Genomic DNA, 230,686 nt, shown 5'->3' on the forward strand with positions numbered 1-230,686 from the left:
CCTATAAGGGCGATATTTACAGTGTACCCACGCAGGGAGGGATTGCTACGCAACTTACCTTCCATACCGCACACGATTATGGAGTAGTTTGGAACAACGATGGTACGGCTTTGGCTTTTGCCTCTAATCGCTTTGGTAATTTTGATGTGTTTACGATGGATGCCAAGGGCGGTTCGGAGAAACGGCTCACTTTTCATAGCACGGATGAGATGCCCTATACCTTTTCCGCGGATGATACATCGGTTCTGTTCAAAGCGGCCCGGCAAGATGCCGTTACGCACCGGCAATATCCAATAAGCAGGCAAGCGGAACTGTACAGTGTTCCGGTATCGGGCGGTAGGGTAGATCAGGTGCTCACCGTTCCTGCCGAGGAAGTGGATATAAATGCGGATGGCACACAGATGGTGTATCAGGATATGAAGGGGTTTGAAGATCCTTTTAGAAAACATCACGTGTCGGCCATCACTAGGGATATTTGGAAGTATGACATGGTTTCGGGAAAACATACCATGCTCACCTCGTTTAAAGGGGAGGATAGAGATCCGGTATTCGCGCCCGATCAACAAAGTATCTATTATTTAAGCGAGGCCAGTGGCTCGTTCAACGTGCATAAACTACGTTTGGGTAATCCATCCGAAACCGAGCAATTGACCTCGTTCAAAACACATCCCATTCGTTTTTTAAGTATTGGCGGGGATACCATGGTATTCAGTTATGATGGGGAAATATACCGATTTAAAGAAGGGTCGCAGCCTGAAAAAGTAGACATCCTCATTCGTACCCAAAATGCCAAGAATATGGTGGAATACGTTAGCGTCAATGGCGGTGTTCGGGAAATGGATATTGCTCCCAACGGCAAGGAAATTGCATTTATAAGCAGGGGCGAGGTATTCGTGACTTCGGTGGACGGTACCCTTACAAAAAGGTTGACCAACACGCCGGAACAAGAACGGTTCGTGAAGTTTACACCCGATGGTACCTCTGTGGCCTATGCCAGCGAAAGAGGTGGTAAGTGGGCAATTTACAAGTCTTCAAAAACACGATCGGAAGAGCCCTATTTCTTTGCGGCTACGCTGATACAGGAAGATACCTTATTGGCAAAACCAACCGATGTCTATCTACCTGAATTTTCCCCGGATGGCGAATCTATGGCGTATATAGAAGGGCGTAGGACATTAAAAGTCAGAAACTTAAAAACAAAGGCTGAAGTTACCTTATTAACGCCAAAGGAATTATATCACTTTTCGGACGGAGATAAAAATTTTAAATGGAGTCCGGACAGCAAATGGTTGTTGGTAGATTGGGGCGTTACCTTAAGCAACAATGAAATTTTGTTAATTTCCGCCGATGGCAAAACACGCATGAACCTGACCGAAAGCGGTTATGCGGATACTTCCCCAAAATGGGTGAACGACGGAAAGCAATTGATTTGGTTCGCCAACCGCGAGGGACTTAAAAGTTATGCCACCAGCGGCAGAACGGAATATGATGTGTACAGCATGTTCTTGACCCAAGATGGCTGGGATAAATTCAACATGTCCAAAGAGGAATATGATTTGATGAAACTGATCCAAGAGGGCGATACTACGGAAGATGACGAATCCGATGACAAAGCGGACAAGAAGAAAAAGAAAAATGCCGATGCTACAGCTAAAGAAAAGGTGAAGCCGCTACGATTTGATATGGAAAACCTACGCGAGCGCAAGGCCAGACTCACCATTCACTCTTCTAAACTTAGTGATGCCGTCTTGTCCAAAGATGGGGAAAAACTGTATTATTTAACGCGATTTGAAAAGGGCCTAAATCTATGGGAAACCGAAATCCGGACCAAAAGCACCAAGATGCTAATTGGGCTAGATGCGAAATCTGGTAGTTTGTCCTGGGACAAGAAGCAGGAGAACCTCTTTTTATTGGCTGATGGAAAAATATCCAAAATTGATACCAAGGCAGCAAAAAACGAACCTGTAAAGATCAAAGCGGAAATGATTTTGGATGCCGATGCCGAACGCCAGCACATGTTCGATCATGTTTGGTTACGGACCAATGGCATTTTTTACACCTCCGATTTTCATGGTGTGGATTGGGAGGCAATGCGAACGGAATACCAAAAATACATTCCGCATATTGGTAATTCCTATGAGTTTGCGGAGCTCTTATCGGAGATGTTGGGGGAATTAAATGTATCCCACGCCGGCGGAAGGTTCAATGATGATATTAAAAATGGGGATAAAACCGCATCCTTAGGCATTTTTAGGGATTATGCGCACCAAGGGAACGGTATAAAAATCGCCGAGGTGATAAAAGGAGGACCGTTGGACAAAGCTGGTTTTGACTTAAAACCAGGGATGGTCATCGAGAAAATCAATGGAGAAACGGTATTGCCTTCGCGCGATATCGCTAGTTATCTGAACCGGATGGAGGGTACCTTTATGTTGTTGGATATTTTGGATGCCGATGCTAAAAGAAAGCAGGTTACCGTAAAACCGATTAGCCTGCAAGAAGAAGGAAGGCTGTTGTACAAACGTTGGGTAAAACGGAACGAAGCAGAGGTAGCCAAAGCTAGCGATGGTAAATTGGGCTATGTACATATTCCGGGTATGAGCGATGGTCCTTACCGTACAATTTACGACCGTATGATGGGTAAATTCTCCGATACCAAAGCCGTAATCGTAGACACCCGTTTTAACGGTGGAGGCGATTTGGTGGCCGATCTGGCCATGTTCTTCACGGGTATTCCTTTTTTAAGTTATGAGACGGAGGATAGAAAAGTAGGTGGGGAACCCACCTCACGATGGACCAAACCTACCTTGGCCATGTTCAACGAGTCCATGTACAGCGATGGTTCTTGTTTTGCCAGTGGCTATGTGGATTTAAAAATTGGAAAAACAGTGGGTATGCCGGTTCCTGGAACCTGTAGTTTTGCGGGTTGGGAGCGCCTGCCCAATGGAGGTAGGTGGGGCGTAGTTCCCGTTAGCGCCAAGAACAAAGCGGGGGAGTGGCTGGAAAACAACGAGACCGATCCTGAGATTTTGGTCAAAAATCAACCGGAACTCATTGCAAAAGGTCGGGATGAGCAACTGGAACGCTCCATTGAGGTGTTGTTGAAGGAGGTGGAGTAGCTTTTAAAGGTCGATCTGATGATCTGGTTTTTTGACGCACTTGAAATTTTTGATTTGTCGGTCTAAGGTGGATATCTATGTCCGTGCATCCTTTAATGACAAGGAACTGTATTCCAAAAAAATAGCATTTACCTTCATAACAATACCCTTTAAATTGCGTTGTACGCACATCGTTTATGTTGAATAAGGGCCATTTTCCCTGTTTTCGGGGATAGGCTCCTTTAACCAAGGCAATATCTTTGAACGCAAATGATGTATTGGAATTACGTCATAAAGCACCGTAATACCATTCAGATGGCTTTTTGTCTATTTGGACACCGCATCACAATGGTAAATTCGAAAAAAGTTGCACAACGATACTAATTATAACAACGCGGAGCTGTAGACGTATTTCTGATGGGTAATTTGGATTGTATACTATTTAGTTTGTGAATCGAAGTGTACGGGCAATAAACAATTTTTAAAATAAATAATATGTCAAGTTTTAACGAAATGGATACCATAGTACTTACCGCATTGGGAGCAACTACGGAACAAGTAAGTCGATTGGCGGCTATGGGCATTAACACAAAACAGGCCGTTGCCGCTTTAGGGAATGGAGCGACCTTAACGGCCATGGCGGGTATCGATACTACCGCGGCCACTAATATCCTAGCTTGGGCGTCCATCGATTTAGAAGGTGACGATGATGGTGGGGCGCAACAAACCGCTGACGCATACACACCACAACAAATAGCGTTTGAAATTGCACCTTTGGAAGATTATACAAGCTTGATCAACGGGGCAAGAAGCGAGAACGAAATTAATTCCGCACACGAAGCGGCTGTTTCCGAAATTTATGGCAGACTAAGTGTAACGCCATCGGACACCAACGAAATCTATAATTTTGGAAGAAGTTTGTCCATAATGCTAGAACCTGCATTGGACAAAATCAATACTGGGGAAGCCGTCAGTGCAGAAGCGGCACAGTTACTGTCCATAACCGAATCCTATTTTAAGAAAGCGATCGAGATGTTCAACGGTTTTGGTAGGGCACGGATCATGTATGCCTATCTGCTGTGTATGCAAAAACGATTTCAAGAGACCATAGACATTGTGGAGCCTGCCTTAACCTTGCAGGAAGGTGGCCAGGATTGGATGACCGCGGCATATTGGTATTTATTTGCCAAAGCCTCCGTGGGCGATACCTATGCGAATGCCTCGGAAGTATATCTGAAATTTAAAGCGTATGCCGCTCCGGGAAGTCGTGAAGAGCGCTTTGTGGAAAATACCTTGGTCCATTACTTTGAGTAGGGCGTAAACCACAGGTTTTTACTTTCAAAAATCCAGCTTTTGGCTTGTATTCCAAACAATTAAACACGGGGTTCTGTTTATATAATAAGAATCTTTTTTCCAATTATTTCGAAATTGGAAAAACAGCCCCGTTCAGAAAGTGTATTGTTAAAAGGGGTTAGTTTTTATTGAACGGCTTATAAATCACCCCATCCTTCATCACAAAACTGACATCCTTCATGGCCGAAATATCCTGTAGGGGATTGCCTTGTACGGCAATAATATCGGCCAGAAAACCTTTTTCCAATTTTCCTAGGGAATCCAAATGAAACATATCGGCGTTGCCCGAAGTGGCGGAGATAAGGACGTCCAAAGGCTTCATGCCGTATTCCACCATTAATTCCATTTCCCGGTAGTTCTCTCCATGGGTAAAAACACCAACATCACCTCCAAAAACAATGGGAACACCCGATGCTAAGGCCAATTTAAAAGAAGCTTTCTTTTTTGAAATACGTTCCGGATCTGGTTCTTTTCCTTTTTTCCAGCCACGGTATTGCGTAATGGCATCTCCTGCTGCCAAGGTAGGGCAGTAGCCTATGCCTTTTTCCTTCATCAATTCAAATAGTTCCAAGCTGCCGCCATCCCCGTGTTCAATGGTTTCCACACCGGCATTTATGGCTCGTTTCATACCTTCAGGGGTACTTGCATGTGCTACTGCGTATTTTCCTGCACTGGTTGCGGTCGCTACCATGGCGTCCAGTTCTTCCTGTAAAAAGGTAGGCTGGGAGGCCGCTCCGGGCGTCCATCGATAATCGGCATATATTTTGATAAGATCGGCACCGTTGCCCATTTGCCGCCGAACAGCCTCGATGACATTGGAAACCCCACTAACGGGCTCCGCGCCCAAAGGAACGCTTACCCCGTCATGAAAACCTTTTGGTCCGTAGGCGCCGGTGGCCACAATTGCAGGTCCGGCTACCAATAATCTTGGGCCGGGAATAATACCTTGGTCAATCGTTTTTTTCAGGTATACGTCGGTATAGCCCGCTCCTTCGGCTCCTAAGTCGCGCATGGTGGTCACTCCTGCAAGAAGGGAGTTTCGTGCATGTACGGTTCCCCGTATGGCACGCTCTGCTGGCGATTCTTTTAACACTTGATCGTTCCAAGACGTTTCGTTGTAGGGATGTAACAATACGTGGGAGTGGCCTTCAATAATTCCGGGCATTAAAGTGTTTCCCTCCAATAGTATGGTTTTTGCATTTTTGGGTATTTTAAAACCTGCTGATGGCCCTGCATAACGAATACTGTTCTGTTCTACCAGAACAATCCAATCTGTATGCATTTCCATACCATCAAATACGCGCGAAGGTTGTAAAATAGTCTGTCCATGCGATAGTTGCAAGACCAATAGTGTGGATAGTAGCAGTAGTTTGTTCATTTGTTTACTTGGTATTGTTCCGTAACGCTTCTAACTTGTCGTTAAGTACTTTTTGCTCCCAGGCCTTCCCTTGTTTAATGACCATACTTATGTTTTGTGTTTGGGAGATATCCTGTAGCGGATTTCCTTTTAGTATAACGATATCCGCAATTTTACCTGCAGCGATATTTCCGTAATCACTGTCTTTTTTAAGAAACCGGGCACCATTATAGGCCGATGTTTTTAAGGCTTCCAAAGGTGATATTCCAAGCCTTACCATTTGGGCCAATTCTTCATGTAGCGAAATACCCGGATAGGTGTAGGAATTAAAGGCCCCACTGTCCGAACCTGCCAAGAGACCCACGCCGGAATCGTGAAGGGATTTGGCCAGTTCACCAAAAAAGCGCTGCAATGCCTTACGGTCTTTTGTTTGCTGTTCGCTGGCGTTCAAGGCACGTTGTACGCGTCCGTTATAGGTTGCTACGATGCCGTCGTCCATAAAGCTTAAATAAGGGTCGTTTTCATGATTCACTTCGTCCAAATAACTCAATATTTCACCAATATGAAGTGTGGGAACGACGTAAATAGCATTTGTTTTCAACTTGGTAAAAGTCTTTTGGGCCGTGGTATCGGCATAGCTTTCCATGAGCAAAGGCATGGCATCCCAAAACCCGATTTCCTTTTTGGCCAAGCGTTCGGTAATTTCTTTTTCGTTGGCGGAACAGCCTTTCATGATATAGTACAAATGCTCCACGGCATCTACCCCGGCATCAATGGTTTCATCTAAAGTGACGGTAAAGGGCATGTGACCGGAGCTTATCAGGTTTCGTTTTTCGGCCGCCTTTAAGGTGTTCAAGTAATGCTCACCCGTAATTCGGCTATCGTATAGTTTTATGAAGTCTACCGGTATGCTTTCAAGGGAATCCAAGGCGATTTCAATGTCAGTTATATCGGACACTTCCAAAGATCCGGCCCAAGTACTGTTTGGCCCGTCTATTTTAGGTCCGGAAGTGTATATGGTAGGCCCTAGGAGTGCACCGGAAGCAATACTGGCTTTCCATTCCATGACCGAGGTGGTAAGGTCTCCACCGGCATCTCGAACCGTAGTAATGCCATTGGCCATAAATAGGGTTAAAAAATCTTTATTGGCTTCGATCACGGAATCACCGCCTCTAAAATGCACGTGATTGTCCCAAAAACCGGGAAGTATAAATTGGTCGGTCGCATCTATCGTTTGCATAGCGGACACCGTAGTTAGATCTTCCGGTGGTAGTAATTTTAAAATCTTACCATCGGTAATCAGCACGTTCTGGACTGCAATCGTACCCGTTTCCAAGTCGATCACATTCCCGTTTTTTAGAAGGATGTCGTAGCTTACTTTTTCATCGACCTTACAACCAACAACAACTAAGGATGCAAATACGAAACACATAGGTAAAAAGAAACAACCCCTCATAAACATGAATTTAGAATGGAGGGAAGGTAAAAAATAATTAGCGATTTATAACTCTTCTTATCCCGATAAAGATTAAGATAAAAGCTGAATATCCTATAAAGAAAGGGATAATATACTGGTCTAAACCAAGTACCAACATGCAACCAATAAGTAACAATTGAAACCCGAGTCCAAAGGTAGAAACCGCTGTCATGAACCACCTGGGCAGGTGTTCGCTATGTGCCGCTTTACGATCCAGTTGGTAAATGATGCGGTCAAAAATACCGTATAGTAAGGTATAAAGGGAAAAAAGAATGTTTACGTTACGTTGGCTTTCGTTGCCTATAGCCCTTGGCGTATCCGTTTCAAAGACCCTACTGGTGGTATCCCCGTTATGTTTGTTTCGCAGGATTACGTAGTAGTAGTTGTAGAGCGTGCCTTGCAGTTGAATACCGAAAAAAGCAGTGAGGGTAAGCAACAAAGAACCGTTGGTGACATACCAAATGGTGATTAGAATGAGTAGGTTTAGGATGATATCCGAAACCGAATCCAAGTATCTTCCGGTGTGGGACGGTGTGTTTTTTTCCCGTGCCAATTCCCCGTCGGCAGCATCTAAAACCGACTTTAAGACAAGAAAGAACAAGGTGGCCCAGTAGTATTGGTTCAAGAGACAGGCAATAGCGATAAGGCCTGCCACTACGAACATAATGGTTACATGTACGGGCGTAAACGATGTGTGTTTTAAGGACTTTGCAATAACTTTTGCAACAGGTCTACCGTAATCCGATAAATCCAAGAATTGATGTTCCTTGGGCAATTTTGACATATACCTTGGACGAAAAAGGAAAACCAATAACGGAAACACGCTGGCTTGGTACACCTTTAAACATCCAAAAACAAAAGTAAACTTAATTCTAATATCTGCTAGCTTCCTTTCTTAGGAATTTGATTTTTTCAAACCAGGATTTTTTTAAGTCAACAGGTTTCCATACGTTAAAATTACAGGAATACCATTGAAATACTATTGTGAGATCTGTTTCCAATGGCTAACTTTAAAACTTTAATAGTTATATCCACATCCATTTTACATGAAAAAAACCACTTTTTTACTCGTTACGATCCTAGCTTTTGCTTTTTTCTCCTGCAGCACCAAAAGAGAGGGGCCGCCTAAAGTGCTGGTTTTTTCAAAGACCATGGGATTCAAACACAGTTCCATACCTGCCGGAATGGATGCCATGCTAAAGCTTGGTGCAACACATGGCTTTGCCGTAGACACCACAAAGAACGCAGCCCTTTTTACCGAAGATAATTTAAAGCAGTATTCCGCGGTCGTTTTTCTAAGTACGACCGGGAATGTGTTAAACCATTATCAAGAGGCCGCTTTTGAACGCTATATCCAAGCGGGAGGTGGTTTTGTAGGCGTGCATGCGGCCGCGGATACGGAGTATGATTGGGGCTGGTACACCAAATTGGTAGGCGCACAGTTTTTGAGTCACCCTGCAGGAACGCCGGAGGCCGATTTCCATATCAAGGACAACAGCTTTCTGGCGACCGAACATTTTACGGATACAGTTTGGCACAGAGCGGATGAAATTTACAATTACAAAAAGATAAATCCGGATGTAAGGGTTGTCATGACCGTTGATGAAACCAGTTACGAGGGCGGTGAAAACGGGGAGAACCATCCCTTTGCTTGGTATCACGAGTTTGATGGTGGAAGGGCTTTTTACACAGGAGCGGGCCATACGGAGGCCAGTTATTCGGAAGAACTTTTTCTACAGCATCTCTTAGGCGGAATACAATATGCCATAGGCGATAACGAGCAGTTGGATTACGCAAAGGCATCTTCGCAAATTCCGCCAGAGGTAGACCGATTTTCAAAAATAACCTTGACCGAGGGAGAATTTTTTGAACCTACGGAAATGACCATTTTACCCAATAACAATGTCCTTATTGCGCAACGCAGGGGAGAAGTGTTGCTTTACAATGCGGAGACCAAAGAGGTTACTGAGGTAGCCAAACTGGATGTGTATCACAAAACTTTGAATACCCCCGGAGTAAATGCAGAGGAAGGACTTATGGGCATACAAAAAGACCCTAACTATGCCACAAACCACTGGATATATCTGTTTTATGCCCCTACGGGTGATGAAGAGGTAAATCGCTTATCCCGATTTAAATTTACCGAGGGTGTTTTTGACATGGCTTCGGAACAAGTGATCTTGGATGTAGCGAGCGATCGTGAAATCTGCTGCCATACCGGGGGCTCTATTGCCTTTGGGCCGGACGACCTTTTGTATTTGTCCACCGGAGATAATTCCACACCATTCAATCAAAAGGGCGTAAAATACATCAACAGTGGTTATGCACCTTTGAACGACTTGCCCGGTAGCGAGCAATATGATGCCCGCAGATCGTCTGCAAACACCAATGATCTTAGGGGTAAAATCCTAAGAATAAAAGTGAACGAAGATGGCAGTTACGATATTCCGGAAGGGAACCTATTTCCGGTAGGAACGGACAAAACACGACCTGAGATATATACCATGGGACACCGTAACCCCTACCGTATATCCGTGGATAAGAAACGGGGTTATGTGTATTGGGGAGATGTAGGTCCGGATGCCAGAGCGGATAGTTTGGAAACAAGAGGCCCTCGGGGTTATGATGAAATGAACCAAGCGCGGGAGGCCGGAAATTTTGGTTGGCCTTTGTTTATCGGAGATAATAAACCCTATCGGGAATACGATTATAGTACGGGGGAATCCGGCGGGCTCTTTGATCCGGAAAATCCAGTTAATAATTCGAGAAACAATACAGGGTTGACCAACTTGCCTAAAGCAATGCCCGCTTATGCCTTTTATCCGTACGCCGAATCCCAGGATTTTCCTCAATTGGGCACGGGCGGCAGAAACGCGATGGCGGGTCCTACGTACTATTCGGACCTATATGAAGGCACGGAAAAGCTTCCAAGCTATTATGATGGCAAGGTCATTATTTACGACTGGATGCGCGGTTGGATGAAGGCCATCCATCTGAACGAGGACGGCAGTTACTCCAAAATGGAGCCCTTTGCCTCGGATATAGTCGTAAACAATCTCATAGATATTGAGGTGGGACCCGACGGAAAAGTCTATCTCTTGGAATATGGCAGTGGTTGGTTTTCAAAAAATGCAAATGCCGGGCTAGGCTATATCGAATATAACGGCGGAAATAGACCACCCTTAATAGATGCTTTGATTGTTGACAAAACCTCGGGTCAGTTGCCCTTGTCCATTACGGCTACCGTAAGCGCAAGAGATCGCGAGAACGATAGCATGACCTATGTTTGGGATTTAGGGAATGGGGAGACAAAGGAAACGACAACGCCTGAAATCTCACACTCCTATGCCGTTGCCGGAGATTACAGGGTTTCGGTAGAAGTAAAGGATACCGCTGGTGAGTCGGCAAAAAGTAGCCCCGTTACGGTGGTGGCCGGTAATTCGAGACCGGAACTAAAGATTAATATCACAGGAGGAAACGCTTCGTTTTTTATCCCTGGCCAAGATGTACAGTACGCCGTAAGTGTAACGGATGCCGACGGTGCCATCAACGAGGATAATATCTTTGTAAGTGTAGATTATATCGAAGGTATGGATAAAGTAGCAATGTCCCTTGGGCATCAGCAAGTTTCTGCGGCGGTAACCGGTAAGGCACTTACGCAAGCTATGGACTGTAAGACCTGTCATAAGGAGTTAAAGGCTTCCATTGGCCCAAATTATATGGAAATTGCCCAAAAATATAAAGACCAAAAAGATGCCATAACCTATTTGCAAAAGAAAATAGTTGAAGGAGGTACGGGTGTATGGGGCGAAGTTATGATGCCTGCACACCCCGACGTTACCTCGGACGAATCTAGGCAAATAGCCCTTTATATTCAATCCTTAGCTTCCGACGGTGTTAAAGTACCATCGTTACCGGTAAAAGGAAAGGTACGCCCGGAGACCAAAAATCCCAGTGAATTAATGGTCATTACCGCAAGTTACACCGACGAAGGCGCAGAAGGAGCCATACCCTTGACTGGTTCTACTTCCGTTGCATTATCAAGTAACACTATTGGCTTTTCAGAGTCCACAAAAACCAATAATATGACAGCAATGACTTTTGGTGGAATAGATTTATTGGTGCTTACAGGCGAAAAAGGATGGTTTGAAATTGAGGATATTGACCTCTCCGGAGTGCAGATGGTGGTACTTGGAGCCGGATGGCAGGAAGCCCCAAAAGTTGTTTATCATTTTGATGTACGTGTAGACGCACCGGACGGTAAGATCATTGGTAAGGGTTCTTTACCGGTTCAACCGGAGGGTACGCAGGGCGGTGCCATAGTTCTTCCTTTCACGGAAAAACCAAATGGAAAACATAAGCTTTACATTACGGGAGCCGTAGCAGAAGGTGAAACCCCGGCCATGCTCGCCGTGGTGAACGCTACCTTCAAGTAATAATTTTTTTTTCAATAGAAAAGTCCGTTCAACGCGGGCTTTTTTTGTTTTTTCCCTTGTAGGATGCAATTTATGGGTTATGCCTCCTGTGTTATTTAAACTTTGTGTGCTTAACCGCATAGCTTTAATGACTTACAAAAGGTCATTGGTCGAATTTTAAGGGTTTTTAGTTGATTTTGTTTTTAATTTTAAGAGGTACTAAAAGATTGTCTATGGCTATGAAAATCAATACGTTTATCAAAACATACGTACGTGTAGGGATCATTCTTTGTTTGGTTCTGGTGTTAGGTAGCGCGTACCATTCCTGCAAAGAAAATCCCTCGGTTTCCGAAAAAGGCATTGCAGCGGCCGACATGGGTGCCATACCGGATAAAATAGATTTTACTTTTGATGTGAAGCCGATCTTATCGGACCGTTGTTTTATTTGCCATGGACCGGATAAAAATGCTATTGAAGGAAACCTTTCTTTACATAAGGCGGAAGATGCCTACGCCGCGTTGGGGGAGTTAAAGGATAGGTTTGCCATTGTTCCCAATAAACCGGAGAAAAGTGAATTGGTGAAACGTTTGCATACCGAAGATCCCAACTTGGTAATGCCTCCACCGGAGTCCAATCTCATCTTAACGGAAAGGGAGAAGGCGATTCTTGAAAAGTGGATCGAGCAAGGTGCGGAGTATAAGGACCACTGGGCCTTTATACCACCCGTAAAACCTGAAGTGCCAGAAGTAAAGGAGGCCGATTGGGGCGTTAATGAAATAGACATTTTTGTGTTGGATAAAATACAGAAAAACGGCTTAATGCCTTCGCCCGTGGCATCGAAGGAAAAATTGTTGAGAAGGGTTAGTTTTGACCTGACCGGACTGCCGCCTACACCAGAACAGATAGAAGCCTTTGTTAGCGATACATCCGAAGAAGCTTATGAGCGCATGATAGATACCCTGCTTGCATCTAAGGACTATGCGGAACACATGGCCTCGGAATGGATGGATATTTCCCGCTATGCGGATACCCACGGCTATCAAGACGATTTTGAACGCACCATGTGGCCTTGGCGCGATTGGGTCATCCATGCATTCGATAAAAACATGCCCTACGATAAATTTGTGACCTACCAATTAGCAGGTGATCTTATGCCGGATACGGACTTGGAAAAATTGTTGGCCACAGGGTTTAACCGTAATCATAAAATCACATTTGAAGGTGGTATAATTCCCCAAGAATATTACATAGAGTATGTAGAAGATCGTTTAACGACCTTTGGAACCACATTCCTAGGCTTGACCATGGAATGTGCTCGCTGTCACGACCATAAGTACGATCCCCTTAGCCAAAAAGAACATTTTGAACTTTTTAGTTTTTTCAACAACAATAAAGAGAAGTTGGAAGTCCCGGCTATAGGTACCACCCCTGAACCTTTTATGACCATCTCCGAGAAGGATACCGAGGGCGTGCTGAGTTTTGTGAACATGCAAAATTCTCCGAAAAAAGAGTTGGAAGTAATGGTCATGTACGAACGGGAAGAAACAAGGCCGGCCTTTATTTTAAATAGGGGAGCTTACGATCAACCTACAGATGAGGTAAATCCCAATACGCCTAGCTCCGTACTGGAATTCCCAGAAAGTTACCCGAGGAATAGACTGGGGCTTTCCAAATGGTTGTTCAATGAAGAAAATCCCCTTACGGCAAGGGTTACCGTGAACAGAATGTGGCAGCGCATGTTCGGTACCGGCTTAGTGAGCTCTTCCTACGATTTTGGAAATCAGGGAGCCTTACCTACACATCCGGAGCTATTGGATTTCTTAGCGATTAAATTTAGGGACGAAGGGTGGAATACAAAGGAAATGTTGAAGTATATGGCCATGTCCGACACGTATAAACAGCGTGCGGTCACTACTCCGGAACTATTGGAACTGGATCCAGAGAATAAGTTATTGGCTCGGGCTTCCAGGCTTAGGCTTACGGCTGAAATGATACGGGACCAAGCCTTGGCCATAAGTGGCCTATTGGTGAAAGAAGTCGGGGGCCCAAGTGTGAAACCTTATCAACCGGACGGTTTATGGGAGGAAACCACCGGTGGAGGTGGCGGTAGTACAGCGAATTATATACAGGGTACTGGTGCGGATTTATACCGTAAAAGCCTTTACACGTTTTGGAAAAGAACCGTTCCGCCACCAAGTATGATGACCTTTGATAGCGCTTCAAGGGACTTATGCTCGGTAAAACGGCAGGAAACGAATACACCATTACAAGCTTTGGTGCTGTTGAACGACCCACAAATGGTAGAGGCTGCTAGGGCCTTGGCCGTAAATACCGTTAAAAAATATCCGCAGAATATCGAAAAGCAATTAGACCATGTTTTTCAAAGAGCTACCTCTAGGTCTCCGGATACCGAGGAGGCTATAATGCTCATGGAACACTACAAGGATATGCGCGCCAAGATGGATACCGGCGTATTCACGGCATCGGAGTATTTAGCTATCGGCGAGTTTAATGCGGAGGTGGAGAGCGGGGAAAAAGACTTGGCTTCCTTGGCGTTGGTGGTGCATACCGTTCTTAATTTGGATGAAACAATTACAAGGGGATAATTATGAGTGAAAAAAAAATATTAGAAGACCGTTCACTTTTTTTAAACAGAAGATCTTTTCTGGGCAAGGCTGCCTTAGGTGCAGGTTCGGTCGCATTGGCTTCTCTTTTGGGGAGTCAGTTTTTTAGAAAGGACAAAAACGGTATTATTACCAAAGCAGATGATTTTGGAGGCAACAATGGAATGTTGAACGCGCTCCATCACGCATCAAAAGCCAAAAGGGTTATTTATCTTTTTCAAAGTGGTGGTCCCTCGCAATTGGAATTGTTCGACTATAAGCCTACGTTGATCAAACGTAGGGGGCAAGAACTACCCGATTCCATTAGGCAGGGACAACGGTTAACGGGAATGACCTCCGGTCAGTCTAGCTTTCCCTTGGCGGGCTCCGTTTTCGATTTTAAACAATATGGCCAAAATGGCACTTATATTAGCGACTTATTGCCCTACACGGCAAAAATGGTAGACGAGCTGTGTATAATTAAATCCATGTACACGGAGGCCATTAACCATGATCCCGCGGTCACTTTTTTCCAAACTGGCTCCCAGCAGCCGGGCAGGCCTAGTATAGGGTCCTGGTTGAGTTATGGCTTGGGTAGCGAAAACAAAAATTTACCGGCTTTTAGTGTGTTGCTGTCCAGAGGTTCCGGTAGGCCAAGTGGTCAACCCTTATATACACGATTGTGGGGTAACGGGTTCTTGCACTCGCTTCACCAAGGCGTGCAGTTCAGGGCCGCTAAAGACCCTGTACTTTATCTTAACGACCCTAAAGGAATGACTAAGGAAGGGAAGCGTGCAATACTGGATAAGTTGGCCGAAATGAATGAAAAGCAATTCGATGATTTTGGAAATCCAGAAATACAAAGTAGGATTGCGCAGTATGAGATGGCCTATAAAATGCAAACCTCCGTGCCCGATGTAATGAAGACCGATGATGAACCGGACTATATTTATAAGATGTACGGGGCAGATGCCAAAATCCCTGGAACCTATGCGGCTAATTGCCTTTTAGCGAGAAGGCTGGCAGAGCAGGATGTACGCTTTATACAATTGTACCACATGGGATGGGATCAACACGATAACTTGCCAGGTGCCATTGAAAAGCAGGCCAAGGATGTGGACCAGGCTTCGGCGGCCCTTGTGGCGGATCTTAAACAACGCGGTCTTTTGGAGGATACACTGGTGATTTGGGGCGGGGAGTTTGGAAGAACAAACTATTCCCAGGGATTGCTTACCGATACAAATTATGGTAGGGACCACCATCCCAGATGCTTTACCATGTGGATGGCCGGTGGCGGTATTAAACCAGGTGTTGTCTACGGCGAGACCGATGAATTTGGGTATAATATTGTTAAGAATCCTGTTCATGTGCACGATTTCCAAGCGACCATGTTGCACTTATTGGGTATAGACCATGAAAAGCTAACCTATAAGTACCAAGGTAGACGATTCCGGCTAACCGATGTAGAAGGCCACGTTTTAAAAGATGTACTCGTATAATGGAGCGACGTAAATTTATTAGAAACAGCAGTCTGTTCGTTGGCGGAATGGTTTGTGGCGTTGCACAGGCAGGTATTTTCGAGACCTACAAGGATACCATAATCGGTCACAATTCGCATCGGTATAAAATCGACTTGCAGTGGGGCGCATTAAATTCCAATTTTTATCCCGTAAACGATTGTCACGAGATGGTGCAGGATTCCAAAGGGAGAATTATACTGCTTACCAATCACACCAAAAACAATGTTATCGTTTATGATCGTTCCGGTAAATTGATCGAGGTATGGGGAACGGAATATCCGGGTGCCCACGGTCTTACCTTGAACGTGGAGAATGGGGAAGACATGCTCTATATCGCTGATAATAACCGCCACGAAGTCATAAAAACGAATCTAAAAGGACAAGTAATTCAGGTGTTTACGTATCCAAAGGAATCCGGTAAATACAAAACAAAGGAAAGTTATGTCCCCACGGAAACCGCTATTGCTCCTAATGGAGACGTTTACATAGCCGATGGTTATGGAGAGCAGTACATTATGCATTACAATGCCAAAGGAGCGCTTTTGAACGTATTTGGTGGTAGGGGAGAAGAAGATCATCTTTTTAACAATGCCCATGGAATATGTTTGGATACAAGGGATGCTGCGAATCCTACCTTACTCATCACGGCAAGACAACAGAACAAATTAAAACGGTTTTCGCTTGCGGGAGAATACCTGAGTACCATAGATTTACCGGGTGCTTATATCTGTAGACCGGTAATTCACGGTAAAGATATTTACCTAGCAACGATCTGGTCCGGTGATGGGTCCGAAGGAACAGGTTTTGTAAGTATACTTAACGAAAAGAACGAACTCATATCTGCTCCGGGCGGTTCTACCCCAATATATGAAGATGGTAAATTACATCCAATGAGCCAAACCCTAAAGGTATTTCACCATCCACATGATGTATGTGTGGACGATGACGAAAATATATATGTTGCACAATGGAATTCGGGAAAAACCTATCCCATTAAACTATACCGGGTATAATGCGCAGTACTCTCTATGCTATTGTATGCTTTTGTGTCGTTCTTTCATCTTGTAAGGAAAAGGAAGTGGTCGTTTATGCCGATTCCAATATCTTTGAGCTGGCACCACCTAAAATTTCGGTAGACTCGCTATTGTTTAAAAGTAACGCTCGGTTAAATGCCATTTTTAATATGGAGGGTTCCGAAATTAGGTATACTACAGATGGTAGTGAGGTAACTCGTAAATCCCCGTTATATCAACAACCTATAGCCGTAACAGAACCGTCCGAGTTTAAGTTTCGCTCCTTTCATCCCCATTATTTGCCGAGCAAATCGGTGGGTACGCGTTTATTAAAGGTGCAAAAAGATGTGTCCACGGCCAAAGTGACCCTTACGCCCCAACCAGATGTAAACTATAAAGGTTCCGGTGCCAAAGGCTTGGTAGATTTGCGGAAAGGAACAACACAATTTAGGGCGGGCGATTATTGGATGGGTTTTCAAGGGAAACAGATTCGGGTTTTGCTAGACTTCGAAAAGGAAACATTCCTTACCAAACTTATTGTAAGCTCCTTAAAGGATCATGGTTCTTGGATTTTTCTGCCAAGATCGATTCGTGTATTCGCGAACAAAAAAGAGGAAATAGGAATGGTATCCGTTTCTGTACCAACAACTACCGAACCAAAAGGTATTTCCCTACTTGATGTTCCTGTAACGGCTGGAAACTATAAAAGTATAGAAGTACATTTTGATTTAATGGAAACGATTCCCGAATGGCACCAAGGAAAAGGTACCGCACCTTTCTTTTTTATAGATGAAATCCTAGTAGAGTAATATGACCTATTTATTTATCAATCTTGGTAATTTCCATCCCGTTTTGGTGCACATGCCCATTGGGATTTTAATGTTTGCGTTTATCCTTGAAATATATCAACGTATAAAACCTAAGGAGAATTTGACTACAAGTATTAAACTCGCCCTTGGTGTTGGTGTCTTAAGCGCCCTGTTTTCTATTGGAACCGGACTGTTGTTGGAGGAGAACGGTGCCTATGATGAAGACCTGTTGTTCCGTCATAAGTGGATGGCCATTGCCCTTACCGTGTTTTCCATTATCATATTCTTTGCCAAGGATGCCAAACAACAACTTTTGCAAAAGTTATATTTTCCTTTGTTTGTAGCGGTAAATATAATGTTAGTGCTAGCCGGCCACTGGGGAGGAAGCATGACCCATGGTACGGATTTTTTAACCAAAGAGAACACCGCCAAAAAGAAAGGAATCGATAATATAGAAGAAGCCATTGTATACCACGACATTGTACAGCCCATTTTGGATACCAAATGCGTAAGCTGCCACAATCCCGAAAAGGCGGAAGGGAATCTATTGTTGACCTCCCAAAACGAGATTATGGCCGGTGGCGATACCGGCAACCCTCTGGATTCCGTTGCTGGTTTTGGAAAGTCTTTATTGGTGCATCGTATCGAACTTCCCGCGGAGGATGAAGCGCACATGCCACCAACGGGAAAAGTACAATTAACGCCCAACGAAATTGCCTTGTTGAATTGGTGGATGGAGAATAAAAATTGTTTTGAATGTAAAACGGCCGACTTGGATCGTTCAAAAACCATTGAGGGCTATTTGAAGGATTTGGAAGAGGATACGTCTACACGGGGCGTACTTGCCAAAACCCTGGAGCCAGCCCCGGAAGATTGGTTGAACAACCTACGCAATGCGGGAATTTCCATAGCACCTTTAGCGGAGGGTAGTCCACTTTACAGTGTTTATCTTGGCAATAACAAGAAGCTAGAGCAAGGTTTGTTCCGCGCTTTGAAAGCCTATGGCGAAAACATAGTGGAACTAAACCTGGCCAACTCCAATTTCAGCGATACCTTGGTTTCAGTGCTTTCCTCTTTTGAGAACCTTACCAAATTGCAATTGCAGAATACCGCGATTACCGATGCCGGAATTGAAGATGTAATAGAGCTTGAAAAGTTGGAGACCTTAAACCTTTACGGTACTGCAATTACCGACACGGCGCTAGAAGGATTAAAGAACTTACCAAATCTAAGCGACCTATATCTTTGGCAAACTGATATTACCGAGGAAGGAATGAATGCATATCTTGTGTCCAATCCCAATACCACCATTCATACGATTGATATGGATATGTTCGGCGCTACGGAGTTATTGCCCCCCACCATTTTAGCGGACAACTTTTTTATAAAAGACGAGATGCAGGTACAGATCACGTACCCCTTTGACGATACAGCAATTTATTATACCTTGGATGGTAGTGAACCGGATACAACCTCGATCCGGTACACGGAACCTATTACCATTTCTAAAACAATGAATTTAAAAGCGGTAACGGCAAAGGAAGGATGGGGTATTAGTGAGACGGCTTTGGCCTCTTTTAAGAAAAGTACTGTTGATTATGCCAGTGTACGACTTAATAAGCCCCCTTCAGAAAAATATACCGGTGCCGGAGGAGCAACACTGGGCGATTTACAAAGGGGTTCTGCTAATTTTGTAGATGGAAAATGGTTGGGCTATGAAGGCACCCATTTTAATGCGACGTTTGAACTGGATCAAGTACAGGAAATAAGTTCGGTATCGGTTGGTGCTTTATCCGCACCTCCAAGTTGGATATTTTTCCCGACCGGTTTTACTATATCGGTATCACAGGACGGAAAGCACTTTACCCAATTGCATAAGGAAAATATGGGAGAGCCCGCACCAGATTCCAGTATTCAGCTTAAATTTTTCGATGCCCAATTTGCTAAAACAACCGCAAAATATGTAAGGGTAGAGGTGAAGAGCGTCCTCAAAAACCCCGATTGGCACCAGAACCCCGGTGGTAATAGTTGGTTGTTCGTAGACGAGGTCGTTATCAACTAGTAGTTGTATTTTCATTAATTACTATAGGCTTTTTGTTTCATTTTCATTTGGCAATTGTTTATTATATTTAAATGGCGCATGCTTTCACTAAAGGGAAATATGGCAAACGGTAAACAAAGACCAAAAAAGCCCTGGCCTACCAAAGATGCTATGGAACAGGTCTATGCCATGAAGCTGTGGGGCAGCGATTCATCTCCCTTTTATTCTGGGGAGGGTTCGCACGCGCCTAATATCATAAATCCTTATATAGGGGCTATAACTTCATTTTTAGGTTCTTTTGATTCTCCACTAGTTGTTTGTGATTTGGGTTGTGGGGATTTTAATGTAGGAAAGGAACTGGTGCAGCACACTAAAAAGTATATTGCAGTCGATATTGTGAGTGAACTAATTTCCTATAATAAATCGGTATTCAAAATAGAGAATTTAGAATTCGTTTGTTCGGATATTGCCGTAGATGCCTTACCCAAAGCCGATTGTGTTTTCGTGAGACAAGTGCTGCAACACCTATCCAATGCCGAAATACAACGGATACTGCCAAAATTGAACGCTTTTAAATACGTAATCCTAACGGAGCATCTACCGCTAGGAAATTTTGAGCCCAATGTGGATATTATCTCCGGACAAGGAACTCGACTCAAAAAAAATAGCGGGGTAGACCTGCTTGCTCCGCCATTTCATTTGAAGGTAATGGAGGAAAAACAGTTGATTTCTATAAGGTTGGTAACTACTAAAAGTGTTATTGTAACGAAGTTGTTTACTCTTTTTTGAGTGCTTGTAATTTATCTATTGATTAGGCACTTAGCTACTAAATGTTAAGCCCTACGTTTATTGGATTTCAGTAGTTTATTAAGCTTGCTTTACCGTCATACCTGTTAAATGTCGGTTTACGGTTACACCATGTATGCATATTTTTTTTGCTCCCCTCTTTAGAAAAGAGGGGCGGCAGCTTTGCTGACGGGGAGATATGACCGCAAAATTGCCCATGTATGGGGCGTTACCGCATAATCCGGGGAGGTTTGGTGTCTTCTTTCAGCTTGGCGCCGGTAACGGCATGTGTGTCAAGAACCAAGCTGGCGTGAGCAAGTTTGCGGGTCAAACCCTCCGTCTACCTTTGGCGGACACCTGTGCCTTCCTCTCACTCATACTTCGTTCGTCGGAGGCAGGAATCTCAAGAGAGGAGCCTTTAACGGTCCTTTCCATGAAAACATGGAACGGACCTGAACTTGGAAATCGGGCAACTAAATGACATTGGGCTTAGCCCATGCTTAACAAAGAGTATTGATTAAGTGCCTAAGTCAATTTATCTAAAGGGAACGATAGAGGGCCAAGTAAAGAGATAGGCACCTACATTACCAGAACCTTGAACTAAAAATTAAGGAAGAATTTAGGTGTTTTTTACCGCCGTTCTTTTTCGCCAGATGCTCAATGCCCTATACTGAGACCTACTAGTACTGAAAAACGCATAAGCAAAAGAAGTTATCAAAGTATGCTAGCGTACTATTTTTTGCGTAAAGTTCCGATACAACCAACTGCCGTTTAGGATAGGCGTGCGCACGATGGTTTGAGAGGCGCTGTCAGTTCCTTACTACGGGCGGATCCGTCTACTCGATTAGAAATAGTTATTTTTCGAAAACAATTTTTCCTTCCTTGATAGTTTTTAAAACTTGGATGCCTTTTATTTCGCTAGAATTTACCTTTAAAGGGTTTTTATCTAAAATCACTAGGTCGGCCAACTTCCCTTTTTCTAAACTTCCTTTTTTATCTTCCTCGAAGTGTTGATATGCAGACCAAATTGTGATTGCTTGTAATGCTTCATATGGTGTTAAGCGTTCATCTTCACCAATGATTTTCCCAGAACGTGAAGAGCGCTCTACAGCAGTCCACAATACACGCATTAGATTAGGTAAAGCAACAGGTGCATCTGTATGAATGGTAATATCCATACCTTTATTTAATGCTGTTTTTACAGGACTGATATTTTGAACTAGAGAATCACCTATCAACTGTGTATGCCAGTCTCCCCAATAAAATGTATGAAGTGGAAATAGGGAAGCAATCATTTTCATTTCTTTTGCATCATCCAGTTGGTCTTCTCTAATGTATTGTCCGTGTATTATGACATCACGTCTGTTTTCCTTTCCGTATTTTTCTTGTAGTGGTTTCATTGTTCTAATAAACTGGTCAATTGCAGCATCACCGTTTGTATGAGCTAAAATCTGCCAATTGTTTTTAAAACCTTTTTCAAATATTGAAATAACAACGCTATCATTGGGTATGGCTGGATAACCGCTATAATCGTGTGGCATTCCTGTAGGTGGAATAAGGTAGGGTTCTGTTCTCCAAGCAGTTCTGCCTTGTGGCGAACCATCCAAAGTCACTTTCATACCACCAATGCGGTAACCATTAGTGTATTCTTTACTGTTCCATTTACTATCCATATATTGGTCTACAAAAGCGTAGTCTATGTAGCTTACAACATCAATTTTGTTTTTATTCTTTTCTGCCATTGCAACTAGCATTTCGTGATTCTGCATAGCTCTACCTTCTTGTGCTGTCGTATAACCATAAGATAAAGCCATTTCTTGTCCAGCTTCAAAGAACTTGATTATTGCCTCCTCTGATTTGGGCGCTATAGCTCTGAGCATGTAAGGGATTGCTGCAAGTTCTTCCAAAACACCGTTTGGTTCTGTAGAGTTGTCCTCACGTCGTATAATGCCGCCTTCGGGATCAATACTTTTTTCATCTATACCCAACTCTTCTAATCCCTTTGAGTTTACTACTGCAAAATGACCAGAAATATGTGTTATCATTAATGGAAATTCGGTACTAACTCTATCCAAATCGTGCTTTGTAGGAAATCTTTTTTCTTTTAAGATGGAATCATCAAAACCAGTCCCAAAAATCCATCCTGTTAATGCTCGGTTCTCTGGTGTATTCCAGTCTTTCAATACTGATATCAGAGTTTCCATATCATCAACATTGGCATCTGGTGAAGCCAATAATTGAGCACCTATAGCCTGTGCTCCAAAGTTTGCAAAATGAGCGTGACCATCAATTAACCCAGGAACAAGTGTTTTTCCTTCCAAATCAATCATTTTGTGGCCTTTTCCAGCAATTTCCATAGCCTCATTACTTGCTCCAGTAAAAACAATAACTCCATTTTTTTCTACTAAAGCTTCAACATAATTTGGGGATTCACCAACCATAGTGATTATTTCGCCATTGAAATAAACAGTAGAGGTATTTGGATCTTGAGTTTTTTCGCAGGAAAACAAAAGAGTTATTCCGAATAATAAAAGAAAGATTTTTTTTGTCATTATTTTGGTTTTAATGTTTGGTAACTAGAGTCTGTACAGCCACTCAGTTTAGATCAAAACTAATGAATCGTTTGGGATATAAGGCGTATCTAAAGCAGTTTTCTCTATTCTAGCTGAATGTAGGTGTTGAATCCGAGACAGAAAAAAGTCTGCCCTGATACCGGATATTTCCTCTAACAGGGCAAAGAATATGGTTACATGCCTTTTTAGCCTGTCTTTCAACACTTTTAGGCCAACAATTGAGACAAGTCTTTTTAGGTTGTAACAAATCATTATCAGATTGACCTCCGCGAGCACGTGGTTTTTTCCCTCATCAATGTATGGGTCAAACCCTCCCGAAGCTTCGGAACCTTTTAGGGGTTCCAAATTGGTGTTCGGTGAATTGTTGCCCGAGCCTTTAATACTCTGGATTTTGTTCTACTGTCTTTTGGTTTTCTTCCAATGCCTCTTGGTAAATGAAACGTTCTATGAAGCTTCCGTTCTTGTTCTTGGTACACAGGTGCTTTACAGGTCATATTTAGCACTTCCTGTTCTTATAATGCTTGACCCTGTGGATGGCCTTGTAGTAAACGGTCCCAAGGGTGACCAATATTTGGCCGTCGGGGCAGATATAGTAGTCCCGCTCCGGGTCGTATTGGAAATCTACCATGGGGTAAAGCAGGTGAATAAGGTAATGCACCTCTCGGCCATGCCTTCAACCTTAAGACCTGCCTGCCGGCAGGCAGGAGTACCCGAAATTCGAACAAAAACTGGTGCAAAGTGAGATGGGAACACTTGCTTTTGCAACATGGGTCAAAAGTATCCTTGAATTATCGTCAAGTGCTTCTGAAAATACCAAAAATTAGCTTTCCATTTCTAAAGCGACAAGAAAAAAGCCCCTAGAGCCCCTTACATGCATCCGTTTTTTTTTTTTTGCGATTAATGATTTGTGCAACGGTTACCAATGTTAGCCACCGGTTTTATTCCGTTTTGCAAGTAAATTTAATGTTCAAACCCCTGATAAATTCGAAATCGTCAATCCACTTAACATTCATATTATCGCAAACGTGTGGGATTTTAATCTTGGTTTGTTTCTTAAAATAGTCTTTCGTTTCCTTTGTAACTACAATTGCATTTTCTTTAATTGCGTGGGCAATTACCCAAGGGTCAGCTTTTGAGTGAATTCCGTTACTTGAAACTAAATATTTATGACTTGGATTAGATGTATATATTTCTTTTAAACAGTTTGTTACTGCTCCGTCAATTTTTCTAATCGGAATATCGCTGTTTTTTAGCCACTCAAATAAATTGTCCTCGCCTTTCTCTATTTCTTCATAAACTAATTCTGGAATAAAAATCACGCCTTTTTTACCTAAATCGTTTAAAACCTCCCAATAAGAAGGACAAATTTCTGGGGAATAATATTTTTGCCAAGCTTGAATAAGAATATTGGCATCAATACAGTAAACTACTTTTTCATCTTCGAACATTAGGCAAGCAGTTTTTCAAATTTTTGGAATTTATTAATCTGCGTGTTAAGAAGATTACTTGCAATTGATGGTGACAACGAACCGTTATTAAAAGAATCCATCACAATTCTCGTGAATAGTTTACTGTTTTTATTTAGGCGAAGAAGGTAAGCGTCTGGTCCGCCTTTTCTTTCTCTTTGTTTTTCCTTTTTCATCTTTTCTCTTTCCAAAAACTTCTCAAATTCATCTTGAGCGTCTTGTTTTAGAGTTTTATATTTTGAATGCGAAATTAAATTTAAGTTTAAAGCGCGAACTAATAACGCGAAAGAACTTATGCCTAGTTCTTTTGCTTGTTTGAAAATTAAATCATTTGAATCGAATGTATCCGCTCCCAATTGGTTAATTAATTCCGTTGGCATTAGTGCATTGGCGGCAACTTGGTTACAAAACAATTCTACTGGATGAAATTTTGATTTAGGATTATCTGTAAAATCAATATCTATTTCATTTGAGATACCCGATTTAGCTATCCAAATATGTGCTAATTCGTGGACTAATGTAAAGAGTTGTGGTGCATTCCAATTTTTGGAATTTACAAACACAAAAGGGGCGAATTTGTCTGCAATCGCAAAACCTTGAATCAATTCTCTATCTAGTACTAAATGTGAATGCAAGTTGCTGGCACGAGATATAAATATTCCCGCAGTTTCTGCTTTATCAATCCATTCGTTTATTGGTGTTTTCTGATAATTACTTGGACTAATTTTTAAGGTGTCCAATATATCTCTAGCAACAATTTCTGGATTATCATTGATAGAATATTTGCCAACAAAAGGAAGCTTGTCTTCTCCAATTTCTTCGTATAATTCACTTATCCAATTCTGTTTCTCCTGAACATCACGAATTATAAATAATGATGCTGTATCTAACTTCTGCGCATCATCTCTTCGATAATCTTGTAGTGGTTGAAAATCTTTTGGTATTTCCGGTAAAAAGAAAAGTGAAAATGGTCTTCTAAAGCTTTTTGCCAATATTTGCGCTTGTCGAATTGTCGGAAAATCATTGCCATCCTCCCAAATCTGGTATCTTTCAGGCGAGACAGAAACTTTTTTGGCAGCATCTTCCACAGAGATATTAGCAGACTCTCTTGCCCACTTTAAAATCTCGGATGTTATAAATGCTTTATCCGCCATTAGTTTTTTTCAAAGGTAAAATTTTAATTCAGAACTTGATTTTTATTAGCTTGCTCACAACAATTCGCTAAACGTAACGTCATTGGTACGTTTACTCCATTTTCACTGAGTCTAATACCAATGATTTTTGCAATCGTTCTAATTAGTATCGGTTAACTTTTAGTGTTTAGTATCCACATAAAAATTAGCATCCACTTTAACACGGGCATCGGTTTTAAAGTCGGTTAAGGTTTGCCATTCCGCCGTAGGGGATAACCATACGGGTTCGGCATCTACGAAAACCCGCAACGGCATGCTAAAACCAGCTACCACATTCGTGTATCGGTAGCTTAGTACGTCATTTTCCGTTTTATATTCGAAGGCGGGTATATTGGACGTTCTTAAATATTGGTCAAAAACCTTGGAAAGGTCCATTCCCGATTTTTCGGAAATGTAGTCCTCTACTTGTGCCGTAGTAACGGTTTGGTGGTAGAAATCCTTATTGAGTCCGCGGAGAATTTGGCGCCATTTTTCGTCATCGTTTATCAATTGCCGTATGGTGTGCAGCATATTGGAACCCTTGTAGTACATGTCCTTACTACCTTCTTGGTTTACGTTATAGGGGCCAATGATGGGGATATCATTAACAATGTTCTGGCGCAGGCCTATGACGTATTCCTCCGAGGCTTTGGTACCGTAGTGATAATCCAAGTACAGATTTTCGGAGTAGGAGGTAAAGCCTTCGTGTACCCACATATCGGCAATGTCCTTATTGGTTATGTTATTGGCAAACCATTCGTGTCCTGCCTCATGTATAATGATAAAGTCGAACTTTAGTCCCCAACCGGTTCCGGAAAGGTCGCGCCCCAGGTAGCCTTGCTGAAATTGATTGCCGTAGGTAACCGAGCTTTGGTGTTCCATACCCAGATAGGGTACCTGCACCAGTTTAAAGCTGTCTTCGTAAAAAGGGTAGGGGCCAAACCAATGCTCAAAGGCTTCAATAGTTTTGGGAGCGTCCTTGAACTGTTTTTTGGCTTTTTCCAGATCATCGCGCAGCACCCAATAATCCATATCCAAGGTCCCATTTTCCCCTTCGTACTTTTCTCCAAAGTGGACATAATCGCCAATATTTACGTTTACACCATAGTTGTTAATGGGGTTGGAAACGAACCAATGGGAAGTGTTGGTCAGGGTATCCAACTTTCGTAGTCTGCCGTTCGCTACGTTGGTGAGTCCCTTAGGAACTTTTACGCTGATGAGCATACTGTCTACTTCGTCATACATGTGGTCTTTGTTGGGCCACCAAACGCTAGCGCCCAAGCCTTGGCAAGATGTAGCTATGAAATGTTTGCCGTTGTCATCCTTTTTCCACGAAAACCCACCGTCCCAAGGGGCACGAACGGCCTCTTTTGGGTTTCCGGAATAGTGAACTATTACCTCGTTAAAATCACCGGTACGCTGTTTTTTGGTCAAGTTTACAAAATGGGCATTTCCGTTGGATGTAACGCTTAGGTCTTCTCCATCTTGTGTAACCTTTTCGATTTTTAAGGGCGGTTGCAAATCGACCTGTAGCACTTGGTGGCTTTCTAATACTTTATAGCGAATGGTGTTTTTACCCGCAATGTACTTTTTGTCCGGTTGTACTTCTATATCAAGGTGGTAATAATTTAAGTCCCACCAAGCACGTTCTGGTGTTATGCTCCCTCTTAAGGTGTCTTGCTCCGTAAACACTTCCTTGATCTGTTGTAGTTGCGCTTGTGCCGAAAAGCTTAGGCAACATAGCAGGGCTGCAAGGATGACTGTTTTATTCATGTTGTATGTATTTGTACGTTGGTTTATATTTATATTATTCTCGGGACTCTTGTGTCCTGCTAAATGCTTACTTACTTGGTCGTGCTCACCACTGTTGGTCTTAGGTCATCTGTCCCAAAATGGTTAATTTAATTATCAACCTTTCCTACTATCTGAAAATCCCGTTAGGAAAAACTACTTGACTTTCGAATCCATCTTTTCCTACAGCAGAAACACCGAAAAAATAGTTGTCGATTACAATTCCTTTTAAGGTAAACTCGTTTATATCGCCTACAAATCGACTATGGTCCCAAGTTGGGGAGGTGGTATCCCTCCAGTAGATTTTATAGCCTATGGCACCGTTTACCTTACTCCATTTGAATTTGGCGGATGGTTCTACGATTCCCCCAATTTCAACTGTTTTTGGAGCTGGCGGTGCCCAGGCCAATGAGGCCATAGTGATCGCATTTACCGCAGTAAGTTTGGCGGCATAGTCAAAATCTACATGCTCCAGTACATCGCCATAGGCAACCCCATCTTCTACCCGAATATCTTGATGCTGTTGCGTGTAATTTTCGTGGGCCTCCATAATTCTGATGCCTGCAAAACCAGCGTCGTTAAAAGGCCTATGGTGCCCGCCACGTCCAAAACGGTCCAAACGGTAAATGAGCATGGGGTTCATTTCTGGCATGTAGGTTTTGGTGGTCTTGTGCACATAGCGCGCCAATTGTCTGGAAATACCGTCGACCTCGCCGCCGTAGAAGCGTCTTGCGTTGCGTTCCTTTTCGGTTTCCGTTGGGGGCACGGGCTCGGAAAAAATTCTAAAATCCGTGCTGCTGGTAATGCCGTCTACACCGGTTATGTTTCCGATCATGTCATTGTTCAATACCCCAATAATTTCCCACCCCTGTTTCTTGGCATAAGCGGCCACTCCGGCACCACCGAACAGGCCTTGTTCCTCGCCGGAAAGCCCCATGTAAATGATGCTGTTCTCAAACTTGTATTTGGAAAGTACACGTGCCGCCTCTATGGCACCGGCCATGCCACTGGCATTGTCGTTCGCTCCAGGGGAATCGTCCATGAAATTGGTGGGGTCGCTTACGCGGGAATCGATATCGCCGCTCATGATGATAAATCGATTGGGGTATTTGGTACCGCGCTGAATGGCCAGGACATTTACGATTTCCACGTCTTTAGTGATGCGTTGGTTCGTGCCTTTTTTGACCAAATCTTTTTGGTAAAATACTTCTAGGCACTCGTTGCACGCGGTGGAGGTCTTTTCGAACTCCGATTTTATCCAGCGTCGTGCGGCGCCAATACCCCGTGTTTGCGATACCGTATCGCTTAGGGTGTGCCGCGTGCCGAAATTGGCCAGGGTGGTAATGTCCTTTTCAATGCGTTCTGCGGAAACTGCTTCTATGATATCATAAATGCGTTGGTCTGTTTGGGCGGAAATTGTACAAAAGGAAAGCACTATGCCTAAGCGTAGTATTTTTTTCATATTTAACTGGTTTTATATTTTTTATAAAAGAAATAACTGTGTAGCGCACAAAATGGACCTAAAAGACTGTAAAGAATACCCGGTAGTCCAAAATTTATGCCAATTTGGGTGTAGGCCGTTAGAATTGAAATGATACCAACTCCAGTGAAAATTGCAAAGTGTCTGGCATAAAAAAGTAAATTCCATCTGTCATCCAATTCTATTTCTTTTTTATACGCTCTAAGATAGATTAACGAAAAACAAAGAAAGATTAAGGCGAATCCTAATCCATATAGTTCAAATAGTCCTGCTAATTTATCAGGGGTCATTCCCTGGGTAACAAACCAAGAATTTATCAATGATTTCAGTGGAAATACATAGTATAGGACTACGAAGAGTAAGACTCCGTTCAAGGCAATAATCCAATTGTCCATGTGAGTAGTTCTTCGGAAAAAATTGTAATGCAGAAACCAGAAGGTCAACAGCACAAAAAAACTAATTGCAAAACCAGCAAACACTTTTACATCAATATCAATGACAGAATCTGAGGCATCTGTTCCCATACTTACCACTAGTAAAGTGGCAGCAAAAGCAAAAACAGCATCGCTTAAAGCTTCTATTCTCCCAATATTGTGAGGTCGTATCATGGTTCTCAAATGTATTAAAAATTAATCGTTTTTATGTCCGGATAGCTGCCATAATCCTACCAAAGGGCCTAGTGCTAAAATTAAAAAGCAAAGAGGTGCTGGAAGAACTGTGGTTAGGCTTGCCAACAATTGAATGCTGGCAATGGTAATCGCAAATCCGATACAGTTTACCAAGGTAAGTGCCGTACCTTTTACCTGTGCATCTACTGCCGAGGCCACAAGATTGGAAAATTGTGGGGAGTCTGCCGTAACGGCCATGCCCCAAATACACCAACCGCCTAAAAATAGGACTGAATTACATTGAAATAACAGGGGAGAGGCTAAACAGCAAATACCGGATAATAACAAGGATGTGAAAGCTACTTTTTTGCTACCATAGCGCTGCGATAGTAATCCACCAAGGGCACAGGAGATAGCACCTAATGTAATCACGATACCTGTCCACAAGGGTACGGAAACCTGATTACTTGTAAGCTGATTAAAACTTTGTATGGCAAATGGCGTAAAGGCCCAAAAAGCATAGAGTTCCCACATGTGGCCAAAATAACCGAATGCGGCCCGTCTAAAACCAGGGATTTTAAACAATTGGAATCCAGCTGATAATTGTAGCTCAGAACTTTTTTTCCGAAAAGGACCGTTTGGAACGAATAGAAACAGCAGTAATCCTCCAAATACCGTAAGTACGGATGTAGTGGCAATTATTAACCTAGGGTCGTTACCAAATTCCGTACCATTGAGTAAAAATGGAAAAGCCGTTCCCAAAACCAATGCACCTACCAAAAACCCCAAAGCTTTTCCCAATCCTTTTTCGTAGTAATCCGCAGCAATTTTCATCCCCACGGGGTAGATACCTGCCAGAAAAAAACCGGTTCCGAAACGTGCCAACAACAAGCCCCATCCTGTGATGGACTCCGCTAGCAAGTACATGTTGCATGCAGCTGCCAATAGCGCACAGACCAAAAATACCCTGGAAGGCGAATAGCGATCGGCTAACATAAACAATGCAAAAACCAACGTGCCCGTTATAAAACCGAATTGCACGGACGAAATTACATAGCCCAAAAGTTCTGTACCCAGACCCGTTTTAGAAATGAGTTCGTTTATGATGGAATTTCCCGCGAACCAAGGTGAAGTGCAAGCGAACTGCGAAAGGATGATTACCGGAAGTATGTAGGATTTTTGTTTCAAACGCTGTTATTCTCTCACAAAGGTAACTTTGGAAATTTTTCCGTTGACCACTTCATAAATGGCAACTGCGCTAAATTTGGTTCCATTAGCGGTTACTTCTTCATGGTCTATCACTATATTTCCAATTACTATCCTATTTTTTATTTCGGCATGTAAGTCTGGGGTAGATTCAAAATATTCGCCGTAACCTTTTCGCATTGCCAGTTGGCCTTGTGTACGGAGTTGCGCCGGAAAATTATACAAAGCGATGTTTTCTGAATAGGTGTCCATAAATCCGTCAATATCTCTTGCGTTGTAGGCATCCAATTGTTTTTGTACGATGGTTTCCGAACTTTCATCTACCTTTTTATCCCGAATAAAACGCATGGATTTTATGCGTCCGTCTATCTCATAAACTGCCACTTGTAGATTTTGTTTGTCATTGATGGTAACTACTTCGTGGTCTATCACCGTGGTGCCTAGTACCATCCTGTTCGCCACCTTCACTTCTACCTTCGGTGTTTTTTCGTAAAATTTCCGGTAGCCTTCTTTCATTGGTTGCCTGCCCACGGAAATTGTATCCGTTGGGAAATTGGTGACCAGCACATCATTGGTGTAGCAGTTCACAAAACCATCCAAATCCCTGGCATTAAAACGTTCTAGTTGTTTTTGTACGATTTTATTAGGACTAGGTTCTGCTACTACGGCCAATTTTTTACCATCTGGACTTATGGCCATCCGCGACATTTTGTATAGTTCCGATGCATCAGGTTGATGAAAAACATGCCAAATGCCAGTGGTATCCGCCGGAACTTGTACAATCGCTTTATCATTAGTCGCCAGTATGGTATGTGGGGATAACCAAGCGATATCGTCCCTACCGTTCCAGATAGCATTGAGTTTTTTGATAGTTCCTTTGATAGGGTCAAGTGATTTTATCTTAAAAGTTTTATCGGCCTTACTGATATAACTGACCAAATTGGTATTCGGGATTTTGTGCAAGGATCTGCCTACATATTGGGCCACGGTAGTATTGGCTCCTTTTTTTAAATCCACTACAACCAAATCCATCCGGTTGGCTACTAGCACGGTACACACGATAATATGGTCATTGTACCATACATGATAACCGACTTTCAAATCCTTGATGAGTTCATTGAATTCCCCAGTTTGCAAATCATACTCATATAGTCTTTGGAGTCCATCCGAGTCCAATCGAATCGCTGACACGGCAGCCTTTCCCGGGATTTTTAAGGGAGAATATTCACTACCTCCGGGCGTATCCGAAATCCAAGTTTTCTTACCTGTACTTATATTGTACACCGCGATATCCGTCTGATTGTTTCTGGTGGAAGCATATAGAATGTTGTCATTGTCCAAAAATGAAGGCTGATTATCGTAGCCCTCATTGTTCGAAATATTCAATGGTGGACCCAATCTCTTGGCGATTTCATGGGGTGATTCTAAACTTTTGAAAACCTCTTCTGGAGTTAAGGTCATTTCTTTTTCAGTGGATCGTACATCCATCAAAAACACTTCTGTATTTTGCTGCGCCAACAGCACTGCCGGCGTTAAACTGAGAGTCAACGCGCTTAGTATATATTTTTTCATACAAGAGTCCTTGGTTTAAAGTTCCAGTAAATTAGCGTTTCTTCGCAAAGCGTGCTAAAATATCCCGTACGTTTTTGGTGTTGTCCACAAAATACTTTGCCGTTGTCTTTTGACGGCCCACCTTTACCGTAACGGAATCGTCCGGTAATTCCTGGAACATAAATTCATCTGTCCAGTCGTCTCCTATGGCAAATACGAAATCATAGTCTTGTTCTGCATACACCCGCATAGCGGCCCTGCCCTTGTTTACGTTACTACTTTTTATTTCCATGACTTTGTTACCGTTTAGGACACTTAAATCGTCATTTGCGATGAGGCTGGTTAACACGGTATTGAGCTCTACCGAGCGTTTCTGACCAAAATCCGGGTCGGTATTACGATAGTGCCAAGCGAGGGAATAGTTTTTTTCTTCTATAAAACTACCCGGTGTCCGATCCACGAACGACTCTAGTACGGGCAGTATTTTCGCCATCCAATCTTTCTTCACGTTCTCTAACATGTGAAAATCTTTTCCATTTTGAGAAAGCCAAACCCCATGTTCCACGATCATATTGTATTTTTTAGGAAGGAACCATTTGGTAAAGGTTTCCTTATCGCGACCGCTTATGAGATACATATCCGTATTGGGTTGTGCCGATATTTCATCGAGCAGTTTATACAATGCTTCATCCGGACTCGCTTTTTGCGGGTCGTTGTGAAAACCGGCCAAGGTGCCGTCATAGTCCAAGAACACCAATCGCTTTTTCGCATCTATGTAACTGTTCATGACCGTATTCATCAAATCAACCGATAGTCTTCGCGACACGTATACATCCTCTTTTTCTTTTTGGTTGACCAAGGAGGTCATAAAATCATTGGCCCATTTTTCTACGTTATAGCGTTCCAGTCGTTTTTGTAAGATGCCGTTGCGTTCCTGTTGCTCTTTTTTTGGCATGTTGATGGCTTGGTACAAGGTATCCGCAATTTGCTCAAAATTGTTCGGGTTTATAAGCAGGGATTCGTTCATTTCGTTGGCAGAGCCTGCCATTTCACTTAAAATAAGCACCCCGGTCTTATCGGTTCGGGTGGCGATGTATTCTTTGGCGACTAAATTCATTCCGTCTCGTATGGGTGTCAACCAGGCGATATCGCAAGAGGTGTAAAGATCAATTAGGTTTTCAAAGGGCATCGACCTATAAAAATACCATATCGGCGTCCAGCTTACAGTAGATAGTTCTCCATTGATACGGCCTACCAGTTCATCAATTTCTTTCTTCAGCAGTTTATATTGCGGTACATTGGAGCGGGAGGGAACGGCTAGAATGATCAACCGTACCTTTTCTTTATATTCCGGATACTTGTTTAAAAAGTACTCAAAGGCTTTTAATCGATTTGCGATTCCTTTGGAGTAATCCAAGCGATCTATGGACAAAAAGAACTTGGCATCCGGGGCCGATTTTTTATGGGTGTCCAGTCGTTTTTGCAGCTCCGATTTTTGGGATTCGTTCCGTTGTGCATGTTCATGCGCTGCCTCATGGAATTTTTTGTAATCGATGCCCATAGGAAAAGAATCCACTTTGATCACCCTATCGTCTAGGTAAATGTCGTTAAAACTAACTTCTAAGCCCAATAGTCTTCTAACGGAACTTAAGAAATGCCTTTCGTAATCATAGGTGTGAAAACCAATAAGGTCCGATCCCAGTAAGCCTTGTAATATTTCTCGCCGCCAAGGGAGGGTTCTAAAGATTTCATAGGAAGGGAAGGGGATGTGTAAAAAGAAACCAATGGAAATATTGGGACGTTTTTCCCGTACCATTTGTGGCACTAACATCAGCTGATAGTCATGAACCCAAATGGTATCGTCTTCACCTGCTTTCTCCAAAATGGCGTCTGCAAATTTTTGATTTACTGTCTTGTAGGTTTCCCAATAGGAAAGTTCAAACTCCGAATACTCCAAAAAATAATGAAATAAAGGCCATATAGTTCTATTGCTGAATCCAAAGTAAAATCCATTTACCTCCTCTTTGGTCAATCGTACTTTAGAGGAACCGTGTTCTGCCAAGGCTTTATCGATTTTAGGTGCCAAAACATCCGGTATTTCTTCATCTGTTAGTCCGCTCCAACCGATCCATAAACTGTCTCCACCCGAGTGAACAGATTTCATTCCCGTTGCCAATCCCCCTACACTTGGTATGGCGGTGATGTCTCCATTGCTAATTTGCAATTGTACAGGTAGTCTATTTGAGATTATGATAGTTTTGGACATAAATAGCCGATTTTGTTTTGTTTTGAACTTAATTTCTCTCAATTTCGGGAAAAACATGGGCAATACCAATTGAAAGACGATTTGAATTAAAATTTTTAGCGAAACCGCATTTTAAGCCCTTGTTTAAAATGATATTGGTTGATAGCGATGAGCAATCGCGTATATGCGCAAAGCGTTGAATTCCGAATAAACAGAAAAGTATACATGGATAATTTAGATTACGGAATAATAGGAAATTGTAGAAGTGCGGCCTTGGTGTCCAAAACAGGATCTATCGACTGGTGTTGTTTGCCGGAGTTTGATTCTTCTTCTGTGTTTGCAAAATTGCTGGATGATACCATAGGCGGTAGCTTTGAGATCCAGGTAGATGATTCTTATGTGATTACACAGCGCTATAAAAAGCATACCGCTATCTTGATTACCCGTTTTACTTCTGGTGACGCTAGTTTTGAAATACGGGATTTTATGCCACGTTACCGTAAGGAAGAGGGGTATAACTCCCCTCCGGAATTGGTTCGGTTTTTTAAACATATTTCGGGGAAACCGGTGTTTAAAGTACACTATGACCCTAAGTTGGAATACGCCATGGGCAAAACCGAAACCTACGTTAAGAAGAATTTTATAGTAAGCCTTACCCATGGAGAAAAGTTCGATACCTGTTTTCTATACACGTCCTTTAACAAAAACGCCGTTTTGGAAGGAAGGGAAATTACCTTGAAAAAGGACGGGTACTTCCTAATGGGCTATAACGAGAAACTGTTTCTCCCTACCGTTAGAAAAATGTATATGGAGTTGGAGCGTACAAAGGTGTATTGGTTAAATTGGAGCGATAAGACCCCGAACTATAAAAAATACAACGCACAAATTAGTAGAAGTGCCATTACACTTAAGTTATTAAGTTACGATAAAACGGGGGCCGTATTGGCTGCGGCGACTACCTCATTGCCCGAGACCATTGGAGAAGTTCGCAACTGGGATTATCGTTTTTGTTGGATACGGGATGCCTCTATGGCCATAAAGGTTATCGGTGATCTAGGGCATAGAAACGTAGCGAAACGCTACTTACAGTTTATTGTGGATTTGATTCCGGATAAAGATGAGAAACTACAAATTATGTACGGTATCAACAAAGAAAAGAAACTCACCGAACTTACCTTGGAGCATCTCGATGGTTATAAGGGTTCGGCCCCTGTTCGCATAGGAAATGCTGCCTACAAACAAAAGCAGAACGATATTTATGGTATTCTCATGGATGTAATTTACCAACAGTTGTCCAAATATCATAACGATACGGAAAACGGCGAAGAGCTTTGGGGGATTACCAAAGGCATTGTTTGGATCGTTTCCAACCACTGGAAAGAGGCGGATAAAGGAATTTGGGAGTTTAGAGCGGAAGACCGTCACTTTACCTTTTCCAAAGTACTGTGCTGGGTGGCAATTGATAGGGCCATAAAAGTGGCCAGACTCTTTAAAAAGACCGCCAAAATTGAAAAATGGACGGCTTTGGAGCAAGAAATTAAACGTGATATTCATGAAAATGCATGGAACCCGGAGGTAAATGCATTTACACAATCGTATGGTAGTCCAGATATGGACGCATCGGTTTTGTTAATGGAGTCCTACGGATTTATCCACGCCAAGGACCCAAAATTTGTAAGTACCGTAAAAGCAATTGAGAAGGAGCTAAGTAATGACGGTCTGCTCTATAGATATAAAAATGAAGACGATTTTGGACTACCATCTTCCTCGTTTACGATTTGCACGTTCTGGTTTATCAATAGCTTGTTCAAAATAGGGGAACAGGAGAAAGCCATGAAACAATTTGACAAACTTTTATCCTATAGTAATCATTTAGGTCTTTTTAGTGAAGATATTGATTTTAAAACCAAGCGCTTGTTAGGAAACTTTCCTCAGGCCTACTCACATTTGGCGTTGATCGAATGTGCCATCTTGTTTTCCAACAAAGAAACCGAGGAGCAGGTTTTGGAGTCGATCAGTTAAACATTTTATGCCAATTTAACTTCTAGATGTCGCATAAAACAAGTTTCTTTTTTAGTCAGTTGTCGTCATAAAATAGGACCATAGCTAATGCTATGCTTAGATTTCATTCCTAAACTGAGAAAAAAATAATTTAAATTTTCAATACGACATTCAAAACTTAAATTGGAATTAGCCGCTTTAGTTATTGGGTTATTGATAAATAGGTTGCGCTGTAATTCGAAGTAAATAACGCAATAACATCGCTGCAAACGACGTAAAAAACATCGGTCTCAGCGCCCGCCTGAATTGCAAGCAAGGCAGGCAGTCGACGACCTAGACACCCAGAATTTTATTGGCACCGCCAAACGGTATAATACCCCGAGGCTTGCCTCGAAATTAAAGGTTCGTTTCCTTCGAATGCCTCGCGGGCTTGCCCCGAGGTAGTTTACTAGTATTTCGACTGCGCTCAAAATAAGACAATTCGCTCTAAATTAATGTTTGTCACGTACCGAGGAATAACATAGTAACACAATAACCATTTACAATTTCAGTGCTTGATTAAAACCTATGGCTTTCCAAACCCTAGTGGTTTCATCTTTTTATCAAAATAAAAATATACCATATTCTTAAACCCAAATTATGTATTGGAACTTCGTTATAAAGCTTGTAGAAACAATGAATACTGGGGTTGCATCGATTTTAGCATAGCACCGTTATGGTTACAACGTAAAAAAGTAGCGAGCGGTAGTATTCGCAGCAGCACGGGGCGGTAATAGTTTGTCTAATGCATATTTTGGGTTTAAAGAAGTGCATACAAGCTTCGTAATTTAAGAGTTCCACTACCGGTACCCTTTGTAGTATACCGTACGATTGGTAGATGGTTTTCCGTTTAATATAGCGTGTCTCGTGGTTTCTACCACTAAAGTAGGTTCCCAAGGAGAACGTGTAGCAGGTTGTAGCCAAAGTGTTTGCGTTATACTACTGTTGCCCAATTCTTTCGTTTTTGGACGTATAAAAGAGTACACGGTGGTAATTACCAATCGATCTCCGTCCCATTTGGTTGTAGATTTTGGTGCTGGCCAGGAACGACCGATGTGGACCGGGTTTTCAGTGGTTTTCCCATTTAGGTCAAATCGATAACGAACCGGGGACTGTTTCTCCCTTGGCACAAAGACTACCCGTTCAACCTCAAGGGTATCCGGTTCATGTACGATGGCAATTTCATCTCCCCAACCACTACCAAGCGTCGGCATAGGTTCTGGTTTAATTCCTCTCCTTGGAGGAGTCGAAACAATTTCCTTTGTGGACCATGCTCCCGAAAAGTTTGGATTTTCCAATGCCTTGGACCTTGGTCCCAGTGTTTCCCTATCGGACCGTTCGTACACCTGAACCGGTTCACCGGAACCTAGGGCGGGAGGAATGTAAGGGTCGGGAGCCGTACCCGAAATTCGAGGATGTTTTATGAGAGAGGCTTCATAATCACCCATAATACTGTCCATAACAGGAATTACCCAAGGATAAAAATCCTTCATATCAAATTCCTCCCTTGGATCCACGTTTAAATCAAAGAGCCGAACTAAATTATCCGGATCAGGATCATATTCTTCGGTACTGTAATAATACCAAAGTTTCCAATTTTCCCATTTAACCGCCATGGCATAGCCTTGTCTTGCCAAGAAGATGGCACTTTCCCTATTGGACCGTGTTTGTTTTCCCTTTAGAAAATCCAATTGGTTTACACCGTCAAAAGCACGGTCTGTTGGTATGGGGTCGGACAGTCCCGCGGCAGCCGTTATGGTAGGAAAAATATCTATCTCATGCATCATTTCGTTGGAAACCTGTCCCGGTTTTATTTTTCCGGGCCACATGGCTACAAAGGGCGTACGAACGCCTCCTTCCATAGCAGAGTTATAATAGCCTCGCCATGGTCCTGCCGCACCACGCCACGGTCTTCTCATTTCGGCACCGTTATCCGTACACCAAATCACTAAGGTATTTTTTTCAATTCCCAATTTTTTGATTTCCGCCAAAATAAGTCCCACATTATGGTCTACATCGGCCATGGCATCCGCTATGTCACCGGCTCCGGTAGCACCTATTTTATCAGGATGGGTAAGCGTAGGGAAATGAATTTGAGTCATTGGGTAGTAAAGGAAGAAGGGTTTCTTTTTCTTTACATTCCGTTTCATGAACATAATCCCTTTTTGGGCAGCCTCCCGATCAATGGTTCGCCGGGTATCTATATCATAGGGTTTTACTTTTTTTGAAGGTGACCCTTTTTCACCTTCCCAGATATAGGATGTTTCATATAGTTTTGGGTCAAACCCATCGAACATGGTATTTTGAGCAGTGGTACTGGTGCCAGGTATACCCCACCATTCATCAAATCCCTGGTGTGTAGGTTCTCGTTTACCTTCCCAGGCTGGTCCACCTACATGCCACTTGCCAAATAAGGCGGTAGCATAACCGGCCGTTTTTAAACGCTCGGCCATGGTCTCTTCATATAAGGTCATTCCATTACCGGCAGCACCCTCTCCTGCACGTACGGCATATCTTCCGGTAAGAATCGCAATTCTGGATACGACACAAGAATATTCCACATTAAAATTATTGAGCCGAATACCCTCCTCTCCAATACGGTCGATATTGGGTGTTGTTATCCCTCGGGGGCTTCCATAAGCACTCACCTCTCCAACACCTAGGTTATCAGGAAATATAAGCACAATGTTCGGCCGTTCCTGAGCTATCCCATATAATGAGTGCAAAAGTAGCAGCATGCCGATAATGGCTTGCGCCGAATGTTTTGATGTAGAAGCCTTCATGGGGTTAATGGAATTTGATTTGATTTCGAAAATACAAAACTATAAGCATATCAAAGTAAATGACCGCCCTAAGGTAAACTGGTTATCGGAAAACACAATTTGATGTAAGTTTATCCTATACATGAACAAGATTTCGATTAACAATCGATTCAAATGGGCAAGCAAACAAAAATTATCAGTATCTTTTTACATCTAATTGTTAGGTACAATCTTATGCCAAAAAAATTAATTCTATTCATATTTCTAAATTTTGGTCTTTTAATGTTCGGACAAAAAGAGAAAACGGATTTGACCAATTTTTTTACAAAATCTGAGATTGAGGACTTAAATCTGATTGCAGACTTTTTTCAAACGGAACTTTGCGGAAATGCGGACTGGACAAAATTTGGTTCTTGTATTGCCGAGTCCAAAGAGGACTTAGCGGACTGGAAACAAAATTACCTTGAAAAGAAAATTAGTTGGAGAAAACATAAAAAACTGTATTCTGAAATTTCAGATTCGACTTTTAATAAAATTTGGAGCCTTTGCAAGACGTGGAGGACAATTGAACCTAAATACGAGTACAATAGCCTATGCTTTGGACAGAACAAAAAATTCATCGGATTTGTCAACTTTTTAGCAGAATCAAACCCCTCTCTAAAAGGTTATGGAGATAAATTAGAAACCGTAGGTCGCTTCACACGCACGGATGAAATATTATATAACTTGCACAATTTCCCAGATGAAACGGATTTGGACGACAGAGGAGTTCAGATTTTGTTGGCAATTCATTTTCTGACCGAAAATGACCAGGCGAAAAGGGACAAAAAAGTAATTCGTCTTGAAAAACGGGACTTAAAAAAGAGGGAGCGGGACTACAAACGGAAAAGAAAAAAGACTCTACCTAACAAAACCTAAACGTAATGCGGACTTTAGGGCAAAACCGAAAGATCTCTGTATATTTATAAAGCCGCTAAATCTTTGGGATTTAGTTTTGGACAAAAAAAGAAAGAGCGAAACCCAAAGGTTTAGCTTAGCGCGAGAGAGGAAATTCGGTGGATTTCCGCCCCGCACTAAGCGAGCCGAACCGTTATGTGCAAGACGACCAACCAACATCACTAAATGGAATTTCTACAAATACATTACTTCCTTAAAGATGATTTCCATTCAATGGACGCTTATCTGAAAAATAAAGCAGAATTTGAAGTACTTCGCATCTTTAAAGAAGTTACTGAAATTCTTGAACTGGATGGAGATTTACTATTTGAATCAATTGCAATTGGAGAAGGCGGAATAAAAGCCTACTACAAATTACTAAAGAAAAAGAAGGTAAAAAGGAGTGTAAAAAATGCGCTCATATTTTTAGGTGGTATTCTGTCTGCTATTATTACCGAGGTTGTAGTTAACGAAATAACAACAGATGGAGAATATGAAAAAATGAAAAAGGAAGAGGTTAGACTTCATATTGAAAAGTTAAAAAAAGACTTAGAATCCGATGATAAAACAACAGAAGAACAAACCTTAATAATTGAAAACTTATCAATTTATATTGGAGAAACAAATAAGGTAAAATTGTTCAAATCTAATTTTTATTCTAACCTTCTGAAAGAAGAAAAAATTGAAAAAGTTTCAACTCAACGGCTAGACGAAAATTTAGAACCTATTACCAAAGAAAACATAATTCCTAGAGAACATTTTGAAAAATTTATTATACATACGATTGAGATTGAGTCTGAATATAAAGAAAGTGAAATAATAGAAATTGTTGCGCCAGTTCTTAAAAAAGGAAATATGAAATGGAAAGGCATTTTCAATGGCAAACCTATCAATTTTTATATGCGAGATGCTGAATTTAGAACGTCTGTAATTAATAAAGAAATAAGTTTCTCGAACGGGACAAATATCATTGCTGACATTGAGATGGAGCAAACGATGGATGATGATGGAGAAATTCAAATCGGAACAATAAGCGTTTTTAATGTAACTGACGTATTTGAAGATTCTAAGCGTATCGAAACGAAACGAAAACAAAGAAATCGAGAATTAGAGAATCAAACGAAAATGGATTTTAATCTGGAATAAAGTCCTGCACATAACGTATATAGCTCATAGCTAGTTAGTTTCTTAATCGAAAGTTCAGGTATATCTGCAAGTCCGCCAAATTTTTTAATTTGACTTATTGAGAAAAAAAGATAATAAGAAAATCAAAAAATTCGGCTCGTGCTTAACCGAAAAATAATCGCTAATTTGCACGCTACGAGCCATATAGGACCGATAACCAAATATTCCAACCAATGAGAACAACACTTGGCATTTTTCTTTTAACATTTGTTATTACGTCTTGCCTACATGCGCAACGTACAAAAAACACTGGCACTTCAACGATTACGGAAAACCTGTACGAATCGATGGAGTATCGAATGATAGGTCCCTTTAGAGGTGGGCGCTCAACCACTGTTTCAGGAGTTCCAAATGATATTTTCACCTATTACATGGGGGCTACCGGTGGCGGTGTTTGGAAGACTATGGATGGCGGAAATACTTGGAACAATATTTCAGATGGCTTTTTTAATACCACAGGTATCGGCGATATTACTCCGGCACCTTCAAATCCCAATATTATTTACGTGGGTACTGGCGAGTCTCCCGTGCGCGGTGTAAAGACGTCACATGGCGATGGTATGTATAAATCTACCGATGCCGGCAAAACTTGGAAACATATTGGGCTAGAAAAAACCAGACACATCAGTGACGTTTATGTGCACCCGGACAATCCCGATAAAGTATACGTGGCCGCACAAGGAAATCCTTGGGGTCCAAATGAGGAAAGGGGCATTTATCTTTCCGAAGACGGTGGTGTTACATGGGATAAAATTCTTTATGTCAACGAGGATTCGGGATTTGTTGATATGACCGTAGATCCAAATAATCCGGATTTTATGATGGTTGCCTCTTGGGAGTTTTGGCGCAAGCCATGGGTGGTTCATAGTGGTGGCCCGGGAAGTAAAATATTCAAAACTACCGATGGTGGTGCAACTTGGAAAGAGATCAACAAAGGCTTGCCCCAATTAAAAGGCAAAATGGGTGTTGCTATTTCACCGGCAAATCCAAAGGTAGTCTATATTGCTATTGATGCATTAGGAGCAAAAGCAGGTGTGTATCGCTCCGATGATGCAGGGGAAAGCTTTAAACAGATGACAAATGATGCGACGACTTACGCACGTTCTTGGTATTACATGCATATTATTGCCGACCCGAACGATGAAGATGAAGTATGGGTGATGAACAGTTTTGCCATGAAATCTATAGACGGAGGGAAAACCTTTACAGGAATGAAAGGAAGCCATGTAGACCATCATGACCTTTGGATAAACCCCGATAATAGCGACATCATGGTAAATGCTAATGATGGCGGTGGTTCTGTTACTTTTAATGGAGGGGAAACATGGTCTACGATGTATAACCAACCCACCGGACAATTCTACAGACTCATTACGGATAACGGATATCCGTACAGAATATATTCCGGCCAGCAAGATAACAGCACCATCGCTATTGATAGCCGTGTAGCGGATAATGGTATAGGCGAAATGCATTGGGACGTAATGCGTGCCGGCGAATCTTCAACAGTAGCTTTAGACCCCGATAATCCAAGATTTGTCTATTCTACGTATTTTGCCAGTAATTTTGTGGAATGGGATCGGGATATCGATAATACGCGTATGGTGATGCCTTATCCTACCCGCGTTACCGGGGAACAACCAAAGAACTTAAAATATAGGGCCAATTGGAACGGACCTGTAATTGTGTCTCCCCATAATCCCAACGTTATTTATTACGGGTCACAATACGTTATGAAATCCACGGACAGGGGCACCACTTGGGAGGAAATTAGTAAAGATTTGACGCGAAATGACAAAAGCCGCCAAGGAAAAGGAGGAGAACCAATAAGCAACGAGCAAATAACCGCCGAGAGTTACAACAATTTATTTAATATCGAGGAATCCCCTCTAAAACAGGGTGTAATTTGGGTAGGATCGGATGATGGCTTGGTTCACGTAACCCAAGATGGTGGAAATACATGGTCCAACGTTACTCCAAATGGACTTAAAGAAAGTATCATTAACGTAGTAGAACCGTCTCCTCATGATCCTGCAACCGCTTACATCGCAGTTACTGGATATAAATTCAATGATTTCACCCCATATATTTTTAAAACAAATGATTACGGAGTTTCGTGGACGAAAATAGTAAACGGCATACCCGTGGATACCTTTGCAAGAACGGTTCGGGAAGACCCCGATCGAAAAGGGCTGTTATACGCGGGCACCGAAACAGGGGTATTTGTTTCTTTTAACGACGGTTTGCAGTGGCTCTCCCTACAGAACAACTTACCGGAGGTGCCAATCACCGATTTAAGGGTAAAGCGGAAAGATTTGGTCGTGGCAACCCAGGGCAGGGCTTTATGGATATTAGATGATCTTACACCTTTGCACCAAATGACGGACGCTATCGCTAAAGCGGACTACCATTTATTTGAACCTAATGATGTACACACGGAACTTTCCGTTGCCTACAGTATCGATGGCGGACTTGGTAAAAATCCTCCACAGGGCGTACAGATACATTATGTAGTGAACAAAGAGGTTCCGGTAAGTACACCAATGTCCTTGGAAATACTAGATAGTTCCGGAACAGTTGTTCATTCGGAATTTACCGGTGTTTCCAAAGTGGAATGTGATACGCTGATAAAATCGCAATTAAAAAAATCAAAAGGAGCCCATAGGTATTCTTGGAATATGAAAGTTGGACGTTTTGATTGTTTGACCGAACTGTATACCACAAATCGAGATTTAACTGCCTATAACGCCGCACCTGGAAACTACAAAGCACGTTTAACAATTGGTGATTTTATTCAGGTTCAAGAGTTCGAAATTAAAATTGACCCCCGAATAGCGAGTAGTGTAGAAAACGCAGCTGCAGCATATAAGGAAAGGGATAAGTTGTCCAAATCGATTTATCAAGGGGCGACGGAAATGGCCAAAGGAGTACGGGATTTAAGAAAGATAAAACAACAGTTGGATTTTGTTTTAGGGGTTACGGAAGATGATAACTTAAGAACCAAGGGACTTGAACTGAATAAAAGTATAGATGCTTGGATTGCGCAGATCTTGCAAAAAGAAATGAGGACTTTTCAAAGTAACTATATGTTCGAAGCACGTCTTTTGATCAAGTTTAAAGATTTTTTAAATTCCATTGGAAAGGGAAATTTACCGGTTACACAAGGAACTAGGGAAGTAACAAAAGATTATTTGTCGCAATGGTCTAAGCTAAAATCAACTTTAATGGATTTGAAAACCAAAGAGGTCAGGGCTTATAATCAGATGTTAGATGATTCGGGCCTACCTATTTTGTATTGGCCAAAATAGCTGAGGTTGTTTTCCCTTCACTTTAATTTGTTTAATCTTTTGTTAAATATATTAAACAAATATTATTACTGCGTACCTTTGATTTAAATAAACTAAAGAATTGATATGAAAACTTTAAAAACGTTAAGTCTTTGCGCATTATCGGCCTTATTATTTGTGTCTTGCGGAGAGAAAAAGAAAGAGATGCAAGAAGAAGCTACAGAAGCTGTAACAGCGGTAGAGGAAGCTGTTGTTGAAGCTGTAACGCCCAACATAGTTGGAGTTGCGGCAGGGAATGATAATTTTACAACATTAGTAGCCGCGGTACAGGCAGCGGGACTGGTAGAAACTTTGAGCGGTGAAGGTCCGTTTACCGTATTCGCCCCAACAAATGATGCGTTTGCCAAGTTACCGGAAGGAACTGTAGAAAGTTTATTGAAGCCGGAAAGCAAAGATGCCTTAACCGGTATCTTGACTTATCATGTAGTGGCAGGAAAATTTGAAGCTGCCGCTGTAATCGAGGCAATCAATACGAACAATGGTTCGTTTACTGTAGAAACAGTTCAAGGTGGAAGCATTGACTTGAGTCTAAAAGATGGTAATGTAATGCTAACCGATGCTAAAGGAGCAATGTCCACAGTAGTAATTGCAGATGTTGCAGCTTCCAATGGTGTAATTCATGCGATAGATACGGTAGTGATGCCGGAGTAACAATATTATGATTGAGAAAAGTAAAGCCATCACATTTTTTTGTGATGGCTTTTATTTTTGATTTTCTTAAGCGTTTTATTGAACAAAATCTAAGGGAATTACAGATAGCTTTGCAACACCTGGTTGTGTGATTTGTTTCTAAGTCTTCTAATTGCCTTTTCCCTTATTTGCCGTACACGTTCTCTGGTCAGGTCAAAAAGCTCTCCAATTTCGCCAAGGCTTTTTGCTGCTCCTTCACCAAGCCCGTAATATAAACGGATTACTTCACGCTCCCTTTCCGGAAGCGATTTTAAAGCCTGGTTCATATCAGTATTGAGCGAATCCCGCATTAAATTAGCATCCGGTCTTGGTGCATCTTTCGATTGGATTACTTGATAGAGGTTGGAAGTCTCTCCTGTTTCAAAAGGCGCATCCATGGATACATGTTTACCTGAATTTTTCATGGCCAATTTTACTTGAGCAGTATTCATATCAAGCTCTCCAGCAATTTCCAATGCATTTGGGGCTCTTTGGTAGAATTGTTCCAAGGCGGTGGAAGCTTTCTTAATTTTACTTATTTCCCCAATTTTATTCAAAGGTAAGCGAACCATTCGCGACTGTTCGGAAATGGCTTGTAAGATAGCTTGACGAATCCACCAAACCGCGTAGGATATAAATTTGAAACCTCTGGTTTCATCAAAACGCTTGGCAGCTTTAACCAAACCAATATTTCCTTCATTGATTAAATCGGAAAGTCTGATTCCGCTACCTTGGTATTGCTTCGCAGTAGATACCACAAAACGTAGATTGGCGTTTACTAGGGTGTTGAGGGCAATTTGGTCTCCATCACGTATTTTTTTTGCTAACTCTACTTCTTCATCTGCCGTAATCAAATCGAGTTTCGATATTTCTTGAAAGTATTTTTCTAATGACTTGGTGTCTCTATTGGTAATTTGCTTCGTGATTTTAAGTTGCCTCATATATGTATTTAAGTTAAAATTTCTCTTTATAAGATAGCATTTTTTACTAGAATTCCTAACGAATCCACTATTATTAAAGGGGTTTGGCCGCATTGAGCTATTCTTGCTATTTCATTTTTGTTTGAACAGTGTAGCAACCCGGTATAACCTAACCATTAACTATTCTCTCTACAAAACCATAAAATATCGTGAGGCTTGGTCCAAACTATGGGGTCAACAGTGTCCTATTTGTTATAAGGGAATCCAAAATAGTGGCTTAAAATAATGAGAGCAGTTCCTATGGAAAACAGCATTAGGTATAGTTTATGAAACTGAAAGCGTCCAAATCAGTAAGGTTTAAAAAGGTATAATTTCTGTATTCCGTTATACCATTTTCATTATCTTTAAGTGATATAAGTTGTTAATGACACACCAATGCGATTAATCTCATACCTTATTTTGGTTCTCTTGGTTTGCAACTGCAAAGGGAACGGTAAAGCGGAACAAGAGGTGGATAAGTCGGTTCCTGAACGCGCTGCCTTAAGCAAAGATTCCCAGATTTTTTTAGGAAATAGATTGTTTTCAGAAAAAACCTGTGTTACGTGCCATGACATAAATAAGGAAAAAGTTGGGCCTTCCATAAAGAAAATAATGCAAGTATATACAGAACAAAACGGTGATATTGTAGCCTTTTTAAAGGGAGAAACAAAACCTATAGTAGATACCAAACCTCGCCAGGTCGCGATAATGCAAGCCAATATCGATGGTTTTTTAAAAAACATCTCCGATGAAGAATTAGGTGCTATTGCAACCTACATGATGCACGTGGACCAATTAAATCCGAATTAAAAGCCCCGTAAATTATTTCACTAGTTGTTTAAAGCGATCTATGTTTTGAAACGAGGTTAAACATCTTCAATCCTTTTAGAATAGTGGAAGGAATAAAAAAACCAAATAGCTGCATTGCTTCTTCGCTCATAACAGCACAATTGGATATCCAAGTGGTTTCCACATCAAAAAAAAATAATCTTAATTGTATTGTTTTTATAATCGATAATAAGGGGAATTAAATCCAAATTATGCATTGGAGCTTCGTTAAGAAGCTTCGAGATGCAATAAATACTGGGGTTGCATCGATTTCAGCATAGCACCGCTACATTGAAATTGAAAAAAGTAGCGCAGCCGTAGTATTTGCAGTAGCTCGGAGCTACAATAGCATGCCCATTGCATATTTTGGGTCAAAATGGTTTCGCATCCCTTTTTTTATAACAAAAAATAATACTTGAAACCCAAAATAATCGTTGTCAGCCTTAATAAAAACCAGTCTTCAGCTATTTTTAAGTGTTTTTTTGCCTTAGAACAGGTTTGTTTATCGGACGCTAGCTGCTTTTTGTCTTAATCATTAGTAAAAAGCTACTTAAGATCGTATCTTTGGCCACCTCCGAAAAAGATATGATGCAAGAGACTACTTTTGAATTACAAGAGCGCAAGACCGATAAGGAACTTTATAGTTATCAACAAGGCGCCCTTCAGAATATTTTTGAAAAATTTGATAACGAACGGGAAGACTTTCATCTACTATACCAGCTGCCTACCGGTGGTGGTAAAACCGTTATTTTCTCCGAAATTGTAAGGCAATACCTTAAGAACCATAACAAAAAGGTTTTGGTGATGACGCATAGGGTAGAGCTCTGCAACCAGACCTCTGCCATGCTTACCAGTTTTGGAGTTGTCAATAAAATAGTAAACAGTAAGGCCAATTTGGACGACCAAGAACGCTACAGTTGTTATGTGGCTATGGTAGAAACCTTGAACAATAGGCTAAACGATGATAAATTGGATATTTCCGATGTTGGGCTGGTGATTATCGATGAGGCACATTACAATTCTTTTACTAAACTGTTCAAGTTTTTTGAAAATGCTTTTATATTGGGTGTAACGGCAACACCACTAAGCTCAAATAAGGATTTGCCAATGAACGGTAACTATGACGAACTCATTACGGGCGAATCCATAGAGAATCTTATAGAGAACGAATTTTTGGCAAGGGCAGAGACCTTTCAGTACGATATGGGCCTTACTTCTTTGGAAGTTGGTTCTAACGGAGATTACACCGTTAAATCATCGGCCGATCTGTACACGAGTCCGTCTATGTTGAACAAGCTTTTGGAAGCCTATTTGAAACATTCAAAGGATAAGAAAACCTTGATTTTCAACAATGGTATAGAAACATCCATCCAAGTGTATTATACATTTCAGAATGCCGGTCTGCCCATTATGCATTTGGACAATACGGCAACAAAAAAGCAACGGAAACAAATATTGAAATGGTTTCGGGAAACGCCCAATGCCATTTTATCCTCTGTTAGTATTTTAACAACCGGTTTTGATGAACCTACGATAGACACCATTATTCTAAATAGGGCAACAAAATCCCTGACACTGTACTACCAGATGATAGGAAGGGGGTCTAGGGTACTCAACAATAAATCCAAGTTTACCGTTATCGATTTAGGGAACAATATGTATCGATTTGGTCCTTGGGGCGCGGATTTGGACTGGCAGGCCATTTTTAAATCGCCCAATTTTTATATTGATCGTATTAAGGACGATGAGGAGATAGAAGGGGTGTTTAAACACGATCTTTCCGATGAAATCAAAGCCGAGTTCTCAAAGTCGGACAATACTTATTTTGATATAAAATCCACCTACAAGGACGCCACCTTTGCGGGAGAATCTTCCAAGGTTGTGTTGGAAAAATCCATTGCCCATCACGCCTATATATGTATAGAGAATAGCGAAGATGTTTATGATGCACTCGCCTTGGCAAAGTTGTTGAAAGAGGATATTGATAATCGTATTCAGGTGTATGCCAAATGTATCAGTAAAAGTACCTATAACTTTTTAAGCTGGTTAAAGGACGATTACCAGAAGAAATTGAACGCATATCTCAGAGAAAATTTTGACACCGTTTTTGAGGATATTCATGGGCATCCACCGGAGGATTGAGATTTCAGGAGATAAGTTCAAGTGCAAGCAGCAAGCTTGCCCGCCGCCGCAGGGTTCAAATACAAACTAAAGTTCAATAACACTGCCCTTAAAGAACTACTAGCTACCAACAAAAAGGGCTTACTTCGTACCGGTTGCTGCTCAAGCACCTTTGTAAATAAGTATCGCTCCTGGTAAAAACGTTATACTGGTTATTTACTTTGACCGTGAACTCGTTACTATCAACTGCAACTGCCTAATTTGTCATTACCCACTACCTACCTCCCAATAACCACCTCCCACCAGTATTTATACCAATTTAAATTCTAGATGTCGCATAAAATAAGTTTCTTTTTTACTCATTTGTCGTCATAAAATAGAACCATAGCTAATGCTATGCTTAGATTTCATTCCTAAACTGAGAAAAAAATAATTCAAATTTTCAATACGACATTCAAAACTTAAATTGGTATTACTTTCTTTTCTACATCAAAAACAATACTTTCCTTATTTTTACAGCTATGAACAAGGAATTAAAAATTGCTATTGTTGGAGCAGGGGTAAGCGGACTGATTGCCGCAAAAGTATTGGAGGCCCAAGGCTACCAACCAACTATTTATGAAGCCTCCGATAGCGTAGGAGGCCGCGTTAAAACCGACGTAAAAAATGGCTATCAGTTGGATCACGGTTTTCAGGTCTTGTTGGATGCCTATCCTATGGCGCAGCGGTATTTGGATTATGCCAACTTAGAATTGGGCACGTTTCTGCCAGGTGCTACCCTGTTTAAGAACGGAAAACAGGTAATCCTAGGCGATCCGTTACGCAATCTTTCCCTGTTGGTTCCAACACTTACTAGCGGAATAGGGACGTTTGGCGATAAGTGGAAGATTTTTAAACTGAACAAGGAACTAAAGGCTAAATCACTGGACACCATCTTCAATGAGCCTGAAACCACAACTCGTGACTATTTAAAATCGAAAGGTTTTAGCAATGAAATTATAGCCGACTTTTTCGCTCCTTTTTTTAGCGGGATTTTTTTGGAGCCGGATTTGAATATCTCATCCAGAATGTTTCAATTTGTGTACAAAATGTTCGGTACAGGAAATGCGGTATTGCCCAAAGCGGGTATAGCAGCCATTCCAAGACAATTAGCCGCTGGATTAACAAAGACAAACTTTGTATTTCATAGTCCGGTTGCGAGCGTTACTGACGGAACCTTGGTATTTTCCGATGGAAAAGAAGAAACCGTAGACTACACCATCATCGCCACCGAAGCCTCACAATTGGTGCCGAACCTAAGAAATCAGGAAACTAGGTGGAAATCTTGTGACACCCTATATTTTACAACGAAGGAAAAAACCATTCAAAAACCTTTGATAGGACTTGTAACCGATTCGGAAGCCTTAGTCAACAATGTATTTTACCATTCGGCATTACCTATGGAACATAGTGGTACCGATAATCTCCTTTCGGTAACCGTAGTAAAAAAACATAATTTGTCCGAAACGGAATTGATAAACACCGTACAAGAAGAATTGAATGCCTTATGCGGTATTACCGGAACTACGTTTTTAAAACGATATTATATAAAAAAGGCCTTACCAAATTTGTCTAATATTCAGTATGACATGGTGCCTACAGAAACCCGCTTAACGGCCAAAACATTTTTAGCGGGAGATCAGATGTTAAATGGCTCTTTGAACGCAGCCATGCTTAGTGGTGAACTCGCGGCAAATGCTGTATTACAGTCTATCAACGATTCTATTGTTTCCTGATAGTATACTAGAAACCTTATATTTCAATCTATGAAAAGAAGAACTTTTGTTAAAAATTCAGGTTTGGCGTTTACTGCTGGATTCCTACCTATACCAATGTTTAGTATTAAACAAAAAAAACAGTATAAAATGGGACTTCAGGCATTCACCATTCGCGATGCTATGGCCAAAGATCTGCTAGGAAGTCTTAAAACAGTAAAATCCTTGGGTTATGAGGATTTGGAGCTCTATGGGTTCGATTCGGGCAAAATAGCCTATTATGGTCATACGGCAACGGATTTTAAAGCGATTTTAGACGATTTTGGGCTGTCATCCTCTAGCTGTCACTATGGTTTTTCGGATTATTTAAATGCTCCAAAGGATACCCTAAGGAAATTCGTTGACACTTGTATCAAGGGTGCCCATGCTTTAAAACATAGTTATATCACATGGCCTTGGATGGCTCCGGAGCAAAGGACCTTGGAGACTTTTGAACGTTTACCGGATTTGCTTAATACCATTGGTGAACAAGTGAACCAAGCAGGTTTGGGATTTGCGTATCACAATCATGATTTTGAATTTCATACCTATGGAGAAAACACTGGGTTTGACATGATTCTTAAGGGTACGGACCCTTCGCTTGTGAAAATTCAGTTAGACTTATATTGGGCAGTACACTCGGCCAGCAAAACACCTAAGGAATTAATTGCTACGGCACCGGAACGTTTTGTGATGTGGCATATTAAGGATATGGACAAAATTACCCGTGATTATACCGAACTAGGCAATGGGTCCATAGACTATAGCGAAATGATTCCCGCCTTGGATACCTCTGCTTTGGAATTTTACTATTTGGAACAAGGGGGTAATTTTGCCGAAAATTCGATACAGAGTATTACGGATAGTGCTGATTTTTTTAAGAGGAACCTTAAACAACTATTTTAACGGAATCATGCATTAAAATCGTAGTTTCGTGCAATAACTAAATGGTGTTTGTTGCCCTTTAACACTAGGTGTAATTGTATTGGAATGGATGAGAATTTAAAGGAAGAAATAAAGGGGATAAGCGTTAAGGAGGTCGGTCGTTCCCTTGCCCTCTTGGAAGACTTGGTAGCCAATACCGATAAAATATTCGAAATACCTAAAGAGTTACGAATAGCACTCATTAAAGCAGCTGGACAACTATCAAGGCCAAGCCGTGAAGAATTTTCCAGACGTACCAAGGATGCTAAAAAGGCTGCCAAACGAAAGCAAGCAGCAAAAGATAAAAGTGCGCGAAACCAGACAGGAATTAGATATGCGCGAGAGAATCCCATTTTTGAAGCTCCAAAATTGTTGAGTGCTGCCCAACTAAAGGAAAAAGAAACCTTAAAACTAGAGTCGGAACGGGATTGTTATGTTTGTAAGGTAAAGTTTGACACCTTACATCACTTTTATGATACCATGTGCACCGAATGCGGAGATCTTAATTATTTAAAACGATTTCAAACGGCCAATGTAAAAGGCCAAGTAGCCGTTATTACGGGCTCTCGATTAAAAATAGGCTATCATATAACTCTAATGCTATTACGGGGTGGTGCAACCGTTATAGCTACCACACGTTTCCCTGTGGATTCCGCTTTACGCTTTTCAAAAGAGGCCGATTTTATGGAATGGGGGCACCGTTTGCATATACATGGCTTAGATTTAAGACACATTCCAAGTGTAGAGATTTTCTGTAATTATGTGGAGCAGCATTATGATAAGCTGGACATCCTCATTAACAATGCGGCCCAGACTGTGCGCAGACCTTCCGGATTCTATGCGCACATGATGGCAAACGAGGAACTACCCTTTGAAAAATTACCTGAATTCGCCAAAATTGTTTTAGCTAATCATGATAGTTGCCTTCAAGAGTTAAAAGGGGCAACGGCAGCAGTATCATCTCAAAAAAATATGCCTGTTTCCTGGCATGGCCCCGAACCTGGTATAGGTTTGAGTGCTTCTGCTAAACTATCCCAGATTCCATATAGTTTTGATGCTAGTTTGGTGCCACAAGAAGTTTTCCCGGAAGGGGAACTGGATGCCGACCTACAACAGGTCGACCTAAGAAAAACCAACAGCTGGCGCTTAAAACTGGGTGCCATAGAAACTACTGAAATGGTAGAGGTGCAGTTGGTAAATGCTGTTGCACCATTTGTCCTCTGTAACCGACTTTCCGAATTGATGAAAAAAGAAAATACGGGTCAAAAACATATCATTAACGTATCTGCCATGGAAGGGAAATTTCACCGATTTTTCAAAGAAGCACGGCATCCTCATACGAATATGGCAAAAGCGGCCTTGAACATGTTAACCCATACGTCGGCCGGGGAATTGGCAAAATTCGGAATCTATATGAATGCCGTAGATACCGGTTGGGTTACGGATGAAGACCCTGCAGCATTGGCCAAAATGAAACAAGAAGTTCACGATTTTCAACCTCCGTTGGATATTGTAGATGGTGCCGCTCGGGTTATGGACCCCTTATTCGATGGAATAAATACCGGTAAACACTGGTGTGGCAAATTCCTAAAGGATTATTTTCCAATCTCTTGGTAAACTTTCGTTTTAAAGTATATGACAGGCAATTTCTAAAATTTGTTTTTATAGACTATTTCGAGAGTATATTTCATTCCGCAACAATGATTTTTTTGTAAACTTTAACAGCACAACAGCATTGATTTAGGATGGTTAACATTTATTTTTGTTTTAGATTTATTTTAAACAATTAAACAAAAATATGTTCGGAAGCCTTAAATCGATTATTCTTGCTGTATTTCTTACGGTGACTATAGGTACCAGCGCTCAAGTAACTGTAAGTATTTACGGTAATGTAACCGATAACTTAGGAGTGCCCATTGGCGGTGCCTCCGTCTTTTTGGAGGGAACGGAACTAGGTGCCCAGACCGATTTTGATGGCTATTATGAAATTCGGGGCGTGGCACCGGGATCTTACAATTTAATAGCCAGTTATTTGGGGTATGGCTCACAAACACAATTTAACATCATCGTACGTTCCAAAGGAACACCCAATTATGATTTTTTACTGGAGGAATCCGCTGAGCAATTGGACGAGGTAGTACTTTCCAACGCAAATGTAATCAGCAGACCTAAAGAAACACCCTTGTCTACACAGACCCTATCTGCGGTAGAAATTGCGACCTACCCGGGTAGTAATAACGATGTGGTTCAGGTTGCCCAAACCCTCCCGGGCGTATCTCCGTCCATAGGGGGTTTTCGAAACGATCTGATCATACGTGGTGGTGCACCAAACGAGACCGTTTACTACTTGGACGGTATGGAAATTCCCAACATCAACCACTTTGCGACACAGGGTAGTGCCGGTGGGCCGGTAGGACTTATCAACGTATCCTTTATTGACAATGTAACCCTTTCAACGTCGGCATTTAACGCGCGGTATGATAATCCTTTGTCCGGTGTGCTGCAGTTTCAGCAACGGAATGGAAACAATCGGAATTTTGCAGGGAATTTTAGATTAAGTGCTAGTGAAGCTGCGCTCACCTTGGAAGGTCCCTTGTTCAAAAAAGAAGGGGAGGTGTCCAAAACCACTTTTTTGGCGTCCGTTCGCAGAAGTTACTTGCAGTTTTTGTTTCAGGCTATCGGACTGCCCATACGACCAGACTATTGGGATTATCAATTTAAACTGAACCATGAGTTGGATGATTACAACACCCTAACATTTTTGGGACTGGGCTCCATTGATGATTTTTCCGTAAATCCGCCCGATGAATTTGACGAGGAACAGCAAGCCCAAGTGGATCAAGTTCCTTTTATTCAGCAGCGCACCAACACAATGGGCGTAACTTGGCGTAACCGTTTTAAGAACAGTAACGGTTTTATGCTAAGTACGTTAAGTAATAACACGCTCTCAAACGACTTTACCCGGTATTCCGACCCTATAAATGAAACCGGTGTTATTTTTGGGAACGATGCCCGTGAATCGGAAACAAAACTACGCTACGAGCTCACCCAGTTTTTTGATGGATGGAAGTTGAGTGCAGGATTGAACCTGCAACACTCCGATTATAGCAACACGACTAGCGATGTTAGGAACAACCTTGTTTTTAATACGGAAATAGATTTCATCAAGTATGGGCTCTTTGCCAACGTAACACAGTCGTTCTTGGAGGACAAGTTGGACGTATCCGTAGGATTCCGAATGGATGATGATACCTTTACAGCGAACGACAACCTCCTAAGTACCTTTTCTCCAAGGATGTCCGCCTCATACGAATTTGCCCCGGACTGGCGATTGAACGGTTCTGTAGGACGTTATTTTAAGATTCCACCGTACACGATCCTAGGTTTTAGAAATAATGCCAACGAGCTGATCAATCAAGATGTAGATTATACCCTAAGTGATCATGTCGTTTTAGGCCTACAACACTATTTTACGCCATCTTCGAGTATTTCCTTGGAAGGTTTTTACAAACGTTATGAGGATTACCCGGTATCCGTCCGTGATGGAGTTTCCTTGGCAAATAAAGGAGGCGGATTTGAAGTTTTGGGTAGTGAACCTATAGAGACTGTTGGAAAGGGGAGGAGTTATGGTGCCGAGTTGCAGTTTCAGCAAAAACTGTCCAATAATTTCTATGGTATCTTTGCCTACACTTGGTTTTACAGCGAGTTTACAGGATTTGACACGAGCAACTACATTCCATCGGTTTGGGACAGTAGGCATTTGGTCTCTTTTGTGGGAGGTTACAAGTTTAACAGGAACTGGGAATTGAGCTCCAGATATCGGTTTGCTGGAAGAACCCCCTTCGTCCCAGCGAATTTAGACGCTACTTTAGCCAATTACCCTGAAGTAATTTTGGATTATCAGCGTTTGGGGGAGGAAAAGTTGGATATTTTTAGCGCCTTGGATGTACGCTTGGACAAAAAATGGAACTTTGAGAAGTTTGCCTTGAACCTCTTTGTCGAGGCACAGAACATTCTGGGACAGAACAATCCTAGTCCCCCGGAATACGGCTTAAACAGGGATGCAAGCGGAACGATTGCACAGCCTAGAAGTTTGGTGACCATAGCGCAGGGAGAGGGTTCGGTTATTCCAGGTATTGGTGTCGTAATAGATTTTTAGTCTAAATAAGCGATTTTTGATGGTATTGGTTCTTAGAATTAAGCTTTTTTATCATCAAATAAATTAGCGTATCCTCCCAAATTGTAATGAATACGGGCTTTTTGGGACATGGGTTGTTCCATCGTAGTTTTGCGATGCTAGAATCGTTTCGTTTCTTTTTAGTGCTAATTTTCTTAAGCTACAAGTGGTTGGCGTTACCTTTTGGTCCGTAGTTATTTAAGTTCATCTATTTTTTCTAACTTTGGGTAGATGAACAGGTTGTTTTCCATACTATTATCTTCCGTAATCCTGCTGCAAAGCTTTGGATTGCATATAGATGATTTGGTGCAAATAGACGAGTTCATTGAACATGCGCAATTTCACAGCGAGCAATATGGCGACAATGTATTCGTGTTTATTTCCAAGCATTACGGGGAGCTTAAAGCGGCTCATGATGAAGAGCATCAGGAGGAAAGGGAAGAGCACGAGCAATTGCCCTTTCAACATAATTCCCAAACCCTAACGATTACGGATTTTACATTTAACAACACTGTTCTGGCCATGGAAACCATGCTTTTTCCAGCACCACGGACCTTTAATTTTTACTATAAGGCACCCTCGTCCTCCCTTCACACGGATGGGATTCTTCAGCCGCCTCGCAAAGCATAATAGCATTACGAACTTTATTTTTTGGTACTAATCGTTCACAAACGTTACGTGCTGTTCACACTTATTATTCTATGCTGCTATGCTTTCCTATATTATCAATTTCAGTCTAAAGAACAAGTTTCTTATTTTCTTGTTTACGAGTGCCATTACTGGGTTTGGATTATATGCCCTATCGCAAATCCCCATTGGTGCGGTACCCGATGTTACCAACAATCAGGTGCAGGTCATCACCACCTCCAAAAATCTCGCTACCGAGGATATGGAGCAGTTCATTACCTATCCGGTAGAGCTGGAAATGGCCAATTTGCCCGGTGTTCTCGAAATCAGGTCCATTTCTAAATTTGGCCTATCCGTAGTGACCATAGTTTTTGAGGACGATATGGGCACCTACCTGCCCAGACAATTGATTGCCGAAAAAATAAAGTCCGCCAGCGAGAAAATACCCGAAGGTTTTGGAACTCCGGAAATGGGACCTATCACTACCGGATTAGGCGAAATATACCAATACATTTTGGATGTTGAGCCAGCATATAAGGATACCTATAGTGCCGAAGATTTAAGAACCATACAGGACTGGATCGTAAAAAGACAATTGTCCGGAATTCCAGGGGTAGTAGAGGTCAATACCTGGGGCGGGTTCCTTAAACAGTATGAAGTCGCTATCAACACCAACAAGCTTAACGCCATGGATATTACGGCTTCTGCGGTTTTCCAGGCCTTGGAGCAAAATAATAGCGTCGCCGGTGGCGGGTATATAGAGAAGGTGAACCAAGCATATTTTATACGTGGTGAAGGCCTGATTTCCTCCCTTAAAGATATCGAGGACATAGTGGTGGTGAACAGAAACGGGATTCCCGTGTACATAAAGGATGTAGCGCTAGTAGGTTATGGCAATGCGATTCGTTTCGGAGCCATAACCGGCAACGGGGAAGGTGAAAAGGTATTGGGACAGGTAATGATGCTCAAGGATGCCAACTCAATAAAGGTTATAGATGCTGTAAAGGAACGCGTAGCCGAAATATCTAAATCTCTGCCTAATGGCGTATATATTAATGCCTTTTTAGACCGTAGCGAACTCATTGGAAAAACCACCTTTACGGTCTCGGAAAACTTGATTTTAGGATGTTTGATCGTCATTTTTGTGGTCGTATTGCTTTTAGGGAACTGGCGTTCCGGGTTATTGGTAGCCTCGGTTATTCCCCTAAGTTTTCTTTTTGCCATTTCCCTCATGTATATCTTTGGTGTGGATGCCAATTTAATGAGTCTTGGTGCTATCGATTTTGGTATTATTATAGACGGTGCGGTAATCGTGGTGGAATTCATCGCTTTTAAGATTGCACGAAAACATGACGAAATATTGGCACTGGGGAAGGCCGAACAACAGAAATTTAAAGATTCCATAGTGTTCTCCGGAGCATCCAAAATGATGAATTCTGCCATATTTGGTCAGCTTATCATCCTCATCGTATTTATACCCATACTAACCCTTAGCGGCGTGGAGGGTAAAATGTTCCGGCCAATGGCACTCACCTTTTGTTTTACACTGTTAGGTGCCATGGTCTTGGGATTTACCTTTGTACCGGTAGCGGCATCCTTGTTTTTAAAGCCATCGAAAACCACGGATAAAAATATAGCGGTACGCATAATGAAAGGTATAGAACGGGGTTACGAACCCATAATCGATTGGGCATTGCGGAGCAAAAAATTGGTCATGACCATTGCAGTAGTTCTACTAGGTGTATCGATTTATGTCTACACTACTATAGGAGCGGAATTTGTACCTACTTTGGATGAGGGCGACTTTGTAATCCAGCCCGTATTAAAAACGGGGACTTCTTTGACAAAGACGGTAGAAATAACAACGAAAATAGAAGAAATCCTTCTAAAACAATTTCCTGAGGTAAAACAGGTGGTCACCCGAATTGGTGCGGCGGAAGTACCTACGGACCCCATGTCCATGGAAGAAAGCGATGTTATTATTACCTTAAAACCTAAGGGGGAATGGACATCGGCAAGCTCAAAAGATGAATTGGCGGAAAAATTCAAGACGGCCTTGGCCGTGATTCCAGGAATGGAAGTAGAGTTTACCCAACCCATTGAAATGCGTTTTAACGAACTGATTACAGGTGTGCGTGCCGATATCGCCATAAAGATTTTTGGTGAAGACTTGGAGGTTCTCGCCAAAAAAGGGAACGAAATCGGAAATTTGATTGCAGATGTGCCAGGTGCGGCAGACATTACGGTGGAGAAAATAGACGGACTACCGGAAATGAACGTACGCTATGACCGTTCTAAAATTGCGCGATACGGACTCAATATCCAAGAACTCAATGATATGGTTTCGATGGGTTTTGCTGGAAAAAAGGCCGGTAGTGTTTTTGAGGGCGAAAAACGATTTGATCTCGTGGTTCGTTTGGATAAGGACAAACGAAAGAATATCGACAACCTTAAAAATCTGTTCATAGATCTACCGAACGGCGGAAAAGTGCCTCTCTCGGAATTGGCGGTGATCGATCTTAAGACCGGAGCGGCGAAGATTTCTAGGGATGATACCAGGCGTAGGATCGTGGTTGGTGTGAACGTTCGGGGGCGCGACCTGCAATCTGTCGTAACCGATGTTCAAGGACTAATAGACCAAAACATACAGTTACCTGTAGGCTATACCATTGCCTATGGCGGACAGTTCGAGAATTTGGAAAGTGCCAAATCGCGTCTACTGGTAGCCGTTCCCATTGCCTTGGTACTGATATTCGTACTCTTGTATTTTGCTTTAGCTTCTATCCGGGAAGCCTTAATGATTTACTCGGCCATTCCTTTGGCGGCGGTAGGCGGTGTTTTTTTATTATGGCTACGGGATATGCCGTTCAGTATTTCTGCAGGGGTAGGGTTTATTGCCCTCTTCGGGGTGGTCGTCCTTAATGGTATCATCTTGATCGAACATTTTAAGGAACTAAAAGGGAAGGCCCATGAAAACATCGAGGCCTTGGTAAAACAAGGAACGCTAGATCGTTTACGTGCGGTGATGTTAACGGCCTCCTCAACCGCCTTAGGTTTTTTGCCCATGGCAATTTCTACCAGTGCCGGTGCAGAAGTACAGCGCCCTTTGGCTACGGTCGTTATTGGTGGTCTCCTCAGTGCAACCGTCCTTACCCTGGTGGTACTGCCCGTGCTATTTGCCTACCTGAACCGAAAAAGACCGGAACAACCAAAACTATGGGCAAAAGTTCCAAGTATTATGTTAACGGTACTTTTCTTGATTTGCTCGATCCCGATTATGGGGCAGCAGGCACCTAAAAATTTACAGGAACTGCTCCCGATAGCATTACAGAACAACGCCGGACTGAAAGCTAGCAGTTTACAGGTAGATAGGTCCGATGCTTTGATGCAAACGGCCTATAGTTTTGACAAGACCCAAGTCTATTATCATTTTGATGAAAACAACCTTACGCTACTGGATGCCCCTTTACGCGTATTCGGGATACAGCAGGACTTCCGTTTTCCGACCGTTTATTTTTCTGAACGAAAGCTGAACAGGGCAAAGTATGCCCTCTCCGAAAACAGCTATAAAATTGAGGAAAAGGGGCTGGAAAGAAGACTTACGGCAACGTATTACAGCTTTCAGGTAGCACGGGAAAAAGAACGGGTCTATAAAAGGTTGGACAGTATGTATGCAAATTTCGCCAGTATTGCCGCCAGGCGTTTTGAATTGGGCGAAACCAATTACTTGGAGAAAATTACCGCAGCCTCTAAACAACAGCAGGTACATCTCAATTACAAAGGCGCGCAAAAAGAGGTTCAAATGGCTTATGCAGAGGTGCTAAAGAGCTTACAGATGAATGATAGCATAACTATAGCCAACGAGCCTACCTTAAAGGTAATGGTAACGAACAACACTATAGAAACAAGTCCGGAAATCGATTTTTACCGGAACCGAATAGCGGTTACCGAGGCGGAGAGACGTTTTGAAAGGCAGCAACTACTACCGGATATCGGTTTGGAATATTTTAGCGGTACCACGGCGGCCACCAACGAACGCTTGTCCGGGTATCAAATAGGATTAAAGATTCCCTTGCTTTTTGGAGGTACTTCCTCACGGATAAAAGCGGCCGGCTTCGCCGCCCATATCGCCCAGGCCGAAGCCAAGGAATATACCGTTCAGCTGAGTACCAAGCTCCATAGGTTGAAAACGGAACTTTCCCAGCTTCAGGAAACACTGGATTATTATGAAAACGAAGGCAGTAGCTTGTCCGAGGAAATCCTAAAAACGGCACGTAGTAGTTTTAGGAACGGGGAAATCGATTTTTATCAATACATCCAAAGCTTGGAAAGTGCCTACGGAATAACCTTGGATTATCTGGACAAGCTCCAAATGTACAATCAGACCGCCATTGCCATTAATTTCTTAACCTTATAAACATCCTATCATGAATCGTTCTATATTAAAAGTTATATATGTTGTTCTAATCATTGTCATCTCGTCTTGTGGCGATAAAGCACAATCCTTACATCCGGAAACGACAGTAACCGATGACGGACTTATTCAAATTACCGAAACACAGTTTAAGACAAACGACATGCAGTTAGGTAAATTAGAGGAAAAACCATTTCCCGTAACCGTAACCGTAAACGGGATGATAGACGTACCGCCGGAAAATAAGGCTGTTGTAAGTGCCATTATGGGCGGTTACATAAAAACAGCGCCATTATTGCAAGGTGATGTGGTGAAAAAAGGTCAGGCTTTGGTCACGATCGAAAACCCGGAATTTGTAACCCTACAGCAAGAGTATATGGAGGTACATCAACAATTGACCTTTTTAAAGTCCGAGTTCGATAGGCAGCAAACCATGAAGGCTGAAAACATAACCTCACAAAAGCGTTTTTTACAAGCGGAAAGTGCGTATAAGTCGGCCGTAGCCAAACATACGGGCCTGTCCAGACAATTGCAGTTGCTCCATATTTCACCTTCAAAAGTAGAAAATGGAACGATCAGTTCTGTTGTTACCATTCATGCGCCCATCTCCGGTACCATTAGCAAAGTCAATATAACTAGGGGAACGTACGTATCTCCTGCAGCTTCCATCTTAGAAATTATAGATAACGACCACATACATTTAGAACTTTCTGTTTTTGAAAAGGATATTATGAAGATCAAAAAAGGACACCATATCAACTTTAAGATTCCCGAAGCTTCAACGGAAACTTTTAAAGCCGAAGTGTATTTGGTAGGTGCCGCCATGGAGGAAAACCGGACCATAAAGGTACATGGGCATTTGATGGATGAATCCGAGAACAACTTTCTTACGGGCATGTTCGTGGAGGCCGCAATTACTACCAGCACAAAAAGTGGAATGGCCTTGCCCAACGACGCCGTGGTAATGGTAGATGGAACACCGTATGTTTTGGTATTGGATAAATACGAGGGGGATTACTATTATTTTCGAGCTCAGGAGGTGAAAATTAGTGCCAATGACAAGGAATATACCGCTATTGAACCGACGGACAACTTTAGTCCGAAGACACAATTTCTGACAAAAGGGGCCTTTGGGTTGTTGGGTATTTAATCGTTGCTGTATAGAATAAGCGCTACGCCGATCATTATTCCCGCTAACGGGACAAGTTTTCGGCGTTTGTTCTGTTCTTTAAAAATGATACCTCCAAGAACAACGGCAATAAGTATCTGACTGCTTATCACGAGATATAATAGACAACACCAATACTATAAAAACCAGTTTCTGAATATGCCTGTAAAAGCACATAACATCTACATTGTTTCGTACAACTAACCTATTAAGAAATGGGAATCGTAATAGATTCGATCCCATAACAGGGAAAGGTGGATTGTATTCAGACTTTTCTGCAGGGTTACAAGACGGAAGGGGTGGAGCGCAAACATTTAGACGGATACCAACCTGGAAACTAAGAACTTGCTATACATGATCAATTGGAATGCTCAACTGGAACACATAATTGATGAAAACTTCACTTATTTATTTAAGCTAGTTCAGTCTACTTTCCTAAAATAAAGGTAACTTGTAGGTTAAAGGTGCGCTATTGTTTATTAAATGATCAGTTAAACGAACCACCTTATACCAATTTAAATTCTAGATGTCGCATAAAACAAGTTTCTTTTTTACTCATTTGTCGTCATAAAATAGAACTATAGCTAATGCTATGCTTAGATTTCATTCCTAAACTGAGAAAAAAATAATTCAAACTTTCAATACGACATTCAAAACTGAAATTGGTATTACATACTTCATAAATCAAAGTCTATTGTATGCGTAACTTTCTATCCATTTTAAGTCTTCTTTTTTTTGCAACCTTAAATGCACAAGAATCTAATTTAAAATTAGAATCATACGAATTGGAAAACGGTCTTAAAGTTTATCTAAACCAAGATACCGAGGCAAGTACCATTTATGGTTCTGTATGGGTGAATGCAGGAGGTAAGGACGACCCTGCCGATGCTACGGGAATTGCCCATTATTTGGAACACATGCTTTTTAAGGGTACCCAAATGCTGGGAACCCAAGATTTTGAAGCAGAGAAACCCCATTTGGATAAAATTAGAGAGCTATATGATGAATTGGCGGAAGAAAGTGAGGAAAACAAAAAAACTGCCATTCAGCAAGAAATTAACGCCGAGGAGCGCAAAGCTTCTGAATTTGCCATTCCTAACGAATTTGATCGCTTAATAAAATCAATTGGTAGTACGGCCGTTAACGCCACTACCAGTAATGATTATACAAACTACTATAATATCTTCCCGCCCAATCAGCTCGCTAAATGGTTGGATATTTATGCTCACCGTTTTAAGAAACCCGTTTTTAGACTTTTTCAGAGCGAACTAGAGGCGGTCTATGAAGAAAAGAATAGGGCGGGCGATGATCTTCAAAGAAGAATTTATGAGAAATTCAATTCCTACATTTATGGTAATCATCCATATAATACACAAACCGTGTTGGGCAGTGTGGAACATTTGAAAAATCCATCATTAAAAAAGATGTATGCGTTTTTCCAAACCTACTATGTACCCAACAACATGGCCTTGGTGCTGAGCGGTAATTTTGACAGTAATGAGGTTAAGCCACTTATTGCAGCTGCCTTTGGGCAACTGGTAAGAGGTCCAGAACCAGACTTTAATACCCGTAAATTGAACAGTTTTAAGGGTAGGGAGGTTCAAAAGGTACGCATGACTCCCATTAAAGTTGGGTTTATGGGGTATAAATTGGTTCCGTTTGGCCATAAGGACCGTGCAGCTTTAGAGGTAGTGGGTCAAATGATGTCTAATAGTAACGAGACTGGATTTTTGGATATATGGAATTCAGAGAACAAGGCACTATATGCCGGCGGCGAGCAAGAGTTCTTAGAGGAAGACGGGAGTGCTTTTATCTTTTTTGTGCCAAAAATTTTTGGTAAATCCTTGAAACACTATGAAGAGGAGATACAAGCTTCCTTTCGTTCTATTGCAAATGGTGAGTTTGAGGATACCTACTTTGAGGCCATTAAAAATGGTATGTACCGAGAGTATAGCCGTTCTCTTGAAGATTTGGAAATCCGTAGTGACTATATTGGGCTCAGTTTTATCTATGATATGAATCCCGATGAGCTACTTTCCTACTCTAAAAACATAAAAGAACTTACCAAGGAAGATATTCAGAAAGCTGCCGATACGTATTTTGGTGAGGACTATTTTACTTTACAATCAAGAACCGGTTTTCCCAAAAAAACAAAATTAAAAAAGCCGGCATATAAGCCCATTACGGCACGTACCGAGGAAACATCGCTATATGCGAAGGCTTTTGAGCAGCTCCCTGAACAGGTCCTTTCTCCAAGTTTTATAGATGTTGATAAAGATGTTAAGGTAATTGATGAGTATCTGTACTATACCAAGAATCCTCAAAACGATATTTTTACGTTCAGGGCAACAATTGCCAAGGGAATTTTGGAAGATCTGTTGTATCCAGAACTGGCGTTAGCAATGAACAATAGCGGAACCTCTACATATACTGCCAACGAACTTAAAAACAAGTTTGCAAGACTTGGTGCTAATTTCAGTTTTACGGCTAACTATAATTCTTTTGATGTTAACTTAACGGGAATCGATAAGAATTTTAAGGAATCGGTGTTATTATTAGAACACTTGTTAACCCATTTTAAACCTGATGACAAAACAATAGATTATTTGGCCAACCAGCGAAAAACTTCAAATAAACTAGCAAAAAACGACCCAAGTACTGCAGGTCGTATGTTATATGTATATGGTCTTTTTGGTGAAAATTCGGGTTATTTAAATAGAATGTCGGCCAAACAGCTTAAAAAGTTAGATCCTGAAAGACTGCTTTCAGCTTCCAAAAACCTCCTTAAAAATGGGTTCAATAGTATACATTATGTAGGTGGCCAAACACCAAAGGAAAGCATAGGGCTTATTGCATCCAAAAATATGTTCAAAAAAAATCAAACGGACAGCTACACCTTCCAAGAAGCTAACCGTGTCAATGAAACTACTTTTTACGTAGTACATGACAAAAAAGCAATACAGAGCTATGTGTATTATGTAGTTAATGGTGAAGCTTTGAATAAAGAACACGATTTTAAGAAAGAAGCCTTTAATGCTTATTACACCAATGGGCTGTCCGGTCTTCTTTTTCAAGAAGTACGCGAGTTTCGATCTTTGGCCTATGCCGTAGGCGGTAACTATATCAACCCGTTATACGAACCAACTAAAAAAGGGCGACTAGTATTGTTTACGGGTTCTCAGGCCGATAAGACTGCAGATGCCGTAAACGTAGTAATGGACCTCTTAAATGATATGCCTACGTATGAAGAGCGATTACCTTCCTTAAAAAATGGATTGTTATTGGAAGCCAGTTCCAACAGACCTAATTTTAGACAGCTCTCGACCACAGTAGAAAATTTTTTGAACACCGAATACGAAAGTGACCCAAACGAACTAAATTATGCTAAATTTCCCGATCTGACTTTTGAAGATATTCAGTCGTTCTATGAAACCAATGTGAAAGGAAAACCAGCGGTAATTACCATTTATGGAGATACCTCCGAGTTTGAATTGGAACAACTTCGTAAATATGGTAATGTAATAGAGTTAAAGATAACGGATATTTGGACGAAATAACGGGTTACCGTTATATTCTATAAGACACTCTATTTGTAATTTTTTAATCAAGCTACACCTACGAAAGTGGCTATTTACCTAACCGTTGCTATATAGAATAAGCGCTACGCCGATCATTATTCCCGCTAACGGGATAAGTTTTCGGCGTTTGTTCTGTTCTTTAAAAATGATACCTCCAAGGACAACGGCAATAAGTATCTGACTCCTTTTGATGGCCGATAAAAGCATAATAAGAGCGTCAGGGTCTTGGAGTGCCTTAAAATAGAAGTAGTCGGCAAACACTAACAGTATGCCCACTGCAGGTATAGACCAACGCCAAATAAAGGCTTTTCGCTTATCCGCATAGGGAAACCAATTAATGGATAGGATTACGAGAAGTATCAGCACCGTATACCAAGAAAACCAAAACTGAAGTGTTTGAGGGTTTAATTGAAGGTTCTGAATTAAGAATTTATCATACAAACCGCTTGAAGCACCCAAAAACGTAGCAGCGATAATGGCAAATATCCATTTGTTGTTCTTAAAGTTGATCCCTTCCTTTTTACCGATGCGCGAATACAGAAACACGGAAAAAATAATCAAGAAAAACCCGACCCATTGCCAACCTGTTGGCGACTCCCTGTAGATAAAAATAGCACCGATAAACGTAAAGAATGGACCAGCGGAGCGTATGGGCGTTACAATGGTTATGGGCAAATGCTTTAGAGCCTGATAGGCCAACACCCAAGAACCGGCCATCAGCATGGACTTAATAACGATAAAACCATGATTGGACCATGGGATTCGTGTAATTGTGAGTCCCAAATTATCCATATACTCCGGCGCGTACAACGAAGCGAAATACAGCGGCAAAAGCAAAAGAAAACCGGTAGTAATAGTTCCTAGAAGTACTGGAAATACTTCGTTCCCCCGTACGGCATGCTTTTTACACAGATTGTGTAACCCTAAAAATAGCGCGGCCAAAAGGCCCGAATACATCCACATGGGCGCGAAGATAGTTTTTCGATAAATTCTCTTTGGTTAAAACCAGTAAAAATTACTTGATAATAGCGATTTAAATGTTGTCGTAATCTTTTAGGCAGAATCTTTACGAATGCCGCGCAAATTTGCCCCTTGGTAGTTTACTGAACGGGCGGTGTTGCTAGGAATTAACAACACTTAGCCAATACAGCTTCTGTAATATTAGCCCTTTACGCTTTTGGCCCGCTCCATAAAATAGGATTCAAAACGCTGTAGTTTTGGATGTGTTTGTTCCGAGTATAGCACATATTGACATTTTTGAATACTCTGGGTTACCGAAAGTATGGCACTGGATTCCGTTTTCTGAATAAGAAAATCGGCATCGTCTACGCTAAAAATCTTTAATTGTGATGTACTTACCCCGTTCAATAAAAATAACTTGTTCATGGTCTTAGGGGTAGAGATCAAAATATCCACGCCTTCGAATATTTCCGACTTTTGAATATCGATATGCAATTCCTCATAACCTACGTATACCCTTATGTCACTATGCTTGGTGAATTTTAAAAAGGTATCGTAAAGTTCTAACGCTTTTGTTTTATTCTCCACGAGTACCACTGCCCTAGGGGCGTTTCCTTCTGCTTTAAACCCTATTTTTTGTAAGGTGGTAAGAACTAAACTTGTTGTTTTTCCGCTATCCTTTGCTGCAACACCATACGTATTGGCACCGCTTTTTACCACCGGGATTAGCTTTTTTTGGAATGCTGTTGGTTCTGCAATGGCCAATCTTTCCATCGCTTCACGTAGTTCTGGGTGTAATTTTTTAAAGGGCATAGGCTTAATTACTATATAATTTGATGCTGTAATAGCGCATTGATTACTGCTTGCAAAGATACTAAGTTGGTACGGTTGTGAACATGGCGTAGGGTATTTTAAGCATGTAAACATTTTTTAGCCATGATGCTAAGCATAGTCTTGCTATCTCTAATGGATGATACCCTCATTGGTTCCATAGCTTGGACACTTGTTAGCACATGATTTAGAAGGTTTAAAATCAATTTAATCAGCTTAAAATTCTTGGAATTTAGTTACTTTTAAAGACAACTTAAAACCGGAACACCTTATGAAAAATCTCTATGTATGCATTTGTCTTTTGATGTGCAGTGTTTTGTTAATCGCTCAAGAAGACAATGACATTCTTAAACGAATGGAGGAAATAGCCATCATTGACCAAAAAGTGATGATGCCCATGCGGGACGGTATCCGATTGGCAACGGATATTTATCGTCCCAAAACCGATGAAAAAGTGCCCATTATTTTCTCAAGAACACCCTATAATTTTAATTCGTGGGGCGATGGGGAACAAAAAACACGAACGGTACAAAGAGCTTATGAAGCGGTAAAACGCGGATATGCCTACGTTGTACAGAACGAAAGGGGTCGTTATTTTTCCGAAGGGGAATGGGATATTTTAGGGGTTCCACTGACCGACGGTTACGATGCCTTTAGTTGGATGAAAGACCAAGAATGGTCCAACGGTAAAATAGGAACTTATGGCTGTTCTAGCACAGCGGAATGGCAAATGGCCGTAGCTGCCTTGGACCATCCGTCACATGCCGCAATGGTGCCCCAAGGTTTTGGCGCCGGTGTAGGCAGTGTTGGTGATATTGTAGAGCAGGGCAACTGGTATCGCGGAGGCGCGGAACAGTTATTGTTCTTTTCATGGTTGTACGGTGTAGAACACGATAAATTCAAACCAAGGATACCGGCAGGCGCTACACAGGAGGATTTGATCCGTATCTCTAGATTTTATGATTTGGCACCTGAAAATCCGCCCATAGATATGGCGGAAGCGCTAAAACACTTGCCCTTGCAGGATATATTAAAGAACATCAATGGAAAAAAGGAAATCTTTGATAAAATGGTACGTCGCAAGCCCAATGATCCGGATTGGTATACCGGGGGACTTTACCATGACACTATGGAAATCCCAATGCCGAGTTTCTGGTTTGCTTCTTGGTATGATGTGAGCATTACGCCCAACATCAGTCTCTTTAACCATGTACACCACAATGCCGAAGATCCCGAGGTGCGGGACAATCAGTATTTAGTAATTTCCCCTACCTTACATTGTGCATTTACTAGAGCTACGGAAAATACGATTGTTGGAGAGCGCAGCGTTGGGGATGCCCGTTTAAATTACGACGAGCAAATTTATGCATGGTGGGATCTCTGGCTAAAAGGGGCAACGAACGATTTTAAGGAAAAAACACCGCGAGTACAATATTATACCATGGGTAGTAACAAGTGGCAGGCGGCAGAACAATGGCCACCCAAGGACAGTAAAATGACCACCTACTATTTGAACAGTGATGGAAAGGCCAACACGCTGAACGGAACCGGCACCTTATCGACCAAGAGGCCATCTAAGGATAATCCAGATACTATTGTGTACGACCCTATGAACCCTGTTACCTCCTACGGCGGTAATGTATGCTGTACAGGCAATGCGGTAAAAGGTGGTGCCTTTGACCAGCAAGTAATGGAAGAACGTGATGATATTCTGGTCTACACTACCGATGTTTTAAAAGAAGGGGTAGAAGTAACCGGATTTATTGAGTCGACCTTGTTTCTTTCTTCGGATGCAAATGATACCGATGTAACCATTAAGCTCATCGATGTGTATCCTGATGGCCGTGCCTACAACTTGGACGAAACCATACAACGCGTGCGCTACCGTGAAGGCTACGATAAAGAGGTGTTTATGGAAGATGGAAAAGTGTATAAGGTGGACCTAACACCCATGGCTACGAGTAATTACTTTAAAAAGGGACATCGCATCCGAATAGAAGTATCCAGTAGTAATTTTCCAAGATTTGCTCGAAACCTGAATACAGGTGGTAACAATTACGATGAAACCGAGGGTGTTGTGGCTACGAACAAGATTCATCATTCAAAAGCCTATCCGTCGCAGATTAGGCTGCCTATAATGAGATAGTACTTGTAGAATAGACAATAAAAAGCCCTGTTTTCTCTGGAAAACAGGGCTTTTTTATTTTTTAGTCAATGTTTAAAATCCTGCGATTTTATAGCAGCTGCCTTAGTTTTTATAAACATTTTAGCCCCTTTAGTTATTGGGTTATTGATGAAAAGGTTGTGCTGTAATCCGAAGTAAATAACGCAATAACAGCTCTGCATACGACGCAAAAAATATCAATCTCAGCACCGCCTGAATTGCAAGCAAGGCAGGCAGTCGACGACTTAGAAACCAAGAATTTTATTGGCACCGCCAAAGGGTATAATACCCCGAGGCTTGCCTCGAAATTAAAGGTTCGTTTCCTTCGAATGCCTCGCGGGCTTGCCCCCTAAAGAGGTAGTTTACTAGTATTTCGACTGCGCTCAAAATAGGACAATTCGCTCTAAATTAACGTTTGTCACGTACCGAGGAATAACATAGTAACACAATAACCATTTACAATTTTAGTGCTTGATTAAAACCTATGGCTTTCCAATCCGTAATGATTTAGTTCAAGCTCATGTTAAGCGTGGGGTTGCCTGCAATAAAGCGCAGTATCCAATGAAGAAAGCTAATTGAATAAGTCGGAAGACAGATACCGATCTCCACGATCACAAATAATGGAAACGATGACCCCTTTCTCCAAATGTTCGGCCAGGCGAAGTGCTACGGTGGTGGCCCCACCGCTGCTCATCCCGGAGAAAATACCTTCTTCTTTCGCCAACCTTCTTGCCATTATCCGCGCATCGTTTTCGCTCACTTCCATCACGGTGTCCACTTTTTTTGCATCGAATATTTTGGGTAAATATTTCTTGGGCCATTTACGGATACCTGGAATTCTGGACTCATCCGTAGGTTGCACCCCTACAATCTGTACCTTGGGGTTCTGCTCCTTTAAAAAAGTAGACGTTCCCATGATTGTTCCTGTTGTTCCCATAGAACTTACAAAATGGGTAACGCTGCCATTGGTATCCCTCCATATTTCCGGTCCCGTTGTTTTGTAGTGCGCTTTCCAATTGTCGGGATTGGCGAACTGGTTCAGTAAAATAAAGCCGTCATTTACCACTTTTGCCTCTGCATAGTCCCGAGCACCTTCAATTCCTATATCAGCTGGGGTAAGGGTAACTTTGGCACCATAGGCACGCATGGTTTGTACACGCTCTATAGTAGCGTTTTCCGGCATTACCAGTTCTATATCCAAACCATAAACACCGGCGATCATAGCCAGTGCTATTCCCGTGTTTCCGCTGGTTGCCTCAATTAACCTATCGGTTGTTTTAATACGTCCGCTTTCTATACCACTTTTGATCATATTCAATGCCGCACGATCTTTTACGCTACCTCCGGGGTTGTGCCCTTCCATTTTAAAGAACAAGGTAACGTTTGGATTTGTATTGAGAACACGGGAAGCCACTAAGGGTGTATTTCCAATTAAATCAATTAGGGTATTAGGCATTTGAAAGCGTTTTAATTTTTATTTCAGGCGTATGAAAAACCGTGGAATCCGACGGCACGGAAGCCGTCAACCATGCATTACCACCAATAATGCTATTCGCCCCAATAACGGTATTTCCGCCCAAAATGGTCGCGTTAGCGTATATGGTTACGTTGTCTTCGATAGTAGGGTGGCGTTTGGTCTTTTGCAAGTGCTTTGCTACGTAAAGGCCGCCCAAGGTTACCCCTTGATAAATTTTTACATGATCTTTTATGATAGCCGTTTCGCCGATAACCACGCCGGTACCATGGTCTATATGAAAGGAATTGCCAATTTGCGCTCCCGGATTTATGTCTACGCCGGTTTGCCTGTGCGCGTACTCGGTCATTAACCTAGGGACCAAAGGAAATCCGATTGTGTAAAGTTCATGGGCCAGCCTGTATATGGCAATGGCATAAAAACCGGGATAGGCCATGTATACCTCTTCAATGGACAAGGAAGCGGGGTCGCAGTTAACGGTGGCCTCTGCATCCTTATTCAGTTTTTCTAAGATTCCGGGTAGTTTTTCCACATAGTTTTTCCACACCTTTTTACAAGGTTTTTCGCTTTCCCAGCAGGCAAGATCCACCAGTTCCTCGAACATGGCTTCCAGTACGTGCAAGTTATCTTCCACTGGTGTCTCTATATCAAAAAGGGTGTAAAAGAGGGTGTCCGTAAATGTTTCCGTTCTGTTTTTTAGTCGAAACCTTAGATTAGGCTGTTTTTTATGCTTATTTATTTTAGCTATGATAGCTTTATGGTCCATGGTACTGGTTTAAGGTTTAAAATTAACCAATAATTCAAAATTGCTTTAGTACAAATGGTTAACTTTAGCTTAAAATAATACTATTTAAGTCGTATGCCACAACCCGTAATTACAAAAAGCACCCTACAATTTTTAAACAAGCTAAAGCAGAATAACAATAGGGATTGGTTTACAGAGAACAAAGCAAGTTTCAAGGTGCATGAAACCGAAGTGAAAATATTTTTAAATGCACTCACCGAGCTTGTGCGCACGCACGATGAGATTGAAAAGTTGAAGGTTTTTCGAATTTACAGGGATATTCGATTTTCGAAGGACAAGACGCCGTACAAATACAATTTTTCGGGGTCTATGACCCGTGCGGGCAAGGAACGTAGAGGTGGATATTACGTCCATATACAACCGCAGGGAAGTTTCATTGCAACGGGGTTCTGGAATCCGGAGAAAGAAGATCTGCTCAGAATACGAAAAGAGTGGGAGGTAGACGCTTCTGAATTACGGTCCATACTGAACGATACAACCTTTAAAAGCGTATGGGGAGAAATGGCAGGCGAAGAGTTAAAAACCGCTCCCAAAGGCTTTGACAAAGAGGACCCGAACATAGATCTGATACGCAAGAAGCAGTTCATTTTCGTTAAGAACTTTACAGATGCGCAAGTGACCTCAACCGATTTTGCACATACCGTGAACAATTGTTTTAGTGCTATCCGACCTTATTTTGACCTCATGAGCAACGTGCTTACCACCAATCTTAACGGAGAGTCCCTACTGGATTAGACCGGCATCCTCAAAAACCTGTAATTGATCTTGCAAGCGTTTTATGGCCATACTCGTTATACGTTTGTTAAAGGCCGAAGCATCTGCACTATACGCGGAATATTCCTCTAAGGTAAATTGTCCCAAAATCATACCTTTTACCGTGTTTCTGTATTTAAGGTCCTTTTTTAAGGCATTGCTTATATAATCCAATCGCGCTTCTTTTTTTAGTTCATGGAACTTGTTTTTACCTTTTACAATATAATTTTGAAAGGATGCTATCAGCAAATCGTTCTGTAACTTTAAAATTGGGCGCAGGGTTTGGTTTTGAAAACGTTCTTCTGTACCGATATCCGGCAGTATTCTAGCGGCACCGACTAAAGGTCTTATTTCTAACAGCTTAAGGGATCGTTGATTCATAGTTGTATTTTTTATAAAGATACCTATTCGGGTTAGCCTTTTTTCTGTATCCGTTCAAAGTTTTAAAAGGATTGTACACATCCCATTCTTAACGTTGATATGTTCTAAACCATCAATTCTAAGGAAGTGTTAGTTTAAATGCTCTAAAACATACTAGTATAGCAATTTGTTAGGTTCAAATCTCTAAAAATTAGGTCTGTAGATTGGCAAATCAATACTAATTATATACGTTGTTTTTGTTTTTGGTAAATATGTAAATAAAGAAGACAAAGGATGGCTCGTACTTTTCTTTTAGGTTTAATTTTACTTTTTTAAATAAGATGATTATGAAGTTTCACACAAGAAAACTGGTAAAACCTGAAGACCTGAATTCCAACGGAACACTTTTTGGTGGCAAAGTGTTGGCTTGGATAGACGAAGAAGCAGCCTTGTATGCCATAGTTCAATTGGAGAATGCGAAAATTGTTACCAAATATATTTCGGAAATAAATTTTATGAGTGCCGCAAAGCAAGGCGATGTGGTTGAAATAGGTATTGAAGTGGTTAAATTTGGTAAAACATCCCTTACTGTAAACTGCGAAGTCCGCAATAAAATGAACCATGAGACCATTGTTACGGTAGACAATATTATCATGGTAAACCTAGGAATCGATGGCAAACCACACCCTCATGGCAAAACAAAGATCGAATTTGTAAAGGACCGCTTGGCTGCAGCAAACGAGGCTTAGCCTTGTGCCATGGTTTTAGCTACTGCCTGCACTTCATCCAATACCCTTAGTAAATTTCCAGACCACAGTTTTTCGATTTCTTCTTCCGTATAACCGCGCTTTACAAGCTCTAGGGTTACATTGAAAGTTTCGGAAGCATCAGACCATCCTTCAATACCTCCGCCGCCATCAAAATCCGAGCTGATGCCGACATGATCAATACCGATTAAATCAACCATATAATCAATATGATTTACTAAGTCTACTACGGAAACTCCTTCTGGTGCCTTTGGATCTTTTGCAGCGATATCTTTTGCAATTTTTGTAACCTTTGGATAGTTTTCCATAAAAGCCTCCTTTTGTATATCCGTTAGGCTAGCAAATTGCGATCTTTCAAACCATTCTATACTTAGGGAATCTGCCACTGTTTGATAAATATTTTTCATGTAGTCCGCTTTGGCCTCATGTTTTTCGGTATTTAAATACGAAGTAAAGGCCACTGTTTGCACTACGCCACCATTTTCTTTCATGAGCATCAGCTGCTCGTCATCTAAGTTTCTGCTATGGTCACATAAGGCGCGTGCCGAGGAGTGTGATGCTATTATGGGGGCCTTAGACAGTGCGATCATTTGTTTCATGGCCTCTTTGGATGGATGGGAAACATCGATCATGATACCTAATCGGTTCATTTCTTCCACCGCTTTTTTTCCCAGGTCACTGAGTCCGTTATGCAGCCAAACAGAATCTTTCTCTCCGGTGTTGGAATCACAGAACTGACTATGACCATTGTGGGAAAGTGAAATATAGCGTGCACCTAAATCGTGGTATTGCTTAAAACCGGCTAAATCTTCCCCTATCGGATAGGCGTTTTCTACCCCTATCATGGCTACTTTTTTCCCGGCGGCAACAATACGTCTTACGTCATCTGAAGAATAGGCAAGTTCTATTTTATCCGGTGCATACTCCTCGCACAGCCTACGAATGGCCGCAAACTTATCCATTGCATTTTCTTTTGCTTTTGCATAGCCTTCGGCATTTAAGGAATCTTGTCCCGTATACACAATTAACCATGCCACATCCAGTCCGCCTTCTTCCATTTTTGGAAGGTTTATTTGTGTTTCCAAGCGTTGGGTATAGTTGATGGAATCCGTGAAATTTTTTGTATTGATATCATCATGTGTATCCAACGTGATGGTGTTTTCATGGATTCTTTGTGCTCGTTCCTCTGTGGTTTCAGTTACTTTGGTTTTCTTCTCATTACAGGAAAATAGGGTGAATGCGATAAATATGTAGCCAATTACTTTCATTTGTGATTTTTTTAGACCTACAAATATGGTGGTTTCACAACAAAAAATGAAGCCTTGCAAACATTTAATTGTCTACCGCAGCCTAAAAAGGGAATTTTAGGTTCAATAAAAGTGTAAAAACCCCGAAAACCAAGGAACATTAACCTATGTCCAAACTAAAAACTAAAGATCTGTTAGGCCAGCTTTCCGATCTGGAAGCTTCCTTAAATGGTTTTTCATTTGAAGAACTCAAAATGGAAGAAGCCAAGAACTTAAAAGAATCTTTCAATAGGTTCAAATCCCAGCTAAATGATCAACTATTTGGAGCGGAAGAAACCCAGGAAAAAACTCATGCTCCAATTAAAAAAATAGCTTCAAAACAAATAGGACAAGACAAAAAGCTTATTGCCCATGTAAGCCATGAAATACGCACGCCCTTGAACGGTATCATTGGCTTTGCTAATTTGTTAAGAGAAGAGAACCTTACCGAAAGCCAGTCGCAAAAAGTACAAGCCATACAATCTGCTTCTTACAACCTAATGGAGATAATAAACGAGGTTTTGGAATACTCTAAACTATCTACCGGTATAGCCAATTTTGATGCAGTAGACTTTAATGTACACGGTTTGATAAAGGATGTTATGTTCCTGTGCCAAACACTTATTGTAGATAAATCGGTTGCCTTGAAAATTAACATTACTCCTAATGTTCCCAAGGTACTTGTAGGGGATCCATCCAAACTATCTCAGGTATTACTCAACTTACTAGGGAATGCGATCAAATTTGTAGAAAAAGGACATATAAAACTTTCAGTTGACTTAAAGGAACAAAAAAATGAAACCTATATGTTGCAGTTCACCGTAGAGGATACCGGTATTGGTATATCCCAAGAGCAACTAGGACATATATTCGAAAGTTACAAACAAGCAGCGCAGGATACGTTTAGGAAGTATGGTGGCTCTGGATTGGGCCTGAGTATCGTGAAGGAAATTATTGAAAAACAAGGTGGTTCTATTTCTGTTAGCAGTAAACTGGGAGAAGGTACTACGTTTAAATTTGAGATTCCTTTTGGTAAAGGCAACATACATAATATTCCCAAAACCAAACCTAAATCTGTTAGCACCGCTAAGGGAAAGAAGCTTTTAGGAGGAACAAAAATCTTGATTTTTGAAGATAACGAGCTCAATCAACACCTCATTAGCGAACAATTGAACAAATGGGATTGTATCACTTATGTTACCGAAGATCCAAAAGAAGGTCTTTCCATTTTAAGAACAGAGCAAATAGATATTGTGTTAATGGATCTTAAAATGCCCCGAATGAGCGGCTTTGAGATTACTAAAAATATCCGTGCCTTAGCGGAAAATAAAATAAGTAATGTTCCCATAATTGCATTTAGCGCAGATTTTACGGCAAAAGATGAGGAACGTTGTTATGAGTCCGGAATAAACGATTTTTTATTAAAACCATATACGCTGAACGAGCTGATGATCAAATTATTAAAAAGAAAGAAAGAACGGAGCCTTACACAAGAAAGTCTTAAGCTACTAAAAACGGAGACCATTATATACACAGATCAAAAAAAGGAAACCGTTGATCTTACCGCCTTGTTAAAAGAGTGCTATGGAGAATTGGACATGCTTCAAGAGCTTATCAGGCTTTTTAAGCAAAACATATACGAATTCATAGGATCGGTAAAAATTGGCATATCCAACCATGCCTTTGAGGAAATTCAGATGGCCGCACATAAAATTAAGGCAGGGTTGGCACTTATGAACACCACTGATCTAAAACAGCTAGTTGTGGGTATTGAGGGTTATGCGAAAAAATCGGAAATGATGAATTTGGAACCGCTTTTTAATCAATTCTTAAGAGAATATCCCTTAATAGAGACGCTTATAGATTTGGAATTGGCCAAATTGAAAAAGAGCTAAGCATGAAGGAAAAGATTGTTCTTTTGGCCGATGACGATGAGCTTTTGGCCTCCTTACTAAACTTTAGGCTAAAGAAAGCCGGGTATAAAGTAGACCACGTAATAGACGGGAAAGAGGTGAAGGAATACCTGTCCCATTCCATACCGGACATTATCGTGAGCGACATCATGATGCCCTATTTTTCTGGAATAGAGCTTATTAACCACGTTAGAAAAGAATTAAAATCCAATACGCCAATTATCATTATTTCTTCTGCAGGTAATGAAGAAAATGTACTTAGCGCCTTTGAACTCGGCGCCAACGATTTTATTTCCAAACCGGTAAGTCCATCGGAACTACTGGTGAGAATCGCAAGAGAAGTAAACAAAACCAATATTTGAATTTTTATTTAAATACATACACCAACAACGTTTTGATTAGCGCCCCAAAAATCCCAACAGAATTTTTATGGGCGCTTTCCCTATTCTTTGTAGTTGTTGCACTTATATATTTTGGTTCGGTATTCTTTTTTAGAAATAGACTTTCTAGACTTGGGAAACAAGTTATAGCAAAACGAAAGGTGTTTTCTCCAATGATTTGTGAATTCCTGTTTTTTGAGGAAGATGGGGAAAAGAAAGAAAAGATCAACTATATCGATTTAAAAATCCAAATACGTGAACTTATTAAGAATAGCTTTGATAGAGCGGTGCTTATAGAAGTATTAATGGATCTAAAAAAGGATGTCACTGGTAAAACAAGAACCGACTTGCTTCATATTTATCAGGATTTAGAACTTCATAAAGACGCTTACAAAAAGTTGAACAGCTGGCGATGGGAGTTAATATCCAAAGGTATTCATGAACTTACCCAAATGGAGGTAAAGGATTCATACGGTTTAATTACCCGTTTCATCAACGACAAGAGAACAACAATTCGAAAACAGGCAGAAATTGCAACGGTTAGTCTCAAAGAAGAGGGAATTAACTATTTCCTCGATCACACTAAATACAAAATATCCGAGTGGCAGCAGTTGAAACTTTTAGACGTAGTTCGAAACAAAACAGACTATGAACCACCTGCATTCAGGCTTTGGCTTACTTCTAAAAACAACGATGTTGTACTCTTTTCGTTAAGGCTAATTAAATATTACAACCAAAACGATGCAAGCGCTTCGCTGATTCAACTCCTCAGGCACAAAAGTGACGCGATCAAAAAAGAGGCGATTTTTTGTATCAGGGATTTTAATGTTACCGATGCGGTACCCGTGTTAAAAACCATATTCTGGAAATGTACTACCGATGTTAAAATGTATCTGCTTGAAGCCTTATCTCAGCTTGGCACCGAAGAGGATATTGGTTTTCTAGAAGATTTAATAACAAAAGAAGTGGCTTTTACCGTTAAGGGAAAAGCCATTAGTGCGTTAAATACGATACGGCCAGAAGGGGTGCTTCCAACACAGGATATTGTTCCGAAGGAGGATTTTGAACCTTTGGAGCCAACAGCATCTTCTTTGGCTATTTCAAGTGATGAAAACGTAGTTTTAAGCGACAAAAAGGGAGAAGAAATGAACGAAAAAGATATTTCCGTATCTAAGGATAGCTTGAATTTTGATGCTGAAGGACTTAGCAAGCCTTCATTGGAAATATTACCCGCCGAAATCAGTTTTTTGCCCATTGTAACGGCAGATGCTCCTAATGAGGTATTAGAACCACTTGAAGATATCGTGAAAAACGAAAAAGTGGAAACGAACGTAAAGGACCTAAAAGTATATGTCGAAACCGTGCTACCTCCTAGTCCTATAGATCAGCTACATTATGAATTCCTTCCCATAGTCACTGCCGAAACTGTCCATGACGAAAAACAAACATGTAACGACTTACCCGTTTGTTTTGAAGAAGTGAAGTCAGCGTATACATCGAAAACTGAGCAGGATAAATCAGCAGAACCTATAACCAATGAAATTTGGGTGTGGTATGAGGAATTAACGGTGTCCAAAAAATCTGAGGCAAAAACCGAGGAGATTGAGAACGATTCGAAAACTGAGCTAAGCAAAAGTAACCAAGAACCAAAAATTGGATTTTCAGACAACATAGCAAGGGCAGAGGTATCACAAATAACCGTGATATACGATGTTTTGGAACATGCAAAAGCTTCAACTTCAAAAGACGAAATACCGGAAATTGATTGGTGCCGTGCTTTTGACATGCAAAAACCAACAGATCAACAAGAGGATAGTATAGAAATCAATATAGAAAACGATATGGAGAAAGAGCTGGGCAATATTCCCAAACCTTTGTTTTATGATGATGCGGCACTTAATACCGCAGCCCTACTGGAAGATATTGCCGAGCTTGGTGACCATAGGGAAATACCACACTTAAAAATGTTGCTGGATAAAGAAAGTAATGCAGCGTTGCGAGGAAGAATAAAAGAGTTAATAGCTTCATTTTCGATTAGCGATGAAATACAGATAACTTTTGAACCAACACTGGTGCAAGAACGTCAAAGCGTTTTTCAAAGTCTGTTTGAAGTAAGCGATACGGAGGCAAAAATAATTCTCCTTGATGAAATTGCCGATATAGGCGATGAACAGGAAATACCGTTATTGGAAAGCTTGATTTTGAACGAAGACAAGCAATTGCAAAAAGCTGCTAAACGTGCTTTGGATGCCATTTCGGTAAGGCTTACCAGTATTGCCGTACCGGATAATTTTGAAGAGCGGAAGAAAGCCAAGGAAAAAACAGTAACGGATGAATCAGATATGGATTCACTGTTTATTGTAGATTTTGATTTCATAAGTCCTGCAAAGACCGGTGTTAAAGAAAAAGATGCACCAACAAATCAAATGGACGGCAATACCATGTTCGATCATTTATGCGCTATGTCCACTAAATTATATCAGAAAAAATAGTGAGCAGTGGGGCCTTTAATATCATCCTAGAGTATATAAACATTGTTTTTTTCATGTTTACCCTAATTCTATTCCTGTTGTTTATAGGAATGGGGTATTTTTCTACAAGAAATTCTATTCATTACAAGAACAAAAATAGTTTTGGAGACATGTCAAAATTAATGGCATCCCCGTTGGCTCCAAGTATCACCATAGTAGCCCCAGCATACAACGAAGGACTCACCATAGTTGAAAATATCCGTTCCTTGATGTCTCTTAGATATGTAAATTACGAAGTAATGGTGGTCAATGATGGCAGCAAGGACGATACGCTCCAAAAAATGATCGATGCTTATGATCTAATAAAAATAGAGCAGGAGATAGACCCTAATTGGCAGTCCAAGACCATACGGGGAATTTACAAATCGCCACATAAGGCATTTTCAAAACTTACCGTGATAGATAAGGATAATGGAGGAAAATCAGATGCCTTGAATACGGGAATGGCCTTGTCTACCAATCAGTATGTAGGTTGCATAGATGTAGATTGTCTTTTATTGCCCGATGCACTTTTACACGTGGTCAAATCTTTTTTTCAGCGCTCGGAGAAACGGGTGATCGCTGTTGGGGGTGTTATACGTGTTGCCAATTCCTGTATCATTCAAGGGGGGCAATTGGAAGAGATTAAACTACCTTCCAATTGGTTGGCCCGTTTCCAGCTACTGGAATACACGCGTTCTTTTATTCTTGGTCGTATGGCATGGGGAAGAATAGATAGTCTGCTAATTATTTCAGGAGCATTTGGTTTTTTTGATAGGGAAATTGCCTTGGCGGTAGGAGGTTATGACACTAATACCGTAGGCGAGGACATGGAAATTGTTTTTAAAATGAGGCGGTATATGCACGAAAGAAAACTGCCGTATACCATTGAATATATTCCGGATCCCCTTTGTTGGACAGAGGTACCCGAAGACCCCAAAATATTAATAAATCAACGAGATCGCTGGGCCCGGGGCAACCTTGAGACCCTGTTCAAGCACAAGGATATGTTTTTTAACCCAAAGTTCGGTAGGTTGGGTATGCTCAGCTACCCCTATTGGTTTTTTTATGAATGGCTAGCGCCCATTTTGGAGTTTTTTGGTTTTTTTACCATTATACTATTTTATTGGTTGGGCATATTAAATTGGGATTTCTTTTTGGCGATTACGGCAACGGTCTATATTTTTTCCGTCATGTTCTCTTTTTACGCTATTCTGTGGGACGTTTATTCCTATAACGAATATAATAAAACCAAGGATATTTTAATTCTGATGCTTTGCGCCCTTATAGAACCTTTTGTATACCATCCATTTATGGTTTGGGCCGCGATAAGGGGCAATTACAAAAAATTGTTCAAGATAAAGTCGGGTTGGGGCACCCAGGTCCGTAAGGGGTTTGCAAAAGCCACATAGTTATGCAGGTAGAAACAAATAGTATAGTAAAAAAAGAGAGAACACTTAAGGATTATATTCCTTTGGTGATCACTTTTTTTGTAGGCTTATTACTCTTATCGATCTATCAAAACACGGTGCTTTATATTACCGGCGTACTGGACAGTGTTGTAAATAAAAGTCTATTTCTCCACATCCTGCACCATCTTGGTTTTGCGGCGGTTTGTTCCGTAGTATTTGCATTTTTATTTAATTTATTAGAGAATAAAAAACCGAGTCTTGGGTTCAATACCGTACGTTTGATTTTTGCATTGCTCCTGTTTATCGAGGGGCTGTTAATTACTTATTTCATTGATAATTATGAACTATTGGATGTTTACGGACTGTTTGGTGAAACTGAAGGCTACGTTAGATTTGGGTTACTAAAAGCACTTATGGCAATAGCTATCATTTTGCTTGCTTGTCATTTTTTATATCGATATACCGCACCGTTCTACAAGGTGATCAGCAGAATGTACCCGTTTACGATTATTCTGTTCAGTATGTTTTTGGCAATCTTGTACTCTGATCGCAAGCCTATTAATGAAAACAAGACCCAGCATCTTTTGGAAAGTGTTTATGCAGCTATTTTTGAAGAAGACACCTATAATGGTAGCGAAGAATATCCATTGGCAAGGGCGTATGTCCCTACAACGGACTTACAAGCTTATTTTGACCTAGCCGAAAAAAAGCCCAATATTAAAATCCTGATAATAGACGGACTAGGAACCGATTTTGTCGATGCCCAAGGGATATATAGCGGAATCATGCCCTATTTACAAAAAATGGCTCTGTCATCTTTATATTTGCCAAATTTTATTAGTAATACGGGAGATGGGTCCGGTGCCGTTGCAACCGTAGTCGGTTCTTTACCCTATGGTAAACATGGATTTACAAATCTAGATGGTTTTACACATAGGCATACCTTATATAGTATTTTAAAGGAGAATGGTTATCAAACGGCGTTTAATTATGGCGGAAACAGTGCACTAAATAGTTATGACCGATTTTTGGTACAGGAAGGAGTAGACCGTATTCTGGATAAAACCGTATTTGGTAAAGAATACACTTTGCAAAACCAAGATGCTGCGGGAATAACCTTGGGCTATCCGGATCACGAACTGTTCCAGCGCTATTTCGAAACCTATGAGTTCTCGAATGAAATACCAAGTTTAGAAGTCTTTAAGACGCTAAGCACCAAAGCACCTTATGCTATTCCTTACTTTGAAAAATACGAAGGTGAAATTGAAAAACTCCTCAAACGTTCCTCGTTTAACGAAAAAACCGCAAGGTTTATAAATCATAATAGAAAACTTTTTGCCAGTTACAGTTACACAGATGAGGCTATAGCTCAATTTTTTAAAGCAGAAAGAAGATATAAAGGATACGATAATACGATTTACATTATAACAGGAAGTCATTTGAATAGTAATATCCCATCTGAAAATCAATTGAAACGCTATCAGGTTCCGTTGTTAATCTATAGTCCTTTGTTAAAGAGTCCAACAGAAATTTCGAAGCTCGCGTCACACGCGGATATTGCTCCGGCAATACTTTCCTTGCTGGACAATAGGTATGGTTTTAAAGCGCCACATACGGTAGCCTGGTTAGCCAATGGGCAATTAACAAAAAACGCAGCCGATTTAGACAAGGAGATACCCTTGTTCAGGGGGCCGAACAAGATTCAGGATTATGTTTATAACTCCTTTTTTTTATCAGATGGGAATATTAGTGAATTAAACAATGATCTCAGTTTTTCGGATAACCATATCGCGGACGAGCAAGTTGCCGCGATAAAAAGTAGTTTTAGCTACAATAAATCCGTTAACAACTATGTGACCCAAAACGATAAGTTATTGCCCAAGGAAGTATCAACCGTGCTTAGTGATGAACGAAAATTTTCCAAGTCCGAAACGCTTTGGCTTCAAAGTGTTTTTAATGGTAAGGACTTTGATGACGCCTACACAACCGCTAGGAAATTAGCTTTTAATAAGGATTGGGACAGGGCATTGTTATTATCGGATTACATTCTAACCGAAATACCAAGACATGCGGATACGGAAATATTAAAAGGACGTATTTATTCATGGAAAAAAGAATATGGGAAATCTATTGCTACCTTAAAAGAAGTAATACGTAAATATCCCGAATATATAGACGGCTATTGTGCACTTTTGGATACCTATTATTGGGCGAACCCCGAACAGGATATACGTCAGGTTTTGTATCAAATAACGGCACATGGATTAAATGACGATATACTGAACAAAAAGATACAGCGCGCAAACGAACAAAAACCGATGTTGGAGAATTCAACAGCTAAATTGGATATGCCATGAAGCTGAATCAAATTGCTATTTTCATTCTATTTTTACTGTTCTTAAGCGCTGTTAAGGGGCAGGAGTATACCTATAATGGCGACCCGGACACTTCTTACTTTACAGCTCGGGAGCTGGCTTTTGCTGGTAATAGAAGTGATGCCAGGGATACGCTTAAACTTGTCCTTTCCCGTTATCCCGAGTACGTAGATGTACGCAGTCTTTTGGCCAAGACCTACAGTTGGGACCAAGAATTTGATAAAGCCAGGGCAGAGTTCAATGCAATAACGAGCAAGGAAAGAAAAAACAAGGAAGTTTGGATAGGTGCTATAAAAAACGAGCAGTATGCCAATAATTTACATATTGCATTGGGCATGGCCAATAAAGCGTTGGTTTTTCTGGAAGATGACATGGATATCCTTCAAATTAAAACAGAAATAGTAAAGCAAATAGCCGACACCCAGCTTTTACAGAACAAACTTAAAGCAACAAAGATCGCCGAAGAAAAAAAACAAGCATTTACGGTGTATACAGAAGGTGAAGTCTTTGACCAGGTTTTGGATCCAATGTATTACGGTGCCATAGAATACCGAAAAGAAACAAAATGGGGTGTGTTGTTGCCACGTATCAACTTTAATAGGCGGTTTAACCTTAATGGACTTCAGGCAGAAATAGATGCGTATCCTAAAATCTCAAAATCACTGAGCGGGTATTTTAATTATGGTTTTTCAAATTCAGAAATTTTCCCAAGACATAGAGTAGGGGCAGAAATAGTAAAAGAACTACCGAACGCACTGGAGGCTTCCTTAGGATTGAGACACTTGTCCTTTGCCACGGACGAAGCCACGATATTAACAGGTAGTTTTGGATTGTACAGAGGTAATTATTACGCATCCTTAAGACCTTTTGTGGTTCCAGATGCGGTAAAAGGCCTTGGTGTATCCGGAAGCTTGTTGGTACGCCGTTATTTTAAGGATGGAAACAATTGGCTGGGTATGAACCTCGGCTATGGGTTCGATACCGAAATGAACCAGTTTATCGTTGACGGAGAATTGCTGGCACAGACCTTACTGTATTTAGAGGCGCAGCGGGTGCGGTTGGAGTATCAATTTACAAGGGCGAACAATAGTAATCAGTATAAGGTAAATGTTGGTGTAAACCGCCAGGAACTAGCTTTTAGTTCCGGGAACTTCTTTTTATCGGTTACTGCTGGGTTATCTTATCAGGTTAAATTTAAATAGTTCTATGGTTTTCCGACCAACGGATATTCATTGGGGACCAGGAACATAAACTAATAGGGTGCCCAGTAAATTCCTTTACCGACGCCAATCACTGTTTTTACAACAAAAATTAGCAGCTACACCACAATTAATTGTGCAAAATATACGTTTATTTTATGTTTACTATGTAATTCAGCAGCGCCCAAATCTAATTACTAATCAATAAAAAAACCTATGCTTTACGACACCTACGGAGAGGAATATTTAGTGTTCCTTCAAGATTTAAACGAAATTTTAAGCCTTAACGAATTAGTGGAATTGGATTATATGTAATCCCTTTCAAATTAACCCAAAATCTTTATGTATGGCCTATCAAAATCAAGACAACAATTCGTATCAAAATTTTATACAAGACTTAAACGACATTCTTGTAGATTTCAATATCAGCAAGCTATCGTATTCTTAGTTTAGTGTTCAGTGTTTATCAAAGAAAAAGCACCTTCCAAAAGAAGGTGCTTTTTTTATCCTGAAAAAATGTTTGGGTTACCCTAAATACGTTTTCAACAATTTGCTTCTAGAGTTATGCCTTAATTTACGAATGGCCTTTTCCCTTATCTGTCTTACGCGTTCTCTTGTAAGGTCAAAAGTTTGTCCTATCTCGGCCAAGGTCATGGATTGTTGGTCGCCAATACCATAGTACAGTTTTACCACATCCGCCTCCCTTGGCGATAAAGTGTCCAACGCCCTATTGATTTCCGTGTTCAAGGATTGTTGCAATAACTGATTATCCGGTTTTGGAGACTCTCCCGAACGTAATACGTCGTAAAGGTTGGAGTCTTCCCCTTCGCGCAAAGGTGCATCCATGGACACATGTCTACCCGAGTTTTTTAACGATTGTTTTACTTCCGTAACCGTCATTTCCAATTCACTTGCTATCTCCTCTGCAGAGGGCGGCCGCTCATGTGCTTGTTCCAAGTAAGAAAATGTTTTCTTTATCTTATTTATGGAGCCAATTTTATTCAAGGGCAAACGTACCACACGTGACTGTTCGGCCAATGCTTGCAGAATAGATTGGCGTATCCACCACACGGCATAGGAAATAAACTTAAAGCCTCTGGTTTCGTCAAAACGTTTGGCCGCCTTAACGAGTCCAAGATTTCCCTCATTTATTAAATCGGGTAATTTTAACCCTTGGTTTTGATATTGTTTTGCCACGGATACTACGAACCGTAAGTTGGCGGTGGTTAACTTTTCAAGTGCAATCTGATCTCCTTTACGAATGCGTTGCGCTAATTCTACTTCCTCGTTAGCCGTTATTAAATCTATCTTACTAATATCTTGCAGGTATTTGTCCAATGACTTGGATTCTCTATTCGTTACCTGCTTGATGATTTTAAGTTGCCTCATATATATGGATGTCTCTGTGTTAGTAATTCTACCAAGGAACATAATACATTTTTATTGGCTCTTTTCCAAAGAGATGGGTACTTAATTATACATATTTTATGAGCCTTACAGTTTATTTTACGAGAATCTATTGTTTTTTCGATGCAAACCTTATTTTTGGGAGTAACTTACAACATGAGTAAAAGATCCTTTAAAAAATACCTGAACGAGTTGCCCCAAGAGGAGCTACGTATGCAGCTATTGGATTTATACGAAAGGTTTCCAGAGGTAAAGACCTACTACGACTTCATCTTTAATCCTAAAGAGGATAGGCTGGTGCAAGAGGCTAAGACCAAAATCTCGAATGAATATTTTCCATTAAAACGTAAACGCCCTAAAGCAAGGCGCTCCGTGGCTCAAAAATTAATTAAACAATTTATTACATTAGGAATGGAACCTAGCCTAATAGCGGATGTCATGTGTTTTAATCTTGAAATAGGGCAAACCTTTACCATGAATAGAAACGCCCCTGACTCCTTTTATAAGAGTATGGGCAACTCATTTGCCCAAATGACGCAATTTGTATCGCAAAATGGACTTTTTGGAGAATTTAAGGAACGTATAGTGACGTTTTACCAACAAACACAAAACGAAAACTGGCCCTATGGAGAAGAATTTTCCAAGGCCCTGGATATATTGGATTAAATGGCAATAGTAGTAATTAGACAGGATAATAAGATCGATGCTTGGAAGCATGCTTTGCTAAAAGCGAATTCACAACTCAAGGTATACAACTACCTAGAAGAGCATCCAAAGGAAGAAATAACCATGGCGCTCATCTGGAAGCATCCGAAAGGCAGCTTAAAGGATTACCCGAATTTAAAATGCATTGCATCCGCAGGAGCAGGGGTAGACTATATTTTTGATGATGCCTCTGTACCGGAACATATTCCCATTACCAGGGTAGTAGACCCTTATTTGGCAAGCGATATGTCCGAACACGTATTGGCCGCCATTGTTGCAGAGCTTAAAAATTTTAACACCTACAAGGTGCAACAAACACAAGCAGTTTGGAAGACGACAGCGTACCGCAGAATTGCTGATGTTACCGTGGGCATTATGGGCCTGGGAGAATTGGGTGCACTTACGGGCAAAGACTTGGTCAAAGCCGGTTTTAAGGTTCAAGGCTGGTCCAAAAATAAAAAATCGATTGAAGGCATTACTACTTTTGTCGGAGATTCGGGTCTAGGTACGTTTTTATCCGGAACCAATTTCTTGGTATGTCTCCTACCATTAACACCCGAAACCACTGGTATTCTAAATACGCCACTTTTTGAGCAACTGCCCAAAGGTGCTTATATTATCAATGTGGCAAGAGGTGGTCATTTGGTAGATGCCGACCTTATTGCCCAATTGGATAGCAACCACCTGTCCGGAGCCTGTTTGGATGTATACCACGAGGAGCCTTTGCCAAGTGCTCACCCGTTCTGGAAGCATCCTAAAATCTTTATGACACCTCATTATGCAAGTGTGTCGGACACTAATTCCGTTGTTCCCCAAATTTTGGAAAATTATGAAAACCTTCAAAAAGGGAAAAAATTGAACAATGTAGTGCATCGAGAAAAGGGGTATTGATTTCAGCAATTTTAGATGTTTAACCCTGGCTTTCAGGTTCAGATCTCGCTTAAGCCTTGAACATACCACTTTAAAACCTTTTTGCAGGTTTGGTCTTGAAACCTTAAACCTTACAATATTGCATCTTTTTTGCACCTTAATATTTCATTTACCCATAAAAATCTTCTAATTTCGTAAGGTTTTTGTTTATTTATTCAACTCTAAACTTGTGCCTACTTTTTGAAATCATCAAAAGATACTACCGAAAAGACCTTGTACGATTACCAGGAAGAAGACCTCAATACTATTTTCAAGTATTTGGACAATAATCCTGCTGGTTCAAATTTGTTGTATCAATTGCCAACCGGAGGTGGAAAAACCGTTGTCTTTTCTGAAATCGCTAGGAGGTATATCGAAAAAACCAATAAAAAGGTCGTAGTGCTTACGCACAGGGTAGAATTAAGTGCGCAGACTTCCAAGATGTTGCATGGATTTGGCGTTAATAATAAAATTATAAATAGTGATGTAAAAGAGCTTATAGATCAAGACGAGTTCATGTGTTTTGTTGCCATGGTCGAAACCTTGAACAATAGGCTACAGGAAGAAAAAGTAGAAATTAATAATATTGGTCTGGTAATTATAGATGAAGCGCACTATAATTCTTTTCGAAAACTGTTCAAATATTTTGAGGAAGCCGCGATAATAGGGGTAACCGCCACACCCTTAAGCTCCAATATTAAACTTCCCATGAAGGACAACTACAAGAAGTTGATCGTTGGGGAAAGTATAGGGTCACTTATAGAAAAAAAGTTTTTGGCAAAGGCCAACATGTACAATTACGATGTTAGCCTGCAGAGCTTAAAACTGGGAATAAACGGTGATTATACGGTTAAATCATCAGATGAGCTCTACGGCAACCATAGTATGTTGGGCAAGTTGCTAACAGCATATTCAGAAATTGCCTTAGGAACTAAAACCCTGATTTTTAATAATGGTATAAATACCTCTCGCTATGTATATGAGACCTTTAAAAAAGCGGGGTATAATATTCAACATCTAGACAATAAGAATACCGCAGCGGAACGAAAAGAAATCTTAAAATGGTTTTCTGAAACACCGGATGCTATTTTAACCTCGGTAAGCATTCTTACGACCGGGTTTGATGAACCCTCGGTTGAAACGATAATCCTTAACCGTGCCACAAGATCACTTACCCTGTATTTTCAAATGATTGGTCGTGGCTCGCGCTATTTGCCGCATAAAGAAGAATTTACCGTGGTTGATATGGGCAATAATATTGCGCGCTTTGGTATGTGGGACGCAGCCGTAGATTGGCAGGAAATTTTTCATTTCCCGGATTTTTACTTGGAGAATATTAAAAACGATGAGGAAATAGAGCGGGAATTCGTTTATGAAATGCCACAAGAACTTAGAAATGAGTTTGCGAAATCAAAAAATATTGAGTTTGATATAAAGGCAGAGTATAAAAAAAGCTTTGCCAACGGTGAAAAGTCTAAATTGGTTTTGGAACGCAGTATTGAGCAACATGCCCAAATCTGTTTGGAAAATGCCGAGGATGTATTCGATGCCCGTATCCTGGCCAAAAAATTAAAAGAAGAAATTTCGTATCGGGTGCGTCAATATTCCTATTGTATAATGAACAATACCAAAAACTACAAAGAGTGGCTGGAAGAAGATTACGAACGAAAGTTACGCAGCAAGATTTCCAAGAAGTTTGCAGCTAGAATGTAGGCGGACAGTTCTGCTTGGCCATTATTAGAAATCTAAATAAAAATTCATAATCGAAGCACTTCAGAAACCGTACGGTCAAAAGATTCTGTTTATTGGCTGGGGATGGCCGGAGGCCAATGCCACTGCCGCCGGTGTACGTATTTTACAACTGCTACAGTTCTTTTTAGATGCGCATCATGAAGTTATATTTGTTGCAACTACGGCTAGCAACGAGCATAGCCTGCATCTTGAATCATTGGGCGTACATACAGAAAGAGTTGTTTTGAATTGTGATTCCTTCAATGACTTTATACTAGAAGTACAGCCCAATATCGTACTTTTTGACAGGTTTCTGACCGAAGAACAATTCGGATGGAGAATTGCGGAACATGCCCCAAATGCCCTACGGATTTTAGATACCGAAGATTTACATTCCTTACGACATTTAAGGGAGCAATGTCATAAAAAGCAGATTCCGTTCGCTACGGACATCTGGATACGGGATACTAAAACAAAACGTGAAATAGCAAGTATCTATCGTTGTGATCTTTCCCTTATTATTTCCGATTTTGAAATGGAATTGCTCATCAAAACCCTGAGAATAGATGAAAACCTATTGTTGCACCTTCCTTTTATGGTAGATGCGTCGGATATACCCAAGCAAACAAAACTATTTGAGGAGCGGAAGGATTTTATATTTATCGGAGGAGGAAAACATCTACCTAATTTAGCAGCAATAAAACGGCTAAAAAAAGCGATATGGCCTAAGTTAAGAAAGCAATTGCCTAATGTAAATCTTACTGTTTATGGTGCCTATCTACCAGAAGAGATTTTAGATCTGAATCAGGACCTAAACGGTTTTAAGGTCTTTGGAAGGGCCAAGGATGTATCCGAGGTAATGCAAGATGCTAGGGTTTGTCTTGCACCCTTATCCTTTGGTGCGGGTATCAAGGGCAAATTGCTTCATGCCATGCAATTTGGAACACCTAGCATAACAACCACTATCGGGGCGGAAGGTATGCATGGCGACTTGGAGTGGAATGGAGCAATTACCGACAAGGAATCGGATTTTGTAAAAGCGGCAATTGAATTATACCAAAATAGAATTCAGTGGCTAGAAGCACAAAACAATGGCTACAAAATCTTGAGAAATCGTTATCAAAAGAATATACTGGTTAAAAAGTTCAGCTCCAAAATTAATAGTATACGTAAGAATCTAACAGCGCATAGAAATGAAAATTTCATAGGAAGTATGCTGTTGCATCAAACAATGGCAAGTACCAAGTATATGAGCAAATGGATTCAGGAAAAAAATAAAAACAAGTAGGATGCTTAGCGGGTAAAGCTTTTTACTGTAACTGGTTTTTTATTTTTTGAGTTCTCGCTTCATCAAAATTTCCAAATATGCCACCGTATTCAATAGGTATTTTCGATCATGGGTAACCGTGGCCATTGCTATAGCCCCTTGAATCATGGTAAACATCTGTTTTGCAAATTGAAGCGGTGTTACCGGAATTTTTAGTTCCCCGTTATTAAGTCCAGTTTCCAACACTAAGGCTATTTTACCTTCGATCTCTTTAATGGTTTCCTTTGATGCCGCAGCCAGTAGTTTGTTATTATGCTGTGCATCTACACCTACATTAAGTACGGGACAACCTCCCATGCTTGAACTAAAAGCGTCGTATTTCTTATAAAAATCCATTAAGTTGGACAATTTCTCCAGCGCGGAACCGGGGCTATTTAACCTATCATCGATAGCAGCCAACAATAGATCTCTATTATGTTTGAAGGCGGAAAGTGCCAAAGCTTCTTTGTTTTCAAAATTACCATAGAGTGCCCCCTTGGTAAGACCGGTAGCCTCTGTTAAATCGCTCATGCTGGTTCCAACATAACCGTGTTTGTTAAATATTGGGGCAACGGTCTCAATAATAAAGTTGGTGGTTCTTTCGGCTTTCTTGGACATTGATACGGTTTTATACGAAGATAAAAAAATCTATACTGTACGGTATAAATTATTACAAAAAAATAACAAATTTCCTATCATAAATAAAAATGGAGTCGAGCCATATTACACCTTTTGAGGTTACTATATCTCGACTCCATTACTTTAGTCACGCAAGGCTACTACGAACAATTATTTTCTAATTAAAGCTTAGCACCCTGTTACTTTATTGTAGCTACTTTAGTTTCTTTAAATAGTTTAGCCAATTTGGTTATGGGGTTATGTGGTTATGTGGTTATTGGGTTATTGGGTCATTGGGTTATTGGGTTATTGGGTTATTGATTTATGGGTTGTTCCATAATTCGAAGTAACTAACTGAATTGACTTAGGCACTTAATCAATACTCATTATTAAGATTGGGCTAAGCCCAATGTCATTTAGCTGCCCGATTTCTAAGCCTAGGTCCGTTCCATGTTTTCATGGGAAGGACCGTTAAAGGCTCCTCTCTTGAGATCAAGGGAGGTGTCCGCCAAAGGTGGACGGAGGGTTTGACCCGCAAACTTGCTCACGCCAGCTTGGTTCTTGACACGAATGCCGTTACCCACGCCAAGCTGAAAGAAGACACCAAACTTCCCCGGATTATGCGGTGGCGCCCCATACGTGAGCAATTTTGCGGTCATATCTCCCCGTCAGCAAAGCTGCCGCCCCTCTTTTCTAAAGAGGGGAGCAAAAAAAATATGCGTACACGATATAACCGTAAGACGAAATTTAACAGATATGATGGTAAAGCAAGCTTAATAAATTACTGAAATCCAATAAACGTAGGGCTTAACATTTAGTAGCTAAGTGCCTAAGTAAATAACTGAATAACCAAGTAACATAACCTATTGACACAATATCCATTTGCAATTTCATTGCTAATCCAAATCTATGGATTTTAAATCCACAGCGGTTTACTCACTAACCAGATTATTCTGGTTTCTAAATACCAATTGGTTGTCAAAAGCATCCAACAATATAATGCTGTCGGCTTTTATTTCGCCACTTAATAGCGATTTTGACATGTTGTTCAGTACTTCCTTTTGTATCGTTCGTTTTACCGGCCTAGCTCCAAATTGAGGCTCGTATCCCTTTTCTGCCAAGAAACTGATGGCCTCCTCCGTAGCGTCCAGAGTTATGTTCTGTTTGTCCAGCATCTTTTTCAATCCATCTAATTGCAACTTTACAATTTCATTAATATTTTCCTTATTCAAAGGCGTAAACATAATGATATCATCTATCCTGTTCAAGAATTCGGGTCGTATGGTTTTGTTCAATAGACCCAAGACTTCAACCCTGGCAGCTTCCGCAGCACTATACGTATCATTGGAATTCTCAAATTTCTCTAAAATTATCTGACTTCCCATATTACTGGTCATGATAATGATGGTGTTCTTAAAATCCGCCACACGGCCTTTGTTATCCGTCAACCTTCCTTCATCCAATACTTGCAACAAAATATTAAACGTATCCGGATGTGCTTTTTCTATCTCATCCAAAAGCACAACGGAGTAGGGACGTCTGCGCACGGCTTCGGTTAACTGTCCGCCTTCATCATATCCTACATATCCTGGAGGTGCTCCCACCAACCTACTTACAGAGTGTCTTTCTTGATACTCGCTCATGTCTATTCTGGTCATGGCGTTTTCATCGTCAAAAAGATAGGAAGCCAAGGTCTTGGCCAATTCTGTCTTACCAACACCTGTAGTACCCAGGAAAAGAAAGGAACCAATAGGCTTTTTCATATCCTGCAACCCGGCCCTACTTCTTCTAATGGCATCGGAAACCGCTTGAATAGCTTCGTCCTGTCCTACGACACGTTTATGCAATACATTTTCCAGACGCAATAACTTTTCGCGCTCGCTCTGTAGCATTTTGGTGACGGGAATCCCGGTCCATTTTGCTACTACTTCTGCTATATCCTCACTAGTGACTTCTTCTTTAATGAGCGTTCCTGCGTCTTGCTGTTGCTCCAACTCTTCCTCAAGTACCGTAAGGGTTTCTTGAGCATCCTTTATTTTACCATAGCGTAATTCCGCTACTTTGCCATAATCTCCGTTACGTTCGGCACGCTCGGCTTCGGCCTTGAAGTTTTCAATATCCAATTTGGTTTTTTGGATGTTATCCACTACCGATTTTTCACTCTCCCATTTTGCGAATAGTTCGTTTCTATCTTCCTTTACGTTTGCAAGGTCTAGATTAAGAACTTTAAGCTTAGAGGTATCGTTTTCACGCTTTATGGCCTCTATCTCAATCTCCAATTGCATAATTTTCCGATCCAGCACATCCAATTCTTCCGGTTTGGAATTAATTTCCATACGCAACTTGGAAGCCGCTTCGTCCATTAGGTCAATAGCCTTATCTGGTAAAAATCTGTTGGTAATGTAACGTTGAGACAGTTCTACCGCCGCAATCACCGCTTCATCCTTAATCCGAACCTTATGGTGTGCTTCATATTTTTCTTTAATACCCCTTAGAATAGAAATAGCGCTTTCTGTATCCGGTTGGTCCACCACAATTTTTTGAAAACGTCTTTCCAATGCCTTGTCCTTTTCAAAATACTTCTGGTATTCATCTAAAGTAGTGGCCCCTATAGCTCTAAGTTCTCCTCTTGCCAAGGCAGGTTTAAGTATGTTTGCCGCATCCATAGCGCCCTCACCACCGCCTGCACCTACAAGCGTGTGGATTTCATCAATAAACAAAATGATGTCGCCATCCGCACTGGTCACTTCTTTAATTACCGCTTTTAAACGCTCCTCAAACTCCCCTTTGTACTTGGCACCAGCTATGAGCGCACCCATATCCAGAGAATAAATGGTCTTGTCCTTTAAATTTTCAGGAATATCCCCTTGCACGATCCTATGTGCCAAACCCTCTGCAATAGCAGTTTTACCTACCCCCGGTTCTCCAACCAACATAGGGTTGTTCTTTGTTCGCCTGGAAAGAATCTGGAGTACCCTTCTTATTTCTTCGTCCCTTCCAATAACCGGATCTAATTTTCCGTTATCGGCCATTTCGTTAAGGTTCTTTGCGTATTTATTCAGGGAATTATAGGTTTCCTCTGCACTTTGCGAGGTTACTTTTGCACCGTTTCGCAGTTCTGTAATTGCCGCTAGAATGTTTTTTTCCGTTACTCCTTGGTCCTTTAAGATCTGTGCAATCTTACTTTTGGATTTAAAGATGGATAAAAAGAGATGTTCTATGGAAACATACTCATCGCCCATATTTTTGGCTACAATACTGGCATCGTTCAAGGTTTTGCCGGCTTCTCTAGAAAATTGTAGATCACCTCCTTCAACCTTGGGGAAGGTGTTCATTTCCTTTTCAAGAATTTGCGCAATTAGATTGGAGTTTAGGCCTAACTTTTTGATTAAAAAAGGAATTGCATTTTCATCTACTTCTGTAATTGCCTTAAAAAGATGCTCGTTCTCTATTTGCTGATGTCCCAAACCTTGGGCGATCAACTGGGCCTTTTGTATGGCCTCCTGTGATTTTATGGTGAAATTATTAATATTCATGTCCGTATAAGTTTAAATTCTAGTGTTATTTTTGTAACATAAGTCAATAACCCTACCAAGACCGGTTGGGTGACAAAATGTCTACAAATCACCTAATCATCAAGACATTACGTCAGTTTTGTAAGGAGTAAATAAGTTGGTTGACAAACACAAAAAAAGTATGGGATTATTCAATAAAATGTTCAGTGGTAAAAATGAGGAAAATCAGCCTAAGAGAGCTAAAATACAGTGGATTCCGCTTGCTTCAATAGGACAACTAGATGAAATAGCAGCTGCCTCTACGGGGAAAACACAGGTCATTTTCAAACATTCCACTACATGTGGGATAAGCCGCATGGTGCTTAACATGTTCACCAGCTCCTATGCTTTAGAAGTAGGTAAGGTAGATATGTATTTTTTAGATTTGCTGGCCAATAGGGATGTATCCAATGCCGTTGCGGAAAAGTTTCAAGTAATGCACCAATCTCCACAGATGCTCATCATTAAAAATGGGGTAGTGGTAGCCCATGACTCACATGGTGCAATAAATGAGTTACTATTAGACAACTATGTTTAAGTTGAGCTAGCGCCTATACAGGCAAAAAAAGTAAGGCAGATGTACTTTTTTAATCGTACATCTGCCTTACAACATTAGAATAAAATGTAGTGAAATTAATTAAACCGTTGTCTTCCTAAAATATTCTTCAGGTTGTTTTTTAAATCTTCCCCGGCATCATATACCATTTGTTCGTTACTAGGAAACGGTACGCGAGCCAATTGCAACAAGGAAAGTAGTTCATTGTCCAATGCACGTTTATCACCGTCATAATTGGCATAAATGTGCTCGAAGACAAAATTACTTGCCAACGGATATTGATTTAACTGCTGCTGTTTTCTTAAATCGGTAAAGACAACAACACCGGTTACCTGTGCACTTTTAAATTGTGTGAATTGATAAAAATCTGCCCGGACGGTTTTAAAATTATCGGTTTTGATTTTGTTTCCAAGGCTATCTTTTACAATATTGCCCCGCACATCTTTTACATAGGTAAAACCGTCTTTGACCTGTCTTTCCTTTATAATCTGTTTCTCACTGATTTGTTCTGGAGAAATACTGATATCCTGAAAAGAAACCTCCATTTGATAGTCATAGTCTAAATTGCCCAACTTATTGGTATGATACTCGGTCCAAAGATTATTTAATCCGTATGTATTAAAGTTCAATAGTTCCTCTTCCAATCGCGCTGGGATAACCTTGTCGGTATTATTAAAAATTTCTACGATAACATAATCCAAACCTTTCTGGTAGGCCTCATCCATTTTTTGTCTTGCATCCTTATAATTTGGTGTAATCTCTTGTAAATATTTCAAATCATCGTAAGCTTGTCTAAAGTCTGGTTTGGTTATGCCCGATTCCAACAATCCCACAGCATTTGTATACAAATAATTAGACAGCATTTCCTTGGATGCTATAATCTGCGCATCATAATTTTTGAAATTAAACTGTGCCTTTCTGTTTTCATCCGTTATCCGTAGTGGTAACAACGGCCGAATTTGTTGTTGTACAGCCTTTAATCGCTCATACGTCTTAAAGATTGTTTCGTAATTCGCAGGATTACCTTCTTTTTTAAGAAAATTGATATGTTGTAGTTCGCGCTCCGTATTTTTTTTGAAGGCATCTTCAAGCATAACAATGAACGGCTGGTTGCTTTTTTTAGCTTTATTATCCGCAATGTTACTTACGGCTTTGTTGATGGCGGTCCAGTAATTTCCGGAATTTAAAGCTTCCTGTGTCCTTTTAACTCCACTACAGGAAAATAGAAAAGCTAAGGTGCTGTAAAGTAGAATTTTCTTCATGACTATAATTTTTATTGTTGGTGTTATTATTTCAAACGCTATGCCATAAAGACACAAGACGATAACGCAAAAGAATCCGAATTAGTGTAAACGCTGTATTTATATAGACTCTCGCGGTATTTAAATAATTATATTTTTAGTATTATTTGGCTTGAGTTGTTAACTATTTAGTGATAAATACCAAAATTTATAACCTTTATATTCCATAAAAAATCCCTCGCTATTCGTATTTTTACATCCTTAATCTAATTATTGAAAAATATGCAAAGGGATAACCGCATTTTTGAGTTGATCGAAGAGGAAAAACAACGCCAGATAAACGGTATAGAGCTTATAGCTTCGGAGAATTTTACGAGTCCACAGGTAATGGAGGCGTCCGGTTCCGTTTTAACGAACAAATATGCGGAGGGATATCCAGGCAAACGGTATTATGGTGGTTGCGAGGTGGTAGACAAAGTAGAGCAGCTTGCCATAGATAGGGCCAAGGAACTTTTTGGTGCCGCGTATGCCAATGTACAGCCGCATTCTGGATCACAAGCAAATGCATCTGTTTTTCATGCATGTTTAAAACCTGGGGATACCATTCTTGGTTTTGACCTTTCCCATGGTGGACATCTTACCCATGGATCTCCGGTTAACTTTTCCGGACGCCTGTATAATCCTGTATTTTACGGGGTTGAGAAGGAAACAGGACTGTTGAACTATGATAAAATCCAGGAAATAGCTCTGGAAGCGCGTCCAAAGCTGATCATAGCCGGTGCATCCGCTTATAGTAGGGACATGGACTTTAAACGTTTCCGCGAAATTGCAGATAGTGTAGATGCCCTATTGTTAGCCGATATTTCTCACCCTTCCGGTTTGATCGCAAAAGGGATATTGAACGATCCAGTTCCACATTGCCATATTATTACTACCACTACTCATAAAACACTTAGAGGACCTCGCGGTGGGCTTATTTTGATGGGAGAGGATTTTGACAACCCATTTGGTATTACCCTAAAGAACGGTAAATTACGTAAAATGTCGGCCTTATTGGATTTGGCGGTCTTTCCCGGAAACCAAGGTGGACCGTTGGAGCATATTATCGCGGCCAAAGCAATTGCCTTTGGGGAAGCACTTAGCGATGAGTTTGCTGATTATATGTGGCAGGTAAAGAAAAATGCGGATGCGATGGCAAATGCATTTGTTGCTCTTGATTATCATATTATTTCCGGTGGAACGGACAATCACATGATGCTTATAGATTTAAGAAACAAGAATATTTCTGGTAAAGACGCTGAAAAAGCCTTGGTATTGGCGGATATTACAGCAAATAAGAATATGGTGCCTTTTGATGATAAATCACCATTTGTAACTTCCGGAATACGATTTGGTACAGCTGCGATAACCACGAGAGGGCTCGTGGAAGAAGATATGAAAACCATTGTTGGCTTAATTGACAGGGTCGTCAACAATCCGGATAATCATGTTATCATTGAAGCGGTTAAAAAAGAAGTCAACGCCATGATGAATACTCGACCTATTTTTACTGGTGCTCCCGTAAAATCATAAAAGTGATGTATTTTTTAGATATAAAAATCTAAATCCGCAGGGATATACATGTTTCTGGCTACATCATAAATAAATGCATCATCCTGAGACTCCAAATAAACACCCCAGAATTCGTAATAACTCTTGGGTGTTTTTTTATTTATATCTGATAAGCTAGTGCTATCCGTGATATTTTTTGGAATGGTGTCTTCGAATACCGGAATAAAAATCTCATACGGTTTTTCGGTTAGCCCCTTTGTAAAATAGACATAGTGACTAGCAATTTCAGAAAGTACTTCATCTAATAACTCAGGAATACTACGGTCATGAATCCTTTTAATTATAATACTTGTATCGGTAAGGAACAATGTAAGCTCTTCAATATCCAATTGTAAGGTGCTGTTCTTTTTTGCAAGAACATCCAGGCTTTTCTTCAAAGGAGAACTATCTCCATTAATTACTCCCCATCTACTTTGATTATGAAAACCTAACACCTCGAGCAGTTTCATATTACAACGCATGTCAATGGTCATGTCAAGAGTGCCATTAGCTGCGGTATAACTGCGTAAGGATACTTCTGAGAAGTAGTGTCTTTCTAAGGATTTTAAATATGTATCTAGTCCTAACACTCCAGAATTCTCGTCCAATTTAGTTGGGGGCGTCAATTTAAAATTCTTCATGTAGTTTAACTTTTTATGGAAACAATTTCTTTTAGAATATAAAGATATTCTTAATCGTTACATTAAGACACTAGGAAAACCTTAGAATTTTGGAGGACATTGTGTTTAATTTAGTTGATAGCTATTAATTACATCAAATATCAACAATTAAGATAGATTTGTTAGATTCTTTTTGTTACTCTGGTAACCTGATTTTAATATATCGCGCTCCTTCTTTTACACACGACTAAAAATGGGAAGATTTATAAAGCGTTTGGCTCTAGCTCTGGAAAGGGTAGTTACATATATTGGTGGGTACAATTGATCAGCTACCGCATTTTTTACAGAAAACCTCTTTTTCTGGCTTCTTCCATCAGTGCCAGATCATTTCCGTTTTTAACGCCAAAAATAGCTTTTAATTGACGCTTTCTTGCTTCTACAGTAGTGTTCGTAGAAGCTATAAGGGGTGCTATATCCCTTGTATTTACCCCTAAGGACAAATGATATAAAATTTTAAGGTCTTGGTCATCAAGAACGATATCGCTAGACATTCTGCGTCTTACCGCGGCCAATGCACCGGCAGTATAGTATGGCGGTCTAAACAGCACGGTCTCTACCATGGTCCTTAAAGATTGCTCATCAATTTCGGATTTTACCATGTATCCTTCTGGATCTACGGTCTTAAATATGTTGTTAATCCTATAATTGTCGCTGTAAGAGGACATGAACACAAGTTTGGACTTGGGTACCAACTGTCTTGCCAATATGCCCAGATCCACTCCTGTTCGAGGATCTTTGGATTGTGGAGGAAATAACTGAATATCCAATAAAATAATATCGTACCGTAACGAACGGGAAGAAAATTCTATCTTTTGCTTACCAATCTCATAGCTCTTTGCAATTTCAACCCTGACCTGGAAGTTTTCGAACTCGGAACCCTCAAGAATATATTTGTAGCCCAAGGTGGTCATCTCATGGTCATCTACGGCCAAAATACGTATGGTTTCTAAATTCTCCATTGGTAATACCTTTTAAATTGTTCTTTGGTACTCATTTTCCATATCGCTCTTCGGTATACTGCTATAGCACGCCGGAATGGATATTTTCATTACCGTACCTTTATTCGGTGCGGTATCTACGGTCCAAGTTCCATTCATTTTTTGAACCCTAGAACTAATATTCCGCATGCCAATACCTTTACTGTCCTTTTCATAAACAAAGCCTTTTCCATCATCGCCTATCGTGACCAAGAATAGTTTGTCCTTCAATTCAAAGTTAACAAAGAAATTGGAGCAACCGGAATGTTTTATGGCATTTTGTAAATTTTCTTGTATAATACGGTATACATTTATTTTTATATCACCAATAAGATCGTCCCAATCTTCATCTTCGTTATAGTTGAATATGGTGTTCATATCTGCTTTATTCTCCACAGACGCTAAAAGGGTATCGATAGAGTTCGCAAAATTATTTATTTTTTGATAGGCGGTATGGCTTAGCTCATGGGAAATGGACCGTAGTTCACTTTCAATATTTTTTAGGGCGGTAATGGCTTCGTACCGTTCTCCAATGGCTTCCTCATCTGCTTTTTTGTTCAAGCCGGTAAGCACCATTCTGGCACCCAGCATTTTACCCAATACCCCGTCATGGAGTTCCTCGGAAATTCTTTTCTGTTCCAGGCGTTTTACCTCATCTACCTTTTGTTTCTGTGCCAACATAAGGTTAAATATTTCCTGATTGTTGGACTGCTGCTGCTGCTGAAACCGTAGTTTTTGATTTTTAGCTCGTTGATCTACAATAATGTAAATAGCCAACCCTAGGAGAAAAAATCCGGCTGCAACCGCTGCCCAGATCTGTTTTTCTTTGGACAGTATTTCCTTTTCTTCGGAAAGTACCTCGTTCTGTGCAATAAACTCATCGGTCTCAAAACGAATACGCGCAAATTTATTCCGGGCCTGCCGCTCCTCGTTTTGCAAGCGTTCGTTCAAGGCAATGTACGCTTGACCATGTTCGGAGGCATTTTCCCGGTCTATTTTTGTCAACAAGGCAAGCGTCTCCAGTATCCGCTCGTTATTGCTTGTTTCCGCTGCAAGGCTTTTTGACCTTTCTGCCGCTTGTACCGCTTTCGCGGTATCCTTTGCAACCAAATAATATTCTGCCAAAGTGGAATAGGAATACGCCAAAGAACTTTGTAAACCTAGGCTGTCCCTTATTTTTACTGATTCGTTGATCAATGACTTAGAACCAAGAGTGTCATTCAGTTTTATTTTACTAAGCGCAAGATTATTGAGGATTTTCGCATATAAAGCATTATTTTTCATTTTAATACTATCGATAGCCAAAAGAGTTTCAAAAATTTCAGCAGCCTTTAAAAAATCCTGTTTGGCAGTATATACAACGCCAATATTGTTTTTAATCCTGCCCTCCTTGTCGCTGTCATTGTTTAGTTTATTCGCATAATAAAGTGCTTCGTTATAATAGTCGATCGCTTTATCATATTCCCCAAGGTCCTTGGCTACGATGCCCAGTTGGTTGTAACACTTATATAGGTACTCAAATTCATCCAACGGTTTTAACCGTTCTATGGCAGAAATAGTGGTGGATTCACTGCCCAAGTAATCCTTGACCGCTTCTTGTTGTGCAGCCATGTTGATAAGTATGCGGCTCGATAACAAAAAATCTTCCTTTGACTCGTATAGTTTTTGTGCTTGGGAGTAGCTGTAATATGCACTGTCCGGCACGGAAAATTTTCGAAAAAAATCGCCCAGGTCCCAATAGGCTTCTGCCAGCACGATAGAATCCTTTATCTTTTCTGCCAAGGAAATAGCAATGCGATTGACTTTTCTAAACTGAATGGAATCACCTTGCCGATTAAAGGCATAGGAAAGCCGCGAGAACGCTTTTGATTTTAAAGAGTCTTCTTCAATGTTTTTTGAATATGCTAAGGCTTTTAGAAGATAATCAAACCGATCGGAAGCTGAGATAACATCATTCCTACTTTTGGCAATGTAGTTGCTAACACTATCAAGCAGGTCTTGCTTAGGTGATATCTTTTCTATTGCGTTAGCCCTAGCCCTAGCGGTAGTATTACAGGTAAATAACATGGTTAGCACCAGTGTAGTACTTGTAAGTCTCCAGATCTGTAGAAAATAGTTTCTATCGAACATTTCCTACAAGATAGCAAAAAGCCTTAAACAAGAGGTTTAAGGCCGTATTTTTTTGTGTAATAAATAATTAAGTTAACGGTTTTGGCGGGTCACGATCGGAATGGGATTGAGAACAATTACCACAGGCCAACATACTGTTCAAATCTTTCATGAACTCAAATTCGTCTCCGGTATTTTCGGCCACGGATGCTGTTAATCCCAGTGCCATTACCAATAGTACTACAATACTTCCTAATTTTTTCATCTTATATCGGGTTTTTGATTACACTTATGATTTATGTTGTGACCAAGGTAGTACCCTTCTTACAAGATGCGGTTGAATTTAAAGTGGTTTAAGGAATTGAATGAGATCTATGAGTAAACGACCCACTTTTGCGAGTATTTGATCAATTAAGGTTGGAGACCGTTTTTTTGGACAAAATTTGCTTTAGATGATCCATATTATCGCGGTACGATTTTGAAAAGGGGAGCGGTCTTTTAACGGATTTTAGGGCACAGTTGTTCTTGCCAAAATTAATACGGGATATATAATCCATGTTTACGATATAGCTTTGGTGTATGCGCACAAAGTTCTTGGGAAGTTTGTCCTCAAACGTTTTAAGGGTCTTATAGGCATTGTTTACCGTACCATCTGCCATATAGAATTCGGTCGTATTGTTGTCCGCTTGTAAATAGAGGATTTCATTGGTATCTAAAAAGTGAAAGTCCTTATAGGATTTAAGGCATAGGGTGCTTTGCACTTCTTCTTTTTCCGGAAGCGATTTTTTAAGCCGTAAAATAGACTTGCGAATATCGAACTCATTATAAGGTTGCAGCCAGTAATCAAAAAAACTATGCTTTATAGCTTCGTAGGCATAGTCTTTTGTTTTTGCAAGTCCTATAAAAATAGGAAGGCTTGTCATATATTGATGCATTTCGGTTACCATACGGAAAACATGGGAAGCTTCGCTATTTAAGTGGACAAAAACAATATTCGGGGTATACTTTAATATATGGTTAAGACCTTCTTCCGAAGTTTTTGAAAATCCTGTACACACAAAGTCGCCGTATTCTTCCAAAAACGACTGAAGCTGTAATTTGGAAGTTGCGTCTGAATCTATAATAGTGTAAGAGTATTCCAAAATAATAGTCTTATGACAGCAATTTACCAATACCCTTTAAAAGTTGTTATTAGAATGTCCTTATAAAAATGGAGGTTTTTGTTATAATCGACCTAAAATTAGGTAGTTTGAAAGAAAAAACTTTCAAAATTTTTAGCTTTTCAAACAGGTTTATTCCTTATCTGTAGCTTGGTAGGTTCCAATATCCGGTGATGCGGTGCGATCCTTACCAAAAATATCCAATGGGACTTCTTGGGCAAATTCTAGTGCACCTTTACTAAGGGCGCCGGACGCTTGCCCGATCCTAAAATCGTTTCTGGCGGGGAAGAAAAAATCGGGATCCATATTAAGCACCATATTCCTGTAGTTGCTATTATTCTCAAAATTATATAAAGGATCAGCTAGGTGTTGATTATTGAAGTCATCGAACTTTAATAGACAATGTGAAAAATTATAATTGAACGCATTTCCTTCGTAAAATCCTAAAGCAAGTTCTATTCGTGAGTTACCGTCAATAATACAATTTTTAAAATCGGCCTGTATTAAATCTCCCGTAAGCATGTTTGTTTCCGAAATTTGAATGAAATTGTCTATCTCCAAAGCTGCACGGGTTCGAAAGCCTTTGTTCCAATAGTTTGCAATGGTGCAATGGGTAAAACTATAGTTTCCTCCAAGATTGCAGTATAAAGAAGCGCTTCCGGCACTGCCAAGTACCACATTTTTAGCTTCTATAAACGCGCTTCTGCCCCAAACGTTATAACGGGAATTATTGAAAATACGACTGTTCTTTATGACTAAAGTAGGAGAGAGGAGTTGGTTGTCTCCTTCTATAAAAAGACCTATACTCCCGTTTTTGATCGTTAAATAGTCAATAGTGTTATTTACGCTACCACTTTTTAACCAAATACTGCCCCATTGCCCCGGCGTTTCGGAAAACGCGGGTTCTAAGCGGTCTCCTTCAAAAATTACCTCGCCCTCCATTAATTCCGTGTCCAAACTAAGTTCCCCGTTAATACTGATGGAGGCTTCCTCTTGTACCAACAAACCGGAATCTTTATGAAAATGAACCCTAGCGCCTGCATCTATTATCAATTTCCTATTTGGGGGAACGGCTGCATAGCCATAGATAACGTAGGGCTTATCGTTGGTAAATCGCAGCTGGTCATCCCTTAGTTCAAAACCTTCGGTGCGTATTTCGTTGCCCTCGTCATCCAAGGACAAGACTATGGTTTCCTTCGTACCATCTGTGTTTGTGGATGGGTAAAGAAAAACGGCGTCCTTTACCAAGGTTACCAAGGCCACTTCTTGCTGGTCTATACCGGAATCAAACACAATCGCATCGGTGTATAAAAGACTGTTTTCAGGATTTTCATCAATATTCGCGGTCGTTTCGATAAATACGAACATGCTGTCACGGGCCTTCATGGGTATATTCTGAAACGATTTCCCTGCCACACCGTCTACATTTAATCTATAAAAACTGCTGGGACCATTGGAAAGTCTGATAGAAGGTATGGCAACATCATCTCGGGTTTCATTATAAATCTTCAATGCATAGGTACTGCTTCCAATAGTGTTGAAAACAGTGTCCAAAAAAACAGTATCCCTGGAAAATGAAAGGTTACCGGCGCTAGGCGCATATTCAAAGTTTTTACGACAAGAACTGCTCCAGAGCACTATTCCTAGGAGAATTACGACCGTAAGGCTTGTTGTGCGCAATGGGCTGGTATTTAAATTTAGCACAGATTATAAAAAAATGTTTTCTATTCTTTCCGATATTCTCATAGGTCTAAAGGTTGTTCTATTTAACAGACACCACTCGGTACTGGAACGCACCAATAGGGCATTTGTTTTGGCCATGTAAATTTCTACCACTCTAGTGCATTTGGCACCTTTACTGTTCTTAATGTAAGTTCTTAGGATAATATGGTCGTCCAATACCGCTGCCGCTTTGTATGTTATATGATGCGTCATTACCACCCAGACCACTTCTTCTTGAACATCTTTTGGCGCCATGGTTTGCCAGTGCTCTTTGGAAATATCCTGTATCCACTGTACATAGCGTACATTGTTCACATGGTCTAAATCATCTAGGTCATCTTTGGTGACCGTTATTTCCTTTTCGTAGCTGTTCATCCTATTTCTTATGGATCTGTACTTCAAATAGTTTATCCCATTCCTTTCCGGTTACAAAAAATGTTTTTCTTTGCGGATGGTATGCAATACCGTTGAGCACGTTATCCGTAGCTACCCAATTTTTGGTTTTTGTCACTTTATCGCTTAAACCCCCAAAATTCACAACACCTTCAATAGCTCCTGTGTAACTGTCAATTATCATAACCCCGGCTTTACCATAAACATTGGCATATATTTTACCGTCTACATATTCCAATTCATTTGTTTCATTGAATATTGAGGAGTTGGTGACTATTTCTATATAATCTTCCTCTATTAACGTTTCTGGGTCTAAGGTCCAAATTTTCTCGGACCCATCGCTCTTGAACAATTTTTCACCATTATTGGTAAGTCCCCAGCCTTCCTTACTTTGACCGTACTGGAAATTATCCAATTTCTTCAGTTCTTTGCGATCATAAATAAACCCTATACCACTTTGCCATGTTAATTGATATATCTTTTCCTTTAGTATCGTAATTCCTTCGCCAAAATAGGCCTTGTCCAAATCTACCTGTTGTAGTACTTCCCCTGTTCTATAGTTTACACTCCTAAGAAATGACCTTCCTCGTTTTCCGGTGCCTTCATATAAGGTATCATTGTAAAACTCCAATCCTTGTGTGTAAGCCCTGTTATCGTGTGGAAACTCGTTTATGATGGTATAGGTATAAATTTCGGGAGCCTTTGCGGCAAGAACCTTTATGTTTTTAAAGATTTCTACTGTCTTTTCATCATAAGTAATGGATGCTGTTAGTTTTTTATTTCCTAGTTTTTGAATATTGAACTGAAGCTTGTTCCCATCTGGTTCCAATGTTGTTCCATCGATTTTGTAGGTCACGTTTTGTATCTCCTTATCCGACAGGTTCTTAATACTGACGCCCAGCTTATCCCCATGTTGCAGTGTAGTCTTGTTTCCTTCTAAGGTAATATCAAAAAGCTCGGATGGCTTTTGATTTCCGCTCCCGCAAGAGGCTACAAAAGCAAGAAAGCATAAAACGTATAAGATTTTTAGATGATGCATTGTATAAAATTAATAATTCCAGTTACAAAAGTACTACTTAGAATTGGAAAGCGATTATTGAGTATGAATCCGGCCAACGGAATTCATAAAATTTAGAATGGAAAAGAATTGCCAACTTTATAAAACATTGTATCTTTGCAGCTGGCAAGTCCTACACGACCAGCTCCTGTAGAATCCCCCAGGGTGGGAACGCAGCAAGGGTATATGGTTGTAGCGGTGCGATGTAGGTAGCTTGCCTTTTTTTTGTGTTTTAAAGTCAGCCTTTAAAACCTACTTCATTTTGTTGGTTTTAGGTTTTTCAAGGACGCTTAAAAATCTAAAAAACAGTATCTTACCCCTAGTGTTATAGTGTAATTAAAAATTTGAATGGAATTGAAAACTGTGCTTATTACCGGTGGTTCCTCTGGAATTGGAAAGGCAATTGGCTCGTATTTAACGGCAATTGGACATACGGTGTACGGCACTACCCGAAGTCTTTCCAATTATCCGCATTTTAGTGAATTTCAACTTTTGGAGATGGATGTTAGGGAGCCGAATAGTATTCAGATGGCCGTTTCTAAACTAGTTAAAAAAGAAGGACGTTTGGATGTGCTGATCAATAATGCAGGTGTTGGTATCACAGGACCATTGGAGGAGACGCCCAACCATGAGGTTCTTAGCGCTTTTGACACTAATTTTAATGGACCATTGAACGTAATTAAGGTTGTTTTGCCACAAATGCGGGCACAGAACAGCGGTTTGATTATAAATATTACCTCTATTGCCGGCTATATGGGACTACCATATAGGGGAATTTATTCGGCAACGAAAGGAGCCCTAGCGATTTTAACCGAAAGCCTTCGGCTGGAAACACGTGATTTTGGCATTAAGGTGACCGCCATTGCTCCCGGTGATTTTGCGACAAATATAGCTTCTGGTCGTTACCATGCTCCCGTGAAGACAGACTCCCCTTATGAGGTAGCTTATCAAAAAACCTTAACGACCATAGATAATCAAGTAGATGGTGGGGGAGACCCAACGGAAGTGGCTAAGTTGGTTCATAAAATAATGCAGATCAAAAATCCCAAGGCGCACTACAAGGTAGGACCGTTTCTGCAAAAATTTTCGGTGCTGTTAAAGCGAATGTTACCGGATAGCTGGTATGAATCGTTACTGCTAAACTACAGTAAGTAATACTTGGTTTTGCGTCGAAATTTATAAAGCCGGAACAACCACCTAAAAGTTGGCGTATATATTGGAGAAAGCATCAACGATAAGTGTATCGTTCGTAATTATACATTTGTTCATTGGGTAGATAACCAATTTCCTGTTCGCCTCTTCAAAGTTTACCGCCCTAAACTGTTTGGCAATATCCAATCCTGCACTTTCTACTATTCCCTTCCAACTTGCTTTGTCCGTATGAAAATTGATGCCCACAAAATCAAACTCCGGTTTTGACACGGAAAGCTTATGTATTCGTTTAAAAATATTGCGATAATGAGTTTTGTTTGCAGCCGACCAAAAATAAAAAACCGTTTTTTTGTTTTTCCCTATTTCGGGTAAGGTTATGGATTCATCCGTTGAGGATAATACCGCTATGGAAGGAATAGGGCTGTTGGGCTGTATATTACGAATGCCTTCATAAAGATGTTCTATTTCCGCTATATGCATATTGTTGCCGGAAACGGTTACAAAGTCCTCTAAAAAAATCTTATTATTTTCAGGAGAGTCATGTTCCTTAAGTAAATAATCAAAAGCTACATTTCTAAAAAGATTGTCCCTGAGTTCCTTTTCAACTACTAAACTGTCTATTACGTGCAGCTTGTGTTTGTTAAAATGTAGTTGGTTCCTAGTTGCGGTACTCACATCGTTGCAGGCTTTCTTACAGGTCATAAAAGAAATATTGCCCAGGTGGGATTTCATAAAATCATAATAGGGCCTAAGGTAGTTAAGCTCTTTGTCATTATAATCGATATTTTTTCTATACTCATAAAAGCTACGGTCCATTTCATGCAGACCGTGATCACGTTGTTTTCTTTTATGTTCAAAAGGGTACATTTCCATATAGCGGTAATAGGTGTAATCTACGCTGGCCTTGGCAATTCTAAATGCCTTTTCGGATAGTTTCGATTCTTCCTTTATACTGGCAATACTCTGTAGTTTCTCATTTTTGAGTTGATTTATTTTTTTGGTAAACTCATCGGATTCCAGATTATAATACTCTTTTCTAATTGTTTCCTCTTCCGCTTCATCCGATAAAAAAAGTTCTAACAAAAAGTTGTTTATAGCCTCACTACTTCCAGAAAAAACAAGCGATTCGTCAAAGTATAAGGTATTAAGGCGCATTAATAAGCTATCGCCTTTTTCTAGATAAACGTACTGAAATTCAGGAGCATGGTTAAAATGGTAAAGACCGTCATCAACGGAATTTAATTTGAAGGTAAATCTGTTGGCTTCGTCCAACTTTGCAGAGTCTATTACCTCTGTTCCTTTTAATAATACCACGTAATCGCTACTCGGGTTTACAATTTCCCCAGCGAATAAAACGTGATTTTTTTTTGGTGTTGTATTGCAGCTGACCGCAATGAGTATAATAACAAGAGGTAGAAATCTCTTCATATTAAAAAGGGAATGTTTCGTTTCAAATTTAAGGAACACCTGTATCCCTTGCTGTTAATGGTGCGTTAAATATTAAGTGCCTTGATGATATGAACCGGGAAATGTGATACACCCTTAAGAATGTTAGGGTTCCCGTATAAAATTAGCTATTTTTGCACCGATTTTAAAAGAAAGTGGTTATGTTATCTGTGTCTAATCTATCGGTCCAGTTTGGAAAAAGAGTTTTGTTCGATGAAGTGAACGTTACGTTCGCGAAAGGAAATTGCTATGGTATCATTGGTGCCAATGGTGCTGGTAAATCTACCTTGTTAAAGATTATTTCTGGTCAAATAGACCCAACATCGGGCCATGTGCACTTGGAGCCTAATAAAAGGATGTCCATTTTAGAGCAGAACCACAACTCCTCCGATGCTTTTACTGTTTTGGAAACCGTTGTAAAAGGAAATAAACCCTTATATGAAATCAAAAAAGAGATCGATGCCCTTTATGCGGATTACGATGATAAAAATGCCGATAGGATAGGGGAACTTCAAGTGCAGTTCGAGGAAATGAACGGTTGGAATGCCGATAGCAATGCGGCCTCGTTATTATCCAACCTGGGAATTGGTGCCGAACAGCATTACACGCTCATGTCCGAACTGGATTCTAAATTAAAAGTACGGGTGCTATTGGCCCAGGCACTTTTTGGGAATCCGGATGTTTTGATCATGGACGAACCTACCAATGATCTGGATTACGAGACCATAAATTGGTTGGAAAACTTTTTGGCAGCTTATGAAAATACAGTGATCGTAGTTTCGCACGACCGTCATTTTCTGGATACCGTATGCACCCATATAGGCGATATCGATTTTGGCAAGCTAAACCTGTATTCCGGTAATTACACTTTCTGGTACGAAAGCAGTCAGTTAGCGGCACGGCAACGAGCGCAACAGAATAAGAAATCTGAGGAAAAAGCAAAAGAGCTACAGGAATTTATCATGCGCTTTAGTGCTAACGTAGCAAAAAGCAAGCAGGCCACTTCCAGAAAAAAGATGCTATCCAAATTAAAGATCGACGATATAAAACCATCAAGTAGAAGATATCCTGCTATTATTTTTGATAGGGAACGAGAGGCGGGGGACCAGATCTTGAATATTGAAGGTCTTTCGGCATCAACCGAAGATGGTGAAATTTTGTTCGACAATGTTAACATTAACCTTTCCAAAGGCGATAAGATTGCCATAATTTCGAGAGACTCAAGGGCCACGACCGCTTTTTACGAAATTATAAACAATAAAAGACCAGCTGACAAAGGAAGTTTTCAGTGGGGCGTTACTACTACCCAGTCCTATCTTCCTGCCGATAATTCGCATTACTTTGAGCAAAACATCAATTTGGTAGATTGGTTGCGCCAATGGGCAACAACGGAGGAAGAGCGCGAAGAAGTTTACATCCGAGGTTTTTTGGGCAAAATGTTGTTTAGCGGTGAAGAGGCATTGAAAAAATGCACCGTACTTTCCGGAGGGGAAAAAGTAAGATGTATGTTAAGTAGGATGATGATGTTGAGAGCCAATGTACTTATGTTGGACGAACCAACCAACCACTTGGACCTTGAAAGTATTACGGCGTTCAACAATTCGCTAAAGAATTTTAAGGGCACCGTTCTATTTACTACGCATGACCATGAATTTGCTCAAACAGTGGCAAATAGAATTATAGAGTTGACCCCAAAAGGCAATATTGACCGCTATTCTACGTTTGATGAATACATGTCCGACAAGGCATTAAAGGAGCAGCGGGGCAAGATGTATACTGTTCCGGTTTAGCATTTACGTCTAACCAAATACATACATCATGAAAGTCTGGAGACCAATTGCCAGGGTTGTTTTGGGTGGTTTTTTGCTTGGTTGCAGTGCATCAGATGATGGCTCCCAAGACAATGAAATGGCCCTACGCGCTACGGAATACAATGTGCTATTCTCCAGTGCTTCCGGACCCTATACTAAAAAGATAGCAGCGAATCCTGAAGGTCTCCACCTTAATGATACGGAAAGCATCTCCTTTAGCACCATGGCACCATCGATAACCCATAGGGAAGGGTCTAAAATTATCATGTATCAAAACACCGGCGATTGTGATGGCAACATAGTGTTTTACGATTTTGAAGATACTACTGAATTTTCTACCCCTGTTTTTTCTGACCTCTCTTCTTGCACACTTGGCGTAACCGCGGTTACGCAGCAGGACAATACTGTATTTCTTTCCTATGTTATCGATGTTACCGCTAAGGAACAGGTATTTTTCATAAGAAGTTTTGACTTAAATACCAATACCCACAAGGATTACGTGCTAAACAAAAAACCTGTGAAACTGGCTGTATCCGGAGCAAAATTATTTGTTTTGACTTGGGATGAACATCGCACCGAAAAAAATGCACTTACTATCTTGGATATTAAGGAGAACATCGAAATTCTTGAAATGGATATGGGCTTTAATGTCGGTACCATGTTCAAAAAAACGAATGGAGATATTATTGTAGCCTATCCAGACGCGCACACTACCATAGATGGCAATTCCTTGGCTTCTACCTACACCAAATACACAACGGGAACGGAGCCCCACTTTTTTAATTCCGAGCAAAGAACCTTCGATGCAACCGGCAATATGTATTACCTTAGATCTGTTGCGTTGAATAACCAGCCAAAGGCCAGCCCGGCAATGCACGATTTTGATAAAAACAGTACCGTGCTATATTATTTTGAAAATTTCTTGAACGAAGCGCAGCTGAGGGTAGAATACAATGTAAAACAAGCAACAACAGTTAGTTATGACGATGTAAACAACTTAATTGTTATTGGTTATCAAAAAAATAATTCTGCAGGGGGCGTCATACGAATTACACCTGCTCCTGATTTAAAGCTAGTAGATAACTTTGACTTACAGGATATACCCTTACTAATATTCCCTACTAAATAAGCTTTGTTCGCAGCTATGTTTTAGGCATTAAAATATTTACTGTTCCAAATTGCCGGATTAAAATTTTTGCCCAAGGCAAACCCATAAAAAATAACGACGGAAGCGATACACTTGAACATAAAGAAAAATAGTATCCAAAATTCCGTGGACGAATTGGATTTTGAAAATAAGCCCTCAGGTACCATAAGGGTAACTAAAAAACTAATGGCAAAAACCAATACGGCCAAATTAACAATACTTTTAAAGGGCCACATCATCGCTTTTCTTAGCGCATGTAAATCGTTTCCCCATTGATGAACAAGGTAAAAATAACCATTGCCTATAGGGGCAAAAAGCAAGGGGTCGTCCTTGTCCTCCAGTTTAAACAGTTTAGAAGGTGCAATTATCTTAAATCCCTTTAACGCTATTCCATGCTCTTTTTCGAGCGATTTAATCTTTGAAATACCTTCAACAGGGATCTCGCCTTTGAAATAACGGGAGTCTAGAAAACGCAGGCGGTAATCGATACAGATCTTTTTGATATCGCTAATGTGAAATATCCTTGAACGCTCCAACAAGTCAAATTCAAAGTTATTGCTTAGCGCGCCTCCACCATTGGAAATACTTTTCTTTATCCGTTCATGTTGAACATCTATGTCTTTAAGGATGGCAAATACTTCATCAAGTACTTGCTGTTCGCCAATTGGGTTTTTAGCTTTTTCTCTAGCTAACTTTTGTTGAATGTTTGTTTTTTGTAAGAACATGTTTTCTTTTTTTAGCAATCATCTCAAAGTTACCTAATAAATGATTTCGATGAAATTTTGTTTAACGCTTCAAAATGTTAATATTTTGTTAAAATAATTATTACTTGGATTGGAAATTATGTTGCACAGCACTTAGATTGTATATTGACGAAGAAATTAAACCTTTCACCGGATAATAGAACTATCCGCCCCGAACATAACCACCTATATGAAAAAATGGTCATTCCCCGCCGTGTCTCTTTGTATGCTTTTATCGAGTTTAGTCTCAACAGCTCAGGAGCCGGTAAAAAATACAATACTACCGCTGGTGTCAACTTATGTAATGGACGCGGATAAGTCTATCCTTAACCACGCGGAAACATCGAACCGGCTCAGCTCCCTTAGTAATGCACTGCGTGCCTCCGATTTGGACAAGGTGTTGGAGTACAATGGTCAGTTTACTGTATTTGCACCTTCGGATATGGCTTTTGAAAAGCTGTCCGACCTCACCACGGAGCGCTTACTGGATCCCCAGAACAAAAAAGAGTTGAAGTCAATTCTTTCCTGTCATATCGTAGCGGCCAAGCTTTCTGCCTCCTCTATTTTAAGGTCTATGTCCAGGGGTGGAGGAAAAGCAAGTTTTACCACCATACAGGGGCAAAAGATTACGGCAACCATGAACGGAATCGATATTATCCTTACCGATAAGAACGGCAACAAAGCAAAAATAGTACTTGCTGATGTGAACCAAAGTAATGGTGTAATACATGAAGTAGACAGTGTTTTCCTGCCCGTTGCATCGCTTTAATAAAATATGGGTTTTACCTTAATTCTGCGTTAAGTTCGTTCTCGTAACCCATCTGAAGTTTAGACATTATTTTTTCTATCTGTTTGTCCGTCAACGTTTTTGTATCATCTTGTATGGTAAAACTTACGGCATAGGACTTTTTGCCTTTTGGCAGTTTGTCTCCCTCGTATACGTCAAATAGATTTACGTTTCTTAGTAGCTTACGCTCGTTTTTATAGGCAAGATCATGGACTTGCTTAAAGGTTACCGATTCGTCTAGCAATAAGGCGAAATCCCTTTTCACCTCCGGATATTTGGAAATTTCGGTAAACGTAATTCCCTTTTTGTTCATTAATTTTAAAATGATATCCCAGTTGAAATTTGCGAACAGAACATCCTGTTTGATATCATAGGTTTTTAAAATTGATTTCTTTACGACTCCAAAAGCGACCAAGGTCATTGGACCTTTTACCAAGGAAAGTCCCTCTGTAAATAAGCCTGAGCTATCTGGCCGGCTAGTGCTATCGTTTATTCCCAATTTATGCAATACCGTTTCAACGATCGATTTCAACTGAAAAAATCCGGTAGGAGAAGCAGTGGCTATCCAGCTAGGTTCATGCGTTGCCCCACTTAATAAAATAGATAAATATTTTTCTTCAATTCGGTTGTCATCTACGGTATGATACGTTTTTCCAAATTCAAAGAAATTAAGGTTTTGCCGTTTTCTGTTCATATTATAAGCGGCAACTTCCAGAGCAGAAAAAATAGAAGTCTTTCGTAAAATAGATAAATCGCCACTAAGTGGGTTAACAAGGCGTACCGCTTTCTTTTCGGCAGCTTTATCTTGTAGTAAAGTAAGGTATTCGGGAGAAGTTAAGCTATTCGTCAAAATTTCATAATAACCTTTAGCCGCCAACAAATTACCTACGGAATGCTGCACTTTATGGTCTTCAAAAGCGCTGGTACTTGCAATCGATGCATTTAGCTTTTTGCTGAACGCAACATTGTTGTATCCATATACTCGGAGAATTTCTTCAATAACGTCGACCTGTCTTTGTACATCACCTCTATATGAAGGAACGGAAAGGCCCATTCCGGATTCCGTTACGTTCTTAACCCTTATATCCAATGAGGCCAGGATAGATTTTATGGTGTCCTTAGGAATTTCTTGGCCAATTAGCTTGTTTATTTTTTCAAAAGCCAAGAAAACTTCAAAATCATTTTTCTTGTTTGTATATAAATCTACAATGTCCGAGGTAATATCTCCACCAGCAATTTCTTTTATTAACAATGCAGCCCGCTTTAGGGCATATTCAACATTTTCTATATCGATACCGCGTTCAAACCTAAACGAAGCATCTGTATTCAATCCATGTCTCTTTGCAGATTTACGAACCGATATAGGGTCAAAATATGCACTTTCCAAAAATATAGCCGTCGTATGTTCCGATACCCCTGAATGTATGCCGCCAAATACACCGGCAATACACATGGGTTTTTCCTCGTTGCAGATCATTAAATCTTCTTCGTGCAACTCACGCTCTATACCATCCAAGGTGGTAAACTTTGTGCCTTTTGGCATTTGCTTAACCACAATTTTAGCGCCTTTTATCTTTGCGGCATCAAAGGCATGAAGGGGTTGCCCCAAATCATGAAGCACATAATTGGTAGCATCGACTATATTATTTTTTGGAGCAATACCTATTGCCCTTAACCTGTTCTTTAACCAGTCTGGAGAGGGTTGCACAATTAGATTGCTTAATGTGACCCCGCAATATCTAGGTGCTAGTTCTTTGTCCTCAACGCTTACATCAATTCTAAGGGACCTATTGTCGACATTAAAATGACTTGTTGGTGGTGTAATCAATTCCGATTTAATCTCCTTTTGAAGCAGCCCTGCCTTTAAATCCCTTGCCACACCAAAATGACTCATTGCATCTGCTCTGTTCGGCGTTAATCCAATTTCAAAAACTTCATCGTTCTCTACATCGAACAATGTTGCGCAAGGCGTTCCGGGCTCAAGGCTATCTTCTAGAATCATTATGCCGTCATGACTTTCCCCAAGACCTAGTTCATCTTCGGCACAGATCATTCCATGGCTTTCTTCACCCCTTATCTTTCCTTTTTTAATGGTCCATTCCTCTCCTTCGGGAGTATATAGTTTGGTGCCTATAGTGGCCACTGGAACTTTTTGGCCTGCAGCGACATTTGGAGCCCCGCAAACTATTTGTAAAGACGTTTGGCCACCTATATCTACCAATGTTAATTTCAACTTATCCGCATTGGGATGCTTTACACAAGAAAGCACATGGCCAACAACGATACCTTTGAGTCCGCCCTTAACAGATTCAAATGGCGTAATTCCTTCCACTTCTAAACCAAGATCCGTTAAAAGTTCTCCGGTTTTTTTGGAATCCCAATCAATATGTATAAACTGTTTTAGCCAGTTGTAAGAAATTTTCATCTGTTGGTTTTATAGCGTGTAAAGATAAAACAATGCCATAACACATTCAATATAGAAGTTGTTGAATTGTTTTTAATTTTAGCCTGCTCTATACCTTCGTGCATCGCTGTCTTTAATGTAATACCAATTTAACTTCTAGATGTCGCATAAAACAAGTTTCTTTTTTACTCATTTGTCGTCATAAAATAAAACCATAGCTAATGCTATGCTTAGATTTCATTCCTAAACTGAGAAAAAAATAATTCAAATTTTCAATACGACATTCAAAACTTAAATTGGTATAAGGGCAGACTGTAGGGAAAGTGGATATGTTGGTAGAATTTAAACAGGGCCTTGCCAGTAAGGATTGTTACCTAATTATTTGAGGCGTAATGGTGGTTAAATGATGGTAGATTTTCCTAGATCGATATTTTCATCGTTTATTTTAAAGCTGCCATCCAACTCCATAATGTTATCTGCGATAAAGTCGCCCACATAATTGGTTCCGTACTTGCTACTTCCCATAATGTCCGGAGTAACTATTTTTTTGGAGAACGATTTAAGAACGGCAGCAACTACGGCATCCGATTCTTCCTGCATTTTAAAATGCTGCAAAAGCATTGCGGTACTTAGTATAGATGCTACGGGATTAGCGATATTCTTATCTTTGGCATCGGGATAGGAACCGTGAATGGGTTCGAACATGGCATAATCCGCCCCTACGGAGGCTGAGGGTAGAAGGCCTATAGATCCTGCAATTACACTTCCTTGGTCAGATAGAATATCACCGAACATAATGTCGGTTAAAATTACATCGAATTGACTAGGGTTCAAAATCATTTGTACGGCCGCATTATCAATAAACAAGGAATCCAAAGTAACCTCCGGATAGCTTTCAGCAATGGTATACACCGTTCTTCGCCACAGCCTAGACGTTTCCAGCACATTGGCCTTATCGACTAACGTGAGTTTTTTTCGTCTAGCTTTTGCAGCCTTGAACGCCAGGTGGGTAATCCTACTGATTTCACTTTCTGTGTAGGTACAGGTATCTGTTGCCGAGTTATTATCCTCATTAATACTTTTATGACCATAATAAATACCTCCGGACAATTCCCTGTAAATAACTAAATCTGTATGTTGTACTATTTTTTTTGCAAGAGGTGATTGTTTTACTAGGGTGGGAAAAACTTTAACCGGTCTTATGTTCGCAAAAAGACCTAATTCTTTCCTTAGTCGCAACAGCCCTTGTTCTGGCCATACCTTTGCTTTTGGGTCACTATCAAATTCCGGGGAACCTATTGCCCCAAAAAGAATAGCATCTGAATCCTTGCATGTTTGGAGTGTCCTTTCTGGTAAAGGGTCGCCCGTTGCTTTTATTGCGGCGGCTCCTACCAATTCCTTTCTAAACGTAAAACTATGCCCAAAGGTTTCTTCAACGGATCTTAAGCACTTAATGGATTGCGCCACTACCTCCGGTCCAATACCATCACCTCCTAAAACGGCTATGTTCAATTGCATGGTTAGCTAACCCTTACTAGATTTATATTGCTCATCTCTATGATTTCATGGATGTCACCATCCAAAATCTCCTTTTTCCTATCCGCCAACTTTAGAAACTCACTGTACACTTCGTCCAATTGAATCTTAGTTAACTCGTAACCAACATTTTTCGCACGATATGCCAGAGCAGCTCTACCGCTCCTTGCGGTAAGTACGATTGAGGATTCCGTTACACCTACATCCGCTGGATCCATAATCTCATAGGTTTCCCGGTTCTTAATAACACCGTCCTGGTGTATTCCCGAACTATGTGCAAAAGCGTTTGCACCAACAATGGCCTTATTGGGTTGCACCAGCATACCCATTTTATTGGATACCATCAAACTGGTATCATAAAGCAATTTACTGTTCACAGTAGTATCTAACTTTAAGTCTGGATGTTGCCTTAATATCATCACAACTTCTTCTAAACTTGTATTTCCTGCACGTTCGCCAATACCATTAATGGTGCATTCTATTTGGCGTGCACCGTTGATAACGCCTGCAATGGAATTAGCGGTGGCAAGTCCTAAATCGTTATGGCAGTGGCAAGAAAGTATCGCTTTATGAATACCTTTTACATTCTCCATTAGATACTTCATTTTGGCTCCATATTCTTCTGGAAGGCAATAGCCCGTGGTATCTGGAATATTAAGTACGGTGGCTCCTGCTTTTATAGCGGCTTCACAAACCCTAGCTAAAAAGTCATTATCCGTTCTTCCTGCATCCTCGGCATAAAACTCAACGTCCTCAACAAAAGTCTTGGCATAGCTAACTGCGTCTATCGCTCTTTCTATAATGGCATCCCTGTTCGAATTAAACTTAAATTTGATATGGGAATCGGAGGTGCCAATACCAGTGTGTATTCTTGGTTTTACGGCATATTTTAAAGCTTCGGCAGCAACCTCAATATCCTTTTTAACCGCTCTGGTAAGTCCGCATACAGTTGCATTTTTAACTAGTTTGCCAATGGCTTCCACAGATTTAAAATCTCCGGGACTGGATATAGGAAACCCCGCTTCGATTATATTTACACCGAGTTGGTCCAGACGTTCGGCAATAACTAATTTTTGCTCCATGTCCAGCTTACAGCCAGGGACTTGTTCTCCGTCCCTAAGTGTCGTATCAAAAATTTGTACTATATCTTTGCTCATTATATTTACGTAGTTTTAACCGGTCAAACGAATATATGACCATATACACAAAAGATGTGTATTTTGTTATGTACTTTACAATGTTAAGACACTTTTTTGCATATTCAGTTAATTGATATTCAAACACTTAAACTATTTTTTTTACGATGACAAATGCCCATAAAGACGCACTGTTCATTTTGGTAAAAGCCTTATCAAAATCCGAAAAGCGACAATTTAAGCTTTACGTAGGTCGCCTTGGGGTTAACACCGATGCCAAATTTCTGGCCTTGTTCAATCTTTTGGATAAAATAAAGAAATATGACGAGAAGGTGATTTTAAGTAGTGTTAGCGTTAAAAAAGCACAGTTGTCCAACCTAAAGGCGCATTTATATCGCCAAATCTTGGTGAGCTTACGTTTAAATCCGGTAAATCAGAATATTCGTGTCCAGATTCGGGAGCAACTGGATTTTGCAACCATCTTATATCAAAAGGGATTATACAAGCAAAGTCTTAAGATATTGGATAAGGCAAAATCCGTTGCGATCGATAATGAGGAAAAGAACATTGCCTATGAAATTGTAGAACTGGAAAAAATAATAGAAACCCAATACATAACCCGCAGTATCCCGGATCGTGCGGATGAACTCGCAGTACAAGCAAAGGAATTATCGGGGCAAAATGTAATGACCAGCAAACTTTCCAATCTATCGCTACAGTTGTACGGTATGATGTTAAAGGTAGGTTATGTGCGTAGTGATGATGATCTCAAAAGAGTAAAGGATTACTTTACCAAACACTTACCTAAATACAACTTGGAAAAGCTTGGTTTTAGGGAGAAACTTTGGCTGTACAAAGCACATTTATGGTATAGTTTTTTAATACAGGATTTTCTTTCCTGCTACAAATATTCCAGCAAATGGGTAGATCTTTTTAACGAAAACAAAGAGATGATCTATTTGAACCCCGTGTTTTATCTTAAAGGGAACCATTATCTGTTAGAGTCCTTATTTTACGTAAAATACAGTTCCCTGTTTAAAGAAACACTTCAGCAGTTGGAAATCGTTTTAAAAGACAAGAATTTTCCAAAAAATGACAATATTGCGTCCTTGGCATTTCTATATTTAAATGCCAACAAGCTAAATCTTCATTTTTTGGAAGGTACCTTTGATAAGGGATTATACCTTGTTAAAATTATAGAGTATGGCATCAATAAACATAAGGATCGTATAGATGCACATCATGTAATGGTCTTGTACTATAAAATAGCCTCATTATATTTTGGTATAGGCGATAATAAAACATGTATTGTATACTTGAAAAAAATCATCGATAACAAAAACCTGAAAATGCGAGAGGATTTAATGTGCTTTGCAAGAGTGTTGAGCCTTGTGGCGCATTACGAAGCCGGGATGGATTACCATTTGGAAGTTCAATTAAAAAGCACCTATAAGTTTTTGTTGAAAATGAACGATATGCACGCGGTGCAAAAAGAAATGATCAAGTTTTTAAGGAATCTTGGCGGAATTTATCCAAATGAACTTAAGGCTGAATTTCAAAAACTGCATACCGAGTTTAAAAAGTATGAGGACCACCCTTACGAAAAACGGGCATTTTTATATTTGGATATTATTTCTTGGTTAGAGAGCCATTTGGAAAACAAACCTGTTTCGCAAATAATACGGGAAAAAGCATTGTTGCAAACACGTTAAGGGTTAGGGCATAAATGAGACGATCGCACATTTCAAATTTGTTGGAAATTAATCTCGCTATGCTTTTTATAGGGACCTCGGGCGCCTTGGGAAGATATGTAGACCTTCCGGTTCCCGTTACCATAGCCTCCCGAGGTATTTTAGCTTTTTTTGTACTCGTCCTATTTTGTAAGTGGAAAGGTATTTCGTTGCGAATAAAACCGGTGCATAGGGGCACGGTGCTGCTCAGTGCTATACTTATGGGCTTGCATTGGGTGACCTATTTTTATGCCTTACAATGGTCCAGCGTGGCCATTGGTATGCTTTCTTTGTTTACCTACCCGGTACTTACCGCATTTTTGGAACCACTGTTGTTAAAAACCAAACTACAAAGAATACATTTGTTATTGGGAGCTATGGTCTTGGTTGGGATTTATTTATTGAGCCCCGACCTAAATTTTCAGGATTCCAATACGTTGGCCATCGCAATAGGTGTGTTTTCCGCACTCTGTTATGCGCTAAGAAACTTGGTTCTAAAATCAAAAGTAACCGAGTATCACGGTTCTGCCCTAATGGTATATCAAGCTGGGATCATAGGCTGTTTGTTACTTCCTGCATTTTTTTATACCGATTTTGAGCTGGTTTTGAATCAGTGGCAAGGCCTTGTTGCCTTAGCGGTTATAACTACCGCTATCGGGCATACCTTGTTTTTAATGACTTTCAAACATTTTAGCATTACCACCGTAAGCATTCTAAGTAGCATCCAACCCGTCTATGGTATCCTTATCGGAGCTATATTTTTAAATGAAATTCCCGAATTGACCACAGTTGTAGGTGGCATGTTAATACTGGGTTCGGTTGTGATAGAGAGCTTTAGGTCTTCAAAAAAGCAACATCTTATTCCACAGGACTGATATCTGATGCCCCTCTGCCGGTAAATTGACTGATAATACCATCTCCCAAGACTTTAAAACCATCATCTTTAGCCAGTTGTCTCACTTTAACAGGATCAAAGTTTCCATTGAAGTACAAAAAAGAACCGTTCTGGCCGTTATTATTATAGATCAGTATTTCTTTGACAGCATCCCGCTTTTCCCGTATTGAGACCACGTTTCGCTTTAGGTCATCATTTTTTCGAAACACTTCTATAAACGAGTTTCCTGTTATACCGTTCATTTGTTGATTCAAAAATTGGCTTCTCGCAGGCGTGGCACTAGGAAACTGTATGTATCTTACATCCTTTGTATTCCCAATAAGGGTTTTCATTTCGGGAGAGATTTCACTCAACAATCCCAACATAAATCTAGGGACGCGAACGGCAGTAACTTGATTATCATTTTTATGGGTATTGTAAAAGTTATCTATGGAGTTATAACCGCCACACCCGGTAAGTAGCAAAAAACCCATAAATAGGAGTAAGGGAAATTTCATAAGTAATATTTTGTGCTTAAAAGTAACAAAATTAACGACATGCCTGCCAAATGGTTTCTTTAGGTGGTGGGGCCACTATGGTAATCCCCTCCTTTTTTACAGGATGTATAAACGTTAACTTTCTTGCATGAAGATGTATACTGCCATCGGGATTGCTTCGGTCAAAACCATACTTTAAATCTCCTTTTATGGGACTGCCAATTTTAGATAACTGTGTCCTAATTTGGTGATGCCTGCCTGTTTTGAGATCGATCTCCAATACCGCATAACGGTCTAGTTTTTTTATCAATCGATATTCTAAAATAGCCTTTTTACTATCCAGAACTTCATATGTATGTGCGTAGGATTTATTTTGTTTTGGATTCCTCTTTAGCCAATGCGTTAAGGTATCCGTTGTTTTTTCCGGAATATTCTTCACAATGGCCCAATAGGTCTTTTTTGCTTCTTTTTCTGCAAACAGTTTATTTAGCCTAGGAAGGGCTTTGGAGGTTTTTGCAAAAAGAACGATACCCGAAGTAGGTCTGTCTAGCCGGTGCACTACACCTAAATATACATTTCCGGGTTTGTTATACTTTTCTTTGATATATGCCTTAACGACTTCGCTCAAAGGCATATCTCCGGTCTTATCGCCTTGAACGATATCTCCCGGTCGTTTGTTGATGACAATGATATGATTGTCCTCAAAAAGTATCTGAAGATTTTTAGGGTTGCTATGTTGATGATCTACCACCACGGTGTTGTTGTTTCTATTCGTAATACTACTATAAGGGTATTCAACTGTAAAGAATTCATGCTGGGATAGAGGTAAACGCTACCGGTCATTATAGATTCTGGCAACAAATTGATGCGTCAAGTTCAAATCGTTAATTTTTTACCGGACAAACTCAATAGCAGAATCAAAAGTACACCACAGGTTACCGCAACATCGGCCATATTAAAAATTCCTGTTTTAAAAATACCCAACCGTATTTGAAAAAAGTCGGTTACGGAACCATAGAATATCCGGTCTATTAAATTGCCCATACCTCCACCGATAACGAAAGCAAAAGCGAGTACAAGCCAGGTGTCGGCGGTTTTTTTGCGAAGTACCCGAAATAAAAGCACTATGAGAACCATTACGGGGAGTATCTGTAATAAGATGATTTTTGCAACAGGAGGGAAGTTAGCGCCAAAACCCAGCATTGCCCCGGTATTTTCTACATTGGTAAGGATTAGATGGTCATTCACCAATTCTATATAGTCCCTACTTTTCACATTTTCTCGAACCACTCCTTTTGAGATTTGATCGCAACCAACATTTAATAGCACCAAGGCTATGATATAAAATCGATAAACTGTTAAGTTCCCTTTCAATACATTATTTCTTAATATTGTTCATCGTCATTAGGAAAATCCCTGCTTTTCACATCCTTTACATAACTGGAAATGGCATTGCCCATTTCTTCATAAAGATTCATGTAACGTCTTAAAAACCGTGGATTAAACTCATGTGTCATCCCTAAAAGGTCGTGGATGACCAAAACTTGTCCATCTGCATGCTTTCCACCACCAATACCTATCGTCGGAATCGTTAGACTTTCTGAAACTTCTTTAGTGAGATTAGCGGGAATTTTTTCCAAAACGATACCAAAGCAACCTAGTTTTTCTAGCAGGAGCGCGTCTTGTTTAAGTTTTTCCGCCTCTACATCTTCCTTTGCCCTTACGGTGTAGGTCCCAAATTTGTATATGGACTGTGGCGTAAGTCCAAGATGTCCCATCACCGGTATACCGGCCGCTAAAATTCTTTTTACCGATTCCTTAATTTCCGCGCCACCCTCAACCTTGACGGCATGGGCGCCACTTTCTTTCATAATTCTTATAGCTGAACGCAAGGCCTCTTTTGGATCACTTTGGTAACTTCCAAAGGGAAGGTCTACAACGACCAGGGCACGATCAATAGCCCTGATTACAGAAGATGCATGATAGATCATTTGATCCAATGTTATAGGCAAGGTAGTTTCATGGCCTGCCATAACGTTACTGGCAGAATCCCCTACCAAAATAACATCTACACTGGCATTATCTACAATTTTGGCCATGGAGTAATCGTAAGCCGTTAACATGGAAATTTTTTCGCCGTTTTTCTTCATGTCCACCAAGGACTTTACGGTTACTCTTTTGTACTCTTTTTTTGCTGTGGACATGGATTGTATTTTGTTGGCGATAAAAATAAGGAGTTTTGATGAGAATGACGTGCTAATGTGCCGATGCCTTTTTCCTGTACCAAATTGATGGATTATGTTTACTTTTAACTATTCCAATTCATGTATTATAGTTATGAGACGTCTTTTTACCACCATTCTTTTAGTGTCCTTTCTATGCTCTTTTTCGCAGACCCAGGAGGAAGCCGTTAAAAATACCGTTGATTCGTTTTTTGAATCTTTTCATGGGCGCGATGCAAAAGGTATGCAAAAATGGATTCATAAAGACGCGGTTTTGAGACGTACGGCACCTAATGAAAATGGGATACAAGCTTTAAGAGTACAAAATTTTGATGATCTTATCAACGGAGTCGCATCCATTCCCGAAACTACACTTTTTGAAGAGAAGCTGCTGAGTTATACCGTTCAAGTTGATGGTCCTTTGGCACATGTTTGGACCCCTTATGAATTTTGGATGGATAACAAGTTACATCACGCCGGCGCCAATTCCATTCAGCTGTTCCTAGAGGATGGGGTTTGGAAAATTATTTATTTGGTGGATAGTAGAACTGTAGAAGGTGCTACGGACTAGAGAAACAACCTTGTTATAAAAACTGTATTACTTAGCCCACTTTCTACTGGATGTTTTGCCTTCTGAAGGAAAATCTTCCGGTAGTTCCTGCGTTACCTTACCTGTGGCCGCCCATTCGGCACCACGTTGTAAGGTGGTTATAAAACCGACACATTCCATGGAATAATCAAAATGGCCCATAGCAGTGTGGAATATCCTGCCTTTTCCGTAGTTGATGGTCATGAGCATGGGAACATGCTGACCAAGACCTTTTACATTGGGGTCCCAAGGCGGAGCGTTCTTTTCCACGTCCGAATAGGCCGTTGCCAGGATTGTTGCATTTTCAAAAGGGCCGCGCATACGCTCGTACAATTCGTCTTGCGTGTGTAGCCAAGAATTGGGAATGCCTTTCATGATAGGATGTTCCGGTGCCCTGGTCATGACCTCAAACTCGTACTCGGCTCCGTGGGAACCCGTGACCCCCAAGCTGGTATCGTGTACTAGCTCGCCAGCGTCGTTATAATAAACGTAAGGCCCGGCCCTTTCATCGCGTCCTCCCCAAGCGCCTAGACCGATCATCTTGTTATACGCATCCCAATTCCCCCAAGCATTGTTGGCCGCATGGACTACCACTAGTCCGCCACCATTTTTCATATAGTTTTCAAAACTGTTTCTTGTGGTTTCCGGCCATAGGGCGGCTTCGAACCCCAAATTCGTGACTACTAGGTCATAGGCTTCAAAATCAATATTGAAATCAGAAGTGCGAACCGGTTCATGGGAAATGGCGTAAGAGGCATCGCCAACAGGATATTTTTCAATGAACATGGTATAAGGTTCCGGTCGTTCTTCCTTGTATTTAATTCCTAGCCAAACAGAATCCGTCCGTTCTACAGTTACTTCAAAAAGATTGGTTTCCTCTAAATAGTCCTTCATCATCATCGTAGTTTTAGGCCACACATAGTGATTGTTCTGGCCGTCTACGATCAGGACTTTTAGTTTTTTTGAAACCTTGGCATCTTGCGTTGCCTTGGTTTCCTTTTGCTTTTTGGTTTCCCCACAGGAAAAGGCGAACAGACAGACCAAGCTTAGGATTATGGCTTTCTTTACGTTCATTTCTTTACAATTTTATACGCTATTTTGTCTTCTAAAGTAAGATAAGTTTGTCTTGGTGGCAAGAAGTCATTTAAACTTTTTCTGTTCGCTAAAAAATTGCTCTTTTTCGCCCATTTTTTGTCTTTTTTTCCTTCCATAGCGGTGCTATGCAACTCAAAAAAGCCTTCAAATGATCATAAAATTGCTAATTTTCGCTTGAACGTGAAAAGTTTAAACCACTTCCAAATCAATTTAAAAACGATACAAACAAAAGGCTTTCTACTTCTTGTAGTTTTGCAATAGTGCCTTTAAATTAGCGTTTTCAATTAAAATAATAACTATGGAAATCTTAGGAATTGGATCACGTATAGATCATAAAGAATATGGAAAGGGAGTGGTTACAAATGTTTCTTCCAAACACTACTGGGTTACGTTTATGGAAAAGGGGCTGGAAACCATCGCCATAGACGACGATTTTGAAGTCATTGAACGTTTAGAGGATGATGTAGACACCGTAAGTTTCTTTGACATCGAAAGTTCCCTCACCAAGATATTGGAAAAATGGAGCGACACCCATGAAAAGGTGGCCATTGCCGATAAATGGCGTGGAGGAAAACTGATTCTAGATCCTGGAGATGCTTCAGCAAACAAGGAAATGCCCATAGATACCTTTTTCCATAAAATTGTAATGGTCCGAGACCGTATTCGTGTTATGGAGCAAAAAATCAATAGCAGTAAAAATCTGGATGACCAGGAAAAAATCGACCTGCAGCAATATATCACACGTATGTATGGTAGTCTTACTTCGTTTAACGTCCTGTTTAAAACCAAGAACGACCATTTTGTTGGGGAAAAAGGAAACAGATAGGGAATTTAAAGTGTTTCTTTTTCAAAACAGCTTTTTTCACGCTTCACAAAAGCATCTAAAGTAGTGGGGGCTTTTCCCAGAAGATCGCTGTAAAAGGTAGATACCCGCGGTGCTTTTTGAAATCTGGGCAAAAAATGCAAAACGAGCATTACCAAAATAAAGCCCGTTGCCATACCTTCCTTTTTTTTGATTAAGAAAAATGATAGGGGATTTACTTTTTTGTAAACCAATGGATGCTTTACATACCTATTAATGATGGCAACGGCATGTTCAAAACTTAAATTATCAGGACCAGTTATCTCGTAGGCCTTGTTTTTAAATGTATTAAAATTTAAGAGAATATGAGCAGCAACTTCTGCGATATTGGACACGTCTACCCAATTGAATTTTGCCTTGCCGGCAGGTAAGATGATTTTTCTCTTTGTTACAATATCCTTGTAAAGCGTTGTGGTCAAATTTTGCATAAAATAACTGGGACGCAGAAAAACATAGGGAATACGATATGTTTTGACCAAGGATTCAATTTTGTGGTGGGGAATCATGCTGCTTTGCTCCGCACCTTGTACCGATAGAAACAATAACTGACGAACAGTGCTTTTTGAGATTGCCTTTAACAAGGGCTTAAAATAAGCGTCTATCTTGGAAATCTGTGGTGGACGCAGTAGAAAAACAGTATCCACACCCGCTAAGGCATCTGAAAAACTAGTACTGTCCTTAAAATCGAACTGTCTAAAGTCCAAGTTTTTCAAACTCCCATAAGTCTTTTTTACCTTTACTACATCCCTAACGGCCGCTATCACCTTTACATTAGCTTCCTTTTCAAGCAAAAATCCAATTAGGCTTTGGCCCATATTTCCGGTAGCCCCGGTCACAAGAAATGTAGTCATATCAAATTGGAACGTGTTGTTGGCTTCATACAGTGAGCTCCCGTTGTAGATGTTATCACTCGCCTAGCTCGGTGATTTTTTTCTCGTACAACTTTTTACTCTCTACGACCGCTACGTTCAATTCTTGCATTATACCGTCTACACGGCCCTCAATACTTTTCATTTGGTCGTTGATGTTATCGAAGGAGTTTAATGCTGCCGCCACTTCAAGTGCTTTTACCACTTCTACCGCATCTCCGTGAAGTAGTCTTAATTTTTCTATGGCTTTTGAGGTATTGGCCAAGGTAGCATTGTATTTGGTGCGTGCTTTTTTAATGGCGCCGTTCAAGGTGTTTCTGCTCGTTTCGTCGCTAAGGCTGTTGGTTTGTGTTTCCATAGCGTTAAAGAGGTTGGCTGCGTGTTCTTTTAAGTCTTCGTATTCCTTGTTCAATCGTGCTACACGCTTGTTCACTTTTTCCCAGTCACCATAGACTTTGGCAAATTCCTTATCCTCGTTCTTGGTATCTTCCAAGGCCTTTTTTAGGGCGTTCAAGGTTTCCAATCCCTTGGTTACATTTTTGTTGGCGGTCTCCTTTTTTTTCTCAAAAGAAGATACGGTAGATTTAAACTTATCCTTTAAACGGATTAGGTCTTCGGGACTTTTGTCTTTCCAGCAGGATACAAATAACAGGGATACTAGGGTAAGTGTTGCAATTCTTTTGAACATGGTTTTGTGTTTTATAGTAACACAAAAATAAGGTTTTAGATGGTTAGTGAACCAATAAATGCCTTATGCGTGCATTCCTAAAAATTACAGCGTATGACTTTTTTGGACGTAATGGTAAGCCTGAAAAGCAAAATGAATCGGTTTACACTTCCTCTGCGCTATAGGGATAACTGCCAATTAACTGACCTTCTTCTCTGATAGATATTTCCAGTACCGCTTGGGTACATGCTGTTCGTGCAATTTTTTATTGATGCGCGATTTTATGTTCGTGCTCTGAAAATAGGTGTTCCATAAATCTTGATAATCATATTCTTCCGTTTTCATGGCGGAACTTCGATTGATGCTATTGGCAAAATTCTCCTCTAAATCCAGTTTGATCAACTCCACACCCTGCAGGTCATAATACAGACCGTACTTTCGCTTTGCATCGTAAATGATCCATTGTTGATCCGCATATCGTGAGCGAAAATGCTTGGAGAGTAGGGGAAGTACATCATAATCTGGCTCTATTTGAGCAAAATACACCTCGTCCTTGGTCAATTGAAAACGCACAAAAGCTTCAATACGGTGCTTTTCCCTTCCTACTTTATGGGCAAGCTGATCGATCTTTAACATACAGTCATCTGAAAAATCCGTACTACGATCCGCCTTACAGCCCATTAACTTTCTAATGTAGCAGTAGAGTAGGGGCTCTATACCCTTTTGCTCGCTTAGAAATGCAAAGTAGATATTCTTAATGGCGGTATTACTTCGATTCTTAATACCGTTCCATACGCGTTTGGCTTGCGTAACATTTGTGAATACAGTCTCATTTTCCGTGAAAAGGCCATGTTGCGAGTCGCCCTGCTTTTGTAGTATCGCATGGGTGATTTTTTGTTCAAAACCAAGGAGAACGGCCGTAAGAAATCCGTTGAAACTACCGTCGTATACAAAGGTTCTTGATTTGCTCTCCATCCCTGAAATCTGTTGCTTTTCGGTCTCCATAGTCTTTGTTTTAAAAATAAAATAGGGTAATTCTTTTTTTAAGGGTCACAGCACTTTTTCTTAGCCTACTTTTATAAACCACTAGGCGATAACCAGCGTTCAAGACGGCCTGTCTACTTTTATCGAGTACATGCAAACGTTCTGTTGTTTCTGTAATTTCCATCTGTCACTTTTTTAATTAAACAATGATAACTGACTGGCATAGTGCTTGCGAAACTTCGCCGTAGAGGTCTGTAAGATCATTCCTTTGATACGCGGTGCATCCAAATCCCTGCGTTCCCAATGCTTGGAATCGCACAGGATAAAAAATTTGGCGCGGTTTAGGGCAACGCCCATTTTCTTTAAATGTTCCCAGTTCAATTTGCGAAAGCTCCTTGCTTTAATAATTTTACCCACACTACGCATGCCAATACCGGGGATACGGGCCAATACGCTTTTGTCCGCACTATTGATATCTACTGGAAAATGATGCAGGTTTCTTAAAGCCCAACTTAATTTTGGGTCTACTTCTATGTCTAAATTGGGGTGCGTATCATTTACCAATTCCTGTACCGAAAAGCCATAAAAGCGCAACAGCCAATCGGTTTGGTACAACCTATTTTCCCTTAGCATGGGCACCTGCGTGCCTATGGCAGGTAACCTATGATCATTGGCCACCGGAACATAACCCGAGTAATAGACCCGTTTCATATTATAGTTTTTATAAAAATGTGTGGCAGAATACATGATGTCCTTATCCGATTCTCCCGTGGCACCTATGATCATCTGGGTACTTTGTCCCGCAGGAGCAAATTTTGGAACGGTTCTGAGCACTTTCCTCTCACTTTTATAGCGGACTATTTCATTTTTTACCTTTAACATAGGTTTTAAGAAGTCTTCGTGCTTTTTGTCGGGTGCCAATAATTTAAGGCCGGAAATAGTGGGGATTTCGATATTGACCGATAAGCGATCGGCGTACAATCCGGCCTCGTACATTAATTCATCACTTGCACCGGGAATGGACTTTAAATGGATGTACCCGTTAAAATTCTCTTCCTCCCGTAGCTTTTTGGCAACCGCTATAAGCCGTTCCATGGTATAGTCGGCGCTCTTAAATATCCCGGAACTTAAGAACAGGCCCTCGATATAATTTCTACGATAAAAATTGATGGTAAGATCTACCACTTCCTGAATTTTAAATGCCGCTCGTTTAATATCATTACTCTTTCTCGTTACGCAATAGGCACAATCAAAAATGCAATGGTTGGTCAGCAATATCTTTAAAAGCGATACACACCTGCCATCCTCGGTATAGCTATGGCAAATACCCATACCACTGCTATTGCCCAAGCCTTTGTTCTTGTTTGTTCGGGTGCTGCCACTACTGGAACAGGATACATCGTACTTTGCGGCATCTGCCAAAATATCTAACTTTTCCTGTATACGCTCAAAATTCATCTCTTTGGTATATATTCCAAATTTATGGATATATTCCTAATTATGGAAATAATCCAAATAATATTTTGGATATAATCCATATTTGTTATCTTTGAGTATGGAAAATGAACTTACCTTAAAGCGATTTATAGACATCCGAAGGGATCTGGGCTTTACACAGGCCGAATTTGCCGCCTTGTTGGGCGTATCCAATACTACCGCGGATATTGAGCGTGGCCGTACTAAACTTTCCGGAAAAGTAGTTTCCGAGCTATTAAAGCAGTTTAAAATAAATCCGCTTTGGTTATTTGGGGAGAGCGAGCAGCAGTATTTGGAAACCTCCAATACCAGTGTTATTCCTAAAGTAGTTACGGTAGATGCCGAGCAGAATGATAATATGGTCTTGGTAAACGCAAAGGCAGCCGCCGGATATCCTCAAAACATTGCGGACACGAGCTGGTACCAACAACTTCCTGCGTTTGATTTGCCCATACCCGAATTTAGAAATGCTACGTACAGGGGATTTCAGGTAGAAGGAGATAGCATGTTGCCCAATTTGCATCCTGGGGAATGGGTATTGGCCAGGGCCATTGAACACATAGACCATGTAAGCGCCAACAAAATGTATGTGGTGGTGCTACAGGATTCCGTGATGGTCAAAAAAATAGAGAAACGGCCCAATTCCAATAATATAACCCTTGTATCCCTGAACGAAACTTATCCGCCATACGATATCAAACCCTTTCTGATACAGGAAATATGGGAGGTGAGCAGCAAGATTACCTTTAACGTAGATGCTACTACGGATACCGGACTGTTACGTCAGCTGCAAGAGTCCATGGACGAACTTAAAAATCAGTTGCAACATGTAAAAAAGGTGTAGTTAAAGCCTTTTATGGTCAGTGTCGATTATCTGTCACCTACGGATTAATAGGATACGTAGTTGTATATTACCGATTTAAGCCTTCATTTTCCTTACATAAAGGCCACTATTCTTTAACGTAAACCCAAGACTTTTATACAGACCGATGGCCGCCGTCCTGTGGTGACCACTGAATAAAAGTACATCGTCCAGTTCACATTCCTTGGCGCGTTGCAGGAGCAGTTCCATTAATTTTCTGCCTATGCCCTTGCCCCTGTGGTCTTGGGAAACCACCACATCTTCGATCATTCCCTTGTGACCGGAAACCACCTTGTACTTTGCCATCATCGCCATACCTATTAAAATTTCGTCTTCCAAACAAATGGCCACATCCAAATTTTCGGGCACGGCCAAAATGGTGGCCAACGGCAGTTGTTTTAGTTCGGAATTAAGTTGAAGATACAGTTTCGACAATTGGTGCTGTAATTCTTCCGTAATTTCATTTTGTAACAAGAGTTTTATTTCCATAACTTTTTATCGATAAACAAATGGTAATCAGTTTCCATGAAAACCAAACATTTTAAGAAACAACTGACTTTCAATAAATGTACTAAGGGCATTACAAAAATAGATAAAGACCTGACAGGTTTTCAAAACCTGTCAGGTCTAGACCAAAGGGGCTATTCATCATAGAAGTTACTGAAAACAAGCACCATGAAAAAGCAATTCTATTCGTTATACCCCCTCACATCGCCCATCATTAATTTAACAGGTCCCATTTCGTGCGATTTTGGTAAAAATGCACCGCTTTCCATCACGGCCCAGTCGTCCCAAGTAGCTTCAACACCGCCAATAGGTATAATCTTGACCCACATTTTAAAGCTTTTGGGAAAGCCGTTGGGCTGTAATAACCACAGATAAGAATCCCCTGGTGTACTTCCTCCTTGGCTATAGGTAACTAAAAGTGCGTCCGTACCATCTGGCTGGGGAACGATACTTCGTTTTACGCCGGGGTCAAAGACTTTATACGGAGCTACTAACCAAAAGGAATCATTATTAAAATAATCTACGGCTTTTTCTATAATAGCCTCGCTTTCTATGTCCATCATGCGCTCTCCATTTTTGAAGGCTTTACTGGAACCGGTAGATATCAAATCAAGTTTTACCAGATAATCATCCCAAGAGACATCGACCTTGCGTTTTTCGGTATCCCATTTGTATTGGTGGGCACCCCCTTGAAACGACCATTCCAGATAACGGGTATCCTTAAACTTGTCATAGTTCAAGGTAGTAAGCATCTTTTCCGCCAAGGCATCCGCATCGGCACCCGGTCTGCCTTCCGGTAATTTTTCATTGTAGATAGCGTACACGACAATGAAGCCAACAAGTAACACAGCAAGGAATATGCCTAGTATTTTAAGTAGTTTTTTAATCAATTTCATTTCTAAATTATCATTCAAAAAAATTAAACACCGCTTTATATTTAATGGCTCCGGACAATCTTATTTTTCAATCCGTAAACAGCGAATACCATTTACAAAAGAATTACCTCAATGGATGCCATAAGAGTTCCCCCTTTGGGGGTTAGGGGGCTTTTAAAACCCCGCCGCCGCATCGTCACCACGTTTGTCCGCGCCACCTTCCAATTTGCCATCAGGCAGTACCTTTATAGCATCTACTTTACCAATTATGGGTGTGCGATCCTCGTTAATAATATAGCCTTTGGATTTCATTTCTTCCTTCAGTTCCTCCGAAAAACCTTGTGGCTCAAAGATAACCATATCCGGTAGCCATTGGTGGTGAAAACGGGGGGCGTTCACCGCATCTTGCATACTCATGTTAAACTCGTACGTATTTAATATCGTTTGGGCCACCGCCGTAATAATGGTTGATCCACCGGGTGTTCCTACTACCATCCATAGTTTACCGTCCCGCTCCACAATGGTAGGCGTCATACTGCTCAGCATTCGTTTTTCTGGGGCAATGCTGTTGGCCTCTGCACCAATCAATCCGAACATATTGGGCACCCCCGCTTTGGCGCTAAAATCATCCATTTCATTGTTCAGAAAAAAGCCCAGCTCATCCGAATAGAGCTTGGAGCCATAGGCACCGTTCAATGTTGTCGTTACCGATACGGCGTTTCCTTCCGCATCTACAATTGAGTAGTGGGTCGTTTCCATGCTCTCCACAATCTCCACTTCGCCATGGGACACATCCGCGGATTTGGTGGCCTTATCAAAACTAAATCCTTCCATGCGTTCCGTGAGGTAGCTTTTACTCAATATCACATCCAAGGGGATGTCCACAAAATCCGGATCGCCCAGGTAATAATTTCGGTCGGCGTAGGCCCTTCTTGATGCCTCGGTAAACAATTGCACCGTTTTTGCGGAGTTATGTCCAAAATCCGACACCTCATAAGGCTCCATCATCTTAAAAATCTGGTTCATGGTTACACCGCCACTGCTAGGCGGACTCATAGAAATAATACGAATATCCTTGTAGTCGAATACAACAGGTTGCCGCCATACCGCTTCGTATTTCTCCAAATCTTCCTCGGTAATATAACCTCCTTTTTCTTGAATAAAAGCAGCTAGTTTTTGCGCGGTTTCCCCTTTGTAGAATCCGTCTCTACCATTTTCTGCTATGCGTTGCATCGTTTTGGCAAGGTTGGGATAGCGAATGATATCGCCTGCTTTGAATGCCGTTGCGAATTTGGTGCTGTCGCCGCTGACCTCCACAATTTTATCGCGTTGACTTGCCAATCGCTTTTCTTGATTTTCGGTGACCACCACGCCTTTTTTGGCCAGTGCAATTACGGGTGCCATGATTTCGGCGAGGGGTAGGGAGCCAAATTTTTCGTGTACCGCCATAATTCCGGCCACGGTACCGGGAACGCCCACCGCAGTAGCGCCAAGGGTACTTTTTCCGGGAATTACATTGCCCAAGGAATCCAAATACATATCCCTATGTGCTGCCAAGGGTGCCTTTTCGCGGTAATCCAGTCCGCCAACATCCCCATCTGCTCTTCTATAGACCATAAAGCCGCCACCACCAAGGTTACCGGCAAAAGGGTAGGCGACTACCAAGGCCATTTCCGTGGCTACCATGGCATCAAAGGCATTCCCCCCTTTCTTCATGATGTCCACGCCAATTTTGGAGGCCTCCTCACGCGCAGAGACTACCATGGCCTTTTCGGCCACAAGTCCGGTGGGGATTACAGGAGCCTTTTTACACTGGACAAATAAAATAGGAAAAACAAAAAGGACAAAGATTCTTTTAATCATGATGTAGTGGTAGTTTGATGGTATAGTAAATACGTTATAGCGAATTAAATTTCTGTTGGGAAAAGATAATCAATTCTTTAAAAAACAAGGTAAACTCGTTTTCAAATTCTTCATAATGTTCCTCCAGGTCAACTATAGCAAAGTTCATTTTCGATTTGTTCTTTGTCCTTCTGTTCATTCCGTTCAACACCTTGGCTATTCCTTCTATTTTTGAATAATTGAAAATCCAGTTATCCGCTAGCATATAGGGCATCATCCGTTTTACGCCATCTGGTAGTATGGCGTAGTTATCTTCCAATAAATCATAAAAATCATCAACGAAAACATCCAAGGGTATATCTGAATAGCGTTCCCAGTTCTTGGCCAAAAAATGGTCGTAGTAGATATCTACGATAACCCTGCTGTAATGGCTATAGTTTGCATGTAAACGTTTACTGCTTTGCTTAGGTATCTTATGACTGTCCGTAAAAGAGTCTATTTGCCTATGCAGGGTAATGCCTTTTATAATTCGTGGCGGAAGGTGTTTGTACCTATTTCCCCGAATACTATCTGCAATGAAATTCCCTAAGGTTACTTCGGCATCGCCAAAGGAGAGATAAATATGGGCAAGAAAGTTCATTGACCGATAAAAGTTTATGCAGGTCGAATTTACGAATTGCAAGCCTCCCAATTGTTACTAGACCATGTATATTTGCAAAAACTTATACTAAAAATATGACACTGATCAAATCCATTTCTGGAATACGAGGAACAATAGGCGGTAAGCCCGGTAATAATCTAACTCCTATAGACGCGGTAAAATTTGCCGCTGCTTACGGTATTTGGCTCAAGGAGTACTCCAAGAAAGACAACTTAAAAGTGGTCATAGGTCGTGATGCCCGGATCTCAGGAGAAATGATACAGAACTTAGTAGTGTCTACCCTGGTAGGATTGGGAATAGATGTAGTGGATTTGGACCTATCTACCACACCCACAGTAGAAATTGCCGTGCCCTTGGAGAAAGCGGACGGTGGTATCATCCTAACGGCAAGTCATAATCCAAAGCAATGGAACGCGCTTAAGTTGTTGAACGAAAAAGGCGAGTTTTTGGATGCTGCCCAAGGTGCCAAGATATTGGACATAGCCGAAAAGGAAGATTTCAATTTTTCGGAGGTAGACGATTTAGGGCAAATAACAAAGAACGATAGTTATATCGATATTCATATTGATGAAGTGCTTAACCTTCCCTTGGTCGATGCAGATGTCATCCGCAAGGCGAACTTTAAAGTGGTGGTAGACGGGGTAAACTCCACCGGTGGCATCGCCATTCCCGCTTTATTGAAGGAACTAGGGGTAGCGGTAGTGGAATTGTATTGTGACCCAACGGGACATTTCCCGCACAATCCGGAACCGCTAAAGGAACATTTAACGGATATTAGTGAATTGGTGCTTACCGAGAAGGCTGATTTTGGTATCGTGGTTGATCCAGATGTAGACCGTTTGGCATTTATTAGTAATGATGGCGAAATGTTCGGTGAGGAATATACCTTGGTCGCTTGTGCGGATTATGTATTGGGCAAGACCAAAGGAAATACGGTTTCCAACCTATCCTCCTCCAGAGCGCTGCGCGATATTACCGAAAAGCACGGAGGTACCTATGAGGCATCTGCTGTGGGCGAGGTAAATGTGGTGACCAAAATGAAAGCGAACAATGCCATTATTGGTGGTGAGGGCAATGGTGGTATTATTTATCCGGAAAGTCACTACGGAAGGGATTCGCTGGTAGGAACGGCCCTATTTTTAATGTTGATGGCAGAAAGGGGAGGCACCGTAGCCGAACTTAGGGCGAGCTATCCAAGTTATTTTATGAGTAAAAAGAAGATTCAGCTGACACCGGAGCTTGATGTGGATGCTATTTTGAATACGATGGCAACGACCTACAAGAACGAAGATATAACCACCATTGATGGTGTAAAAATTGATTTCCCCGAGAATTGGGTACACCTAAGGAAATCCAATACCGAACCCATTATACGTATTTATACCGAAGCCAAGAGTCAGGCCGAGGCAGATGCATTGGCAGAACGTATGATTTTGGAACTAAAGGAGATTGCGGGAGTGTAAACCTCCTGATTTCATCAATTCAAATTAAAAATCCCAATGCTTATTTTAAGTGTTGGGATTTATATTTCCAATTAGGTTGGCTTTACTACCTTGGCTTTTCCGTCCATTTCTTTAAAATACTGTTCCCGAACTAGTTTTGCCGTTTCATGCTTTCCCAAATGGCTCCATCCCGGCGGCATAAAAATATATTTAATTTTGTTTACGATGCCCGGTGCTTTTACAACATCTTTGGCCAAGGCTACAATTTCCCCAAAATACACATCAAGGAAATTTCCCGAATCCATCTGCCTGGTAATGCCATATTCTATTTTAATCTCTTTCTGTTCCTCCTGGTAGGTACCAAAGACCCGATCCCAAATATTCAAAAGATTGCAAAAGTTGGTATCCATGTACAAAGGATTTCTGGCGTGGTGTACCCTGTGGTGGGATGGTGTTAAAATGTACTTTCCAACAATCCCGAAGCGGGCATCTTTGATAAGGTTTTCACCCACGTGGATAAAAGCGCCCCAAGTCCCATCAATAAACATGATCAAAAACAACAATTCCGGCTGTACGCCAAGCAAGATACAAACGGTAGTTCGTATGGTGTCCGCATACGGGCCTTCCAAAAAGAAATGTGCGTATGTTACGGAGAGGTTCATGTCCTCCGGTGCATGGTGGGTAGAATGTAAGCACCAGAACAAACGCACTTTATGGCCCCAGTAATGATACAGAAAGTGTCCGAATTCCCAAACAATATATCCGTAGATGAACCAGTACCAGGTTAAACTGGTCTGAAAAGGCGCAATGGGCTGCAGCAAACCAATAATCCAGGTAATCATGGCTATTGAAATGAAACGGCCTACAAACCTATTAAAGATGTAGATCAGAAAATTTACCTTGTATACTTTGGTCTGTGGTTTTTTATAGAGTAGTCCCATGGTCAACTCTAACAGCACTAGAAAGGGAATCAACGGGTAAATTAGGGCAACGATACCGTCGTATGTTCTAAACGCACTAAAATCTCCGGATTGGAGAATTTCCCATGCTTGGGCTATACCCAGAAATCCGATTATTTCATCATAAATTGTTTCCAGTATTTCCATCTATTACAATTTAACTTTTGAAGTCATTCAATACAACAACGTTAAATATAGTGAATAGCTTTAAAATCACCGTAAAAGAAAAGAAAATAGTAGCAGGTGTTATGAAGAAGTCTTTGCAAAGTGGGCCGGTTGTTTTCCCCTATGTTTCCAGCGTTTGTGCGTCCAAAAATAATGTTCCGGTTTTTCGTAGATCTGTTTTTCCGTCAACCTTAAAAAGGTCTCGGTAATATAATTTTCATCTGTTTCTTTACCGTTTTCGGTAATGGGGATAAACTCGGCCTGATAGTGGCCGCGTTTCACCTTACTTACTTTTAAAAAAACCACTGCTAACCCTAATTTCCGTGCCATAGTTTCCGCACCATTGAACACGGGAACTTTTATTCCCATAAATTCGGACCAGTATTGTGCCCTATGTCTTTGTGGCGATTGATCGCTGACCATTCCAAAAATTCCAATGACACCGTCCCGTTTGTTGCGAACAACCGTCTTTACTGTCTCCTGTTGTGTAATAAGGCTGGTATTCCATCTTGCGCGCACTTTACGTATAAAGGAATCGAAATATTTGTTGGTGATTTTTTGATAGACCGCATATCCCTTGGCATCTACATAATTGTTAATGCTCACGTTCCACTCCCAATTGGCATAATGAGAACACAAAATAAGAATGCTTCGGTCTTTTTCCAATTCCTTGAGCACTTCAATATTCAAGACCTTATACTTTTTTTGTACCTGTTCCTTGGTAAGTGCCATTGTTTTGACCATCTCAAGGAACACATCGCAAAGGTGTTTAAAAAAATCCTTTTCTATCCTATTGATTTCTGTCGAGGTTTTATTCGCAAAAACAAGTTCTAAATTGGCTCTTACCACTGTTTTCCGATACCCAAAAACATAATACACAAAGAAAAATACAACATCGGAAAATCCGTAGAACAAGCGATGGGGCAGAATGGAAATAAGCCACAAAAAAGGATACAATATGATAAACGCCAGTAGCTGCATGTGCTAGATTATAGTCGACAAATATAGCTATATTTGAGCCCAAATTTAAGCTTTACAGATGAACAACCTAAGCATAGCCACGATAGCTATCATTGCCGCCAATGTGCTGGTCTCCTTAAAGGGATTTAACGATACGTATTTTTTTGAACGCTACAAGTTTGGCATTGGTGCGATCAAGGCAGGGCAGAAAGAACGCATGCTAACTTCTGGTTTTCTTCATGTAGATATCTCGCACTTGTTCTTTAACATGTTTACCCTCTACTTTTTTGCCGAGGTGGTAATCAATGGATTTGGTTCCGGAAAATTTTTAATTATCTATTTTATTAGTCTTGTTGCAGGAAGCCTCTTAGCATTGTTTTTTCATAAGAACGAGCCCTATTACAGTGCTGTTGGGGCCAGTGGCGCGGTTACAGGGATTCTTTATGCGGCTATCCTCCTACAGCCCGATATGAGATTAGGCATCATGTTCATTCCAATTCCATTGCCGGCGTATGTTCTGGGAATAGGATATCTTTTATATTCCATTTACGGTATGAAAAGTAGACTTGGCAATATTGGCCATACTGCACATTTTGGGGGTGCCGTTGGCGGCTATGTAAGTACCGTTCTATTTATGCCCTCGCTTTTAGTGACGGATACTTTTATGATGGTGATTTTGGCCTTACCGATCGTTCTTTTATTTATTCTGGCAAGAGCTGGAAAAATCTGATATTGTAGGAATTGTCTTATTATTTTAAAACAATTTATCCCCATTTTAAGTAGTTCATCGAAAAAGGATACTGTTTTATATGTAGAAGGATTTGGCTACGTTCTTTAATGAACTTATGTACCAAATCTTTATTACATCATGAAAAAGTTACCCCTATCAATAATTTTATTTGCACTAGCACTTAGCTCTTGTAGCGATGAAACTACCGTTTTTGAAAATCCGGACAAAAGCGATATTCGAATGGAAACCAATGAAACCCTTCTTGAGAACAGTGTTCTTTTTGATAAAGCAGGGGTCTTGGATATTTACGATGAAGAAAATATTGCCGGTAAGTCCTACTTGAGCGGTAAAAACGATTTAGCCGGTGATTATCCGCTAACCTTGGTCGCTCAAATAGATGTACCTTCTTTTAGCGGAGGAGCTAATCTAACTGCCTCCCATGTAGATGTTTCGGGTTCTTATGCGTATGTTTCCTATAACACTGCAGACGCCGGTTATGTTGGTGGAATTGATGTTATAAATGTTAGCGATCCAACCAACCCAAGGGTAACAGCCAGGTTATACTATGTAAATGCCGATATTAATTCAATTAAGTATGATAACGGATACATATATATAGCTGGTGGTGTAGATTCTGAAAAGTCGGTTACGGCTACTGCTAATTCGTTTGTGGCAAAACTTCAAACTTTCAACGGAAGAATAAACGTTGATGCTGGTATTGTTTACGCATTCCAGGAGGGCTATAATGCTACGGATATCGCTGTAACATCCAGTGAGGTTTTAGTTACGAGTGGTCGCGAGGGTTTTGTTTCTACGTATAATAAGGCCGACCTAACACCCAAGAAACAGGCGCCATTTATGGATTTAAGGTCTGTTGCGGTACAGGATAATCGGATTGCCGTATTGGACGCCAGCCAAGGTATCAGTATTTTAGATTCGGACTTAAACACGGTTAGAGATATTCCTATAGATTCGGATTTTGGCAACAACACTAAAAGAACCTTGGATTTTTCCGGTGAAAACATTGTCGTTGCCGAAGGCTCTAAAGGCGCTGGAGTGTACAATTCAAATACGGGTTCCTTTATACAGTATGTTCCTATTTTGTTAAGTCCGGATAATGTGGATGGTGCAGATGTGGTCACTAACGCGGTGGCAACGAACAAAGAAGCATTGCTTATGGCAAATGGTGGTGCAGGTCTTTGCTTATCGGAAGAACAGCAAAACAGTACGGATCTTGTTGGTATTATACAGTTAGAAGGATCGATTAACTACGTGGCATCAAAAGACGATTATATTTTTGCGGCCTCCGGTAAAGAAGGATTACAAATAATTAAACTTAATAGACCAGAGGAGAGTTTGGTAGCCCGTTGTGCAGATTTATCGGCATACAGGGGAAGTTCCAATTTATCTGTAAATACTAATCAAAATTTAGCGTACAGAGGAGCCAAAAGGTTCAACAACTTTAATGTATCCGGAACTTTATTATTATGTGGTTCTTGGACGGTAAGGAACGGCGTAAACCTTAATTCCGATTCTCTTTTTGAAATGAACGGTACCTTTGTGGTAGGAAGAAATAACAATCGAAAAAACATAAATGTAAACGGTGGCGCTACGCTAAGGGTTGAAGGGAATTTGACTATTTATGGCGACCTAAACCTTAATGATGGTGCCAGTATAGAATTTGTTGGCGAAAATTCCGTTGTTAATATTTTTGGTACGGTAAACAGAAATGGTAGCACAAGTGTAAAAGGATCTTTTAGGGATATTAAGAATAAATTCTAAGTCCACGGGAAGCATAATAAAAAAGCCCTTGGGAACATTAGGTTCCCAAGGGCTTTCTAGTTTGTAAGACGCCTAATCCAATAGCTCCGATACTTTAGCTTCTAGTTGTGGGCCTCTGAGATTTTTGGCAACGATAATACCGTTTTCGTCCAGTAGAAATGCTGCAGGAATCGCGTTAACGTTATACATTTTTGCAATCTGATCGTCAAAATAAGCAATGTTGGAAATTTGATGCCAGTCCAACCCATCGTCCTTAATTGCTTTTTTCCAAGCTTCGGCAGTTCGATCTAAGGATACCCCGATAACATTAAGGCCCTTGTCGTGATATTTTTCATATACGGCAACAATATTGGGGTTCTCTGCTCTGCAAGGTCGGCACCACGCCGCCCAAAAATCTATAAGAGTCACTTTGCCCATTATATCGCTGAGTGCAACTATCTCGCCATCGGGATTGGGGCCGGAGAACTCTGGTGCTTTTGCTCCAATTGCCGTGCTTTTACTTGCTTCCTCCGCTTTTTTCTTTTGGGCTATTAAATCAAGCACTTTTTTTCCAGGTTTAGTTTCCTTTATCTCTGGTGTAAGAGCGTCATACATTGCCTGTATTTCCTCTACGGTAACTGTATTCATTGATATTGCCCTATCTAACAGCAAGGCGGAAATCAACCCATTTGGATTATTTTTAATAAAATCCATTTCAAAAGTCTTATACTCATCCTGAAGCTCCTGCATCTCATCGTTCAAGGCCATCACCGTAGCTTCGTTGCCTTGAACACTACTTGCTCTTTGCATATCTTCTTGAATGGACCTTGCCTGCTGAGAAAGCTCTTTGGACTTATCCAAATAGCTAAAGAATATTTCATTTTGTAGCGTACCATCTACCTTTGCAAAACCAAGACTGTCTTTTTGCGCATTAAAATTAATAGTACCATCTTCTACTATAATGGCGGTATATCCCGGCAGCTTATCAACAAAAATATAATGAATGTCGGGCTCCGTAGTTGTACCCGAAAACTCAAACTTGCCGTCAACCACTATGGTGGTGTCCAACTCCATTGGTTGGCCATTATCTCCTGTTTTCTTTAAGAACACCTGAGTGCCTTCCTCGAAATCGCCCCTAAGCTCTCCTTTAATCAGAAAACCATCCGGATTTTGGTTGCAGCTTACTGCCATCACAAGCACTATTAAAAGGAATAAACTATGTTTCATAAATTTTTGATTTAAACGCCAAATGTACTTATATTAAAGCATAAAAAAAAGCTACCTGCAAATAGCGAGATAGCTTTTAATAATTATAATTTTTCGTTTAAAACTGATATCGAATACCAAGGCCAATATCGAAATCGAAACTATCGGTAAATCCGTCATATCCAACTAGGCCCAGTTCCGGTCTAAAATCCAGCGAAAGTACCAAGGGGAAATCAAAATCATATTCGATTCCAATAGTACCAGCTCCAAAAATGAAGAGTCCCCCAACATCATCTCTATTGGGAAGTCTAGGGAAATCGGCACTACCCAATCCGCCACCAACACCGTAGTACCAGTTAAAGTCTCCTTCTATAGGGCGCACCCATTGGTATAGGCCGGCCAATTTAAAAGCACTGAAATTTCTGCTGTCCCTCCAGCCCAGATCAACCTCGATCCGGTTGGTATTGGTAATTGATTTTTGGTATGATATTTCCGCCCCAAAGCCGTCGCTATCGCCCAACCGTAGTCCTAGGGCATGATCTGAAATACTTTGCGCACTAAGGCCAGCTCCCGTTAATAAAAGAATAATCGTAAATGATTGTAACAGTTTCATAATGTTCCGTTTTATTTAATGAATAAAAAATGAGCTGTTCTGGTTGATAGCTCAAACAATAAAACTTAATTTCGTTACCAAAATTGTGCCAGTTTGAATAATAGTATATTTTCCCCGTTATCAAAAGAGCTTAAAGGAGAATTTAGAATAGATGCGCTATCAAAGACCTTATATTCGACCGATGCCTCTGTATACCGTAAAATACCGATGGCCGTTGCCTTTCCTAAAACTATTGGCGATATTCAAAAACTCCTTAGTTTCGCAAATACCCATAACATAGGTTTGATTCCAAGAACGGCAGGAACCTCTTTGGCGGGACAATGCGTGGGTGACGGAATTGTTGTGGACGTTTCCAAACATTTTACAAAAATCCTTCATTTGGACGAGGAAAAAAAACAAGTAACCGTTCAACCAGGTTTAATTAGGGACGAACTTAACCAATACCTAAAACCTTATGGATTATTTTTTGGCCCAAACACCTCCACCTCCAATAGGTGTATGATCGGGGGCATGGTCGGCAATAATTCATCGGGCACGACCTCAATACAATATGGAGTGACCAGGGATAAAGTGGTCTCGTTGAGGACGGTACTGTACGATGGGACCCTAGCAGATTTTAGCGCACTTTCCCCAAGCGAATATGAAGATAAACTTAAAGAAGAATCGGTTGAAGCATCAATTTATAAAAACATACATAAAGAACTATCCAATAATCTAATAGCTAACGAAATAAAAGCTGAATTCCCCAAGCCTGAGATTCATCGTAGGAATACTGGCTATGCGGTGGACGAATTATTGAAATCCGTTAACTTTGGAGGGAACGAAGAAGAAATAAATCTTGCTAAATTACTTTGCGGAAGTGAAGGCACCTTGGCATTTACCACCCAAATTACCCTACAATTGGATAATTTGCCACCACCGCTCTCCGCCATGGTGGTTACGCATTACAAAAGCTTGGAGGACTGCCTTCTCGATGTAGCTCCCGTAATGGAACATCCATTGCAATTATGTGAAATGATGGATAAGGTGATCTTGGATTGTACCAAAAATAACAGGGCGCAAATGGCGAACCGCTTTTTTGTGAACGGCGATCCCGAAGCCCTGCTGATGCTACAGGTAAGCGCACATAACGAGGAAGAGCTTGGGGAAACCATTGCCGAGGTGATGAAAACCATCAAAAATTCAGGACTCAGTTACGCACATCCCGTACTTTTTGGTGATGATATTAACAAGGCCATAGAACTAAGAAAAGCGGGACTGGGGTTGCTAGGCAACATCGTGGGTGATATGAAAGCGGTGGCCTGTATAGAGGATACCGCAGTTGCCTTGGAGGACCTTAAGGGGTTTATCGGTGAGTTTACACAAATAATGAAAGGTTATGGACAGAAAGCGGTCTATTACGCTCATGCCGGAGCCGGCGAACTGCATTTGAGGCCTATTTTGAACCTTAAAAAAGCTGCTGATGTTACGCTTTTTAGAAACATAACCACGGATGTTGCCTTGTTAACCAAGAAATATAAAGGTTCGTTTAGCGGTGAACACGGCGATGGTATTGTGCGGGCAGAGTTCATCCCTTTAATGATAGGTGATAAAAATTACGAACTTTTGAGGCGTGTAAAATCCTATTTTGACCCTAACAATATTCTTAATCCCGGAAAGATAGTGGACGCCTATCCCATGGACGAATCGTTTAGATATGAAATTGACAGGGCGGAACCCGAAATCCAGACCCTGATGGACTTTTCCGATAGCGAGGGTATTCTCAAGGCTGCCGAGAAATGCAATGGGAGCGGGGACTGTAGAAAGACCCACCAGATGTCCGGTGCCATGTGTCCCAGTTATCACGCTACCAAAAATGAAAAGGATACCACTAGGGGCAGGGCCAATGCCTTGCGGGAATTCCTGACCCATCCGCAAAAATCTACCAATGGTTTTGATAGTGAGGAGCTAAAGGAAGTATTCGACCTATGCCTCAGTTGCAAAGCCTGTGCGAGCGAGTGCCCCAGCAATGTAGATATCGCAACCTTAAAAGCCGAGTTCCTGTACCAATATCAAGAGCAAAACGGTTATCCCTTACGTGGAAAACTCTTTGCGCACAACACTAGGCTCAACCGTCTTGGAAGTAAGTTTGCCGGATTGACCAATGCCGTCTACGACTCTACATTTTTAAGTGGTTTGGTGAAAAAAGCCAGTGGTGTGGCAACAGAAAGAAGCTTACCAAAAGTTTATAGTTTTAATTTCGATAAGAAGCTTCAAAGTACTGTAAATCAAAATAATGTAATAAAATCGAAAGTAGTTTTATATATCGATGAATTTACGCGCTATCTGGATATTGAGGTCGGTAAGGATGCGATAGATTTGTTGGTTCGATTAGGTTATGATGTGTCTTTATATTATGCCGAAAGCGGAAGAACCTACCTCTCCAAGGGCTTTTTAAAACAAGCAAAAGAACTGGCAACAAAGAACAGTGCGGCACTATTGGCCTTTGCCGACCAAGGACTGCCCATCGTAGGGCTGGAGCCCTCCGCCATCCTCTCCTTTAGGGATGAATACAAACGCCTTACGGAAAATAAGGAAAACGCGCAACGTATTGCGGACCATTCCTTTTTAATAGAGGAGTTTTTAGCTAAGCAGATAACTGAAGGACATTTGGATGCAACTGCATTTACGGAGGATTCAAAAGAAATTAAAATTCACAACCATTGCCACCAAAAAGCATTGAGCAATCAAAAAGTAACTTTTGACATATTAAATCTTCCGAAAAACTACAAGGTGTCCATTATTAGTTCCGGTTGCTGTGGTATGGCAGGTTCCTTTGGTTACGAAAAAGAGCATTACCAAGTAAGTATGCAAATAGGTGAGTTGAAACTATTCCCTTCCATAAGGAAATCCAAGGGAGATGTGGTTATCTCTGCCAATGGAACCAGTTGTAGGCATCAAATTTACGACGGTACAAAACGTAAGGCTAAACATCCCGTTACTATTTTAAAAGAGGCATTGGTATAAGGTGGTGTCAATTTGGGTTGGGAACATTTAAGATTTATCTTTGCAATCGATTTTGAGCGAGTTGAGAAAATCAAGTTTTTACAAGCGAATTTTCGACAATTAAAGTGATAGCTCCTTTTTAGTCATGACTAAATAGTAATACAAACACTATATAATACATATCTTATTCATAAATAAATGGCAGGAAATACCTTTGGCAATCTTTTTAAAGTAAGTACGTTCGGAGAATCACATGGAAAGGCCATAGGAGGTGTAATAGACGGCTGTCCTGCCGGAATCGAATTGGATGTAGCGGCTATTCAAAATGAGTTGGACAGACGCAAACCTGGGCAGTCGGCCATTGTAACCCAGCGCAAGGAGCCGGATGAGGTGGAGTTTTTTTCAGGACTCTTCGAAGGTAAAACGACCGGGACTCCAATAGGTTTTGCTATTCACAATACCAATCAGAAATCCCACGATTATACGCATATTAAGGATTCCTACCGTCCCTCACACGCAGATTACGTATATGACCAAAAATATGGTTTTCGCGATTATAGGGGCGGTGGTCGCAGTTCCGCCAGGGAAACGGCAAGTAGGGTGGTGGCAGGGGCTATAGCCAAACAGTTCTTGCAAGGAATAGAAATAAACGCTTTTGTCTCCCAAGTTGGCAACATGCGATTGGATAAATCGTATAACGAATTGGATTTGTCGCTTACAGAGTCGAATCCGGTGCGCTGTCCCGATCCAGAAACGGCGGCCAAAATGGAATCCTATATCAAAGAAGTGCGCAAAGAAGGCGACACCATTGGCGGCGTTATTACCTGCGTAGCCAAGAACGTACCCGTAGGTTTGGGGGAGCCCGTTTTTGATAAACTTCATGCAGAACTCGGAAAGGCCATGTTATCTATTAATGCTGTAAAAGGATTTGAATATGGAAGTGGTTTCGAAGGGGTTAAAATGAAAGGTAGCGACCATAATGACAAATTCAACTCTGATGGCACTACGCAGACGAACTATAGTGGTGGTATTCAAGGTGGTATAAGCAATGGTATGGATATTTACTTTAATATTGCCTTTAAGCCTGTAGCTACCGTAATACAAGGTTATGAAACCATAGACAAGGAGGGGAACAAAGTACAGGCCCAGGGAAAGGGAAGGCACGATCCGTGTGTGGTTCCCCGTGCCGTGCCTATTGTTGAGGCCATGACCGCTTTGGTTTTGGCGGACTACATGCTATTAAACCGGACGATTAAAAAATAGTACGGTTCCTTTATCAGATACCAAGAAATTCTAAGGTTGAAAACAAGGTTTTAGAGTTAGGAGTTTATAGCGTTTCACTATCAATTTGTATTTGTTTAGCCTTTTAGACCTGTCAGGTTTCGAAACCTGACAGGTCTAAACACCAAGTACGGCACATCTCATCTGGCAACCAGTCCTCTAATCACTAAAAAAACGAGCCTTTAGCACCATCCCTTTCATGCTTCCGTTCAAAATAGTATCTTGTCTCCCTAAACTAACTTTGATTTATGAAGAAGCTTGAATTGCATTGGCAAATTATGTTAGGCATGGTATTGGGACTGGTTTTTGGTTTCGGCATGACCTTTTTTGACTGGGGAAAGGAATTTGTTATCAATTGGATAGCCCCCTTGGGAACCATCTTTATCAAACTCCTTAAACTCATTGCAGTTCCTTTAATTTTAGCTTCCTTAATAAAGGGAATATCGGATTTAAAGGATATTTCCAAGTTTAGAAATATAGGATTACGGACCATTGGGATATACATAGGAACGACAACGGTAGCCATTATCCTAGGGCTGGTATTGGTAAATGTAATAGCTCCTGGAAACGGTATTTCCGAAGAAACGATAGAGAAACTAACCTCCACTTATGCATCCGATGAAGGTGTTACGGCCAAACTCGAAGAAGCATCTAGACAAAAGGAAAGTGGCCCCCTAAAATTTTTAGAAGATATGGTTCCGGATAACGCCGTTTCGGCATTGGGGAACAATCAATTGATGCTACAGGTTATTTTCTTTACCATTTTTATGGGGATTTCCATGTTGTTGATCGGTGAAAAAAGTGCAAAACCCCTTAAAGATTTCTTTGACTCCCTAAATGACGTAGTTCTTAAAATGGTAGACTTGATCATGTTAAGTGCTCCTTATGCCGTATTTGCCTTATTGGCGAATGTAGTAGTCTCGTCTAGCGACCCGGAAATTTTGTTGGCCTTGCTAAAGTATGCGGGAGTGGTTGTTTTGGGCTTGTTTTTGATGATTGTATTCTACTGCACATTGGTATCTGTTTTTGCAAAAAAGAATCCCTTTTGGTTTTTAAAACAGCTAAGTCCTGCACAGCTCCTTGCTTTTTCAACAAGTTCTAGTGCAGCTACCTTACCGGTAACCATGGAACGGGTAGAAGAACATATTGGAGTGGACAAGGAAGTATCCAGTTTTGTGCTTCCTGTGGGTGCCACCGTTAACATGGATGGTACCAGTCTTTATCAAGGTATTGCGGCGGTTTTCATTGCTCAGGCATTAAGTTTTGACCTTCCGCTGAGCGGCCAGTTGACCATTGTCCTAACTGCCTTACTGGCTTCTATAGGAACCGCTGCCGTTCCAGGCGCAGGAATGGTAATGTTAGTGATCGTATTGGAATCCGTTGGATTTCCGCCAGATAAATATGCCATAGGCTTGGCATTGATCTTTGCCGTAGATAGGCCTTTGGATATGTTACGAACTGTTGTAAACGTTACGGGCGATGCTACAGTGGCTACTATTGTGGCCAAATCTGTAGATAAGTTACATGATCATCCTAAAGCCAAAAATTGGGATGATCATTATGACGAAGTTAAGTAGGCTCGTTAGCAATAACAATATACTGTTCAGTTGTTTAAACTTACAGTTCGTCTTCGATTGGTAGGTGAAAGTCATAGGCTTAAATCTCCCGATCCTTAAAAAGATGGGGTTGAATTATAGTGATATCCTTTTCTCCTTTGGATATTTCACACGAAACGAAAAAGATTCCTTTTGAGTCTCTTTTTGTTTTAGGTTCATTCTCCATGTTACTAATCCTTTTTTGTCATCGTAATGGGCATTGGGAGTTTCGATATCGCTCACTTTAATCGCGTTGTTCTGTGAAATTGGAACCCTATCCATTAATTTTAAAGCAATGGCAGTGGCCTTATTGTTTTTCACTTCTAGATCGTAGGTTCTATCTAAAATACGGTTACTCCCCGTAAACGATTTATTCTTAAAATCCCTGTTCTGTTTTCTGGTAACCGAAATATTTTGGTCTATTCCCAGGGAAACCGTCATTTCCTTTTTTGTAACATAAGGGTCTATCGTTGTTTTTCCGGCATAGGTGCCTTTAAAATAAACACTGGCTTCACCGGGTAGCAAATTGTATTGTTCCCAATCACTGAACCTTGTAGTAAGGAATACATTTTCATTTACAATAGGTGCAGCAAAATATTCGTAAACTGCGTTTAGTGTAAACGTACTGATTTCAATTGCCGTAACATCACCATCGGAAGCTATGGAATAGGGTTTCTTGATTATAAATCTTGTGTTGGTTACATCATCTTGAGTCCTACTTTTTTTCGTAGTGATAACCATGATGCCATTAACTCCTCTACTACCATAAAGCTGCATGGCGCTAGCTCCTTTAAGCACCTCTACGGATTGTATCTCGTCCATATCCAAATCACCTTCCTCAAAATCGCTTAGTGGTACACCATCTACCACATACAAAGGACTGGCATTTGTTCTTATGGAACTTATTCCCCTAATACGGGTACCATTACCGACTTGAAGGCCTGCAGCTCTTCCCGAGAGCATGTCGGAGCCAACATTGCTTACTGCATAACCTAAGGATCTGGTATCTCGCGATGTGCCCATAGCGGTAACAACTACTTCTTCTAAGGCAGACTCGTCCTCCTCCATACGAATGTTCATTACCGATGAATAAACAGGGACTTGTTGTGTGCGCTGGCCAATATAAGAGGCTACCAACTCTTGTCCGTTCTGCACGTCTAGCGAAAAATGACCGTCAAAATCGGTTTGTGTGCCATTTGTGGTTCCTTTAAGTACAATACTAACTCCCGGAAGCGGTATACCCGATTGGTCTACGACAGTGCCTGTTACTTGTTTTATAGTTGGATTGAAAATATAGCGGTTACGTTTTGTTATGTTAGGGCCTGTAGGCTGATACCCGTTGGTAAAATTAAGATACTTAGTCCCAAGATTTGGTTTCGCAACATTAATATTAGGGTTTCCCGTAGATAGGGTAATAGTGACGTTATTCCAATCATTTCCCGTTTTTTGGAATACGTGCGCCTTATAACTCAAGTAAAGTGGCGTGTTGATATCCTTTGATTTGATGTCGTAATTGGGAATCCATCCTGCATCCTGTATGTGATAGGAAACAAGCAGATTAAGGTTGCTTGCGATTGGGGCATCGAACTTAATTTTAAGTTCCCCCTGTTCTTTTTCCGGTACATTGTTTAACGCGGCCATTTGCTTTTGCAAGGTCCTACCTTTGTCGTTCAGCTTTTTAATCTTCATATTGGTCTCAAAAATTTCATTTTTTATAGCCGTTACCCTGGTTCGGTAATATGTACTAATATCCTTCATTTGTTGTAGGTTCAAATCTTTTGCCCTACCACTGATGCCGCGGTTGGCGTAAATAACTTGCTCCTCTTCTTCTAGACCTGATATTAGATTTTTATGTTGCGCAACTTCAAATGTTATAGCGTCCAATTGCTCTTGTAAGGGTTCTGAGCTGCCTTCGTTGAGCACTACTGGCATGAAATTTAGATCATAGGACATGGATAGAATGGACACCGACTGCAATCCTGAAATCTGGATACTACTTTCTTCTATTCTGGTGGAAAGCCCGGTCAGAGTGATTTCGGAGGTTCCTTTTCTCAAGTTGCACTTAGCAACACGAGTGATGTTTGCACCGTTTAAATAAACGGTGACTTCCTTGATTTCAGAAGATATTTTTTTGTCGTTACCAAAAATGAATAATGGACATAAGCATAATAATAGGTAGATTGTTTTCATAATAGTTATGTTAGGTGGAGACCAAACTTCGCCGAACGAACTGTGGATAACAATCTAGAATAGGGGAAGGGTGGGGTGCAATGAGTTAAGTAGTGCTTTGGGTGAGCTACTCTAAAAACTTGGCCTGTAATTCAGGAGTCGGGATCATACAGCTATCCTTTTTGCCAAACCAAGCATAACGATAACGGGCTATTAAATCGTATACGATATTTCGTAAACCGCTAGGAATCAAATATAAGATTCTAGAAATACTTCCATATCCCTTTAAGTGGCTTCCTATTTGCAAGGCGGCATCTGATTTTATGTAGTAGGCCACTCCGGGCTCTATAAGCACAACGGAATCCGTGGTTGTACTATCAATATTTCGTTCTAATAGCAATTTTTGTCCAATGTTGCTTTGTAAGGAAGCGTACCGGAACACGTCTTCTGCATCCCGTTTAATAATAAACAGGACGAAACCATTGCACAGGTTGCAAACGCCGTCAAATAGGATTATTTTTTTATCATTTCCCACATTACAAAGATAAGACAGGGAATCTTAGTATTTTTCTGGTAACTTCATTTAAATAATTATAAACCCTTGCGATGTAGTACATTTTTCCCAAAGCCTTTCCAATCAAAGTTTTACCCTCTATAATTTCGAATACTTGGCTATTGGGGCCTATCATCATGCAAGGACCTCACCAGTGTTTATGCAACATCTGCTCGGCTAAATTTACCCTGCTTATTCAAGTGTTCCACCAAAACAATCTTTCCTTTATCTCTTTTATTGTTCAACGTACTTGTACGAATTATAGCATAATTCAACTTACTACTCCTAAGGTGTAAATATGTATTGTGCTTTACTTTAAGATACTATCTAATTGTCTTGACAAATCGAGGCCCATAGCGCCTGGCATTACAAAATTTTTGATGTATGCTTTTTAAGAGGCGTCCATGAGCTTTTTTGAACCTTCTCGTTGAACTTCAATAGCACGCTTTACAAACCATGGCAACAGACTCAAAGTATTGTGATTTATTCAATAGGGTTATAATTTGTTTTCCAGTGGTGCCATTGGCACGGGCTACTATTACTTTTTCTATCTATCTTATTTTTCCATTATTATAAATACCTTAAATCAATTGTTTAAGCGATACGGCAAAATTGTTGACTTAAACGATAGCCAATGATTAATTGACGCGATGACCATAGCCACATCATAAATGATATAAAAGAGGTTTCCGGTCAATTTCATGATTAAGAAATATAGCTATGAAGTATGGAACCCTTCTTTAGTGATAAGCTTTTGGCCAATCTGACCTTGACGTCGTAAGTAGCTAAAAACATCATTTTTAGTTTTTTTATTAAAAAGAGTTTGGTAATTGTAAAGAAAGTACAAACTGCACCTAAAAGTATACGTTTTCTTTATGTACTGAAAGATAAAGTTACCTAGTAACCTGAAACACTACTTACGATTCTTCTTTTACGGAATTTTAGATATTTTGTAGTTTGTCCATACTTTGTCTATGCCTAAAATTTATGGGTAATGAGTCTTTTATATAATTTGGTAAGTGTCTAATTCCTATGCTTTATATACAATTTTGTTATGGTTATAAAATCGTTTTACGCAGAAGAAAACTTTTATAATTTAAAAGAACCTACGGCTCTTTCCGCCAACTTAACACGTGAATGGTATCACCTAGACTAAAGAATAATTTAAAAAATGAATTATGAAAAAATTATACGCCTGTTGCCTTTTCTTTTTAATGTGTGTCTTTTTGAGTGCACATGAGGGTCTGACAGATGGTGAAAATCATAAAAAATCGGAAGCCACTAAAGATGTTTTTTTTGATGTTACCTCCGATAGTCTTGCCTTACTGGCACTTTACAATGCAACAAATGGTCCTAATTGGAAAGATGCATGGGATCTAAATGAGAATATGACTGCCTGGCATGGAGTATCTATCAACTTTCAAGGCAGAGTTAGTGGCGTTAACCTATATCAACAGGGTTTGGAGGGAGAGCTACCCACTGAAATAGGGAATCTAACAAGTTTAACCACCCTAAATCTATTAGACAACAACATCAGTGGCAATATCCCGGTTGAGATAGGAAACCTAACCAATTTACTTACCTTAAACCTCGGAGACAATTCGATTTCTGGTAGTATACCCATACAAATCGGGAACCTAATGGAGCTAAGACAGTTGATTTTAAATTCCAACAACTTAACGGGAGGTATTCCAGTTGAAATAGGTGACTTGGATAAATTAGAGTTCCTACATTTAGGAAGAAACGGTCTTTCAGGAACAATACCTACCGCTATTTACGGCCTTATTAACCTAGACTACCTTTATTTGGGCAATAATGACTTAACGGGTAACATATCACCAGAAATTGGAAATCTGATTAACGTATTGCACCTAACACTTGAAGACAATAATTTTAGCGGAAACTTACCGGCTTCATTGGGCAATTTAAGTCTATTAAACAGGCTTATAATAAGAAACAATAGCTTTAACGGTAGCTTAGATTTTTTACTAAATACTGGGCTGAACAATAATGGAATCCTATTAATTGAAGGCAATACCTACGTTTTTGAAGATTTAGAAGGATTAATTGCACCTTTTTCGTCTATTAGCTTTTCATATCGCAATCAATCAAAAGTTGGGACACCGGATACCATTATTTTGAATAATGGCGATACCCATACCGTTAGCGTTACGGCAACGACGAACGTAAACAATCAATACCAATGGTTTAAAAATGGTACATTTATTACAGGGGCAAATGATGCGAGTTATACTATTAATTTTGAAGGAGAGGCCCAAGTGGGGGAGTATTCTTGTAGGATTACCAATACCGTGGTAACGGCACTGACTTTATTTACAGAACCAATATTGGTAAGCACACAGACACTTGATGCCGATCTAGATGGCGTAAGTGATAGTTTGGACCAATGTCCAGATACCCCAGATGGAGAAACAGTAAATCAAAATGGTTGTGCTGAGAGTCAATTAGATGATGACAATGATGGAGTCAATAACCTATTAGATCTATGTCCCAATACTGCGCCAGGGGTTTCTGTTGACGATGATGGCTGCTCGGATACTCAGCTTATGACCCCGGATAGGGCTGCGCTGCTAGCAATTTATAATGCCACCAATGGCGATAATTGGATTAATATTTGGGATTTAAATAGGTACATAGGTACTTGGCATGGTGTAACACTTGATAATGAGGGTAGGGTTTTTCAGTTGGACTTATCTGAAAATGGTTTGCAAGGCACGTTACCCTCAGAATTGGGAAATCTTGACAACCTTAAATACTTGTATCTAGACAAAAATTTGCTAACAGGTACAATACCTTCCCAAATTGGGAATCTCACAGCACTTAATGGGCTGTTTCTTGGTAATAATGAGTTAAGTGGAGTCATTCCTCCCGAGATTGGAAATCTTAACCAATTACAGTACTTAACCTTAAGAAAAAATAGCTTGGAGGGGAATATTCCTCCCGAGATTGGAAATCTCGATAATATAATATCCATTAGTCTTGAAGATAATCTACTTAGTGGAAATATCCCTGAATCTTTCAGCGGTTTATCAGAAATGGAATATTTATATCTTAATGATAATCAACTGACTGGAAATATACCGGAAGCATTGGCAAATCTGGACAAATTGAAATCTATCTCATTACAATACAACATGCTATACGGTACAATACCCAATTTGCCCACCCTTTTAAATAACGTAGGCTACTTAAATATTTTGGAAAACAACTTTGTTTTCGAGGATTTGGAAACTATTCTGAACAATCTTTCGGACGCAGATAGACTTATTTATGGTTCACAATCAAAAATAGGTATGGCAGATACCGTTAATGTCAACATTGGAGATAGTTATACCCTGAGCGTTGATGCAACGAATAGTGAAAACAATAGTTATTCGTGGCGTAAAAATGGAGGTTTTATTCCAGGGGCAAACGAGCCTACCTATACCATAGAGGTAAATAATGAAGGTGCATTTGGTGAGTATGATTGCCTCATTACTAATTCAATAGCCAATGAACTTACATTGTTTAAAAACCCCATAACTATTGCCAAGGCGGCCAAATTAAGTCAAGATGATATAGTGGTAAAAGCGATTAGTGCTTCTTGCAAGGATACCAATAATGGAAAAATAAGTGTATTTATTGACAATGGGGAATATGATTATCACATTACCGTTCTAGGCGATGATTATTCCAATACGCTGGAGAATGTTGTGGCTGGGAATGAGATACTTATTCCAGAATTAGCAGTGGGAAGTTATGAGGTTTGTGTTTCCCTTTCAATAAATCCAGAATTAAAGCAGTGTTTTACTGTTCAAATTACAGAGCCATTAGAATTTTTAACCGGTAAAACAGTTTTGGATACCAACGCCAATAAGGCTCAACTTGTAGTTAGTGGTAGTAGGCAATACGATGTAATGGTAAATAACAAGCGGTACCATTATGTTAGGGAAAACACTGGTTTTACAAGGTTGACCATACCGTTGGAGAAAGGCGTAAACTACATCTATGCTATTACAGATAAGGCCTGTCAAGGTGAATTCAAAGATACTATAGTATTGCATACACCTATGTCTTATCCAAATCCCACATCCGGACCGATAACAATTACAGGCTTGGTGGTTTCGGAGCCCGCGCAGCTGATTTTAAATACTATGGCCGGTACAACCGTAATGAGGAAGTCTGAACAAATTGAACAAGGAACCTTGGCCATGGATATTTCTAAATTACCAAATGGCCTATACCTAGCAAATATTGTAAGTGATAGTCAAACCACTAAATTGAAAATTATTAAAAACTAAACTATGAAAAGCTATTATACACATCTGTATATAATTTTATCGTTCATGCTTGTTTGCTGTAGTAAAGACAGCAGTAACGCTACAGATCCAATAACAGAACCTAATACTACTTTAAGTGAAGATAAAGAATTGAGTACCTTTAATCTGGTTTTTCCGGAGGACCAAAGCTTGTGTACGGAAGGACTTGACAAGGACAACCAGATAGAGTTGGAATTTAGTTGGGAAGCTTCTGAAAATGCTACCAGCTATAGTCTAGAACTATCAAATATTACAAATGATACCAAAACAACATTTAGTTCTCAAACTACCACAAAAACCATATTATTGGATAAGGGAACCCAGTACGGTTGGCAAGTAATTGCAAAACTAAACGATGATGAGATGGCAAGTGCAGCTTGGAGCTTTTATTCGCAAGGCTCCATTGTAGAAAACTATGCGCCTTTTCCTGCAGAAATAAGCATTACCGATAAAGGGAACCAGTTAATAGATATTAATTGGTCGGGTGCCGATTTAGATAACGATATAGTTTCTTACCGCATTTATATGAATGAAATTATGTTACTAGAAAACACCACTGACACTGTTTTTAGCAATGCAGAAATCCTATACGATACTAATTTTGAAATAACCGTGGTAACTACTGATGAAGCGGGCAATACATCTTCTAATACCGCGTCATTTTGGCTAAGTAGTTAAATTCATATTATGCGCATCAGAAATTTTAATGCGTTCCCTGATCACTTGTAAATCATTGGTTTATCAATATATTCTTGAAAATTATAATAGTACTACGGGTAAACAAATCGAACTATAGGGTATAATGAATCTTACTGTGCATATAACGAAATTCCAAATTATACCTTGGTTTGAAATCCTTACAAGCTATTCAAAAAAGTCGTTAAATCCGTCCCCTTGTCCAGACCCAGCTTCTTCTTGAGTCGGTATTTGGATTTCAGGATACTGTCCGGCAGTACGTTCAGGGTGGCGGCGATTTCCTTGGTGGTGAGGTTCATCCGTAGAAAAGCTGCCAATCGAATTTCCTTTTCGGAAATATCCGCGTACAAGGTCTTTAGCTTTTGGTCAAAATCATTATGCACATCGGCAAAGTAGGTCTTGAACACTTCCCAGTCCTTGTCCGAGGCATTTTCTTTTTTTAGTAGCATTACGATACGGCGAAATTCCATCTTGAATTTTTCCGGGGAATTTTTGATGCTTTCCAAATTCTCCATCAACTCTTGGATAAAGGTGTTCTTTTGCACCAAATGCAGGGTCTGGCTGGCGAGTTCCTTTTTCTTGTGTTCGATTTCCTGTCTGTATATGGCCTCCTGTTTCTCCCGGGCCATTCGGTTTCTCTTGATGCGTTGCCTAAAACCAAAGAACAGTAAGCCGGACACGGCCACAAAGGTAAAGAAGCCTCCGGCGTAGAGGCTCTTGGTCAGGGTGTCCACTTTCGCCTTTTCGTTCAGGGTGTTGATTTCTTCCTTTTGTACGGCGATTTCGGCCTCTCTTTGCTCGGTTTCATAGATGGTTTGCAACTCACTTATCTGTTTTGCTTTTTTAATTGAAAAAAGACTGTCTTTTATGCTTTGGGAACGTTTAAGGTCCTGTACCGCATTCTTGAACGCACCTTTTTTTTCATAGACCAAGCCTCGATATCTAAGGGCGTTTTGAAGTTCATTGGCCACGTTTATAGAATCGCCCAAGGCCACAGCGCTATCCAGATAGGAAAAAGCCTTCTCAAAATTATTTGTCATAGCGTACGAATAACCTAATTGTGATAAATAATTTACCCTGTTCATTTCAGAGGTTTCTGCGCCTTCAATTTGGAGTGCTTTGGTAAAACTACCGATTGCACGTGCATGCTCCTGCATTAATCCATAAGCATGGCCAAGATTGCCATAGGCAAATTCTTGGGCTTTAGGAAACGAATATTTTATAGCAATCGCTAAACCTTGATTATAGTAATCAACCGCCTGCTTGTATTTCTTTTGAGCGGATAAAACATTTCCGATTTCTATAAGCGTCTCGGACTGGTAAAGGTTGTCGTCGGTCTTAATATAGACTTCCATGGCCAATTCCAGGTACTTAATGGCTTCGATGTAATTTTCCTGAGCATAAAGAAGGTTGCCAATATTACTTAAAAGATCGGCCTTGTGGTAGGTTTTAATATCGATAGTATCCATTGTTTGCAAGGCTTTTTGGTACCACTCCATGGCTTTTGGATAGTTGCCCATATCCGAAAAGAAATCCCCTATAAAATTTTGAGCGGAACCGTAACGCATAAAATCTCCTCTTTCATATTCCAAGGAAGCTGATGAATCCATTAGGCGTATGGCTTCTGGGTAATTTCCACTATGTGAGGCGCAAATGGATAGGTTTTTGAGGATTGTAGGTAGCAAGGTATAATCCTTTTGTGCTCTAGAAAGTTCCAAGGTCTTGGTAAAAAATGTTGCAGCTTTTTCCATCTCCCCAAGCGTCATATAATAATGACCCAATAAAAATTCACCTCTTAAAACTCCCTGAGGATAATTTTCTTTTTTTGAGATGTTAAGTATCTCATCAATATATGTTTTTGCACGGTCCGGAATAGCATAAATATAGAGTCCATAAAGGTCGTCAAGTAAATGTATCTTTTCGTCGATCTTGGTTTCCCTTTGATAAAGTGACCAAAGGCTATCTACCCTTTTTTGTTTTTGGGAAAAACCTTGCATACACACGACAAAAATCATCAGCGTTGCGAATACTTGTCTTTTTATTGGACTCATAATCAGTTGGTTTAAGATAGCTGTTTGAATATAATCATTCTTTTTATGAAAAAACCTGCTGTCCATGATTTGTCCATACTAAAGCCAAATTTGTCAATATTCGATAATTGTTTTAAATATCTGATTATCAATATTATAAATTGAATTTGATACTAATGATCGGTGGTGGGATTACATAAAAATATCAGGATGCTTCCAACACTGTCCCTATTTTGTCCATGCCAATAATTAGGTAACTGGCGCAATGGCAGCTAGTTTTAAGTGTTGAATCCAAAATAAAGCGACTATGAAAACAAGATCAATTGTCCAAAACCTATTAACGTTACACCTTTTGTTTTTTTTATGCCTGTCTTGTAGCAGCGATGCAGGAGAGGCTAATGACGGAACTGTTCCAAATCCAGAACCAGAACCCGAGACCATAGACCTTGAGGCCGAATTTTCCAATGTTATTGGCAGTGCGGGCGAGTTGCCAGACCCTGAGATCCAAAATGAAACCTTGGCAACCAACGAAGCCAACGAGATCATCGAAAATGCGGTTTGGAACTGTACCACCACCACCTACGATGTTAAAAAAAGCGGAGGAACCGGCAGGGATGGTTTTCCACTGTTCAATCCTAATGCCTCGGTCATCTATCCCGGGAGCTTGCTCCAAGGGAAATCGCTCAAAAAAGCAACCCCGGACGTGATTGCCGTGGAACGTGCCGGCGGTACCATTTCCTATAACTTGAACAATGGTAATCTGGCTTCCAGTTTCACGGTTGACAAAGTGGCCAAAAGTTCCATTCAGGATGCCATGAACAACATCATAGCCAGCTCACCGGCAGACCTTCCCGCCAATTTTTCCTTCAATTATAGTCAAGTACAGAGCAGGGAGGCTCTTGCGTTGAGCATGGGGGTAGATTTTGAAAATGCCTTTGCCGAGGTCAGTGCCGATTTCGATTTTAGCACCGAAAGGGAATACAACCGTATCCTAGTGGAACTGAAACAGAATTTCTATACCATGTCCTTTGATATCCCCACCAGCCTAAAAGGGCTTTTTGCCGATTCGGTTACACCAAACGATTTGGCAAAATATGTGCAGGACGGCAATCCGGCCACCTATATTAGCGATGTTTCCTACGGAAGAATCTATTACATGCTGGTGGAATCGACCTCTTCCTATGCCGAAATGAACCTTGCCGTGGAGTCCGAGTTCAATGCCGTGGTGGGGAAAACGGAGGTGGACATCGATGCTTCTGCCCTTAGGGAACTCAGTGAAGTGAAAATAAAGGTGATGGCCTTTGGTGGGGAGTCATCATCTACCATACGCACCATTGGCGGAAACCTATCGGAACTGGTCAATTTATTGGCCGAGAGCAGTACCATTTCCACAGGATTGCCCTTGAGCTACGTAGTCAGAAGCGTGGACACCAACCAAATAGTGGGGGTGCAATTGGCCACTACCTACGATGTTACCGAATGCAGCCCGGCCCCGGCCGGAGGGGAGCCGGTCCACACGGCACATTGGAAAGGGCAGGTGCTTTCCAGAATGGGGCCTGTAGGCGCTGCCTTTGCGTTGCGAGGCACGGAGTTCATTTTAATTAGTGAGGACGGAAAACGGTACATGCGTAGTTTTGAGGCCCAATTGGAGGGACCTTTCCCCTTGTCCGAACTTTTTGATGGTGAGGTTCCCTTTGGGGACGATGGCATTGGTGCCGCCTGTAATTTGGAAGGAAATAGGGCAGGAGAGGACTACACCATCATGGTCATGTCCCAAAATGGCCTGTTCTACAATTATGCGGCCGGCGGTGAGTGGAAGAATTGGCAGTCGAACATAGAGGATTTGGCGAATGGGGATAACCCCTTGGCAATTTCGGGCGTGGGCGCTATGCTCTTTAACTTCAAAGATCCCATGGGGCCATCAAGTCGTTTTATGTTCAACAGGGTGGGGAGTCAATATGCCCTTTACCGCAATAACCCCAATAGCTTTACCCAATTGTTCAATAGAACACAATGGGGCATCGATGATTCTATACCCTTCGATGTAGGGGCGGGAATCGGATTTTATTTGGGCAACACTAGGCAGTTTATACTGTTCGACATCACGGGAACCCAATACGTGATCTCCAATGGAGGAAGCGGTTCCGGCGACGTGCCGCTTGGCCCTTTTGACCTTTAATTAAAATTATAGCGGTTTTATTTTGAGTTAGTGTAGCCGGTACCTGTGTTTCTTTAATATGGGTACCGGCTTTTTTATAGGCTATTGAGAAAATCCGTTAAGTCTACTTCTTTGGACAAGCCTAATTTCTTTTTTAGTCGGTACTTTGAGGTAAGGATGCTTTCCGGTAGCACATTTATGGTAGCCGCTATCTCCTTGGTACTTAACTTCATTCTAAGAAAGGATGCCAGGCGAAGTTCTTTATCGGATATGTTGCCATTTAGAGTTTTAAGCTTTTGGTCAAAGTCGTTGTGTACATCGGCAAAATAGGTTTTGAAGACCTCCCAGTCCTTGTCAGAGGCATTTTCTTTTTTAAGTAGCATAACGATACGCCGGAATTCCATTTTGAATTTTTCGGGGGAGTTTTTAATGTTTTCCAGATTTTCCATCAATTCTTGGATAAAGGTGTTCTTCTGTACCAGGTGCAGGGTCTGGCTGGCCAATTCCTTTTTTTTGTGCTCAATTTCCTGTTTATAGATCTCTTCTTGTTTTTCACGGGCAATACGGTTTTTCTTCATCCGTTGCGTAAAGCCAAAGAACAATAGACCCGAAACGGCCATAAATGTGAAAAGCCCACCGGCATACAAGCCTTTTGTGAGTCGGTCTATTTTAATCCTTTGGTTAAGGGCTTCTATTTCTTCCTCTTGTAGGGCAATGGCGGCCTCTTTTTTTTCGGTTTCATATAGGGTTTGGAGTTCATTGATGTGCTTTGCCTTTTCCAAGGATAGTAAGCTGTCGCTAATAATCCGCGATTCTTGCAGACTTGCAATGGCCTCCATGTACTCTCCGTTATACTTTAATGCCATTCCTTTGTAGTATAACGCGTTCTGCAATTCATGGAGAACCCCAATGTCCTTGGCTTGGCCAATGGCGCGGTCCAATAAGCGGTAACCCTCTTCGTTTTTTTCAAGCATTACGGAAACATACCCCAGATGGCTCATATCCCGTATGAAATTATTGTTCGCGGAAACACCTTTTCCCGTTGCTACGGCTTTTTGCAAATAATCAAAAGCGCTTCTGTAGTTTTTCAATAGCAGTTGTTCGCTACCAATATTGCCGTATGCTATAATCTCTGGATATTCAAAATTGTTCGCTTTTGCTATTCGTAAACTTTCGTTGTAGCTATCTATGGCCGCTCTACGCTTTTTATTCGCCGAATAGGCATTTCCCAAATCTGTTAAGGTGTTGGCCAAGAAAAGATTGTCTTCTAAACGCCTGTACTCCTTAATTGCCAAATCAAAAAAATCAACAGCTTTCCCCACATTATTCTGCATGCTGTGCAGCTTGCCAATGTTGCGGTAAAGATCTGCCCTTAAATACGTTTTTGTTTCCAAGCTGTCATATATTTCCAATCCTCGTTTGTAAAGGGTCATTGCTTTTGGATAATTGCCCATTTCAAAATAGTGTACGCCGGTATCTACAAGCGCGGAAGCATAGTCAAGATAGTCCCCTGCACGTAAATTGATAGCTGCTACACTGTCCATAAGCCTTATGGCCTCCTTATAAGCACCGTTATGCGCCTTGATAATGGACATATTTTGCAAGGTGCTAGACACAAAGCTGCTGTCCTGTATGGTTTTGGACGCCTTTAGTGTTTTGTTAAAGTAGATTTCTGCCGAGTCCATCTGCTGTTTGTTAAAGTAGTAATACCCCAAATTAAAATCCGCGGTAAGTCTCCCCTTTGGATTATTGGCTCCGCTTGCAAGGCTATCCATTAGAAACACGTATTTTTTGGTTTTATCGGCATCATTATATAAATAAACATCAATGACTTCATGGAGTATCTCAATTTTCTTTTCATTTGTTTGGGCTTTATGGTAAACGGCCAATAGACTATCCCCTTTTCGCTGTACATCCTGTGCTTTGACAGAGTAAAGCAAACCAACAAAGAATAGAACGATAAAGTACAAAGGTCTCATAAGGTCTTTTTTAAATGTTCTCTCAAATTAACCTTTTTTGTGGGCAAATAGGCTATTGTCCATAATTTGTCTATGCACATCAAGGATTTTTACCAAACAGAATAACACATAAAATTCTTACAATCAATAAGATAAGATATTTTTTGTATTAATGAAATTTATTGATGTCTATGATCTATTGATAGAAGTATTGATTAATCCGTACAGCCTTTGTCTATGGACAAAAATAGGGTGCAAGCGATATAGAAGCTAGTTTTGGAGTGTTGAATCCATAAAACCAAAGAAATTATGAAAACAAGTTTAAAACAAACCTCAATTGCACCCATTCTTTTACTTGTGGTCATGGGACTACTTTTTTTACAGTCCTGTAGTAATGATACGACGGATGCAGACCCAATTGATAACATAGACGCTAAGGCGCAATTCTCAAAAATTGTTACCGATGCAGGAGAATTGGAGGCACCAAGTACTTCGGAGCAAATAGTTAACGAAAAGGAAACCAATGAAGTTATTGATGGGGAAGTGTGGAACTGTACTACGAAAACATACGACGCTTTAAAAGGTGGCGGTACGGGTAGAGATGGTTTTCCACTGTTCAACCCCAATGCGTCCGTGATATATCCGGGAAGTTTATTGCAAGGCAAATCCTTGAAGAAGGCCACACCTGATGTTATAGCGGTAGGTAGAGCTGGCGGAGCCGTTTCTTACAACTTAATCAACGGTAATCTAGTCTCTGGATTTGAAGTGGAGGAAGTTTCCAAATTGTCCATTCAAAACGCAATGAACAATATTATTGCCAATTCCCCACAGGACCTGCCCGCCAACTTTACGTTCAATTATAGTCAGGTACAGAGCAGAGAAGCATTGGCACTTAGTATGGGGATCGATTTTGAAAATGCATTTGCAGATGTAAGTGCCGATTTTGATTTTAGTACCGAAAAGGAATACAACAGGGTATTGGTAAAGCTAACACAGAACTTTTATACGATGTCTTTTGAAATCCCTACGAGTCTCGATGGCGTATTTGCCGACTCTGTAACACCGGAAGACCTAGCTAAATATGTACAACCGGGCAACCCTGCAACCTATATCAGTGATGTTTCGTACGGACGTATTTACTATATGTTGGTAGAGTCCACTTCATCCTACACGGAGATGAACGCCGCTGTCGAAGCTGAATTTCAGTCCGTTGCCAATAAAGCGGAGGTTGACATCGATGCCTCTTATTTAAGCGAATTGAGCGAAATCAAAATCAAAGTGATGGCTTTCGGAGGGGAGTCAAGCTCCACAATAAAAACAATAGGGAGTAACCTTTCTGAACTGGTCAATTTATTGGCCGAAAGCAGTACGATATCTACAGGCCTACCCTTGAGCTATGTGGTTCGGAGCGTGAATACAAATCAAATCGTCGGAGTACAGCTCGCTACAAGATATGATGTGACGGAATGTACCCCTGTGAATGGAACTGGTGGAGAACCCATTCATACCGCACACTGGAAAGGAAATGTGATTTCAAGAATGGGGCCTGTCGGCGCCGCCTATTGCGTTAAAGGTACTGAGTTTGTACTTATCAGCACAGATGGAAAGCAGTTTATGCGCAGTGCGAATGCCCAATTGGACGGCCCGTTCCCAATTGAGGAACTTTATGAGGGAGATTACCCATTTGGTGATGATGGAATTGGAGCGGCCTGTAACACCTCATTAGGCAGTTCAGAGAACAACACGATAATGTTCATGTCGCAGAGTGGCCTTTTTTACAACTACGTACTTAACGGCGAGACTTGGAGAAGTAACCTAAACAATATCGAAAACCTTGCGGCGGGTGAGAATCCTTTTGCGGTCAATGGTATTGGGGCAATGGTCTTTAGAAATTACAATGGGGGGCCTTCGGATCGTTATATGATAAATCGTGATGGCACACAATTTTCCAGATATTCGAACAACCCAAATCAGTTTAACGGAACGGATGATATTTCCGACTGGGGCAACGGAACCCTGCCTTTCGATAGTGTTGGTGCCGGAATAGGGTTTTTCCTCGGAAACAACCGCCAATATCTTTTGTTCAACAAAGCGGGAACCCAATATGTCATTTCAAATGCCGAGTTAGGATGGGGTTTTATAGGACCTTTTGACCTTTAAGAAGGTAGTTAAGGCAAGTTTTATTTGAAGTTAGCACGGTCGGTATCTAAAGTTGCGATTCAACAACTTGGGTATCGGCTGTTGTTTTAGAGTCCTTTAATAAAACTATCAAATTCTAATTTCTTATCGATATTCAATTTTTGTTTTAAACGGTATTTAGAGGTATGGATACTAGAAGGCAACACATTAAGGATATCCGCAATTTCAGTATTGTTCAATCCCATTTTTACATAGGAGGCCAAACGTAGTTCCTTATCGGTGATTTTAGAATTGAGACTTTTTAGTTTTTCGTCAAAATCTTGGTGCACTTCGGAAAAATAAGATTTGAACACCTCCCAATCCTTATCCGCCGCACTTTGCTTTTTCAACAGCATAACAATACGCTTAAACTCAACCTTAAATTTTTCAGGTGAGCTCCTTACTTTCTCCAGATTGTCCTTTAATTCGGAAATAAACCTGCTTTTTTGCACCAAATGAAGGGTTTGGCTGGCCAGTTCCTTTTTTTTATGTTCAATTTCCTGTTTATAAATTTCCTCTTGCTTTTCCCTGGCAATACGGTTTTTTTTCATCCGCTGTCGAAAACCAAAAAACAATAATCCGGACAAGGCCAAGGCGGAGAACATGCCTCCCGCATAGAGCCCCTTTTTTAGCGTATTGATTTCCACTTCTTGGTTCAGCGTGGTTATTTCCTCTTTTTGGAGTGCAATCTCCGTCTCTTTCATTTCTGTCTGGTATTGCACCTCCAAGAGATTAATTTGATCTATTTTGTTTTTTTCAAAAATGGAATCATGGGCTACAAAATGCCTTGTTCTATAGTTATAAGCGGCTTTAAAATGGCCCATGGCAGCGTAGGTGTCGGCAATCTTCAAAAGGTTGTCCTTGGCTTCCACCTTGGCTCCATTTAAAAGAGCCAGGTCAAGGCTTTTTTCATAATTCTGTAAGGCTTCATTATAATCACGTTGTTTAAAACGGACGTTACCGATTTTACGTCTTGCAATGACCATGGTAGCCTTATCATTTATGTTCTCAGCTTCTTTAAAAGCCTTATTATAGTATTCCAAGGCCTCTTCGGCACTACCCATTTCAAAATACACATCACCTACATGTCCGTATTCTTCGGCGGCTTCTACTTGATAATCATTCTCAAGAAAAAATTTCAATGAGGTTGAATAAAGTTCTAAAGCCTCTTCGTATCTTTTTTCTTTGTAAAAGTTAGTGGCTATGTTTGATCTTGAAATGGCCACACCCCAAGGATTCTCAAATTCCAAACAAACAGCCTCCACTTTTCTAAAATATTCAGTGGAGAGGGCAAAATTGCCTAATTCGGTATGTATATTCCCAATGTTCAAATAGGCACTTGCTCTAATTTCTTCCTCATCGCCCAATTCTTTTGATAATCGTATTGACGTCATATAACATTCTAGGGCCTCGTCGAACCTTCCTAAATGACGAAGTGGTATGCCCATATTATTATAACAAACCTCTTGCATGCCCTTATTTCTTATCTTAGCAAAAGAATCTATGGCCATTTTATATGCTGTTACCGAGGGCAAATAATTACCACTATTGCTATTGAACTTACCAAGGTCGTATAACAAGTATCCATGTAAATTGGTAGTTATTTTTGTCTTTTTGGCTATAGCAAATGCAGAATCCAGATAAGGCTTTGCTTTGACCGGATTTTTTCTGGCATAGGTATTAAAGAGTGAACGGTAAGTCCATATCAAGGCAGAGTCTTTTTGTTGTGGAACCAGACGTAATAAACTATCAACCCTCTTTTGATCTTGACCAGTGGCTAATAGTGGACTAATTATTAGTAATAATAGCAACCATTTCTTCATGCTAATCTCAGTTTTTGGGTTAAAATGTGGTGTGAATTCTGTTAAAATTACCTCTTTTATAAAGATAATGCAATAGAATGAAGGTTTTGATCTCAAAAACCCGTTGTCTAGGATTTGTATAGACCGATGTAGCGAAGGTGTATGAATAAAAATACAATAAATAATTGATTTTCAATACATTATATTTTTATTGTACATTTTAATAATTGGTCTGTCTAGACCGTATTTCATGACTAAACCCAAATTCGTCCATGGTTTGTCTAGCTCCGTTTTTAGGTTTCAGGTATATGTGCTTCTAGTTTTGGAGTGTTGAATCCATAAAACCAAAGAAATTATGAAAACAAGACAGCTTAGATTACCACAGCTTTTTTATTTGTTTTTACTCGGTGCCGTACTATCGTTTTCCTCGTGCACCAAAGATGAAGCCGCACCTGACCCGAATCCTATCGCTAACCCTGAGCCAGAACCGGAGCCAGAAGTAAATTCTGATTTGGCAGCCATCAATTCATTGATTTCAGGCCTGTCATACGACCCCGAGGATCTTTTGAACGTTCAAGGAAATACAGGTACGGTTACTACGCCAAAAAAACCATCTCGTGATATCGATAAAGGTGCGGTGACAGAATGTAGGGATACGGACTATGATATCAAATCTAATTTTGAAAGTGTAGTGATGTTCGATCCCACCTTGGGTGTCGTTTATCCAGGGGCTCTTATTATGGCCAATAGACAACTATACGAAGGCGCTCCTTTGCCATTGCAAATCCCCAGGGCCCCGACTAAACTCCGTGTTGATTTACCTGGGATAGGTGATGGGGGGAACACTATTATTGCAGAACCAACGTATCAAAATACCCAAGCGGGCATTGATAACGTTTTGGAATATTGGAATTCCGAAATTCAACCACAGGGTTATGAAATAGATGCCGAGTACAAATCAAAAACAACCACAGCGTACACCAAGGAGCAGATGAGCTTAGACCTAGGGGTAAGTGCCGAATGGTCCAAAGGTTCGTTTGATGCACAATTTGATTATAGTAAGACCACCGAAAAGAGGGTTGCGACCAGATTGTTCCGTCAGGTCTTTTATAGTGTAGTGATGGAGTCTCCCGAAAGCCCTGCCTCTGTATTTGGGAGTGATGTTAGTTTGGCTACGATAGAATCGGCCATCTCCAGCGAGAGCCCACCGGCTTATGTAAGTTCCGTTCAGTACGGAAGGATAATCATGGTACGAATGGAGACTACCGATACGGAGACCGAGGTAAACCTGGAAGCTGCATTGGACTATAAAACCGCCAAGGTGGATGCCGCTGGCGAAATAGATGTCAATTTCGAAAAAGTAATAAAAGAATCTACGATCAGTATTATGGCCTTAGGCGGTAACGCGGAAATTGCTACAAAGGTAATTACCGGAAGCGATATAAAAGAGGGGAAAGGAGGTCTGTGGGAGGCAATCGACGAAGGTGCGCTTTACAGTAGGAGTAACCCTGGTGCACCGATCGGCTACACGGTAAAGTATTTAAAGGATAACCAAATTGCTAAGATGGGAGACAATACAAAGTATAGGCTAAGGACCTGTGATGCCAGTTTCCCTTACGAGCACAAGAGCATTAATGCCAAAAGAACGGCAAACAATAGTTTTAGATATCGCTTTTCTTATTTTGAACAAGGTAATGATGAACAGAAATTTTCGGATTGGAAGAAACTGGATGACAAAAACGTTGACTATTCCTTAAGTCCAGAAGATGGATCGTATAACGTAAAAGTGCAATTTCAGGTTTTGGATCTGTTTGTCTGGAAAACACTGGGAGAATTTAATGTGGGCTACGTTAGCAAGAATAAAAATTACGAAGCCTATTGCGCCAAAAGGTCACTTGGTGTATGTACGCAGGTGGCGGTTAAGGAACTGTAAGCATTTTACAAACGGTTGGCCGATCAGGTTGGGTTCAACAACCTGCGGCCGGTCGTTTTAAATTGTGCCGTCCATTTAAAAATGGTCGTAGAAAAACAAGTAAATAAAATAATAATCGTATACGATTAATTTCAAGTATCTAAAATACAGTGTTTTAAAATACTATTTCTTTCGCTCTACCAATTCCAGCTGGTCTACGCTTACATTCGTGGTAAACATACCGTAATTAACGACGGCCTTTCCTTTTTCCAGCTTATCAATGGTGCCCACTGCCTTTCCGTCGCTCATGCGAACACGGTCATCTATCTTAAAAACAGGTTTTGGTTTATTCTTTTCTTTTTGTACTGCCCTTTTCTTGGCTACCCGCTTTTTCTCGCGGATCACCTTTACTTCTTTCTGCACATCTTGGGCTACTTGTGCCTTTTTTGCCCGCTCAGCTTTTGCTTGATTGGCCGTTTTCTTTTTTCGCTTGCTATTTTCGGTTTCAACAAGTCGCAATAATTCCGATATCAAGGGACGTTTCTTGTTGTCTTGAAAATACTTATCCGCCGCCACGTTTACCTTGTTGCCAAGTTGGATCATACGTTGGTCATGGTCGTACAGTTCTTGGTAGTTTTCCAATTTCGATTTGATCTTCGCATTCAGTTTCTCCAATCGTGCCGCTTCTTCCCTTGCTTTGGTTTCCTCTTCTTGCAATCGGGAGCCCGTTTGCGCCATTTTACTACGTTCTTTCTGTAGTTTGGCTATGGTGGCGTCAAAACGGACTTTACCGCGCTCAATCTTCTTCTTGGCCTTGTTGATCAAAGAGTAGGGGATACCGTTCTTTTGTGCTACCTCAAAGGTAAAGGAGCTGCCGGCCTGTCCCAAGACCAGCTGAAAGGTAGGTTCCAATGTTCTGCCGTCGAACAGCATATTGGCATTGCTCATGTAGGGCAGTTCGTTCGCCAAGGCTTTTAGGTTTGCATAATGTGTGGTAATAACACCATAGGAACCGCGCTCGTAAAAAACCTCCAAAAAAGCCTCGGCCAGGGCACCGCCGAGTTCGGGGTCACTTCCTGTTCCAAATTCATCTATAAGAAACAGTGTACGGTTATTACATCGTTTCAAGAATTGGTTCATGTTCTTAAGTCGATAACTATAGGTACTTAAATGATTTTCAATGGATTGGTTGTCCCCAATATCTGTTAGTATCTTATCAAAAAAGCAGACTTCACTGCGTTCGTGCACCGGTATCAACATACCACTTTGGAGCATTACCTGTAACAGCCCAATGGTTTTTAGGGTAATGCTTTTTCCTCCGGCGTTGGGACCTGAAATGACAATGATCCTATTTTCATCGTGCAGTTCAATGGTCTGGGGATAGGTTTTCTCGTTTTTAAGCTTGTTGTTCAAAAATAGCAAGGGATGATAGGCATCCCGTAGATACAATCTGTTACTATCGTTCAATTTGGGAAGTAATGCGTTGATATCTTGCGCGTGCTTCGCTTTTGCGGCCGCAACGTCAATTTGTGCCAAATAGTCCTGATATTCGCTTAAAAGCGCTCTAAACGGTCTTATTTGGTCCGTAAGCTGCTTTAAGATCCGCTGTAGTTCTTCTTTTTCCTCAAATTCGAGATTGTTCAGTTCCCTGCTGTACTTCAATGCGGCTTCGGGCTCTATGTATACAATGCTTCCGGTCTTGGACGTGCCCATAACGGTCCCCTTCACCTTTCTTCTGTACATGGACTTTACCGCAAGTACGCGACGGTTCTCCACGACCGATTCCCGTATATCGTCCAAATAATCGGACGAATTGTAGGTGGCCAAAGCCGAACCAAAGCTCTGGCTGATATTGCCGCGGACGTGGTTCATCTGCCGTCTAATTCGCAACAAAGCCTCGGACGCGTTGTCCTTTACTTCTCCAAAACGGTCGATCACACCATTGATCAGCTCGGGAATCTCGGTATTGGATTCCAAAAGAGCTGCGGACGCATGTAGTAATGGATAATATTCCTTAAATTTAGTAAAGAACTTTTTATGGGTGACAATGGAATCACAAATGGTGGCAATCCGTTTAAATCCTTGCAGTTCCAAGGTGGTGTTCTCTATTTTTAGCAATCTTAGCTCTGAGAGAATAGGATCGAACCCGTGATTGGGAATTCTGTTATCACTAATAAAAGAGGATAGGTACTCCGAAGTTTTTCCAAGTGAACTCCGTATTTCATCTTCCGAGGCAAAAGGAACGATTTCCAGCGCTATCTGTTTGCCAAACTCCGTATTGCAGCGTGCCGCAACCTGTTGTAAAACTGTAGGAAATTCTAAATCTTGTAGTGTCTTGCTCTGTATGTTCGCCACGTTTTTATTTAATTGGCCGTAAAGGTAAGGATTGGAGTTGAAATTGAGCTACATGTGCTCATCCTTGTGCTATGGAATACCAACTATTAAAAGTGTATTTGGCTACTCGTTTGCAACTTTCTTGTTGTGTTATTAAAAATATAGAATAATTGTATTTCAGTTCCGGTTAGCAATAAAGTTCATTGATCGCTTTTAACTTTGGGTCGTCAAAGGCTTTGGTAATGGGGTCAAGCCCGTTTGCATATCCAATTATTTCTCCGTTTCTCACGACAATGTTAAGTCCGTCTCCCTCCCATTCAGGATAAAAGGTGATCAACCTAAAACGATGGTTCCAAATCCTAGGGAAAAGACAGGATTTAAACTCGGCTTTGCCCAAGCTTTTCCAGCAATCATGTTCCGAATAAATCTCAAATAAGTCACGTTGTCTTTTTTTGTTAAGATTTTGGTATTCTTCACGCGTAATGGTTCCGTTTTTAAATTTGTTATCATCCTCCAAAAGGGTAAACGAAACTAATTTACCATAATCGTTAAAAGAACTCCAAGCGGTTTTTTTGATAAGATCAAGTTTGGATACTGGCAGTGCAGTCAGCTCGTTTAAAATAGCTAATATTTTGTCCGAAACACCATCTTCCTCGTTTACCGCTTTGGGTTCTTCGGGAAGCACCTTTGCTAAGATATCGGTACCGGACAAATTGCTATGGACACGTAGTACATACGCTTGTTCGTCTTTATTGTAAAAGGCCTTTTCCCTAAAATATTTTTTTGTGATCATGCTAGTGTATTTGAGCTCAAAAATAAGCACATAAAAAATCCAAATCAACACCAATGGGATTACATAGTCTTTTAATATGCTACATTAGTTACTGATTCTTAAATAGTTGCAATTGCTCTAAAAAACACCTTAGTTTGCGCTGACTTTTTCCAGATGCTTCCCTAAATAACTTGTGGCAGCATCTTTTGCTGCTATAGTTTTGTTAGCGATTTAGCTTTTTTTTAAGTAAACGTAGCTAAAGATATGGAATAGTGTTGAAAAGAGAAGAAAGGCTTTGCCAGTACGGTAAGAATACGGTTGTGTTGCGTTTACTATCGCTTATAGATTTCGGTAAATCAATGTTTTAAGCAATAAAATGAGATTATTGAAGTTCTGTAGTTAGCAATAAAATGAAACGGAAATTTATCCATACACCCAAACGCTATAGGCTCATGAAAAAGCATATTAAAACCTTGGCTTACCTAATCCTTACATTTTTAATTACGTCTTGTAGCGCTACGAACAGATTGACCATGGGCGTCACTGAACCGGCACTGGTTTATCTGCCTTCTGATGTAAAACGAGTTGGGATTATTAACAGGAGCGAACCGTCAAAAGGAAATAAGGTACTTGATGATATTGATAAAATTCTTTCGGCCGAAGGCTTGCACTTGGATGAAAAAGGAGCAGAAGCGGCAATTTCGTCACTATCCTCACAATTAGCGGCGATTAGAAATTTTGAGGAAATTAAAATTATCAAGGATGTTGAAGAAATAAAAAAAGGTCTTGCGGTATTACCCGCCACACTTTCGTGGAATGTTGTTGAAAAAATTTGCGAAGAGAATGAAGTGGATGTGCTGTTTTCTCTAGCCTTCTTTGATACCGACACCAAAGCGGACTATAAAATAACAACCATGAAATTACCTAATAGCATGGGAATCGATGTAGATGTGCCTGCGCAAGAAGTGGCCTTGGCAACTAGCATATCCAACGGATGGCGTGTATACGATCCACAACTAAAAGAAGTCGTAGATGAGCGTATCTATACCAAACAAATGCTCTTTAAGGGTTCCGGAATTAATCCGCTCAAGGCAGTTGAAGCGGTAGCTGGCCGGAACGAAACCGTACAGGAATACAGTAAAAATGTAGGGATCGCGTATGCCAACCGATTGACACCAAAAAGGATACGTGTAGCGAGGGATTATTTTGTACGTGGAACGGATAATTTCAAAATAGCACAGCGACGTGCCCAGGCAGGAGATTGGGATGGCGCAGCAGAACTTTGGCAACAAGAATTAGCCCACCCTGATGCAAAAATTGCCGGTAGGGCTCATTATAATATGGCCATAAGCCATGAAATCAATGGTGACATTGATAAAGCAATCGAATTTGCCTCCTTGGCTTATACGGATTATAGAAATAATATTGCTTTGGATTATGTGAATGTGTTGAAATTTAGAGTACGGCAGATTCGTATTTTAGACCAACAATTGGCCCGTTAGTTCGGTAGTTTTTCGATATTGGCAAAGACGAATTAAATTTGGAAGGTAAAATTATACGAAGTAGTTTATAAGCTGTTGTTCCAAACAATTGATAGGATAAGCAACATATCTATTGCTGCTACTCTTTAGTACGCTGCTATCATCGGAGGCCAATTTTCTCTATAAAAATTAGGCAAATAATCATCTTCAGCAGTAGTAATTAGTTTATAAATTCAACAGGTCTACTTGTTTTTAGGAAGGAGATCATAGTGTGTAGGTAGTATGATATATGCATACAATAAGCTTTTGGTAATCAACGCTGTGGTACATCCAAGACTACGCGGTTTTAGTTAACTTAAGATAACTTCGGTTACTATCCATTGTTTTAACCTCTGCACACAATAATCCTGGCTAAAATACTGTTTTATAGTACCCTTAGGTTTAAATTTAAGAGTATAATTTATAATAATACGATTGTAGTGATGAAATATTTATATAAAATAATATCGGCGTTCGTAATGTTAGTTGGATGCTTTAGCTGTACTACCACCAAACAGTTAAAGGTTAGTTTTATAGAACCCTCACCTGTTGAACTATCAAACCAAATTCAAAAAATTGGTATCATAAATAGTAGCAAAGCTTTAGGCGAAAAAACCTATGCTAACGGTTTAGAACAGTTAATAGTTTTGGAAGAACGCTGGCTGGCGGAAAAAGGAACCGAAGCCGCTTTAACCGGACTTTTTGACGAGTTGGCTCAAGACACACGATTCGAAGACGTAAAAATTTTATCTAAACGTAAAGGACAAATAAGCAGTTTTGGCGCTAACCCGGATAAGGATACATGGGATAAAATAGCATTGATATGCAAAGAAAATGGGGTCGATGCCTTATTTTCCCTAGCTTCTCATGAAGCGGAAACTAAGTTTTCATTGAAAAAGACCAAGGTGGACCAGTTGGATTTGATGCGGGTTAGAACCGAAGTCTCCGGTCAGCAGATAAGCTTAGAAACATTAATTGAAAACGGATGGCGAATCTATGACCCAAAACAAAAAATATTGATCGATGAATTTACCACCAATCAGCACGTGAAGGCATCAGGCAAGGGAATAAATCAAGTTGATGCTTTACAAGCCATTGACAATAGAAGGGAAAGCCTATTGAAACAAAGCAAACAATCGGGAAGTTCTTATGGGCACCGAATGCAACCAAAAAGAGCAAGTGTTTATAGGGAATATTTTATTTCAGGTTCAAAAAAACTAGCAAAAGCGCACGACAAAATTCAAAATGGTGCATATCATGAGGCAAGACTGCTTTGGGAACAAGAGATTACGAACTCCAAAACAAAGGTAAGTGGCAGGGCTAGTCATAATTTGGCTGTTTTAAGCGAATTTAATGGGGATTTAAACAGTGCCATGAAATGGGCGCTAAAATCCTTTGATTTACATCAAGAGCAACATACCCTGCTATATATTAAAGATCTTGAGCAAAGGCAAGCGCTACAAGTTGTAGGTTTAAAGAAACTGGCCAGTAACGAGTTTTTAAATTATTAAGAGTTAAGAACAATGGGTTTTTGCCCGAATCCAATTAGATCTACTAACGAAAAAATGCTACTTTAGAGTTTAATTAGCATTATAATATGATCGCTCCCTTTCCTGTAAGTTGGAAGACCCGCTTGAATGACGAATTTAACAAGCCTTATTTTAAGGAATTGATGTCTTTTTTAGATTATGAATACTCCCGATATACCTGTTATCCGGATAAAATGGCAATATATGAAGCTTTTAATCATTGTTCATTTGAGGAAACCAAGGTAGTAATCATAGGGCAAGACCCATACCATGGTCCTAATCAGGCAAACGGACTCTGTTTTTCGGTTCAGGATGGTGTTAAGCACCCGCCTTCGCTAGTAAATATTTATAAAGAGCTCGAAACCGACTGTAATAAACCCTATCCAGTAAGCGGCAACTTGGATGGGTGGGCAAAACAAGGGGTTTTGCTATTGAACGCTACACTAACTGTGCGGGCCAACGATGCGGGTAGTCACCAGAAGAAAGGATGGGAAATTTTTACGGATGCCGTTATTAAAACCTTATCAAGAGAAAAAGACGGTTTGGTATTTTTACTATGGGGAGGTTTTGCAAAAAAGAAGGTTAAACTCATCGATAGTAGCAAACACCATATCTTAGAATCCGGACACCCTTCTCCTTTAAGTGCAAATAGAGGGTATTGGTTCGGAAATGGCCATTTTTCAAAAACAAACCATATTTTGGCAGGCCTGGGCAATAAAACTATCCGTTGGTAAGTTAGTGTTCTATATATTTTTGTTAAATTTGTATCGGTATTTTCTTACTAACTAAAATCTAAAGGATTACATGAAGAAGTTTGACTCATTAAAATCTATTTTGCTGGTAGACGATGACGAAGCCAGCAATTTTCTACATTCAATTTTCATTAGCAAGTTGGCTATGGACATCGAGGTCAATGCCGCGATCAATGGTCAAGAAGCACTGGATTTTATTTTAAATAAGGGTCAGGACAAGCTCGCCCTGCCCTGCATGGTTATGCTGGATCTTAGAATGCCCGTGGTTGATGGTTGGGAGTTTGTACGAATGTATGAAGAGCAGGTTCCAGAAAAGCTAAAAGAACAGCTTATGATCGTATTGGTTACGATAAGCGATAATGATCAGGATAAGGAACGTGCTAAAAACAATCCGTATATCGTTGATTTTGCCCAAAAACCTTTATCGGACAATACCTTTAAAAAAATTATCAACAAACATATCAATATTTCTGTAGGAGCTTAATTTATCGGTGCATATAGAAAATTGTCTGCCGGTAATTTTTCTTTAAGCAGTCCCAACTTTATCAATGTATCCTGAACATTACCTAAGGTTGGTTCGGAAAGTTGGGTTGAACTCCATTCCGTAAGGGCCATCCATTCTTGTATATCGCTCAATTGCTGTTCGTACCGGTTCGCTAATGTTCTATCTATGCTTGGTATTGATTTGAATTCTGAGGTATAAGTCTCCAATACTTCCTGGATGTGGGTTAAAATACCCGCGTTTGCATCAAGAAACCTATCTGTCCCTACCAACATAAAGCAAGGCCATGGCGTAGGGCAATCGCCTAAACGTCTAAAAATTCCTTCGTCTACCAAAGGTTTAGTGGTAAAATGTTCCCACATAAAGTACGCGGCATCCCCATTGGTTAGCGCGGTAACGGCTCCTTCTAAATTATTGACCACTTCAAAGGAAAGGTCCTCTGGTTTCCAATCGTTCTTTTGAGCGTTCACATAGGCCATTAGGTGACTACCACTACCAAACCGACTAATGGCGGCCTTACTATTCTGCAATTCGGAAATGCTAAGAAAGTCACTCTTGGCACCTACATGAATACCCCAAAGTAGGGGAGAGGCAATATATTGTTGTATGATTTTGGTAGGATTACCTTCGGAAATGCTTTTAACGATTCCTTCGGTGAGTATGATCGCTAGATCGGTTTCTTCGTTTTCTAGAAGTTGGCACATTTTACCAGTTCCCTCCGGGATGTCTTCCCACAGCAGGTCTATTCCACGTTCCGCAAAGGCCCCTTCTTCAATCGCTAAATGCCAAGGGAGGTTAAAATGTTCTGGGACACCTATGATTTTGACGGATTTCATGCTGACGTTAATTTAGTTAAGGCTAATTGTATCAATTCTTGTACTGCCGCTTCTGGATTTTTAGAAAATTCGCCGGTAGCCCGGTTTGCCAAAATACAATTTAAGGATACGGCCTGGTGGTCTAATAATTTGGATAGGAGATAGATGCCCGATGTCTCCATCTCCAAGTTGGTTATTTGTTTGTTGTCATGCGCAAAACTAGCCATTTTTGACATACTACCGGTCTGACTGGGCGCTAGCCGTAACTCACGGCCTTGTGGCCCGTAAAAACCTGTATTTGTGGCGGTAAAACCTAATCGTATACGATTATCCATAAACGCTGCCGCTAAATCCGAATCGAAATCAACAATATATGGCCGTGCCTTTTTGGTTGCCCATTGGGTATGTGCTATAAAAGCATCTTCCAAATCTGTGTGCTTCGTAAAACTATGCTCGTAAAAGTGTGAGAGCCCGTCAAAACCAATGGCATGCTCGCTCATTAGAAAAGAATCTATCGGGATTTCCGGTTGAATGGCGCCCGAAGTTCCAATACGGACCAATTTTAATCGTATACGATTTTTATTCACCCTTCTTGTGGTAAAATCAATATTTACCAGTGCGTCCAATTCATTTAAAACAATATCTATGTTATCTGTCCCGATACCAGTGGAAATAACGCTGAGTCTTTTTCCGTTCAACATACCGGTATGTGTTAAAAACTCCCGTTTTCCTTTTACTAGGTCTATGGAATCAAAATGTTGGGATACATCGGAAACACGATCGGGATCACCTACGGTAATTATGGTAGTTGCTATATCTTTGGGTAAGAGGTTGAGATGGTAAATGCTGCCATCCGTATTCAAGATGAGCTCAGAGGCGCGAATCTGCATAGAAAACTAGAGCTTTAGAATTCTGCTCGTTCCGGTATTATAGAGGAAGTTGTATTTTAAGGCTCCTCCTAAATACACGTCGTTATCTTGGATACACGAGTAATAACTTGTTTGTCCGTCCAATATTTCTTTCCCTTTTCTGGTAAGCCTTGCCGGATTAAAAGCTGTAAACAGCGGCTTAAGTCGGGTTATGGCTCTTTCGTACTGCGTATCCCCAAAACCTAGACTATCATTGTTTTCCAAAACAGTTTTTAACAAATCCTTTCTAGAGACAGGTTTTTTATCCGCTGTTATTTGGAGAATGTTATTTTCCATACTGTTTAAGCCGTTGGCAATGCTTGGAAATCGCTTCAAATGATTTTTAACTGCGTCTCCTAAATATGCGAACTGGTAATCCTCAAAATCTGTCAAATTCTCCAAGCGCATTGGATTATTGCTGCAATACAACTGCCATACATAATCCGCGTATTCGATATCATCTTGTGTTAATATCTTTTTATTTTTGTACAGCCCTAACAATTGGTCATCCGAAAGCTCGTTAAGGGTGTACATTTTCTCGCTTCCATCTTCATCGCCACTGCAAACCAGCGAAATTTGGGCATATTTCCTATTGGCCAACAGCCAACTTATGACCGCCAACATATTTACTTGGCAGAACAGGTCGTACTCGAACCAAAGTATAATTTGATCTTGTTGCTTATGATTACAGAGTGAACGGTATTCTTTTAAGGTTTTTTCTATGAACCATGATTTGGATACCTTGTAATTTTTGTGGAGAAACTCGTACCGTGTCTTCCAAAAAGACTCGCTTCCCACATTGGTCAGTGTTTTTCCTTCGCATAACATCTCGCGCCAAGTAATAACGTCGCCTTTGATATTTAACGTGTTAAGTCGCTGGGTAAAACTGTCGCCGTTAGTGATATGCAGTAGGGAACTCATTTCCTATTCTTTTTAGTTGTTCTCGGATAAATGTAAGGTTTATGTGAAATAAATAAAAAAAATTAACACAAAAAGAACTACCGTAGGCACTAAAAACAATTAAAAAAGGCTTCAGCCGCCCACGCGCTTAACTTTAAATCCCTTTTCTTTTAATAGCATCATAATATTATCTCGGTAATCGCCCTGAATAATTATTTTGCCTTCCTTAAAACTACCACCTACACTTAGTTTTGTCTTTAATTCCTTTGCCAGTTTCTTAAAATCACCGTCACCGCCGGTATAGCCTTCTAAAATGGTTATGGGTTTTCCTTTCCGCTTTTCATATTTACAGATAATGGGTTCGTCCTGCATCCATATATCTTTCTCCGGCGGTGTATTTGGTTTATCTTCCGGCGTATGCTCTGGAAAAAGATTTTTTAATTGATCCTGTAAGTCCATGGCTATTTTTTAATCAATCCTAGTTCGATCAGGCGTTCGTGCAAAAATTCACCAGCGGTAATATCCTCAAATTTTTTGGGATGTTCATCATCAATACAGTTTTCCAAACAGTTTAAAGGCATCTCGCTAATAGGATGCATAAAAAAAGGAACCGAATATCTGGAGCTGCCCCAGAGTTCCCGCGGCGGATTCACCACCTGGTGTATCGTAGATTTTAGTTTATTGTTGGATAAGCGGGACAACATATCCCCCACATTGATCATCAACTGGTCCGGTCTGGCAATGGCATCTACCCATTCGCCTTTATGATTTTGGACTTGCAAGCCCTTGCCATGGGCACCCATCAGTAATGTAATTAAATTAATATCCCCATGGGCGGCGGCACGTACCGCATTTTTTGGTTCCGATGTTATCGGTGGGTAGTGGATGGGGCGTAAAATCGAATTTCCGTTCGTTATAAATTCATCAAAATAGCTTTCTTCCAGCTCCAAATGAAGTGCCAGGGCCCTCAGTACATATCGCGCTGTTTTCTCCAACATTTTAAAGGTTTCCTTGCCTACTTCGTTAAATTTTGGGAGCTCCGATACCAGTACATTGTCCGGATATTCCTTTGCTAGTTTTGGGTCGTCGGCCACATACTGACCAAAATGCCAAAACTCCTTTAAATCACCCTCTGTTCTGCCTTTTGCATGTTCTTTGCCAAAGGAGGTGTAGCCTCTTTGACCACCGATACCTTCGATTTCATAGGAATCCTTGATATCCTGTGGAAGCTGGAAAAACTTTTTTATTTCGGCATACAAGTTGTCTACTAGGTCTTCAGGCAAAAAATGGCCACTAAGTGCAACAAACCCTATGTCTTCAAAGGCTGTTCCTATCTCCTTGATAAACTTTTCCTTGCGTTTTGGGTCATCTGAAATAAAATCCGATAAATCTACACTTGGTACTAGACTCATACTCTTAATTTTGTGTTTAGGTAAATTTACGAATTATTGCTTAGTTACAATAGTGTTATGGGAATAAGGAATCTCCCGTTTTTTGTTACATTTATACCATAAATTTAAATTGACCGCCAAACGTATGGATTACAAGCAGTTTCAACTCGCAGATGATGCGCAATTAGGGCTTTATAGGGCGATGTTGCGCCCAAGGATGATAGAGGAGAAAATGCTTATTCTTTTGCGCCAAGGACGTATTTCCAAATGGTTTAGCGGTATTGGTCAAGAAGCCATTGCTGTTGGCGTTGCTAGTGCGTTAACACAAGAAGAGTACATTTTGCCCATGCATAGGAATCTTGGTGTTTTTACAACACGCCATATACCCTTGCACCGATTATTTGCCCAGTGGCAAGGAAAACCCGGTGGGTTTACCAATGGTAGGGACCGTAGTTTTCATTTTGGTACACAAGCCTATAAGATAATTGGTATGATTTCCCATTTAGGGCCACAGCTGGGGGTTGCGGATGGTATTGCCTTGGCGCACAAGCTAAGGAAAGAGAAGCGGCTAACTGCAGTATTTACGGGCGAAGGAGCAACTAGCGAGGGCGATTTTCACGAGGCATTGAACGTAGCATCGGTTTGGGATTTACCGGTGTTGTTTTGTGTTGAAAACAACGGTTACGGACTTTCTACCCCTACGAAGGAGCAGTTTAGTTGCGCACACATAGCGGACAAAGGTATTGGCTACGGGATGGAATCGCACATTATAGATGGGAATAACATTCTAGAAGTGTACACCAAGGTAGATGCCCTATGTAAAGACATCAGAAACAATCCAAGACCTGTTTTATTGGAATTTAAGACCTTTCGTATGCGTGGTCATGAAGAGGCCAGTGGTACCAAATACGTGCCGCAAGAGATGATGGATGCCTGGGCGGCTAAGGATCCATTGGATAATTTTGAATCCTATCTGCTGTCTACCGGTGTCCTATCCAAGGCCGAACAAGAGACGTTAAGACAGGAAATTAGTACTGAAATAGAGGAGAATTTAAAATTGGCCTTTGAGGAGGAAGGGGTTACTTTTGATGAAAGTAAAGAATTAAGTGAGGTATATAAAAAATTTGATTATAAAGAAGTTACTCCTTCTATACATAAAAAAAATATTCGTCTTGTCGACGCCATTTCAGATGGTTTACGTGGTGCTATGGAACTGCATGACAATTTGGTAATTATGGGTCAGGATGTTGCGGAATACGGCGGTGTGTTTAAAATAACCGATGGTTTTGTGGAGGCCTTTGGAAAGGAGCGGGTTCGAAATACGCCTATTTGTGAATCGGCTATCGTATCGGCTGCCATGGGCTTGTCTATCAATGGCATGAAGGCGGTCATGGAAATGCAGTTCGCGGATTTTGCCTCAACTGGATTTAACCCCATTGTCAACTATTTGGCCAAAACTCATTACAGATGGGGCGAAAATGCCGATGTAGTCATTCGCATGCCTTGTGGTGGCGGTGTGGCGGCAGGCCCTTTTCACTCCCAGACCAATGAGGCCTGGTTTACCAAAACACCCGGTCTAAAGGTTGCCTACCCCGCATTTCCTTCAGATGCCAAAGGATTGCTAGCTACCGCAATAAATGACCCCAACCCAGTGCTGTTCTTTGAGCACAAGGGACTGTATCGAAGTATTTACGAAGATGTACCGACCAATAACTTTACCATACCGTTTGGAAAAGCCAATCTTTTAAAAACGGGTAATCATATAACTATTGTAAGTTATGGCGCCGGCGTGCATTGGGCTTTGGAAGCACTCTCGCTTCATTCCAGTATTGAAGCCGATCTCATGGACTTAAGAACCTTGCAGCCCTTGGATATGGAAAGCATTTACACCTCGGTACGGAAAACAGGAAAGCTTATCGTTCTGCAAGAGGACAGCCTTTTTGGGGGTATTGCCAGCGATATTGCGGCCAATGTCATGGAAAATTGCTTCGAGAGCCTTGATGCGCCGGTAAAGCGCGTTGGCAGTTTGGAAACCCCTATTCCGTTCAATGCAGAGTTGGAGCGTAACTATTTGGCAAAATCTAGGTTCGAGAAAGAATTACTTGCCTTGATAGCGTATTAAACGCTATTGCGCTATTCTTCATTTCATTTGAGCCAAACCTATTGCCTGTTATTACCGTTCTTTACCGTGTAAGAGAATAAGATATTCTTGGTACGGTACATCCAATAGTCGATGGCATCCGTATATAGGATGAACAATAAATCTACTTAGTTTATGAAAAAATTAATTTTGCTAATGGGCGTTTGCGCCATTACTTTTTCCTCATGTTCCATTTCTAAAGAAGCGCGTGCAAAACGTAATATGATCAGTGGTTCATGGATATTGAACGATGTTTCGTTCGCGAACAACACGGGTAATTTTAAAGCAGTATTATTTAATGATGTCGAGGACATTTGTTTAGAAGGGAGTGACTGGTTTTTTCGTGATAACAACAGCACGGGAAGATATACCATTTCCCCGTCTACGCTATGCAACGGCGGCGATCGCTTTATTCGATGGTCGGTTGTTGAAAGGGAAGGCAATAATAGCAGTCAACTTCAGTTTAAGTTTATCGACGAGAAGTTAAAGGATATTTCTGGAGGAACAGGGTATCGTTTGACCATTGAGAACTTAACGGAACAGGCTATGAAATTATCGTCCAATGTAATGGTAGATGGTTCATCGGTCTCCGTCGTTTACGAATTCAGTAAAAAATAATATACCTACTTAAATAAATAAAAATGAAAATAAATGTAATTAGAAGTTCGGCTTACCTAATGGCCTTTGCAATGGTCATGAGCTGTAGTACAATTAAAAACGCGAATAAAACCCAAAAAGGGGCTGGTATAGGTGCCGCAGGTGGTGCCGTTATTGGTGGTGTTATAGGCAACAATGTAGGGAGTGGCAACAATACGGTTCTTGGGGCTATCCTGGGGGCTGCAATCGGTGGTGCTGCCGGAGGCTATATTGGTAACCGGATGGACAGGCAGGCAGAACGGATAGAGGAGGAGATTCCAGGAGCGGAAGTGAAAAGGGTAGGAGAAGGCATCAATGTTACCTTTACCCAAGATGCCGGGGTGTTTTTTGATACGAACAAGTCAAACGTAAAAGGAGCTTCTGCCGCAACCTTAGAAAAGTTAGCCGGGATTTTTATGGAATATCCGGACTCCAACATTTTGGTTGAAGGTCATACGGACAGTGCCGGAGCGGCAGATTACAACATGAACCTTTCCAAACAGCGGGCAGAGTCGGTTGTGGCATTTCTGAAAACCAAAGGTATTGCCGCGGATAGATTTACGACCAAGTGGTATGGAGAGGACCAACCAATTGGCGACAATGCAACGCCAGAAGGCAAAACAAAAAATAGAAGGGTTGAACTTGCTATTGTGGCAAGTCCGGAGCTTAAACAAGAAGCCATAAAGGAAGTAGGAAACTAAAATAACTTTGTTTTCCTGAATTAAAATCCCTGTGTAAACAGGGATTTTTTTTTGGAAAGACGTAACTTACACTTGTTGAAAAAGAAAGATGTAATTATTGTAGGAGGCGGACTTGCCGGGCTTACGGCAGCTATCGCTTTATCGGGATCGGGACATAAAATCCTACTGTTTGAAATCAATACCTATCCGCATCATAAAGTATGCGGGGAGTATGTGTCCAATGAAGTAATACCCTATTTAGAGCGCCTAGGAATAGATCTTAAGGCCGCTGGTGGCGTCTCTATTACAGATTTTGAAATCAGTACGGCCAAAGGGAACATAATAGCTACAAGACTTCCGCTTGGAGGTACTGGAATAAGCAGATTCTTGTTGGACCACCTTCTATTTCAAAAGGCAAAATCGCAAGGAGTACAATTCGTCTTTTCAAAAGTAACCGACATCTCCTTTGCCAATAACAGATTCACGGTAACCGGTAACGGCCTAGAATATGAAGCCAAAGTTGTATTGGGTGCCTACGGAAAACGATCGACTTTGGATAAAACCCTAAAAAGGCCGTTTAGTTTTAAAAAGCAGGATTGGCTGGCGGTCAAAGCGCATTATAGGAACGACGAATTTTCGGATAGTTTGGTCGCCCTCCATAATTTTGAAGGTGGTTATGGTGGACTCTCAAAAACGGAGACCGGTGCGGTAAATTTTTGCTACCTGGCCAATTACAGCAATTTTAAAAAATATACGGATATCGATGGATTTAACAGAGAGGTGGTTTCTAAAAATCCGTATCTCAGGGATTTTTTAGAGCGATCGGAGCTTATTTTTGACAAGCCCTTGGCCATCGCGCAAATCGCTTTTGATAAAAAGGAGCCGGTCCTAAACCATATTTTAATGTGCGGAGATACTGCCGGCCTCATCCATCCCCTTTGTGGCAATGGTATGGCTATGGCGATACACAGTGCAAAATTAGCTTCCGAAGCGGTTCATGCCTTTTTGAGCGATGGCAAGAATGATCGTGATCGACTGGAAAAAGAGTATGCCAAAAACTGGAATGCCGCCTTTAAAAATCGTTTGTGGTTTGGGAGAAGGTTACAAGGCGTGCTCTTGGATGATAGGTGGATGAATGCCGGATTAGGTATGGCCGGTCGTTCTAAAAACATCTTAAATTATGTCATTTCAAAGACCCACGGAAAAGCTATCGAATAATGATTGATTGGACTCGTAGAAGTGAGCAAAAAGAGCTCATGGACGACTTTACCGGACCTGTAGGGGAGCTCGCAACCGTACTTCAGGATATTACACGGGTAAATCGTATCCTGGGAGGGAACAAAATTACGGTAGACGCGGTTTTTAAGTTGATTGGAGAATTTCAGAAAGAATCGTATACGATTTTAGATATGGGTTGTGCCGATGGAAATATGCTTAGAAACATAGCTCTTGAGGCCAGAAAGCGAACCATAGATGTAAAATTGATAGGCGTGGAGCTAAGTTCGGATGCAGTAATGCTTGCGCGCAAAGCCTCAGAAGATTTTCCTGAAATTAGCTATCATATTAAAGATATTTTAACTGCGGATTTTTCAGATTTTAATTGCGATATTGTAACAACGACCTTGACCATGCACCATTTTAATAATGAAGGGATTTTACAATTTCTTCATCAGTTTGAGCGCTTGTCCACAATAGGAATCGTAATCAATGATTTGGAAAGAAGTAAATTGGCCTACTGGTTGTTCAAAGCCTTTAGTCGACTTTTTATCCGTACCAAAACAGCAAGAATAGATGGCCTGATTTCCATCACCAGAAGTTTTTCCAGATCGGAATTAGAGGCATTTGCAAAAAAATTACCCAAACTTGACCATCGGATTTCGTGGAAATGGGCCTTTAGATATGTATGGGTCATGCGAAAACAGAGACAAAACAATATATGAATACAACAAAAATAGTGGCGGTTACCAAAACATTGCCCAAGTACTGCAGGGAAACCAAGGAAATACTGCCTTTTGTAGAGTTATGGTTGCAGGACCAGGATGAGCGTTTTAGACGTAAGGTCATCAAAATTTTTGAGGGCGCCGCGGTAGACAGGCGGTATAGCATTATGGATCCAGTAGAGGTGTTTTTAGCAACATCCTTTGAGGATAAAAACGCTATATATGCCCGAGAATGTAAAAAATTGGGCAGTACCGTACTCCAAGATGCGCTGATCAAGGCCAAATGGACGCCAGATTCTTTGGATTACATTATTACCGTAAGTTGTACGGGAATTATGATTCCTTCCTTGGATGCCTATTTAATCAATGAACTAGGTCTGCGTCAAGATGTGGTTCGGCTTCCGGTAACGGAGATGGGCTGTGCCGCCGGCGTATCCGGACTTATTTATGCCCATAATTTTTTGAAGTCGAACCCCGGAAAACGAATAGCCATTGTTGCTGTTGAGAGTCCCACGGCAACGTTCCAATTGAACGATTTTTCTATGGCGAATATGGTCAGTGCCGCCATATTTGGTGATGGTGCCGCCTGTGTATTACTTTCTTCGGAGGAGACTGCTGAAGGATCTAAAATAATAGGGGAGGACATGTACCACTTTTCCGACACAACCCACTTAATGGGATTTGACCTTACCAATCATGGCTTAAAGATGATTTTGGACCCTGCGGTGCCGGAGACCATTGCAGACCATTTTCAGGATATCGTTCACCCCTTCTTAGAACGTTATGGAAGTAACATCTCTAAGGTAGAACATCTCATATTTCATCCCGGAGGAAAAAAAATAGTACAGACTGTTGAGGCGCTCTTTGGGAGCCTAGGTAAAAATATTGATGATACGAGAGCGGTTCTAAAACTATACGGTAACATGAGTAGCGCCACCGTACTTTATGTGCTAGAACGATTTATGGAGAAAGATATTCCAGAAGGGCAACAAGGCTTGGTTTTAAGCTTTGGACCTGGCTTTTCGGCGCAGCGGGTTTTGTTGGAATGGTAGCTTTATAGTTGTTAGTCTTTAGGGGCTAGTTGGTAGTGGCGGTTTTTAGTTCGCAGTTGAAGTTGGCAGTAAAATGTAATTAGTGATTAGTGATTAGTGATTAGTGAAAAGTAAATAGTTAAACGTGATCCGGGTGTTAGGGGGAGAAACCTGCCTTGCTATTAGGGATTTAATGAGAACCGGAGCGAAAAATATAGCAACTAAAAAGTAATGCGTACGAAAGATATTTTAGACTTAATGCCCTACACCAAACCTTTTCTGTTCGTAGATAAACTGTTACGTGTAGATGATTCGGGTGCGGAGGGTATTTTTACTTTTGATGCGGGGTTGGATTTCTTTAAAGGCCACTTTAAGGGAAACCCCATTACGCCCGGTGTTTTGCTCACGGAATGTTGCGCACAGATAGGGCTTGTCTGTCTAGGCATTCATCTGTTAAAAGACCAACAAGAGACTACTGGCGTTAAAATAGGGATGAGTAGTTCTCAAATGGATTTTCTAAAACCTGTACTGCCCAATGAAAAGGTGCGCGTGGTGTCTAAAAAAATATATTTTAGGTTTCAGAAATTAAAGTGTGAGGTGCGTATGTACAACAGCAAAGAAGAACTGGTTTGTAAAGGTACGCTCGCAGGAATGTTAAAATCCGATAGCAATGAGTAGACGTGTAGTGATTACAGGGTTGGGCGTCTGTGCACCAAATGGCGTAGGGCTAACGGATTTCACCAAAGCACTTACGAACGGTACGAGCGGGATTCGGTTTCAATCGGAATTAGAGCGACTAAATTTTGGGTGTCAAATTGCTGCAAATCCATTGGTTAGGGATAATATTTTAAATGAATACTTTACACCCTTACAACTAAGAGGTTTGAACGCATCCGGTATTGTATATGGTGTTATTGCCGGGATGGACGCTTGGACAGATGCTGGATTAAAGCCCAATGCCACAGCGGAACCCTATTGGGATTACGGCATCCTGTTCGGTACGGGTATTCTGGGGGTGGATAAGTTTCGAGAGGCCATTTTAAAGATCGATGATCAAAATGTAAGACGGTTGGGCAGCACTAGCGTCCTGCAGACCATGGCGAGTGGTATTAGTGCCTATTTGGGCGGCAACTTAGGTTGCGGCAACCAGGTAACCACTAATTCGTCTGCCTGTACAACCGGAACGGAAGGAGTGTTGATGGGGTATGAGCGAATTTCCAGCGGAAAAGCCGAGGTAATGCTCGTAGGAAGCTGTAGTGATAGTGGTCCGTATGTCTGGGGCGGTTTCGATGCTATGCGGATACTACCCAGGGGGTATAACGACAACCCTACGGAGGCGAGTCGGCCCATGAGTGCATCGGCCAATGGCTTTGTTCCGGGAAGTGGGGCAGGAGCCTTGGTGCTGGAGTCCTTGGAGAGTGCTCAAGACCGAGGTGCTAAGATCTATGCAGAGGTGCTTGGCGGGGAGGTCAATAGTGGCGGTCAGCTGGGAGAAGGTTCCATGACAGCTCCGAATAGCACGGCGGTGCAGCGCTGCATTAGGAACGCCGTGAAGAACGCAGGGATTAAAACTGAGGAAATAGACGTTATAAACGGACATTTGACCGCAACGGCAAAAGACAGTCTAGAGGTAGCGAATTGGAGTGCGGCGCTAGGCAGGAAGGGTGCCGATTTCCCATACATTAACTCGTTTAAAGGGATGATCGGCCATTGCTTGGCCGCTGCCGGGAGTATTGAATGTGTTGGCACTATCCTGCAGTTTAAAGAAGGTGCTATTTTTGGGAATGTCAATTGCGAAGATGTACATCCGGAAATAACGGAAATTATATCAGAAACTAAAATACCGCGCAAGACAATTGCCTATCACCCTAAAGTAATTGCAAAAGCTAGTTTTGGCTTTGGTGATGTAAATGCTTGTGTTATTTTTAAGGTGTATGGTGAATAGGTGTTTTTAGTAGGTGGACTATGATGTTGATTAGTTAAAAAATAGGTTGGGTTAAGCTATAGAGAAAGGAAAATACAGATATGAAAAAAGAAGAACGCTATCAAAAATTAAAAGAGATAATTGCGATATACTTACCTGAGGATGTGAAGGTAACGGCTATTGAAGAAAACAGTAACTTTATAACGGAATTAAACATCAATTCTGCAAATTTAGTGGATATTGTATTGGATGTCGAGGATGCTTTTGATATTCGTATAGAGAATGAGGATATGGATGAAATGCAGACGGTAAACAATGCCTTGGCCATCATTAATAGAAAGCTTTCCGAAGCATAAGGCAGCTTCGTCGGTGCCACTTTATATCGATTAGAGGTATTCTGTAAATGGTTTCATTGGTCGTCATAGTGTTATTTTAGTTCTGTCCGCTTGTATGTTCTCATTTTATTCGGCAGAAACAATCCGTGCCAAACATTTTATCCTATGTACTATGAAAATAATAGTTTCCACATTATTCGTCCTATTACCTATGCTGGTGACCAACGCACAGCAAAAGGGCATCAAATCTACTTTAGTGGTTTTTGATATTGAAAGTAACCAACGGACGACTGTTTTAACGGAAAACGCCCATTTTGAAGCACCAAACTGGAGCAGGGACGGTATCTTTTTTGTCATCAACCAAAATGGTGGACTCTTCAAAGTTACCATGGACAGAACAAAAGAACGGATAGATACCGGGTTTGCGGACAGGTGCAATAACGATCACGGCATTTCGCCCGATGGAAAGACCTTGGTGCTGAGCCATAATTTGGAAGACGGTAATGATGGTTGGTTGACCTCCTGTATGTTTACCGTCCCCATTGATGGGGGAGAACCGGTACGAATTACCAAAAACACCCCTTCTTTTTGGCATGGTTGGTCACCGGATGGTAAAACATTGGTCTATACCGCCAAACGCGGTGAGGTCTTTAATATTTATGCGATTCCCGTTCGTGGCGGAAATGAAATACAACTGACCGATTCCGAGGGATTGGATGACGGTCCCGACTATTCGCATGACGTAAAGCATATCTACTACAATTCCATAGCGTCCGGCACCATGGAGATTTGGCGAATGAGTGCCAACGGAACTGGAAACGAACAGCTAACCGATGACCGTTATTCCAACTGGTTCCCACATCCATCTCCGGATGGGAAACATCTGGTCTATATTTCTTATTTGATAGACCAAGGTAGTGCGCATCCGGCAATGAAAAAGGTGGCCTTGCGCTTATATTCTCTAAAAGAAAAGACCGTTAGAACATTGCATGAATTTATAGGCGGACAGGGTAGTTTGAACGTCCCTTCATGGTCACCCGACGGAAAGCGATTCGCGTTTGTCAGTTATGATTATATAGACTAGGCTATATACCTTTTTATTCGTCCGTTTCCTTAATAAACAAGGAGGCTAACACACCCGCTAGTAAGGATACTGAAATAACCGAAAGGGAAACCCATTCCGGAAATTTCACGTGGTGTGCCAACAGCATTTTAACTCCAACAAAGGCCAGAATCACCACAAGGCTGTAGTTTATGTATCTAAATTTGGCCAACATCCTAGAAATAAGGAAATACATGGACCGAAGCCCTAATATTGCTAAAATGTTGGAGCTGAATACGATAAAAGGGTCGGCAGTAATGGCCAGAATAGCTGGAATACTATCGAGTGCAAAAAGGATGTCCGTAAGCTCAATAACCACCAAGGCAACAAAAAGTGGCGTAGCGGCCTTTACGCCCATTTTAGTAATAAAAAAATCGTGCCCTTGAATCTGCGTGGTTATCGGGTAGATTTTTTTGAGTTGCTTAAATACAAAAGACTCTTTGGGGTTAAATGCGTCATCATCACTCTTTAGCATCTTAAATGCCGTAAAGAGCAAGAAAACACCGAAGACATAAATAATCCAGTCGAACTTCGTAATTAAAGCTACACCAAAAAGAATCATGAGCGCCCGGAACACGATAGCCCCCAAAATACCCCAGAATAATACACGGTGCTGATAAATGGCAGGAATTTTAAACGAAGTAAAGATAACGGCGATTACAAATACGTTATCAATACTCAGCGAAAGTTCAATGAGGTAACCTGTAATATATTTCAATACCGCATCGTTTGGCGTGAGTCCGGTTGGGTTTTCTGTTAATCCGGAGGAAAACAACCAATACACAACGCCACTGAAAGATAGTGCTACGGTGACCCATATAGAGGTCCATATACCTGCTTCCTTAGCTTTTATTACATGGTCCTCTTTGTGAAAAACTCCAAGGTCCAAGGCCAAAAAGACAACTACACAAGCAATAAAAATTATCCAAACCCACATATACGCTAATTTACGCGTGCGAAGTTAATCATCATTTTTAAAATGGGATAGAACAAAAACAAAGATTATTGATCTATTTGAAAGAGAAAGTCGTCCCCGCTGATGCAAGGTTAGTTTCAGTAAACTAAATAAACGCACAGGAAAAGACCAAATGCATTTACAAGAAAAGCATTTTGAAGTTTAACGGTAATACTAGATGTGTTCTTGATTGATGTTGCGCAACAGCGAGCGGTAGGTGATTTTAGTCCAGTTGTAAGGTAAAGGTAATTATGACCTCGTTCGCTTCCCTACTTTTTTTAAGAATAGTAATGTCAAAATCGCTTGTGAATAGGGTAGCGGTTCCGATCAGGGTATCACTATCGTTTTTAAACACTATGGTCAATGGTTTGGAAATACCTTTTAAGGTTAGGTTCCCTTCTACGGACATACGTTCCCCGTTCAATTGTATTTTGGTGCTCGTAAAAGAAATGACAGGATAATTGTCCACGTCAAAATAGGCGGACCTTCGAAGTGCAAAGTCCCGTATAAAATTACCTGTTTTTATGGTCTCGGACGCTACTTGACCGGCGATAACGGAATTTTCCATATTGTCCCAATCGATAACAGAGGTAGAAGTGAAATCGGATACGGTACCGGAAACATCCTTTTTTACAAATGTAAATGTAATCTCGCCGCTTTGTATTCCCGGATGTTGCGCCGGCACCACGGAAGGAATAAGACTAAGGAGAAAAAAAACAAAGAAATGTCTCAACGTATCAGGAATGTTAGGAAAAATAAAAATCTTTGGTAAATAAATTTGGGTTATCACGACCGTAGTTGCAATAACCCAAATTAGCCTTGTAATCGCCTCATTCAGCAATTCAACAATGTTCTAATGTGTTTTCATTTTGGCCTTTCGGCGTTGTAATTGACGATCCAGGTCGCTGACGGTCGAAGCAATGGAAGCTTCGAAACTAGCTGTACTGGACTCCGCAAAGAGCCGTGGCCCCGGAGCACTTAACCGGATATTACAAATCATTCCGGTATCGGGAGAGGAGGTATTCTCCTTTTTAAAAAATACATCTGCCCGGACAACAAAATCGAACTTGTCCAATAATTTATCCAGTTTTTCCGCGGCCATAATTTCCAAACGGTTACTGGCCTTTACATCATCATATTCAAAATTAATATTCATACGTATAATTGTTTAGTAAAAGGTATGAAATTCTAAGGAAAACGAGCTTATATTTTCGATTGAATTTCAACAATAGTTTTTAAAATATTCTTTAGTTGCTGATAACCTGCTATTTATATCGATATATGAAAATGTAACAGTTCCGCTTTATGTATTCAACCGTAGGTCGGTTAAAAAAAACTGTTCAACCCTTTGGGACGCTCAAACACCTACACATAGGGACAGGAAACGGCCTCGGAAACCATTTATACGCTAGCCATTGCGGATAAAATCCTGAATACGGGACTAAAATAGGTAATAAACGAATATAGAACCCTTGTTTCCGGGTCTTTAAAACTCGAATACGGCATAGGGAATAATCGATAGCCATATCACAAAATAATAGCCACTTGGAAAAAGGAAAAGTAGTAACTACCATGAATTGTATTATAAAATATGTTATTTTGTAGGGGAACAGGAGTTAAAAAAAATGAAAAAAACGCTAATCTTTCTTTGCTGTACACTGGGATTTGTTTTTACCATGGCGGCTCAGGGCCAAAAACGGGATTCATTGGATGGGGCAGTTGAGAAAGACGAAGGTCCTTTGGTGTTAAAATTTGAACCTAAATTGGATATTACAGCGAATCGTAAACGTACACTTTTTAAACAATACAGGCACCGTATAGACACCATGCAGATTTCAGAAAAGAAAAAACAACGCTTATTGCGGAATCTGTACAAGGATATCTACGAAGGTACATTTGAGAAAACACAATTGAGCAACACGTTTTTCGAGGATGATATGGAGTATTAGTTATGGTCATCAAAAAAGTTTTTAATTTGAACGTATGGATATAGGACGTAATAGTACCATAAAGGAGATTATACGAAAGCAAAACTTCCTGCCGATGAAAAGAGGGTTGGTCTTGATGCTGACATGCAACTTGTTCCTAAGTTGTGGGAGTGTAAACAAGGTGCCGGAGCAAGAACAATCCCCATCGGAATTCATCCGTTTCATGGGTCAAAGATCATTTGAATTTAGTGCGGACACCGCACATCCGATGACTACCCAAGCGTTTAACTCGGTTGCAAACGCGGGTCTTTTACCGCCAGGGAGTACACCGGGGCCCATTCAGCTTATCGGAGTTTCCAACTATATAAAGGTATATGGGGATAGTGTATCGGGTGCCATGCCGTTTTATGGCGAACGTCAGTTTGGAGGCGGCCCCCTGTCCAAGCAGGGCATCGAATTTGATGGAATTCCGGATAGCTATGAGCAACGGTATAACGAGGCAAAAGAGCGGTATGAAATTGAATTTGAAATCTCTGGCGAAACGGGAAGGCATCTGGTGAACATGAGCGTGTTTCGCAATATGGCCGCCGATGTTTTAGTGACCGGAAATCAACGCAATGCCATTCGGTTTAGGGGCAAGGTTGCGGCTATCGAAAGCGATAAGGACTAAATTACTTCACGAACAACATTCCATAACTCGGTCCAAGTAGGCATTTTGGCCTGTTATCATCTTTATACCCCCCTTGGTTTACGTTAAAAAAAGCTTAAAGCACTCAGGTTTTCAGCGCTTATTCGTTTATCCCTTTTTAGATCGATACCTTTGCGGCTCAAAAACATAAAAAAGCTTTCAGGTAAGCCCGTGAGTCGTCCGTTAGGAGGTGATTTATGATAACAAGGCAAGTCTGGGGGTGTTTAAATCTCGGATATCGAGTAAACTATTTAAATGAACATTATGGGTAAAGTAAAAGAAGGTGATGTAGTTTTGGTGCATTATACAGGTAAATTAAGCGACGGGCAGGTGTTCGATAGTTCTTTGCAGCGCGAGCCGTTGGAAGTAAAATTGGGAGAAGGAAACTTGATTCCCGGTTTTGAAAAAGGACTTTTGGATATGGCACCAGCCGAAAAAAAGATCATTGTAATCGATAAGAAAGAGGCTTACGGCGAAAAGCAGGAGGAGCTTTTTCAAACGGTTCCTAAGGAGCATTTGCCACAGGAAATTACTCCGGAAGTGGATATGGCCCTAGTAGCGGCCAATGAAGATGGTTCGGAAAGGCAACTGCGCATCGCGGAGGTAAACGAGAACGATATTGTGGTGGATGCCAATCACCCTTTGGCAGGTCACGACCTTACGTTTGAACTGGAACTGGTAGCAATAAAGTAGGTCCCAAACGGATACAGTTAAGAAGACCGCCTAACTTTAGGCGGTTTTTTTATGGATACACGGGTCTAAACAATCCACTGGCTTCAAAGTGGCACACTTGCTTTGCTAGCGCTTTTAGCTGTAAGCTTACTGTTAAGACCGCCACCGCTTCCCTACAATTTTGTATTTTTAAACGCCCGCATGGGATACGGTTCCGTTAGGGGCTGCTGTGCTAAGCTAACTTTTAATCAACCTTAAAAAAACCAACCGTATGATGCTATTGTCTCAACGCTTTAACACGCCATCCTTATTCAGCTTACTTTCTATTTGTATCATCCTTCTCCTTGGCGTATCCTGCCAAGAGACTCCTGCCGATCCTAACAAAGAAGAGTGGGTGGCCTTGTTCGATGGTGCTAATTATGCCGACTGGACCCCAAAATTCAAGGGATCGGAACTCGGGGAGAATTATAAAAACCGATTTGTGTATGCCGATAGCTTATTGAGTGTTAGGTATGCGGAAACGGATTCTTTCGGAGGGGATTTTGGACACTTATTTTATAAAAAGAAGTTTTCGCATTATAAATTGAAGGCCACCTACAGGTTTGTTGGGGAGCAGATGAAAAATGGACCGGGTTGGGCCGTTCGAAATAACGGACTCATGCTACACTGTCAAGATCCTAAAACATTGGGGCTGGAACAGGATTTCCCCATTTCTTTAGAGCTACAACTCTTGGGAGGGAACGGTACGGATGCCCGTACGACGGCCAATTTATGTACGCCCGGTACCAATGTGGTTATGGGGGACACTTTATTTAGGCCCCATTGTGTCAATTCCAACTCCAAGACCTACCATGGCGACCAATGGGTAGAGGTAGAGGCCTTGGTCCTAGGGGATTCCCTAGTACAACATCGCATGGATGGGGAAGTTGTTCTGGAGTTCAATAATCCTACCATAGGCGGCGGTAATGTAGCTGGCTATTTGGAAAGTGCTTTCGAAGAAGGCAGACCCTTGAAGGAAGGCTATATATCCATTCAGGCGGAAACACATCCTATAGATTTTAAGTCGATTGAACTTTTGGACCTTTGTGGATGCATGGACGAAACAGCTAAAAATTATAAGTCCTATTATGTAAAAGCGGATAACACTACCTGTATTTACTAGTAATGATGACCTTGATATGATTCATTGGAACCTGAGCAACATCGTATAGATAGGATGCTTATTGCTGCAACACCGGGTAGTAAAAAATAAAATAGAGGATATGACCATCATTGATTTAAAGGATAAAACGATATTACTTACCGGTGCCTCGGATGGCATAGGTAGGGCAGTGGCCGATTATCTCATGGAAATGGGGGCGAAGGTAGCCGTTCATTACAACAGCAACAAGAGTGCTGCGGATGCTTTGGTGGCAAAACATCACAATGGCTCCAAGGTTTTCCAGGCCGATGTATCCAAAGAAAAAGAAGTACTAGGACTGTTTGATGCGGTTGTAGCACATTTTGGAAGATTGGATGTGATCGTTCTTAACGCAGGTGTCTTTTTAGAGCAACCAATGCACTTGAATACCGCGGACTGGCTCAACATCTGGAAGAAAACCATGGCCGTAAATTTGGATGCAGTGGGAATACTGACCAAGTTGGGCCTAGATCATTTCTTGGAACAGGGTGAAGGCCGATTCGTATATCTGGGAAGCAGGGCGGTCTTTAGGGGCGAAACCCAGGAATTCCTGGCGTATGCGGCTTCCAAAGGGGGTATTACGTCCTTGGCTCGGAGTGTGGCGCGTTCCTTTGGAAAACAAAATATAAAGGCCTTTGTTGTGGCTCCCGGATTTACCAGGACCCGCATGGCCGAAAAATTCATAGCATCCCACGGGGAAGAAAAAGTACTCAATGAAATTGCCCTCAACGAACTCACCCGACCCGAAGATCTAGCACCGCTCATTGCGCTGTTATGCAGTGGCGGCATGGACCATGCCACCGGAACTACCATAGATATGAACGCAGGAAGCCATATTCGATAGCTTATGAAATGGAGAACCTATATTTTAATTGCATTTTTGGCCTTGGGTGCCTGTAAAGAAGCGCAAAAGGAGCAGGCGGCCCAACCCAAAAGCGCTGTTATGCCAACAGAAGAACGTGTGCTGTCAACATATCAGGATTTGGAGGGCAACCCCATTGAGATAGAAGATTATAAAGGGAAAAGGGTGCTGATTAATTATTGGGCGACTTGGTGCCGTCCCTGTATCGAAGAAATGCCCGATTTGCTGGAACTACAAGCGAGTTTAGCAGCGGAAAACTACGTCTTTTTATTGGCTTCCGATGAGTCCGTCAAGAAAATAGAAAAGTTTAAGCGTGCCAAAAACTTTGAGTTTACCTTTATCAAATACAACGGTACATACCCTGAGCTAGAAATAAATGCATTACCCGTAACCTTTGTATATAATGAAGCAGGGGAGCGGGTACTGCGCTTTGATGGCGCCAAGGAATGGAACACCCCAAAATTAAAGAAACAACTAAAAAACTTACAGTGATGCGATTTTCGGCTTGTCTAAATTTGGTTTTGGTGTTATTAATAAGTAGTTGTAAACAAGATATTAAGAATACTTTACCGGAAGTAAAGGTTAATAGTATTGAGTTGATGGAGTCTCCAGCCGGAGATTCCAGTTCCTTACCGCATTTGGTGTCGAATTCAGAGGGTACACTGCTTTCCTGGGTGGAAACCAAAGGGGATAGCCTTGCCACATTGTACTATGCCGAACTGATAGACGGAAATTGGCAAGCACCCGAACGGATTATACAGGGAACGGATTGGTTCGTGAACTGGGCAGATTATCCCATGGTTGCCAAAAACAAGGGAAATTACTGGTCGCACGTACTTAAAAAATCTTCGGAAGGCACGTATTCCTATGATGTAAAAATGAACTTGAAACAAAGCGGGCGCGATACCTGGCAAACCAATGTGGACCTGCATACCGATGGCACCCCAACAGAGCATGGTTTTGTGACGGTCTTGCCCTATAAAGATGCTTTTTTTGTGACCTGGCTAGATGGTAGGCATACCCAAGAAAACGAAGCAGGGGAGCGGGGCGCCATGACCTTGAGGGCGGCAGAAGTAGCGGTGGACGGAACCCTAAGTGAACAGCGGGAATTGGATATAAGTACCTGTGATTGCTGCCAGACCACGGCCGCAATAACGGATAATGGTCCGGTAGTGCTGTACCGGGATCGCTCGGAAGAAGAAATCCGGGATATCAGTATTGTACGACAGGTAAACGGTAAATGGACAGCACCTAAACCCGTACACGCCGACGGTTGGAAAATAAAAGGATGTCCGGTAAACGGACCCAAAGTAGCAGCGTTGGGAAATAATTTGGTCGCCGCTTGGTTTACCGCTGCACAAGATACCGCGAAAGTGAAGCTGGCATTCTCTAAGGATGCGGGTACACAATTTCAAGCACCGGTGGTCATTGCCTCGGGAAATGCCATGGGAAGGGTAGATGTGGTCTGGGTCGATGAAGAAACCGCCGTAGTGACTTGGATGGAAACCGAAGAAAAACGGGCACGTCTGAAACTGGCAAAGGTGACGACGAGGGGAGTGGTTTCCGATAAAATGACCGTGGTAGAACTGAACGGTTCCCGACAATCCGGATTTCCGCAGATGGAAAAGGTAGAGGATATGCTGTATTTCGCTTGGACGGAGGTTACGAATTCCGGAACCGGCATACGAATGGCAAAGATTGCCATTAGCGCACTTTAAGTCCTGTTAGCTGGGGCGTACTAAAGCCTGCATTTCTAAAAAAAACATACGTAAGAACACCATTAACAATCTGAATAGAGTTGAAGTGGTTCATTCGGAGGTTATATGTTTTTATCCGGATTTAGATACACGCGTTAAGAATATACCATTGGGTTTATTTGGATAATCGCTTTACGGCATAAGCCCAGCCGATAAAAAGAAATTGAACAGGTAAGCGGATGAGAGCAGCCTGTTTGCTACCTATAGCAGGTGTTTCCTGAAAAATGTCCCAAATATGGATGGGTAGGAACAGCAACATAAGAATAATAATGCCCGTGGCCGCCTTTTTAGTGTATTGGGGAATAAGCAACAAGATGGCCAACACTACTTCAACCACGCCCGAGGCATAGACCAACACGGTCTTGGCCGGTAAAAACGCGGGTACGAAAGGTTCGTAAAAAGCAGGTTTTATAAAGTGCTGAATTCCTGCATAGCCTATAAATAATGCTAGTAGTATCTGAAGAACGCGCCAAAGTAGTTTCATTGGTGTTGGTTTACTGATTAGAGATTGTAAGATACACTTTCCGAAAACAATTACTGCATATACCGTATGGATGAATATGTGGAGACGTCTTTTCCTGTGTTTAATAAAATTCTTTTGTGGTAAGATCGTGTGCATCGAATTGGATATGGAATTTTGTTGGAGCTAGCATGGTAAGAAAAAAGTGTTGGATGTCATGCGGTGTCCTTGCTTGCAATGATGACGGAGGGATACTATTAGAGGGGACAGCCTGGAATGCAGGGTTGAGCGAATCCTAAATATTCTATTTTACATAATATAAATTATAGTACATTTATAGCAAATTAGCGGATAGCACATTTTCGTGCTATTTTACATCGTTGCAGTTATCGGCCCTTAGGACTATAACGTTAGCAATTATGTAAAAGCTAATTTGCGGACTAGCATCGACATTAATTCAATTAGGCAGCCGCCTCGTCTCGCCGCCAAAAGCAATCAGCCACTGGCTAATTTCTTTTGTCACGGGTTATGTAAAATAGCCGCTACCAAGCGCTCGATTGCTTTTTAAAATCAAATTGCTTTTCCAGCGGCATCATCTCGCAGCTTCGTAAAATTGATACTTAATCAATTTTACTCACTCGTATTTTAAACACCCCCGAAGCTTCGGGAGCCATCGCTTGGCCAGCGCCACGACACAAGTTTTAAAGGTCTTGTAGACGTTTAAAATTTTGAGCGAGTTGATGCGGCTGGCATTTTTGATTATATGTTTTTGTAAATTTTTCACTACCATTTCGTCAGATTACCACAACAGCACAAAGTTTAAGAAAAATAAATTTCTGTGCACTTGCTACTCTTTCGTACTGGTTAAAGATTTTCTTTCGGTACTAAAAATATTATGTCAAATAGAAAAATGAATATCATAATCAACATCTCTTAAGGTCTCTTATCAAATCAGGTTCCTTTAATGCAAAGAGTATTGATTTTCTCAAAATGATTCTTAAAAATTTTAAAATATCAATTATTGAAACCTTCTCGAGAACTTTAAGCCTTTTTTCGAAATCAATAAAATCACCATGGGCGATTGAACTTCTATAGTTATAGATGATTCCCATTACATTACCCAAATTAAGCGTATCAGGTCCTTTTATGTATTCTTCTACTAATACTGGCTTAGTTAGCCTATTGTTTATGAGGTTTAATTTCGATTGTAATTGTAAATTAATAGACTTTAACTTATCCATACTACCATCTACAAACAGTAATTCAAGACACGCTATATAACTAACAATTTTAAAAACTGAATTATTAGAAATTTCACTTGTTTTAAAATAATCATCTAGAGCCTTAGATATATGGGGGAAATTTTCTTTTACCGTTTCAAATTTTTTTAGTAGATCTAAATTTTTTAAAAATTCAATTTTATCATTTTGATTAAAATTTTTTGAATCCCATATTTTTGGATAGAATTGACTCGTATCATTATTATAATTAATTATATTCTTATCATTGAAATATGTGTAAGCGCTAAGTTCCTCGAAAGAATATTTTATTGAGAGCCCTATTTCACTATTTTCAGGACCTTTTGCAAATCCAAAAGGGACAAAAAACTCCTTCTCCATTAGTAAAAGTGCCTTGGCAAAAAATAAGTTGTAATGATGTCCTATACTGTGTTCCAAAACAAAGTATCTTATATCATCATCTTTCCTTTTCTCTACATTAGCACCGCCAGATTCAAGCTTTTTTGTTACCCTATATTCATGTAAATTAAAATCAAAAGGTACATTGCCGAACTTGACTAGTAGTCTTTTTAAAATACCAATCTGCTCTTTTGATGCGGCTTTTAACACCAATCCTTCTGTTATTTCTAATTCCTTTTGAACATCAAAATCAATTAAATTCTCAATATAATAATATGCAGACATGATTTGTATTTAGAATTTGAATGGGAAGTTATCTATTCTTTTTTCCTTGATAAAAAAAGAATCAAAAAGATACTCATTGCTAGTTATTGATTTTTAATGGTATTCGTGAATCTCCTTCGTCGATTTCAAGGCTTACAGATAATTTTAGAAACAATGTACGGCTCAGTCGCTATATTCTAGAAAGCATTCTAACTCTTAAGATTACTTTGAACTCTTTGAAACATTAAATTGGTCAATATGCTGTATTACCAGCCCTCTAGAATATGGCCGCTCCCCTCACCTATTGTTTAGCTAAAATTCTCTTAGGCCAGAACCTTCCTGCTAGCGTCAACCTAGTAGAAGTGATTATATATTTTCTCAAGAAAACCAACTTCTTCTCTATTTAATCTTTTTTCTTTAGTCCCTTCATGAGCCCACATATTTCTATATGAGTTAAACCTAGAAATCCACTTAATTCTTTCTGCTGTGCTATTAAAACCAACGCCTATATCTATTGAAAAGTCATCCTTAAAGGTCGTAAAGCCATCCTTGGTTGTTTCTGGTTCCTTTATCCAGTATTTTTTAATAATTGTCTTATAGTCATTTATGTGCAACATGTCTGTCCATGGAATATTCTTGTTTTCAAGTTCTTCCTTATAGTTTCTCTCCATTTCTTCCTCAGCTCTCCTTGAACATTCTCTTTTAATACTATTTATTTCAAGTTCCCAATTGCTTTTATATAACGTCTTTATTTTATCAAGAACTATTTTTTTCATCCTTTTTTCTATGGCTATACCATACTTTCGTCCTTCATCCTGTAAACTTTCATCTTGTCTTTCTTTCCAATCAATAAGTTCTTTCGGATTAAATTCTGGCAGCGCAGAATTTATTTTTGATTGAAAGAAGTAAAGCCACTCTTTTTCTGCTCCTGAACCTCTAATAATTAGAATTTTTTCTTCCTCTTCTTTTTCAATCACTTTCAGAGCGTCAAAAAAGGCAACCAAATATTTTTCGATTGCATCAAATCTAGCCGTTGGTGTTGAACTCAAGTTTAATTCACCATTAGCACACAAATGTTTGTTCAAACTTCCAATCAAGCATATAAAAGCATATGTGCCTCTATTGGACATTATAAAATATCTTTCTCTTTCGTAAATTTCGGTGTAGTTTTCTTCTACAAATTCGTAACACAAATTGATAAACTGAACCAATTTCTTTTTAGTAGAAATCATTTCAGCATTATGGTTTTGGTTATTAATATTGTAGAACATGCCACCTGTGCTCTCAGGAACATAGATATTTCCTTTGGCCTTTGGTAATAATCCTGAATCCAGAAGTGCTTGATTAAAGGGTCTTGCAGATAGTTTACCGGGTTCCGCACTAATTTCAATAGTTGAATATAATGGACCTTCAGTTTCAGATAATTCCCTAATGATTGAAGACCTTAATGCTCTTAATCGCATTATTGCTAGTTTATTATCCCAATTGACATCTTCATCAAGCATTATAACCAAACTTGGGTTTACAGCTTTTTGATTTTGATTAATATCTATGAATATATTTAGCTGTTCATTTGCTGTCAAATCGTTAAAAGCCACTACCGGTATTGTGCTAGTATATCTAAACTCTGAATTTGCATAACCATAAAGTCTATGTTGACCATCTATGATAAAGGCAATGGAATACGCATGAGGTATTTTTAGCATTCCAAACCTTGATGAAGTACTACTGGAACGTGCAGAAGATTCGAATTGCAACTTATGCTTAGTCTTCGCAAAATTTACTATCAAAGAATTAGGAAAGTAACCTTCATTGTCAATAAAAGCGGTAATTCCTTTTAATCTACTAGGAACCAGTAATCTTTGATAATTAGGAGTATATTCCTCATTGACTTTAGTCCGATGTAATACAAAGCCCATTTTCAACAGCAACTCTGGTTCAATTGAAAACATGTAATATTTTTTCCCGCCCATATTTCCCTCAACAGCAGGGATTAGAATTTTATCCTTACTTATCAATTCGTTTTTAAATAGTAAGCCCAAGAATTGATATCTTGCAGGGTTCTTATAGCTCTTTATTAAACTATTAACATACCGATAAGTATTGTCATTAAAATAAAATGATTTAGTTGCATTAAACCGGACCATGTCATCAGATTCTCTATCAAGTCTTAAATTTCGAGTAGCGAATATGAATTTTAGTTTTCTACCATCCCCAACTAGCTGTTCCATAGTTTTTCTGAAACCATCTAATCTCAAACCTAATAAATCAAACTCGTCTTTATAGGATGGGGCTTTTTTAGACTTTGCACTAGATTTACACTCAACCAAAATTATCGTCTCATCATCTATAGCAATTACATCAATTTGTTTTTTGTCTTCTTCCTTTTTTCCAAAAGGTAATTGGAAAGTTTCATCATAGTTCAAATGCCGATAACCTAATTCATAAAGTTGACACCAAATATCATCTTCAAATTTTATATCATGCCTCTTCTCTTTCCTAATTTTAGTTTTGGTCTTGGTAGGTGTTCCGTATTCTTCCCATCCTTCCTTGACAAAATCTTCTACCAAAGAGTGCATTACACTTTTGAGCATATATTGGCTCTTTTTAACCCTATATAACCTCTTAAGTAACTTTAAGTCTGTTGTGAGCTTACCTCTAAGCTCAACTGCCTTTATTTCGGGAATAAAACTCATATGGTCTGTACGTTGGTAATTATTAATTCATCATACCTACCTCTTTTTGCATTTTTTCCACCTATTAAACTTGCCCTACTTATTTTTGAAATTTTGTCACCATTATTGAATATTTCTCTTATTTTTAAATGCCAAGCATTCGTTAAAATATAGTAAGCTCCAATTTGTTTTATTTCCTCTATAGTGCTAGCTAATCGATATTGGTCCTCAAGTGAAAAAAGCTTTTGGTTATATTTTATAAAACCATTGTTGTTATGTGCGACGGTATAAGGTGGGTCTAAAAAAACTAAATCATTTTTTTTGATATTATCCAAACAACTTGCAAAGTCAAAACTGCTAAAAACACATGGTTTTAAAACTTTGCTTATTAATTTCAAATTTTCCTCTTCAACAAAGTCTTTTGTTCTGAAACCATATGGAACATTATATTCCCCCTTAAGGTTTACTCGGTAAATACCATTAAAAGAGGTCTGATTTAGGTAAATAAATTTTGCAGCTTTCTTGTAATCATTTCTAAATTTTTTTGAACGGATTTTATAATAATCATCCTTTGTGTTCTTCAATTTTTTTAGTTCCACTAAAACTTTTTCCACATCATCCTTTATACATTCATAAGTATGAATCAAATTAGGATTGAAATCGTTTAAAAAAGAAGTTTTGGTCGGCTGTAAATGAAAATAGATTGCTCCTCCTCCGAGAAAAAGCTCATGATAATTATTATACCCGTTTGTAGGAAGAAACTTTGCTAAATCTTTTAAAAGCCATCTTTTGCCTCCAGCCCATCGAAGAAATGGTTCGCAAGAAATCTTATCAATTGAAGTTGATTGAAATGTGTTATTCATATTTGGTTAGGTAATTTCAAAGATATAAAAATTCCTACAAACATTCCATTCCATACACATTACCACTACGCTCCTATCGTCGCTCCGGGCAAAGAGTATTCCATTACCTTTTGACAAGAAGTTTTAGAAAGAAAAAAATCAAAGAAGATGGTAACAACTATGCCCGCGCACCATCTCGCTCAAATAATAAAGATTCTCAATCTTTATTCTTATGCCGTAATCAAAGCTCAAGTTACATAACGCAGAACATTATAGTACATTTATAGCAAATTAGCGGATAGCACATTTTCGTGCTATTTTACATAGTTGCAGTTATCGGCCCTTAGGACTATAGCGTTAGCAATTATGTAAAAGCTAATTTGCAGACTAGCATCGACATTAATTCAATTAGGCAGCCGCATCATCTCGCCGCCAAAAGCAATCAGCCACTGGCTAATTTCTTTTGTCACGGGTTCTATAAAATAGCCGCTGCCAAGCGCTCGATTGCCTTTTAAAATCAAATTGCTTTCCCAGCCACATCATCTCGCAGATTCGTAAAATTGATTGGGCATTGAGAATATAATATCTGAATTTTTATAAAGAAAAAAAATAGAACTAAAATTCTACTCATATTATTTGATGATTAAGGTTATTAATTTGTAAAAATATAAACGTTTGCTTACTTATATTAACTGTTTCGTTTAATAAAACCATTCCGCACACATTCTACTACTCTCCTATCGTCGTTTCGTAAAAAGCATGTTCCATTTACATTGTAGAAGAAACTTTTGAGAAGAAAAATTTAAAGAAAGTACAGTACAAAATAAGGCCAGCGCTTCGTCTCGCACAAAAAAGGGAAGGTCTGCAAGACCTTCCCTTTTTATATCGTTTACCAAAGCAAAGTTTCATAACCCTCCTACGGCTGGCGGGCGCAAGACATTATAATACAGATTGAACTATAAGTATTTTAGGTTCAACATCTTATTCCTTCGTTAAAAACGAAGCTTTCTCATTTTTGAATATTTGAAAGTATCAACTTACCAAGTCCAGAACTTCAAGTCTTTCTTTTGCAAGTATATATCTTGCACGAACATCATCAATTTGCTGTTGCGTTAATTTCTTACCAAAAGTACGCAGCCCTCCAGCAACATCATTATGATGAATTCCCATAGCAAGCTTAAGATATTCCATAAGCAGCGGTTGAGCATCCAAATACGATAAGGAATTTAAAGCTTGAGAAATTTTGTTAGCCTTGGCCCATTCTCCATTTAAAACATACTCTTGCATGGTAACACTAGCTTTTGGAAAGATACAACCAACACCTGTAATTCCACCACACGCTCCTGCGAGTCCTGCATGTACAGTAACTGTATCTACTCCTGCCAAAATTTTTAAATCTTTGTTCTTCAATAGTAACGTTTCAATAATTGAAACATCTATCGTCGATATTTTAAGAGCAGTTACTTTAGGTAGCAAAGAAAGTCTCATAAGAAGGTCTGTTGAGAGCGCATGATAACCTGCTGCATCAGGATTGTTATAAGGCATAATTGTTACACCTACATCTTTTGCAGTTGCTTCAGAAAGTGCATAGTATTCATACATTTCTTTTTCAGAAGGAACCGCCTTAGTTTTTGGTGGCATGACCATGACTGTATCAACTCCAACTGTTGCAAGTCCTTCAACGATTTTGGCAAGTTCTTCCTTAGTTTCTGCTGCGGCTCCGCTGATTAATGGAACATTATATTCCTTAGCAACCTCAGCAAGGGATTTAAGTAATGAAAGACGCTGTTTCGTGCTCAGGTAGCTATTCTCTCCCAAGGTGCCAGAACCGACAAGCCCGCTCATTCTGCTGCCGCCCTTTCCCTGAACTTTCAAAATACCTGCGGCCTGTTTTTGTGTTGCATCAAGGTCAATTTCAAGAGTGCCAGATTTTGACTCTTTCAGCCATGTAAATACTGCCGGCATTACGCCATTCCAATGTATACTCATAATTCTGTTTTTAGTGTTAACAAAATTATAGCGTTAGTAAATATTAAATTAATGATTAATTCATCATTTTTAATACTATATTATCCATTATTATAAAATATTAATTCAAATTGAATAATGTTGTATTAATTAAATACTTGAACAAGTCCAGTAAAATGAAAGTTTCCCCTTTTTAAATACCAAAACAAGAAAAAAATGCCTTGATTTATCAAGAGGATATTGAACTGGTTTTTTATGATAAACTACATCAGCACAATGAAATTCAGATTAGTTTTATTGAAAAAGGAAATGGAACTTTATTAGTTGGAGATAAAATTTCTAGTTATACCGAAAACGACATTATTATAAGAGGTAGTAATTTGCCTCTTGCTTTTAAGAGCGATAAAAATAGGAAAGAAAAATCTAAAATGTTGAGCTTGTTTTTTACTGAAACTTTTTTTGGAGAATCTTTTTTTGAATTGAATGAACTTGTAGAACTCAATAATTTTTTCTCAAAATCTTTACAGGGTTTAACGCTTAAGTCAAATAAAACTTAAGTTATTAAAAAATTTTTAAGACTAAAGAAAGCTTCCAAGCTAGAACGGTTTACTTTATTTCTAGAAATTTTAAAAATTGCTTCTGAGACTACACAAGACTATAGCCTCAGCAATTAGGACAAAGCCAATGTGCGGTTCGTTAGACAACTGTGGGGCATCATACCATTATGTACGGAATATTAAAAGATTGGGAATTTTTGGCATGTTGAATATGATTACGAATTATCCAACCACCTTAAAATATAGAAATTATCGTATAGGCCTTGGCTAAAACTTGGGAACACTATTCATGATCTGTTGATTCATCATTTGCTGCTGTTGCCACATCATTTGCTGCTGCCACATCCAATTCCAGTTCCAATAGTCATGGTTTGGTCTTGAAAATGTTTTGTAAAATTGCTTATGCTCAAAATTTATGGGTAGGATAAAAGTAGCACGGTCAGTTTTATTTTCTAGTTTAATGTCTTTAAAACGCATTCTATTTCTTCCTTTTTCACTTAAAAAGGAGTCGCCAAATGATGCTATCAATGTATTCAAGGACGCATTACTACTGCTTAAAATTTTATAGCCTAAAGCTTTACCTTTAGCATCCGTAATGATTTCCAACACCATGGAATCTTCAAAATCGTTGGACACCATAGTATCGGTAAAACTTCTTTCATCGTTCAAGAATATTCGCAATAGGTACTCAAAACTAGTTAGATCTAAGGGTTCGGTATAATTGGAATACAGGTATATGGATCCATTCAAGGTCTTTTTTTCCGTGGCGAGTATATCTTTTTTGCTGATCGTGTAGGCCAGTGAGTTTCCTAGGTGTTCCATCTCCACAACGTTATCGCCATAGGTGTTTATCGTGTTTGGACCTATGGACACGGCTTTCCTTGAGAATTTTTGGGGCTTATCCTCTCCAGTTTCAAATTTTAGATAGGCAAACTCGAAGATAATTTCGTTATCCATATAGCGTTTGGAAGTCAGGATATCTCCGTGATCATACGTTCTGACCATTTTGATGGCATCTCCCTTGTAGGCTATGAGCTCACCATGTTTCTTTAATGGCTGTAAGGAAGAATAGTTTACATCAAATAATCGTTCTCCTTTCGTATCGGTAATTTGAACCGAGTAGATTTCATCCACTATTTTGGTAACCTGACCAAAATAAGTGGCCTTAGCAGGTTTTTTAATTTCGCGCCATAACTTATCGTATAGGATTTTAGTTTTGTTTTCATAATGCCTGCGATATTCTTCTGCCTTTAGGGTATTTAAAAAATCTTCAATACTGCGTTCTTGCTTATCATAAAAGGTATTTAACTTGTTATGGAAGCCCAACAGCGCAAATATTTTTTTTGGATCTTTTATATTAATGTCCAACTCCTTCCACAGTTTGCCTTCCGCTTTGTTTGTATGAAGTATTTTCTTTTGTGCTACAGCGCCATTTTTAAATCTATAATACATGGCATAATCGGCTTTATCGGTTTCACCAAGGTATTGTAAAACGATTGGCTTTGTTAGTTCCCGGTCGATTAATCGAATGTTGCTTGAAACAAAAAATGAATCTACTTGGGTAGTATAATACTCGAATTCTTCAATATCGATTTTAATCAAATCGCCATAAACTTCATTTTTGACCCTTATTTTATCTTCACTTTGTAATCGTATTAATGCCGGTTTGCTAAACTTTTCACCTTTTAACTTGTAGTGACCTTTTTCAAAAAGTCCGGTTTCTCCCTCAAACGAAAAGTTTAAGCCTCCGTATTCGTCATTTAGAAACGTATCGTACGTATCGTAAACCATTTCACCATTTGGAGAATGATTGTACGTTATACCTTGATGGTTCTGTGAAAAAGAAATAAAAGAAAATAGGAAGATCAAATGCAGTGGAAAATAGTTCATGTAGGTCTATTAGGTTGACCCTAGTATAACTCATAAAAATGCCACTTATTTTGAATTCCGATGATCAATCCTGTTTTACGGATGTATGGTATTTTTTCAACCTTACCATTCACTCAGAATTGATGGACTAAAAGCAGTAGGTTATAGTTTGCCTGATTACATACTGTAAGTGATCCGTTGTAGTCATCTGTAATCATGCAGCTCACCCCAGGTTTACATCTCTTTTTTATTGGGTAAAAACAACCACAAGGTTTGGAGACGCGCCGGCTACATAGGTATCTTTCTTTAAGTTTCCGTACACGTTGATAGTCAACCCTGTTTCTTTTGCGATCGCTATGAAATCCTGTTCTGAATGCGGATATAAGGTGGTCGTTATTTGGCTACTTCGTTGGCTTTTCTTGTCCACTTTATCGATACTAAAATCAATAGTATTTTGATGGATGTTATACCTTCTGATGATGGAAACGCTATCGTTTTCAAATTCATTGAGGACGTACCTCCCTGTCTTGGGAAGTTTGGCATAGTTTACGAGTTGCAGCAGGATACGACCGCCGTCTGTTAAGTTTTTGGATAGTTCAGAAATTAATAGACGGACTTCCGCCATAGGTATATTGGCGATTGTATTTCCTAACGAAACAATGAAGTCGTAGTTTTTTGTCCCCACAGCCAATCCTGTTAAGCTTGCCTCGGTAAAATTGATGTCAACCCCATGTTTTTCCGCATTTATCCTGGCTTGTACCAACATTCCTTTGGAGTGGTCCATGGCATCGACCCGTAATCCCAGTTTGGATAAGGCAATGGCATCCGCTCCGGTGCCGCACCCCAAATCTAGCGCTGTGCCATGCTCTTTAGGTTCGAAGTTTTTTAGGAAGACAATCTTGTTTTTTAGTGCGTTTTCAAAAGTAACCATCACATCGTAATCATCTGAAAGTGCATCAAAAAATTGGCTGTTCGCTGTCATGAATCTACGTATTGGGGTTTAGCTTGCCAAGTAAAGGTACCAAAGCCTTGTAAAAATAGTATTCTACTTTTAAAAACAGGGTTTTAAAGGTTTGCTTATGTTCCTTACGGTGACCGTTTTGCGACCTACTGAACTGGCCGCTGGCAGTAAAGAAAGGATAATACCAATTTAAATTCTAGATGCGTATAAAACAAGTTTCTTTTTTACTCATTTGTCGTCATAAAATAGAACCATGGCTAATGCTATGCTTAGATTTCATTCCTAAACTGAGAAAAAAATAATTCAAGTTTTCAATACGACTTTCAAAACTTAAATTGGTATAAGTAACGTATTTAAAGTAGTGTTTTTTTAGGTCCGGTCAAAAGATGCGGACTCTATTTTCTTCTGGTTATCCAATAGGTGGCTTGTGATTTTTTATAACAGCGTCCTGAAGATTTGGGAGTCTTTTCCCATAGATCGGACTAAAGTGATGGTAAAGGAGCTACTACAGCACTACAGCATTGTCCAACCAGCGCTGTAAAAGGCTATCGTTATCGGAAATAGCTACGAGATGAAAGGTCGTAAACCGATTGAAAACCCTTGATTCTTTTAGGGTTTCCATGCAAACGGAGACCGGGGCAAGATAATTCGAATGGATCAAGAGCAATTTGCCATTGCGTTTTAAGAGGTAGCCCACATGCCCTTCATCAAAACCTATAAAGTATAGTCCCTCTTTAGTTAAACGGTCTATTTCGTCGTAGGCCTTTTCAGCTGTATCTGCAACAATTTTGCTTATTTTAGTCCCACAACTGATCATTTTAGCTTCATCAATAGGTGATTTCTGGGCCAATGTATATCTGTTGATGTTCATGCCCATATCGCGCAGGGTTGTAGAAATAAAATACCCACAAGCGATTTTACCCTGATTGGGAGTCGTAGTATGACCGCCAAAGCTCCATGGGGTACCGTACCAATAGGGTATTATTTGATCTACCAATTGATTCGTAAAAACCCTTCTAACGTTATCGAAAGATATAGTGCCTGTGCGCAGGCCATCCTTTAAGTGCAGGCGAAGTTGATCGGTATCCGTTTTTATATTTGAATAGGAAATCGCAATACTATCCGATGCCGTTTTAAACCTAAGTGGCGTAGCTGCTTTTTTAGCACTAATGGTATCAGCCTCGAGGAAGGACTTTTCCAAGACCATCTTAGAGTCCGTTTCCTTTACCGTTTTTGGCAGCGTCTCGTTGCTAAGGCCTAACCAAAGAAGTAGGGATAAGAATAACATAGGTGTTGTATAGTGTTAGCAATGGGGTTCTTGGTTTGTAACGTGTTAGTTAAGAAGAAATTATATCAAAAATGTTAAATTAAAATGATGCCTGTCGCCGCTACTTTAAATCGTAAGGTTTACACCCCACCACACTTCGTAATCTCTGGGTATTAGCGGTCTGTAACTTTGAAAACCTTGATCTGCAATTCTAAGTCCTGTAATTATATGGTTTTCATCACGTACATAACCGATAAATATAAAGGAATGTCCGTATGGATCCAACTTTTTTACATCTGTACCGCGCACCACCTGCTCATAATCTTCCTTAAAACGCCATACTTGCATGAGCGCTCCCGGGCGTAATTGACCGCTCCATATCTCAGCGGAATCGACCAAAGTACCCATTCCCGCATAAGCGATGGCACCTGCGTTGCCCTTTCCCCTAAACTTTTTGGGAAGACTTCGCCATCGCTGGTGCTTTTCCGAAGCGGATACGTACAGCAAGTTAAACACCTGCCTAGGGGTGTAAAATCGTGAGGCCATTTCTTTGGGTAAATCCTTGTAGGGTAAATGGCCGTGAACTTGTTTATAGGCTTGTTCAAAACGGTCTTTGCTTACGGCAAGGCAATGACCGTTTGGCTCCTTGTTGTCGCTGTTCAGATAGTTTTCCACTATTTTCTTCGCTACCGGACTTTTGGGTTCCAAACGAACCTCCACTATACTGTCGTCTACCTCGGTCACCATACTAGGTTCCTCCAACGAATCCTTAGTATTGGGTAAGCTCGGTGGTTTTAGGCTAGGATTTAGGGTAATATATTCGTGATCGTCAAAACCAAAGGTGTTGCCCTTGCCAAGTATGGTGTCGTTAATGCTTTCGGCGGCAGTTGAAGCCACGCCTGCAAGCACCTTATGCTCTGTTTTTTTTGTTGTCTTACAGCCTAGCACTAAAAGAACCATAAAACTTATGTGTAGACAATTGGTCAACACATATTTCAACATGATTGCTAAGGGGATACTCCTCATTTCTAGCTCTTGTATTTACTATTTAATCCGTTTGGCCGAATATAGTGGATAGTACCGCCTTCTACTATTCAATTACACGTGCATGTATAAAGATATAACAAATGGGGCTTGTTTTGAAGCGATAAAAGGCAAGTGCTTACAATGCGTGTAACCAACATAGTATCTGGGCAGGAATTTTAAAGTGAAATTGTTGGGTGCAGTTTCCCTTTTACATATAAACGGAACCCTTTAACGAATTATGGATTAAGGAATTGGAAGGCTTTTACCACATCTGCTACAGCTAAGCTTGTCAAAAGCATTTTGATGATATATAGGGTAGGTTTAAAAAACAAAAATATGACCGATCATCCACAGCCATGGCGACCACAGTTGTGCGTGCCTAATGGTTTCCTGAACACAAAATTATTTGAAACTAGTTTCGGATAGTTAAGAAATTCCGAATGTTTTTACATTTTTATCTATGCTGTGCACGAGTCTTTTTAGAAAATTCCCGGGGCCAATTTCTGTGAATTCCGTTGCACCATCTTCAACCATCCTAAGAATTGATTGTCTCCATAAGACGGGATGCGTTAATTGATCAATTAAATTTTCCTTTATTAATTCAATATCAGTAGTAGGACCTGCCGTAACATTCTGATAAATAGGGCAATTTGGGTTCTTGAACTTTGTTTCCGCTATAGCTAATTTATACGCTTCGACAATGGGCTCCATATAGGGCGAATGAAATGCCCCACTGACCGGCAAACGAAACACCCTGGTAGCACCTGGTCTTAGTTTTTCACAAGCTTCTTTTAAGGCATGCTTTTCTCCGGAAATTACCACTTGGTTTGGAGCATTATAATTGGCCGGTACCACTACTCCGTCTATTTGCTTGCATATATCCTTAACGATTACATCGTATAGACCCATTACAACCGCCATTCCCGTATTTTCAATTTCACAGGCTTTTTGCATAGCGGCCGCACGCCTAGCGATAAGTCTTAAGGCCGATTCAAAATCTAACGAGCCTACAGCCGCCAAAGCGGATATCTCTCCAAGGGAATGCCCGGCAACCATATCTGGCTTAAACTTGTTGCCCATTATTTTAGTAAGAACAAATGATTGTAAAAAAATTGCGGGTTGCGCAAACTTCGTCTGCTTTAAATCCTCGGACGATCCATTGAACATAAGGTCTGTAATCGAAAACCCTAAAATATCATTGCCCCTCTCAAAATACGCTTGAGCCAGTTTGGATTTTTTGAATAATTCTTTTCCCATACCTGGGGCCTGAGTCCCTTGACCAGGAAATAAGTATGCTTGCATGAACACTATAGATTAGTAGATACCTTGAAAATTAAAGACTATCATAGATAAATAGGTCTAGTAAAGCATATATCACTTGCTGAAAATATTCTTTTGCCCATAAAAAACTAAATATCAGTATAAACGGGCAATCCATCTGAAAATTATATTATCAGACTAGTAAAAGTAGCCTAAAGGTAGCGGTCGTTACTCATCTAATACCGAGAATACGTTTAAATATACGTACTTCACATTTGTAAAATCTTATCAGTATTTGCTTAAAACTCGGTTCATTTGATACTTTGTTCATCATGGTAAAGGTTTTATTTGCCCTATTGGTATACACTTTAGGATAATCGTCACACTTAATCCTCCATAAATCAATACGCGTATTAAAACTAGCTATGCACGGTTGTTTTTCATATCCTAAATGATGAGATGGTATGTACCTAATGTAATTCTAAAACCTTTAGCGGTACGCATGCTTTAAAATCCTACCCACCTATTTTTTCATACTAAAAAAACGTACCTTTCCAATTGCTATGCATGCATAGGAACAGTTCATAAAATGTAACAACAAATGACCAAATACCCACATATTTTTGAGCCTTTGGATTTAGGCTTCACTACCCTAAAGAACAGAATCATCATGGGTTCTATGCACACGGGTCTGGAAGAGAAGAAAAACGGATTACAAAAAATAGCCGCCTATTATGCAGAACGCGCCAAAGGTGGTGTTGGTCTTATTGTTTCCGGAGGTATCGCTCCCAACGTACAAGGATGGACCGCCCCTTTTTCGGCGCGAATGAGCACCAAAAAACATGCAAAACACCATAAGGTAATTACCGATGCGGTACATGCCGAAGGTGGAAAAATATGTATGCAGATACTACATGCCGGTCGGTATGGATATCATCCTTTTGCAGTGGCACCATCGGCTATAAAGTCTCCCATAACGCCCTTTAAACCTTTTAAGCTTAAACAATCGGGTATTAAACGTACCATTCGCGATTTTGTAAACTCCGCCAAACTAGCCAAAGTTGCTGGTTACGATGGTGTAGAAATCATGGGGTCAGAGGGCTATTTGATCAATCAGTTTATCGCTGAACGAACCAACAAACGAACTGATGATTATGGCGGTTCTTATGGAAATAGAATGCGCCTGCCAATCGCCTTGGTCAAACAGACCCGCGAGGCCGTAGGAGCCGACTTTATCATCATTTACCGCTTGTCGATGTTGGATTTGGTCGAAAAAGGAAGCAGTTGGCAGGAAGTCGTCGCTTTGGGCAAGGCAATTGAAAAAGCCGGTGCCACTATTATAAATACGGGAATTGGATGGCACGAGGCGCGTATTCCCACCATTGCCACGTCGGTACCGCGTGCGGCATTTACATGGGTGACAAAAATGATGAAGGCCGAACTTTCCATTCCCTTAGTGACGTCCAATAGAATAAATATGCCGGAAACGGCGGAACAGGTGTTGGCAGATGGCCATGCCGATCTGATTTCTATGGCCCGCCCTTTTTTGGCCGATCCGGAATGGGTAAACAAAGCCGAAGCCAATAAAGCGAACGAAATAAATACCTGTATTGGCTGCAATCAGGCCTGTTTAGACCATGTTTTTCAGCAAAAAGTCGCTAGTTGCTTGGTCAATCCCCGTGCATGCCATGAAACGGAACTCAACTATTTACCTACAGGTACCAAGAAAAAAATTGCCGTGGTCGGTGCCGGCCCTGCTGGTTTGTCCGCCGCTACCATTGCAGCGCAACGCGGCCACGCGGTTACGCTGTTTGATGCCGATACGGAAATTGGCGGACAGTTTAATATGGCAAAGCAAATTCCGGGAAAAGAGGAGTTTTATGAAACCATCCGCTACTTCAATACACAACTGGAATTGCATCAAGTAACGGTCAAGTTACACACTCGGGTAACTGCCGAAAGCCTAAAAAACGGGAATTTTGATGAGGTCGTCATAGCAACCGGAATACACCCCAGAACCCCAAAAATAGAGGGTATTGAACATACTAAAGTACTCAGTTATATTGATGTCCTAAAACATAAAAAACCGGTTGGGAAACGTGTAGCCGTTATTGGCGCAGGTGGTATTGGTTTTGATGTATCCGAATACTTGGCGCATGAAGGCCAGAGTACCGCCTTGAATATTGATGCATGGCTCAAAGAATGGGGCATCGATAAGACCATGGAGGCGAGAAGCGGTATCGAAGGCGTTACCGCCCAGGTGCATCCATCACCAAGAGAAATCTTTATGTTCAAACGCAGTAAAGGAAAATTTGGAGGCAACTTGGGCAAGACCACAGGCTGGATCCATCGGTCTACCTTAAAAAAGAAAAAAGTCCAATTCATCAATGAGGTTCAGTATACTAAAATCGACGATGAGGGATTGCATTACGTGCAACATGGGGAACAAAAACGACTTGCAGTGGACAACATTGTAATTTGCGCCGGGCAAGTACCCTTAGATGCCTTAGTGGCACCCTTGGAAGCCCACGGCATAAAGGTTCATGTCGTTGGCGGTGCAGCTGTTGCAGCGGAGTTGGATGCCAAACGGGCCATTGATCAGGCGAGTAGGTTGGCGGCTATTATTTAAATTGCTTCATTAAAATGGATTATGATTATACCAAAACTACACTACATCTGCCAAGGAAATTCTTCCAAGGAGCTGTTAGAGAACATCCAGAAAGCATGTACCTCGGGGATAGAACTGCTACATTTAGAAGTGCGTTATAATTCAAATACCCAAAAATTAAAAATAGCGGAGGAAGCTAGGGAAATCACAGGTCATTTTCAAACAAGATTGCTCATTGCAAATGATTATAAGTTAGCCATCGCCATTAAGGCCGATGGCGTTCATTTGGAGCACGGCATCTCCCCTACTGCCATCAGAAAGCAATTGTACTCCTGGCAAATTCTGGGCGGTTCAGCGCATACCTTACAGGATTGCGAAGCCTTAATCGCAAAAGAAGCGGACTATATACAAATAGGGCCATTTAGGGCCACCGAAAGTCAAGGCCACCAACGAACAGTTATAGGGTTAAACGGTTATACAGCTATCGCAGAGGCCTTGAACACCAAAACACCGCTCATAGGATATGGCGGAATTGTTCCTTCGGATGTTGGTAGCATTTTAAAAACAGGTATTCTAGGAATTGCCGTTTCCGACGCCATAACCCAAAATTTTAATAGCATAAGAACATTTAATCAGTTGCTAAATGCTTCCGCTACGGCAGAACAGCGGCATACATTTGAGTAATAGTTTAGCGGATGAATTAAAAAACCGAACCGCATGGTAACACCTAAGTCCCTGAGGTTAAAAGCGCTATAGGATACGTCTCAAAATTGTGAATATCTATTCCAAGTATGGACTTTTTACACGTGTACCGCACCCTATATTTGCCATCCCTAAAAGAAAAAGATATGAGTGCAACATGGTATGAATGTAAAGTGAAATATAGAAAATTGGATGAAGCCTCCGGTATCCAAAAAATGAAAACAGAACCCTTTTTGGTAGATGCTATTTCCTATACGGAAGCGGAAAGTAGAATTACCGAGGAGATGTCGGTCTACTTAAGTGACAGCGATGAAATTACCATTACCAACATTAAAGTAGCGAATTACGCTGAAATACATCCGTTCGAGAATTCAGATCGCTGGTTTAAATCCCGGGTGTCCTTGATCGCCTTTGATGAAGAAAGTGGCAAGGAGCGCAAAACCAATCAGTATCTTTTGGTACAGGCTAATGATGTTAAGGAAGCGTACGATAATACCAATGCCGTTATGAAGGATACCTTGGGGGAATATACGATTCCGGCCATCTCCGAATCCCCTATTATGGACGTATTCCCATATTTTTCGGGTGACGAGAACGAAATGGAACGCGTAAAGAAGTTTACCGAACTTAAGGATTCCGTACCCGTGACCAACGAAATGGATGAAGCCTTAGAACTAGCGGATGTGCTGGCTACCGCCGAGGAAGAATAAGTATTTCTAAATTTTAACGAAAAAATCCTATTAAAAAACGGCTGTCTACCCTATTGCTAGAAGCCGTTTTTTAGCTTGTGATAGCAAGGCTTATCGTGCTAAAATTTGAATTTCTACCCGTCTGTTTATTCTTCCTTTTGTAATATCCCTGGTGACTATTAAAGGTTTTTCCTGTCCCCAGCCCTTTGTTTGGATATTACGTTTTGAAACGCCTTGGTTCACCAGATATTTTTTGGTCGATGCTACCCTACGTTCAGATAGTTTCTTGTTCTGACGTGCATTTCCTATGGCGGTGTGCCCTTCCAAAAGAATAACCATACTGGGCTGGTCTTTCATAATCTGGCTTAGCTGATTCAATACCTTTTGCGCTTCAGGTTTTATCGTTGCCCTATCCAAATCAAAAATGAGATCTTTTAGTACAAAGGTGTCATAGTTCTCTAGCAACACAGCTATGTCCGTACTATCGCTTGGATCTGGTTCTTCCGCGGTAGCGTTGGGCCCTAAATCTTCTGCCATACCTGTATTCCTATCTATTACTTCATCGCTAAAATCTTCGGCTACGCCTACACTTGCAGGAGTATCTTCTTCATTGGTGGTATAATCAATAGATGCCGAAACCCTTGTTAAACAATTGGACCATGTTGCGGTATAGGTGCCAAATTCCGTAACCGGAATTTCCTGTTGGTTGTCAAAAGCGAGTTTTTCACCTTTAAAAAACCATTCCACTTTATCTAGTTCCCCAAAGCTACCTGGCTTAGTTACCTTAGTTTTAAGAAACACACTGGTATCCCTTTTTTCTTTTACAACCGTGATGTTCTGTTCGGGATCAGGATTTCCAACTTTTATAACCGCAAAGGCATATTCCGATTCGCATCGAGGTCTGTCTATATTATTTTTACAGGAGAATTCTAGGCTTCCGCCCATGGTAATATAGTATATACCATCTTTCATGGGCGCTTGGAAGGTGTGCTTGGACTTCTTTTTACTGAAGCTATAACCGCCAAAACTCTTGGCACAGGTAGAGGTGAATCCGTTGATGCCCCAATAGACCTGTACTATACATCCCGGGCAATAATCACCATCCTTTGTAGACCTTATCCTGGTCTTCATTTTAATGGTTTCCCCTTTTTCAACCTCTAAATAGGTAGTTTTTTTACCGTTCATGGTTACTTCGGAAAATGTGAGTTCCCTATTCGCATAATCGATTGTTTTTACGGAAGGCGGAATTATAAAATTGTCCTGTGCCTGTGTACTTTGAAAACCGATGATAAGTACTAATACGATGTAACTAAGGGTATTTCTCATTTTTTGTTGTAACTATTAATTGGAGTCTATACCAAAACAATAGGCATTAAGCTGATATGCCAGATAGTTGAATTTAGGAGCTGTATGAACCCTTAAATTAGGATAACAGCTTGCGATTGGTTTTAGAGCGTCTCTGTACCAAACGTTCTAAATTGCCTTTTTAGTGCAGGAAGTAATGGGTTTAAAAGAAACCTACTACATTCATCGTAGCTATCATGTAGTAAGTTGATAACCATCAAATATGTTTAGAAATGATAAAACTATTTGTTTTTATGACGACTTATAGGATTGGATACCGATACAATAGTTATAAGTTAGGCTACCTTTATCGATTCACGTATGGAAAAGAAACATTACCATTACAAAACCTACAAACCGTTCGGTATGCTGAGTCAGTTTACCTCTGGGGAAGCACGCCAACTACGAAAGAAACGGTTCTTATCCGAATTATATCCGTTTGTAGCGGGCACTATGCCCATTGGCCGATTGGACGAAAAATCGGAAGGTCTTTTGCTATTGACTACCGATGGCAAGCTAGCGGATGAAATTAACGGAAGTGGTGTAGAAAAAGAGTATTATGCCCAAGTAGACGGCCTTATTACGGAAAACGCCCTGGAACAGCTAAGAACAGGGGTAACGATAGGTGTCTTTGGGGCCAAACATTATACAAAACCATGTTTGATAAAAGCCATAGCACCTCCGGATTTTATACCGGTTGCACATCAAAAATTGCGTATTGGTGTGCATAGGCCAACATCATGGATTTCTATTATCCTGACCGAGGGAAAGTTTCGGCAAGTACGTAAAATGACCGCGGCGGTGGGATTTCCCACTTTGAGGCTTGTCCGTATCCGCGTGGGGACAATTACCTTGGAGAATTTAGAGGAAGGCGCGGTGGTACCCCTAACCAGACCATTACTTTAAGGGTTTGATTTTTGAGGAAGAAAATCTTGAAAATAAGGTGAGTCTTTTCTTCGTATTGATAAAATAAACACCTGTGAGCAAGACCAGTGCAGCCACGACCGACTGTGCCGTTATCTCTTCCTGCAAAAAATACCAGCCTAGGAGCATAGCGATAATCGGATTCACGTACGATGATGTCGCTACCTTTTCCGGTGAAACCACGCGGAGCAAGTAATTAAAAGAAGTAAAGGCAACGATACTGCCAAAAATAATCAAAAGGAACATAGACCATTGCACGGGCGTACTCCATGCTACCGGGGAAATCCACTGTTCATCCAGGAGCAAACTAATTACAAAAAGCAAGATGCCACCGGTAAACATTTGATATCCCGTATTCACAAAGTAATTGGCCGGTAAATCTGCCTTGCCTACAAATAGGCTACCGTAGGCCCAACTCAACATACAGGCAAAAATAAGCACCATTCCCATTACGGCCCCGTCTTGGGTAATGATTTGTTTTTGACTAACCAAGAGATAAATGCCAATAATACCCAAACCAACACCTACGAGGGACATAGGCTGAATTTTTTTTCCCTGAAGGATCCGCATGAGCAATAAAACCACCAAAGGCTGTGCGGAAACTTCAAGTGCAGCAAAGCCGCTATCTACATATTTAAGCGCCCAAACTATCACCCCATTCCCGAAGGTTAGAAAAAGGAAACCCGCAATAATCGTATTGATAAACTGTTTTTTTGAGATTTTAAGGGAACGCCCCGATAGCTTAGCGATCCCAAATATGAGTAAGCCGGCCACAAAAAAACGCGTACCTGCCAACATAAATGCCGGGAGCTCGGTGACCGCAATTTTGTTTAAGAGGTAGGTGGCGCCCCAGATAACATAAATCGCAAAAAAGGCCAATACGATAAGAAGTGTGTTTCGTTTGGCCATGGTACTATGATGTGTTAACTAATAAGCCTTATGCTATTTTTTTAACACGAACGGCATTCATACCCTTCATGCCTTTTTCCAACTCGTAAGAAACTTTGTCGTTTTCGAAAATTTCGTCTATGAGTCCACTGACGTGTACAAAGTACTTTTCGTTATTCTCCGAGTCGATTATAAAACCAAATCCCTTTGAGGAATCAAAGAACGATACTTTACCGTTTCTTACTGGATCAAACTCCTCTACATCCCCCTCCTCTTTCTTTGGAATTCCCAAAACAATATCCTCGGCATCTATCTCTACTTTCATAGATGGATCGGGCGGCGTGTCTACCAGATTTCCGTTAAAGTCCACATACGCCAACGGAATCCCAGAAGTTCCGCTTTCCTTTGCCTCAGCCTTTCTGGCCAGCATTTTTTTCCTCTTCTCTTCTCGTTTCTTTAAACGCTTTTTTTCTTTTTCTGTTTTGTTAAATGTCTGTTGCGATTTTGCCATTCGTAATTTTAAATTTTTAAATATCCTTGTTCGTAAAGAAATGGAAGTAAACCGATGACTTGGAGATAATGTCCAATAAAATAGTGAAAACTATGCTATCCGACTTTCTTTAAGGTCCTTGCAAGATTATTCTGCATCCCTTTTTAACGGTAACAAAGATACGTTATGTATTTGGATTTTGAGGTATAAACAGCGGTAAGTATGTTGTACAGTACGAAATGTTTTAACCTGGTATCCTAGACTAAACCACTGTGGATTATAAATCGATAGGTTTTAATGAAGCATGAAATTGCGAATGGTTATTGTGGTAATGGCTTATTCGGGTATTTACTTTGAATTACAGAATAACCCGTTCATCAATAACCCAAAAGCCAAAGGGGTTAAACTACTTCTAGGAACTAAGGTGGTTGCTATGAAATTACAGGGTTTTAGCCTCTTTTACTAGATCGTACAACTATCGAATACCGCATTCGTTATCGTAGTTTTTCGGACCAATATGGTACGTAGTGATAAAGGGTGAATGCAGATAAGTACCAACGTTTTGATCAGATGGTGTCACTACCGGGTATCCACTAAACAACTTAAAATGCGGAATAATTTTACACTATGTCGATTTATAGGCTATCGCCTGTTTACACGGATAGTAAAACTCGAACTTTATTTCCCACGGAACTGATCTCAAGGTCTGCAACGGCTTCTTCAAGATACAACTACTACTTTCTGTCTTAGGCATCCTTAAAATCCATGCACAGGTAAAATTTTGACAATATACTTAGGGGGTTGGACAATCTCATAAATTAAAAAAGCAAGAGTTCCATATTGGAACCCTTGCTTTTTTCCTATACTTTCTATAGTTTAAAAAATTTACGGGTCTACCGTACGACACGAACATAGCGCCTACGAAAACACCTTGGATTAATCCCTTAGGGTAACTTCTTCCGTGGTGCCGTTAGGGTATGTAATTGTTGCCTTATCGTCACAGGTACCGTCCCCGAAATCCAAGGTAAGGGCCAATCCGTTTTTTGTTATACCTATCGATCCTTCTGCTATGTAGGTACAGCCTACCTTGGTTTGTAACTCATTGATTACATTTATGGCATAAACATCGCTGCCAACAGTTAAATTCCAGTTACCATCAAGGGTAATTGCAATATCCTCTATGTTCTCGCCGATCGTAAAGCCAAAAATACGTTCCCCATTTTCCGAGACATTGGTGCCATTGGCAAGTACCAAATCCATAGTACTGTTTACGGTGTACGATAGGGCGTTTTCAACCGTAGCACCTAACAACAGAATAGTTCTGCTACCATTGAGTACGGCTTCATTTACATAGAAATCATTGTAGGTGACCGTGTAAGATGCACTTTCCGAGTTAACGGCGTAGGTGACAATTAGGCTTCCGTTCACATTATCGGTACCATTTAGAACGCAGTTGTTGAATGTTACACTATACCCTGTTTCAGTATATTCGGCAGCATAACACTCGTTTGTTGAACCGGTTTTACCGGAAGTATCATTGTTCAAAAATAATTGGGATAGTACTTGGTCCGCCGCGCTGACAAGTTCGTCCGATTCCAAAAGCAATTGAACTTCTTGGGCCGTTAACGCATCGGTATCCGGTATACCATCCTTGTCGGATTCATCGGTGCTGCAGCTGATTGCAAAAGTTGAAAACAGGAGTATCACACATACATTTTTAACCCTATTTTGTATTTTTTTCATATCGATATATTAATTGATTATTAGCATTCTAACGCAGAATTAAACGCTTTAGTGTATGCGCATCGCTTACTGTACCTATGGCCACTGGTTTTAAACCATAAAAAATCGTATACGATTTAGTATCTTTGGCTAATGGGTAAAAAAGTAAATTTACGGGACCAAGTTCGCGAGCACCTCATTAAAGAAATGACCACTGGAACACTAGTCCTTGGTAAAACCATAAACCTAGCTGCGCTCTCCAGGGCATTGGAAGTAAGCGTTACGCCAATCCGGGAAGCCTTGGCACAGTTACAGCAGGCACGTATCATCAAGGCCGTCCCCAATCGTGGTTTTATTATTGCGGAACTGGACGTAAAGGAAGCCGAGGACCTCTATGACCTTGTTGCCAGTTTAGAGGTGATGGCTATCGAAAACAGGGAATTTAACGAAGCCGACATCAGGAATTTAAAAAGGCAACAGGACATTTTTGAAAATGCCCCGGATGCTATTTCCAGGATACAGGCCGATATGGAATTTCATAGACTATTGACCCAGGGATATGAAAACGAGCTGGCCTTACAATTACTGCAGGATCTTAAGACCAGGGTGTTTTTTTATGAGCGTGCCTTTATGTCCGATGATTTCTTCTATAACAAATCCGACAACCAACATGAAGCCATTATTTCCGCTATAGAAGATGATAATGTTCCTACCGCCTCCCTCCTACTTAAAATGAACTGGATGCTCATTTTAAACTATATTCAAAAAAAACTGACCGAATAACCATCTATTGCTACTTAAGATCCTCTAACAAAAGGGCCGCGGAAGCTGTTATCCTTTGATAGCTTTTATAACCCCATCTAGAGAAAAACAACATACCCACAAAAACCAGTACAAAACCTATCCATTGTGATGGCTTAAACGACATGGAAAATATATCTTGATCATTGAATATTTTAGCGGTTATGGGAACAATCAAAAATAACATGGCAAACGATAGGGTAATACTGATTTGTTGTAACCGTAATAGCCTGGTTTTTGACTTCGTGTACCTCCGTAGGATTTCCGAATAGGTTTGGTTAAAGATATCCAACTCCTGAATTTGTTTTAATGCGGCCAATACCAATATCGGCATGATAATCAGGAAACCCAAAGACAGTATACCACAAAGTTTAAGATACCATGTATCCAATGCGCTAAAATTTAAAATGATACCTAAGGCAGCTCCAAAACATACTACGGTTCCAAGCTTCTCATAATGGCTTATTTTGTTAAACTTGTTCTTGTACTTCGTACGTGCCATCTCCATGACTATACTATTTGTAAGTTTCTTTTGTGCCTCCAACTCCTCGCTCATTCGGTTCCAAGTGGCCTGTAGTTCATCCCATTCCATACGCTATTTTTTTACAATATTGCTTTTCATTTTATTTTTGATACGAGAAATCCGTGTTCCAACGTTTGATGACGTTAAACCGGTTATTTCGGCAATCTCGCCATAACTTTTGCCTTCGAGTACAAGTAGCATCAGTCCCTTTTCCAGCGCATTCAAAGTTTGAATATAGGTATGCACCAATGCCAATCGCTCTTCATAAAGCGCATCTTCTTTATCTGTCGCTGCCGGCATTTCCACATACCATGAAGACAAGGAAGCTTGTTTTTTTGATTTTTTTAAGTGGGTAATCGCCGTATTCATGCCTACGCGGTACATCCACGTGGTTATTTTTGATTCCCCTTTAAACGAATCAAAGCATTTCCACAACTGATATACAATTTCTTGAAAGAGGTCTTCACGATCAGTAGCGGTATTGGTGTATATCGATGCAACCTTCATCAGAAGTCCTTGATGCTCTTGTATTAGTCTGGTGAACTCCGTTTCACTGGCCATGGAATGCATTGGTTTACTTAATAGGTATATGCTTTGCTCTAAAAATCACATAATTGTGGTAGTTATTTTGAAAGTAAGGTGCAATATCACAAGTACGCTCAAAAAAACAAAAGGAAGATAGGCCAGCGGTCGTAAGACCAAGAACTTTTTTCAACTATCTGTAGTTACCTGTTGCAAAAAGAGATAATCCTACTGGATGAATTTACCCAAAAAATAGAAAATAACGGTTCAAAGCAGTATCTGTTTATGTGAGATTAATTTTAGGGCAATGGATACGTTAAGACGAAAAATTACATAAGTTGCTAAAATCGATGCTACAACATACGGACCAATAATTCGTTGTATTCATAAAAAAGTATAGCATGCACTACCTTAATCAAGATATAGCCGCATTGACAAAAAGAAAAAAGACACCATCTTTGGTGAAACCGGAAAGCTCCTGCGGTATTTTTCAGGATGTTGAAAAGTTGATAGAAACCAAAGTAAATCGCTCCGAAAAACATTAAGTTTTACCTAATACTGCAGAACTGAAACATTTAGATATCTTGATAGAAATCAGTGTTACCTTTCTTTTACTTTCTCTTGGCTTGCCTAGGGTCATTTCCTACTCAAATAATGAAGCATCCAATCCGGGAACGATTTTAAGTGCATTTTTATAATACACTTTTTTAAGCACCTCATCCGGCAGGTTAAGTCCGTACATGGACCAGAAGGCATGATATTTTTTGTAGTATGGGAAATACTCGTCATTGCTTTCCAATACCCTAAAATAAGTAGGGAATTCCTCGGGTTTCCAACTGTCCTTGCCAAAAAGGATTCGGTCTTGATATTTGATAAAAAACGCTCTTGCATGTTGTGGCTGTCTTCCCAGCTCTGCGATTACCGCAGAAATACCGACGTACATATTGGGCATAGCATCCAACAGCGCGCCAAGCTTGCCCAGATTATTGGCATACCAACCCATGTGCGCATTGATAAAATTTGTTTTTGGGTGCTTTTTGAATACATTATGTTGTTCCTGTATAATTTGCTCCCAAGGCGCCGGGTCGGTAGCGGAGCGTTTTCTTCGCGGTCTGGTCTTTAGTTCCAACCATCGTTCGTTCTTGCTGTCCATAGCATCCCAAAAAGGTTTGGGATCTGCGGCATGAATGAGTACAGGTATGCCGAGTTCTCCGCATTTTGCCCACACAGGGTCCAGCCGCGGGTCATCTATGGCAACCCTGTTACCATTTATGTCTTTATAACGCAGTCCAAGACTTTTGAATATTTTAAGGCCCTTTGCTCCGTTTTTTACATCATCTTCCAATTGTTTCGCCGCCTTAATTCCCCAATCATCTGCCCCTACTCCTTCAAAATCGACATTGGCAAAGACCGCAAAACGGTTGGGAAAGCTCTTACCGATATTCTGGACCTTTTCTTTTAAGCTTTCCCCGGAGCCACCACTAAGGTTAACCATAATACCTTCGTTCAATCTTTCCATATCGGCCAGTAGGCTGGTCAGTTTTTCGACCGACATATCCCTTTGATGGCTGTGAATATCTATAAACCGAAACTTTGCCTGCTTAATCTCCTTACCGGGCACCACTAAGGTAGATGTGGGGTTGTATTCCTCAAAACTCATTTCCTGGGAAAACAGTGCGGGTGCCGCAGCCATCATTACCATAAAAAAAAGGATACTAGTCTTGCTTGGATTAATGCGATTCATTCTTTATCAGTGTTATGTAGTTTGTATAATTTTTGATAGGTTTCTAAGGTGTCTATATCCGTTAGCTGTTCCCCTGCATCCAACGCTAGGATGTCCTCCTTATATTTGGACATGAGCAGCCTTGCTCCAACGTCTTCTTTCAAATGTAGTAGTTCCTGTGCTATTTTGGTACTAAAGATAGCGGGTACGCCATATTTGTTCGAATACTTTGTTGCCACAATCGGAAACTTATTGGTTTTGAAGGTATTACTAAGGTTCTTGTAATAATGAGCAGTCAGTAAAGGTTGATCCGCCAAGCAAATCAAAATACCTTTAATATCCATTTCTTGTTTTAAGATGGTCTTGATTCCGCAGGCGATACTGTTCCCAAGACCCTTGTCCCAAGTTTTATTTGAAATTAGGGTTACGGGATAATTATGGAGTTTTGATTCATTTTCTATTAAGGACGAATTTGCACCCAGTACCATAAAGACCCTATCCCTTTGTACTTCCAAAAGCGTTTTAAGGGTATGGACCAACATATTCGTGTTGTTCCACGGCAATAACTGCTTCACACTTTTCATGCGTGAAGACTGGCCGGCAGCCATAATAAGCACCGCTATGTTGTCCGTTGTTTTCAATTATGGATGCCCTGTTTTTTATCCCGTAACAACATCGGCTCTTGCTTTCGAATTACCGTAAGAATTTCCGCAAGAATGGCCACTGCAATTTCTTCGGGCGCCTCTGCTCCTATATTCAATCCGGCAGGGCCGTAAATAGCATCAAAAAAATCATAATCCTCTTCCGGATACAGTTCCATATATTCCCCGAACAACTTTTCCCGCCGTTTTGTGGGCCCCAACAACCCAAAATACATAGGCTCTGCTTTTTTAAGTGCCTTTAGGTATTTTAAATCTTTTACATAACTGTGTGTCATGAGCACTACGGCCGTTTGCGCATCGATCTCATCTACGGGCAAAAGTTCCGGTTCCACATTCCAAAGGGCATCGATACCCGGGAAATCGGCTAGCTGCTTATCTTCCGACGGTACGGTGGCCACAACCACCTCCCAACCAAGCCCCAAAGCCAAATACGATAGTTTTACGGCATCATGCTCTCCACCGATGATGACCAATTTGTAAATGGGTTTCATCTCTTGGCTAAATAGTTCCGTTTCCTGACCACTATTAAAATTCCTCCGTAATGGAATCCTTGCCCCCTTAAGTACTACTATAGACCCCAAACCGTTACATACGCCGTACTCCTTTTTATAATGTGATGCTATTGCAAATTCGGTTCGTTTACATAAAGCTTCCTTTAATTGTTGCAGTACCTGATCATCTACATCAAAAGGCTCCAAAAGGATATAAAGAATACCCTCACAGCCCAAGCGAAAACGTCCGTCGTAGGTCATCATTTTAGGGCTTCCCGTCTTAAAAACACTAGCGGCCTGGAATACCACTTCTTTTTCTACACAACCACCGCTTACGGCCCCGGTTAGTTCTCCATTTTCCGAAATACCCATACGAACGCCCGGTCTGCGGTACGAGGAGCCATCTAAGGCTACTACGGTAGCCAGAACGGATTTTAATCCCTTCTTTTTGTCGCTAATAAAGCCCTCTACTATTTTTTTGAATTCGTGCGTCATGCCTTGGGACATATTTATGCTATAAAGAATACTATTTCCTGCTTCAAATTAACTTTTTTACAAAGGTTCACTCCTAGGTTTTAATTTCTTTAACATTGTTTAACATAATTAACAAAACTACCCATAATTTCTAAGCGGAAAGTGCGTTAATTTTGTTGAACACAAAATATACGTTTATGAAATCGTTCTTTAGAACTTTTAGTGCCCTTTTTATTCTTACGCTTATTATGTCTTGCGGAAATGCAGACGACGATATCGATTTAAACCTTAATTTAGGGGAAGGTCTCGGACAAGGAAAGCCCGTAGATGATTGTTTGGGATTGGAAGAGGGCGATTTGGTACTTTCCATACAAGATCAATTTACAACGGCTCCCGGTAAAGTGTCCATATTTTTTAAGGTTTCCGATACGAACGGGAATCCTGTCTCCGGATTGACCGCCGATCAGTTTACCATTTATGAGCAAGGCCGGAACGATGATTGTTTCAACACCATTTCTACCTCTGAATCTTTTGCCCGTATTTCACCAAACTCACAAATTTTTAGCAATAATACCTTACTGGTATTGGATTTAAGCAATAGTGTTTTGGAAAGCAGCTTGGAAGAGTTGAAAATAGCAAGCACCAGTTTTATCAATAATGTAATGCCCGAAACACCACTTGAATCCAATAAAATGGCTATTTACTGGTTTGATGGGGAAGACAAACTTCATCTGTTGAACGAGCTTACCTCGTCCAGGACGGAACTGGCAGCCGCTATTGATGGAATTACAGATGATATCAGTTCCGACCCTTCTACCGATCTGTACGGAGCGGTCATTAAGGTAAGTGATATCGCCTCCGACCTAATTAAAGAAACAACGGCCCGCGATAATATCGGTGCGGCCTCCGTGGTTATTTTTACCGATGGTACGGACCAAGCATCTCGCTTTACGGAATCGGCTGCCTTGAAAAAAGTAGATGAGGCCAACGCTAACATTTCTTTCTTCAGCATTGGTTTAGGGAGTGAAATAGATACCCAGGTATTATCCGACATTGGGAAGACGGCTACGGTATTTGCAACAAATAAAGAGGAGCTGGAAGATACGTTTAACGATATATCCGATAAAGTATCCGAAAGGGCCAACAGTTTCTACCTATTCGAATATTGTAGCCCAAAGCGCGATGGCAGCGGAGAGAACAATCTTGCCATACAGGTGAAGACCGGAGCAAGGGAAGGTGCGGTACAAACGAAATTTAATGCGAAAGGTTTTACCGGGGGTTGCGAATAAACACCAAAAAGAAGATTTTATAAGAGGCCGATCGGCCTCTTTTTTTTGCACGCTATATTTCTTTCAACCTACTAAAAATCAATTATTCAGCATCCATAATGCTCACTATTGCAGGAAATAACAAACATCCAAAACATCCGTTCGTCGATTTAATCCGTAAATGGAATTAAGAATACAAACACTAAATTCTAAACAACGGTAAAATGAAAAAATCAGCAGTAGCAGGAATAGTTTCCATCACACTTTTGGCTTCATGTGTATCTAAAAAGAAGTATGTGGCCCTTGAGGACAATTTGGCCCAGACCACAAGCATGTTAACAAAAACACAGGTCGAAAAAGAGGAGCTTGAAGGTAAGTTCGCAAAAATCGAAGCGCGTGTTGCGGAATACAACGCTAAGATCAATTCCTTAAAAGAAATTAATGATACGCAGTACACCTCGGTAGATGATGTTGCCGTAATGAGCAACAACACCAAAGCCAACATGCGTAAAACTTTGAAAAACGTTGACCCGGCTAAATTGGCCGCGGCAACAACGCTTCAAGACTCCATGAACTTGGCCGTATCCTATAAACTTCAACAGTCTATCTCCGATGATAATGACGATGTAAACGTAAGTATAGATAAAACGGTAGTCATGATCAATATCTCGGATGAGCTGTTATTCAACACCGCTAGCTACAGGGTAAGCAATAAAGCCGACAAGATTTTGAGCAAATTAGCGGAAGTGATCAAGTCCGAACCAAGTATGGAAGTAATGGTAGAAGGCCATACCGATGCAAGAACTATAAATACACCCATGGTAACCGATAACTGGGATTTAAGTGTAAAACGCGCTACCTCCATCGTTCGTGAGCTACAGAAGTCCTACGATGTGAACCCAAAGCAATTGATCGCTGCCGGTAGAAGTAGTTACCTTCCTTTGGCGGAAAACGATACCAAAGAGAACATGGCGAAGAACAGAAGAACGAAAATTGTTATTCTTCCTAATTTGGATAAGTTTTTTGCTTTACTGGACACAGAGTCTTTGTAATACCAATTTAAGTTTTGAATGTCGTATTGAAAATTTGAATTATTTTTTTCTCAGTTTAGGAATGAAATCTAAGCATAGCATTAGCTATGGTTCTATTTTATGACGACAAATGAGTAAAAAAGAAACTTGTTTTATGCGACATCTAGAAGTTAAATTGGTATAAGACATAGACAAGGTATTTTTTTAAAAGGGAAAGCTTAAGCTTTCCCTTTTTTTATGACTGCCAATACCAGTTTAGATACTGTATATCCCATAAAATAGGTCTATTTCCGAAATAACCTATGCTGTAAATTAAAAGTAGGGTTTTTTCCCTTGTGGTTGTTATATCTATAAATACCCCAAACAACACCAATGCACATCCTTCAACCTATGGAACTAATATTAAAAATTAGAACTCATGGATGTATTAAACGATATTGTAAGAAATAGTGCCCTAAGCCTATTATCAAACCTGTACCGAAACTTGGTGCTGCTTCTTTTTTCGTCGATAGTTGTCGGCCTTTTTGCCATGCTCGTTACCCT

At 40.6% G+C, this 230,686-nt stretch carries 180 protein-coding genes, 1 other RNA gene and 2 pseudogenes (2 of these 183 only partly in view); 92 read left to right on the forward strand and 91 right to left on the reverse strand.

All coding sequences use genetic code 11. From position 1 onward, the window contains the following. Together ACFQZJ_RS08330 and ACFQZJ_RS08335 are read left to right on the forward strand one after the other, a co-directional pair. Positions 1–3,119: the 3' portion of a S41 family peptidase gene (locus ACFQZJ_RS08330; protein WP_379933785.1), read on the forward strand. It extends 121 nt beyond the left edge of the window; 3,119 of the gene's 3,240 nt are visible here — the last part of the coding sequence; its start codon lies off the left edge, out of view; the stop codon is at positions 3,117–3,119. A 474-nt stretch (positions 3,120–3,593) separates the two neighbouring features. Further along, a complete protein-coding gene (locus ACFQZJ_RS08335; RefSeq protein WP_379933786.1) occupies positions 3,594–4,412 on the forward strand; it encodes a hypothetical protein in 819 nt (272 codons plus the stop codon). A 157-nt stretch (positions 4,413–4,569) separates the two neighbouring features. Here the strand turns inward: ACFQZJ_RS08335 and ACFQZJ_RS08340 are convergent, their stop codons facing one another. The 3 genes from ACFQZJ_RS08340 to ACFQZJ_RS08350 form a co-directional block, all read right to left on the reverse strand. Further along, positions 4,570–5,829 carry a metal-dependent hydrolase family protein gene (locus ACFQZJ_RS08340; protein WP_379933788.1) on the reverse strand — a complete coding sequence of 420 codons (1,260 nt, stop codon included), beginning with the start codon at positions 5,827–5,829 and terminating at the stop codon, positions 4,570–4,572. Between the two features lie 4 nt (positions 5,830–5,833). Further along, the gene (locus ACFQZJ_RS08345; RefSeq protein ID WP_379933790.1) at positions 5,834–7,240 is read right to left on the reverse strand and encodes an amidohydrolase family protein; all 1,407 of its coding nucleotides are present in this window, start codon (positions 7,238–7,240) and stop codon (positions 5,834–5,836) included. Between the two features lie 61 nt (positions 7,241–7,301). Beyond that, positions 7,302–8,069, reverse strand: coding sequence for a CDP-alcohol phosphatidyltransferase family protein (locus ACFQZJ_RS08350; protein ID WP_379933792.1), 768 nt, complete (start codon positions 8,067–8,069; stop codon positions 7,302–7,304). 262 nt (positions 8,070–8,331) lie between these two features. On the opposite strand from ACFQZJ_RS08350, the gene ACFQZJ_RS08355 reads away from it, so the two are divergent. From ACFQZJ_RS08355 to ACFQZJ_RS08385, 7 genes are all read left to right on the forward strand, one after another. Continuing rightward, entirely contained in the window at positions 8,332–11,721 is a 3,390-nt protein-coding gene (locus ACFQZJ_RS08355; protein WP_379933793.1) for a ThuA domain-containing protein, read from the forward strand. A 212-nt stretch (positions 11,722–11,933) separates the two neighbouring features. Further along, positions 11,934–14,306, forward strand: a complete 2,373-nt coding sequence (locus tag ACFQZJ_RS08360; RefSeq protein WP_379933795.1) for a PSD1 and planctomycete cytochrome C domain-containing protein — start codon at positions 11,934–11,936, stop codon at positions 14,304–14,306. A gap of 2 nt (positions 14,307–14,308) precedes the next feature. Further along, entirely contained in the window at positions 14,309–15,802 is a 1,494-nt protein-coding gene (locus ACFQZJ_RS08365; protein WP_379933796.1) for a DUF1501 domain-containing protein, read from the forward strand. Continuing rightward, a complete protein-coding gene (locus ACFQZJ_RS08370; protein ID WP_379933797.1) occupies positions 15,802–16,836 on the forward strand; it encodes a 6-bladed beta-propeller in 1,035 nt (344 codons plus the stop codon). Before ACFQZJ_RS08365 ends, ACFQZJ_RS08370 begins: the two co-directional genes overlap by 1 nt. Next, positions 16,836–17,645 (forward strand): chitobiase/beta-hexosaminidase C-terminal domain-containing protein, encoded by an 810-nt coding sequence (locus ACFQZJ_RS08375; RefSeq protein ID WP_379933798.1) that lies wholly within the window; start codon positions 16,836–16,838, stop codon positions 17,643–17,645. The genes ACFQZJ_RS08370 and ACFQZJ_RS08375 overlap by 1 nt, the downstream gene beginning before the upstream one ends. Before the next feature lies 1 nt (position 17,646). Next, positions 17,647–19,707, forward strand: a complete 2,061-nt coding sequence (locus ACFQZJ_RS08380) for a chitobiase/beta-hexosaminidase C-terminal domain-containing protein (protein WP_379933800.1) — start codon at positions 17,647–17,649, stop codon at positions 19,705–19,707. A 78-nt stretch (positions 19,708–19,785) separates the two neighbouring features. Beyond that, entirely contained in the window at positions 19,786–20,475 is a 690-nt protein-coding gene (locus ACFQZJ_RS08385; protein ID WP_379933801.1) for a class I SAM-dependent methyltransferase, read from the forward strand. A gap of 851 nt (positions 20,476–21,326) precedes the next feature. On the opposite strand, the gene ACFQZJ_RS08390 is transcribed toward ACFQZJ_RS08385, so the two are convergent. Then, the gene (locus tag ACFQZJ_RS08390) at positions 21,327–23,024 is read right to left on the reverse strand and encodes an amidohydrolase (protein ID WP_379933802.1); all 1,698 of its coding nucleotides are present in this window, start codon (positions 23,022–23,024) and stop codon (positions 21,327–21,329) included. 316 nt (positions 23,025–23,340) lie between these two features. Here ACFQZJ_RS08390 and ACFQZJ_RS08395 point away from each other — a divergent pair, with 316 nt between their 5' ends. Continuing rightward, the gene (locus ACFQZJ_RS08395) at positions 23,341–23,787 is read left to right on the forward strand and encodes a hypothetical protein (RefSeq protein ID WP_379933804.1); all 447 of its coding nucleotides are present in this window, start codon (positions 23,341–23,343) and stop codon (positions 23,785–23,787) included. A gap of 196 nt (positions 23,788–23,983) precedes the next feature. Here the strand turns inward: ACFQZJ_RS08395 and ACFQZJ_RS08400 are convergent, their stop codons facing one another. The 8 genes from ACFQZJ_RS08400 to ACFQZJ_RS08435 form a co-directional block, all read right to left on the reverse strand. After that, positions 23,984–24,493: a DUF4411 family protein gene (locus ACFQZJ_RS08400; protein ID WP_379933806.1), complete on the reverse strand. Its 510-nt coding sequence runs from the start codon at positions 24,491–24,493 to the stop codon at positions 23,984–23,986. Then, positions 24,493–25,665: an ImmA/IrrE family metallo-endopeptidase gene (locus ACFQZJ_RS08405; RefSeq protein ID WP_379933808.1), complete on the reverse strand. Its 1,173-nt coding sequence runs from the start codon at positions 25,663–25,665 to the stop codon at positions 24,493–24,495. The genes ACFQZJ_RS08400 and ACFQZJ_RS08405 overlap by 1 nt, the downstream gene beginning before the upstream one ends. 159 nt (positions 25,666–25,824) lie before the next feature. Beyond that, the gene (locus ACFQZJ_RS08410) at positions 25,825–27,456 is read right to left on the reverse strand and encodes a M1 family metallopeptidase (RefSeq protein WP_379933811.1); all 1,632 of its coding nucleotides are present in this window, start codon (positions 27,454–27,456) and stop codon (positions 25,825–25,827) included. A gap of 148 nt (positions 27,457–27,604) precedes the next feature. Continuing rightward, entirely contained in the window at positions 27,605–28,936 is a 1,332-nt protein-coding gene (locus ACFQZJ_RS08415) for a M28 family peptidase (RefSeq protein ID WP_379933812.1), read from the reverse strand. A gap of 2 nt (positions 28,937–28,938) precedes the next feature. Beyond that, positions 28,939–29,562, reverse strand: coding sequence for a TMEM175 family protein (locus ACFQZJ_RS08420; RefSeq protein WP_379933813.1), 624 nt, complete (start codon positions 29,560–29,562; stop codon positions 28,939–28,941). Between the two features lie 21 nt (positions 29,563–29,583). Next, on the reverse strand, positions 29,584–30,750 hold the full coding sequence (locus tag ACFQZJ_RS08425; RefSeq protein WP_379933815.1) for an MFS transporter: 1,167 nt from the start codon (positions 30,748–30,750) through the stop codon (positions 29,584–29,586). A 6-nt stretch (positions 30,751–30,756) separates the two neighbouring features. Continuing rightward, complete coding sequence (locus tag ACFQZJ_RS08430) at positions 30,757–32,340, reverse strand: nuclear transport factor 2 family protein (RefSeq protein ID WP_379933817.1); 1,584 nt, start codon at positions 32,338–32,340, stop codon at positions 30,757–30,759. Between the two features lie 31 nt (positions 32,341–32,371). Further along, positions 32,372–34,585 (reverse strand): bifunctional alpha,alpha-trehalose-phosphate synthase (UDP-forming)/trehalose-phosphatase, encoded by a 2,214-nt coding sequence (locus tag ACFQZJ_RS08435; protein ID WP_379933819.1) that lies wholly within the window; start codon positions 34,583–34,585, stop codon positions 32,372–32,374. Positions 34,586–34,789: 204 nt separating this feature from the next. On the opposite strand from ACFQZJ_RS08435, the gene ACFQZJ_RS08440 reads away from it, so the two are divergent. After that, positions 34,790–36,586: a glycoside hydrolase family 15 protein gene (locus tag ACFQZJ_RS08440; protein WP_379933821.1), complete on the forward strand. Its 1,797-nt coding sequence runs from the start codon at positions 34,790–34,792 to the stop codon at positions 36,584–36,586. Between the two features lie 818 nt (positions 36,587–37,404). On the opposite strand, the gene ACFQZJ_RS08445 is transcribed toward ACFQZJ_RS08440, so the two are convergent. Next, positions 37,405–39,387 carry a sulfatase-like hydrolase/transferase gene (locus tag ACFQZJ_RS08445; protein ID WP_379933823.1) on the reverse strand — a complete coding sequence of 661 codons (1,983 nt, stop codon included), beginning with the start codon at positions 39,385–39,387 and terminating at the stop codon, positions 37,405–37,407. A 261-nt stretch (positions 39,388–39,648) separates the two neighbouring features. Between ACFQZJ_RS08445 and ACFQZJ_RS08450 the strand changes: the two genes are divergently transcribed. From ACFQZJ_RS08450 to ACFQZJ_RS08465, 4 genes are all read left to right on the forward strand, one after another. Continuing rightward, positions 39,649–40,284, forward strand: a complete 636-nt coding sequence (locus ACFQZJ_RS08450) for a hypothetical protein (protein WP_379933825.1) — start codon at positions 39,649–39,651, stop codon at positions 40,282–40,284. Positions 40,285–40,488: 204 nt separating this feature from the next. Next, complete coding sequence (locus ACFQZJ_RS08455; RefSeq protein WP_379933827.1) at positions 40,489–41,448, forward strand: hypothetical protein; 960 nt, start codon at positions 40,489–40,491, stop codon at positions 41,446–41,448. A gap of 212 nt (positions 41,449–41,660) precedes the next feature. Next, the gene (locus ACFQZJ_RS08460; protein ID WP_379933828.1) at positions 41,661–44,795 is read left to right on the forward strand and encodes a WD40/YVTN/BNR-like repeat-containing protein; all 3,135 of its coding nucleotides are present in this window, start codon (positions 41,661–41,663) and stop codon (positions 44,793–44,795) included. A gap of 105 nt (positions 44,796–44,900) precedes the next feature. Next, complete coding sequence (locus ACFQZJ_RS08465; RefSeq protein WP_379933830.1) at positions 44,901–45,485, forward strand: fasciclin domain-containing protein; 585 nt, start codon at positions 44,901–44,903, stop codon at positions 45,483–45,485. 98 nt (positions 45,486–45,583) lie between these two features. Here ACFQZJ_RS08465 and ACFQZJ_RS08470 read toward each other — a convergent pair whose 3' ends face one another. After that, the gene (locus ACFQZJ_RS08470; RefSeq protein ID WP_379933832.1) at positions 45,584–46,444 is read right to left on the reverse strand and encodes a sigma-70 family RNA polymerase sigma factor; all 861 of its coding nucleotides are present in this window, start codon (positions 46,442–46,444) and stop codon (positions 45,584–45,586) included. A gap of 414 nt (positions 46,445–46,858) precedes the next feature. Between ACFQZJ_RS08470 and ACFQZJ_RS08475 the strand changes: the two genes are divergently transcribed. The 9 genes from ACFQZJ_RS08475 to ACFQZJ_RS08515 all read left to right on the forward strand — a co-directional run bounded on the left by ACFQZJ_RS08475 (position 46,859) and on the right by ACFQZJ_RS08515 (position 62,496). Further along, positions 46,859–47,272 (forward strand): c-type cytochrome, encoded by a 414-nt coding sequence (locus tag ACFQZJ_RS08475; RefSeq protein ID WP_379933834.1) that lies wholly within the window; start codon positions 46,859–46,861, stop codon positions 47,270–47,272. 606 nt (positions 47,273–47,878) lie between these two features. Next, complete coding sequence (locus tag ACFQZJ_RS08480; RefSeq protein WP_379934428.1) at positions 47,879–49,432, forward strand: DEAD/DEAH box helicase; 1,554 nt, start codon at positions 47,879–47,881, stop codon at positions 49,430–49,432. Positions 49,433–49,932: 500 nt separating this feature from the next. Further along, on the forward strand, positions 49,933–51,186 hold the full coding sequence (locus ACFQZJ_RS08485) for an NAD(P)/FAD-dependent oxidoreductase (protein WP_379933836.1): 1,254 nt from the start codon (positions 49,933–49,935) through the stop codon (positions 51,184–51,186). Positions 51,187–51,216: 30 nt separating this feature from the next. Continuing rightward, entirely contained in the window at positions 51,217–52,110 is an 894-nt protein-coding gene (locus ACFQZJ_RS08490) for a sugar phosphate isomerase/epimerase family protein (protein ID WP_379933837.1), read from the forward strand. Between the two features lie 84 nt (positions 52,111–52,194). After that, a complete protein-coding gene (locus ACFQZJ_RS08495; protein ID WP_379933838.1) occupies positions 52,195–53,745 on the forward strand; it encodes an SDR family NAD(P)-dependent oxidoreductase in 1,551 nt (516 codons plus the stop codon). 181 nt (positions 53,746–53,926) lie between these two features. Next, positions 53,927–56,287 (forward strand): TonB-dependent receptor, encoded by a 2,361-nt coding sequence (locus ACFQZJ_RS08500; RefSeq protein WP_379933839.1) that lies wholly within the window; start codon positions 53,927–53,929, stop codon positions 56,285–56,287. A 249-nt stretch (positions 56,288–56,536) separates the two neighbouring features. After that, entirely contained in the window at positions 56,537–56,935 is a 399-nt protein-coding gene (locus ACFQZJ_RS08505) for a hypothetical protein (RefSeq protein ID WP_379933840.1), read from the forward strand. A gap of 79 nt (positions 56,936–57,014) precedes the next feature. Further along, positions 57,015–61,349 carry a CusA/CzcA family heavy metal efflux RND transporter gene (locus tag ACFQZJ_RS08510; RefSeq protein ID WP_379933842.1) on the forward strand — a complete coding sequence of 1,445 codons (4,335 nt, stop codon included), beginning with the start codon at positions 57,015–57,017 and terminating at the stop codon, positions 61,347–61,349. 10 nt (positions 61,350–61,359) lie between these two features. Beyond that, positions 61,360–62,496: an efflux RND transporter periplasmic adaptor subunit gene (locus tag ACFQZJ_RS08515; protein WP_379933844.1), complete on the forward strand. Its 1,137-nt coding sequence runs from the start codon at positions 61,360–61,362 to the stop codon at positions 62,494–62,496. On the opposite strand, the pseudogene ACFQZJ_RS08520 reads toward ACFQZJ_RS08515, so the two are convergent. Then, positions 62,493–62,621: pseudogene (locus tag ACFQZJ_RS08520) on the reverse strand (permease); the annotation flags it as partial. The gene ACFQZJ_RS08515 and the pseudogene ACFQZJ_RS08520 sit on opposite strands and share 4 nt — an antisense overlap. Before the next feature lie 591 nt (positions 62,622–63,212). Between ACFQZJ_RS08520 and ACFQZJ_RS08525 the strand changes: the two are divergent. Continuing rightward, on the forward strand, positions 63,213–66,071 hold the full coding sequence (locus tag ACFQZJ_RS08525; protein WP_379933846.1) for a M16 family metallopeptidase: 2,859 nt from the start codon (positions 63,213–63,215) through the stop codon (positions 66,069–66,071). Between the two features lie 78 nt (positions 66,072–66,149). On the opposite strand, the gene ACFQZJ_RS08530 is transcribed toward ACFQZJ_RS08525, so the two are convergent. Further along, positions 66,150–67,055 carry an EamA family transporter gene (locus tag ACFQZJ_RS08530; RefSeq protein WP_379933848.1) on the reverse strand — a complete coding sequence of 302 codons (906 nt, stop codon included), beginning with the start codon at positions 67,053–67,055 and terminating at the stop codon, positions 66,150–66,152. Between the two features lie 198 nt (positions 67,056–67,253). Then, positions 67,254–67,865: a DEAD/DEAH box helicase gene (locus ACFQZJ_RS08535; RefSeq protein ID WP_379933849.1), complete on the reverse strand. Its 612-nt coding sequence runs from the start codon at positions 67,863–67,865 to the stop codon at positions 67,254–67,256. A 289-nt stretch (positions 67,866–68,154) separates the two neighbouring features. On the opposite strand from ACFQZJ_RS08535, the gene ACFQZJ_RS08540 reads away from it, so the two are divergent. Then, positions 68,155–70,029: a CocE/NonD family hydrolase gene (locus tag ACFQZJ_RS08540; RefSeq protein WP_379933851.1), complete on the forward strand. Its 1,875-nt coding sequence runs from the start codon at positions 68,155–68,157 to the stop codon at positions 70,027–70,029. Between the two features lie 589 nt (positions 70,030–70,618). On the opposite strand, the gene cysM is transcribed toward ACFQZJ_RS08540, so the two are convergent. Further along, entirely contained in the window at positions 70,619–71,503 is an 885-nt protein-coding gene (gene cysM / locus ACFQZJ_RS08545; RefSeq protein WP_379933852.1) for a cysteine synthase CysM, read from the reverse strand. Then, the gene (epsC, locus tag ACFQZJ_RS08550) at positions 71,496–72,287 is read right to left on the reverse strand and encodes a serine O-acetyltransferase EpsC (RefSeq protein ID WP_379933854.1); all 792 of its coding nucleotides are present in this window, start codon (positions 72,285–72,287) and stop codon (positions 71,496–71,498) included. Before epsC ends, cysM begins: the two co-directional genes overlap by 8 nt. Positions 72,288–72,380: 93 nt before the next feature. Here epsC and ACFQZJ_RS08555 point away from each other — a divergent pair, with 93 nt between their 5' ends. After that, entirely contained in the window at positions 72,381–73,061 is a 681-nt protein-coding gene (locus ACFQZJ_RS08555; protein ID WP_379933856.1) for a DUF2461 domain-containing protein, read from the forward strand. Here the strand turns inward: ACFQZJ_RS08555 and ACFQZJ_RS08560 are convergent. Next, positions 73,050–73,460, reverse strand: coding sequence for a glyoxalase (locus tag ACFQZJ_RS08560; RefSeq protein WP_379933857.1), 411 nt, complete (start codon positions 73,458–73,460; stop codon positions 73,050–73,052). The two genes, ACFQZJ_RS08555 and ACFQZJ_RS08560, sit on opposite strands and share 12 nt — an antisense overlap. Positions 73,461–73,786: 326 nt before the next feature. Here ACFQZJ_RS08560 and ACFQZJ_RS08565 point away from each other — a divergent pair, with 326 nt between their 5' ends. Then, complete coding sequence (locus ACFQZJ_RS08565) at positions 73,787–74,188, forward strand: acyl-CoA thioesterase (RefSeq protein ID WP_379933859.1); 402 nt, start codon at positions 73,787–73,789, stop codon at positions 74,186–74,188. Here ACFQZJ_RS08565 and ACFQZJ_RS08570 read toward each other — a convergent pair. Continuing rightward, on the reverse strand, positions 74,185–75,474 hold the full coding sequence (locus ACFQZJ_RS08570) for a dipeptidase (RefSeq protein ID WP_379933860.1): 1,290 nt from the start codon (positions 75,472–75,474) through the stop codon (positions 74,185–74,187). The two genes, ACFQZJ_RS08565 and ACFQZJ_RS08570, sit on opposite strands and share 4 nt — an antisense overlap. A gap of 146 nt (positions 75,475–75,620) precedes the next feature. Here ACFQZJ_RS08570 and ACFQZJ_RS08575 point away from each other — a divergent pair, with 146 nt between their 5' ends. From ACFQZJ_RS08575 to ACFQZJ_RS08600, 6 genes are read left to right on the forward strand one after another with little or no spacing between them, the layout of a single operon-like run. Further along, a complete protein-coding gene (locus tag ACFQZJ_RS08575) occupies positions 75,621–77,387 on the forward strand; it encodes an ATP-binding protein (protein ID WP_379933862.1) in 1,767 nt (588 codons plus the stop codon). Between the two features lie 2 nt (positions 77,388–77,389). Continuing rightward, a complete protein-coding gene (locus ACFQZJ_RS08580; RefSeq protein ID WP_379933863.1) occupies positions 77,390–77,767 on the forward strand; it encodes a response regulator transcription factor in 378 nt (125 codons plus the stop codon). Next, positions 77,764–80,277 (forward strand): HEAT repeat domain-containing protein, encoded by a 2,514-nt coding sequence (locus ACFQZJ_RS08585; protein WP_379933865.1) that lies wholly within the window; start codon positions 77,764–77,766, stop codon positions 80,275–80,277. Before ACFQZJ_RS08580 ends, ACFQZJ_RS08585 begins: the two co-directional genes overlap by 4 nt. Positions 80,278–80,330: 53 nt before the next feature. Next, positions 80,331–81,707, forward strand: coding sequence for a glycosyltransferase family 2 protein (locus ACFQZJ_RS08590; RefSeq protein ID WP_379933867.1), 1,377 nt, complete (start codon positions 80,331–80,333; stop codon positions 81,705–81,707). Between the two features lie 2 nt (positions 81,708–81,709). Next, positions 81,710–84,064 (forward strand): sulfatase-like hydrolase/transferase, encoded by a 2,355-nt coding sequence (locus tag ACFQZJ_RS08595; protein ID WP_379933868.1) that lies wholly within the window; start codon positions 81,710–81,712, stop codon positions 84,062–84,064. After that, positions 84,061–85,284: a YaiO family outer membrane beta-barrel protein gene (locus ACFQZJ_RS08600; RefSeq protein WP_379933870.1), complete on the forward strand. Its 1,224-nt coding sequence runs from the start codon at positions 84,061–84,063 to the stop codon at positions 85,282–85,284. Before ACFQZJ_RS08595 ends, ACFQZJ_RS08600 begins: the two co-directional genes overlap by 4 nt. 522 nt (positions 85,285–85,806) lie before the next feature. Here the strand turns inward: ACFQZJ_RS08600 and ACFQZJ_RS08605 are convergent. After that, complete coding sequence (locus ACFQZJ_RS08605) at positions 85,807–86,670, reverse strand: sigma-70 family RNA polymerase sigma factor (protein WP_379933872.1); 864 nt, start codon at positions 86,668–86,670, stop codon at positions 85,807–85,809. Positions 86,671–86,844: 174 nt separating this feature from the next. Here ACFQZJ_RS08605 and ACFQZJ_RS08610 point away from each other — a divergent pair, with 174 nt between their 5' ends. From ACFQZJ_RS08610 to ACFQZJ_RS08625, 4 genes are all read left to right on the forward strand, one after another. After that, positions 86,845–87,354 carry a DUF6155 family protein gene (locus ACFQZJ_RS08610; protein WP_379933873.1) on the forward strand — a complete coding sequence of 170 codons (510 nt, stop codon included), beginning with the start codon at positions 86,845–86,847 and terminating at the stop codon, positions 87,352–87,354. Continuing rightward, positions 87,355–88,284: a 2-hydroxyacid dehydrogenase gene (locus ACFQZJ_RS08615; RefSeq protein WP_379933875.1), complete on the forward strand. Its 930-nt coding sequence runs from the start codon at positions 87,355–87,357 to the stop codon at positions 88,282–88,284. It abuts the gene before it with no gap. Between the two features lie 219 nt (positions 88,285–88,503). Next, positions 88,504–90,015 (forward strand): DEAD/DEAH box helicase, encoded by a 1,512-nt coding sequence (locus ACFQZJ_RS08620; protein ID WP_379933877.1) that lies wholly within the window; start codon positions 88,504–88,506, stop codon positions 90,013–90,015. A 262-nt stretch (positions 90,016–90,277) separates the two neighbouring features. Next, positions 90,278–91,321, forward strand: a complete 1,044-nt coding sequence (locus ACFQZJ_RS08625; protein ID WP_379933878.1) for a glycosyltransferase — start codon at positions 90,278–90,280, stop codon at positions 91,319–91,321. Between the two features lie 39 nt (positions 91,322–91,360). Here the strand turns inward: ACFQZJ_RS08625 and ACFQZJ_RS08630 are convergent, their stop codons facing one another. Further along, positions 91,361–91,957 carry a TetR family transcriptional regulator C-terminal domain-containing protein gene (locus tag ACFQZJ_RS08630; protein ID WP_379933879.1) on the reverse strand — a complete coding sequence of 199 codons (597 nt, stop codon included), beginning with the start codon at positions 91,955–91,957 and terminating at the stop codon, positions 91,361–91,363. Positions 91,958–92,889: 932 nt separating this feature from the next. Continuing rightward, entirely contained in the window at positions 92,890–95,493 is a 2,604-nt protein-coding gene (clpB, locus tag ACFQZJ_RS08635; protein ID WP_379933881.1) for an ATP-dependent chaperone ClpB, read from the reverse strand. Positions 95,494–95,653: 160 nt separating this feature from the next. On the opposite strand from clpB, the gene ytxJ reads away from it, so the two are divergent. Continuing rightward, positions 95,654–96,049, forward strand: coding sequence for a bacillithiol system redox-active protein YtxJ (gene ytxJ / locus ACFQZJ_RS08640; protein WP_379933882.1), 396 nt, complete (start codon positions 95,654–95,656; stop codon positions 96,047–96,049). A gap of 95 nt (positions 96,050–96,144) precedes the next feature. Here ytxJ and ACFQZJ_RS08645 read toward each other — a convergent pair whose 3' ends face one another. Then, complete coding sequence (locus tag ACFQZJ_RS08645) at positions 96,145–97,329, reverse strand: hypothetical protein (protein WP_379933884.1); 1,185 nt, start codon at positions 97,327–97,329, stop codon at positions 96,145–96,147. Positions 97,330–97,590: 261 nt separating this feature from the next. Here ACFQZJ_RS08645 and glyA point away from each other — a divergent pair, with 261 nt between their 5' ends. Continuing rightward, positions 97,591–98,880, forward strand: coding sequence for a serine hydroxymethyltransferase (glyA, locus tag ACFQZJ_RS08650; RefSeq protein WP_379933886.1), 1,290 nt, complete (start codon positions 97,591–97,593; stop codon positions 98,878–98,880). Between the two features lie 14 nt (positions 98,881–98,894). Here the strand turns inward: glyA and ACFQZJ_RS08655 are convergent, their stop codons facing one another. The 8 genes from ACFQZJ_RS08655 to ACFQZJ_RS08690 form a co-directional block, all read right to left on the reverse strand. Further along, the gene (locus ACFQZJ_RS08655) at positions 98,895–99,539 is read right to left on the reverse strand and encodes a hypothetical protein (RefSeq protein ID WP_379933887.1); all 645 of its coding nucleotides are present in this window, start codon (positions 99,537–99,539) and stop codon (positions 98,895–98,897) included. Between the two features lie 320 nt (positions 99,540–99,859). Continuing rightward, positions 99,860–100,537: a histidine kinase gene (locus tag ACFQZJ_RS08660; RefSeq protein ID WP_379933888.1), complete on the reverse strand. Its 678-nt coding sequence runs from the start codon at positions 100,535–100,537 to the stop codon at positions 99,860–99,862. 12 nt (positions 100,538–100,549) lie between these two features. Further along, entirely contained in the window at positions 100,550–102,685 is a 2,136-nt protein-coding gene (locus tag ACFQZJ_RS08665) for a tetratricopeptide repeat protein (RefSeq protein ID WP_379933890.1), read from the reverse strand. A 67-nt stretch (positions 102,686–102,752) separates the two neighbouring features. Then, positions 102,753–102,929 carry a hypothetical protein gene (locus ACFQZJ_RS08670; RefSeq protein WP_379933892.1) on the reverse strand — a complete coding sequence of 59 codons (177 nt, stop codon included), beginning with the start codon at positions 102,927–102,929 and terminating at the stop codon, positions 102,753–102,755. Between the two features lie 142 nt (positions 102,930–103,071). Next, positions 103,072–103,806 carry a LytR/AlgR family response regulator transcription factor gene (locus ACFQZJ_RS08675; protein ID WP_379933893.1) on the reverse strand — a complete coding sequence of 245 codons (735 nt, stop codon included), beginning with the start codon at positions 103,804–103,806 and terminating at the stop codon, positions 103,072–103,074. 150 nt (positions 103,807–103,956) lie between these two features. After that, positions 103,957–105,504 carry a hypothetical protein gene (locus ACFQZJ_RS08680; RefSeq protein WP_379933895.1) on the reverse strand — a complete coding sequence of 516 codons (1,548 nt, stop codon included), beginning with the start codon at positions 105,502–105,504 and terminating at the stop codon, positions 103,957–103,959. 27 nt (positions 105,505–105,531) lie between these two features. Beyond that, on the reverse strand, positions 105,532–105,921 hold the full coding sequence (locus ACFQZJ_RS08685; protein ID WP_379933897.1) for an acyl-CoA thioesterase: 390 nt from the start codon (positions 105,919–105,921) through the stop codon (positions 105,532–105,534). A gap of 1 nt (position 105,922) precedes the next feature. Continuing rightward, complete coding sequence (locus tag ACFQZJ_RS08690; protein WP_379933899.1) at positions 105,923–106,978, reverse strand: glutaminyl-peptide cyclotransferase; 1,056 nt, start codon at positions 106,976–106,978, stop codon at positions 105,923–105,925. Positions 106,979–107,120: 142 nt separating this feature from the next. Between ACFQZJ_RS08690 and ffs the strand changes: the two genes are divergently transcribed. Both ffs and ACFQZJ_RS08700 read left to right on the forward strand, forming a co-directional pair. Further along, an RNA gene (gene ffs / locus ACFQZJ_RS08695) (signal recognition particle sRNA small type) lies at positions 107,121–107,219 on the forward strand. Between the two features lie 125 nt (positions 107,220–107,344). Continuing rightward, the gene (locus ACFQZJ_RS08700; protein WP_379933901.1) at positions 107,345–108,151 is read left to right on the forward strand and encodes an SDR family oxidoreductase; all 807 of its coding nucleotides are present in this window, start codon (positions 107,345–107,347) and stop codon (positions 108,149–108,151) included. Positions 108,152–108,193: 42 nt separating this feature from the next. Here the strand turns inward: ACFQZJ_RS08700 and ACFQZJ_RS08705 are convergent, their stop codons facing one another. Next, positions 108,194–109,576, reverse strand: a complete 1,383-nt coding sequence (locus tag ACFQZJ_RS08705; protein ID WP_379933903.1) for a transaldolase — start codon at positions 109,574–109,576, stop codon at positions 108,194–108,196. A 179-nt stretch (positions 109,577–109,755) separates the two neighbouring features. Here ACFQZJ_RS08705 and ACFQZJ_RS08710 point away from each other — a divergent pair, with 179 nt between their 5' ends. Then, a complete protein-coding gene (locus ACFQZJ_RS08710) occupies positions 109,756–111,384 on the forward strand; it encodes an ABC-F family ATP-binding cassette domain-containing protein (RefSeq protein WP_379933905.1) in 1,629 nt (542 codons plus the stop codon). A gap of 28 nt (positions 111,385–111,412) precedes the next feature. After that, on the forward strand, positions 111,413–112,534 hold the full coding sequence (locus ACFQZJ_RS08715; RefSeq protein WP_379933907.1) for a hypothetical protein: 1,122 nt from the start codon (positions 111,413–111,415) through the stop codon (positions 112,532–112,534). A gap of 20 nt (positions 112,535–112,554) precedes the next feature. On the opposite strand, the gene ACFQZJ_RS08720 is transcribed toward ACFQZJ_RS08715, so the two are convergent. After that, positions 112,555–113,277, reverse strand: a complete 723-nt coding sequence (locus tag ACFQZJ_RS08720; protein WP_379933909.1) for a hypothetical protein — start codon at positions 113,275–113,277, stop codon at positions 112,555–112,557. A 208-nt stretch (positions 113,278–113,485) separates the two neighbouring features. Between ACFQZJ_RS08720 and ACFQZJ_RS08725 the strand changes: the two genes are divergently transcribed. Then, positions 113,486–114,064 carry a fasciclin domain-containing protein gene (locus tag ACFQZJ_RS08725; protein ID WP_379933911.1) on the forward strand — a complete coding sequence of 193 codons (579 nt, stop codon included), beginning with the start codon at positions 113,486–113,488 and terminating at the stop codon, positions 114,062–114,064. A gap of 13 nt (positions 114,065–114,077) precedes the next feature. Here the strand turns inward: ACFQZJ_RS08725 and pheT are convergent, their stop codons facing one another. The 3 genes from pheT to ACFQZJ_RS08740 form a co-directional block, all read right to left on the reverse strand. Further along, positions 114,078–116,507 carry a phenylalanine--tRNA ligase subunit beta gene (pheT, locus tag ACFQZJ_RS08730; RefSeq protein WP_379933913.1) on the reverse strand — a complete coding sequence of 810 codons (2,430 nt, stop codon included), beginning with the start codon at positions 116,505–116,507 and terminating at the stop codon, positions 114,078–114,080. A gap of 378 nt (positions 116,508–116,885) precedes the next feature. Next, positions 116,886–118,004 carry a 3-isopropylmalate dehydrogenase gene (gene leuB / locus ACFQZJ_RS08735; protein ID WP_379933915.1) on the reverse strand — a complete coding sequence of 373 codons (1,119 nt, stop codon included), beginning with the start codon at positions 118,002–118,004 and terminating at the stop codon, positions 116,886–116,888. 2 nt (positions 118,005–118,006) lie between these two features. After that, positions 118,007–119,179, reverse strand: coding sequence for a 2-isopropylmalate synthase (locus tag ACFQZJ_RS08740; protein WP_379933917.1), 1,173 nt, complete (start codon positions 119,177–119,179; stop codon positions 118,007–118,009). Positions 119,180–119,325: 146 nt separating this feature from the next. Between ACFQZJ_RS08740 and ACFQZJ_RS08745 the strand changes: the two genes are divergently transcribed. Beyond that, positions 119,326–120,870, forward strand: a complete 1,545-nt coding sequence (locus ACFQZJ_RS08745) for a hypothetical protein (protein ID WP_379933918.1) — start codon at positions 119,326–119,328, stop codon at positions 120,868–120,870. 14 nt (positions 120,871–120,884) lie between these two features. Beyond that, positions 120,885–121,763, forward strand: a complete 879-nt coding sequence (locus ACFQZJ_RS08750) for a DMT family transporter (protein ID WP_379933920.1) — start codon at positions 120,885–120,887, stop codon at positions 121,761–121,763. Here ACFQZJ_RS08750 and ACFQZJ_RS08755 read toward each other — a convergent pair. From ACFQZJ_RS08755 to panB, 4 genes are all read right to left on the reverse strand, one after another. Then, positions 121,747–122,280, reverse strand: coding sequence for a DUF4252 domain-containing protein (locus ACFQZJ_RS08755; protein WP_379933922.1), 534 nt, complete (start codon positions 122,278–122,280; stop codon positions 121,747–121,749). The two genes, ACFQZJ_RS08750 and ACFQZJ_RS08755, sit on opposite strands and share 17 nt — an antisense overlap. A 31-nt stretch (positions 122,281–122,311) precedes the next feature. Further along, complete coding sequence (locus ACFQZJ_RS08760) at positions 122,312–123,010, reverse strand: RluA family pseudouridine synthase (RefSeq protein WP_379933924.1); 699 nt, start codon at positions 123,008–123,010, stop codon at positions 122,312–122,314. A gap of 125 nt (positions 123,011–123,135) precedes the next feature. Next, positions 123,136–123,633, reverse strand: coding sequence for a signal peptidase II (gene lspA / locus ACFQZJ_RS08765; RefSeq protein ID WP_379933926.1), 498 nt, complete (start codon positions 123,631–123,633; stop codon positions 123,136–123,138). Positions 123,634–123,644: 11 nt separating this feature from the next. Continuing rightward, positions 123,645–124,463 carry a 3-methyl-2-oxobutanoate hydroxymethyltransferase gene (gene panB / locus ACFQZJ_RS08770; protein ID WP_379933928.1) on the reverse strand — a complete coding sequence of 273 codons (819 nt, stop codon included), beginning with the start codon at positions 124,461–124,463 and terminating at the stop codon, positions 123,645–123,647. A gap of 133 nt (positions 124,464–124,596) precedes the next feature. On the opposite strand from panB, the gene ACFQZJ_RS08775 reads away from it, so the two are divergent. Next, positions 124,597–125,052, forward strand: a complete 456-nt coding sequence (locus ACFQZJ_RS08775) for a nuclear transport factor 2 family protein (protein WP_379933930.1) — start codon at positions 124,597–124,599, stop codon at positions 125,050–125,052. A gap of 27 nt (positions 125,053–125,079) precedes the next feature. On the opposite strand, the gene ACFQZJ_RS08780 is transcribed toward ACFQZJ_RS08775, so the two are convergent. Next, on the reverse strand, positions 125,080–126,144 hold the full coding sequence (locus ACFQZJ_RS08780; protein WP_379933932.1) for a ThuA domain-containing protein: 1,065 nt from the start codon (positions 126,142–126,144) through the stop codon (positions 125,080–125,082). A gap of 319 nt (positions 126,145–126,463) precedes the next feature. On the opposite strand from ACFQZJ_RS08780, the gene ACFQZJ_RS08785 reads away from it, so the two are divergent. Beyond that, positions 126,464–126,991, forward strand: a complete 528-nt coding sequence (locus ACFQZJ_RS08785; RefSeq protein ID WP_379933934.1) for a hypothetical protein — start codon at positions 126,464–126,466, stop codon at positions 126,989–126,991. Positions 126,992–126,996: 5 nt separating this feature from the next. Here the strand turns inward: ACFQZJ_RS08785 and ACFQZJ_RS08790 are convergent, their stop codons facing one another. The 5 genes from ACFQZJ_RS08790 to ACFQZJ_RS08810 all read right to left on the reverse strand — a co-directional run bounded on the left by ACFQZJ_RS08790 (position 126,997) and on the right by ACFQZJ_RS08810 (position 131,005). Beyond that, on the reverse strand, positions 126,997–127,878 hold the full coding sequence (locus ACFQZJ_RS08790) for an NmrA family NAD(P)-binding protein (RefSeq protein WP_379933936.1): 882 nt from the start codon (positions 127,876–127,878) through the stop codon (positions 126,997–126,999). Positions 127,879–127,933: 55 nt separating this feature from the next. Further along, positions 127,934–128,584: a hypothetical protein gene (locus tag ACFQZJ_RS08795; RefSeq protein ID WP_379933938.1), complete on the reverse strand. Its 651-nt coding sequence runs from the start codon at positions 128,582–128,584 to the stop codon at positions 127,934–127,936. Positions 128,585–128,761: 177 nt separating this feature from the next. After that, positions 128,762–129,568 (reverse strand): TIGR03915 family putative DNA repair protein, encoded by an 807-nt coding sequence (locus ACFQZJ_RS08800; protein ID WP_379933940.1) that lies wholly within the window; start codon positions 129,566–129,568, stop codon positions 128,762–128,764. Between the two features lie 10 nt (positions 129,569–129,578). Continuing rightward, positions 129,579–129,731, reverse strand: coding sequence for a hypothetical protein (locus ACFQZJ_RS08805; protein WP_379933942.1), 153 nt, complete (start codon positions 129,729–129,731; stop codon positions 129,579–129,581). An 11-nt stretch (positions 129,732–129,742) separates the two neighbouring features. Next, positions 129,743–131,005 carry a putative DNA modification/repair radical SAM protein gene (locus tag ACFQZJ_RS08810; RefSeq protein ID WP_379933944.1) on the reverse strand — a complete coding sequence of 421 codons (1,263 nt, stop codon included), beginning with the start codon at positions 131,003–131,005 and terminating at the stop codon, positions 129,743–129,745. Positions 131,006–131,102: 97 nt separating this feature from the next. Between ACFQZJ_RS08810 and ACFQZJ_RS08815 the strand changes: the two genes are divergently transcribed. Beyond that, on the forward strand, positions 131,103–131,867 hold the full coding sequence (locus ACFQZJ_RS08815) for an XRE family transcriptional regulator (protein ID WP_379933946.1): 765 nt from the start codon (positions 131,103–131,105) through the stop codon (positions 131,865–131,867). A 75-nt stretch (positions 131,868–131,942) separates the two neighbouring features. On the opposite strand, the gene ACFQZJ_RS08820 is transcribed toward ACFQZJ_RS08815, so the two are convergent. From ACFQZJ_RS08820 to ACFQZJ_RS08835, 4 genes are all read right to left on the reverse strand, one after another. Further along, positions 131,943–132,374, reverse strand: a complete 432-nt coding sequence (locus ACFQZJ_RS08820) for a GNAT family N-acetyltransferase (protein WP_379933947.1) — start codon at positions 132,372–132,374, stop codon at positions 131,943–131,945. Positions 132,375–132,574: 200 nt separating this feature from the next. Beyond that, a complete protein-coding gene (locus tag ACFQZJ_RS08825; protein ID WP_379933949.1) occupies positions 132,575–133,288 on the reverse strand; it encodes a hypothetical protein in 714 nt (237 codons plus the stop codon). Between the two features lie 153 nt (positions 133,289–133,441). Then, a complete protein-coding gene (gene ggt / locus ACFQZJ_RS08830; protein WP_379933950.1) occupies positions 133,442–135,130 on the reverse strand; it encodes a gamma-glutamyltransferase in 1,689 nt (562 codons plus the stop codon). Between the two features lie 34 nt (positions 135,131–135,164). Then, the gene (locus ACFQZJ_RS08835; protein WP_379933952.1) at positions 135,165–135,749 is read right to left on the reverse strand and encodes an acyl carrier protein phosphodiesterase; all 585 of its coding nucleotides are present in this window, start codon (positions 135,747–135,749) and stop codon (positions 135,165–135,167) included. A gap of 95 nt (positions 135,750–135,844) precedes the next feature. Here ACFQZJ_RS08835 and glmM point away from each other — a divergent pair, with 95 nt between their 5' ends. After that, complete coding sequence (glmM, locus tag ACFQZJ_RS08840; RefSeq protein WP_379933953.1) at positions 135,845–137,233, forward strand: phosphoglucosamine mutase; 1,389 nt, start codon at positions 135,845–135,847, stop codon at positions 137,231–137,233. Between the two features lie 71 nt (positions 137,234–137,304). On the opposite strand, the gene ACFQZJ_RS08845 is transcribed toward glmM, so the two are convergent. Together ACFQZJ_RS08845 and ACFQZJ_RS08850 are read right to left on the reverse strand one after the other, a co-directional pair. Continuing rightward, on the reverse strand, positions 137,305–138,318 hold the full coding sequence (locus tag ACFQZJ_RS08845) for a sterol desaturase family protein (RefSeq protein ID WP_379933955.1): 1,014 nt from the start codon (positions 138,316–138,318) through the stop codon (positions 137,305–137,307). A gap of 99 nt (positions 138,319–138,417) precedes the next feature. Continuing rightward, positions 138,418–139,317 (reverse strand): lysophospholipid acyltransferase family protein, encoded by a 900-nt coding sequence (locus ACFQZJ_RS08850; protein ID WP_379933956.1) that lies wholly within the window; start codon positions 139,315–139,317, stop codon positions 138,418–138,420. A gap of 58 nt (positions 139,318–139,375) precedes the next feature. Between ACFQZJ_RS08850 and ACFQZJ_RS08855 the strand changes: the two genes are divergently transcribed. Together ACFQZJ_RS08855 and ACFQZJ_RS08860 are read left to right on the forward strand one after the other, a co-directional pair. Further along, a complete protein-coding gene (locus tag ACFQZJ_RS08855; RefSeq protein ID WP_379933957.1) occupies positions 139,376–140,026 on the forward strand; it encodes a rhomboid family intramembrane serine protease in 651 nt (216 codons plus the stop codon). A gap of 138 nt (positions 140,027–140,164) precedes the next feature. Continuing rightward, positions 140,165–141,808 (forward strand): hypothetical protein, encoded by a 1,644-nt coding sequence (locus ACFQZJ_RS08860; RefSeq protein ID WP_379933958.1) that lies wholly within the window; start codon positions 140,165–140,167, stop codon positions 141,806–141,808. Positions 141,809–141,880: 72 nt separating this feature from the next. On the opposite strand, the gene ACFQZJ_RS08865 is transcribed toward ACFQZJ_RS08860, so the two are convergent. Both ACFQZJ_RS08865 and ACFQZJ_RS08870 read right to left on the reverse strand, forming a co-directional pair. Further along, positions 141,881–143,014, reverse strand: a complete 1,134-nt coding sequence (locus ACFQZJ_RS08865) for a redoxin domain-containing protein (RefSeq protein ID WP_379933960.1) — start codon at positions 143,012–143,014, stop codon at positions 141,881–141,883. Positions 143,015–143,111: 97 nt separating this feature from the next. Beyond that, positions 143,112–143,606, reverse strand: coding sequence for a hypothetical protein (locus ACFQZJ_RS08870; protein ID WP_379933962.1), 495 nt, complete (start codon positions 143,604–143,606; stop codon positions 143,112–143,114). A gap of 93 nt (positions 143,607–143,699) precedes the next feature. Between ACFQZJ_RS08870 and ACFQZJ_RS08875 the strand changes: the two genes are divergently transcribed. The 3 genes from ACFQZJ_RS08875 (at position 143,700) to ACFQZJ_RS08885 (ending at position 149,449) form a co-directional block, all read left to right on the forward strand. Next, positions 143,700–146,612, forward strand: a complete 2,913-nt coding sequence (locus ACFQZJ_RS08875; protein ID WP_379933964.1) for an FAD-binding and (Fe-S)-binding domain-containing protein — start codon at positions 143,700–143,702, stop codon at positions 146,610–146,612. Between the two features lie 177 nt (positions 146,613–146,789). After that, positions 146,790–147,854 carry a chorismate synthase gene (aroC, locus tag ACFQZJ_RS08880; RefSeq protein ID WP_379933965.1) on the forward strand — a complete coding sequence of 355 codons (1,065 nt, stop codon included), beginning with the start codon at positions 146,790–146,792 and terminating at the stop codon, positions 147,852–147,854. A gap of 266 nt (positions 147,855–148,120) precedes the next feature. Then, on the forward strand, positions 148,121–149,449 hold the full coding sequence (locus ACFQZJ_RS08885; protein ID WP_379933967.1) for a dicarboxylate/amino acid:cation symporter: 1,329 nt from the start codon (positions 148,121–148,123) through the stop codon (positions 149,447–149,449). Positions 149,450–149,563: 114 nt separating this feature from the next. Here ACFQZJ_RS08885 and ACFQZJ_RS08890 read toward each other — a convergent pair whose 3' ends face one another. The 3 genes and pseudogenes from ACFQZJ_RS08890 to ACFQZJ_RS08900 form a co-directional block, all read right to left on the reverse strand. Beyond that, a complete protein-coding gene (locus ACFQZJ_RS08890; protein ID WP_379933969.1) occupies positions 149,564–151,657 on the reverse strand; it encodes a DUF4139 domain-containing protein in 2,094 nt (697 codons plus the stop codon). Between the two features lie 106 nt (positions 151,658–151,763). Next, positions 151,764–152,171 (reverse strand): thiol-disulfide oxidoreductase DCC family protein, encoded by a 408-nt coding sequence (locus tag ACFQZJ_RS08895; RefSeq protein WP_379933971.1) that lies wholly within the window; start codon positions 152,169–152,171, stop codon positions 151,764–151,766. A gap of 176 nt (positions 152,172–152,347) precedes the next feature. Further along, positions 152,348–152,500 (reverse strand): annotated as a pseudogene (locus ACFQZJ_RS08900) (NAD(P)H-binding protein); the annotation flags it as partial. 867 nt (positions 152,501–153,367) lie between these two features. Between ACFQZJ_RS08900 and ACFQZJ_RS08905 the strand changes: the two are divergent. Further along, entirely contained in the window at positions 153,368–156,490 is a 3,123-nt protein-coding gene (locus tag ACFQZJ_RS08905) for a T9SS type A sorting domain-containing protein (protein WP_379933974.1), read from the forward strand. A 3-nt stretch (positions 156,491–156,493) separates the two neighbouring features. After that, positions 156,494–157,186, forward strand: coding sequence for a hypothetical protein (locus tag ACFQZJ_RS08910; RefSeq protein WP_379933975.1), 693 nt, complete (start codon positions 156,494–156,496; stop codon positions 157,184–157,186). 179 nt (positions 157,187–157,365) lie between these two features. Here the strand turns inward: ACFQZJ_RS08910 and ACFQZJ_RS08915 are convergent, their stop codons facing one another. Next, entirely contained in the window at positions 157,366–159,255 is a 1,890-nt protein-coding gene (locus ACFQZJ_RS08915; RefSeq protein ID WP_379933977.1) for a tetratricopeptide repeat protein, read from the reverse strand. A gap of 286 nt (positions 159,256–159,541) precedes the next feature. Between ACFQZJ_RS08915 and ACFQZJ_RS08920 the strand changes: the two genes are divergently transcribed. Further along, positions 159,542–161,413, forward strand: coding sequence for a thiol-activated cytolysin family protein (locus ACFQZJ_RS08920; protein WP_379933978.1), 1,872 nt, complete (start codon positions 159,542–159,544; stop codon positions 161,411–161,413). Between the two features lie 74 nt (positions 161,414–161,487). On the opposite strand, the gene ACFQZJ_RS08925 is transcribed toward ACFQZJ_RS08920, so the two are convergent. Next, complete coding sequence (locus ACFQZJ_RS08925; protein ID WP_379933979.1) at positions 161,488–163,371, reverse strand: tetratricopeptide repeat protein; 1,884 nt, start codon at positions 163,369–163,371, stop codon at positions 161,488–161,490. A gap of 288 nt (positions 163,372–163,659) precedes the next feature. Here ACFQZJ_RS08925 and ACFQZJ_RS08930 point away from each other — a divergent pair, with 288 nt between their 5' ends. Continuing rightward, positions 163,660–165,510 carry a thiol-activated cytolysin family protein gene (locus ACFQZJ_RS08930; protein WP_379933980.1) on the forward strand — a complete coding sequence of 617 codons (1,851 nt, stop codon included), beginning with the start codon at positions 163,660–163,662 and terminating at the stop codon, positions 165,508–165,510. Positions 165,511–165,596: 86 nt separating this feature from the next. Here ACFQZJ_RS08930 and ACFQZJ_RS08935 read toward each other — a convergent pair whose 3' ends face one another. Further along, positions 165,597–167,351: a tetratricopeptide repeat protein gene (locus tag ACFQZJ_RS08935; protein ID WP_379933982.1), complete on the reverse strand. Its 1,755-nt coding sequence runs from the start codon at positions 167,349–167,351 to the stop codon at positions 165,597–165,599. Between the two features lie 334 nt (positions 167,352–167,685). Between ACFQZJ_RS08935 and ACFQZJ_RS08940 the strand changes: the two genes are divergently transcribed. Then, positions 167,686–169,263 carry a thiol-activated cytolysin family protein gene (locus ACFQZJ_RS08940; RefSeq protein WP_379933983.1) on the forward strand — a complete coding sequence of 526 codons (1,578 nt, stop codon included), beginning with the start codon at positions 167,686–167,688 and terminating at the stop codon, positions 169,261–169,263. Between the two features lie 162 nt (positions 169,264–169,425). Here ACFQZJ_RS08940 and ACFQZJ_RS08945 read toward each other — a convergent pair whose 3' ends face one another. Further along, positions 169,426–171,597: an endonuclease MutS2 gene (locus ACFQZJ_RS08945; RefSeq protein ID WP_379933984.1), complete on the reverse strand. Its 2,172-nt coding sequence runs from the start codon at positions 171,595–171,597 to the stop codon at positions 169,426–169,428. A gap of 166 nt (positions 171,598–171,763) precedes the next feature. Further along, on the reverse strand, positions 171,764–172,369 hold the full coding sequence (locus ACFQZJ_RS08950) for a hypothetical protein (RefSeq protein WP_379933986.1): 606 nt from the start codon (positions 172,367–172,369) through the stop codon (positions 171,764–171,766). A gap of 431 nt (positions 172,370–172,800) precedes the next feature. On the opposite strand from ACFQZJ_RS08950, the gene ACFQZJ_RS08955 reads away from it, so the two are divergent. The 4 genes from ACFQZJ_RS08955 to ACFQZJ_RS08970 all read left to right on the forward strand — a co-directional run bounded on the left by ACFQZJ_RS08955 (position 172,801) and on the right by ACFQZJ_RS08970 (position 176,633). Next, positions 172,801–173,850, forward strand: a complete 1,050-nt coding sequence (locus ACFQZJ_RS08955) for a DUF6340 family protein (RefSeq protein WP_379933987.1) — start codon at positions 172,801–172,803, stop codon at positions 173,848–173,850. Positions 173,851–174,311: 461 nt separating this feature from the next. Beyond that, a complete protein-coding gene (locus ACFQZJ_RS08960) occupies positions 174,312–175,379 on the forward strand; it encodes a DUF6340 family protein (protein ID WP_379933988.1) in 1,068 nt (355 codons plus the stop codon). 86 nt (positions 175,380–175,465) lie between these two features. Continuing rightward, positions 175,466–176,131, forward strand: a complete 666-nt coding sequence (locus ACFQZJ_RS08965) for a uracil-DNA glycosylase (RefSeq protein ID WP_379933989.1) — start codon at positions 175,466–175,468, stop codon at positions 176,129–176,131. A 70-nt stretch (positions 176,132–176,201) separates the two neighbouring features. Continuing rightward, entirely contained in the window at positions 176,202–176,633 is a 432-nt protein-coding gene (locus ACFQZJ_RS08970) for a response regulator (RefSeq protein ID WP_379933991.1), read from the forward strand. On the opposite strand, the gene ACFQZJ_RS08975 is transcribed toward ACFQZJ_RS08970, so the two are convergent. The 5 genes from ACFQZJ_RS08975 to ACFQZJ_RS08995 all read right to left on the reverse strand — a co-directional run bounded on the left by ACFQZJ_RS08975 (position 176,630) and on the right by ACFQZJ_RS08995 (position 180,686). Beyond that, positions 176,630–177,487, reverse strand: a complete 858-nt coding sequence (locus tag ACFQZJ_RS08975) for a substrate-binding domain-containing protein (protein WP_379933993.1) — start codon at positions 177,485–177,487, stop codon at positions 176,630–176,632. The genes ACFQZJ_RS08970 and ACFQZJ_RS08975 overlap by 4 nt on opposite strands. Beyond that, complete coding sequence (locus ACFQZJ_RS08980; RefSeq protein ID WP_379933995.1) at positions 177,484–178,356, reverse strand: nucleoside phosphorylase; 873 nt, start codon at positions 178,354–178,356, stop codon at positions 177,484–177,486. Before ACFQZJ_RS08980 ends, ACFQZJ_RS08975 begins: the two co-directional genes overlap by 4 nt. A 6-nt stretch (positions 178,357–178,362) precedes the next feature. Next, positions 178,363–179,295, reverse strand: coding sequence for a DUF1835 domain-containing protein (locus ACFQZJ_RS08985; RefSeq protein ID WP_379933996.1), 933 nt, complete (start codon positions 179,293–179,295; stop codon positions 178,363–178,365). Positions 179,296–179,406: 111 nt separating this feature from the next. Beyond that, positions 179,407–179,733, reverse strand: a complete 327-nt coding sequence (locus ACFQZJ_RS08990) for a translation initiation factor (protein WP_379933997.1) — start codon at positions 179,731–179,733, stop codon at positions 179,407–179,409. A gap of 2 nt (positions 179,734–179,735) precedes the next feature. Continuing rightward, positions 179,736–180,686 (reverse strand): isopenicillin N synthase family dioxygenase, encoded by a 951-nt coding sequence (locus ACFQZJ_RS08995; protein ID WP_379933998.1) that lies wholly within the window; start codon positions 180,684–180,686, stop codon positions 179,736–179,738. Positions 180,687–180,810: 124 nt separating this feature from the next. Here ACFQZJ_RS08995 and ACFQZJ_RS09000 point away from each other — a divergent pair, with 124 nt between their 5' ends. The 10 genes from ACFQZJ_RS09000 to ACFQZJ_RS09045 all read left to right on the forward strand — a co-directional run bounded on the left by ACFQZJ_RS09000 (position 180,811) and on the right by ACFQZJ_RS09045 (position 190,435). Further along, complete coding sequence (locus ACFQZJ_RS09000; RefSeq protein WP_379933999.1) at positions 180,811–182,787, forward strand: alpha-ketoacid dehydrogenase subunit alpha/beta; 1,977 nt, start codon at positions 180,811–180,813, stop codon at positions 182,785–182,787. 153 nt (positions 182,788–182,940) lie between these two features. Then, positions 182,941–183,423 carry a hypothetical protein gene (locus ACFQZJ_RS09005; RefSeq protein WP_379934001.1) on the forward strand — a complete coding sequence of 161 codons (483 nt, stop codon included), beginning with the start codon at positions 182,941–182,943 and terminating at the stop codon, positions 183,421–183,423. 23 nt (positions 183,424–183,446) lie between these two features. After that, positions 183,447–184,142, forward strand: coding sequence for an OmpA family protein (locus ACFQZJ_RS09010; protein WP_379934002.1), 696 nt, complete (start codon positions 183,447–183,449; stop codon positions 184,140–184,142). 75 nt (positions 184,143–184,217) lie between these two features. Then, positions 184,218–185,339 (forward strand): NAD(P)/FAD-dependent oxidoreductase, encoded by a 1,122-nt coding sequence (locus ACFQZJ_RS09015; RefSeq protein ID WP_379934004.1) that lies wholly within the window; start codon positions 184,218–184,220, stop codon positions 185,337–185,339. Next, on the forward strand, positions 185,339–186,061 hold the full coding sequence (locus ACFQZJ_RS09020; RefSeq protein ID WP_379934005.1) for a methyltransferase domain-containing protein: 723 nt from the start codon (positions 185,339–185,341) through the stop codon (positions 186,059–186,061). Before ACFQZJ_RS09015 ends, ACFQZJ_RS09020 begins: the two co-directional genes overlap by 1 nt. Beyond that, positions 186,058–187,113, forward strand: coding sequence for a type III polyketide synthase (locus ACFQZJ_RS09025; RefSeq protein WP_379934007.1), 1,056 nt, complete (start codon positions 186,058–186,060; stop codon positions 187,111–187,113). Before ACFQZJ_RS09020 ends, ACFQZJ_RS09025 begins: the two co-directional genes overlap by 4 nt. Positions 187,114–187,323: 210 nt before the next feature. Further along, complete coding sequence (locus ACFQZJ_RS09030; protein WP_379934009.1) at positions 187,324–187,770, forward strand: 3-hydroxyacyl-ACP dehydratase FabZ family protein; 447 nt, start codon at positions 187,324–187,326, stop codon at positions 187,768–187,770. Then, positions 187,763–189,037 carry a beta-ketoacyl-[acyl-carrier-protein] synthase family protein gene (locus tag ACFQZJ_RS09035; protein WP_379934010.1) on the forward strand — a complete coding sequence of 425 codons (1,275 nt, stop codon included), beginning with the start codon at positions 187,763–187,765 and terminating at the stop codon, positions 189,035–189,037. The genes ACFQZJ_RS09030 and ACFQZJ_RS09035 overlap by 8 nt, the downstream gene beginning before the upstream one ends. Positions 189,038–189,117: 80 nt before the next feature. After that, positions 189,118–189,372 carry an acyl carrier protein gene (locus tag ACFQZJ_RS09040; RefSeq protein WP_379934012.1) on the forward strand — a complete coding sequence of 85 codons (255 nt, stop codon included), beginning with the start codon at positions 189,118–189,120 and terminating at the stop codon, positions 189,370–189,372. A gap of 151 nt (positions 189,373–189,523) precedes the next feature. Then, positions 189,524–190,435, forward strand: coding sequence for a TolB family protein (locus tag ACFQZJ_RS09045; RefSeq protein ID WP_379934014.1), 912 nt, complete (start codon positions 189,524–189,526; stop codon positions 190,433–190,435). Positions 190,436–190,448: 13 nt separating this feature from the next. On the opposite strand, the gene ACFQZJ_RS09050 is transcribed toward ACFQZJ_RS09045, so the two are convergent. The 3 genes from ACFQZJ_RS09050 to ACFQZJ_RS09060 all read right to left on the reverse strand — a co-directional run bounded on the left by ACFQZJ_RS09050 (position 190,449) and on the right by ACFQZJ_RS09060 (position 192,564). After that, positions 190,449–191,390, reverse strand: a complete 942-nt coding sequence (locus ACFQZJ_RS09050) for a TerC family protein (protein WP_379934016.1) — start codon at positions 191,388–191,390, stop codon at positions 190,449–190,451. A 241-nt stretch (positions 191,391–191,631) separates the two neighbouring features. Continuing rightward, complete coding sequence (locus tag ACFQZJ_RS09055) at positions 191,632–192,141, reverse strand: YceI family protein (protein ID WP_379934017.1); 510 nt, start codon at positions 192,139–192,141, stop codon at positions 191,632–191,634. 120 nt (positions 192,142–192,261) lie between these two features. Next, on the reverse strand, positions 192,262–192,564 hold the full coding sequence (locus tag ACFQZJ_RS09060; RefSeq protein WP_379934018.1) for an HPF/RaiA family ribosome-associated protein: 303 nt from the start codon (positions 192,562–192,564) through the stop codon (positions 192,262–192,264). A gap of 469 nt (positions 192,565–193,033) precedes the next feature. On the opposite strand from ACFQZJ_RS09060, the gene ACFQZJ_RS09065 reads away from it, so the two are divergent. The 7 genes from ACFQZJ_RS09065 to ACFQZJ_RS09095 all read left to right on the forward strand — a co-directional run bounded on the left by ACFQZJ_RS09065 (position 193,034) and on the right by ACFQZJ_RS09095 (position 198,456). Continuing rightward, positions 193,034–193,357 (forward strand): hypothetical protein, encoded by a 324-nt coding sequence (locus ACFQZJ_RS09065; RefSeq protein ID WP_379934020.1) that lies wholly within the window; start codon positions 193,034–193,036, stop codon positions 193,355–193,357. A gap of 34 nt (positions 193,358–193,391) precedes the next feature. Then, positions 193,392–194,006 (forward strand): DUF4251 domain-containing protein, encoded by a 615-nt coding sequence (locus ACFQZJ_RS09070; protein WP_379934021.1) that lies wholly within the window; start codon positions 193,392–193,394, stop codon positions 194,004–194,006. 282 nt (positions 194,007–194,288) lie between these two features. Further along, positions 194,289–194,717 (forward strand): FKBP-type peptidyl-prolyl cis-trans isomerase, encoded by a 429-nt coding sequence (locus ACFQZJ_RS09075; RefSeq protein WP_379934023.1) that lies wholly within the window; start codon positions 194,289–194,291, stop codon positions 194,715–194,717. A 250-nt stretch (positions 194,718–194,967) separates the two neighbouring features. After that, positions 194,968–195,858, forward strand: a complete 891-nt coding sequence (locus ACFQZJ_RS09080) for a 3-keto-disaccharide hydrolase (RefSeq protein WP_379934025.1) — start codon at positions 194,968–194,970, stop codon at positions 195,856–195,858. Positions 195,859–195,958: 100 nt separating this feature from the next. Then, a complete protein-coding gene (locus ACFQZJ_RS09085; protein ID WP_379934026.1) occupies positions 195,959–196,720 on the forward strand; it encodes an SDR family NAD(P)-dependent oxidoreductase in 762 nt (253 codons plus the stop codon). Positions 196,721–196,723: 3 nt separating this feature from the next. Continuing rightward, the gene (locus ACFQZJ_RS09090; protein ID WP_379934027.1) at positions 196,724–197,230 is read left to right on the forward strand and encodes a TlpA family protein disulfide reductase; all 507 of its coding nucleotides are present in this window, start codon (positions 196,724–196,726) and stop codon (positions 197,228–197,230) included. 107 nt (positions 197,231–197,337) lie between these two features. Continuing rightward, on the forward strand, positions 197,338–198,456 hold the full coding sequence (locus tag ACFQZJ_RS09095; RefSeq protein WP_379934028.1) for a hypothetical protein: 1,119 nt from the start codon (positions 197,338–197,340) through the stop codon (positions 198,454–198,456). Between the two features lie 154 nt (positions 198,457–198,610). On the opposite strand, the gene ACFQZJ_RS09100 is transcribed toward ACFQZJ_RS09095, so the two are convergent. The 5 genes from ACFQZJ_RS09100 to ACFQZJ_RS09120 form a co-directional block, all read right to left on the reverse strand. Continuing rightward, positions 198,611–198,979 carry a DoxX family protein gene (locus ACFQZJ_RS09100; protein ID WP_379934029.1) on the reverse strand — a complete coding sequence of 123 codons (369 nt, stop codon included), beginning with the start codon at positions 198,977–198,979 and terminating at the stop codon, positions 198,611–198,613. An 899-nt stretch (positions 198,980–199,878) separates the two neighbouring features. Next, a complete protein-coding gene (locus ACFQZJ_RS09105) occupies positions 199,879–200,877 on the reverse strand; it encodes a hypothetical protein (protein WP_379934030.1) in 999 nt (332 codons plus the stop codon). A gap of 332 nt (positions 200,878–201,209) precedes the next feature. Continuing rightward, the gene (locus ACFQZJ_RS09110; protein WP_379934031.1) at positions 201,210–203,552 is read right to left on the reverse strand and encodes a DGQHR domain-containing protein; all 2,343 of its coding nucleotides are present in this window, start codon (positions 203,550–203,552) and stop codon (positions 201,210–201,212) included. Beyond that, positions 203,549–204,394: a DNA adenine methylase gene (locus tag ACFQZJ_RS09115; protein WP_379934032.1), complete on the reverse strand. Its 846-nt coding sequence runs from the start codon at positions 204,392–204,394 to the stop codon at positions 203,549–203,551. Before ACFQZJ_RS09115 ends, ACFQZJ_RS09110 begins: the two co-directional genes overlap by 4 nt. Positions 204,395–205,405: 1,011 nt before the next feature. Then, on the reverse strand, positions 205,406–206,362 hold the full coding sequence (locus ACFQZJ_RS09120) for a dihydrodipicolinate synthase family protein (protein ID WP_379934033.1): 957 nt from the start codon (positions 206,360–206,362) through the stop codon (positions 205,406–205,408). Between the two features lie 200 nt (positions 206,363–206,562). On the opposite strand from ACFQZJ_RS09120, the gene ACFQZJ_RS09125 reads away from it, so the two are divergent. Beyond that, positions 206,563–206,898 (forward strand): hypothetical protein, encoded by a 336-nt coding sequence (locus ACFQZJ_RS09125; RefSeq protein ID WP_379934034.1) that lies wholly within the window; start codon positions 206,563–206,565, stop codon positions 206,896–206,898. Between the two features lie 267 nt (positions 206,899–207,165). On the opposite strand, the gene ACFQZJ_RS09130 is transcribed toward ACFQZJ_RS09125, so the two are convergent. The 5 genes from ACFQZJ_RS09130 to fabD form a co-directional block, all read right to left on the reverse strand. Then, entirely contained in the window at positions 207,166–208,788 is a 1,623-nt protein-coding gene (locus ACFQZJ_RS09130) for a hypothetical protein (protein ID WP_379934035.1), read from the reverse strand. A gap of 226 nt (positions 208,789–209,014) precedes the next feature. Then, positions 209,015–209,749 carry a class I SAM-dependent methyltransferase gene (locus tag ACFQZJ_RS09135; protein WP_379934036.1) on the reverse strand — a complete coding sequence of 245 codons (735 nt, stop codon included), beginning with the start codon at positions 209,747–209,749 and terminating at the stop codon, positions 209,015–209,017. 484 nt (positions 209,750–210,233) lie between these two features. Further along, positions 210,234–211,016 (reverse strand): hypothetical protein, encoded by a 783-nt coding sequence (locus ACFQZJ_RS09140; RefSeq protein WP_379934038.1) that lies wholly within the window; start codon positions 211,014–211,016, stop codon positions 210,234–210,236. A 105-nt stretch (positions 211,017–211,121) separates the two neighbouring features. Next, positions 211,122–211,955 (reverse strand): hypothetical protein, encoded by an 834-nt coding sequence (locus ACFQZJ_RS09145; protein ID WP_379934041.1) that lies wholly within the window; start codon positions 211,953–211,955, stop codon positions 211,122–211,124. 492 nt (positions 211,956–212,447) lie between these two features. Further along, a complete protein-coding gene (fabD, locus tag ACFQZJ_RS09150; protein WP_379934042.1) occupies positions 212,448–213,323 on the reverse strand; it encodes an ACP S-malonyltransferase in 876 nt (291 codons plus the stop codon). 559 nt (positions 213,324–213,882) lie between these two features. Between fabD and ACFQZJ_RS09155 the strand changes: the two genes are divergently transcribed. The 3 genes from ACFQZJ_RS09155 to ACFQZJ_RS09165 all read left to right on the forward strand — a co-directional run bounded on the left by ACFQZJ_RS09155 (position 213,883) and on the right by ACFQZJ_RS09165 (position 217,301). Then, a complete protein-coding gene (locus tag ACFQZJ_RS09155) occupies positions 213,883–215,910 on the forward strand; it encodes an oxidoreductase (RefSeq protein ID WP_379934044.1) in 2,028 nt (675 codons plus the stop codon). A 21-nt stretch (positions 215,911–215,931) separates the two neighbouring features. Further along, positions 215,932–216,573 (forward strand): thiamine phosphate synthase, encoded by a 642-nt coding sequence (locus ACFQZJ_RS09160; RefSeq protein ID WP_379934046.1) that lies wholly within the window; start codon positions 215,932–215,934, stop codon positions 216,571–216,573. A 164-nt stretch (positions 216,574–216,737) separates the two neighbouring features. Beyond that, positions 216,738–217,301, forward strand: a complete 564-nt coding sequence (locus ACFQZJ_RS09165; RefSeq protein WP_379934047.1) for a DUF4494 domain-containing protein — start codon at positions 216,738–216,740, stop codon at positions 217,299–217,301. 90 nt (positions 217,302–217,391) lie between these two features. Here the strand turns inward: ACFQZJ_RS09165 and ACFQZJ_RS09170 are convergent, their stop codons facing one another. Next, positions 217,392–218,606, reverse strand: a complete 1,215-nt coding sequence (locus ACFQZJ_RS09170; protein WP_379934049.1) for an OmpA family protein — start codon at positions 218,604–218,606, stop codon at positions 217,392–217,394. A gap of 339 nt (positions 218,607–218,945) precedes the next feature. Here ACFQZJ_RS09170 and ACFQZJ_RS09175 point away from each other — a divergent pair, with 339 nt between their 5' ends. Then, positions 218,946–219,530, forward strand: coding sequence for a pseudouridine synthase (locus ACFQZJ_RS09175; RefSeq protein WP_379934051.1), 585 nt, complete (start codon positions 218,946–218,948; stop codon positions 219,528–219,530). Here the strand turns inward: ACFQZJ_RS09175 and ACFQZJ_RS09180 are convergent. The 3 genes from ACFQZJ_RS09180 to ACFQZJ_RS09190 form a co-directional block, all read right to left on the reverse strand. Then, entirely contained in the window at positions 219,522–220,457 is a 936-nt protein-coding gene (locus ACFQZJ_RS09180) for an EamA family transporter (RefSeq protein ID WP_379934053.1), read from the reverse strand. The two genes, ACFQZJ_RS09175 and ACFQZJ_RS09180, sit on opposite strands and share 9 nt — an antisense overlap. Before the next feature lie 28 nt (positions 220,458–220,485). Beyond that, a complete protein-coding gene (locus tag ACFQZJ_RS09185; RefSeq protein ID WP_379934055.1) occupies positions 220,486–220,947 on the reverse strand; it encodes a cold-shock protein in 462 nt (153 codons plus the stop codon). A gap of 915 nt (positions 220,948–221,862) precedes the next feature. Then, the gene (locus ACFQZJ_RS09190; protein WP_379934057.1) at positions 221,863–222,669 is read right to left on the reverse strand and encodes a hypothetical protein; all 807 of its coding nucleotides are present in this window, start codon (positions 222,667–222,669) and stop codon (positions 221,863–221,865) included. A gap of 132 nt (positions 222,670–222,801) precedes the next feature. Here ACFQZJ_RS09190 and ACFQZJ_RS09195 point away from each other — a divergent pair, with 132 nt between their 5' ends. Then, a complete protein-coding gene (locus ACFQZJ_RS09195) occupies positions 222,802–223,431 on the forward strand; it encodes a GntR family transcriptional regulator (protein WP_379934059.1) in 630 nt (209 codons plus the stop codon). 10 nt (positions 223,432–223,441) lie between these two features. Here the strand turns inward: ACFQZJ_RS09195 and ACFQZJ_RS09200 are convergent, their stop codons facing one another. Together ACFQZJ_RS09200 and ACFQZJ_RS09205 are read right to left on the reverse strand one after the other, a co-directional pair. Beyond that, positions 223,442–224,041 (reverse strand): hypothetical protein, encoded by a 600-nt coding sequence (locus ACFQZJ_RS09200; RefSeq protein ID WP_379934060.1) that lies wholly within the window; start codon positions 224,039–224,041, stop codon positions 223,442–223,444. A gap of 3 nt (positions 224,042–224,044) precedes the next feature. Beyond that, a complete protein-coding gene (locus tag ACFQZJ_RS09205) occupies positions 224,045–224,533 on the reverse strand; it encodes an RNA polymerase sigma factor (RefSeq protein WP_379934061.1) in 489 nt (162 codons plus the stop codon). 362 nt (positions 224,534–224,895) lie between these two features. On the opposite strand from ACFQZJ_RS09205, the gene ACFQZJ_RS09210 reads away from it, so the two are divergent. Then, positions 224,896–225,039: a hypothetical protein gene (locus tag ACFQZJ_RS09210; RefSeq protein WP_379934063.1), complete on the forward strand. Its 144-nt coding sequence runs from the start codon at positions 224,896–224,898 to the stop codon at positions 225,037–225,039. A gap of 98 nt (positions 225,040–225,137) precedes the next feature. Here ACFQZJ_RS09210 and ACFQZJ_RS09215 read toward each other — a convergent pair whose 3' ends face one another. From ACFQZJ_RS09215 to ACFQZJ_RS09225, 3 genes are read right to left on the reverse strand one after another with little or no spacing between them, the layout of a single operon-like run. Next, positions 225,138–226,238, reverse strand: a complete 1,101-nt coding sequence (locus tag ACFQZJ_RS09215; protein ID WP_379934066.1) for an amidohydrolase family protein — start codon at positions 226,236–226,238, stop codon at positions 225,138–225,140. Continuing rightward, positions 226,235–226,858, reverse strand: coding sequence for a nucleotidyltransferase family protein (locus ACFQZJ_RS09220; protein ID WP_379934068.1), 624 nt, complete (start codon positions 226,856–226,858; stop codon positions 226,235–226,237). The genes ACFQZJ_RS09215 and ACFQZJ_RS09220 overlap by 4 nt, the downstream gene beginning before the upstream one ends. Beyond that, entirely contained in the window at positions 226,855–227,865 is a 1,011-nt protein-coding gene (locus ACFQZJ_RS09225; protein WP_379934069.1) for an XdhC family protein, read from the reverse strand. The genes ACFQZJ_RS09220 and ACFQZJ_RS09225 overlap by 4 nt, the downstream gene beginning before the upstream one ends. Positions 227,866–228,041: 176 nt before the next feature. Between ACFQZJ_RS09225 and ACFQZJ_RS09230 the strand changes: the two genes are divergently transcribed. From ACFQZJ_RS09230 to ACFQZJ_RS09240, 3 genes are all read left to right on the forward strand, one after another. Then, positions 228,042–229,133, forward strand: a complete 1,092-nt coding sequence (locus tag ACFQZJ_RS09230; RefSeq protein ID WP_379934071.1) for a vWA domain-containing protein — start codon at positions 228,042–228,044, stop codon at positions 229,131–229,133. Between the two features lie 203 nt (positions 229,134–229,336). Beyond that, the gene (locus ACFQZJ_RS09235; RefSeq protein WP_379934072.1) at positions 229,337–230,164 is read left to right on the forward strand and encodes an OmpA/MotB family protein; all 828 of its coding nucleotides are present in this window, start codon (positions 229,337–229,339) and stop codon (positions 230,162–230,164) included. A 397-nt stretch (positions 230,165–230,561) separates the two neighbouring features. After that, positions 230,562–230,686, forward strand: the 5' portion of a protein-coding gene (locus tag ACFQZJ_RS09240; protein ID WP_379934074.1) for a hypothetical protein. It continues 43 nt past the right edge of the window; the window shows 125 of its 168 coding nt (coding positions 1–125); its start codon is at positions 230,562–230,564; its stop codon lies beyond the right edge, outside the window.

It is taken from the genome of Maribacter chungangensis (assembly GCF_042676845.1).
Classification (GTDB): Bacteria; Bacteroidota; Bacteroidia; order Flavobacteriales; family Flavobacteriaceae; genus Maribacter; species Maribacter chungangensis.

Bases quoted from the DNA above. Each gene is read 5' to 3' on its own strand.
- ACFQZJ_RS08335 (WP_379933786.1), top strand. From the start codon at position 3,594: ATGTCAAGTTTTAACGAAATGGATACCATAGTACTTACCGCATTGGGA.
- ACFQZJ_RS08340 (WP_379933788.1), bottom strand. From the start codon at position 5,829: ATGAACAAACTACTGCTACTATCCACACTATTGGTCTTGCAACTATCG.
- ACFQZJ_RS08345 (WP_379933790.1), bottom strand. From the start codon at position 7,240: ATGTGTTTCGTATTTGCATCCTTAGTTGTTGTTGGTTGTAAGGTCGAT.
- ACFQZJ_RS08350 (WP_379933792.1), bottom strand. From the start codon at position 8,069: ATGTCAAAATTGCCCAAGGAACATCAATTCTTGGATTTATCGGATTAC.
- ACFQZJ_RS08355 (WP_379933793.1), top strand. From the start codon at position 8,332: ATGAAAAAAACCACTTTTTTACTCGTTACGATCCTAGCTTTTGCTTTT.
- ACFQZJ_RS08360 (WP_379933795.1), top strand. From the start codon at position 11,934: ATGGCTATGAAAATCAATACGTTTATCAAAACATACGTACGTGTAGGG.
- ACFQZJ_RS08365 (WP_379933796.1), top strand. From the start codon at position 14,309: ATGAGTGAAAAAAAAATATTAGAAGACCGTTCACTTTTTTTAAACAGA.
- ACFQZJ_RS08370 (WP_379933797.1), top strand. From the start codon at position 15,802: ATGGAGCGACGTAAATTTATTAGAAACAGCAGTCTGTTCGTTGGCGGA.
- ACFQZJ_RS08375 (WP_379933798.1), top strand. From the start codon at position 16,836: ATGCGCAGTACTCTCTATGCTATTGTATGCTTTTGTGTCGTTCTTTCA.
- ACFQZJ_RS08380 (WP_379933800.1), top strand. From the start codon at position 17,647: ATGACCTATTTATTTATCAATCTTGGTAATTTCCATCCCGTTTTGGTG.
- ACFQZJ_RS08385 (WP_379933801.1), top strand. From the start codon at position 19,786: ATGCTTTCACTAAAGGGAAATATGGCAAACGGTAAACAAAGACCAAAA.
- ACFQZJ_RS08390 (WP_379933802.1), bottom strand. From the start codon at position 23,024: ATGACAAAAAAAATCTTTCTTTTATTATTCGGAATAACTCTTTTGTTT.
- ACFQZJ_RS08395 (WP_379933804.1), top strand. From the start codon at position 23,341: ATGTATGGGTCAAACCCTCCCGAAGCTTCGGAACCTTTTAGGGGTTCC.
- ACFQZJ_RS08400 (WP_379933806.1), bottom strand. From the start codon at position 24,493: ATGTTCGAAGATGAAAAAGTAGTTTACTGTATTGATGCCAATATTCTT.
- ACFQZJ_RS08405 (WP_379933808.1), bottom strand. From the start codon at position 25,665: ATGGCGGATAAAGCATTTATAACATCCGAGATTTTAAAGTGGGCAAGA.
- ACFQZJ_RS08410 (WP_379933811.1), bottom strand. From the start codon at position 27,456: ATGAATAAAACAGTCATCCTTGCAGCCCTGCTATGTTGCCTAAGCTTT.
- ACFQZJ_RS08415 (WP_379933812.1), bottom strand. From the start codon at position 28,936: ATGAAAAAAATACTACGCTTAGGCATAGTGCTTTCCTTTTGTACAATT.
- ACFQZJ_RS08420 (WP_379933813.1), bottom strand. From the start codon at position 29,562: ATGATACGACCTCACAATATTGGGAGAATAGAAGCTTTAAGCGATGCT.
- ACFQZJ_RS08430 (WP_379933817.1), bottom strand. From the start codon at position 32,340: ATGAAAAAATATATACTAAGCGCGTTGACTCTCAGTTTAACGCCGGCA.
- ACFQZJ_RS08435 (WP_379933819.1), bottom strand. From the start codon at position 34,585: ATGTCCAAAACTATCATAATCTCAAATAGACTACCTGTACAATTGCAA.
- ACFQZJ_RS08440 (WP_379933821.1), top strand. From the start codon at position 34,790: ATGGATAATTTAGATTACGGAATAATAGGAAATTGTAGAAGTGCGGCC.
- ACFQZJ_RS08445 (WP_379933823.1), bottom strand. From the start codon at position 39,387: ATGAAGGCTTCTACATCAAAACATTCGGCGCAAGCCATTATCGGCATG.
- ACFQZJ_RS08450 (WP_379933825.1), top strand. From the start codon at position 39,649: ATGTTCGGACAAAAAGAGAAAACGGATTTGACCAATTTTTTTACAAAA.
- ACFQZJ_RS08455 (WP_379933827.1), top strand. From the start codon at position 40,489: ATGGAATTTCTACAAATACATTACTTCCTTAAAGATGATTTCCATTCA.
- ACFQZJ_RS08460 (WP_379933828.1), top strand. From the start codon at position 41,661: ATGAGAACAACACTTGGCATTTTTCTTTTAACATTTGTTATTACGTCT.
- ACFQZJ_RS08465 (WP_379933830.1), top strand. From the start codon at position 44,901: ATGAAAACTTTAAAAACGTTAAGTCTTTGCGCATTATCGGCCTTATTA.
- ACFQZJ_RS08470 (WP_379933832.1), bottom strand. From the start codon at position 46,444: ATGAGGCAACTTAAAATCACGAAGCAAATTACCAATAGAGACACCAAG.
- ACFQZJ_RS08475 (WP_379933834.1), top strand. From the start codon at position 46,859: ATGCGATTAATCTCATACCTTATTTTGGTTCTCTTGGTTTGCAACTGC.
- ACFQZJ_RS08480 (WP_379934428.1), top strand. From the start codon at position 47,879: ATGCAAGAGACTACTTTTGAATTACAAGAGCGCAAGACCGATAAGGAA.
- ACFQZJ_RS08485 (WP_379933836.1), top strand. From the start codon at position 49,933: ATGAACAAGGAATTAAAAATTGCTATTGTTGGAGCAGGGGTAAGCGGA.
- ACFQZJ_RS08490 (WP_379933837.1), top strand. From the start codon at position 51,217: ATGAAAAGAAGAACTTTTGTTAAAAATTCAGGTTTGGCGTTTACTGCT.
- ACFQZJ_RS08495 (WP_379933838.1), top strand. From the start codon at position 52,195: ATGGATGAGAATTTAAAGGAAGAAATAAAGGGGATAAGCGTTAAGGAG.
- ACFQZJ_RS08500 (WP_379933839.1), top strand. From the start codon at position 53,927: ATGTTCGGAAGCCTTAAATCGATTATTCTTGCTGTATTTCTTACGGTG.
- ACFQZJ_RS08505 (WP_379933840.1), top strand. From the start codon at position 56,537: ATGAACAGGTTGTTTTCCATACTATTATCTTCCGTAATCCTGCTGCAA.
- ACFQZJ_RS08510 (WP_379933842.1), top strand. From the start codon at position 57,015: ATGCTTTCCTATATTATCAATTTCAGTCTAAAGAACAAGTTTCTTATT.
- ACFQZJ_RS08515 (WP_379933844.1), top strand. From the start codon at position 61,360: ATGAATCGTTCTATATTAAAAGTTATATATGTTGTTCTAATCATTGTC.
- ACFQZJ_RS08525 (WP_379933846.1), top strand. From the start codon at position 63,213: ATGCGTAACTTTCTATCCATTTTAAGTCTTCTTTTTTTTGCAACCTTA.
- ACFQZJ_RS08530 (WP_379933848.1), bottom strand. From the start codon at position 67,055: ATGTGGATGTATTCGGGCCTTTTGGCCGCGCTATTTTTAGGGTTACAC.
- ACFQZJ_RS08535 (WP_379933849.1), bottom strand. From the start codon at position 67,865: ATGCCCTTTAAAAAATTACACCCAGAACTACGTGAAGCGATGGAAAGA.
- ACFQZJ_RS08540 (WP_379933851.1), top strand. From the start codon at position 68,155: ATGAAAAATCTCTATGTATGCATTTGTCTTTTGATGTGCAGTGTTTTG.
- cysM (WP_379933852.1), bottom strand. From the start codon at position 71,503: ATGCCTAATACCCTAATTGATTTAATTGGAAATACACCCTTAGTGGCT.
- epsC (WP_379933854.1), bottom strand. From the start codon at position 72,287: ATGGACCATAAAGCTATCATAGCTAAAATAAATAAGCATAAAAAACAG.
- ACFQZJ_RS08555 (WP_379933856.1), top strand. From the start codon at position 72,381: ATGCCACAACCCGTAATTACAAAAAGCACCCTACAATTTTTAAACAAG.
- ACFQZJ_RS08560 (WP_379933857.1), bottom strand. From the start codon at position 73,460: ATGAATCAACGATCCCTTAAGCTGTTAGAAATAAGACCTTTAGTCGGT.
- ACFQZJ_RS08565 (WP_379933859.1), top strand. From the start codon at position 73,787: ATGAAGTTTCACACAAGAAAACTGGTAAAACCTGAAGACCTGAATTCC.
- ACFQZJ_RS08570 (WP_379933860.1), bottom strand. From the start codon at position 75,474: ATGAAAGTAATTGGCTACATATTTATCGCATTCACCCTATTTTCCTGT.
- ACFQZJ_RS08575 (WP_379933862.1), top strand. From the start codon at position 75,621: ATGTCCAAACTAAAAACTAAAGATCTGTTAGGCCAGCTTTCCGATCTG.
- ACFQZJ_RS08580 (WP_379933863.1), top strand. From the start codon at position 77,390: ATGAAGGAAAAGATTGTTCTTTTGGCCGATGACGATGAGCTTTTGGCC.
- ACFQZJ_RS08590 (WP_379933867.1), top strand. From the start codon at position 80,331: ATGTTTACCCTAATTCTATTCCTGTTGTTTATAGGAATGGGGTATTTT.
- ACFQZJ_RS08595 (WP_379933868.1), top strand. From the start codon at position 81,710: ATGCAGGTAGAAACAAATAGTATAGTAAAAAAAGAGAGAACACTTAAG.
- ACFQZJ_RS08600 (WP_379933870.1), top strand. From the start codon at position 84,061: ATGAAGCTGAATCAAATTGCTATTTTCATTCTATTTTTACTGTTCTTA.
- ACFQZJ_RS08605 (WP_379933872.1), bottom strand. From the start codon at position 86,670: ATGAGGCAACTTAAAATCATCAAGCAGGTAACGAATAGAGAATCCAAG.
- ACFQZJ_RS08610 (WP_379933873.1), top strand. From the start codon at position 86,845: ATGAGTAAAAGATCCTTTAAAAAATACCTGAACGAGTTGCCCCAAGAG.
- ACFQZJ_RS08615 (WP_379933875.1), top strand. From the start codon at position 87,355: ATGGCAATAGTAGTAATTAGACAGGATAATAAGATCGATGCTTGGAAG.
- ACFQZJ_RS08630 (WP_379933879.1), bottom strand. From the start codon at position 91,957: ATGTCCAAGAAAGCCGAAAGAACCACCAACTTTATTATTGAGACCGTT.
- clpB (WP_379933881.1), bottom strand. From the start codon at position 95,493: ATGAATATTAATAATTTCACCATAAAATCACAGGAGGCCATACAAAAG.
- ytxJ (WP_379933882.1), top strand. From the start codon at position 95,654: ATGGGATTATTCAATAAAATGTTCAGTGGTAAAAATGAGGAAAATCAG.
- ACFQZJ_RS08645 (WP_379933884.1), bottom strand. From the start codon at position 97,329: ATGAAGAAAATTCTACTTTACAGCACCTTAGCTTTTCTATTTTCCTGT.
- glyA (WP_379933886.1), top strand. From the start codon at position 97,591: ATGCAAAGGGATAACCGCATTTTTGAGTTGATCGAAGAGGAAAAACAA.
- ACFQZJ_RS08655 (WP_379933887.1), bottom strand. From the start codon at position 99,539: ATGAAGAATTTTAAATTGACGCCCCCAACTAAATTGGACGAGAATTCT.
- ACFQZJ_RS08660 (WP_379933888.1), bottom strand. From the start codon at position 100,537: ATGGAGAATTTAGAAACCATACGTATTTTGGCCGTAGATGACCATGAG.
- ACFQZJ_RS08665 (WP_379933890.1), bottom strand. From the start codon at position 102,685: ATGTTCGATAGAAACTATTTTCTACAGATCTGGAGACTTACAAGTACT.
- ACFQZJ_RS08670 (WP_379933892.1), bottom strand. From the start codon at position 102,929: ATGAAAAAATTAGGAAGTATTGTAGTACTATTGGTAATGGCACTGGGA.
- ACFQZJ_RS08685 (WP_379933897.1), bottom strand. From the start codon at position 105,921: ATGAACAGCTACGAAAAGGAAATAACGGTCACCAAAGATGACCTAGAT.
- ACFQZJ_RS08690 (WP_379933899.1), bottom strand. From the start codon at position 106,978: ATGCATCATCTAAAAATCTTATACGTTTTATGCTTTCTTGCTTTTGTA.
- ACFQZJ_RS08700 (WP_379933901.1), top strand. From the start codon at position 107,345: ATGGAATTGAAAACTGTGCTTATTACCGGTGGTTCCTCTGGAATTGGA.
- ACFQZJ_RS08705 (WP_379933903.1), bottom strand. From the start codon at position 109,576: ATGAAGAGATTTCTACCTCTTGTTATTATACTCATTGCGGTCAGCTGC.
- ACFQZJ_RS08710 (WP_379933905.1), top strand. From the start codon at position 109,756: ATGTTATCTGTGTCTAATCTATCGGTCCAGTTTGGAAAAAGAGTTTTG.
- ACFQZJ_RS08715 (WP_379933907.1), top strand. From the start codon at position 111,413: ATGAAAGTCTGGAGACCAATTGCCAGGGTTGTTTTGGGTGGTTTTTTG.
- ACFQZJ_RS08720 (WP_379933909.1), bottom strand. From the start codon at position 113,277: ATGTTCTTACAAAAAACAAACATTCAACAAAAGTTAGCTAGAGAAAAA.
- ACFQZJ_RS08725 (WP_379933911.1), top strand. From the start codon at position 113,486: ATGAAAAAATGGTCATTCCCCGCCGTGTCTCTTTGTATGCTTTTATCG.
- pheT (WP_379933913.1), bottom strand. From the start codon at position 116,507: ATGAAAATTTCTTACAACTGGCTAAAACAGTTTATACATATTGATTGG.
- leuB (WP_379933915.1), bottom strand. From the start codon at position 118,004: ATGCAATTGAACATAGCCGTTTTAGGAGGTGATGGTATTGGACCGGAG.
- ACFQZJ_RS08740 (WP_379933917.1), bottom strand. From the start codon at position 119,179: ATGAGCAAAGATATAGTACAAATTTTTGATACGACACTTAGGGACGGA.
- ACFQZJ_RS08745 (WP_379933918.1), top strand. From the start codon at position 119,326: ATGACAAATGCCCATAAAGACGCACTGTTCATTTTGGTAAAAGCCTTA.
- ACFQZJ_RS08750 (WP_379933920.1), top strand. From the start codon at position 120,885: ATGAGACGATCGCACATTTCAAATTTGTTGGAAATTAATCTCGCTATG.
- ACFQZJ_RS08755 (WP_379933922.1), bottom strand. From the start codon at position 122,280: ATGAAATTTCCCTTACTCCTATTTATGGGTTTTTTGCTACTTACCGGG.
- panB (WP_379933928.1), bottom strand. From the start codon at position 124,463: ATGTCCACAGCAAAAAAAGAGTACAAAAGAGTAACCGTAAAGTCCTTG.
- ACFQZJ_RS08775 (WP_379933930.1), top strand. From the start codon at position 124,597: ATGAGACGTCTTTTTACCACCATTCTTTTAGTGTCCTTTCTATGCTCT.
- ACFQZJ_RS08780 (WP_379933932.1), bottom strand. From the start codon at position 126,144: ATGAACGTAAAGAAAGCCATAATCCTAAGCTTGGTCTGTCTGTTCGCC.
- ACFQZJ_RS08785 (WP_379933934.1), top strand. From the start codon at position 126,464: ATGGAAATCTTAGGAATTGGATCACGTATAGATCATAAAGAATATGGA.
- ACFQZJ_RS08790 (WP_379933936.1), bottom strand. From the start codon at position 127,878: ATGACTACATTTCTTGTGACCGGGGCTACCGGAAATATGGGCCAAAGC.
- ACFQZJ_RS08795 (WP_379933938.1), bottom strand. From the start codon at position 128,584: ATGTTCAAAAGAATTGCAACACTTACCCTAGTATCCCTGTTATTTGTA.
- ACFQZJ_RS08800 (WP_379933940.1), bottom strand. From the start codon at position 129,568: ATGGAGACCGAAAAGCAACAGATTTCAGGGATGGAGAGCAAATCAAGA.
- ACFQZJ_RS08805 (WP_379933942.1), bottom strand. From the start codon at position 129,731: ATGGAAATTACAGAAACAACAGAACGTTTGCATGTACTCGATAAAAGT.
- ACFQZJ_RS08810 (WP_379933944.1), bottom strand. From the start codon at position 131,005: ATGAATTTTGAGCGTATACAGGAAAAGTTAGATATTTTGGCAGATGCC.
- ACFQZJ_RS08815 (WP_379933946.1), top strand. From the start codon at position 131,103: ATGGAAAATGAACTTACCTTAAAGCGATTTATAGACATCCGAAGGGAT.
- ACFQZJ_RS08820 (WP_379933947.1), bottom strand. From the start codon at position 132,374: ATGGAAATAAAACTCTTGTTACAAAATGAAATTACGGAAGAATTACAG.
- ACFQZJ_RS08825 (WP_379933949.1), bottom strand. From the start codon at position 133,288: ATGAAATTGATTAAAAAACTACTTAAAATACTAGGCATATTCCTTGCT.
- ggt (WP_379933950.1), bottom strand. From the start codon at position 135,130: ATGATTAAAAGAATCTTTGTCCTTTTTGTTTTTCCTATTTTATTTGTC.
- ACFQZJ_RS08835 (WP_379933952.1), bottom strand. From the start codon at position 135,749: ATGAACTTTCTTGCCCATATTTATCTCTCCTTTGGCGATGCCGAAGTA.
- glmM (WP_379933953.1), top strand. From the start codon at position 135,845: ATGACACTGATCAAATCCATTTCTGGAATACGAGGAACAATAGGCGGT.
- ACFQZJ_RS08845 (WP_379933955.1), bottom strand. From the start codon at position 138,318: ATGGAAATACTGGAAACAATTTATGATGAAATAATCGGATTTCTGGGT.
- ACFQZJ_RS08850 (WP_379933956.1), bottom strand. From the start codon at position 139,317: ATGCAGCTACTGGCGTTTATCATATTGTATCCTTTTTTGTGGCTTATT.
- ACFQZJ_RS08855 (WP_379933957.1), top strand. From the start codon at position 139,376: ATGAACAACCTAAGCATAGCCACGATAGCTATCATTGCCGCCAATGTG.
- ACFQZJ_RS08860 (WP_379933958.1), top strand. From the start codon at position 140,165: ATGAAAAAGTTACCCCTATCAATAATTTTATTTGCACTAGCACTTAGC.
- ACFQZJ_RS08865 (WP_379933960.1), bottom strand. From the start codon at position 143,014: ATGAAACATAGTTTATTCCTTTTAATAGTGCTTGTGATGGCAGTAAGC.
- ACFQZJ_RS08870 (WP_379933962.1), bottom strand. From the start codon at position 143,606: ATGAAACTGTTACAATCATTTACGATTATTCTTTTATTAACGGGAGCT.
- aroC (WP_379933965.1), top strand. From the start codon at position 146,790: ATGGCAGGAAATACCTTTGGCAATCTTTTTAAAGTAAGTACGTTCGGA.
- ACFQZJ_RS08885 (WP_379933967.1), top strand. From the start codon at position 148,121: ATGAAGAAGCTTGAATTGCATTGGCAAATTATGTTAGGCATGGTATTG.
- ACFQZJ_RS08890 (WP_379933969.1), bottom strand. From the start codon at position 151,657: ATGAAAACAATCTACCTATTATTATGCTTATGTCCATTATTCATTTTT.
- ACFQZJ_RS08905 (WP_379933974.1), top strand. From the start codon at position 153,368: ATGAAAAAATTATACGCCTGTTGCCTTTTCTTTTTAATGTGTGTCTTT.
- ACFQZJ_RS08910 (WP_379933975.1), top strand. From the start codon at position 156,494: ATGAAAAGCTATTATACACATCTGTATATAATTTTATCGTTCATGCTT.
- ACFQZJ_RS08915 (WP_379933977.1), bottom strand. From the start codon at position 159,255: ATGAGTCCAATAAAAAGACAAGTATTCGCAACGCTGATGATTTTTGTC.
- ACFQZJ_RS08920 (WP_379933978.1), top strand. From the start codon at position 159,542: ATGAAAACAAGATCAATTGTCCAAAACCTATTAACGTTACACCTTTTG.
- ACFQZJ_RS08925 (WP_379933979.1), bottom strand. From the start codon at position 163,371: ATGAGACCTTTGTACTTTATCGTTCTATTCTTTGTTGGTTTGCTTTAC.
- ACFQZJ_RS08930 (WP_379933980.1), top strand. From the start codon at position 163,660: ATGAAAACAAGTTTAAAACAAACCTCAATTGCACCCATTCTTTTACTT.
- ACFQZJ_RS08935 (WP_379933982.1), bottom strand. From the start codon at position 167,351: ATGAAGAAATGGTTGCTATTATTACTAATAATTAGTCCACTATTAGCC.
- ACFQZJ_RS08940 (WP_379933983.1), top strand. From the start codon at position 167,686: ATGAAAACAAGACAGCTTAGATTACCACAGCTTTTTTATTTGTTTTTA.
- ACFQZJ_RS08950 (WP_379933986.1), bottom strand. From the start codon at position 172,369: ATGATCACAAAAAAATATTTTAGGGAAAAGGCCTTTTACAATAAAGAC.
- ACFQZJ_RS08955 (WP_379933987.1), top strand. From the start codon at position 172,801: ATGAAAAAGCATATTAAAACCTTGGCTTACCTAATCCTTACATTTTTA.
- ACFQZJ_RS08960 (WP_379933988.1), top strand. From the start codon at position 174,312: ATGAAATATTTATATAAAATAATATCGGCGTTCGTAATGTTAGTTGGA.
- ACFQZJ_RS08965 (WP_379933989.1), top strand. From the start codon at position 175,466: ATGATCGCTCCCTTTCCTGTAAGTTGGAAGACCCGCTTGAATGACGAA.
- ACFQZJ_RS08970 (WP_379933991.1), top strand. From the start codon at position 176,202: ATGAAGAAGTTTGACTCATTAAAATCTATTTTGCTGGTAGACGATGAC.
- ACFQZJ_RS08975 (WP_379933993.1), bottom strand. From the start codon at position 177,487: ATGAAATCCGTCAAAATCATAGGTGTCCCAGAACATTTTAACCTCCCT.
- ACFQZJ_RS08980 (WP_379933995.1), bottom strand. From the start codon at position 178,356: ATGCAGATTCGCGCCTCTGAGCTCATCTTGAATACGGATGGCAGCATT.
- ACFQZJ_RS08985 (WP_379933996.1), bottom strand. From the start codon at position 179,295: ATGAGTTCCCTACTGCATATCACTAACGGCGACAGTTTTACCCAGCGA.
- ACFQZJ_RS08990 (WP_379933997.1), bottom strand. From the start codon at position 179,733: ATGGACTTACAGGATCAATTAAAAAATCTTTTTCCAGAGCATACGCCG.
- ACFQZJ_RS08995 (WP_379933998.1), bottom strand. From the start codon at position 180,686: ATGAGTCTAGTACCAAGTGTAGATTTATCGGATTTTATTTCAGATGAC.
- ACFQZJ_RS09000 (WP_379933999.1), top strand. From the start codon at position 180,811: ATGGATTACAAGCAGTTTCAACTCGCAGATGATGCGCAATTAGGGCTT.
- ACFQZJ_RS09005 (WP_379934001.1), top strand. From the start codon at position 182,941: ATGAAAAAATTAATTTTGCTAATGGGCGTTTGCGCCATTACTTTTTCC.
- ACFQZJ_RS09010 (WP_379934002.1), top strand. From the start codon at position 183,447: ATGAAAATAAATGTAATTAGAAGTTCGGCTTACCTAATGGCCTTTGCA.
- ACFQZJ_RS09020 (WP_379934005.1), top strand. From the start codon at position 185,339: ATGATTGATTGGACTCGTAGAAGTGAGCAAAAAGAGCTCATGGACGAC.
- ACFQZJ_RS09025 (WP_379934007.1), top strand. From the start codon at position 186,058: ATGAATACAACAAAAATAGTGGCGGTTACCAAAACATTGCCCAAGTAC.
- ACFQZJ_RS09030 (WP_379934009.1), top strand. From the start codon at position 187,324: ATGCGTACGAAAGATATTTTAGACTTAATGCCCTACACCAAACCTTTT.
- ACFQZJ_RS09035 (WP_379934010.1), top strand. From the start codon at position 187,763: ATGAGTAGACGTGTAGTGATTACAGGGTTGGGCGTCTGTGCACCAAAT.
- ACFQZJ_RS09040 (WP_379934012.1), top strand. From the start codon at position 189,118: ATGAAAAAAGAAGAACGCTATCAAAAATTAAAAGAGATAATTGCGATA.
- ACFQZJ_RS09045 (WP_379934014.1), top strand. From the start codon at position 189,524: ATGAAAATAATAGTTTCCACATTATTCGTCCTATTACCTATGCTGGTG.
- ACFQZJ_RS09050 (WP_379934016.1), bottom strand. From the start codon at position 191,390: ATGTGGGTTTGGATAATTTTTATTGCTTGTGTAGTTGTCTTTTTGGCC.
- ACFQZJ_RS09060 (WP_379934018.1), bottom strand. From the start codon at position 192,564: ATGAATATTAATTTTGAATATGATGATGTAAAGGCCAGTAACCGTTTG.
- ACFQZJ_RS09065 (WP_379934020.1), top strand. From the start codon at position 193,034: ATGAAAAAAACGCTAATCTTTCTTTGCTGTACACTGGGATTTGTTTTT.
- ACFQZJ_RS09070 (WP_379934021.1), top strand. From the start codon at position 193,392: ATGGATATAGGACGTAATAGTACCATAAAGGAGATTATACGAAAGCAA.
- ACFQZJ_RS09075 (WP_379934023.1), top strand. From the start codon at position 194,289: ATGGGTAAAGTAAAAGAAGGTGATGTAGTTTTGGTGCATTATACAGGT.
- ACFQZJ_RS09080 (WP_379934025.1), top strand. From the start codon at position 194,968: ATGATGCTATTGTCTCAACGCTTTAACACGCCATCCTTATTCAGCTTA.
- ACFQZJ_RS09085 (WP_379934026.1), top strand. From the start codon at position 195,959: ATGACCATCATTGATTTAAAGGATAAAACGATATTACTTACCGGTGCC.
- ACFQZJ_RS09090 (WP_379934027.1), top strand. From the start codon at position 196,724: ATGAAATGGAGAACCTATATTTTAATTGCATTTTTGGCCTTGGGTGCC.
- ACFQZJ_RS09095 (WP_379934028.1), top strand. From the start codon at position 197,338: ATGGAGTCTCCAGCCGGAGATTCCAGTTCCTTACCGCATTTGGTGTCG.
- ACFQZJ_RS09100 (WP_379934029.1), bottom strand. From the start codon at position 198,979: ATGAAACTACTTTGGCGCGTTCTTCAGATACTACTAGCATTATTTATA.
- ACFQZJ_RS09105 (WP_379934030.1), bottom strand. From the start codon at position 200,877: ATGTCTGCATATTATTATATTGAGAATTTAATTGATTTTGATGTTCAA.
- ACFQZJ_RS09110 (WP_379934031.1), bottom strand. From the start codon at position 203,552: ATGAGTTTTATTCCCGAAATAAAGGCAGTTGAGCTTAGAGGTAAGCTC.
- ACFQZJ_RS09115 (WP_379934032.1), bottom strand. From the start codon at position 204,394: ATGAATAACACATTTCAATCAACTTCAATTGATAAGATTTCTTGCGAA.
- ACFQZJ_RS09120 (WP_379934033.1), bottom strand. From the start codon at position 206,362: ATGAGTATACATTGGAATGGCGTAATGCCGGCAGTATTTACATGGCTG.
- ACFQZJ_RS09130 (WP_379934035.1), bottom strand. From the start codon at position 208,788: ATGAACTATTTTCCACTGCATTTGATCTTCCTATTTTCTTTTATTTCT.
- ACFQZJ_RS09135 (WP_379934036.1), bottom strand. From the start codon at position 209,749: ATGACAGCGAACAGCCAATTTTTTGATGCACTTTCAGATGATTACGAT.
- ACFQZJ_RS09140 (WP_379934038.1), bottom strand. From the start codon at position 211,016: ATGTTATTCTTATCCCTACTTCTTTGGTTAGGCCTTAGCAACGAGACG.
- ACFQZJ_RS09145 (WP_379934041.1), bottom strand. From the start codon at position 211,955: ATGGTTCTTTTAGTGCTAGGCTGTAAGACAACAAAAAAAACAGAGCAT.
- fabD (WP_379934042.1), bottom strand. From the start codon at position 213,323: ATGCAAGCATACTTATTTCCTGGTCAAGGGACTCAGGCCCCAGGTATG.
- ACFQZJ_RS09155 (WP_379934044.1), top strand. From the start codon at position 213,883: ATGACCAAATACCCACATATTTTTGAGCCTTTGGATTTAGGCTTCACT.
- ACFQZJ_RS09160 (WP_379934046.1), top strand. From the start codon at position 215,932: ATGATTATACCAAAACTACACTACATCTGCCAAGGAAATTCTTCCAAG.
- ACFQZJ_RS09165 (WP_379934047.1), top strand. From the start codon at position 216,738: ATGAGTGCAACATGGTATGAATGTAAAGTGAAATATAGAAAATTGGAT.
- ACFQZJ_RS09170 (WP_379934049.1), bottom strand. From the start codon at position 218,606: ATGAGAAATACCCTTAGTTACATCGTATTAGTACTTATCATCGGTTTT.
- ACFQZJ_RS09175 (WP_379934051.1), top strand. From the start codon at position 218,946: ATGGAAAAGAAACATTACCATTACAAAACCTACAAACCGTTCGGTATG.
- ACFQZJ_RS09180 (WP_379934053.1), bottom strand. From the start codon at position 220,457: ATGGCCAAACGAAACACACTTCTTATCGTATTGGCCTTTTTTGCGATT.
- ACFQZJ_RS09185 (WP_379934055.1), bottom strand. From the start codon at position 220,947: ATGGCAAAATCGCAACAGACATTTAACAAAACAGAAAAAGAAAAAAAG.
- ACFQZJ_RS09190 (WP_379934057.1), bottom strand. From the start codon at position 222,669: ATGAAAAAAATACAAAATAGGGTTAAAAATGTATGTGTGATACTCCTG.
- ACFQZJ_RS09195 (WP_379934059.1), top strand. From the start codon at position 222,802: ATGGGTAAAAAAGTAAATTTACGGGACCAAGTTCGCGAGCACCTCATT.
- ACFQZJ_RS09200 (WP_379934060.1), bottom strand. From the start codon at position 224,041: ATGGAATGGGATGAACTACAGGCCACTTGGAACCGAATGAGCGAGGAG.
- ACFQZJ_RS09205 (WP_379934061.1), bottom strand. From the start codon at position 224,533: ATGGCCAGTGAAACGGAGTTCACCAGACTAATACAAGAGCATCAAGGA.
- ACFQZJ_RS09210 (WP_379934063.1), top strand. From the start codon at position 224,896: ATGCACTACCTTAATCAAGATATAGCCGCATTGACAAAAAGAAAAAAG.
- ACFQZJ_RS09215 (WP_379934066.1), bottom strand. From the start codon at position 226,238: ATGAATCGCATTAATCCAAGCAAGACTAGTATCCTTTTTTTTATGGTA.
- ACFQZJ_RS09225 (WP_379934069.1), bottom strand. From the start codon at position 227,865: ATGACGCACGAATTCAAAAAAATAGTAGAGGGCTTTATTAGCGACAAA.
- ACFQZJ_RS09230 (WP_379934071.1), top strand. From the start codon at position 228,042: ATGAAATCGTTCTTTAGAACTTTTAGTGCCCTTTTTATTCTTACGCTT.
- ACFQZJ_RS09235 (WP_379934072.1), top strand. From the start codon at position 229,337: ATGAAAAAATCAGCAGTAGCAGGAATAGTTTCCATCACACTTTTGGCT.